Annotated in this window: 189 protein-coding genes and 13 pseudogenes (1 of these 202 running past the window's edge); 75 read left to right on the top strand and 127 right to left on the bottom strand. The window is 64.8% G+C overall.

Going from position 1 to position 230,686, the window contains the following annotated elements; all coding sequences use genetic code 11:
- Nucleotides 1-247 precede the first annotated feature (247 nt).
- The 6 genes from OKW30_RS08750 to OKW30_RS08725 all read left to right on the top strand — a co-directional run bounded on the left by OKW30_RS08750 (nt 248) and on the right by OKW30_RS08725 (nt 8,606).
- Nucleotides 248-2,746: a CoA transferase gene (locus OKW30_RS08750; protein WP_429346521.1), complete on the top strand. Its 2,499-nt coding sequence runs from the start codon at nt 248-250 to the stop codon at nt 2,744-2,746.
- 377 nt (nt 2,747-3,123) lie between these two features.
- Nucleotides 3,124-4,215, top strand: a complete 1,092-nt coding sequence (locus OKW30_RS08745) for an ABC transporter ATP-binding protein (RefSeq protein ID WP_429346520.1) — start codon at nt 3,124-3,126, stop codon at nt 4,213-4,215.
- 39 nt (nt 4,216-4,254) lie between these two features.
- Nucleotides 4,255-5,292, top strand: a complete 1,038-nt coding sequence (locus OKW30_RS08740; RefSeq protein ID WP_184073911.1) for a polyamine ABC transporter substrate-binding protein — start codon at nt 4,255-4,257, stop codon at nt 5,290-5,292.
- Between the two features lie 52 nt (nt 5,293-5,344).
- Entirely contained in the window at nt 5,345-6,607 is a 1,263-nt protein-coding gene (locus OKW30_RS08735) for an ABC transporter permease (RefSeq protein ID WP_429293056.1), read from the top strand.
- A 4-nt stretch (nt 6,608-6,611) separates the two neighbouring features.
- The gene (locus OKW30_RS08730) at nt 6,612-7,451 is read left to right on the top strand and encodes an ABC transporter permease (RefSeq protein ID WP_429346519.1); all 840 of its coding nucleotides are present in this window, start codon (nt 6,612-6,614) and stop codon (nt 7,449-7,451) included.
- Nucleotides 7,452-7,598: 147 nt separating this feature from the next.
- Nucleotides 7,599-8,606 carry an MDR family oxidoreductase gene (locus tag OKW30_RS08725; RefSeq protein ID WP_429346518.1) on the top strand — a complete coding sequence of 336 codons (1,008 nt, stop codon included), beginning with the start codon at nt 7,599-7,601 and terminating at the stop codon, nt 8,604-8,606.
- Nucleotides 8,607-8,719: 113 nt separating this feature from the next.
- Here the strand turns inward: OKW30_RS08725 and OKW30_RS08720 are convergent.
- The 7 genes and pseudogenes from OKW30_RS08720 to OKW30_RS08690 form a co-directional block, all read right to left on the bottom strand.
- Nucleotides 8,720-10,232: pseudogene (locus OKW30_RS08720) on the bottom strand (CoA-acylating methylmalonate-semialdehyde dehydrogenase).
- 154 nt (nt 10,233-10,386) lie between these two features.
- Nucleotides 10,387-11,544 carry an iron-containing alcohol dehydrogenase gene (locus OKW30_RS08715; protein WP_429346517.1) on the bottom strand — a complete coding sequence of 386 codons (1,158 nt, stop codon included), beginning with the start codon at nt 11,542-11,544 and terminating at the stop codon, nt 10,387-10,389.
- Between the two features lie 48 nt (nt 11,545-11,592).
- Nucleotides 11,593-11,796, bottom strand: coding sequence for a hypothetical protein (locus OKW30_RS08710; RefSeq protein ID WP_429346516.1), 204 nt, complete (start codon nt 11,794-11,796; stop codon nt 11,593-11,595).
- Nucleotides 11,797-12,464: 668 nt separating this feature from the next.
- Nucleotides 12,465-12,728, bottom strand: coding sequence for a hypothetical protein (locus OKW30_RS08705; RefSeq protein ID WP_429346515.1), 264 nt, complete (start codon nt 12,726-12,728; stop codon nt 12,465-12,467).
- Between the two features lie 304 nt (nt 12,729-13,032).
- On the bottom strand, nt 13,033-13,404 hold the full coding sequence (locus OKW30_RS08700; RefSeq protein WP_429333500.1) for a hypothetical protein: 372 nt from the start codon (nt 13,402-13,404) through the stop codon (nt 13,033-13,035).
- A 565-nt stretch (nt 13,405-13,969) separates the two neighbouring features.
- Nucleotides 13,970-14,935, bottom strand: a complete 966-nt coding sequence (locus tag OKW30_RS08695) for a Tim44 domain-containing protein (RefSeq protein ID WP_429346514.1) — start codon at nt 14,933-14,935, stop codon at nt 13,970-13,972.
- Nucleotides 14,936-15,017: 82 nt separating this feature from the next.
- Complete coding sequence (locus tag OKW30_RS08690; RefSeq protein WP_429346513.1) at nt 15,018-15,509, bottom strand: CBS domain-containing protein; 492 nt, start codon at nt 15,507-15,509, stop codon at nt 15,018-15,020.
- 146 nt (nt 15,510-15,655) lie between these two features.
- Between OKW30_RS08690 and nhaR the strand changes: the two genes are divergently transcribed.
- Nucleotides 15,656-16,552 (top strand): transcriptional activator NhaR, encoded by an 897-nt coding sequence (nhaR, locus tag OKW30_RS08685; RefSeq protein WP_184072707.1) that lies wholly within the window; start codon nt 15,656-15,658, stop codon nt 16,550-16,552.
- 224 nt (nt 16,553-16,776) lie between these two features.
- Nucleotides 16,777-17,089 (top strand): annotated as a pseudogene (locus tag OKW30_RS08680) (hypothetical protein).
- A 355-nt stretch (nt 17,090-17,444) separates the two neighbouring features.
- Here OKW30_RS08680 and OKW30_RS08675 read toward each other — a convergent pair.
- The 6 genes and pseudogenes from OKW30_RS08675 to OKW30_RS08650 all read right to left on the bottom strand — a co-directional run.
- Nucleotides 17,445-17,825 carry an HPF/RaiA family ribosome-associated protein gene (locus OKW30_RS08675; RefSeq protein ID WP_429346512.1) on the bottom strand — a complete coding sequence of 127 codons (381 nt, stop codon included), beginning with the start codon at nt 17,823-17,825 and terminating at the stop codon, nt 17,445-17,447.
- A gap of 122 nt (nt 17,826-17,947) precedes the next feature.
- Nucleotides 17,948-18,475 (bottom strand): annotated as a pseudogene (locus OKW30_RS08670) (LysR family transcriptional regulator); the annotation flags it as partial.
- A gap of 77 nt (nt 18,476-18,552) precedes the next feature.
- A complete protein-coding gene (locus OKW30_RS08665; protein ID WP_429346511.1) occupies nt 18,553-19,620 on the bottom strand; it encodes a diguanylate cyclase domain-containing protein in 1,068 nt (355 codons plus the stop codon).
- A 443-nt stretch (nt 19,621-20,063) separates the two neighbouring features.
- Nucleotides 20,064-22,319, bottom strand: a complete 2,256-nt coding sequence (locus OKW30_RS08660) for a phosphocholine-specific phospholipase C (protein ID WP_429346510.1) — start codon at nt 22,317-22,319, stop codon at nt 20,064-20,066.
- A gap of 420 nt (nt 22,320-22,739) precedes the next feature.
- Nucleotides 22,740-23,057, bottom strand: coding sequence for a response regulator (locus OKW30_RS08655; protein ID WP_429346509.1), 318 nt, complete (start codon nt 23,055-23,057; stop codon nt 22,740-22,742).
- Between the two features lie 104 nt (nt 23,058-23,161).
- Nucleotides 23,162-23,614, bottom strand: a pseudogene (locus OKW30_RS08650) (sulfotransferase family protein); the annotation flags it as partial.
- A gap of 383 nt (nt 23,615-23,997) precedes the next feature.
- On the opposite strand from OKW30_RS08650, the gene OKW30_RS08645 reads away from it, so the two are divergent.
- The gene (locus OKW30_RS08645; protein ID WP_184065774.1) at nt 23,998-24,690 is read left to right on the top strand and encodes an NnrU family protein; all 693 of its coding nucleotides are present in this window, start codon (nt 23,998-24,000) and stop codon (nt 24,688-24,690) included.
- Nucleotides 24,691-24,921: 231 nt separating this feature from the next.
- Nucleotides 24,922-25,383: pseudogene (locus tag OKW30_RS08640) on the top strand (RidA family protein); the annotation flags it as partial.
- A 108-nt stretch (nt 25,384-25,491) separates the two neighbouring features.
- On the opposite strand, the gene ilvB reads toward OKW30_RS08640, so the two are convergent.
- From ilvB to OKW30_RS08600, 8 genes are all read right to left on the bottom strand, one after another.
- Nucleotides 25,492-27,366 carry a biosynthetic-type acetolactate synthase large subunit gene (ilvB, locus tag OKW30_RS08635; protein WP_429346508.1) on the bottom strand — a complete coding sequence of 625 codons (1,875 nt, stop codon included), beginning with the start codon at nt 27,364-27,366 and terminating at the stop codon, nt 25,492-25,494.
- Nucleotides 27,367-27,591: 225 nt separating this feature from the next.
- On the bottom strand, nt 27,592-27,792 hold the full coding sequence (locus OKW30_RS08630) for a copper chaperone (RefSeq protein ID WP_429346507.1): 201 nt from the start codon (nt 27,790-27,792) through the stop codon (nt 27,592-27,594).
- A 48-nt stretch (nt 27,793-27,840) separates the two neighbouring features.
- A complete protein-coding gene (locus OKW30_RS08625; protein ID WP_429293080.1) occupies nt 27,841-29,070 on the bottom strand; it encodes an MFS transporter in 1,230 nt (409 codons plus the stop codon).
- Between the two features lie 91 nt (nt 29,071-29,161).
- On the bottom strand, nt 29,162-30,685 hold the full coding sequence (locus OKW30_RS08620; RefSeq protein ID WP_429346506.1) for an efflux transporter outer membrane subunit: 1,524 nt from the start codon (nt 30,683-30,685) through the stop codon (nt 29,162-29,164).
- Entirely contained in the window at nt 30,682-31,758 is a 1,077-nt protein-coding gene (locus tag OKW30_RS08615) for an HlyD family secretion protein (protein ID WP_429346505.1), read from the bottom strand. The genes OKW30_RS08620 and OKW30_RS08615 overlap by 4 nt, the downstream gene beginning before the upstream one ends.
- Nucleotides 31,759-31,770: 12 nt before the next feature.
- Nucleotides 31,771-33,378 carry an MFS transporter gene (locus tag OKW30_RS08610; RefSeq protein WP_429346504.1) on the bottom strand — a complete coding sequence of 536 codons (1,608 nt, stop codon included), beginning with the start codon at nt 33,376-33,378 and terminating at the stop codon, nt 31,771-31,773.
- Nucleotides 33,379-33,802: 424 nt separating this feature from the next.
- Nucleotides 33,803-34,384 carry a G/U mismatch-specific DNA glycosylase gene (mug, locus tag OKW30_RS08605; protein ID WP_429346503.1) on the bottom strand — a complete coding sequence of 194 codons (582 nt, stop codon included), beginning with the start codon at nt 34,382-34,384 and terminating at the stop codon, nt 33,803-33,805.
- Nucleotides 34,371-35,342 carry a GlxA family transcriptional regulator gene (locus OKW30_RS08600; RefSeq protein ID WP_187612800.1) on the bottom strand — a complete coding sequence of 324 codons (972 nt, stop codon included), beginning with the start codon at nt 35,340-35,342 and terminating at the stop codon, nt 34,371-34,373. The genes mug and OKW30_RS08600 overlap by 14 nt, the downstream gene beginning before the upstream one ends.
- Before the next feature lie 419 nt (nt 35,343-35,761).
- On the opposite strand from OKW30_RS08600, the gene OKW30_RS08595 reads away from it, so the two are divergent.
- Genes OKW30_RS08595 through OKW30_RS08580 form a run of 4 tightly spaced genes read left to right on the top strand, consistent with a single transcriptional unit; the run spans nt 35,762 to nt 40,499 of the window.
- Nucleotides 35,762-38,659, top strand: coding sequence for a 2-oxoglutarate dehydrogenase E1 component (locus tag OKW30_RS08595; protein ID WP_429346502.1), 2,898 nt, complete (start codon nt 35,762-35,764; stop codon nt 38,657-38,659).
- 6 nt (nt 38,660-38,665) lie between these two features.
- Nucleotides 38,666-39,271 (top strand): AraC family transcriptional regulator, encoded by a 606-nt coding sequence (locus tag OKW30_RS08590; protein ID WP_429293086.1) that lies wholly within the window; start codon nt 38,666-38,668, stop codon nt 39,269-39,271.
- The gene (locus tag OKW30_RS08585) at nt 39,271-39,570 is read left to right on the top strand and encodes an ArsR/SmtB family transcription factor (RefSeq protein WP_184067597.1); all 300 of its coding nucleotides are present in this window, start codon (nt 39,271-39,273) and stop codon (nt 39,568-39,570) included. Before OKW30_RS08590 ends, OKW30_RS08585 begins: the two co-directional genes overlap by 1 nt.
- Entirely contained in the window at nt 39,570-40,499 is a 930-nt protein-coding gene (locus OKW30_RS08580; protein WP_429346501.1) for a LysR family transcriptional regulator, read from the top strand. Before OKW30_RS08585 ends, OKW30_RS08580 begins: the two co-directional genes overlap by 1 nt.
- Before the next feature lie 60 nt (nt 40,500-40,559).
- Here the strand turns inward: OKW30_RS08580 and OKW30_RS08575 are convergent, their stop codons facing one another.
- The 5 genes from OKW30_RS08575 to OKW30_RS08555 all read right to left on the bottom strand — a co-directional run bounded on the left by OKW30_RS08575 (nt 40,560) and on the right by OKW30_RS08555 (nt 46,111).
- Nucleotides 40,560-41,870 (bottom strand): HlyD family efflux transporter periplasmic adaptor subunit, encoded by a 1,311-nt coding sequence (locus OKW30_RS08575; RefSeq protein ID WP_429346500.1) that lies wholly within the window; start codon nt 41,868-41,870, stop codon nt 40,560-40,562.
- A gap of 34 nt (nt 41,871-41,904) precedes the next feature.
- Nucleotides 41,905-43,425 (bottom strand): efflux transporter outer membrane subunit, encoded by a 1,521-nt coding sequence (locus tag OKW30_RS08570; RefSeq protein WP_429346499.1) that lies wholly within the window; start codon nt 43,423-43,425, stop codon nt 41,905-41,907.
- Nucleotides 43,426-43,480: 55 nt separating this feature from the next.
- Nucleotides 43,481-43,918 carry a MarR family winged helix-turn-helix transcriptional regulator gene (locus OKW30_RS08565; RefSeq protein ID WP_187631509.1) on the bottom strand — a complete coding sequence of 146 codons (438 nt, stop codon included), beginning with the start codon at nt 43,916-43,918 and terminating at the stop codon, nt 43,481-43,483.
- A 106-nt stretch (nt 43,919-44,024) separates the two neighbouring features.
- Complete coding sequence (locus OKW30_RS08560) at nt 44,025-45,587, bottom strand: DHA2 family efflux MFS transporter permease subunit (protein ID WP_429346498.1); 1,563 nt, start codon at nt 45,585-45,587, stop codon at nt 44,025-44,027.
- 86 nt (nt 45,588-45,673) lie between these two features.
- The gene (locus OKW30_RS08555) at nt 45,674-46,111 is read right to left on the bottom strand and encodes a MarR family winged helix-turn-helix transcriptional regulator (protein ID WP_429346497.1); all 438 of its coding nucleotides are present in this window, start codon (nt 46,109-46,111) and stop codon (nt 45,674-45,676) included.
- 195 nt (nt 46,112-46,306) lie between these two features.
- On the opposite strand from OKW30_RS08555, the gene OKW30_RS08550 reads away from it, so the two are divergent.
- Together OKW30_RS08550 and OKW30_RS08545 are read left to right on the top strand one after the other, a co-directional pair.
- Nucleotides 46,307-46,729 carry a VOC family protein gene (locus tag OKW30_RS08550; protein ID WP_184065787.1) on the top strand — a complete coding sequence of 141 codons (423 nt, stop codon included), beginning with the start codon at nt 46,307-46,309 and terminating at the stop codon, nt 46,727-46,729.
- A gap of 200 nt (nt 46,730-46,929) precedes the next feature.
- Nucleotides 46,930-47,640 carry an SDR family NAD(P)-dependent oxidoreductase gene (locus OKW30_RS08545; RefSeq protein WP_429346496.1) on the top strand — a complete coding sequence of 237 codons (711 nt, stop codon included), beginning with the start codon at nt 46,930-46,932 and terminating at the stop codon, nt 47,638-47,640.
- Between the two features lie 31 nt (nt 47,641-47,671).
- Here the strand turns inward: OKW30_RS08545 and OKW30_RS08540 are convergent, their stop codons facing one another.
- From OKW30_RS08540 to OKW30_RS08500, 9 genes and pseudogenes are all read right to left on the bottom strand, one after another.
- Nucleotides 47,672-48,616 (bottom strand): LysR substrate-binding domain-containing protein, encoded by a 945-nt coding sequence (locus tag OKW30_RS08540; RefSeq protein ID WP_429346495.1) that lies wholly within the window; start codon nt 48,614-48,616, stop codon nt 47,672-47,674.
- Between the two features lie 166 nt (nt 48,617-48,782).
- Nucleotides 48,783-49,883, bottom strand: a complete 1,101-nt coding sequence (locus tag OKW30_RS08535) for an NAD(P)H-dependent flavin oxidoreductase (protein WP_429346494.1) — start codon at nt 49,881-49,883, stop codon at nt 48,783-48,785.
- Between the two features lie 58 nt (nt 49,884-49,941).
- Nucleotides 49,942-51,225 carry an MFS transporter gene (locus OKW30_RS08530; RefSeq protein WP_184065801.1) on the bottom strand — a complete coding sequence of 428 codons (1,284 nt, stop codon included), beginning with the start codon at nt 51,223-51,225 and terminating at the stop codon, nt 49,942-49,944.
- The gene (locus OKW30_RS08525; protein ID WP_429346493.1) at nt 51,222-52,430 is read right to left on the bottom strand and encodes a YbfB/YjiJ family MFS transporter; all 1,209 of its coding nucleotides are present in this window, start codon (nt 52,428-52,430) and stop codon (nt 51,222-51,224) included. The genes OKW30_RS08530 and OKW30_RS08525 overlap by 4 nt, the downstream gene beginning before the upstream one ends.
- Before the next feature lie 120 nt (nt 52,431-52,550).
- On the bottom strand, nt 52,551-53,483 hold the full coding sequence (locus OKW30_RS08520; protein ID WP_429346492.1) for a LysR family transcriptional regulator: 933 nt from the start codon (nt 53,481-53,483) through the stop codon (nt 52,551-52,553).
- A gap of 115 nt (nt 53,484-53,598) precedes the next feature.
- On the bottom strand, nt 53,599-54,840 hold the full coding sequence (chrA, locus tag OKW30_RS08515; protein ID WP_429346491.1) for a chromate efflux transporter: 1,242 nt from the start codon (nt 54,838-54,840) through the stop codon (nt 53,599-53,601).
- 210 nt (nt 54,841-55,050) lie between these two features.
- Nucleotides 55,051-55,243 (bottom strand): annotated as a pseudogene (locus OKW30_RS08510) (DUF4279 domain-containing protein); the annotation flags it as partial.
- 54 nt (nt 55,244-55,297) lie between these two features.
- Nucleotides 55,298-55,561, bottom strand: coding sequence for a hypothetical protein (locus tag OKW30_RS08505; RefSeq protein WP_187631709.1), 264 nt, complete (start codon nt 55,559-55,561; stop codon nt 55,298-55,300).
- Between the two features lie 2 nt (nt 55,562-55,563).
- Nucleotides 55,564-56,316 carry a hypothetical protein gene (locus tag OKW30_RS08500; protein WP_429346490.1) on the bottom strand — a complete coding sequence of 251 codons (753 nt, stop codon included), beginning with the start codon at nt 56,314-56,316 and terminating at the stop codon, nt 55,564-55,566.
- Nucleotides 56,317-56,549: 233 nt separating this feature from the next.
- Between OKW30_RS08500 and OKW30_RS08495 the strand changes: the two genes are divergently transcribed.
- On the top strand, nt 56,550-56,774 hold the full coding sequence (locus OKW30_RS08495) for a hypothetical protein (protein WP_429346489.1): 225 nt from the start codon (nt 56,550-56,552) through the stop codon (nt 56,772-56,774).
- Here the strand turns inward: OKW30_RS08495 and OKW30_RS08490 are convergent.
- The 3 genes from OKW30_RS08490 to OKW30_RS08480 all read right to left on the bottom strand — a co-directional run bounded on the left by OKW30_RS08490 (nt 56,769) and on the right by OKW30_RS08480 (nt 59,707).
- On the bottom strand, nt 56,769-57,818 hold the full coding sequence (locus tag OKW30_RS08490) for a zinc-dependent alcohol dehydrogenase family protein (protein WP_184065820.1): 1,050 nt from the start codon (nt 57,816-57,818) through the stop codon (nt 56,769-56,771). The two genes, OKW30_RS08495 and OKW30_RS08490, sit on opposite strands and share 6 nt — an antisense overlap.
- A 418-nt stretch (nt 57,819-58,236) precedes the next feature.
- Nucleotides 58,237-59,112, bottom strand: a complete 876-nt coding sequence (locus OKW30_RS08485; RefSeq protein WP_429346488.1) for a helix-turn-helix domain-containing protein — start codon at nt 59,110-59,112, stop codon at nt 58,237-58,239.
- Nucleotides 59,113-59,149: 37 nt separating this feature from the next.
- On the bottom strand, nt 59,150-59,707 hold the full coding sequence (locus tag OKW30_RS08480) for a carboxymuconolactone decarboxylase family protein (RefSeq protein ID WP_429346487.1): 558 nt from the start codon (nt 59,705-59,707) through the stop codon (nt 59,150-59,152).
- Between the two features lie 205 nt (nt 59,708-59,912).
- Between OKW30_RS08480 and OKW30_RS08475 the strand changes: the two genes are divergently transcribed.
- The gene (locus OKW30_RS08475; RefSeq protein WP_184065824.1) at nt 59,913-60,929 is read left to right on the top strand and encodes an alcohol dehydrogenase; all 1,017 of its coding nucleotides are present in this window, start codon (nt 59,913-59,915) and stop codon (nt 60,927-60,929) included.
- Nucleotides 60,930-61,163: 234 nt separating this feature from the next.
- Here the strand turns inward: OKW30_RS08475 and katG are convergent, their stop codons facing one another.
- On the bottom strand, nt 61,164-63,422 hold the full coding sequence (katG, locus tag OKW30_RS08470) for a catalase/peroxidase HPI (RefSeq protein WP_429346486.1): 2,259 nt from the start codon (nt 63,420-63,422) through the stop codon (nt 61,164-61,166).
- Between the two features lie 546 nt (nt 63,423-63,968).
- Between katG and OKW30_RS08465 the strand changes: the two genes are divergently transcribed.
- From OKW30_RS08465 to OKW30_RS08445, 5 genes and pseudogenes are all read left to right on the top strand, one after another.
- The gene (locus OKW30_RS08465; protein ID WP_184065828.1) at nt 63,969-65,213 is read left to right on the top strand and encodes a tyrosine-type recombinase/integrase; all 1,245 of its coding nucleotides are present in this window, start codon (nt 63,969-63,971) and stop codon (nt 65,211-65,213) included.
- A gap of 226 nt (nt 65,214-65,439) precedes the next feature.
- On the top strand, nt 65,440-66,036 hold the full coding sequence (locus OKW30_RS08460) for a hypothetical protein (protein WP_429346485.1): 597 nt from the start codon (nt 65,440-65,442) through the stop codon (nt 66,034-66,036).
- Nucleotides 66,037-66,370: 334 nt separating this feature from the next.
- Nucleotides 66,371-66,983: pseudogene (locus tag OKW30_RS08455) on the top strand (DUF2760 domain-containing protein).
- Complete coding sequence (locus OKW30_RS08450; RefSeq protein ID WP_429346484.1) at nt 66,980-68,827, top strand: Hsp70 family protein; 1,848 nt, start codon at nt 66,980-66,982, stop codon at nt 68,825-68,827. The pseudogene OKW30_RS08455 and the gene OKW30_RS08450 overlap by 4 nt, the downstream one beginning before the upstream one ends.
- 5 nt (nt 68,828-68,832) lie before the next feature.
- The gene (locus tag OKW30_RS08445; RefSeq protein WP_429346483.1) at nt 68,833-71,700 is read left to right on the top strand and encodes an Hsp70 family protein; all 2,868 of its coding nucleotides are present in this window, start codon (nt 68,833-68,835) and stop codon (nt 71,698-71,700) included.
- 110 nt (nt 71,701-71,810) lie between these two features.
- Here OKW30_RS08445 and OKW30_RS08440 read toward each other — a convergent pair whose 3' ends face one another.
- The 5 genes and pseudogenes from OKW30_RS08440 to argG all read right to left on the bottom strand — a co-directional run bounded on the left by OKW30_RS08440 (nt 71,811) and on the right by argG (nt 80,243).
- The gene (locus tag OKW30_RS08440; protein ID WP_429346482.1) at nt 71,811-73,937 is read right to left on the bottom strand and encodes a D-(-)-3-hydroxybutyrate oligomer hydrolase; all 2,127 of its coding nucleotides are present in this window, start codon (nt 73,935-73,937) and stop codon (nt 71,811-71,813) included.
- A 201-nt stretch (nt 73,938-74,138) separates the two neighbouring features.
- Nucleotides 74,139-75,965: an FAD-dependent oxidoreductase gene (locus OKW30_RS08435; RefSeq protein ID WP_429346481.1), complete on the bottom strand. Its 1,827-nt coding sequence runs from the start codon at nt 75,963-75,965 to the stop codon at nt 74,139-74,141.
- A gap of 37 nt (nt 75,966-76,002) precedes the next feature.
- On the bottom strand, nt 76,003-77,538 hold the full coding sequence (locus OKW30_RS08430; RefSeq protein ID WP_429346480.1) for a transglycosylase SLT domain-containing protein: 1,536 nt from the start codon (nt 77,536-77,538) through the stop codon (nt 76,003-76,005).
- A 157-nt stretch (nt 77,539-77,695) separates the two neighbouring features.
- Nucleotides 77,696-78,727, bottom strand: coding sequence for a GGDEF domain-containing protein (locus tag OKW30_RS08425; protein ID WP_311539632.1), 1,032 nt, complete (start codon nt 78,725-78,727; stop codon nt 77,696-77,698).
- Between the two features lie 179 nt (nt 78,728-78,906).
- Nucleotides 78,907-80,243, bottom strand: a pseudogene (gene argG / locus OKW30_RS08420) (argininosuccinate synthase).
- A gap of 301 nt (nt 80,244-80,544) precedes the next feature.
- Between argG and OKW30_RS08415 the strand changes: the two are divergent.
- Nucleotides 80,545-80,872 (top strand): annotated as a pseudogene (locus tag OKW30_RS08415) (cytosine deaminase); the annotation flags it as partial.
- 44 nt (nt 80,873-80,916) lie between these two features.
- A complete protein-coding gene (locus OKW30_RS08410) occupies nt 80,917-81,846 on the top strand; it encodes a LysR family transcriptional regulator (protein WP_090805804.1) in 930 nt (309 codons plus the stop codon).
- 4 nt (nt 81,847-81,850) lie between these two features.
- On the opposite strand, the gene phnX is transcribed toward OKW30_RS08410, so the two are convergent.
- Both phnX and OKW30_RS08400 read right to left on the bottom strand, forming a co-directional pair.
- On the bottom strand, nt 81,851-82,654 hold the full coding sequence (gene phnX, locus OKW30_RS08405) for a phosphonoacetaldehyde hydrolase (protein ID WP_184065853.1): 804 nt from the start codon (nt 82,652-82,654) through the stop codon (nt 81,851-81,853).
- A 48-nt stretch (nt 82,655-82,702) separates the two neighbouring features.
- A complete protein-coding gene (locus tag OKW30_RS08400; RefSeq protein WP_429346479.1) occupies nt 82,703-83,953 on the bottom strand; it encodes a 2-aminoethylphosphonate--pyruvate transaminase in 1,251 nt (416 codons plus the stop codon).
- Nucleotides 83,954-84,071: 118 nt separating this feature from the next.
- Here OKW30_RS08400 and OKW30_RS08395 point away from each other — a divergent pair, with 118 nt between their 5' ends.
- The gene (locus OKW30_RS08395) at nt 84,072-84,971 is read left to right on the top strand and encodes a LysR substrate-binding domain-containing protein (RefSeq protein ID WP_429346478.1); all 900 of its coding nucleotides are present in this window, start codon (nt 84,072-84,074) and stop codon (nt 84,969-84,971) included.
- 117 nt (nt 84,972-85,088) lie between these two features.
- Here OKW30_RS08395 and OKW30_RS08390 read toward each other — a convergent pair whose 3' ends face one another.
- Together OKW30_RS08390 and OKW30_RS08385 are read right to left on the bottom strand one after the other, a co-directional pair.
- Nucleotides 85,089-85,835, bottom strand: coding sequence for a glucose 1-dehydrogenase (locus OKW30_RS08390; protein ID WP_184065859.1), 747 nt, complete (start codon nt 85,833-85,835; stop codon nt 85,089-85,091).
- 180 nt (nt 85,836-86,015) lie between these two features.
- A complete protein-coding gene (locus OKW30_RS08385; RefSeq protein ID WP_184065862.1) occupies nt 86,016-86,237 on the bottom strand; it encodes a hypothetical protein in 222 nt (73 codons plus the stop codon).
- 196 nt (nt 86,238-86,433) lie between these two features.
- Between OKW30_RS08385 and OKW30_RS08380 the strand changes: the two genes are divergently transcribed.
- Together OKW30_RS08380 and OKW30_RS08375 are read left to right on the top strand one after the other, a co-directional pair.
- Entirely contained in the window at nt 86,434-87,321 is an 888-nt protein-coding gene (locus OKW30_RS08380) for a LysR family transcriptional regulator (protein ID WP_429346477.1), read from the top strand.
- A gap of 124 nt (nt 87,322-87,445) precedes the next feature.
- Nucleotides 87,446-88,795, top strand: a complete 1,350-nt coding sequence (locus OKW30_RS08375; RefSeq protein WP_184022767.1) for a TAXI family TRAP transporter solute-binding subunit — start codon at nt 87,446-87,448, stop codon at nt 88,793-88,795.
- A 27-nt stretch (nt 88,796-88,822) separates the two neighbouring features.
- Here the strand turns inward: OKW30_RS08375 and OKW30_RS08370 are convergent, their stop codons facing one another.
- The 3 genes from OKW30_RS08370 to OKW30_RS08360 all read right to left on the bottom strand — a co-directional run bounded on the left by OKW30_RS08370 (nt 88,823) and on the right by OKW30_RS08360 (nt 91,839).
- The gene (locus tag OKW30_RS08370) at nt 88,823-89,725 is read right to left on the bottom strand and encodes a ProQ/FinO family protein (RefSeq protein WP_429346476.1); all 903 of its coding nucleotides are present in this window, start codon (nt 89,723-89,725) and stop codon (nt 88,823-88,825) included.
- Nucleotides 89,726-89,815: 90 nt separating this feature from the next.
- Complete coding sequence (locus OKW30_RS08365; RefSeq protein WP_184065871.1) at nt 89,816-91,180, bottom strand: ATP-binding protein; 1,365 nt, start codon at nt 91,178-91,180, stop codon at nt 89,816-89,818.
- Nucleotides 91,177-91,839 carry a response regulator gene (locus tag OKW30_RS08360; RefSeq protein WP_018417800.1) on the bottom strand — a complete coding sequence of 221 codons (663 nt, stop codon included), beginning with the start codon at nt 91,837-91,839 and terminating at the stop codon, nt 91,177-91,179. Before OKW30_RS08360 ends, OKW30_RS08365 begins: the two co-directional genes overlap by 4 nt.
- A 219-nt stretch (nt 91,840-92,058) precedes the next feature.
- Here OKW30_RS08360 and OKW30_RS08355 point away from each other — a divergent pair, with 219 nt between their 5' ends.
- The 3 genes from OKW30_RS08355 to OKW30_RS08345 are packed head-to-tail and all read left to right on the top strand — an operon-like array spanning nt 92,059 to nt 97,638.
- On the top strand, nt 92,059-93,468 hold the full coding sequence (locus OKW30_RS08355; RefSeq protein ID WP_429346475.1) for a TolC family protein: 1,410 nt from the start codon (nt 92,059-92,061) through the stop codon (nt 93,466-93,468).
- Nucleotides 93,458-94,582 carry an efflux RND transporter periplasmic adaptor subunit gene (locus tag OKW30_RS08350; protein ID WP_429346474.1) on the top strand — a complete coding sequence of 375 codons (1,125 nt, stop codon included), beginning with the start codon at nt 93,458-93,460 and terminating at the stop codon, nt 94,580-94,582. The genes OKW30_RS08355 and OKW30_RS08350 overlap by 11 nt, the downstream gene beginning before the upstream one ends.
- Complete coding sequence (locus OKW30_RS08345) at nt 94,579-97,638, top strand: efflux RND transporter permease subunit (RefSeq protein WP_429346473.1); 3,060 nt, start codon at nt 94,579-94,581, stop codon at nt 97,636-97,638. Before OKW30_RS08350 ends, OKW30_RS08345 begins: the two co-directional genes overlap by 4 nt.
- A gap of 38 nt (nt 97,639-97,676) precedes the next feature.
- On the opposite strand, the gene hpnK is transcribed toward OKW30_RS08345, so the two are convergent.
- From hpnK to OKW30_RS08330, 3 genes are read right to left on the bottom strand one after another with little or no spacing between them, the layout of a single operon-like run.
- Complete coding sequence (gene hpnK / locus OKW30_RS08340) at nt 97,677-98,507, bottom strand: hopanoid biosynthesis-associated protein HpnK (protein ID WP_429346472.1); 831 nt, start codon at nt 98,505-98,507, stop codon at nt 97,677-97,679.
- Entirely contained in the window at nt 98,507-99,772 is a 1,266-nt protein-coding gene (gene hpnI / locus OKW30_RS08335) for a bacteriohopanetetrol glucosamine biosynthesis glycosyltransferase HpnI (RefSeq protein WP_429346471.1), read from the bottom strand. Before hpnI (OKW30_RS08335) ends, hpnK begins: the two co-directional genes overlap by 1 nt.
- A gap of 19 nt (nt 99,773-99,791) precedes the next feature.
- The gene (locus tag OKW30_RS08330; protein ID WP_184043340.1) at nt 99,792-100,142 is read right to left on the bottom strand and encodes a hypothetical protein; all 351 of its coding nucleotides are present in this window, start codon (nt 100,140-100,142) and stop codon (nt 99,792-99,794) included.
- A 383-nt stretch (nt 100,143-100,525) separates the two neighbouring features.
- Between OKW30_RS08330 and OKW30_RS08325 the strand changes: the two genes are divergently transcribed.
- A complete protein-coding gene (locus OKW30_RS08325; protein ID WP_090805227.1) occupies nt 100,526-101,185 on the top strand; it encodes a response regulator in 660 nt (219 codons plus the stop codon).
- Nucleotides 101,182-102,585, top strand: a complete 1,404-nt coding sequence (locus OKW30_RS08320) for an ATP-binding protein (protein WP_429346470.1) — start codon at nt 101,182-101,184, stop codon at nt 102,583-102,585. Before OKW30_RS08325 ends, OKW30_RS08320 begins: the two co-directional genes overlap by 4 nt.
- A 15-nt stretch (nt 102,586-102,600) precedes the next feature.
- On the opposite strand, the gene OKW30_RS08315 is transcribed toward OKW30_RS08320, so the two are convergent.
- From OKW30_RS08315 to OKW30_RS08295, 5 genes are all read right to left on the bottom strand, one after another.
- Nucleotides 102,601-103,662, bottom strand: coding sequence for a lysylphosphatidylglycerol synthase domain-containing protein (locus OKW30_RS08315; protein ID WP_429346469.1), 1,062 nt, complete (start codon nt 103,660-103,662; stop codon nt 102,601-102,603).
- Nucleotides 103,663-103,807: 145 nt separating this feature from the next.
- Nucleotides 103,808-104,968, bottom strand: coding sequence for a bacteriohopanetetrol glucosamine biosynthesis glycosyltransferase HpnI (hpnI, locus tag OKW30_RS08310; RefSeq protein WP_184065896.1), 1,161 nt, complete (start codon nt 104,966-104,968; stop codon nt 103,808-103,810).
- Nucleotides 104,965-106,386: a hopanoid biosynthesis associated radical SAM protein HpnJ gene (gene hpnJ, locus OKW30_RS08305; RefSeq protein WP_184043334.1), complete on the bottom strand. Its 1,422-nt coding sequence runs from the start codon at nt 106,384-106,386 to the stop codon at nt 104,965-104,967. Before hpnJ ends, hpnI (OKW30_RS08310) begins: the two co-directional genes overlap by 4 nt.
- Nucleotides 106,387-106,767: 381 nt before the next feature.
- The gene (locus OKW30_RS08300; RefSeq protein WP_184022753.1) at nt 106,768-107,178 is read right to left on the bottom strand and encodes a hypothetical protein; all 411 of its coding nucleotides are present in this window, start codon (nt 107,176-107,178) and stop codon (nt 106,768-106,770) included.
- A 36-nt stretch (nt 107,179-107,214) separates the two neighbouring features.
- The gene (locus tag OKW30_RS08295; protein WP_007181784.1) at nt 107,215-107,418 is read right to left on the bottom strand and encodes a cold-shock protein; all 204 of its coding nucleotides are present in this window, start codon (nt 107,416-107,418) and stop codon (nt 107,215-107,217) included.
- Between the two features lie 293 nt (nt 107,419-107,711).
- Here OKW30_RS08295 and OKW30_RS08290 point away from each other — a divergent pair, with 293 nt between their 5' ends.
- Nucleotides 107,712-109,157 carry an NAD-dependent succinate-semialdehyde dehydrogenase gene (locus OKW30_RS08290; protein ID WP_429346468.1) on the top strand — a complete coding sequence of 482 codons (1,446 nt, stop codon included), beginning with the start codon at nt 107,712-107,714 and terminating at the stop codon, nt 109,155-109,157.
- Between the two features lie 121 nt (nt 109,158-109,278).
- Entirely contained in the window at nt 109,279-109,902 is a 624-nt protein-coding gene (locus OKW30_RS08285) for a GNAT family N-acetyltransferase (RefSeq protein ID WP_429346467.1), read from the top strand.
- Nucleotides 109,903-109,933: 31 nt separating this feature from the next.
- Here OKW30_RS08285 and kdgT read toward each other — a convergent pair whose 3' ends face one another.
- On the bottom strand, nt 109,934-110,956 hold the full coding sequence (gene kdgT, locus OKW30_RS08280; protein WP_429346466.1) for a 2-keto-3-deoxygluconate transporter: 1,023 nt from the start codon (nt 110,954-110,956) through the stop codon (nt 109,934-109,936).
- A gap of 289 nt (nt 110,957-111,245) precedes the next feature.
- Between kdgT and kduI the strand changes: the two genes are divergently transcribed.
- From kduI to OKW30_RS08255, 5 genes are all read left to right on the top strand, one after another.
- Nucleotides 111,246-112,082, top strand: a complete 837-nt coding sequence (gene kduI, locus OKW30_RS08275) for a 5-dehydro-4-deoxy-D-glucuronate isomerase (protein ID WP_184065907.1) — start codon at nt 111,246-111,248, stop codon at nt 112,080-112,082.
- A 6-nt stretch (nt 112,083-112,088) separates the two neighbouring features.
- Nucleotides 112,089-112,859 carry a 2-dehydro-3-deoxy-D-gluconate 5-dehydrogenase KduD gene (gene kduD, locus OKW30_RS08270; RefSeq protein WP_429346465.1) on the top strand — a complete coding sequence of 257 codons (771 nt, stop codon included), beginning with the start codon at nt 112,089-112,091 and terminating at the stop codon, nt 112,857-112,859.
- A 99-nt stretch (nt 112,860-112,958) separates the two neighbouring features.
- Nucleotides 112,959-113,921: a DNA-binding transcriptional regulator KdgR gene (gene kdgR / locus OKW30_RS08265; RefSeq protein ID WP_429346464.1), complete on the top strand. Its 963-nt coding sequence runs from the start codon at nt 112,959-112,961 to the stop codon at nt 113,919-113,921.
- A gap of 690 nt (nt 113,922-114,611) precedes the next feature.
- A complete protein-coding gene (locus OKW30_RS08260) occupies nt 114,612-115,013 on the top strand; it encodes a hypothetical protein (protein ID WP_429346463.1) in 402 nt (133 codons plus the stop codon).
- A gap of 75 nt (nt 115,014-115,088) precedes the next feature.
- On the top strand, nt 115,089-115,337 hold the full coding sequence (locus OKW30_RS08255) for a hypothetical protein (RefSeq protein ID WP_026225344.1): 249 nt from the start codon (nt 115,089-115,091) through the stop codon (nt 115,335-115,337).
- 45 nt (nt 115,338-115,382) lie between these two features.
- Here OKW30_RS08255 and OKW30_RS08250 read toward each other — a convergent pair whose 3' ends face one another.
- The 4 genes from OKW30_RS08250 to OKW30_RS08235 form a co-directional block, all read right to left on the bottom strand.
- Nucleotides 115,383-116,765 carry an MFS transporter gene (locus OKW30_RS08250; RefSeq protein WP_429346462.1) on the bottom strand — a complete coding sequence of 461 codons (1,383 nt, stop codon included), beginning with the start codon at nt 116,763-116,765 and terminating at the stop codon, nt 115,383-115,385.
- 171 nt (nt 116,766-116,936) lie between these two features.
- Nucleotides 116,937-117,275, bottom strand: coding sequence for an NIPSNAP family protein (locus OKW30_RS08245; protein WP_018417780.1), 339 nt, complete (start codon nt 117,273-117,275; stop codon nt 116,937-116,939).
- Nucleotides 117,272-119,059, bottom strand: coding sequence for an FAD-dependent oxidoreductase (locus OKW30_RS08240; RefSeq protein ID WP_429346461.1), 1,788 nt, complete (start codon nt 119,057-119,059; stop codon nt 117,272-117,274). Before OKW30_RS08240 ends, OKW30_RS08245 begins: the two co-directional genes overlap by 4 nt.
- A gap of 10 nt (nt 119,060-119,069) precedes the next feature.
- Nucleotides 119,070-119,951, bottom strand: coding sequence for an SDR family NAD(P)-dependent oxidoreductase (locus OKW30_RS08235; RefSeq protein ID WP_429346460.1), 882 nt, complete (start codon nt 119,949-119,951; stop codon nt 119,070-119,072).
- A gap of 179 nt (nt 119,952-120,130) precedes the next feature.
- Between OKW30_RS08235 and OKW30_RS08230 the strand changes: the two genes are divergently transcribed.
- On the top strand, nt 120,131-121,021 hold the full coding sequence (locus OKW30_RS08230) for a helix-turn-helix domain-containing protein (RefSeq protein WP_429346459.1): 891 nt from the start codon (nt 120,131-120,133) through the stop codon (nt 121,019-121,021).
- A 35-nt stretch (nt 121,022-121,056) separates the two neighbouring features.
- Here the strand turns inward: OKW30_RS08230 and OKW30_RS08225 are convergent, their stop codons facing one another.
- The gene (locus OKW30_RS08225; protein WP_429346458.1) at nt 121,057-122,247 is read right to left on the bottom strand and encodes a 4-hydroxybenzoate 3-monooxygenase; all 1,191 of its coding nucleotides are present in this window, start codon (nt 122,245-122,247) and stop codon (nt 121,057-121,059) included.
- Between the two features lie 238 nt (nt 122,248-122,485).
- Nucleotides 122,486-124,072: a threonine ammonia-lyase, biosynthetic gene (gene ilvA / locus OKW30_RS08220; RefSeq protein WP_429346457.1), complete on the bottom strand. Its 1,587-nt coding sequence runs from the start codon at nt 124,070-124,072 to the stop codon at nt 122,486-122,488.
- 101 nt (nt 124,073-124,173) lie between these two features.
- On the opposite strand from ilvA, the gene OKW30_RS08215 reads away from it, so the two are divergent.
- Nucleotides 124,174-124,410: a hypothetical protein gene (locus OKW30_RS08215; RefSeq protein WP_429346456.1), complete on the top strand. Its 237-nt coding sequence runs from the start codon at nt 124,174-124,176 to the stop codon at nt 124,408-124,410.
- Nucleotides 124,411-124,427: 17 nt separating this feature from the next.
- Here the strand turns inward: OKW30_RS08215 and OKW30_RS08210 are convergent, their stop codons facing one another.
- From OKW30_RS08210 to OKW30_RS08200, 3 genes are all read right to left on the bottom strand, one after another.
- The gene (locus OKW30_RS08210; RefSeq protein WP_429346455.1) at nt 124,428-125,693 is read right to left on the bottom strand and encodes a virulence factor family protein; all 1,266 of its coding nucleotides are present in this window, start codon (nt 125,691-125,693) and stop codon (nt 124,428-124,430) included.
- On the bottom strand, nt 125,690-128,281 hold the full coding sequence (mprF, locus tag OKW30_RS08205) for a bifunctional lysylphosphatidylglycerol flippase/synthetase MprF (protein WP_429346454.1): 2,592 nt from the start codon (nt 128,279-128,281) through the stop codon (nt 125,690-125,692). Before mprF ends, OKW30_RS08210 begins: the two co-directional genes overlap by 4 nt.
- Before the next feature lie 447 nt (nt 128,282-128,728).
- Nucleotides 128,729-128,872, bottom strand: a complete 144-nt coding sequence (locus OKW30_RS08200; RefSeq protein ID WP_429346453.1) for a hypothetical protein — start codon at nt 128,870-128,872, stop codon at nt 128,729-128,731.
- A gap of 230 nt (nt 128,873-129,102) precedes the next feature.
- Here OKW30_RS08200 and OKW30_RS08195 point away from each other — a divergent pair, with 230 nt between their 5' ends.
- Nucleotides 129,103-130,506, top strand: coding sequence for an MFS transporter (locus tag OKW30_RS08195; RefSeq protein ID WP_187630840.1), 1,404 nt, complete (start codon nt 129,103-129,105; stop codon nt 130,504-130,506).
- A 52-nt stretch (nt 130,507-130,558) separates the two neighbouring features.
- Here the strand turns inward: OKW30_RS08195 and OKW30_RS08190 are convergent, their stop codons facing one another.
- From OKW30_RS08190 to OKW30_RS08165, 6 genes are all read right to left on the bottom strand, one after another.
- Complete coding sequence (locus OKW30_RS08190; protein WP_184065938.1) at nt 130,559-131,053, bottom strand: DUF421 domain-containing protein; 495 nt, start codon at nt 131,051-131,053, stop codon at nt 130,559-130,561.
- A gap of 89 nt (nt 131,054-131,142) precedes the next feature.
- Entirely contained in the window at nt 131,143-131,808 is a 666-nt protein-coding gene (locus tag OKW30_RS08185; RefSeq protein ID WP_429346452.1) for a glycosyltransferase, read from the bottom strand.
- A complete protein-coding gene (locus tag OKW30_RS08180) occupies nt 131,805-132,410 on the bottom strand; it encodes an SAM-dependent methyltransferase (RefSeq protein WP_429346451.1) in 606 nt (201 codons plus the stop codon). Before OKW30_RS08180 ends, OKW30_RS08185 begins: the two co-directional genes overlap by 4 nt.
- A 31-nt stretch (nt 132,411-132,441) precedes the next feature.
- On the bottom strand, nt 132,442-133,638 hold the full coding sequence (locus tag OKW30_RS08175) for an acyl-CoA dehydrogenase (RefSeq protein ID WP_429346450.1): 1,197 nt from the start codon (nt 133,636-133,638) through the stop codon (nt 132,442-132,444).
- Between the two features lie 120 nt (nt 133,639-133,758).
- Entirely contained in the window at nt 133,759-135,735 is a 1,977-nt protein-coding gene (locus OKW30_RS08170; RefSeq protein ID WP_429346449.1) for a hybrid sensor histidine kinase/response regulator, read from the bottom strand.
- Between the two features lie 514 nt (nt 135,736-136,249).
- Nucleotides 136,250-137,308, bottom strand: a complete 1,059-nt coding sequence (locus tag OKW30_RS08165; RefSeq protein ID WP_429293149.1) for an NAD(P)/FAD-dependent oxidoreductase — start codon at nt 137,306-137,308, stop codon at nt 136,250-136,252.
- 142 nt (nt 137,309-137,450) lie between these two features.
- On the opposite strand from OKW30_RS08165, the gene OKW30_RS08160 reads away from it, so the two are divergent.
- Complete coding sequence (locus tag OKW30_RS08160) at nt 137,451-137,807, top strand: carboxymuconolactone decarboxylase family protein (protein WP_429347738.1); 357 nt, start codon at nt 137,451-137,453, stop codon at nt 137,805-137,807.
- 41 nt (nt 137,808-137,848) lie between these two features.
- Here the strand turns inward: OKW30_RS08160 and OKW30_RS08155 are convergent, their stop codons facing one another.
- Complete coding sequence (locus OKW30_RS08155) at nt 137,849-138,709, bottom strand: LysR family transcriptional regulator (RefSeq protein WP_184065957.1); 861 nt, start codon at nt 138,707-138,709, stop codon at nt 137,849-137,851.
- A gap of 151 nt (nt 138,710-138,860) precedes the next feature.
- Between OKW30_RS08155 and OKW30_RS08150 the strand changes: the two genes are divergently transcribed.
- The 4 genes from OKW30_RS08150 (at nt 138,861) to OKW30_RS08135 (ending at nt 142,930) form a co-directional block, all read left to right on the top strand.
- Entirely contained in the window at nt 138,861-140,258 is a 1,398-nt protein-coding gene (locus tag OKW30_RS08150) for a DHA2 family efflux MFS transporter permease subunit (protein WP_429347737.1), read from the top strand.
- A gap of 94 nt (nt 140,259-140,352) precedes the next feature.
- Nucleotides 140,353-141,282, top strand: a complete 930-nt coding sequence (locus tag OKW30_RS08145) for a LysR family transcriptional regulator (RefSeq protein WP_429346448.1) — start codon at nt 140,353-140,355, stop codon at nt 141,280-141,282.
- 77 nt (nt 141,283-141,359) lie between these two features.
- The gene (locus OKW30_RS08140; protein WP_429346447.1) at nt 141,360-141,587 is read left to right on the top strand and encodes a hypothetical protein; all 228 of its coding nucleotides are present in this window, start codon (nt 141,360-141,362) and stop codon (nt 141,585-141,587) included.
- Nucleotides 141,588-141,814: 227 nt separating this feature from the next.
- Nucleotides 141,815-142,930 (top strand): glycosyltransferase family 2 protein, encoded by a 1,116-nt coding sequence (locus OKW30_RS08135; protein ID WP_429346446.1) that lies wholly within the window; start codon nt 141,815-141,817, stop codon nt 142,928-142,930.
- Between the two features lie 328 nt (nt 142,931-143,258).
- Here OKW30_RS08135 and OKW30_RS08130 read toward each other — a convergent pair whose 3' ends face one another.
- From OKW30_RS08130 to OKW30_RS08070, 13 genes are all read right to left on the bottom strand, one after another.
- The gene (locus OKW30_RS08130) at nt 143,259-144,566 is read right to left on the bottom strand and encodes an MFS family transporter (protein ID WP_184065970.1); all 1,308 of its coding nucleotides are present in this window, start codon (nt 144,564-144,566) and stop codon (nt 143,259-143,261) included.
- Nucleotides 144,567-144,833: 267 nt separating this feature from the next.
- Complete coding sequence (locus OKW30_RS08125; RefSeq protein WP_429346445.1) at nt 144,834-146,357, bottom strand: SpoVR family protein; 1,524 nt, start codon at nt 146,355-146,357, stop codon at nt 144,834-144,836.
- Between the two features lie 233 nt (nt 146,358-146,590).
- Nucleotides 146,591-147,862: a YeaH/YhbH family protein gene (locus OKW30_RS08120; protein ID WP_184065976.1), complete on the bottom strand. Its 1,272-nt coding sequence runs from the start codon at nt 147,860-147,862 to the stop codon at nt 146,591-146,593.
- Nucleotides 147,863-148,024: 162 nt separating this feature from the next.
- Nucleotides 148,025-149,947, bottom strand: a complete 1,923-nt coding sequence (locus OKW30_RS08115) for a PrkA family serine protein kinase (protein WP_184022724.1) — start codon at nt 149,945-149,947, stop codon at nt 148,025-148,027.
- A 591-nt stretch (nt 149,948-150,538) separates the two neighbouring features.
- Entirely contained in the window at nt 150,539-151,300 is a 762-nt protein-coding gene (locus OKW30_RS08110) for a 2-keto-4-pentenoate hydratase (RefSeq protein ID WP_090805819.1), read from the bottom strand.
- A gap of 369 nt (nt 151,301-151,669) precedes the next feature.
- Nucleotides 151,670-153,466: a methyl-accepting chemotaxis protein gene (locus tag OKW30_RS08105; protein WP_429346444.1), complete on the bottom strand. Its 1,797-nt coding sequence runs from the start codon at nt 153,464-153,466 to the stop codon at nt 151,670-151,672.
- A gap of 357 nt (nt 153,467-153,823) precedes the next feature.
- Nucleotides 153,824-154,753: a ribokinase gene (gene rbsK / locus OKW30_RS08100; RefSeq protein ID WP_429346443.1), complete on the bottom strand. Its 930-nt coding sequence runs from the start codon at nt 154,751-154,753 to the stop codon at nt 153,824-153,826.
- Between the two features lie 86 nt (nt 154,754-154,839).
- On the bottom strand, nt 154,840-155,883 hold the full coding sequence (locus OKW30_RS08095) for a LacI family DNA-binding transcriptional regulator (RefSeq protein WP_429346442.1): 1,044 nt from the start codon (nt 155,881-155,883) through the stop codon (nt 154,840-154,842).
- Between the two features lie 145 nt (nt 155,884-156,028).
- A complete protein-coding gene (locus tag OKW30_RS08090; protein WP_429346441.1) occupies nt 156,029-157,132 on the bottom strand; it encodes an ABC transporter permease in 1,104 nt (367 codons plus the stop codon).
- Nucleotides 157,132-158,724 carry a sugar ABC transporter ATP-binding protein gene (locus tag OKW30_RS08085; RefSeq protein WP_429346440.1) on the bottom strand — a complete coding sequence of 531 codons (1,593 nt, stop codon included), beginning with the start codon at nt 158,722-158,724 and terminating at the stop codon, nt 157,132-157,134. The genes OKW30_RS08090 and OKW30_RS08085 overlap by 1 nt, the downstream gene beginning before the upstream one ends.
- A gap of 291 nt (nt 158,725-159,015) precedes the next feature.
- Entirely contained in the window at nt 159,016-159,990 is a 975-nt protein-coding gene (locus OKW30_RS08080; protein WP_184022717.1) for a sugar ABC transporter substrate-binding protein, read from the bottom strand.
- 327 nt (nt 159,991-160,317) lie between these two features.
- The gene (gene corA, locus OKW30_RS08075) at nt 160,318-161,295 is read right to left on the bottom strand and encodes a magnesium/cobalt transporter CorA (protein WP_429346439.1); all 978 of its coding nucleotides are present in this window, start codon (nt 161,293-161,295) and stop codon (nt 160,318-160,320) included.
- A 179-nt stretch (nt 161,296-161,474) separates the two neighbouring features.
- Nucleotides 161,475-161,915 carry a DUF2846 domain-containing protein gene (locus tag OKW30_RS08070; protein ID WP_244145012.1) on the bottom strand — a complete coding sequence of 147 codons (441 nt, stop codon included), beginning with the start codon at nt 161,913-161,915 and terminating at the stop codon, nt 161,475-161,477.
- A 339-nt stretch (nt 161,916-162,254) separates the two neighbouring features.
- On the opposite strand from OKW30_RS08070, the gene cydX reads away from it, so the two are divergent.
- Both cydX and OKW30_RS08060 read left to right on the top strand, forming a co-directional pair.
- The gene (gene cydX / locus OKW30_RS08065) at nt 162,255-162,401 is read left to right on the top strand and encodes a cytochrome bd-I oxidase subunit CydX (RefSeq protein WP_184056699.1); all 147 of its coding nucleotides are present in this window, start codon (nt 162,255-162,257) and stop codon (nt 162,399-162,401) included.
- Nucleotides 162,398-162,979, top strand: a complete 582-nt coding sequence (locus tag OKW30_RS08060) for an AAA family ATPase (RefSeq protein WP_184065999.1) — start codon at nt 162,398-162,400, stop codon at nt 162,977-162,979. The genes cydX and OKW30_RS08060 overlap by 4 nt, the downstream gene beginning before the upstream one ends.
- A gap of 116 nt (nt 162,980-163,095) precedes the next feature.
- On the opposite strand, the gene OKW30_RS08055 is transcribed toward OKW30_RS08060, so the two are convergent.
- Nucleotides 163,096-164,193, bottom strand: a complete 1,098-nt coding sequence (locus OKW30_RS08055) for a saccharopine dehydrogenase family protein (RefSeq protein ID WP_184022712.1) — start codon at nt 164,191-164,193, stop codon at nt 163,096-163,098.
- 257 nt (nt 164,194-164,450) lie between these two features.
- Nucleotides 164,451-164,909 (bottom strand): Lrp/AsnC family transcriptional regulator, encoded by a 459-nt coding sequence (locus tag OKW30_RS08050; protein ID WP_090805298.1) that lies wholly within the window; start codon nt 164,907-164,909, stop codon nt 164,451-164,453.
- A gap of 338 nt (nt 164,910-165,247) precedes the next feature.
- Here OKW30_RS08050 and OKW30_RS08045 point away from each other — a divergent pair, with 338 nt between their 5' ends.
- Nucleotides 165,248-165,766 carry a Spy/CpxP family protein refolding chaperone gene (locus OKW30_RS08045; protein WP_184066002.1) on the top strand — a complete coding sequence of 173 codons (519 nt, stop codon included), beginning with the start codon at nt 165,248-165,250 and terminating at the stop codon, nt 165,764-165,766.
- Nucleotides 165,767-166,014: 248 nt separating this feature from the next.
- Complete coding sequence (locus OKW30_RS08040) at nt 166,015-166,452, top strand: PGDYG domain-containing protein (protein ID WP_184022710.1); 438 nt, start codon at nt 166,015-166,017, stop codon at nt 166,450-166,452.
- A 29-nt stretch (nt 166,453-166,481) separates the two neighbouring features.
- Here the strand turns inward: OKW30_RS08040 and OKW30_RS08035 are convergent, their stop codons facing one another.
- From OKW30_RS08035 to OKW30_RS08000, 8 genes are all read right to left on the bottom strand, one after another.
- On the bottom strand, nt 166,482-166,847 hold the full coding sequence (locus OKW30_RS08035; protein WP_187630819.1) for a DUF3022 domain-containing protein: 366 nt from the start codon (nt 166,845-166,847) through the stop codon (nt 166,482-166,484).
- 96 nt (nt 166,848-166,943) lie between these two features.
- Complete coding sequence (locus tag OKW30_RS08030; RefSeq protein ID WP_429346438.1) at nt 166,944-167,843, bottom strand: YhfC family intramembrane metalloprotease; 900 nt, start codon at nt 167,841-167,843, stop codon at nt 166,944-166,946.
- An 83-nt stretch (nt 167,844-167,926) separates the two neighbouring features.
- Entirely contained in the window at nt 167,927-169,021 is a 1,095-nt protein-coding gene (locus OKW30_RS08025; RefSeq protein WP_429346437.1) for a LacI family DNA-binding transcriptional regulator, read from the bottom strand.
- A 54-nt stretch (nt 169,022-169,075) separates the two neighbouring features.
- Complete coding sequence (locus OKW30_RS08020; protein ID WP_184066014.1) at nt 169,076-170,041, bottom strand: 2-hydroxyacid dehydrogenase; 966 nt, start codon at nt 170,039-170,041, stop codon at nt 169,076-169,078.
- Complete coding sequence (locus OKW30_RS08015; RefSeq protein WP_184022705.1) at nt 170,041-171,330, bottom strand: MFS transporter; 1,290 nt, start codon at nt 171,328-171,330, stop codon at nt 170,041-170,043. The genes OKW30_RS08020 and OKW30_RS08015 overlap by 1 nt, the downstream gene beginning before the upstream one ends.
- A 123-nt stretch (nt 171,331-171,453) precedes the next feature.
- Nucleotides 171,454-172,437 carry a sugar kinase gene (locus OKW30_RS08010; protein ID WP_429346436.1) on the bottom strand — a complete coding sequence of 328 codons (984 nt, stop codon included), beginning with the start codon at nt 172,435-172,437 and terminating at the stop codon, nt 171,454-171,456.
- Nucleotides 172,438-172,590: 153 nt separating this feature from the next.
- A complete protein-coding gene (locus tag OKW30_RS08005) occupies nt 172,591-173,385 on the bottom strand; it encodes a sugar phosphate isomerase/epimerase family protein (protein WP_187630814.1) in 795 nt (264 codons plus the stop codon).
- A gap of 236 nt (nt 173,386-173,621) precedes the next feature.
- On the bottom strand, nt 173,622-174,515 hold the full coding sequence (locus OKW30_RS08000) for a LysR family transcriptional regulator (protein WP_429346435.1): 894 nt from the start codon (nt 174,513-174,515) through the stop codon (nt 173,622-173,624).
- 132 nt (nt 174,516-174,647) lie between these two features.
- Between OKW30_RS08000 and OKW30_RS07995 the strand changes: the two genes are divergently transcribed.
- From OKW30_RS07995 to OKW30_RS07970, 6 genes are all read left to right on the top strand, one after another.
- Nucleotides 174,648-175,727, top strand: a complete 1,080-nt coding sequence (locus OKW30_RS07995) for a YeiH family protein (protein WP_429346434.1) — start codon at nt 174,648-174,650, stop codon at nt 175,725-175,727.
- 201 nt (nt 175,728-175,928) lie between these two features.
- Nucleotides 175,929-176,666 carry a glutathione S-transferase gene (locus OKW30_RS07990; protein WP_184066029.1) on the top strand — a complete coding sequence of 246 codons (738 nt, stop codon included), beginning with the start codon at nt 175,929-175,931 and terminating at the stop codon, nt 176,664-176,666.
- Between the two features lie 112 nt (nt 176,667-176,778).
- The gene (locus OKW30_RS07985) at nt 176,779-178,512 is read left to right on the top strand and encodes a ClcB-like voltage-gated chloride channel protein (protein WP_429346433.1); all 1,734 of its coding nucleotides are present in this window, start codon (nt 176,779-176,781) and stop codon (nt 178,510-178,512) included.
- A 142-nt stretch (nt 178,513-178,654) separates the two neighbouring features.
- On the top strand, nt 178,655-179,992 hold the full coding sequence (locus tag OKW30_RS07980) for a C45 family autoproteolytic acyltransferase/hydolase (RefSeq protein WP_184022699.1): 1,338 nt from the start codon (nt 178,655-178,657) through the stop codon (nt 179,990-179,992).
- 216 nt (nt 179,993-180,208) lie between these two features.
- Nucleotides 180,209-180,463, top strand: a complete 255-nt coding sequence (locus OKW30_RS07975) for a hypothetical protein (RefSeq protein ID WP_184003891.1) — start codon at nt 180,209-180,211, stop codon at nt 180,461-180,463.
- A 192-nt stretch (nt 180,464-180,655) separates the two neighbouring features.
- The gene (locus OKW30_RS07970; RefSeq protein ID WP_184022698.1) at nt 180,656-180,886 is read left to right on the top strand and encodes a DUF2795 domain-containing protein; all 231 of its coding nucleotides are present in this window, start codon (nt 180,656-180,658) and stop codon (nt 180,884-180,886) included.
- 31 nt (nt 180,887-180,917) lie between these two features.
- Here the strand turns inward: OKW30_RS07970 and OKW30_RS07965 are convergent, their stop codons facing one another.
- A complete protein-coding gene (locus OKW30_RS07965; RefSeq protein ID WP_429346432.1) occupies nt 180,918-181,982 on the bottom strand; it encodes a LysR family transcriptional regulator in 1,065 nt (354 codons plus the stop codon).
- A gap of 270 nt (nt 181,983-182,252) precedes the next feature.
- Here OKW30_RS07965 and OKW30_RS07960 point away from each other — a divergent pair, with 270 nt between their 5' ends.
- Nucleotides 182,253-182,465, top strand: coding sequence for a hypothetical protein (locus OKW30_RS07960; RefSeq protein ID WP_184066032.1), 213 nt, complete (start codon nt 182,253-182,255; stop codon nt 182,463-182,465).
- An 85-nt stretch (nt 182,466-182,550) separates the two neighbouring features.
- On the opposite strand, the gene OKW30_RS07955 is transcribed toward OKW30_RS07960, so the two are convergent.
- Entirely contained in the window at nt 182,551-183,168 is a 618-nt protein-coding gene (locus OKW30_RS07955; protein ID WP_184066033.1) for a TetR/AcrR family transcriptional regulator, read from the bottom strand.
- A 218-nt stretch (nt 183,169-183,386) separates the two neighbouring features.
- Here OKW30_RS07955 and OKW30_RS07950 point away from each other — a divergent pair, with 218 nt between their 5' ends.
- Genes OKW30_RS07950 through OKW30_RS07940 form a run of 3 tightly spaced genes read left to right on the top strand, consistent with a single transcriptional unit; the run spans nt 183,387 to nt 189,240 of the window.
- Nucleotides 183,387-184,535: an efflux RND transporter periplasmic adaptor subunit gene (locus OKW30_RS07950; RefSeq protein WP_184066035.1), complete on the top strand. Its 1,149-nt coding sequence runs from the start codon at nt 183,387-183,389 to the stop codon at nt 184,533-184,535.
- Nucleotides 184,532-187,660, top strand: a complete 3,129-nt coding sequence (locus OKW30_RS07945) for an efflux RND transporter permease subunit (RefSeq protein WP_429346431.1) — start codon at nt 184,532-184,534, stop codon at nt 187,658-187,660. Before OKW30_RS07950 ends, OKW30_RS07945 begins: the two co-directional genes overlap by 4 nt.
- A gap of 2 nt (nt 187,661-187,662) precedes the next feature.
- On the top strand, nt 187,663-189,240 hold the full coding sequence (locus OKW30_RS07940) for an efflux transporter outer membrane subunit (protein WP_429346430.1): 1,578 nt from the start codon (nt 187,663-187,665) through the stop codon (nt 189,238-189,240).
- Nucleotides 189,241-189,659: 419 nt separating this feature from the next.
- Here OKW30_RS07940 and OKW30_RS07935 read toward each other — a convergent pair whose 3' ends face one another.
- Nucleotides 189,660-192,161: a penicillin-binding protein 1A gene (locus OKW30_RS07935; protein ID WP_187630406.1), complete on the bottom strand. Its 2,502-nt coding sequence runs from the start codon at nt 192,159-192,161 to the stop codon at nt 189,660-189,662.
- Nucleotides 192,162-192,721: 560 nt separating this feature from the next.
- Here OKW30_RS07935 and OKW30_RS07930 point away from each other — a divergent pair.
- The 3 genes from OKW30_RS07930 (at nt 192,722) to OKW30_RS07920 (ending at nt 195,889) form a co-directional block, all read left to right on the top strand.
- Nucleotides 192,722-193,384, top strand: coding sequence for a hypothetical protein (locus tag OKW30_RS07930; protein ID WP_429346429.1), 663 nt, complete (start codon nt 192,722-192,724; stop codon nt 193,382-193,384).
- A gap of 478 nt (nt 193,385-193,862) precedes the next feature.
- Entirely contained in the window at nt 193,863-194,543 is a 681-nt protein-coding gene (locus OKW30_RS07925; protein WP_187630403.1) for a PspA/IM30 family protein, read from the top strand.
- 161 nt (nt 194,544-194,704) lie between these two features.
- A complete protein-coding gene (locus tag OKW30_RS07920) occupies nt 194,705-195,889 on the top strand; it encodes a tetratricopeptide repeat protein (RefSeq protein WP_429346428.1) in 1,185 nt (394 codons plus the stop codon).
- Nucleotides 195,890-195,982: 93 nt separating this feature from the next.
- Here the strand turns inward: OKW30_RS07920 and OKW30_RS07915 are convergent, their stop codons facing one another.
- Nucleotides 195,983-196,651 carry a TetR family transcriptional regulator gene (locus tag OKW30_RS07915; RefSeq protein WP_429346427.1) on the bottom strand — a complete coding sequence of 223 codons (669 nt, stop codon included), beginning with the start codon at nt 196,649-196,651 and terminating at the stop codon, nt 195,983-195,985.
- Nucleotides 196,652-196,863: 212 nt separating this feature from the next.
- Between OKW30_RS07915 and OKW30_RS07910 the strand changes: the two genes are divergently transcribed.
- Entirely contained in the window at nt 196,864-198,354 is a 1,491-nt protein-coding gene (locus OKW30_RS07910) for a flavin-containing monooxygenase (RefSeq protein ID WP_429346426.1), read from the top strand.
- A 247-nt stretch (nt 198,355-198,601) separates the two neighbouring features.
- On the opposite strand, the gene OKW30_RS07905 is transcribed toward OKW30_RS07910, so the two are convergent.
- The 4 genes from OKW30_RS07905 to OKW30_RS07890 form a co-directional block, all read right to left on the bottom strand.
- A complete protein-coding gene (locus OKW30_RS07905; RefSeq protein WP_184066060.1) occupies nt 198,602-199,420 on the bottom strand; it encodes an ABC transporter permease subunit in 819 nt (272 codons plus the stop codon).
- Nucleotides 199,417-200,349 carry an ABC transporter permease subunit gene (locus tag OKW30_RS07900; RefSeq protein ID WP_184066062.1) on the bottom strand — a complete coding sequence of 311 codons (933 nt, stop codon included), beginning with the start codon at nt 200,347-200,349 and terminating at the stop codon, nt 199,417-199,419. Before OKW30_RS07900 ends, OKW30_RS07905 begins: the two co-directional genes overlap by 4 nt.
- The gene (locus OKW30_RS07895) at nt 200,346-201,512 is read right to left on the bottom strand and encodes an ABC transporter ATP-binding protein (protein ID WP_184022680.1); all 1,167 of its coding nucleotides are present in this window, start codon (nt 201,510-201,512) and stop codon (nt 200,346-200,348) included. Before OKW30_RS07895 ends, OKW30_RS07900 begins: the two co-directional genes overlap by 4 nt.
- Before the next feature lie 90 nt (nt 201,513-201,602).
- Nucleotides 201,603-202,703: a polyamine ABC transporter substrate-binding protein gene (locus OKW30_RS07890; RefSeq protein WP_184066065.1), complete on the bottom strand. Its 1,101-nt coding sequence runs from the start codon at nt 202,701-202,703 to the stop codon at nt 201,603-201,605.
- A 576-nt stretch (nt 202,704-203,279) separates the two neighbouring features.
- Between OKW30_RS07890 and OKW30_RS07885 the strand changes: the two are divergent.
- Nucleotides 203,280-204,122: pseudogene (locus tag OKW30_RS07885) on the top strand (divalent metal cation transporter); the annotation flags it as partial.
- Between the two features lie 123 nt (nt 204,123-204,245).
- Entirely contained in the window at nt 204,246-204,449 is a 204-nt protein-coding gene (locus OKW30_RS07880; RefSeq protein ID WP_090800501.1) for a DUF1289 domain-containing protein, read from the top strand.
- Between the two features lie 107 nt (nt 204,450-204,556).
- Here the strand turns inward: OKW30_RS07880 and OKW30_RS07875 are convergent, their stop codons facing one another.
- From OKW30_RS07875 to OKW30_RS07865, 3 genes and pseudogenes are all read right to left on the bottom strand, one after another.
- Complete coding sequence (locus tag OKW30_RS07875; RefSeq protein ID WP_090800503.1) at nt 204,557-206,149, bottom strand: ABC-F family ATPase; 1,593 nt, start codon at nt 206,147-206,149, stop codon at nt 204,557-204,559.
- Between the two features lie 93 nt (nt 206,150-206,242).
- Nucleotides 206,243-206,389 (bottom strand): annotated as a pseudogene (locus tag OKW30_RS07870) (NAD(P)-dependent oxidoreductase); the annotation flags it as partial.
- Between the two features lie 31 nt (nt 206,390-206,420).
- Nucleotides 206,421-206,522, bottom strand: a pseudogene (locus tag OKW30_RS07865) (NAD(P)-binding domain-containing protein); the annotation flags it as partial.
- A gap of 267 nt (nt 206,523-206,789) precedes the next feature.
- Between OKW30_RS07865 and OKW30_RS07860 the strand changes: the two are divergent.
- The gene (locus OKW30_RS07860; RefSeq protein WP_018435559.1) at nt 206,790-206,999 is read left to right on the top strand and encodes a dodecin; all 210 of its coding nucleotides are present in this window, start codon (nt 206,790-206,792) and stop codon (nt 206,997-206,999) included.
- Nucleotides 207,000-207,108: 109 nt separating this feature from the next.
- Here OKW30_RS07860 and OKW30_RS07855 read toward each other — a convergent pair whose 3' ends face one another.
- The 4 genes from OKW30_RS07855 to OKW30_RS07840 all read right to left on the bottom strand — a co-directional run bounded on the left by OKW30_RS07855 (nt 207,109) and on the right by OKW30_RS07840 (nt 212,033).
- A complete protein-coding gene (locus OKW30_RS07855; protein WP_187630398.1) occupies nt 207,109-208,203 on the bottom strand; it encodes a BMP family ABC transporter substrate-binding protein in 1,095 nt (364 codons plus the stop codon).
- Nucleotides 208,204-208,265: 62 nt separating this feature from the next.
- Nucleotides 208,266-209,195 carry an ABC transporter permease gene (locus tag OKW30_RS07850; RefSeq protein ID WP_090800507.1) on the bottom strand — a complete coding sequence of 310 codons (930 nt, stop codon included), beginning with the start codon at nt 209,193-209,195 and terminating at the stop codon, nt 208,266-208,268.
- Nucleotides 209,196-209,234: 39 nt separating this feature from the next.
- On the bottom strand, nt 209,235-210,341 hold the full coding sequence (locus tag OKW30_RS07845; protein WP_429347736.1) for an ABC transporter permease: 1,107 nt from the start codon (nt 210,339-210,341) through the stop codon (nt 209,235-209,237).
- A gap of 93 nt (nt 210,342-210,434) precedes the next feature.
- Entirely contained in the window at nt 210,435-212,033 is a 1,599-nt protein-coding gene (locus OKW30_RS07840; protein WP_429346425.1) for an ABC transporter ATP-binding protein, read from the bottom strand.
- A 253-nt stretch (nt 212,034-212,286) separates the two neighbouring features.
- On the opposite strand from OKW30_RS07840, the gene OKW30_RS07835 reads away from it, so the two are divergent.
- Nucleotides 212,287-213,219 (top strand): LysR substrate-binding domain-containing protein, encoded by a 933-nt coding sequence (locus tag OKW30_RS07835; protein ID WP_184022674.1) that lies wholly within the window; start codon nt 212,287-212,289, stop codon nt 213,217-213,219.
- Between the two features lie 100 nt (nt 213,220-213,319).
- Here the strand turns inward: OKW30_RS07835 and OKW30_RS07830 are convergent, their stop codons facing one another.
- Nucleotides 213,320-214,708, bottom strand: coding sequence for an 8-oxoguanine deaminase (locus OKW30_RS07830; RefSeq protein WP_429346424.1), 1,389 nt, complete (start codon nt 214,706-214,708; stop codon nt 213,320-213,322).
- A 462-nt stretch (nt 214,709-215,170) separates the two neighbouring features.
- Here OKW30_RS07830 and uraH point away from each other — a divergent pair, with 462 nt between their 5' ends.
- The 4 genes from uraH (at nt 215,171) to OKW30_RS07810 (ending at nt 218,767) form a co-directional block, all read left to right on the top strand.
- Entirely contained in the window at nt 215,171-215,524 is a 354-nt protein-coding gene (uraH, locus tag OKW30_RS07825; RefSeq protein WP_018417696.1) for a hydroxyisourate hydrolase, read from the top strand.
- Nucleotides 215,525-215,693: 169 nt separating this feature from the next.
- Nucleotides 215,694-216,887, top strand: a complete 1,194-nt coding sequence (locus OKW30_RS07820) for a urate hydroxylase PuuD (protein ID WP_184066073.1) — start codon at nt 215,694-215,696, stop codon at nt 216,885-216,887.
- A 270-nt stretch (nt 216,888-217,157) separates the two neighbouring features.
- Entirely contained in the window at nt 217,158-217,424 is a 267-nt protein-coding gene (locus tag OKW30_RS07815; RefSeq protein WP_187618420.1) for a helix-turn-helix domain-containing protein, read from the top strand.
- On the top strand, nt 217,421-218,767 hold the full coding sequence (locus tag OKW30_RS07810; protein ID WP_429346423.1) for a type II toxin-antitoxin system HipA family toxin: 1,347 nt from the start codon (nt 217,421-217,423) through the stop codon (nt 218,765-218,767). The genes OKW30_RS07815 and OKW30_RS07810 overlap by 4 nt, the downstream gene beginning before the upstream one ends.
- A gap of 95 nt (nt 218,768-218,862) precedes the next feature.
- On the opposite strand, the gene OKW30_RS07805 is transcribed toward OKW30_RS07810, so the two are convergent.
- From OKW30_RS07805 to OKW30_RS07750, 12 genes and pseudogenes are all read right to left on the bottom strand, one after another.
- A complete protein-coding gene (locus OKW30_RS07805) occupies nt 218,863-219,375 on the bottom strand; it encodes an ureidoglycolate lyase (protein ID WP_187630395.1) in 513 nt (170 codons plus the stop codon).
- A complete protein-coding gene (alc, locus tag OKW30_RS07800) occupies nt 219,372-220,382 on the bottom strand; it encodes an allantoicase (RefSeq protein WP_429346422.1) in 1,011 nt (336 codons plus the stop codon). The genes OKW30_RS07805 and alc overlap by 4 nt, the downstream gene beginning before the upstream one ends.
- Nucleotides 220,383-220,449: 67 nt before the next feature.
- Complete coding sequence (gene uraD, locus OKW30_RS07795) at nt 220,450-220,971, bottom strand: 2-oxo-4-hydroxy-4-carboxy-5-ureidoimidazoline decarboxylase (protein ID WP_429346421.1); 522 nt, start codon at nt 220,969-220,971, stop codon at nt 220,450-220,452.
- Nucleotides 220,968-221,918, bottom strand: coding sequence for an allantoinase PuuE (puuE, locus tag OKW30_RS07790; protein ID WP_187618416.1), 951 nt, complete (start codon nt 221,916-221,918; stop codon nt 220,968-220,970). The genes uraD and puuE overlap by 4 nt, the downstream gene beginning before the upstream one ends.
- A 194-nt stretch (nt 221,919-222,112) precedes the next feature.
- Entirely contained in the window at nt 222,113-222,895 is a 783-nt protein-coding gene (locus OKW30_RS07785) for an aspartate/glutamate racemase family protein (protein WP_187618415.1), read from the bottom strand.
- A gap of 48 nt (nt 222,896-222,943) precedes the next feature.
- Nucleotides 222,944-224,426, bottom strand: a pseudogene (locus OKW30_RS07780) (NCS1 family nucleobase:cation symporter-1).
- A gap of 337 nt (nt 224,427-224,763) precedes the next feature.
- The gene (locus OKW30_RS07775) at nt 224,764-225,507 is read right to left on the bottom strand and encodes a GntR family transcriptional regulator (RefSeq protein ID WP_429346420.1); all 744 of its coding nucleotides are present in this window, start codon (nt 225,505-225,507) and stop codon (nt 224,764-224,766) included.
- Between the two features lie 320 nt (nt 225,508-225,827).
- On the bottom strand, nt 225,828-226,754 hold the full coding sequence (ldcA, locus tag OKW30_RS07770; protein ID WP_187630390.1) for a muramoyltetrapeptide carboxypeptidase: 927 nt from the start codon (nt 226,752-226,754) through the stop codon (nt 225,828-225,830).
- 26 nt (nt 226,755-226,780) lie between these two features.
- Complete coding sequence (gene tadA, locus OKW30_RS07765) at nt 226,781-227,509, bottom strand: tRNA adenosine(34) deaminase TadA (protein WP_429346419.1); 729 nt, start codon at nt 227,507-227,509, stop codon at nt 226,781-226,783.
- Nucleotides 227,506-227,907: a DnaJ family domain-containing protein gene (locus tag OKW30_RS07760; RefSeq protein WP_018417683.1), complete on the bottom strand. Its 402-nt coding sequence runs from the start codon at nt 227,905-227,907 to the stop codon at nt 227,506-227,508. Before OKW30_RS07760 ends, tadA begins: the two co-directional genes overlap by 4 nt.
- A gap of 507 nt (nt 227,908-228,414) precedes the next feature.
- Nucleotides 228,415-229,014, bottom strand: a complete 600-nt coding sequence (locus OKW30_RS07755) for a 2'-5' RNA ligase family protein (RefSeq protein WP_184066086.1) — start codon at nt 229,012-229,014, stop codon at nt 228,415-228,417.
- A 120-nt stretch (nt 229,015-229,134) separates the two neighbouring features.
- Nucleotides 229,135-230,037, bottom strand: coding sequence for a LysR family transcriptional regulator (locus OKW30_RS07750; protein WP_429346418.1), 903 nt, complete (start codon nt 230,035-230,037; stop codon nt 229,135-229,137).
- Nucleotides 230,038-230,162: 125 nt separating this feature from the next.
- On the opposite strand from OKW30_RS07750, the gene OKW30_RS07745 reads away from it, so the two are divergent.
- Nucleotides 230,163-230,686, top strand: partial view of an MFS transporter gene (locus OKW30_RS07745; protein WP_429346417.1) — the beginning only. The gene runs 760 nt beyond the window's last position; only the first 524 of its 1,284 coding nucleotides appear in the window; its start codon is at nt 230,163-230,165; the stop codon falls past the right edge of the window.

Below are 230,686 nucleotides of genomic sequence, written 5' to 3'. Positions count from 1 at the left end.
CAGTGATCGACTGGTCATTTTCCTGCGCGTTCACTCCGTTGGCCTCAGCCATAAATAAAATAGCCCCATCCTCGTTTTTTTTATTGCTTTACCGGCTCCCCGTTGTATCCGACAGTGATCCCCAGTTCGTCGCCAAGGCCACTCGCCTCGCATTCGAAATGCGGTTGATTGGTGCTGGCGGCGACCCACCACAATGATGACCTGCGTTTCGAAAGATCTGCAGGTCCTGGAGATGAGTCGGTGAGCCATGGGAAAGCATGATCAACTGCCTTTTAGCGGCGTGAAAGTCATCGACTTTGGCCAGTACATCGCCGGCCCGGCCGTGGCGATGATCCTGGCGGATCTCGGCGCCACCGTCATTCACATCGATCCCCCTGCTGGGCCGCTTTGGGACAGCCCGGCCAATGCCGTACTGAACCGCAACAAGTATTGCTTGCAGCTTGACTTGAAGTCCGCGCAGGGGCTCGAGGCGGCCATGGCATTCATCGCGCGTGCCGATATCGTGATCGAGAACTTCCGGCCGGGCGTCATGACCCGGTTGGGCCTGGACTTCGCCGAGCTGCGTCGTCAAAGGCCCGAGCTCATTACGCTGTCCATCCCTGGTTTCGCCAGCAACGACCAGTTGCGTCGTCACTGGCGCGCCCTCGAGCCGATTATTGCGTCGGCCTCCGGGGTATTCACCGATATGGGTCAGAACCGCGTACTGATGGGGATAAACCCGAGTTTTTCGCCGCTGCCGCTAGCCTCGTCCTACGGCACCATGCTGGCTGTCTCCGCGGTGGCACTCGCTCTGCAAGCGCGGGAGCGCACGGGAGTGGGTGATCAGATCGAGGTGCCTCTGGCCGCGGCGGTGATGGAGGGGCTGTCTTACAACTCGATCAAGATCGACGGTTATCCCGAACGCTACAAGACCTTGCGCGAAAAGGAAATTGAGCGGCGGCGGTCGGAAAATCTTCCGATGAACCTCAGCTACGAAGAACTGCAAGAATATCTCGACCCCTTTTACCGCACGTACGAGTGCGCGGACGGTCGCAAGTTCTATGCGGTATGCCCGTCACACCGCTCGCACGCCAGGCGTTGCCTTCAGGCGATGGGGTTGTACGAGGAAATGCTATCTGCCGGGCTGCCGACAGTGAGCGACCCCTACCTTCCTATCTCTCAGTGGGAGGGGGATGCCTCACTCGGTGTCTACCCGTTGCCTGCCCATTGGGCCCGGCGCATTTCGGCACGCATGAGGGAGGTGTTCCTGACCAGGACAGCGACCGAGTGGGAAAAAATTTTCGGCGAAGGCCGGTTTCCCGGTGCGCCCCACCGATCGACTCAAGAATGGTTGCATGACGAGCACGCCAACGCCGCGGGTCTGGTGGTCGATGTCGACGACCACCAGTACGGCAACATGAAACAGCCCGGCGCGATCGCCTGGCTGGAAGACAGTGCCGACTTGATGCTCTCGCCCGACTCACGCCGCACGGTGAGTCTCAAAGAAGCCCTGGCCATCCTGGATAAGTGCGCGCCCACGGCACTGCCGCCCCCATCTGAACAGCATGTTGGCGGCTGGCTTGACGGTGTGCGTGTCCTCGATCTGACCAATGTCATCGCGGGTCCGCATTCGACCTCCTACCTTGGCCGGTTCGGCGCCGAGGTTATCAAGCTCGACCCCGTAACGCCCAACTATGATCCCTGGAACACAGTGGTCTTTGGCATGTCTTCGGGCCGCGGCAAGCAAAGCGTCCTGGTCGACCTGAACCACCCCGACGGACGCGAGGTGTTTAACCGATTGGTTCGTTCGGTTGATGTGATCGTGATGAATGCACCGGATCGTCAACTGGCACCTTTGGGTCTTGACGAAGCCAGTCTCCAGGCCGTCAACCCTGGCGTGATCTTCTGTCAACTGGATTGCTTTGGGGGACCGCGTCGCGGCCCGCGGACCGATTATCTCGGTTACGACGACTTGATCCAGGCCAGCACCGGCATCATGCTGCGCTTCGGCGGCGGCATGGCAACGCCAGAGGAACACGCTCACGTCGGAACCATTGACGTGAATTGCGGGTTCGCTGCAGCGCTCGGCGTTGCCGCCGCGTTATATCGCAAAGCCAGAACCGGCCAGATCAGCCGTGCCCGGACCTCCCTGGCATCGCTCGGCAACCTGGTGCAGATTCCCTTCTGCTACGACTACCCACGGCGGGCCCCGTTCGATGAGCCTTCCGGCCGTAGCGCCCAGGGCTTTGGCAACCTGTCACGCTTCTTTCGGGCCGCGGATGACTGGTTGTATGTGGACGCCAGCGAAAAGGAACTGGACAAGCTAAACGCCGTAGAGGGGCTGACGGGCATCCGCGACGCGGCAGATCCCGCAGCGTTTCTCAGCTCCGCGTTTGCCACGGTCTCCGCCGAAACCTGGCAGACGCGGTTGCAAGCGGCCAATGTGGCGGCAGCCATTCCGGACAATATCGACAACTTGCGCCAACGCTACAGCCGCCCTGCAGACAATCGTCCGGGTATCGATAACGCCAGCTATTCATTCAGTGTGTATGCCGAGCATCCGAGTGGACGACGCGTCATCCAACTCGATCCTTTTGCGATTCGCCCTCACGTCGCTCCGATCCGCGCACTGGCGCCAGCAGAAAAGTTTGGTGCCTCGACCCGAGGGGTTCTGCGCAAGATGGGCTACAGCGATACCCAGATTGCGACGTTGATTGCGCGAGGGGCGGTCGGCGAAAGCTGGTGCGAAGAGTACTTGCCCAGCTGAACACGTCACCGTTGCGGGCAAGCCGGAACAAATCGCGACCGCTCCGCTGATGGGTGGGCGTGGCCGATAGCAGCAAGCACCCTGGAAGAAAAAAGGCTGTAGCGAAGGGGTGTTCGAATATTTATAAGATTGGAGACGAAGATGCACGTACGACACCGCAAGCTCCCGGGTACCGAAAACACCCGGCGAGGCGCAGAAATCGTTATCGAGAACCTCAATCGAGCTACGCAGCACATGGCGCGAAAACGCCCATGGCGAGGCACGGGGAAGGAGGTGCCCTGTGCGCCTCCCTGTCGCCGCAGCCGATCTGCAGACACAGCACTACCGCCTGCGCTGCCAGGTGCCTTCCGCACCGAAAGACATTGAGGGTAACGATCATGCAAGACCAGGGCAACACATTTGTGAGCTTCCGCAATGTTCGGAAGACATACGACGGAGAAACACTCGTCGTCAAAGACCTGAATCTCAACATCCAGAAGGGGGAGTTTCTCACTTTGCTTGGTCCGTCTGGCTCGGGAAAGACCACCTGTCTCATGATGCTCGCCGGGTTTGAATACCCAACCGATGGAGAAATCTGGCTGGATGGTCAGTTACTTAATCGTATTCCGCCGCATAAACGCGACATTGGAATGGTATTTCAGAACTATGCACTCTTTCCACACCTGACCGTCGGACAGAACCTCGAGTATCCCCTGAAGGTTCGCAAGATGCCGCCAGACGAGCGGGCCGCGCGCGTCAAGCGGGCGCTCGAGATGGTCCACATGGAAAAGCTGGGTAAGCGAATGCCAGGTCAGCTCTCAGGCGGTCAGCAACAGCGAGTGGCGCTTGCGCGTGCGTTGGTGTTCAACCCAAAGCTTGTGCTGATGGACGAACCGCTTGGCGCGCTGGACAAACAGCTGCGCGAGCACATGCAGATAGAGCTCAAGGCATTGCACGAATCTCTTGGCCTGACCTTTGTGTACGTCACACACGATCAAGGTGAGGCGCTCACGATGTCTGATCGAGTAGCGGTTTTTGATCAGGGGGTGATCCAACAGCTCGACCGGGTCGACTCGCTCTACGAATCGCCGAAGAATCTGTTTGTAGCCAACTTCATTGGTGACAGTAACCGGGTGGAAGGCACCGTCGTAAGCCGGGATGGTAATTATTGCGAGTTGCGCATTGCAGACGGTACGACCGTACGTGCGCTGAATGTTGCCGGGCTCAATGTCGGTAGCCACGCCACAGGGGTGATCCGTCCCGAGCGGCTCTCGATTGGACGGCAATCCGAACAGCAGCGCAATGTCATCAACAGCGAAACGCTTGGGATGATCTACTTCGGCGATCACGTCCGGCTACGCTGCCGCTGCCCCGGAGAAACAGAGTGTTTCGTGAAGGTTCCGCTCGGACAGGACGGGGCGGCCCATGTCCAACCGGGAAATCGAATCGCGTTGTCGTTTCATGAAGATCATCTGAGAGTTTTCAATTGACCACGCGTAGCGAAATCACCTTGTGCCAAGGAGAACGAAATGAGGTTCTTTAGAAATACGGTCGGCGTGGCTGCCATGATGTGTTGTTCCGCTTTCGCATTGGCCGACGGCCTTACGACGGTCAATTACGGTGGCGCTGTGGGGAATGCCCAGAAGGCTGCCTGGGTTGAACCGTTCTCGAAAGCGAGCGGTATTCCGACGATTGCGATTGAGTACACAGGCGAAATGGCCAAAGTCAAAGCGATGGTCGACGCCAAAGATGTCACGTGGGACGTCGTTGAAGTCGAGTCGGCAGACATCGGACGCGGCTGTCAGGACGGACTCTTCGAGAAGCTCGACTGGTCGAAGATCGCGAAAAAGGGTGATCTGGTGCCTGGATCGGTGACTCCCTGCGCTGCCGGCACATTCGTGTGGTCGACCGTGCTGGCATACAACCCGACGCTGACGAAGGGCACGCCACAGGGCTGGAAGGATTTTTGGGACGTCAAGAAATTTCCTGGCAAGCGTGGCATGAAGAAGGAGGCGCGTTATAACCTCGAGTTCGCACTGATGGCAGATGGCGTTCCGGCGAAAGACGTGTACACCGTGCTGGGCACGGAGGCCGGCGTCAATCGGGCGTTCAAGAAGATGGACGAGCTCAAGCCACACATTCAGTGGTGGGAGGCTGGCGCACAGCCGCCGCAGTTCCTGGTCGCCGGTGACGTTTCGATGTCCACCGCGTATAACGGCCGCATCGACGCCGCAATGCGGGCAGGGAACAAGAACCTGGGTATCTCGTGGGACCAAAGCATCTATGAGCTGGACTTTTTCGTGATTCCGAAGGGCTCGAAAAATAAGGATGCAGCCGAGAAGTACATTGCCTACGTGCTCGAACCTCAGGCTCAAGCTGCGTTCGCGCGGCTCATTCCGTACGGGCCAACCAACAAGAACGCTTTAAAGTTGCTCGATGCAGCCACTCTTGAAAACCTGCCTAACTCGCCGAAGCACAGCAAAACCGCTATCCCCAACGACGTAGAGTTCTGGACCGACCACGGCGACGGGCTGGAACAGCGTTTCACCGCGTGGGCAGCGAAATAACGCGAATCGCGTACCCATCGCTCGAACGCATGGGTACGCGAAGGAGAGAGACATGAGCGCGGTAACTACTCAGCAGCAGGATTGGCATTTGCGTGAGCTCAAGCGATCGCTTAGGAACGTGAATTTACGTAAGCAAATGGCGGCGCTGGCGCTGGTCGCTCCTCTTGCTATTTTCATTTTTCTGGTATTCGTGATGCCCGTTGCATCCATGATTTCGCGGTCGATTCAGAGTCCGGAAGTCGTTGACGCGTTGCCACACACGACGGCGGCGCTGCGAAACTGGGATCGGAAATCGGCAGTTCCCGATGACGCTTTTCGCGGGCTGATGCTGGATATCGAGCGCAACGGCGGGAACAACAGTTCGGGTACCGCTGCCGGTCGACTGAACGGGCAGAAGGCGGGTTTCCGTTCGTTGTTTTACAAGACTTCGAGCGCACTTCCGTTCGGCGACGATGATTCAGCGCTGCCTGCGCACGAGGTTCGACAAAAGCTGATCGAAATCGACAGGCGTTGGGAAGATCCTAGTTACTGGCAGGTAATCGCTAAAGATTCATCCCGATACACAAGCCAGTATCTCCTCGCGACGATGGACTTCCGTCGCAATTCTGCCGGTGACATCGTTCCGGTTGATCCAGGCGCCTCGGCATATCGGGAGATATTCAAGCGAACGTTCGTGATTAGCGGCCTGGTAACGCTCGCCGCGCTGCTCCTCGGCTACCCCCTGGCATATTGGATCTCCAGTCTGCCGGCGGGTAAGGCAAATCTGCTGATGATCCTGGTGCTCCTTCCCTTCTGGACTTCGATCCTCGTGCGGATCTCCGCCTGGATCGTCATCCTTCAAGGATCGGGCCTCGTCAACAAGGCGTTGCTGTCGCTGGACCTGATATCGTCTCCATTGACACTGCTGTTCAACCGGACGGGGGTGCTGATCTCGATGACTCATATCCTCCTGCCGTTCATGATTCTGCCGCTGTACAGCGTCATGAAATCGGTGCCAGCCAGCTATACGAAGGCAGCGATCTCGCTGGGTAGTCACCCGTTCGGCGCGTTCTGGAAGGTCTACTTTCCGCAAACGCTGCCAGGAGTCGGCGCCGGCGGACTGCTGGTATTCATCACGGCTTTGGGCTACTACATTACTCCGGCATTGCTGGGCGGAGCCGGCGACCAGATGGTGAGCTACTACATCGCCTATTTCACGAATGTGGCCTTGAACTGGGGGATGGCGTGCGCACTGGGAGCGGTTCTGCTTCTCGTGACGTTGATACTCTTCGGTGTTTATCGAAAGATAGTCGGCAACGAACTGAAGGTAGGTTAGGACCATGAAAACGACCGTATCGCGTTTTGCACCTTATACATCGGCCCCCGAGATCGCGTGGCACTACTTTTTGCGATCGACCAATGTCATGATCCTGCTTTTTCTGGTCTTGCCGATACTGGTGATCATCCCGCTTTCTTTCACGGACAATACATTCCTGGTCTATCCGATACACAAGTTCTCGTTCAAGTGGTACCACAATCTGTTTACGTCGATTGACTGGCTTCGTGCCGGAAAAAACAGTTTCATCGTAACCCCGCTTGCCACGATCTTGGCCACTGTCCTCGGGACGTTGGCTGCGTTGGGCCTCAACAAGGCGACGTTCAAAGGCAAAGGCGCGCTGATCGGCATTTTGATCTCGCCGATGATCGTGCCGGTGATCGTCACTGCCGTCGGGATGTATCTGTTCTTTGCGAAGTGGGGGTTAGCCGGGTCGTACCTTGGTCTGATTTTGGGTCATACCGCTATCGCGGCTCCATTCGTGGTGGTCACTGTCAACGCCACCCTTGCCGGGTTCAACCAGAATTACGTGCGCGCGAGCCTGAGCCTCGGTGCGTCGCCCGTCACGACGTTCTTCTCCGTCACCCTGCCCATCATTGCGCCGGGCGTTATTTCTGGAGCCCTGTTTGCATTCGCCACGTCGCTCGATGATGTCGTCATCACGATGTTCATCGGGGGTCCGACACAAGGTACATTGCCGTTGCAGATGTTCATCGGCCTCCGGGAAAACATTACGCCGACGATTGCTGCCCTTGCGACAATTCTGATTGTATTTTCGAGCCTGCTTCTGGTGACGATGGAGTGGCTGAGGTCCAGAAGCGCGGCGCGACAGATAGCGACGTGACATCGCTTGCCGCGGCACCTGTCGCCCTGTTCCTGTGCAAGCCGTCAGGCATCGGGCGTAGTGGTACATCCTTGCATGGTTTATGTTGTCCGGATGTACCATTTCGCCTTGCCTGCCCGCCTGCGTTCACCGTCAGAGAGGACAAGCATGGCTTTTTCAGCCCTTTATCTGCAGCAGAATGACAACGGTTTTTCGGCCGGGGTTACCAGCCTCGATGACCGAACCCTCGATGAGCATCCCCTCGCAGCCGGCGAAGTGCTCATTCGTATCGCGCACTCGACGCTTAACTACAAGGACGCGCTAGCGGTCACGAACCGCGGTCCGGTCGTGCGCGCCTGGCCAATGGTCGCGGGTATCGATGGCGCCGGCGAGGTGGTGACATCGACAGATTCTCGCTGGAAAGCGGGCGATATTGTCCTCGTCAACGGATGGGGCCTCGGCGAAACACACTGGGGGTGCCTCGCAGAGAAGGCCCGCCTGAAGGCCGACTGGCTGATTGCGGTACCGCAGGGACTATCAACGGCCGAAAGCATGGCAATCGGGACGGCCGGTTACACGGCGATGCTATCCTGCCTTGCGCTGGAACAGGCCGGTGTCAAGCCGGCCGACGGTGAAGTGCTCGTGACCGGCGCGAGTGGCGGGGTGGGCAGCGTGGCAATCTCGCTATTGAGCAGTTGGGGATTTACGGTCGTGGCGTCGACGGGCAAGCCGGAGCAGGCGCATTTTCTGAGGCGTATCGGCGCCGCCGATGTGGTCGATCGGGACACGCTGTCGACAGCCGGCAAGCCGTTGCAGAAAGAGCGCTGGGCGGCGGTTGTGGATTCTGTCGGCTCGCATACGCTTGCCAACGCATGCGCACAGACGAAATATGGCGGCGTCGTGACGGCGTGTGGTCTCGCGCAAGGCATGGAGTTCCCGGCGAACGTTGCGCCTTTCATTCTGCGCGGTATAAAACTGCTGGGCATTGACTCGGTCATGTGTCCGATCGCTCATCGTCAGATAGCGTGGAATCGGCTCGCTGCGGATCTGGATCGAGCAAAGCTTGCCGAACTCACGCACCTGATAGCGTTGCACGACGTGCCGGAGGCAGCCGTGCAAATGATGGATGGAAAGCTGAGCGGTCGAACGGTTGTCGACATTCGCCGCGACGCATGATGTCGGGCGCTTCCGTTCGGATTTGAAGGCCTGCGACTTCAGGACCGGTGGTGTGCTCTCCCGTGCCGGGGTGTGGCAGCACGGGAGCTGTAGCGGGTTTTGCAGTGGAAAGACTACCTCGCCGTCGGCATCGCGAATTCGGCACCTTGCTCGATACTCTCCGGCCAGCGTTGCATGATTGACTTCTGACGCGTATAGAACCGGACGCCTTCCTCGCCATACGCGTGCGTGTCCCCGAACAAGCTACGCTTCCAGCCGCCAAATCCGTGCCACGCCATCGGTACCGGGATCGGTACGTTGATGCCAACCATTCCAACCTCAATTCTCCGGCCGAACTCGCGCGCGATGTGTCCGTCGCGAGTGTAACAGGCGACGCCATTGCCGAATTCGTGCGCGTTGACCAGGTCGACGGCCTCTGTAAAGTCCTTCGCACGGACGCAGGACAGCACCGGTCCGAAGATTTCCTCTTGATAGATGCGCATCTCGGGTGTGACGTGGTCGAACAACGTGGCACCGGTAAAAAAGCCTTCCTCGTGCCCCGGAACTTTGAGGCCACGTCCATCGACAACCAGCGACGCGCCTTCTTCGACGCCAATCGCGATGTAGTTTTCAATGCGCTCCAGCGCCTGACGTGTGACGATCGGCCCCATCTCGGCGTCGGCCTCCATGCCGTTCTTTACTATTACGGAGCGTGCTCGATCAGCGAGCCGCGGAATCAGCTTGTCCCCAACGTCGCCTACGAGGACTGCGACCGAGATCGCCATGCACCGTTCACCCCGCGGAGCCGTAGCCTGCGCCGACCAAAGCGTCGACGGCTTGATCAATGTCAGCGTCGGGCATCACAACCATGTGATTCTTCGCTCCGCCAAGCGCCTGGATCCGTTTTCCGTGCTTTGCCCCCGTCTCGTAGATGTAGTTGGCAATCGGCGTCGAACCGACGAAACTGATCGCTTTTACGTCAGGATGTTCGAGTAGTGCGTCCACGACTACCTTGTCCCCCTGAACGACGTTGAACACTCCGTCAGGCAACCCGGCTTCCTGCAGCAGGCGGGCCATGTAGAGCGAAGCTGACGGATCACGCTCGCTGGGCTTCAGAATGAACGCATTGCCTGCGGCGATCGCGATCGGAAACATCCAGCAAGGAACCATGCACGGAAAGTTGAAAGGCGTGATTCCCGCGACAACGCCGAGGGGTTGCCGGGTCGTCCAGTTGTCGATGTCGGTCGACACCTGTTCCGTATGGTCGCCCTTCAGCAATTGCGGGATGCCGCAGGCAAACTCGATCACATCAATGCCCCGTGCTACTTCGCCTTGCGCATCGCTGAACACTTTTCCATGCTCGGCCGTCATGATCGCTGCCAGCTCGTCCTTGTGCTGGTTCATCAGTTCGAGAAAGCGGCGCATGACGCGCGCGCGACGGATGGGTGGCGTATTGCTCCATCCCTGGAATGCCCGTGTCCCTGACGCTACTGCGGCACTTACGTCGGACGCGTCGCCGAGGTGCACCATGCGTGCATGAGAACCGGTCGCGGGGTTGAATATCGGCTGCTTTCGAGTGCCTGAGCCAGGCACGCGGCGACCGTTGATGAAGTGAACCACGTCTGCGTCGTCGTTGAAAGGCTGCATTTCATACTCCTTGCTGGGATTGGAACAGGTTCTAAGTGCCGCAAAAACGGGCGATTGGAATAGGGTTTTGCCTTCCGATGGCAAGAGTTGTTGTTGCATCTGAATGACCGTCACTTCGACAGATCAGATGCGGTTTTTTTGAGGGGGAATTCGCTTACCAGAGATCGCGGTAGAGCTCGACCATTTCCGCGACCGAGGGCACGCGTGGGTTATTGCCAGGCGAGCCAGAGGCCAGAGCCTGCTGTGCCATGGTCGGCATTAAGCTGAAGAAGCGCTCGCGGTCGATACCAAATTGTTCGGGCGTCGGCACCTGAAGGTCAGCGTTGATCGACCGCAATTCAGCGAGCAACCTGGCATTGGCGGTCTGCGTACTGTCCTGCCTGTCGGCCACGCCCATGGCACGAGCGCAATCAGCGTAGCGTTCTTCCGCCGCCGGGATCGAGAACGCGGTCACACTGGGCAGCAGCATGGCGTTGGACAGGCCATGGGGAACGTGGAAAAAAGCGCCGATCGGTCGACTCATGCCGTGTACCAGCGCCACGGATGCAGCGGAGAACGCCACACCCGCGAGCGTCGAACCGAGCATCAGGGCTTCGCGGGCGGCTGTATCCTGGCCGGATCGATAGGCTTTACGCAGATTGGGGCCAATCAAGCGCATGGCCGCCAAGGCCTGACTGTCGCTGTACAGGTTGGCTTTCCGGCTGACGTAGGCCTCGATCGCGTGGGTCAGCGCATCAATACCCGTATCGGCGGTGACGCGCGGCGGCAGGCTGAGGGTCAGGTCGTAGTCGACCAAGGCTGCCACGGGCATGAAGCCGATGCCCACACAGAGCATTTTTTCGTCGTTCTGCTCGTCAGTGATGATCGTGAAACGGGTCACTTCCGAGCCGGTTCCCGCAGTGGTGGGCACCGCGATAATGGGCAACCCAACCTCGGTAACAACCCGCGGAAATTTATAGTCGCGCATTTCTCCACCATGCCTGGCAAGAATGCCAATCGCCTTGGCGCTGTCGATCGGACTGCCGCCGCCCAGTGCAATGATACTGTCGTAGTCTCCTGCGCGAGCCTTCTCCACGCCAGCTCGAATCGAGTCAACCGTGGGCTCGGGGACCGTATCAGCGAAAATTTCGGCTGTCATGCCATTGGCGGCGAGATTTTCCTGAATGCGCCCGGCATAGCCCAGCTGCACCATCATCTTGTCGGTGATGATCAGAGGTCGACTGCAGCCGAGAGTCGCCAGAACCGTGGGAACTGTCTCGCTGGCGTTGGCGCCGACCTGGAGGATGCGCGGCAAAATCACATGGTTAGACATATCGAATCCAGTATGAATGACGGTTAAATATAAGAAGCAATCCGGGATCTAATCATTAATTGAAGTCTTCGTCTCGATGCCTTGTCTTTTTGATAATTTAGATAATAAAACATCGATATCTTTGATATTGGGAATGGTGAAACTTGCCGGAGCGGTATAGTTTTCGGTGTTCGTTAATTCCCAGTTAGGCATCACCTGTTCGAGAGGTCCCTGCAGGCGTGCATCGCGATGACGCAATAAATCCAGCGTCATTAACAGAGATAGCGGCAAAGTGATATGCCCATGGCCGGGCCGGCCGTGCGTTGCCCGAAGTGAATGGCCCTGACTTCGTAAGCCGATAGTTGATTAAGCTTCCACATGACTCATCGTCTCGTCTCCCGGACCCGCAGATTTGCTGCAATGCAGGTCATCATTGTCGTCGGTAGCCGTCAGCACTGATCAATCGCGTTTCGGCTGCAAGCTGCCGTGGCGGCGCGCTGAGGTTACTGTCGGTTAGAACGAGGAGCGGGTAAAGCAATAAAAAAGCCGATGATGGGTCCGCTTTACTTATGGCTATGGCCGTCGGGGCGAGGTGGAAGGCTATTTTTGCCCATCCCCCGCCGAACTGAGCGATCTGAAGAAGCAGTTACATTAATCTCGTCCACGTCATGTGAGCGGTCGCCGCGCGCGAGAGCGACCTTCGGCGGGGACATTTGCGCTGATCCGCCCCGCTGCCCTCGATCGATATTACAAGCAGTTCTTCCCCGCTTCGAACACGATCTCGGTCGCGACGTTCGGCTGGCGCGAGCAGGAATGCTTTACTTGCGTATAGGACTTCAACGCCTGATGCCCTCCAGTGGCGCCACACAGACTGAGCGTTCGGCGCTGCAATGGCCGTTGCCAAGCCGGATCTTGAGGCGGGTGCCGCGCCTCACAGCGATCTAGCGCCGCTGTCTCAGCAAGTCGAATTGGCGCTGTTGTCTCAGCGAATTCAGTTCGCGCTGCTGCCTCACCAAATCCAGGTCGCGCTGTTGTTTCAGTAATTGGAGTTGTTCGTTCTGGAGTTCGATCTGTTGCTTCTGCGCTTCCAATTGCGCTCTATAGGCCCCCATGCTTTGGTCAGCCAGCGCTTCCTGCGCGTAAGTCTGCGCGTCGGCGAGGGAACAGCCAGCCGTCAATGTCGCAGCAACGATAAGTGCTTTCATGATGCCCCCGGGCGGATGCTCTTTTGAGATATTTTAGGCCAGAAAGGTGGGGCATCGGCGGGACCGACGTGGCTGTCGGCGTCGTGCCTGGATCGGTGATTGCGTATGTTGAGCGAGCGGCGTGCGTGGCAACGAGAGGCCGGCATCGACCCGTGACTGCCTTTCGACTCCTACCGTTGAGCGACCGCACTTGGTCCAGCAGCGGGCGGTCGCAGCCGCGAACGCCACATCACCTCTCGGTTGAAGGCACGAGCCCGCGATCGATCGCCAGTCACGGTGCCTGGCCTGATCTGATGAAAAAGCGCTACTGCGAAACTGGCGCGTTAGATGGTGCGTCCGCTGGCATCTGCGGTAGTGGCACTGCTGCTGCGTTGTTCGTGCCGCTGCCCGTCGCTCCCGTTTGCCCGCGATGGCCTCGGTGCGAACTGCGTACCACGGTGGGCTCGCTCGCCGCCACCGGCCGCATTGGCGGATGCGCGATGTACTGAAAGTTTTCATTAACCGCGCTATTGCCCGTATCGAACGACCGGTGGATGAACACGCTGCTACTAACGGGTGAACTGGCTTGCGCGAAAGCCATCGGCCCGATCGACATCATGGCTGCGCCCACCGCCGCACTCACGGCAAGAATGTGCATGAGCAAACCGGCATTACGGGCTGTCGGACGTGCTTTCAATTTACGTCTCCTTCAATATACGTGCGGTTCGCAACCGCTTGCAGCGGGCAGCCGTTTTACCGTTGGGTACGCTGGTTCAAAAAATTGGCCCACGTTGAGGAGGCGCGGGCCGAGCGGAGAAAAACACGAAGCGCTGCCGGGGGAAAAGGCCAGACCAGTCTAGTCCGAGTCATGGAAAAGAAGGTTTCATACTGGATTACAGGTGTTACTCGATATAACTGATCGATGAATCGCGCCGGGAATTCTCCGGATCTGGTGCGAGTTGCCTGCTGCCCACTCCCGAAACAGCGCTTGAAAATGAAGCTGGCTCGTCCGGCGAATCATCGGTCGCCGTCGCTTCGCCAAGTGGCGACTGATAGCTCATCAGCAGACGTTCGCCAACCGACTGCGAAGGACCGTTCGTGGCCGACCATCGCCTCATGCGCCCAGCGTTCACCACTCCGCAAGTGGCGCTCGACTTTCTCACGCACGGTCGCTGGCGAAAGGTTGGTCTCAGGTAGTTCCGCGGCGCGCACCACCCTCACGAGTAACCGGCAGCAGGCCGCTGCCGGTTTCAACTACGCTCTCATCCGTCAATTTGCTGAATGCCGGCCAGTCGCCACGCCTGGTTGCCACGTGCGTCGCTGACCATGTTCCAGACTTCCTGGAACGGCTGGGCAGTCGGCGCATCGTCTTCCCGCATTTGACCGTAAAAGCGAACGCTAACCAGCGTTTCATCCGCATTGCGTTCTGTGCCAAGCACTTCCGCGTCAAGTTGCGTGACTTCCGTATGACTCACCTGGCGACCCCGAGCTTCGAGATCCCGCTTGATTTGCGCGAACATCTCCGGCGTCGTCAATTCGAACAGGTCACCCTGCTCGTTCCGGTCCCATGCGCCTTGAAGGCGCATGAACAAGGTCTTTGCCGATACAAGAAACGCCGCCTGATCTTGCTCGAGTGGTCGTCCCGTTGTCCTCTCCGTGTCCGCTGCTCCCGTCGAACCCATCGCCGCGTTCGGCCAGCCCCGCAAGTTCGCTTCAGGCCGCGCTTGCGGGATCTGATTCAGAAACCGTGAGCCGTTCGTTTGCTGGCGGTTCACGGGACCGTGTCCATAGGCAAGATCCGGACGACGCCGGTTGGCGATAAAGCGGAATAGCATCACGCCGGCGAAAATCACCGCCCCGATCAGCAACGCATTCGACAGCATCTGCGCCAGCCCTTCGCCCAGGCCAAACGACGACAGTAATGCTGCAATCCCAAGGCCCGCAGCGAGACCAGCCAGCGGGCCCATCCAGCGGTTACCCGCTGCCGCAGCTGGCGCCTGCGCGGCCTGTTGTGCCGGCTGTGCCTGTTGGCCTTGCTGCGCTGGTCCAGACGGCGACGCCGTCTGCGACTGCCGCCCGATGCTTTGACTCCCGCCTACGCGCTTCGCCTCGGCGTCGGTCGACGCCACGGCGCCCAGCGCCAGCAGCCCCGCCAGACCGAGCGCGGCCGTCCCGCGCGTGACTGCACCGGCAGCACGTCGTAATTTGTTGATGATTTGCGTGTACATAAAAACCTCTTTCGATGAGTCGCGAAACTGCCCGCAACGCGCTCCATTTGCGCGCACGAATACATTACGAACAGTAATATTTTTAGCTACGCAAGCTCGCCGCCGGTTGTGCCTTCGATCCATCAAAAGCGGCGTGAAAACCGTTGCCGTGGATGTAGTGCACCAGTTGCCGGATGGTGTGTTCCTGCTCGGAAATCAGGTTCTTGATCAGGTCGCCGATCGACACCATTCCTGTCACCTGCCCTGCGCTGATCACAGGCAGATGGCGAATCCGATGTTCTGTCATGATCGCCATGCACTCGTCCGTCGTCTGCTTCGGGCTGACATAACGCACCGCCGTCGACATGATGTCGCGCACAGGCGTATTCGTTGACGAGCGTTCCATCAGAACGATCTTCCGGGCGTAATCGCGCTCCGTCACGATGCCGGCTATGCGCCCGTCGTGCACGGCGATGAGCGCTCCAACCTCCCTGTGAGCCATGATCGATATCGCGTTGCAAACCGAAGCGGATGCCTCGATCGACCACACTGTCCGGGAAGCTTTCGCACGCAGCAATTCTGCAACCGATGCCATATGTCACCTCTGTCAGCTTCATGAAACGCCCGCCGACGCTTCGGGGCGAGGTCTCAATCTAACAGAACCCATGCCAACATAAAATTCGTATTTTCATTGTTGATACTTCGAGAAAAACATATCTTTCCGTAATCGGTGGAGGGTTCGTGAATTTCAAGCATCTCTATTACTTTTGGGTCGCGGCTCGCGCGGGCGGCATCGTGCGCGCGGGCGAGCAGTTGCACATCACGCCGCAAACGCTCAGTGGCCAGATCAAGCTTCTCGAAGAGGCGCTGGATAAGAAGCTGTTCAGGAAAACCGGCCGCACGCTCGAACTGACCGATGCGGGGCGCCTCGCGCTCGACTACGCCGACGAGATATTTTCGTTAGGTTCGGAACTCGAAAGCGCTGTGCGGCGCGAAAGCGAATCCGGTGCGCAAACGCGGTTTCGCGTCGGGATCGCGGATTCGGTCCCCAAGGCGATTGCGTACCGGCTGCTGGAACCCGCGCTGAGCGCGTCGGCGTCGCTGCGCATGATCTGCCACGAAGGCAAACTGCACGCGCTGCTCGCGCAACTGGCCGTGCACCGCCTCGATCTGATCATCGCGGACGCCCCCATTCCCGTCGACGTCAACATCAAGGCGTTCAATCACCGCCTCGGACGTTCGACGCTAAGCTGCTTCGCAACCCAGGCGCTGATTCAAAGCAGCAAAAAACGCTTCCCGATGTCGCTCGACAAGCTGCCTGTGCTACTGCCCGGCACGGAATCCGCCGTGCGGCGCAAGCTGGATCACTGGCTCGCCTCGCACGCCATTTCGCCGCGCATCGTCGGCGAGTTCGACGACGGAGCGATGACCATGGCATTCGGCCGCGAAGGCCGCGGCCTGCTGTTCGCGCCAACCGTGCTCGAAAGCCAGTTGCAGACAGAGCACAACCTGACGATAGTCGGGCAGATCAATTCGATCGTCGAGGAATTTTTTGCAATCTCTATCGAGCGCCACATCAGCCACCCGGCTGTCGCGATGATCATGGACGCGGCGCGTAGCGAACTGTTCAACGTTTAGCGGGGCCGTTTCCGATGTGAACGCGACGTTCGAATGTCCTCGTGAGAGCACGTGCCGGTGGGTGGCGATGGCCGCACCCGGCCGAATGGCCACGCACTCGCATAAGCACTACGAATTGAGCAGCGGCGATAAATGAATAGGCTCCAGCAAAACGGTGGGCTTGATTCGAAGGACAATGCTCAGTCCCGATCAAACTTCAACGCTTCATTGGAGGAAATTGGGCCATGAAGAACTCGCCGAAGATCTGGCCGGCGCTTCCTGCGTTGATTCTTTCGCTCGCTGGCTGCGCTGCGGGCGGCATATCGCAAAGCTTGCCGTCATTAAGCGCTGCGCAATGCCGCGACCTGGCCGCGCTCAGGAACAACGCCCCTCCCTCCCACCCCTGAGCGAAGCCGGAGCGAACTGGCGGCCCTGAGGACAGCGGGCTACGACCCATCACCATGGTTCGATCCGCACTACCCGGAGGATGCGCAGGCGGCGCAGCGTCAGGTCGATCGTTGGTATCAGGCGGAATGCCAGCAGGCGGAACCCGACTAAGGCGCCGGCGACGTCCGCGATACAGCTGCGCTGACGATGATCGCAATGCGATAGTTCCATTGGGCCGATCGCGCCTTGCGAGCCGAGAAATGGAACCGTGCAAAGGTCGTCCATCGACCCGATTGTGCGACTGCAGTCGATACCCACGAAACAGCGTACTGCCGGCTTTTCTCGCCTTTATCGCGGCGACGTCCCGGCAATTCGTCGCCGCGTTCGCCGGTTGCAACCGACTGAGGGGCCCGATATGGCAATGCCAGGAAGCGAATTACCCGGCGGCCGCCAAGCTCCGGTGATAGGTAGCGCCCAGCGGTGCGTTGCTATCCGAGCCTTCCACAACGAATCGAGCGGCATTGTTTTAGGGGCAGTCCGCTAGGCCTTGTCGCGCCTGGAGGCCGCTACCCCGGTAAACGGCATCAAAATCACGGGGACCCCGAGTCGCGATGCGCGCCTGCTGCCTGCGGATGATCGAACGCGCCGCGCGGGCCAGCGCGAGATCGAGTGCGCCGCGCCAGTCTCTTGCGATCGACGTCACGACGACAGGCGTCGCATCGGGCGTCTGCACCTGCACCTGGCAGCGTTTGTCGAGTCCGCCGCGCGGGCCGTTGATGTCCGACATGCTGACGGTCGCCTTCGAAATCAGCCAGTCCATGCGGCGAAACACGAACCGGATGCGTTGGCGCGCGAAGCTGCGCAGACGGACGGCTTCACGGTCGCGGGACTTGAACAGGACTTGCATGAGACACCTCCTTCGTGGGTACGGCTCAAGAGTACGGTGAGGAGGCGTCGAGGAAAAAGCAGAAATAACGGAAATGCAGCTTCGGAAAAACCGAACCTTCTTTTTCGTGATCACGAACGCGCTCACGCATGCGCCGCACTCAACACCTTTTGCGTCAAAGGATGATGCCGCCCGCGCCGCGACACGATTGCGTGTATTTCCTCCTTCACTTCCGGCGAGCGGCCGAGCCAGCGCAAGCCGCGATGCATGGGATCGTTGCGCTCGGCGCCGAACGCCGCGAGCGGAAACACGCCCATGCCGCGCGACGCGAGGCATTGCGGAAAATGATCGACATGCGTTTTTCGCACCACGGCGGCCGGCCCGTACCAGTCGATCGGCGAAGCGATCAGGCGCTCGCTGGATAGACGCAGATTCGAGTTGTGCGGCGCGGGCTGGCTGGACAGCACGAGATCCAGATGGTGATGCGCCAGTTCCGCCAGCAGGTCTTCCGCTTCGCCTTCGTGGCAGAGCAGCCGTAGCGAAGGCGTGTCCAGCACGCCCGCAAGAATGGCATGGACGGCCAGCTTCGAAATGCCATCCGTCAAGCCGACCGCGAAGCGCGCGACGGTCCCGCTGGCCGCTTCGCGCACTTCGTCGTGCAACGCGCGCCCGGCCGCGTCCGCGGCCGGGCGCCTGCATCAAATGCGCTCGCCAACACGAGCAGGGCACCGCCGGGAACCCTATCCGCTTACACGCCGGCACCCGTCTCATCGAAGAATGAGGTTTTGTCCGTCCCGTTCGCTTTGGCGCGATACATCGCGCTATCGGCCTGGCGCATCAGGGCGTGTACATCAAGACGTCCGTCCGCGCTATTGGTACCGAGCATGCGCACGCCAATGCTGGCCGATACGGCGACCGGATGACCGGCGATCTCTCGAAGCCCATGAAGGATGTCGTGAATACCGTCGGCAATCGCGCGCGCGCCGGCGTCGCCATGCACGTGGCGGGCGAGCACCGCGAACTCGTCGCCTCCCAGGCGGGCAACCGTATCGCCGCGGCGAATGCGTGTCTGCAGACCGTTGGCGAAGCACTGCAACAGTTCATCACCCACCGCATGCCCATAAGCGTCATTGACGTATTTGAAGCCGTCGAGATCGATGAACAGCAAGACAGACTGTCCTTTATCGGCGTCTCGCGCCGCAGTCGCTTTAGCGATCGCCTGCTCGAGGCGAGTGCGGTTGCTGAGTCCTGTCAGAGGGTCCGTCGCAGCCTGCCGTTCGAGCCGATGCACGAGGGCCATCAAGTACACGGAAGTCGCCGCGATGCTGAGCATGATGCCCAATCCCACCGCGAGGTTTTCTCTCCACCACGGCTCGACGTGCATCAAAATCACGACGCCTGCAAGCGCAACTGCACATGAAAGTAGCAACGGCCGCTTGCCGTGGCGGCAACCGGCACCCACAAGAAACCAGAACACGACCCAGAGCAAGGGCAGCGCCACGCGCCCGCCGAGCGCCAGGGCAGTCATGACAAGCGCCTGGTCTGCAATGGTGGTGACCGTCAATCGAACGCGCGGCCGACCTGTCGCGGCGGTCGCTGCTATGTATGTCACCACGCCGAATACAACGTATGCGAAAACCACGCCCAGGGTGTCATACGCGGCGGCCGTGCGTTGGAGCGCGGCGACGGCGATATAGCCGATCAACACGACCGTGCCCAGGCATATCCGGAGGAGCGCCTGCTCCTTCTCAGGTTGTCCGCGAAAGACACCTGGAAACGTTTGCTCATGCCAACGCTGCGCGCCCGGCCGCTCCATGCCGTCTACCCCGTCAATATTGTCTTTTGCAGAGCGGGCATTCTATCGCTTTTGCCGGCGACCAATGCTTCTTGCCGCTCTCTCCGTCCGCTTCCTGAAAGCCGCCGTTCGAACGTCCGTTTGAGCGAACGGGTACCCAGGTCCTTGGGGTTGAGAAGCTAAGCGTGCTTTATTTTCCGCTTCCTGAAGCGACCCCTGCTGGAGGTTCACGCGCCTGCCGCCATGGAGCTTTGTCGCCGCAGCGAACTTGATGCGATGGATTGGGAGAATCCTGCATTCGTTCGGCGATCAAGTGTGTAGAGTCGGTCTGCATGTCGTGCTCATGCATAGGTGGCCAGACTTTGGAAGTCATCGAACGAGTCTTGAAGACGCGTGGGGAACCGGCACCCTTCAGCACGAAAGCGCCGGTTTTGTTGCCCCTCCATCAAGGCCAATCGAGTGTCTCAGTGCTTACCAGGCATGGTCCCGCTCATGCCCATGGCCGGATCGCTAACCGAGTGCTTGCCGGTCTCCACCCGTCCCGCAAAGCGACGGTAGAACGCCTTATCGCTATCGCAGGTCACAGCAAAGTCGTACCACTGGCCACTGGACGCCAGAACCCAGTGAAGCGAGTCCATGCCTGTGCCTGCCAGTTGAACCTGCCATGGGCCATCGGTGCGGTAGGCCATCGGCGTAATCGTGAAGTTGCAGGCACTCTTGCCGGTATTCATCAGGTCGGCATAAACGTCGCCGTTGGCGATGTCGTAGCAGACGCGGATTTCCGGCGTGACCCCGCTGTCGGCAAGGCGGCTCAGGTCGCCTTTGAAATGCCGGTGATAACCGTTCGGGCCTAGCACCCAAAGATCATACATGCCGAGGTTGTCCTGCTGCGCGTTCCAACTGTCGGCCAGCGTCTTACCGTCCTCGACCACGTAGCGACGCGGCACGCGATTCAGCTTGTAGCGGTCATACACATGGAACACCGCGGCCTGGGTACCGGTATTGGAAAACAGTAATTCGACAGTGCCGTTGGCCGCGCAGCGCGCGCTTGTGTGCAACTCATAAGGTAGCGCGCGAGAGGGTCGCGTGCCGCTTGCCTGGATCGGTAACTGCATGTCCACCGGCAGCGGCACGGCTGGCAGGGCCTGTTGCGAGTTGCGCAACTGGTCGGCCTCGGCCCGGGTGCTGCGCCCGTTCAGCGTGGGTAACAACTCATTGTTGGGTGTTTTGAAGTTGAAGGCGCTAGTCAGGTCTCCGCACACGGCGCGGCGGTACGGGCTGATATTGGTCTCCTTCACACCAAAGCGCTCTTCCAGGAAGCGCAGCACCGACGTATGGTCGAAGACCTGCGAATTGACCCAGCCCCCGCGACTCCATGGCGAGATCACGTACAGCGGCACGCGCGGGCCGGGCCCGTAGACGCGACCGTCCTGCGCGGGCTGGTCCTTGCTGCCCTGCGGCGCCGGATAGGCGTGGTACTCGAACCGCATGTCGTCATCGGACAGTGTGGTTTTGCCTGCCAACGTCTGATCGGGATTTCGTGACGGCGCCGACGGCGAGGGCATGTGGTCGAAGTAACCGTCGTTTTCGTCGAAATTGATCAACAGCACGGTTTTGCTCCACACTTCGGGCACAGCTGTCAGCGCATCGAGTACCTCTTGAAGGAACCACGCGCCCTGAACCGGACTGGATGGCCCGGGGTGTTCGCAATAGATCGATGGCGCATTGATCCAGCTGACCTGCGGTAGCCTGCCTTCGCGGATGTCGCGCTTGAACGCATCGAGGTAGCTTTCCGGCGTGGTGCCCGGCAGCGTGTTCGCGATGCCCTTGTACAGCGGGTTGGCTGCGTTGTCCGCGGCTGCATCGTAGGCGTGATAGGGCAAGGGCTGCCCGGTATCGGCATAGGGATTGCCCGGCGCTCCGCCACTGGCCACGGGGAAGCCCGAGGCCAGATTGGCGCGGCGAAATTGCTGGAAGGCGCCCAGCATGTTGTCACCCCATTCGTCCGGCATGTTCTGGTACGAGATCCAGCTCACGCCCGCATCTTCGAGGCGCTCTGCATAAGTCTTCCAGGTGTAGCCTGTATCGACCGAAGCCGCCAGGCCGTCGATGTAGTCCCACTCATTGTTGACGAAAGCCACGCCAGCGGCGGTGGGACCGTTCGTGCCCGTGATGTGGAAGGAGCGGTTGGCATCGGTACCCGTATGCATCGAACAGTGATACGCATCGCACAGCGTGAAGGCATTGGCCAGCGCGAACTGAAACGGGATTTCCTTTTCCTTGAAGTAGCTCATCGAGACATCTGTCTTGTAGGTGGGCCAATTCGACATACGGCCGCTGTCCCACGCGTTCTGGCTGTCCACCCACGTGTGATTGGCGCCCGATGCGCGCTGTGCGTTGTTGGCGCTGCCGTCAAGGTGATACGGGGTGAGTACAGCGCCGTTGCCGCGCTGCTGCTGCCAGACCTTGCGGCCGTTGGCCAGCGGAATGGTGAAGCGGTCACCGAAGCCGCGTACGCCCTTGAGCGTGCCGAAATAATGGTCAAACGAGCGATTCTCCTGCATCAGGATAATCACATGCTCGACGTCCTTGATCGTGCCGGTGGCGTTGTTGGCGGGAATTGCCAGCGCGCGGCGGATGCTAAGCGGGAAGCTGGCCAGCGTGGCAGCGGCAAAGCCGGCGCCACTAGCGGCTTTCAGAAATTTGCGGCGTGAAATCATTGAGTGTTCTTCTGCAGGCTCGGTCGTAGCTCAAGGCGCGCAGCGCTTGACCGGGGTGGGTTGTTCGGAGTCCGACTTGGCGGGCGTGCTTGTGGACGTGTTTGTGGACGAATCGGTACCGCCGCACGAGGCGAGCATGGCGGCCGCGATCAGGGAAGCGGCAAGCGTTCTTATGAGTCTTTGGATGGACATGGCGTCAACATTGTCTAATTTAGGAAAGCTTTATGTTTTATTTTAGAAAGCACAACGTAATGCTGACGCGAGTGTAGGAAGGCAATGTGACCGCTGTGTGATCCGGTGGCCCGACTGAAGAAGCCCAGGCAGCCTTTAGAGAGACCTGGCAAGGGGCTGTCAATACCGGTCAGATGTCGTAACGCCGTCGTGCCGGGTGCGCGGCGATTACGTGGCTGATAGACCCCTTCAGCGGAAGTTGCGCGCGCGGCACCCGGAGCCCCGCGGTACACGCATTCCTTCGACAGCATCAGTCCCTGACGTTCGCCCATGCGAAATGTCGAGCCTGGCTGCGGTGTCACTTGCGGGGCGTTTGCCGGCCTCCTTGACCAGCCGCCTCACCGTCGCCTCCAGGGTGCCAAGCAGGACGGGTTTCAGCAGGACCTCGTCGATTCCGGCCTTCTTGCATCGCAAACGCTCTTCCGCACCCACTTGCGCAGTAATGGCGATGATCGGCACCGTCGCGCTTTGGTCGCGCAGACACCGCGCGAGCGCGTACCCGTCCATCCCTGGCAATCGGCCTGGGAAAATGCATGAAATAGCGTCTCCTGCTGCTGGGGCGTCATGCCGATGCCGGTGTCGCTCACGCCAATCACGATGGGCGAATCGTCGGCCGTATCGTCCATCGGCTGACGCACCTGATTAAGACTGGCGGTGCGCACGACCCGACGGTTTTCATGGAAGCGCAGACAAGCGTCATCCCAGGGCAGGTCGAGAAAATTCACCAGACGTCGCGCCTCGCCTTCGAGGTCATCAACGACCGCTTCGTAATCGACCTCGATGAAGCGCCCGGCCGGTAGCACGCTGCGCCAATGTGCCATGAGCCGCTCGTAGTCACGGTAATACTCGCCGGGTTCGGTCAGCTCGTAAGCGAACGGCTGATCGCCCGCAAGCAGTTTCGTGTAGCAGGAAAGACAGGTGTCGACCGGGTTGCGCCGCGCGTGAATGATGCGCGCGCCCGGCAGGATCAGCGGAATCAGCCCGGCATGCAGGAAATCGGCCGGCATCTTGTCGACGAGACGCGAACGGCCCTGTGCAAGCGGCTCGACCGCGCTCGAGATAGCACCAGCTGCGTTCCCGGAGCATTGATTCAGTCGCAATCGTTTGGCGTCCCTAATACTCGGGGGCGTTGACGCTATGCAGACTACGAGCCTCGACTCTCGACATTTGCCCATCCTGAACCTCTCGACGGATGCGATTGTTCTGGTTGGCAAGACGGTAGTTCACTTCGACGCGCCGGGGATGGTTGGCGGCCCATTGCCCCGCTTGCGCAGTCGATGCGATGGCGAGTGTCCCGGCCATTGCGACGACGACACTGCCAATCAAGGTTTTGCGGCGCGCGGCAATCGAAACTCGCGAAGCGATCGCTGCATTCGTTGTGGCGCGCGAAGTAGTATTCTCGCAATGCACGCGGTCGACCGATCATCTGACTTGAGGAGCCGGGCCAATGGAAAGCATCGACACACTCGTCGTGGCGGCATTCGCTTTTGTCGCCAGCCACTTTCTCCTGTCCCATCCGCTGCGGGCGGGTATGGTCCGGGCAATCGGCGAACGGGGTGCCATGGGCGTCTATTCGCTGATTGCGATACTGACGTTCGGCTGGATGGTCATGGCTTACGACCGGACGCCCGTCTCCGATCCGCTATGGCCCGCAGGCAACGCGCTGTGGGCAGTTGTGACCGTGCTCATGCTGATCGCGTCGATCCTTCTGATGGGCTCCCTGATCCGCAACCCGGCGTTGCCCACCGGCGGCCGGCCCACCGCGTTTCCCGACGCGGCGCGCGGCGTGTACGCAGTGACCCGTCACCCGATGATGTGGTCGTTCGCGCTTTGGGGACTGTGCCATATCGCCGTGTTCCCGGTCACCCGGAACATCGTGCTCGCCGGGGCGATCATCATCCTCGCGCTGGTCGGTGCCGCGCTCCAGGACCGCAAGAAACGGCGGCTGCAACCCGATCTGTGGCCCGCATGGGAATCGAAGACGAGCTATCTGCCGTTCGCGGCGATCGCCGCCGGCCGCGCGCGGCTGGGCGGGTTCGGCATGCACGCGCTGGTGGGCGGCGTCGTTTTCTGGCTCGTCGCGACCTGGGCGCATATCCCGCTCTCCGGTTGGCCCGCGGGCATCTGGCGCTGGCTCTAGCCGCACGGTTCCACGAGATTTGTTCTCGTGGCGCAAGACTCTTTGTCCACGGTGAGTGTTCGAATTCGCGGCGGATGCACCTACAGTGCCCTCCATCGGGTCCATCGATTCGAACGGCCAGCAGGCCGGATCAATCACGCCACGGCTCGTTCCATCGCACCGGCCGTCGAGGCCGACTATGTCGCCGTGGCCGGCGACATCGGCGACGCCGCCACACTCAAGGAGCCCACCATGTCCGTCCAACAGAAACTCGCAGAACTCGGTCTCGAACTGCCCTCTCCTGCGCAGCCGCTGGGCAGCTATACGGCTGTCAGCGAAGCCGGAAACCTGCTTTTCATCTCGGGACAGGTGCCGCTGTCCGACGGCAAAATGGTCTATTCGGGGCGTGTCGGCGAGAACCTGACGCTCGAAGAGGGCCGCAAGGCCGCCCAACTCGCCGCGCTCAACGTACTCGCGCAGATCTCGCGCCATCTCGGCGGTTTCGAGCGCCTGCATCACATCGTTCGCGTCGAGGGGCACGTCAGTTCCGCCGATGGATTCTACGGGCAGCCCGCCGTGGTCGACGGCGCTTCGGATCTGTTCGCTGCCGTGCTCGGCGACAAAGCGGGACATGCGCGTTCAGCGTTCTCGCATAGCCAGGGTCCCGCCGACGCCGCTGTCGTGATCGTCGTCATCGCCGAAATCCTGCCCGCCGCTGATCGACGCGCGCCACGCGTGACGCATGCCCTTCCGGCTTCGCGGCGCGGGCCTCGAAACGCCTCCAAACGCCTCGCGAGCCGGCCCAAAGCCGGCTCACTTCACCTAGAACATATCCGACGCCGCCTGACGCACTGCATGCTTGCCGCCAGCCTCCCGCTGATCGCGAGACGGGATGAAAGGCCCGGTGATCATCTCCGCATAGCTTTGTCCCGGCCCGACCATTGGAAACACATCGGCGTTCTGGTCGATCATGACTTCGAGGAACGCCGGTCCGGCGAATTCGATGAACGCCCTGAGTTTCTCTTCCAGTTCAGCGAGCGATTCGACGCGCTGCGCGAACTCGAACCCGTCGGCCTGCGCCGCCATCACAAAGTCCTTCCGATGAAGCGACTTGTCGCTCACGCATAAGCGTCCGTCGTAAAAGAGGCGTTGCCACTGCCGGATCATCCCGTCACCGACGTGGTTGAGCAGCAGCACTTTGACCGGTACGCCATACGTGGTCGCCGTCTCGAGGTCGCCGATATTCATGCGTATGCTGCCGTCACCATCGATGTCGATCACGAGGGCATCCGGGCGCCCTATCTGCGCGCCGATCGCGGCGGGTAGCCCGAAGCCCATCGTGCCCATGCTGCCCGAGCTCAGAAAGCTTCGCGGCTCGACGAAGTCGAAGAACTGTGCGGCCCACATCTGGTGCTGGCCAACGCCGGTGGTCACGATGGCCCTGCCGCCCGTGATCTCACTGAGTTTTTCGACGACGAACTGCGGCTGGATCAGCGGGCTGTTGCGGTCGTAGTTCATGCAGTAGTGCCGCTTCAGTTCGCCGACGTGGTCGAGCCACGCTGACGGAGCCTCGACCTGCGCATCGTGCTCCATCAGCGACAGCAACGCATTCTTCGCATCGCCCACATGGGTCCAGTGCGCGCGTTTCACCTTGTTGATTTCCGCCTCGTCGATATCGATGTGCGCGACGTAGCGCGCTCGCGGCGCAAAGGCGTGCGGGCGGCCACCAGCGACCCGATCGTCGAACCGTGCGCCCACCGCAATCAGAAAATCGCAATCTTCCACCGCATAGTTCGCACAGGCTGCCCCGTGCATGCCGAGCATGCCGAGCATGCCAAGACCCAGTTCGTGTTTCACCGATATCGTGCCGAGCCCCATCAACGTGTGCACCACGGGGATCCGGTAACGCTCGGCGAATTCCCGCAGTTCCTCGGTCGCCCCCGCCGTGATGATGCCGCCGCCGACATACAGCAGCGGACGCCGGCTTTGCGCGAGCAGATCGAAAAAGTCGCGGCGCTTGCGGTCGTCGAGATGCGCGCCTTTGGCCACCTTGCGAAGACGATCCGAGTATCCGCGAAACGCGAGCGTGCCCTGTCCCTGCCACGTGCCGGTCCAGTTCTGGATATCTTTCGGCACATCCACGACGACGGGGCCGGGGCGCCCGGTGCGCGCGACTTCGAATGCGGTGCGCAGCGTCTGTTCGAGCCTGTCCGGATCGGTAACGAGAAACACCTGCTTCGCGCACGCCGACATGATGTTGAACACCGGCGCCTCCTGGAACGCATCACTGCCTATCGCGGCGCGCGGCACCTGTCCGCAGATCAGCACGACCGGGACCGAATCGCCGTTGCAGTCGGCGATCGGCGTCACCGCGTTCGTCGCGCCAGGGCCTGACGTGACCATGAAAACGCCTACTTTGCCACTGGCGCGCGCATAGCCCGCGGCCATAAAGCCCGCGGCCTGCTCGTTGGCGGGTACGACGAGGTTGATCTGCCGCGCCGGATCGTCCGCATGCAGTTCGTTGAAACGGAACACTGCGTCGTAGGTCGGCAGGATCGCGCCGCCGCTATAGCCGAACACGGTATCGACGCCCTGTTCGCCAAGCACGCGCAAGATGATGTCGGCACCCGACATCGATTCACCGGCAAGCGGTGCTTTCTGTATTTCCTGCACGGCAATTTTCGGGTTTTTGCTCATACCTGACTCGCGTGGAACCGGTCCTTTGGATTCTGACGACAATCGACGCGGCTTGCGCGGACAAAAGGTTCGTTCATGGGCCAGGATGGGCCGGATCCTGGCCATTCGTCGGCGCGGCGGTCGGTTACGACGAAGCGGCTTCGGATGGCGGCGGCAATCGCGCCGCAGCGCATGCCTGGCGTTAGCGATCCGCCCTCCGCGATACGCGCGCGAGCGTCGCTCGTGTCACCACTCCTTGATGGCCACCTCGTAGTTGTCGTCGTCGAACGCGACGAGAAATTCCTCGGGCATCAGCCACGAGTCGACGCTCACGCTTTGCGTGCCAACGTCGACCGCGACTTTCGCGTCGGGATCGACCGACTTCATCGCATGCTCGAGCCTGGTAACATCACCTGCACGGATTTCAGTTTTCATCGAGAACTTCATGTTTCACCTCACCAGTCATCTATGTTCGAACCAGGCGGCGGCTCGCGATCAATCCGGGCTCGCCTGGACCTCGACCGCCGTCCCGCGAGGCGTGCCGATCCAGTGAATCGCGGCGGCGAGACTGCCGAGCGCGATACCGAACGCGACGATGCCCGTCCAGCCATAGCGTGTCATCAACCAGCCGCTGACCGTCGCGCCGACAGCACCGCCGAAAAAGGTGGCCGTCATATAAAGACTATTGATACGGCCCTGCGCTTTCGGATCGACCGCGAACGCGCGCGTCTGGTTCGATACGAGACCGGACTGCACGCCGATATCGAGCACGATCACGCCCACGATCAACAGCGTCAGCGAGCTCGCCGCGCCCGACAGCAGCAGATACGCGAGCGTGACGATGCCGATGCTAGCGCCGATCACCTTGCGAAACCCGACCCGATCGGTCGCATTGCCGCCCAGTGAAGCGGCGAACGCGCCGGCCGCGCCGATCACGCCGAAGCCGCCTGCCCATGCACTGCCGAGATGCCACGGTCCGCTCGCGAGAAGCGCGGCGAGATTGACCCAGAACCCGTTGAAGCAGGCCCACAGCAAGGCCTGGATCAGCATCGATTCGCGGATCGGCCGATTGTCCCGCGCGAGCGGCCACAGCGAAGCGAGCAGGCGCCCATAGGAGAGATTCGTCGACGGCACGCCGCGCGGCAGCAGCGCCGCGGCCGCGATCCAGACCGGCACCATGAAGGCCGCTTCGGCGACGTACACCGCGCGCCATCCATACGCCGCGCCGATCACGCCGGCGATGGTACGGCCGCTCAGGATGCCGACCATGATCCCGCTCACGACAGTGCCGACGTTGCGCCCGCGCTCGCTCGGCAACGACATCACGGCGGCGAACGGCACCAGCTGCTGCGGAACGCAGCTCACGATGCCGAGGCCGAACGACGCCGCGACGAGCGCCCAGATGCCGGGCGCGACGGCCGCCGCGACGCCGAACACGCAGGCGAGCGCGATCTGGATCAGCACCAGCTTGCGGCGATCGAACCGGTCGCCGAGCGGCAGCAGCAACGCGAGCCCGCTCGAAAAACCGAGCAGTGCCGCGGCGGCGACGAGATCGACCGTCGTCACGTCGACGCGCAGACCCGCGGCGATCAGCGGAAGGATCGGCTGCGTGCAGTAAATGTTGGTGATCACCGCGCCGGCGATGATCGCCATCATGACGATCTTGCCGCGCGATGCGAATGCGGGCGTGGCGGCACTATCGGCTGAATGGGTTGAATCGCGCATGACAAGCTCCTTGTTGTTCGTTCGCTCCGGTATTCGCAGCGACATGCCGCGATCCGGTTCCAGTATTGAACGGCGGGCGGCCCGTTGCCCGTTATCCGCCGTAGGTCGACTCCCATCCCCCTCCCAGCGCTTTACAGAGCGTGATCAGATTGGTCGCGGCGGTGGCTTTGCTCTTCTGCAGATTGCTCTGCGCTTCGAGCAATTGCCGCTGCACGTTCAGCACGTCGAGATAGTCGAGCGCGCCCGCCTTGTAGCGTTCCCGCGCAACGGCCAGCGCGCGCTCGTTCATGCTGACGGCCGTGGCGAGCCGATCGCGGCGGCGTTGTTCGGCGTCGTAGGTGACGAGCGAATCGTCGACTTCCCGCCACGCGCGCAGCACCGTCTGCCGGTAGACGATGGCGGCTTCCTGTTGTTGTGCTTCACGCAGTTGCAGCGTGCCCTTCAGACGGCCTCCCTCGAATATCGGCAACGTAATCGAAGGCCCGACGACGAACTGCCCGGACGCCCAGCTGGCGAGATTCGACAGTTGAAGACTCTGAAACCCCGCGCTGCCGTTCAGCGTGATGCGTGGATAGAAATCGGCCTTCGCGACGCCGACGGTCGCGGTTGCCGCATGCAGGTCCGCCTCCGCCTCGCGGATATCGGGCCGGCGCTGCACGAGCTCGGACGGGAAGCCGATCGGCACCTGCGCGGGCAGCACCGGCACCTCGCGCGGTTCGGCAAGCGTCTGCCGCAGCGCACCGGGTTCCTGCCCGAGCAGCAGCCCGATCGCGTTGATCGTGGTCTCGCAGTGCGACTCCAGCGTCGGAATCAGGCTTTCGATGTTTTCCACCTGTGCGGCAGCGTTCGACACGTCGAGATCGGTCGTGACGCCTTCATGCGCGCGAACCCGCGTGAGCTTCAGCACATCGTTGGCGATGTCGAGGTTCTGTCTCGCGATCTGCAGCAGATCCTGCGTGTCGCGCAGCTCGATATAGTCGCGCGCCAGTTCCGCGCGCGCTCTCAACAGCACCGCGTTGCGGTCCTCGTACGAGGCCTGGGACAGCGCGCTCGCCGCTTCGACGCTGCGTCGCACGTGCCCCCACAGATCGATCTCCCACGACGCATCGAACCCGGCCTGATACAGGTTATAGGCGGGCGAGCCCGCCGAGCCGGGCAACGGGGCCACGCCGAGCGGCGCGTTGCCGGAAGCCGATTGCGGCTGGCTTTGCGTCGGCGTGACGCCGAGCAGCGACAGGATGCCGTTCTGGCTGCCGCGTTCGCGGTTGTACGAGGCGGCGCCGTCGAGCGTCGGGTATTCGGCGGCGCCGGCAACGCGCCGCTCGGCCCGGCTTTGCAGCAAACGCGCGGAGGCCGCGGCCACGTCGAGGTTGGCGTCGACCAGCTGCTTTTCCAGCTGGTTCAGTACCGGATCGTTGAACAGCGTCCACCAATCCGGACCGAACTGGGCTTCCACCGCCCGGCTCGGCGACTGCGCGGTTTGCGTACGCTCGAAGACCTGCGGCGTGGCCGTCTGTGGACGTTCGAAATTCGGACCCACCGTGCATGCCGTCAGCGCGACACAGGTCAGAAGCGCCGCGACGATCGCGCGCGCAGAGTAGTTGCTCGTGTTCATTCTCTTTGCGCTCCCTCGGCCGTCGCTTCGCCACTGTGGCCCACCACGACGTCCGCTTCGACCGAGAGCCCCACGCTCAATGCCGCTGCACTTGCCTGGCCGCGATCGATCGTGATCTTGACGGGCACCCGCTGCACGACCTTCGTGAAGTTGCCGGTGGCGTTGTCGGGCGCGATCGGCGCAAAGCTCACGCCGGTCGCCGGCGCGAGGCTATCGACACGGCCGCGGATCACGATGCCGGGCAGGCTATCCACCGTCACGCGTACGCCTTCGCCCGGTCGCATATTGCTGATCTGGCTCTCCTGGAAGTTGGCGACCACGTACGCGTCCGACAGCGGCACGATCGCCAGGACTGGCGCGCCGGGCGTCACGAATGCGCCGACCCGCGCCGAACGGCGGCCGACCTTCCCGTCGACGGGTGCGCGGATCTCCGTGTACGACAGGTTGAGCTTCGCCTGCTCGAGCGCCGCCTCGGCGTGTTCCAGCGCGCCCGCGGCCTTGTCGCGCTGCGTGCGCAGCACGTCCAGATTCTGCTCGGTGGCCAGCAACGCCGCCTGGTCGTGCGACTGCTGCGCAAGCTGCTGCGCGAGCGTGCTCGAAGCGCGTTGTTGTTCCTGCGCCGTCCCCGCGCCGGCGTCGGACAGGTTCTGGTAGCGCGACGCGTTGGCCCGCGCAAAACCGATCGATGCGTCGTCGGCGCGCAGCGTCGCGCGCGCCTGCTCGACCAGCGACGGCTGACGCGCAATTTCCGCATCGAAGTTCGCCACCGATGCCTTCGCCGCGACCACTTCCGCCTCGGCGCTCATCAGCGCCGCGCGAAAGTCGCGGTCATCGATGCGCACGAGCAGTTGGCCCGCTTTCACGTCCTCGTTGTCGTTGACCAGTACGTCCGTGATCTGACCCGGGACGCGCGGCGCGACGAGCGTGAAGTCCGCGGTGACGTAGGCGTCGTTGGTGGACTCGGTATTCGGGCTCGCGAGCAGCCTCGTGCAGCCCCATGCCGCGAGGCCGACGACGCCGATGACCGCGGCAGCACGAAAGATCTTCAATGGGGATGGCATAGTCGATGACATGGGAATCGTTCCTCAATGCGAAGCAGGCGGCGTCGTGCTCCACGGCGGATAGATGCGCACCGGCAGCACTGGAACCAGCAGAAGAAGCGCAACGGCGACACACGCCATCACGCGGTACAGATCGGCGGAAGTCAGAACGACCGCCTGCTCGTGGATCCGGTGCGCGAGCTGACCCAGACCGTAGTCCGCGCCGACGCCCTGGTTCGCCATCAGTGGGCGGTTGCCCAGCTGGTCGACCAGCATGCTCGAATGGAAATGCTCGCGCGCGGTCCCCACACTTTCAATGAGCCCGCTCGCCACCGCCGCGGAAAACGTCTTCAGGGAATTGAACATCGCCGAAGCAAACGGACCCTCGGTGGGCGGCAGCCCCGTCGTCACGCCCATCAGGATCGACATGATCACCATCGGCTGCGCGACGATCTGCAACGATTGCAGCAGGTAGAAATTGTCGCGAATCCACTCGGTCGTGATGAAGCTTCCCATCGCGCAGGTCACGAACATCAGCGCGAGACCCGTGGCGATTACCCAGCGGTGATCGGCGCGGCGCGTGTTCAGCAAAGCGGCCGTCAGCGGCAGCGTGATCAACAGCGGCACGGCCAGAAACAACGACAGCGGCGCGGTCTGCAGCGGGCGGTACGTATGGACTATCGCGAGATACTGGGCCGGTATTGCCGCCATGCCCACCAGCAGGATCACGGTGCCGAGCAAGGTCGATAGTCCATGCGTGAAATTCCTGCGCGCAAGCAGTTGAAGCTTGAAAAACGGCACCGGCTGACACCATTCGTTGACGAGAAATGCAACGAGCAGCGGCGCCCCCGCGCCGAACATCACGCGAATGAACCCCGAATCGAACCAGTCGAGACGATCGCCCTGCAAAAGACCGGTCACCAGCATCGCGACGGCGGGAAATCCGGTCACGAAGCCGATCCAGTCGAACGAGCGAAACCGCTCGAGCTTCATCGGGTCCGCGGGAAGCCCCCGCTGAATCGCGATGCAGCACAGCACGCCGAGCGGAACGATCTGCCAGAACGCCATGCGCCAGCTGACGAACTCCGTCCACAACGCGGCGAGCGGCGTGCCCAGGGCCGGCCCGAAGGTCGCTGTCAGCGCATAGCCGGCGAGTCCATACAGCTTGAGATTGGGCGGCAGATAGCGCAGCGCCACGATGATCAGCATCGGCGGAAGACATCCGCCCGCGATTCCCTGAAGAATGCGCAGCACGTAAAGCGCCAGCAGATTGGGAGCGAACGGGCACAGCAAGCCGAAGAACATCGTCGCGAGTACGGCGCCGATCGTGAACCGCTTCAGCGTGAACGTGATGCCGAACCACGGCGCAAACACCATCGTCGCGACGTTCGCTGCTTCGAACAGCGAAGTGAGCCAGGTGCCGTCGTCATGTCCGATCAGGAACGCGCCCTGGATATCGGCCAGCGCGGCCGCGGTGACCTGCTCGTTCAGGATCGCCAGCAACGACGCGAACAGCATGCCGACGAGCCCGAGCGCAATACGCCCGGTAAGAGCCACCTGCGCAGGAGCCGTCCGGGGCGGCGCCGCTACCACGCGTACAGGACCGCTCTCCAGCGATCGCGGGATACTCGGCGCTTCCGTTTCAGTCGTCATAGGTTTCAACCCGCTCTGGTTTAGTTAGCTGTACTGCCCGACGCGGACAGTCAGCTGTCGGCTCACCGCTCTTCGTTGCTGTTCACCGATTGCTTAATTGTCAGAGATCGGGCCGATTTCTTAAAGCTTCGGCTAGGCGGGTTTTGGGCCATCCAGTACGGAAAATTGGCCAGGCCGTGCTGTGTCGACCGGCTGTGCGCCCGCTCGCGCGGCATGGGCGGAAAAGCGTGCGTCGTGACGAACCATGGTGGTTCGTCACGGGCCATGCGATTCAGGCGCTGGTTTGAGTCAAGCGGAACGCTGATGCGCGACCAGCCGTTACAGGCTGCGTGGAACCGACCCGCATGGGCTCGGGCAAAAGCGTGAGACGCGGCTTAGCGCGCCGCAAAAGGCAGCAGCGCGCGCCTATGGCGGCAATCGCCGTCTAGTCGGGAAGCGCCAGTTTCGCAGCCAACCGGAGCTCACGGTAGGCGCTCACGAGTGCATCGAGGCTGAACGATCGGTTCAGGCCGCTTGGGTTTGGCAGGACCCATGCGCGCGCACCGGCGAAATCACGGGCTTGCAAGCCCCATTCGATATCACGCTGGCCGGACATTTCGGCGAGCGCCACCTTGCCAAGAAACGCGATGAAGCGCGGCGCGTAGTGTCGAATCTTCAGTTCGAACTGCGCCGCGGCGGCTTGAATCTCCACCTTCGACAGTTGGTCCGCACGAGCCGTGGGACGTAAGACCGCCGTGGTCAGACCGTATCCACGATTCAACAGTTGCCGGTCGTTCTCGGGGCGAAACTCCTCGTCCGTGAAACCGGCGCGATGGAGAACTCTCCAGAACCGGTTGCCCCTGCCTTCGAAGTGGTGCCCTGTCGACGCCGCGCGTAATCCCGGGTTGATGCCGCAGAAGAGGATCGACAAGCCGGGCTGAATGATGTCGGGAAGCAATTGCGCCGAATCGTCGTTGGTCAACGACGACACGTCCGCCAGCGCCGCGGTGGGCTCACTGTTGTGCACTCGCCTCCCCTCTGAATCGCATCCGATATTGCTTCGGCGTGACGTTGAGCCGCCGCGAGAATGTCGTGCGCATATGCGTGGCGTTGTGAAAGCCGCATTTGAACGCGACCGTCTTCAGCGGAGCATCGGTATCCTCGAGCAGTTTTCTCGCCGTATCGACGCGCACCTGCTCGACGAATACCGAGGGCGTCACCTTCGCGTGCTTCGCGAATACCCGCGACAATGTACGGCGGCTCACCGAGGCCGCACTCGCGAGCTCCTCGATCGACAGCGTCCCGGTAATATGCTCGCTCACATATCGATAGACCTTGTGGAGGATCGGATCTTCGTCCTTGCCCGCGCCGATATAGGGGCTGTACTGCGACTGACCGCCTTCCCGCTGGATATACACGACCAGACGCTTCGCGACCCGCACCGCGAGCTCGTGCCCCCAGTCCTCGGCGACTAGCGCCAGACACAGATCGATGCCCGCGGTCACGCCGGCTGACGTGAAAAGCCGACCGTCGCGAACGAAGATCCTGTCCGGCCGCACGTTGGCTTGCGGAAATTCATTGGACAGCCGATTCGCGTCCGACCAGTGCGTCGTGACTTCCTTGCCATCGAGCAGCCCCGCATGCGCGAGCACGAATGCACCATTGCATACGGAGCCGAAGCGGCTCGCGCTGCGCGCCTGATTCTGCAACCAGGTCAGGAATTCATTCGAAGGCTGCGCATCGGGCAACTGAGGTCCGCCCGCGACCAGCAGCAGGTCCCATTGAATGTCACGGTCGGCATAGCCAAACGAAACCGCCAGTTGCATGCCATTCGAGCAGGTCACGGTGCCCGCTTCGCGTCCGACCAGCGAGACTTCGTAGCGCTGATGCTCGGGAAGAAACGTGTTCGCCTCGGCGAACACATCGAGTGGGCCTGCTACATCCAGCGCCTGCACACCATCGAATACAACAATGGCGACTTTCATGCCGTGACCTTCATGGTGGGAACTATGTTTGCGATGCCGTGGCGCAGCTTACCGCATCATCGGCCGCTGATGCCGTCAGCGCCCGGAAAAACTATTGTGTCTGGGCGTAACAAATCTCTCGCCGCAACGATGCCCGACACGAGGTAAGCCAGCACTGCGCGCGTGGCCCAAAACTTCGACTAGTTGGCAGACGGACGAATCATCCGCGCATTTCCGCCACAGCATCGATTAACTAGACTGTCTACACGACCGCGACTGGGGATATCACCCGGGCGTGCCGGGAGGTCTCCCGCCAAGGACGGCGCTTGTGACGCGCGTCGATGCCTGGCTGTTCGGTGGGTGGCTACAGGCAACGATAGTCGTCACTCCATATATTGCGGCCGGCTCACGGCCGCACAGCGAGCAAAGGCAGATTCATCATGTTGAAGGAACGTCAGAGCTCTTTCCTGTTCGGGGGCAACGCCCCCTACGTCGAAGAGCAATATGAACTTTACCTGGCTGACCCGAATGCGGTCACAGCCGAGTGGCGGACGTGGTTCGACGCGTTGCGCGACACCCCCGCCATCGATGGCAGCGATCGTGACGACCAGCCGCACGCACCGGTGATCTCCAGCTTCGTCGAGCTGGCGAAACGAACGCCGCGTGCCGTCGTCGCGGCCAGCAACGAAGCCGGTAGCGAGCCCGATAAGCAGGCCAATAAGCAACCCAATGAGCAGGCCAACAAGGAGGCCGCCGACGCGCTGGGCCTCGCGAGAAAGCAGGTGGCGGTGCAAACGCTGATCGCCGCGTTCCGGATGATCGGCACGCGCGTGGCCGATCTCGACCCGCTGGCGTGGACGCCGCCACGCTCCTACGCCGAATTGACGCCGGCCTACTACGGCCTGACGGCCGCCGACATGTCGACCACGTTCAGCACCGCCGACACGTTTCTCTTCGAGGACGACGCGACGCTGAAGGATATCGTTGCCGCGCTCGAGCAAACGTACACCGGCACACTCGGCGCCGAGTTCATGCACCTCGCCGACGCGCAGCAGCGGCGCTGGTGGCAGCTACGGCTCGAATCCTCGCGCGCCACGCCGTCGCTGCAGGCCGCTGAGAAACTGCGGCTGCTGGAGCGTTTGTGCGCAGCCGAAGGGCTCGAAAAACACCTGCACGCGCGCTATGTCGGACAAACGCGCTTCTCGCTCGAAGGCGGCGAGTCGTTGATCGTGCTGCTCGACGACCTGGTCCGGTATGGCGCGTCGAAGAAGCTGCGCGCGCTCGTGATGGGCATGGCGCACCGCGGCCGCCTGAATGTGCTCGTGAATGTCGTCGGCAAGCCGCTGCGCGCGCTGTTCGACGAATTCGACGGCAAGGACGCCGAAAAACTGACGGCCGGCGATGTCAAGTATCACAAGGGCTTTGCCAGTTCGGTCGAGACCGACGCCGGACCGGTCGAGGTGACGCTCGCGTTCAACCCGTCGCATCTGGAAGTCGTCAACCCGGTCGTGCAAGGCATGGCGCGCGCGAAGGCGGATCTCGCCGCCAGCGCCGACGGCGACGACGTGCTGCCGGTCGAAATCCACGGCGACGCGGCGATGAGCGGACAGGGCGTGGTCATGGAAACGCTGAGCCTTTCCTATACGCGCGGACACGGCACGGGCGGCACCGTGCACGTCGTCGTCAACAACCAGATCGGTTTTACGACTTCCGATCCGCGCGACACGCGTTCGTCGTTCTATACGACGGACGTCGCGAAGATGATCGAGGCGCCGATCCTGCACGTCAATGGCGACGACCCTGAAGCGGTCGCGATGGCGGCGCGGCTCGCCCTCGACTATCGCAGCACGTTCAAGCGCAGCGTCGTCATCGATCTCGTCTGCTTTCGCAGGTACGGGCATCAGGAACAGGACACGCCCGGCATCACACAACCGCTGATGTATCGCTCGATCGCGAGTCATCCGGGCGTGAGGACACGCTACGCGAACCGGCTGATCCAGCAAGGCGTGCTGAAGGCCGACGAGGCGCAACGCTACGTCAGCGCGCGTCGCGAACTTCTCGAGCGCGCGCACGAGACCGTGGGTTCCTATGCTTCGCCGCTACACGAGGAAGCCGGCGAGCGCTCGCGCTCAGCCGCGCAAACCGGCCCGACCCGCCACCTAGCCCCGTCGGCCGACGATCTGCGCGGCCTCGCGCAGCGGATCTCGACCGTCCCCGCGGACCTGACGCTGCATGCGCTCGTCAGGAAGATGATGAACGGGCGTCAGGAGATGGCATCCGGAAAACGCCTGCTCGACTGGGGCATGGGCGAACATCTGGCATTCGCATCGTTACTCGCGGCCGGGGTCGGTATCCGACTGAGCGGGCAGGACAGCGCACGCGGGACGTTCAACCACCGGCACGCCGTTCTGCACGATCAGACACGGATACATCGTCCCGATGGGGTCTATGTTCCACTCGATCATCTCGGCGCAACCCAGGGCCGGTTCACCGTGACGAACTCGATTCTCTCCGAGGCCGCCGTGCTGGCATTCGAGTACGGCTATTCGACGGTGAATCGCAATGCGCTGGTGATCTGGGAAGCGCAATTCGGTGATTTCGCCAATGGCGCGCAGGTCGTGATCGACCAGTTCATCGCGGCGGGCGCGGCCAAGTGGGGACAACACAGCGGCCTGACGCTGTTCCTGCCTCACGGGCAGGAAGGCCAGGGCCCCGAGCACGCGTCGGCGAGGCTCGAGCGCTACCTGCAATTGAGTGCGCAAAACAATATGCGGGTTGCGGAACCGACCACGCCGGCGCAACTGTTCCATTTGCTGCTGATGCAGGCCCGCGCCTTCGAACGGCGCCCGCTCGTCGTGATGACGCCGAAGTCGCTGCTGCGCCACCCGGAGGCGACCAGCACGTTCGACGAGTTGAGTCACGGCGAATTCCGCGAGGTTCTGCCGGACACCCAGATCGACGCGTCGCGCGCGACTGATGTGGAGCGGGTGATCGTGACGAGCGGCAAGGTCTACTTCGAATTGCTCGCGCATCGCCGCAGCGCCGGTATGACCGACACCCCGATCATCCGCGTCGAGCAGCTCTATCCGTTTCCGGCGCAACAACTGGCCGCCGAGCTCGCTCGCTATCCGAACCTGAAGAGCGTGGTCTGGTGCCAGGAGCAAGCGCACAATCAGGGCGCATGGAGTTTCGTCGAGCCGCTGCTGCGCGAGATTCCGCCTGCCGGCACGACGCTGCTGTACGCGGGACCTGATGCTTGCGCATCGACCGCGCCGGGATCGCATGCGGCGCATGTGGCGACACAATCCGCGCTCGTGTCGCGAGCGTTCACCGGCTGAGTGCGCATGCGTGTCGCGATGATGCTCTATGCGGGATTTCAGCTGCTCGAGGTCAGTGGTCCGATGGATGTGTTTCATCAGGCCAACCGCCTGTATGGCGGCGTCCTCTATGAGGCGCATCTGATCGGGCCGTCGCCGGGGCCGGTGTTTTCGTCGAACGGGACGGCCGTGGGTACGACCGAGTGCCTGTTCGATACGCGCCCGCCCTTCGACATCGTCGTGGTGCCTGGCTCCCCGGTGGTCGGTTCTGCCCGTGAGCATCGCAAACTCGTGGACTGGTTGAGCGATGCGGGGCCAAGGTCCCACAGGCTCGCCTGCATTTCGAACGGCGCGTTTCTGCTTGCAAGAGCCGGTCTCGCCGATCGCCGCTGGCTGACCACGCATTGGCGCGACGCAGATCGCCTCGCAGCCGAATATCCGCTGGTCCATGTGATGTCGAATCCTGGCTGCCTGAAGGATGGCAACCTGTACTCGTCGGGCGGCGCGAGTGCGGGCATCCATCTCGCCCTGTCGCTGGTGCGGGAAGACCTCGGCGAACATGCCGCGGGAACGATCGCCACGGCGTTGCTGACGCCGCCGGCACGAAGCGCCGGGCACACACGGAGTAATTGATGATCGACACGAACCTGATTCACAAGGCTCTCGCGAATCCGCTGCGGCGCGACATCCTCGCGTGGTTGAGAGCCCCCGCCGAGACCTTTCCGAACGGCTATCTCAACCATGGCCGCGGCGTACCCGTGCACGTCATCCAGGCGCGCAGCGGTCTGGCCCAGTCGACGGTATCAATGCATATCGCCGTGCTCGTCGAAGCGGGACTTCTGGTTCCGAAGCGAGTCGGCCAATGGATTTTCCTGTCGCGCAATGAAGAGGCGATACGGACATTTACGGAACAGGTTCGCGTGCATTTGTAATGGACAAGCTCAACATGATGCGGATATTCGTCCGTATCACCGAAGAAGGAAGCTTCACGGCAGCGGCCTCGCGCCTGAACATTCCGACAGCCAACGCGTCGCGGGCGGTCGCGCAACTCGAGACGCATTTGCGCACACGTCTGCTGCACCGAAGTACCCGGCGCCTCGCGCTGACCGAGGCGGGCGAGCGATATCTGGACCGCTGCCAACAAATACTCGCCTCTGTCGACGAGGCCGAAGCCGAGGCAGCCAATGCGCAAGTCAGACCCTCGGGGCGGCTGCGCGTGCATGCGTCGCCAGGCTTTGGCACGACCTATCTGGTGCCGGCAGCGGTCCGCTATCAGGAGCGCTATCCTGCCGTGTCGGTCGAGCTGACGTTATCGTCAGGCACGCCGGATCTTCTCGACGATGGCTACGACCTGATGCTTCGATTGAGTGCGACGCAGCTGCCCGACTCGGGGCTCGTTTCGCGTCGGCTCGGAGAGGTCCACAGCGTGCTCTTTGCAGCGCCCGCTTATCTGCGCGCGCGCGGTACGCCGCACACGGTACAGGACATTCGGGGTCACACGTGCCTGCAGCTCGTTATGTCGATTTTCCCGCGCGATCGCTGGCATCTGGACGGACCCAACGGCCGTGAAACGGTCGAGCTTCCGAAGGCGGCGGTCGAAATCAACCTTCCTGACGCGCTCGGTGTCGCGCTGCGCGAAGGGGTGGGTATCGGCGCGCTGCCGATGTCGAGCGCCCTGCCCTTGCTCGAAAGCGGCGCACTGGTTCGCGTGCTGCCGCAGTATCGGCTGCAGAAACTGACGGCCTACACGGTCCACGCGTCGCGCCAGTATCTGGACGCCAAAATCAGAACTTTCGTGGATTTCCTGCGTGAGGCCGTGCCGTCGGCATTGGCCGAGGACGAGGCGGCGCTCGGCCGTTGAGCCCCGCCTCGGTGACCTGCCGGTTCACGCTGTGTCGCGACAGGCTGCGCTCGACGCGCTTCAACCCGCATTTGCCTTGTGTTCGTGCGACGCCACGCGTTGCGATTGCGATTGCGGTTGGGGTTGCGCGGCCATCGCGCGAGAGACCATTTCGTTTTGCTTGATGATCTTGTCGATCTCGGCGTCGGCCTGCGCATCGTAGTGCGCGAAAACATCGGTGCGATAGCGCGTGTTCTGCGCCGCGCCCAACTGCGAACCGGATTCGTCGCGCGTGTCGGCGTCGACCGCCATCGACAGGCCGATACGCAGCGGATGCGCGGCCAGCTCGGCCGGGTCGAGCGCGATGCGAACCGGCAGCCGCTGCACGATCTTGATCCAGTTGCCGGTGGCGTTCTGCGCCGGCAGTGTCGCGAACGCGCTGCCGGTGCCGGCCGAAAAGCCCTCGATACGCCCGTGATATCGCGCGCCGCTACCGTAGACGTCCGATGTCAGCGTGACCCGCTGGCCGATCCGCATGTGCTTGAGCTGCACTTCCTTGAAGTTCGCGTCGACCCATACGCCGTCGAGCGGCACGATCGCCATCAGCGGCGTGCCGGGCGCGACGCGCTGGCCGACCTGAACCCGGCGCTGCGCGACGTAGCCGGTCACCGGCGCCGGCAACGTATCGCGCGCATAGGCGAGCCACGCGGTCCGCACTTTCGCGGCGGCGGCCTGCACGTCCGGATGCTGTTCGACCGTGGTGCGGTCGGTCAGCGCGTGGTTGGCTTCGCCCTGCTGGCGCGCGGCGTCGAGCGCTGCCCGCGCGACGCTGACCGCGTCGCGGGCGTGCGCGATGTCTTCGGCGGACACGGCGCCCGTGTCCGCGACGGCCTCGCGACGATGCAGGTCGTCGCGGGCGCGGCCCAGATCCGCTTCGCGCTGAGCGACGTTCGCCGCGTAGAAGTCGTTGTTGATATACAGGCCGCTCACGCGTCGCACGGTCTGGCCGAGCTGCGCTTCGGCATCGGCGAGCGCAAGTTTCGCATCGGCCGGATCGAGCGTGACGACGGGGTCGCCCTGCTTCACGATCTGCGTGTCGTCGGTGTTGACGGCGATCACCGTGCCGGTGACCTGCGGCGTCAGTTGCACGAGATTACCGCTGACGTACGCGTCGTCGGTCTCCTGGTGATAACGGCCCTCGGTGAAGTAGTACGCGCCGTAAGCCGCGCTCATGACCACGACCGTGGCGCCGAGCAGCGCGATCAGGCGCTTGCGGCGTGCCGGGGGCGTGGCCTTGTTGTCGCCTTGGGGCGTGGCGGACGCTTGCGCGCCGCTCTTCTGTTCGTCTTCCTGATCCGCGACTTCGCGGTCGGTCGTGATCGAATCGCTCATTGCAGTTCTCCTGATAGGGTTCGCGATGTGCCGTTCAACGTGCGGCAACCGCGGGATTGGCTTGACTGGTGGGGACGGCGGCGACGTCGGCGTGATGGTCGGTGCTCGCCGACGTATCGACATAGCCGCCGCCCAACACCGACGCGAGCTCGATCTGCTGGTCGCGGCGGTCCATCTTCAGATTGGCGATCGCCTCGTCGGCGTTCAGCGCGGTGACGTCGGCATTGAGTACGGTCAGCTGGTTGGTGAGGCCGGCCTTGTATTGCGTGGTCGCCAGTCGATCGGCATCGCTCGCGGCCTGCTGCGCGGCCTGCGCATCGCCGAGCTGCGCGTCGCTCGAGCGGATCTGCGCGATCTGCGTGGCCACGCCGCTCAGCGCGCCGATCAGCGTCTGGTTGTAGGTCGCCACCGCATAGTCGAACTCGGCGTAGCGGCCCTTCAACTGCGCGCGCAACTCACCCCCATCGAAGATCGGCAGATGGATCGCCGAGCCCACCGAGGCCGTGCGACTCGCGGCGCTCAAAAGGCGGCCGAAGCCGAACGCGTCGAAACCGATCGCGGCGCTCAGGTTGATGTCGGGATAGAACTCGGCCTTCGCTTCCTTCACCTCGTGCGTGATCGCATCGACGCGCCAGCGCGCCGCGACGATGTCGGGCCGGCGGCCCAGCAGATCGGCCGGCAGGTTGTCCGGCAGACGTACGTCGTCGCCGACGCCGAGCGTCGGCCGCGTGATCGCGAGTCCCCGGTCGGGCCCCTTGCCAAGCAGCGCCGCCAGTTGATACCGGGTGGTCAGGATGCTGCCGTCGAGCGCGCTGACGCGGGCACGGCTCGTGGACAGATTCGCTTCGGCCGTCTTGCGCTCCACTTCGGTATCGAGGCCGTTTGCGATGCGGCTCGCGGTGATGCGGTCGATCTGCTCGCGCCGCGCGACTTCCTGCTGCGCGATGTCGCGCAATGCGTAGAGCCGCGCCAGCTCGTTGTAAGTGCGGGCGATCGAGGTGTCGAGCGTGAGCCTGACGACTTCCACGTCGGCCTCGCTCGCGGACGCCTCCGAGACAGCCGCGCGCAGCGCCTCGCGGTTCTTGCCCCACAGGTCGAGATCGTAAGAAGCGCTCAGCAGCCCCTTGTTTTCCGTCTGCCATGAGCCGGCGTACGGCGGCGGAATCAACGCGGTGCTGCTGTACTGCTGGCGCGTCAGCGTGTACGACGCATCGACGCGCGGCAGCGTGTTTGCCTTCTCCGTTTCGCTATAGGCTTGCGCCTGCTCGACTCGCGCGCGCGCCTGGTCGAGCGTCGGGCTACCTTGCAGTGCCTCGGCGATCAATGCTTTCAGTTGCGCGTCGCCGAACTGGTCGACCCAGTCGGCGGATGGCCAGTGCCCCTGCTCTTGCGGAAGGCTCTGCGCCGTTTCCAGCTGTTGTGGTTGATCGATCTGCTTGTCGCTGTGGATGCCCGCATAGTTTGCACATGCTGCCAGCACTGCGAAGGAGATCACCGAAACACCGAGCTTCAGCGAACGGGCGACGGTGTTTGCCCTGGAAGTCTGCGTTTTCATTTTCTGACAAATCAGATTAATGGATGAAAAAAAGCGCGGCACACGGCCGCGCCGTTCAATCGCCTGTGAACTTGCGAAGCAGGCGGTCCAGCTCGGCAAACTCGGCCTTCGTGAATTTGCGCAAGCGGGCGTTCAACACATGCGGTGCGACTTCCGGAATCCGCGCGGCGACTTTCTGCCCCTCCGCGGTCAACGTCAGATTGACCACGCGGCGATCTTGCGGGTCGCGCGATCGTACCAGCAGCCCCTTCGATTCCAGCTTGTCCAGCATCCGCGTCATCAGGCCGGTGTCGATTCCGAGCAGCTTCGACAGCTCGAAAGGCGTGGTTGCCACACCCTGCTTCAGCGAAAGCAGGATGCCCATCTGCTGGCCGTTGATGTCGAGGTCCTTGAGCGCCGCGTCCATTTCCGCGACGACGACGTTACGGGCCTTGACGAGCCTGAAGCCGATACTGTTCGTAAGCATGAAGTTCTTCGTCGTGTAATGGTCCATGGCGGTGTCCTCCTCGTTGATTTGAACAATATCTGCATTATCAGATAATGTCAAGAAGAGGATGGTCTGTTTCATTTTCCGTCCGAACCAGGTTGCCAAATTGGATTCAATGTCCGCCGGCGGCTGCCGCGCCCGCGGCACCACCCTTGGCCGGCTTCGTCACCCAGATCAGCGGGATGATCACGACAAAGATCAGCGCCGAGATCCAGAAGATGTCGTTCAGGCCGAGCATCGTCGCCTGCGCGTTCAGCGAGGCTTCGTAAAAGGCCGTGGCCTTGGGAACGCCCGCGTCCAGCGCCGCCTGCAAGTGCGCGATCGCGCCGGTAAAGCCAGGATCGTCCACGCTCGTTTGCTCGGCAAGGCGCGCATGGTGCAGGATCGTACGGTCGTTCCACGCGGTGCTCATCAGCGACGTGCCCACCGCTCCCGCGAAAATGCGCACGAAGTTGGACAGACCCGCCGCCGCCGGAATCTCCTCCGGCTTCAGACCCGACAGGATGATCGCGGTGAGCGGCGTGAAGAACAGCGCGGTCGGAATGCCCTGCAGCAAGGTGGGCAGCACGAGCGTCCAGGCGTCGACGCCGGTCGTGTAGTTCGAGCGCATGAAGAACACGCCGGCGAATCCGACGAACGCAAGCGTGGCAAGCACGCGCATGTCCGAACGAGGCATGATCTTGCCCATCACCGGGGCGAGGACCACGGCAAAGATGCCGAGCGGCGCGGTCACGAGCCCCGCGTCCACCGCCCGGTAGCCGAGGAAGCCCTGAATCCACTGCGGCAGGATCACGAGGTTGGCGAAGAAGATCGCGTAGGCGACCGAAATCGCAATCGTGCCGCCGAGGAAGTTACGTCTGGCGAAAAGCCGCAGGTTGACGATCGGCTTTTCCTCCGTCAATTCCCAGATCAGGAAGAACAGGAAGCTGACCACGGCGACGATCGTCAGCGCCCAGATCACCGGCGAGCTGAACCAGTCGAGGTCGCGGCCCTTGTCGAGCATGATCTGCAGCGGCGCGACCCATGCGATCAGCGAGATCAGGCCGACCTTGTCGATCGGGAGCTTGCGGGCCGGCGTCTCGCGGTCGCGGTAGATCGCCCAGATCGCGCCCGCGGCGAACAGGCCGACCGGCACGTTGATGTAGAAGATCCACGACCAGCTGTAGCTGTCGGTGATCCAGCCGCCGAGCGCCGGGCCCGCAATCGGCCCGACCGTCGCCGTCATCGCCCACAGCGCCAGCGCGCTCGAGCTTTTTTCCTTCGGAAACGAGCCGAGCAGCAAAGCCTGAGAAAGCGGCACCAGCGGCCCCGCCACGGCGCCCTGCACGACGCGGGCGGCGAGCAGCACCATCAGGTTCGGAGCGAGACCGCACGCCGCCGATGACAGCACGAACAGCAGGATTGCCCAGACGAACAGCTTGACCTGGCCGACGCGCTGCGTGAGCCACCCTGTCAACGGAATCGACACCGCGTTGGCCGCGGCAAACAGCGTGATGACCCATGTGCCTTCGTCGATCGACACACCGAGGTTGCCGGACAGCGTCGGAATCGCCACGTTGGCGATCGATGAATCCAGCACGTTCATGAAGGTGGCAAGCGCCACGGCAAACGTGCCGAGTGCAAACTTTGCGCCGGTCAGCTGAGCCGGCGCGGCTGGGTTGCTCGATGGATTCATGTTGCGTCCTCGTGTCGGTTCGAAGCGCCCGTCAGTGGCGCGTTATTATCTGCAATGTCAGATAAATGGTTAAAAAAAATGCCGCCTCAGCGGTCCAGCAGCCTTGAAAGAAGCTGGCACAACGCGTCGAAATCGGACTTCGAGAAATGCGAAAGCCGCTCGCTCCATGCTCCCTGGACAACCTGTGTGTTCCTGGCGGCGACGATCTGCCCTTCCCGCGTCAACGACACATCCACGAGGCGACGATCCCTGCCGTTGCGGGCGCGCTCGATCAATCCGCTGTTTTCGAGCTTGTCCAGCACGCGGGTCATCCGGGCCGGGTGGACACCCGCCAATTTCGACAGTGCGGCCGGTGTTTTCACGCTGCCGCGCGCCAGCGTGAGCAGAACGCCGCGCTCCTGCAGATTCAACCCTGCATCCGCGAGCCCCGCGCTGAGTTCGCTTGCAATCAGCTGACGCGCCTGACCCAGCACGGACGCCAGCTTCTGCGTGCGCTCAAAGTCTTCGTTGATCGAATCACCCATCGATCGCCTCCTCGATATCTGACTTCAATATATTTGACTATGCAGATTTATGCAAGCGGATTTCCTCGCCGTATGCGCTACATGGTGTAAAAACTGAATTGAACCGCCGGCGAATATCGCCGCGATTCCTTGGGGCTAAATTCTTTCCGGCACGGATTCGGGCGCTGCCCGCTCTCACTTCAGGAGGACAGAACGATGACTGACAAACCGCTTACGCTGGGTATCGATCACGTCGGACTCACCGTCCGCGATCTGAACCTCACATGCGACTTCTTCGTGAAGTGTCTGGGCTGGCAGCAGGTGGGGGAAAGGCCTGCCTATCCGGCTGCGTTCGTGTCGGACGGACACGTCGTGGTGACGCTCTGGCAGGTCACCGATTCGAGCCGCCTCGTCGAATTCGATCGCAAGGTCCATGTCGGACTGCATCATCTTGCGCTGCGCGTGGGCAGCGAGGAAGCACTGCAGGACATCTTCGCGCGCGTGTCCGCCTGGCCGGGCGTCAAAGTCGAATTCGCGCCCGAAGATCTCGGTGGCGGGCCCAAACGCCACACGATGGTGTACGAGCCGGGCGGCATCAGACTCGAGTTCGATCACGACCCGCGAACGCAGGCATCGTGAACGCGAATGCGCGCGACAGACCGGCCGGCACCGACAGGGCCACTGCCGCTACGCGCCGTCACTCACCGCTTGTTCCTGCGGCTCACAACTGTTTGTCCGCGCCTTGTGTGCAAAAGCGGAGCACGACCGCATAAATTAGTCGCCATCGGAGCCATCAGTCCGATCACAGATTGCTGATCCAACCTACTTCGAGGTTCACTATGAGTCAGTCTCCCAAAGTCATCGTGGTCACCGGTGCATCGCAAGGCATCGGTGCCGAAACCGTCAAGGCATTTCGCAAGCTCGGCCATAACGTGGTCGCGACATCGCGCGGCATCAAGCCGTCTGACGATCCCAACCTCGTCACCGTGGCCGGTGACATCGCCGATCCGGCCACGGCTCGACGGGTGATCGAGACGGCCGTGGCGCGCTTCGGTCGTGTCGACACGCTCGTCAACAATGCGGGCATTTTCGTGGCCAAGCCGTTCACCCAATACACCGCGGAAGATTACGCGACGATCACCGGCATCAATCTCGCGGGCTTCTTCCACATCACGCAGCTCGCGATCGCCGAGATGGAGAAGCATGAGCACGGGCACGTGGTCAGCATCACGACGAGCCTCGTGGATCACGCGATTGATGGCGTACCGTCCGTGCTGACCTCGCTGACCAAGGGGGGCCTCGCCGCCGCGACCCGCTCGCTCGCGATCGAGTATGCGAAGCGCGGAATTCGCGCCAACGCGGTTTCGCCCGGCATCATCAAGTCACCGATGCACGCGCCCGAAACGCATGCGGCGCTTGGCGCATTGCATCCAGTGGGTCATATGGGCGAGATGAGCGACATCGTGAATGCGATCCTCTATCTCGACTCGGCGCCGTTCGTGACCGGCGAGATCCTGCATGTGGACGGCGGCCAGAGCGCCGGCCACTGAGCGGGCCATGCGATGAAGCGGCGCGCGCCGCTCAATGCGCGCGCGTGCTCGGGGCGAGCGTCGCGGGTTTGGCCAACTGCTCGACGAGAAATTCGACGAAAGCCCGCACGCGCGAGGTCAGGTAGCGCGCGTGCGGATAAAGCAGGATGAATGGCCGCGTGCGTCCGCCCGCTTCGCGCAACACTTCCACGAGCCGACCTTCGCGCAGGTCGTCCTCCACGACGAAGCGATACGTCTGAAACAGGCCCGCGCCGGCACGCGCGAGCGTCACGCCGGCGAGCGCGTCGCCCGAGGTTCCATAGCTGCCCTGCGTCAGCACGTCGCCATCTTCAGGCGAACCCTCGAAGGTCCAGGCGAGATGGCGTCCGCTGCTCGGCAGTTCGAACTGGATGCACTCATGCGCCCGCAGGTCCTCGACGGTTTTCGGCACGCCCGCGCGCTTCAGATAGGCGGGCGCCGCCACCACGACCATTTCCGCGTCTTCGAGCTTGCGCGCGACGAGGTTTGAATCGGCCGGCGCGCGTCCACGTATCGCGAGATCGAAACCTTGTTCCGCAAAGTCGATGTTGCGATTGCTCAGGTGCGTCTCGACCCGGACTTGCGGATAGCGCTCACGAAACGCCGGCAGTAGCGGCAACACGCGATAGTGTCCATACGGCGTCGGCATGCTGATGCGCAGCACGCCGGCCGGCGTGGTCTGCTCGCCCGTCACTTCGCGCTCGGCGTCCATCAGTTGCGACAGGGCTTGCCGGCACTGCTCGAAGTAGCGCCGCCCCGCGTCGGTCAGACGGATCTGGCGTGTAGTGCGCACGAACAGACGCACGCCGAGCCGTTCCTCGAGCCGCGCCACCGAGCGGCTCACTGCCGCCGGTGTGACACTCGCGGCGTTGGCCGCCAGCGTGAAGCTACCCAGCTCCGCCGCGAGGCAGAAGAGCTCGATGCTGCCCAGCAGGAGATCGTCGAATTTGCGTTGCATGCCTGTCCGCCTTTGTTTCGTTGGCTTGAGAACCCGACGATCGCGGCCGCGCTGGACCGAATGCATGGGTGCGGAACTGAGGCTGGAAGCTAATCGGACATCGGCCCGCGCATGCCCCACGCGTGCCGATGTGTTCCATCTGTGCGATGGTATTGAAGCTGGACTGCTAGTTCCACACCGATTGCAGCCGCTCGATACTTTCTCGCGTTTCGCGTTCCAGTTGCGCCATCAGTTCGCCGGCAGGCAGCGAACGCGCAAGCGGCGCGGCCTGGCCCGCCCAATGCGCGCCGTAGCCGAATTCACCCTTGGCCTTGGCGGCTGCATTGAGCGCCTTGCCCGCGTCATAGGTGATCGGATAGGACGGCGTGCGCGGGGCTTGCGGGTCCTCGCCGAGCGCGGTGAAGCGATTGACGATGCTGCGCGCGAGCCGCCCCGAAATGGCCGACGTGAACGTCGTCGAGCGTGCTGCATCGCTGAGCAACGCGCGGCGATAGCCGTCGTCGATCGAGGTTTCCGGGCACGCGACGAACGCCGTGCCCAATTGCGCAGCCTGCGCGCCCAGCGCGAGCGCGGCCGCGATGCCGGCGCCGTCCATGATGCCGCCCGCCGCGATCACGGGCAGGTCGAACTCGCTCGCGACCAGGCGCGTCAGCGCGAACGTGCCGATGCGTTCGTCGCGCCCGGTCGTGTCGAACACGCCGCGATGACCGCCCGCTTCGATGCCCTGCGCGACGATCGCATCGACACCCGCCTCGACGGCGGCCGCCGCTTCGTCGAGATTGGTCGCGCTCGCCAGCAAACGGATGCCCGCGTGCTTCAGTTGCGCGATCACCGCATCGGGCGGCAAGCCGAAATGGAAGCTCACGACGGCCGGCTTTTCCGCGAGCAGCATCGCCTGCATCGCGGTGTCGACGACGAAGCTCGTGTAGATCTCGCAGAGCGCTTGCGGCGGCGTAGCGCCGTATTGCCGGAACACCGGTTCGAGCCACTCGAGCCACGCACGCTCGACGGCCGCATCGGGTGTCGCCGGGCGATGGCAGAACACGTTGATGTTGAACGGCTTGGTCGTTAGCTCGCGAGTCTGTTGGATCGCGCGGCGCGCGTTCTCCGCGTTCATCGCGGCAACGCCGAGCGAGCCGAGGCCGCCCGCGTTCGACACCGCGGCGGCCAGCGCCGGCGTGGTGACGCCGGCCATGGGCGCCTGAATGATCGGCTTGTGGATGCCGAGCGTGCGCAGTAACGCGCGATTGTCCGCTTGAATGCTCATGTTCCCTTCCCACCGGATGCGTTAAAAGATTCGATGTGCCTGCCGGCTTGCCTGCCTGTCAGGCCCCAGCGCGGCGGTGCGCCCAGCGCGCGAGGCCGCCGCAAGCGATCAGCAGCGCGCCGGTCACGAAGAACACCGCGTGCAGCCCGAGATGAACGCCGATCACACCGCCGATCACGGGGCCCGCCACCTGGCCGCTGAATTGCGCCGATTGCAGATAACCGAGCATGCGGCCGGTCCGGCTTTCATCCACCGATTGCCGCGCCAGCTTGCCGATCGAGGGCAACAGGCCCGCGAGCGTCATACCCATCAGCACGCGCAAAGCCGCGAGCTGCCACCAGTGCGTGACGAAGGCTTGCGGCACCATCGCCAGCCCCGTGAGCACGAGGCAGACAACGATCACGCGCCAGCTCCCGAACCGGTCGGCCAGCGCGCCGAGGCGCGCGGCCGTCAGCATGCTCCCGAGCGCCGAGCATGCCATAACCACGCCGGCCACGCGCGCAAGATGCGCGGCATCCACGCCAAGGCCGCCGATATACACGGTGATGATCGGCTCGATCGACATGTTGGCGAGCAGCACCATCATCGCGGTCACGAGCAGCGCGGCCACCACCGCGTAATTGGCGCGTCGGGCGGGCGTGCCGGCGGTGCCGCGCGCGTGAGCTTTCGCGTCGCTGTCCGGGTGAAACTCTTCCTTCACCACGAAGATGGTGAGCAGCGCCGCCGCCGCGATCATCGCGCCGCCCGCGAAGAACGTGCCGCGAATGCCGATCCAGTCTGGCAGCACGCCGCCGATGAGCGGCCCGACCAGATTGCCCGCGAGCGCGCCCGTCGAAAGTATGCCGAGCGCCCAACCCGCGCGCTCGCGCGGCGCCTGGGTGCCCACCATCACCGTGGAAGCCGATGCATAGCCGCCCACCAGACCGGCGATCAGACGCAGCGCGACCAGTTCGTAGACATTGTGCGCCACGCCGATCAACGACATCACCAGAGCCATACCGATCGCCGCGCGAACGAGCATGGGTTTGCGGCCGAAACGGTCGGCCAGACGCCCCCACAGTGGCGCGGTAAGAGCGGTGCCGAGGAAGGTCGCGCCGAAGGCGATGCCCGACCACTGGATCACCGCGGACGGCGAACCGACACCGAGTTGCCGCACATAGAGCGGCAGGAACGGCAGCAGCATGCTCAGGCTCACGAGCGTCGTGAACGAGCCGAACACGCAGACGAAGAGATTGCGTCGCCAGTACTGGACGTTGCGCTCCGCATAGCCGCGCGGCCGCGCGTCGTGCTGCGCATACGGCCGCGCGAGCGCCGCCGGTGCAGAAGAAACCGTGGTATTCATTTCGCGCTCCGCGCGGAAAACAGCTCGACGGCGAGTGCGAGCAGAAGCGCCACCGCGCCAATCGCGTAGAGCGCGCGATAATTGCCGCCGCTCGAAGCGAACACGAACGAAAGACCGTAGGCCGCCAGCGCCTGCATCACGGCGAAGCTCGTCGTCGCGCGGCTCCATGCGTCCTTGACGGCGGACGGATGGTCCGCGAGCAGCTCGTTCACGCGACCGAGCGCCAGCGGCACGATGCCCGGCGTGAACGCGCCCACGACAAATGCGGAGACCATCAGCCCCGTCGGCCCGAATAAGCCCGCGGCCGGGATCGCGACCGCAGCGGCCTGCACCAGATACGCGACGCGCAGCGCGCGGCCGAAACCCGCGCGATCGGCGAGATGCCCTGCCGCGAGCGGCCCGACGATCGCGCCCAAGCCGTACAGCACCCAGAACTCGGCGCCCGCATCGACGCCGCGGCCCAGCCCGCGCGCCACGAAATCGACGAGGAACAGCATGTGCGGCACGAGCCCCACGGCGTTCAGGCCATATTCCACATAGAGCGCGCGCAGGCCGGCGCGGGGATACGCAGGCGCTGTTTCGAAGCGCGAATGAGCACCGGCGTGCGCGGGCGCCGCGTGCTCGGGCCAGCCGTTCCACGCCACGGCGGTCAACACGAGCGAAACGGCCGCGAGCCCGAGCCACGTCCACGTGAGCCCCTGACGCAACAGAATCGGCACGATCGTGCCCGAGGCCGCGATGCCGAGCCCGATCCCCGTGAAGATGCCACCGCTCGCGAAGCCCCGGCGCGCCGCCGGCACGTGCGCGAGGATCGTGGGTGCGGCGAGCACCATCAACGCGCCGCCCGAAAGCCCCGAGGCGAGGCGCCAGACGAAAAACCACAGGAACGACACGGGCACCGCGCAGGCCACGAAAGCGATGGTCGCGAGCAGCATCATCGCGCGCAGCACGGTGGCGGGTTTCGCCACGCGTACCATCGCGCCCGCCAGCAGTGCGCCGGCCAGATAGCCGCCGAGGTTCGCCGCGCCGAGATAGGCCGCGCTCGAGGCGGGAAACCAGTGCGCGCCGATGATAGCCGGCAAAAGCGGCGTATAGGCAAAACGCGCGAGACCGATGCCGATCAGGCTCGCGCTGGCCCCGGCGAGCGTGCCCCGCCAGACGTTATAGCCGGCCGGAGCGGCCGGATTCGAGATGGCTTGCTGCATGACGACTCCCATGGACCGGTGCTGTTAAGCGCCCGATGAATATGGGAGCCAGTCTAGAACGACTCGCATCTCGGGAGAATCACCGCGCTGCGTAAGTGATTCTTCCGCACGGCGATCGAATCAGCGTCGATCGGCGTCGGTGATTTGCTGGGCCCGCTCGAAATACTCGCGTAGCAGCGGCGTGGCGAAATCGACGAAACCGCGCACCTTCGGCACCGCAAGGCGCCCGCGCGGCGTCACCAGATTGACGGGCAACGGCGCATGCTCGCTGTCGCGCAGCACGATTTTCAGCGCACCGGCCTTGACCTGCTCGGCCACGTGATAGGAGAACAGCCGCGTGACGCCATGCCCGGCCACGGCCGAAGACAGCGCAGCGCGAATCGTATTGACGATGAAGCGCGGCGTGAACCGCACGACCTGCGGCAGCGCCGTTTGACGGGCCGCCGGAAAGCTCCACGAATCGAGCCCGAAATGCGTCATCGAGATGATCGGGTGGCTGGCGAGATCGGCGGGCACGTCGATGGCCGGATGCGTGGCGAGATAGTCGGGCGAAGCGACCACCACCCGCCTCACCTCGCCCACCGGAATGGCGACGAGCGTGGAGTCCTGCAGATGCGCGATGCGCAGCGCCACGTCGATGCCCTCGTCGACGAGGCTCACCGGCCGGTCGAGCAGGTGCAGGCGGATCGACGCCTGGGGATGGCGATCGAGAAACGAATCGACAATCGGGCGCAGCACCTCCTCGCCCACCGCCACCGCCGCCGTCACGCCTAGCAGTCCGCGCGGCGCGGAGCGCTCGTCGGCTGCGAGCAGGTCCGCCTCCTCCAGATCCGCGAGGATGCGCCGGCACGCCAGCGCATAGCGCTCGCCCGCCTCGCTGAGCCGGATCGTGCGCGTGGTGCGGTGTAGCAGCGGCGTGCCCGTATGCGTCTCCAGAAACGCGATGGCCCGGCTCACCGCCGCGGGCGAGCGGCCCAGCCGACGGCCTGCGCCCGCCAGACTGCCCGCGTCGAGCGTGGCGACGAATACCTTCATGGCGTCGATACGGTCCATTGCGTGTTTGGTCTTGAGATCGGGCCTTGGTGGCGCCGCGGTCTTTCAGGGCGGTGAATTCCGGCACGATCTTAGCGGAATCAGTGCTTGTGCAAGGCGTGCGCGATCAGCTCTGTCAGAGCGGGTGCAGCACCGTTTGCGCGACGCCGGCCGCCACACACAGCACGACGACCGCAAGCGGGGGCACCTTCCAGCGCAGCAACAGCAAAAAGCCGATGCACGCCACGGCGAAATCCGTCGCCGACAGGACCGCGCTCGTCCACACCGGCGAATAAAGCGCGGCGGCCAGCAGGCCGACCACCGCGGCATTGACGCCGGCAAGCGCCGCCGCCATCGCCGCACGCGCGCGCAGCGCCTGCCACCACGGCAATGCGGCGAGAACGAGCAGCAGACCCGGCAGAAAGATGCCCACTGTCGCCAGCAGTGCGCCGCTCCAGTGTCTGGGTGGCAGCGCCATCATCCAGCCGAGAAACGCCGCGAACGTGAACAGCGGTCCGGGTACGGCCTGGGCCGCGCCATAGCCGGCCAGGAAGTCGTTGGGCGCGACCCATCCGGTCGTGACGGTTGCCCGCTGCAACAACGGCAGCACCACGTGGCCGCCTCCGAACACGAGCGCGCCGGAGCGATAGAACGCATCGAATACGCGGATGCCTTGCGAGGTCCCGCTTGCCGCCCATAGCGGCAACGCGAACAGCAATGCGCAAAAGACCATTAGCGCGACGATGCCTGCCGTGCGCGACACCTGAAAATCGCCGGCCCGCAGAGGAATGGCGCGTGGCGCTTGCACCGCCGTGCTCCGGCACAGCGCGACACCGAGCACGGCGCCGGCGCCGATCACGATCAGTTGGGCGTAGACGGTGCCTGGGACACTGAGCAATCCGAGCGATGCGAGCGCGATCGCCGCGCGGCGGCGATCCGGACACAGACGCCGCGCCATGTCCCAGACAGCCTGCGCGACGACGGCCACCGCGACGAGCTTCAGGCCGTGAATCACGCCCATGCCGATCGCGCCGCCCAGGTCCGGCGCGATCGCGGCAAAGGCCAGCATCACGAGTACCGACGGCAGCGTGAAGCCGCACCAGGCCGCTAGCCCCCCACCCCACCCGGCCCGCAGCAGCCCGATCGAAAACCCCGCCTGGCTGCTCGCGGGTCCCGGCAGAAATTGGCACAGGCCGATCAGGTCGGTGAAGGCTTCATCGTCGAGCCAGCGGCGCCGCTCGACGAACTCGCGCCGGAAGTAGCCGATGTGAGCGATCGGACCGCCGAAACTGGTCAGCCCGAGTTTCAGAAAGACGATGAAAACCTCGATCACGCGCGCGAGCCGTGAGCGGCGCGGCGACGACAAATCAGTATCCATGGATGTGCGGGTTCGAGCGCTGCCGATTTCGAGAGCCGGCGGGCAAGGCGCCGTCGACGGGCTTCGTGTTTGACGACGCACAGTATAGAGGCCTACGGCGCGACCACGCGCCGCACCCGCGATTGATCTGAGTCAATCGTGCCCCTTGCTTGCTGCAACACACTGGGCACCATCATTTGCGCGTGTTCGAATGCATTTTCACCCGCGTCGCTAATCGCGGTATTCGTCAATCCAGATAGTCCCGCCAAGGGCTTCCATCATCGTGCGGATATCATTCGGGATATCCGGTACCCGGTCGCCGCTCTCGTTATCCCAATAGCAAAAAACCCATCTGCGCACCAGTGCGTCTGAGCAGTTCGGGTAAATCCGATCGCGGTAGCGCCAAGCGTTCGATCAGATAGCGAGCCGGTCGCGCCAAGCGACCATAAGAAAGCCCGCTGCGCTGATGCCTTGCGGCTTATGGCAGAGGGAACTGATCCGGCTTCACACGCAAACGCCGCTTCACTTCGGGGTGAAATATCGCGAGGATGCCGAGCGCTGTCGCACCGAGCCGATTTGCGACGTTTTCTGTCAATTCACCTCCGGGAATGTCTTCGAGGCGCCAAGGCGCGATGACATTTTTGTCGCGTAGTGCGGCGAGGTCCTCATCCTTGACCGAGAATACTTCGAATTGCTGCAATTCAGAGTTATACGAAACAACAAACGATTTTGGGGCGACCATTCTTAGTATCCTCGGCACTGGTTATAGAGGGTGAAGGCGTTTTGCTTGCAAGCGATGAAGGTATAGGCAACATTAGTCATTGCCTTGTAGAGATTGCATTCGGCGAGATTTCGCTCATACTCCGCGAAGCATTGCGCCTCCTGCACTTCATTCACTCCGCGCGCCGCGATGTCTTGCACATCATCACTTATTGCATTTGGCTGGTACTCGAACGGCTGTGCATTGCCGAGATTCTGCGGCACGCGCGGGCTGTTGCCATATAGCGAGCTTGCCATGTCCGTGTCGGCCGGTTGTTGCACGCGCGCGAGGCCTGACTGGGAAGCCTTTTCCCGCTGCTCCCGTATCGCCTGCACGCACTCGCGCATCTCGTCACGCTCAGGGACGAAGATCAGCCTACCGTCCTTCACTTCGTTGTACAGGGCTTTGGCAACCTCATGATCCTTCATCCCGTACATATGAACGCGGATGTCACTTCGACCGAGCATATCGCGCAGTTCGTGCGACTGGTGGGACAGCAATATGGACGGGGCGTACCGCAACCACGCGGCTAGGGCCTCCTTCATGCCTTCCTCCAGATCGCCGCGTCCCTCGCGAGGCGCGCTGGCCGGCAGTGCAAAATGAAACCACCGTATCACATCGAACATCCAGGGAGACTGGATGTGAAGGTATTGCGACTTGCGAACGCTGCGCGAGAAGAAATGTCCGTGTGACCCCTCACGGGCATTGTGGTAAGCGTCGAGAAAAAGCGAAGTCATCGTGCCTCACAGTCAATTCAAGAGGCCCGATTTTGCAACAGGACACCATCCCAAAAAACCCCTCTGTATTTACGTCACCCGGACGGATACCGCGTGCAGCGCACGCACGTCCCGGCTCAATGGCCAGCGTTCCGAAGGCCCCGACGCAACGCAGAGCGCGCCTCAAAAGAGTTGAATCGGTCCACTCTCATGCGGGCCGCTTTCTTTGTGTGTCATTGTCAACGCCCGCATCGATGCCTGCCATTACGCTATTGGCTCTCGGCAAACTGCGCGTCATGTCGAGCCGCCTCGCCGAAACGGTGCGGCTTTCGACTTCACTGATCTGGAATTCGCTGACGATAGCGGTACACCCCGCACGAAAACCGGTCCTGATCCAGCCTGGCAGGCGACACCGACGAAAGCAGGCCGACATCCGCATGGCGATGGCGATCCATGCTCCGGCTGCGGACCGCTTATGACGCCGATGACGCCTCGATCAACACCTTCAGCGCGCGTGTGCTCGACGCGCGGGAGAACGTCTCGTAAGCCGAAAGAATATCGTCGAGCCGGAAGCGATGCGTGATCAGACGCGTGGGATCGATCCGCCCCGCCTTGACCGTCTTCATCAGCATCGGTGTACTGACGGTATCGACGAGACGCGTCGTGATCGCGATGTTGCGATCCCACAGCTTTTCCAGATGCAGATCGCACTTGACGCCGTGCACGCCGATGTTCGCGATCGTTCCACCCGGCGCGACCAGCTGCTGGCAAAGCTCGAACGTCGGCGGAATGCCGACCGCCTCGATCACGCAGTCGGCGCCTACCGATTCGGTCAGCTTCAGCACTTGGGCGACCGCATCGGCACGCGCGTTGTCGATGCAAGCGGTCGCGCCGAAGCGTTGCGCGACCTCGAGCCGGTTCGCGTCGGGATCGATCATGATGATCTGCGCCGGCGAGTAGAACTGCGCGGTCAACAGCGCAGCGAGACCGATCGGCCCCGCGCCGACGATCGCCACGGTGCAGCCCGGCTGAACCTTGCCGTTGAGCACGCCGCACTCGAAGCCGGTCGGCAGAATGTCGGACAGCATCACGAGCGCCTCTTCGTCGAGGCCAGCCGGAATGCGGTACAGACTGCTCTGCGCATGCGGAATGCGCACATATTCGGCCTGCGTGCCGTCGATCCGGTTACCGAGAATCCAGCCGCCCGTCGTGCAATGCGAATACATGCCGCGCCGGCAGTAGTCGCAGCGGCCGCACGAGGTGATGCACGAGATCAGCACGTGATCGCCGGCCGCGAGCCCGTTCACCGCCTCGCCGACCTGATGCACGACACCGACGCCTTCGTGGCCGAGAATGCGGCCCGGTTCGCAGGTCGGCACGTCGCCTTTGAGAATGTGCAGATCGGTGCCGCAGATCGTCGTGCGGGCGACTTTGACGATTGCATCGGTGGGCGCCGTGAGTTCGGGTATCGGCCGTTCGTCGAGCGACTTTTTGCCGGGACCGTGATAAACGAGTGCTTTCATGACGGACTTCTCCTATGGCCGGAATGAAACACGATGCGTGGCGGCAAACGTGTTCGCGCCTGAACCTGGTCGTGTCATGCGTCGGCTAGCGCCGGCGGGAACGTAATGCGTCACGCGCTTGCATCATGAGCCCCGGCGTGGCGGGCGGCTTGATCTGGGTCAAGCACTACGAAAACAACGCCGACGCGTCGATGTCGGCCATTTTCTCGAGTTCTTGCAGATAGAGGCCGGGAAAGGGACCCGCGCCTACCTGCACATCGGCCGCGAAGAAGCTGCACGCGCGAGCACCTCGGTCACGTCGCCGAAGTCGGAGATGATGGCCGCGCGCGAACTGGGCGCACGGCGGAACCAGAGTGGCGTCGGATTGCTCAACCTGATCGACTCGGATGATCGCCCAAAAACCGAAGACATCGCTATATCACGGCATACGGTTTGCCGATATTGGAGGTTGCGGGAACGCATGCGCGGCGAACAGCTGCTGGTGCCTTGCTTCGGTGGCGTCGTCGGCGGGGAACATGCATTCGATGCGCAACTCCTGCGCGGCCACGTTTTGCGGTGTGCCCACGGTCGTGACCATCGAGAAATAGCGCAGCACCACGCCTTCGCTGATGAAGCCGAGCGGAACCATCGGCAGCGTCGCGGGTGTCGCGGAAGAGCCATGATGCGTCTTCCAGTCGCGCGGCACGTCGGGATACGCAAGCAGTTCATCGAGTAGACGCTTCGTGTTGGCGCCGATTACATGACCGACCGACTCGCGATACACGCGTTGCAACAGACTTCGCGCGACCTCCTCCCACTCGGCGACGAACGGACGCATGCCATGTGGATCGAAGATCAGATGCAGCATGTTGCGCGGGCCTTCGCGCGCGGTCATGTCGATGAAGCAGTTGAAGAAGCGCGGGGCCGCGTCGTTGGTCATCAGCACGTTCCAGTCGCGGTCCATCACGAGCGCCGGAAACGGCTCATGCTGACGCACGACCCGTTCGAGCGCGCGAACCACGCCGTGCATTTCCTGCGCATTCCACGGTGCTTCCGAATAGATCGGTGCATAACCCGCGGCAAGCAGCAGCGCATTGCGCTCGCGCAGCGGCACATCGAGGGTCTGCGCAAGCGTCAGCAGCGTGTTGCGGCCCGGCACGCTGCGCCCGCTTTCGATGAAGCTGATCTGCCGCTGCGAGATGCCGGCCTCGAGCGACAGATCGAGCTGACTCACGCCACGCACGTCACGCCAATAGCGCAACAGACCGCCGAGATCGCCCGGCTGCACTTTCGGATCGTGACTCGTGACGTTCATGGTGTTGCCCTCCTGTTGATGCCTGAACGGGACCGCTTCAGCGCGCGGGCGCGTGCCACGCGAATTCGGCGAACTGCGTTTCGAGCGGCGGCTCGGTCACGCTGCCGGTGTAGTTCGTGATCGTCGACGCGGCGACCACCGCGACCACCTCGAGAATCTGCTCCGCGCTGAAACCTGCCGCGAGAAAGCGTCGCCGGTCCTCGTCGGCGAGGCGGCCGCGTTTTTCGATCAGCGTGCGCGCGAGCGTCGACAGCGCCGCGAGCCTCGTGTCGTCGGGCACGCCGCCGTGGCGGATCGCCTCGACATCGGCGCGGCGCAGGCCCGCGTTCAAGCCGAGCGCGGTATGAAACGCAACCGCCCATTCGCTCGCGTTCGTCACGGCGTTGGTGAGCAGCAGCGTCTGGATCTCCGGTTCGGTCAGACTGCTCGCATGCACGCGCTCGAACAGGCCGATGAAGCCGTTGATCAGCACCGGTGAAGCCGCCATCTTGGCCGCGATGTTCGGAATCAGGCCGAACGCCTGCTGCAGTTTGCGGAGCACGGGTTTCGATTGCTCGGGAGCGGACTCGATCGTGTGAACTGGATAGCTGGACATGGTATCTCCTTGACGTGTGCGCCATCGGAGCGACGGCGCGGTAGTCGAAGAGTAGAGGCAGCCGCGCGGCTCGCCAATTACATCGGATGTCATCGCCATCAGCCATGCGGCGGCGGCTTCTTTCTGGCGAGCCGCCTGGACGCGGCCTATCATGTTGGAGTTTGTTCCCCTCTTGTCCCGTTCGTCACTGGAAAGGAAGAACATGATGCCCACGATGAAAGCAGTCGAAGTGAAGCAGGCCGGCGGCCCGCTCGAACTGGTCGAACGCGAAGTGCCCGAGGCGGGCGCGGGTCACGTGCGTATCAGGATTCAGGCCTGCGGCATCTGCCATAGCGATGCGATGACCAAGGAAGGCCTGTGGCCGGGCCTGGCCTATCCGCGTGTGCCCGGTCACGAGATCGCGGGCGTGATCGATTCGGTCGGTGCGGGTGTCGAGGGCTGGCAGGTCGGGCAGCGTGTCGGGGTCGGCTGGCACGGCGGGCATTGCGGCAAATGCGAACACTGCCGCCAGGGCGACTTCGTGCTGTGCAAGTTCGCCCTCATCCCCGGCATCAGCTACGACGGCGGCTACGCCGAATACATGGTGGCCCCGGTCGAAGCCCTGGCGCGCATTCCCGACGATCTGTCCGACGTCGATGCCGCGCCGCTGCTCTGCGCGGGCATCACGACGTTCAACGCGATACGCAATAGCGGCGCGCGCGCCGGTGAGGTGGTCGCGATTCTCGGGATCGGCGGCCTCGGTCATCTCGGCGTGCAGTTCGCGCGCAAGATGGGCTTTCGCACGGTGGCGATCGCGCGCGGTCAGGACAAGGCCCCGCTCGCGCAGCAACTGGGCGCGCATCACTACATCGACAGCAAAACGGAAAACGTCGCCGAGAAGCTGCAGGCACTGGGCGGCGCGAAGCTGATACTCGCCACGGTGACGAGCGGCAAGGCGATGACCGCGACGCTCGGCGGTCTCGGCCTGAACGGCAAGCTCGTGATGGTCGGCGTGTCCGAAGAGCCGGTCGAAGTGCCGATCGTGCAGTTCATCATGGGACGCAACTCGGTGCAAGGCTGGCCCTCCGGCACCTCGGCCGATTCGCAGGACACGCTCGCGTTCAGCGCGCTCACTGGTGTCAAGCCGATGATCGAAGAGTATCCGCTCGCCGAGGCAGCGCAGGCCTTCGACCGGATGATGAGCGGTCACGCGCGTTTCAGGGTGGTGTTGAAAATGGTCTGAGTGGCAGCCTCCGGTGGGGCGATGGAAATTGCATGACCATTCTGGTTACGGGCAGCACGGGTGTCATCGGCACCCGGTGCTCGAACATCTGAAAGGCGGCGGCGCAGAAGCAGCGACGAGGCGAAGAAAAAGCGCGCTTGCCGGCATCCCGGCAAGCGCGCTCGATGACTTCGCAAATCCACCTTCAAAAACTACGGCGACGTGGCAAAGAACCACTCGCCAGCACTGGCCGGATCAAGCCAGATCGAAACGATCCAGATTCATCACCTTGACCCACGCGGCAACGAAGTCGCGCACGAATTTCTCCTTGCCGTCCTCGCTCGCGTAGACCTCGCTTAAGGCGCGCAGCACCGAGTTCGAGCCGAACACCAGATCGACGCGCGTACCGGTCCACTTGACCTCGCCGCTCTTCGTGTCGGCACCTTCGAACGTTTCCGCGGCCTCCGACACCGGCGTCCATTCCGTGCCCATGTCGAGCAGATTGCGGAAGAAGTCGTTGGACAGCGTTTCCGGCTTGTTCGTCAGCACACCTTCTTTGCCAGCGCCCACCTTCAGCACGCGCAGGCCGCCGATCAGCACCGTCATCTCTGGCGCCGTCAACGTTAGAAGTTGCGCCTTGTCGATCAGCAGCTTCTCCGCCGCCACCGGGAACTTGCCGCCCAGATAGTTGCGGAAGCCGTCGTGGACCGGCTCCAGCACCGCGATCGCTTCGACGTCGGTCTGCTCCGGCAACGCATCCATGCGACCCGGCGAGAACGGCACCGTCACCTGCTGCCCGGCGTTCTTCGCGGTCTGCTCGATACCGGCGCCACCCGCCAGCACGATCAGGTCGGCAAGCGAAATCTTCTTGCCGCCGGACTGCGCACCGTTGAACTCGCTCTGGATGCCTTCGAGCACCTTCAGCACCTTCTCGAGCTCAGCGGGCTGGTTGACGGCCCAGTCCTTCTGCGGTGCGAGCCGGATGCGCGCGCCGTTGGCGCCGCCGCGCTTGTCCGAGCCGCGGAACGTCGAAGCCGAGGCCCACGCGGTCGTGACCAGCTGCGACACCGACAGCCCCGACGCGAGGATCTTCTGCTTCAGCGCCGCGACGTCCTTGTCGTCGACGAGCGGGTGATCGACGGCCGGAATCGGGTCCTGCCACAGCAGTTGCTCCGACGGCACTTCCGGGCCAAGATAGCGGGCGCGCGGACCCATGTCGCGGTGCGTCAGCTTGAACCACGCGCGCGCGAACGCGTCGGCGAACTCGTCGGGGTTGGCCATGAAGCGGCGCGAGATCTTTTCGTAGATCGGGTCGAGGCGGAGCGACAGGTCGGTCGTCAGCATCGTCGGCAGCACTTTCTTCGATGGGTCGTGCGCGTGCGGATACGTGGCCTGCGCGTCCTTCGCGACCCACTGGTTCGCACCCGCCGGACTCTTCGTCAGCTCCCACTCGTGGCCGAACAGGCTCTGGAAGTAGCTCATGTCCCACTGCGTCGGCGTCGCGGTCCACGTGACTTCGATACCGCTCGTGATCGTGTCGCCGCCCTTGCCGGTGCCGAAGCTGTTGCGCCAGCCGAGCCCCTGGGCCTCGAGACCGGCACTTTCCGGTTCCGGACCGACGTTATCGGCCGGCCCCGCGCCGTGCGTCTTGCCGAACGTGTGGCCGCCGGCGATCAGCGCGACCGTTTCCTCGTCGTTCATCGCCATGCGGCCGAACGTTTCGCGGATGTCGACTGCCGCGGCGAGCGGATCGGGATTGCCGTCCGGGCCTTCCGGATTCACGTAGATCAGGCCCATCTGCACCGCGCCGAGCGGGTTTTCGAGGTTGCGGCCGGGCGGATCGGTACGGCTCTTTTCGGTGCCGTGCAGCTCCTCGTCGGCGACCAGCACGCCTTCGTCGTCTTCCCTGCCGGCCGCTCCCTTGCCGTAGCGCACGTCGCCGCCGAGCCAGGTTTTTTCATTGCCCCAGTAGACGTCCTGGTCCGGTTCCCACGTGTCCTCGCGGCCGCCGCCGAAACCAAAAGTCTTGAAGCCCATCGTTTCGAGCGCGACGTTGCCGGTCAGGATCAGCAGGTCGCCCCACGAAATTTTCTGGCCGTATTTCTGCTTGATCGGCCATAGCAGCCGGCGAGCCTTGTCGAGGCTCACGTTGTCCGGCCAGCTATTGAGCGGCGCGAAACGCTGCTGGCCGCGCCCTGCGCCGCCGCGGCCGTCGCCGATGCGGTACGTGCCGGCGGCATGCCATGCCATACGGATAAACAGCGGGCCGTAGTGGCCGAAGTCCGCGGGCCACCAGGGCTGCGAATCGGTCATCAGCGCGGCGAGGTCTTTCTTGACCGCGGCGTAGTCGAGGCTCTTGAATGCCTCGGCATAGTTGAAGTCCTGGTCTAGCGGATTGGAGCGGTTCGAATGCTGGTTGAGCAGGTCGAGGCGCAATTGCTTCGGCCACCAGTCCCGATTGGTCGTCCCGCCGCCGGCGGTATGGATGAACGGGCACTTTGCTTCGTTTGACATGCGTTCTCTCCTTTGGAGGATGTCACCGTTGTCGATCGGAGTCGGTGCCTGGGTACTTTCTCCAATCCCATGCAAGGTACTTGTTATGCGTTTGTCATCGTGTCAGGCTTGCGTGGCAATTTGACGACCCGAAAACCCGACAGTCAGCCGAATGGCTCGGCAGTGCACTCATGAAATCCAGGGTCGAGGGCAACGCAGCCGATGTCCGTAACGGCTGACTCCGGTCGGCGCTCCACTCCTATTCGAATATAGGCGAGGACAAAGTTCAATAGAATTCGAATACGGCAATGCCACTAATAGACGGCGACTATAGCGGGCGGAAAACGAGCGGCGCCCTGCATCACTATATGCCGATCGATCGTCACCGCGTCGAAGCTTGAGCGCACCCGGCTGTTTCGCGCCAGGCGCAGCCGACTGTGTGATAGGGTTTCGCGTTTCGTCCGCAACAGAGTGGGCACTGCTTTCTTTTCAGGCAAGCGCTTCTGACAGCACCTGAGCGGAGCAGAATGACGCCAACCGGCGTGCGCCCGAGGAGTGTCCCGAACCGTGTCCAAAGCCGTGCCGAAAGCTGCCCCGAACGCTGAGCTCGCCACCGTCCAGCCCGTCGAATCGCTCGTCGTGCCGGAACTGCTCGATGGCCGCGACGGCACCAATCGCGGCGCGGCGGAAAACTCGCAGCTATCGGCGCGCAACGACCTCGACGCCGTGCGCGCCTGGCTGTCCAATTACGCGGACACCAAGACCACCTTCGACAACTACCGCAAGGAAGCGGAGCGGCTGCTGCTGTGGGCCGTCGTGCAGCTCGGCAAGCCGCTGTCGTCGCTGACGCACGAGGATCTGCTGCTGTTCAAGACGTTCATCGCCGATCCGCAGCCGGCCACGCGCTGGGTGTCGGCGAACGGCGGCAAGTACGCGCGCGGCGACGCGCGCTGGCGGCCGTTCAACGGGCCGCTGTCGCCGGCCAGCCAGCGCCAGGCGCTGATCATCCTGAACACGATGTTCACGTGGCTCGTCAATGCCGGCTATCTGCGCGGCAATCCGATGGCGCTCCTGCGACAACGCGCGAAGCGCTCGGCGCCGCGCGTGACGCGCTATCTGTCGACGTCGCTGTGGGACGAAGTGAAGCTGTTCGTCGAGCAGCTGCCGCAAGATACCGATGCGCAACGCGCGTACTACGCGCGTTGCCGCTGGCTGACCACGCTGTTCTATTTGCAGGGCATGCGCATTTCCGAGGTGGCCGGCGGGCAGATGGGCCAGTTCTTCAGAAGGCTCGGCGCCGATGGTCAGGACCAGTGGTGGCTCGAGACGCTCGGCAAGGGCGACAAGGAGCGGATCGTGCCGGTGTCGGCCGAACTGGTTCAGGAGCTGCGCAGCTACCGCACGCTCAATGGCCTCGCCGCCCTGCCGACCCGCGCCGAGGAAACGCCGCTCGTGCTGCCGTTCAAGGGCCGCAACCGCTGCCTGTCGCGCTCGGCGATTCACGACGCGATCAAGGGCATCTTCGCGGGCGCGGCCAAGTGGCTGCGTGCGCGCGGTCCCGAATTCGCCGATCGCGCCGACGAGCTCGAGCGCGCGTCGGCGCACTGGCTGCGGCATACGGCCGGTTCGCATCAGGCGGACGGCGGCGTCGATCTGCGCACGATCCGCGACAACCTCGGCCACGTTTCGCTGAACACGACCAGTCTTTACCTCCACACCGAGGACGACGCGCGGCATACCGAGACCGTTAATCGACACCGGATGAACTGGGACGACGCGAAGTCTGAAGACGGCAATGCGGGCGGCAATTAAGCGCGGATCGGGCGGGTGAAACGCGCCGGAATTTTTGCGTTATTTCTTTCTATTTCTTTCTATTTTTCCCAGTTGGATCAATTCATCAGGCGATGCGCGCCGGGCATGCGTTTGCGCCTGCGCGTTTACCCGCTCATTTCTTTGGTCGTCGATTCATATCTCAAGAATGCAGAACGCCGACCGTTAAACGGGCGTCGCTCGACAAATAACCAATACAAACCGGGGAATGAACTTGAAAACCATCACCAACGCGCTGTTGGCGTCGGCTGCGTGCGCTACCTTTCTCGCGGGCTGCGTGACCGGTGGGCAAGGCCGGCTCGTCAGCGCCCCGAACCGGGTCGACGAAGTGACCGTGACCGCGTATCAGCCGTTGCCGACCGATGTGTACGTCGCCAATGTGGTCGATCGCGATGTGGTGATCGTCGGCGGCGATACATATATCTGGGTCGTCGGCCGGGACGGCGTCCGGCATCGTCAGTTCTATTCTCATGGCGATCATCGCGCCGAGGTTTTCCATCGCCGTGAGGAACTGCATCGTGTGATGGCGAGCCATGACGGTCGTCTGCCGCAGCATCCGGGCGGCGGCGAGCATCCGGGCGGCGAGCATCCGCCGCTCGGGCACCCGGGCGGCCCCGCGCCGGCGATGGCCGCGCACGGACAGCCGCCGCGAGCCGACAGGCACGCCGCCAGACCGGTCAGGTCTGCACCCGCGACGGCCGCGCACGGACAACCGCGCCGCGCCGTCATGCACGTCGCCGGGCCGGTCAGGCCCGCGCCCGCACCATCGGCAAAGCGGGTGTCGAAGGATCCGAAGAAGTCGTAACGTCGCTGACAGGCGCGCTGCCAAAGCGCCTTCCTGCATCGCCCGCTTCCCCCAACTCCCCGCCAATCCCACCCCATTGCCCGCTAGAATTGCCGGCTTTGCCCGCGTCGGGCGCGCCGCAAGGCAAAATACGGGTTTTGCGCGCGCCGCACGCGCGGCCGATCCGGTCGCGAAGCGTCCCCAAGCCGTTTTCGGGCCCGGCGGTTGCATCGTCGCCCCGGGCCGCGCGCCGACCCGCAACATCACAGCCCCGCCCGGCCCGTCAGCTTCGCTGCCCGGCGCACGCGGCGCGGCGAAGACCGCTCGTCCCCAACAGAGCAGATCAGGAGCCTTTATGAGCGATTCGAATCCATCCTTCCTCGGCCGCATTTCGCTGGCCGTCGGCACGTTTTTCAGCATTCTCGGCAACGGCGACTTCGCCGCCGACGTCCTGCGCCTGCGCAACGGCGAAAAGATCGGCGCGGCCCCGGCAGCCGCCCCCGCCGCCACGCCAACCCCGGCCCCCGCCGCCGGTCCGGAACCGAAGCCGCAACCGAAGCCGCAACCCGCGCCGGTGCTGAAGGAGGCCTCCCCCGACGCCGCGCTGCAACTGCTCGGCCTGCTGCAGCGCGACGCGCGCTTCATCGATTTCGTCGAGGAAGACATCAAGGCCTATAGCGACGCCGACATCGGCGCGGCCGCGCGCCTCGTGCACGAAGGCTGCCGCGCGACGCTGCGCGAGCACTTCACGATCCGCCCGGTGCGCGACGAAGCCGAAGGCAGCCGCGTGACGCTGCCCGCAGGCTTCGACGCGAGTTCGGTCCGTTTGACCGGCAACGTGGTCGGCAGTGCGCCGTTCAACGGCAGCGATCAGCCATCGCGGCTGGCGCGTCGAGGATGTGCGTCTGCCGAAGCTGGCGGACGGTCATAACGCAAAAGTCATCGCACCGGCGGAGGTGGAGCTATGAGCGACGCACGCTATTCGATCGGCATCGATCTCGGCACCACGCACTGCGCGTTGTCCTACGTGGACACGCACGCGAGCGACGGCGAGAAAACCACCCAGGCCGTGCTGTCGATCGCCCAGCTCACGGGCCCCGGCGCAATCGATAATCTGCCGCTGCTGCCCTCGTTCCTGTACCTGCCGCATCCCGACGAACTGGCCTCCGGCGACCTCTACCTGCCGTGGACCGGCCAGCGCGAATTCGCGGTCGGCGAATTCGCGCGCAGCCGCGGCGCCGGCACCCCGATCCGGCTCGTGTCGAGCGCGAAAAGCTGGCTGTGCCATCCGGGCGTCGACCGGCGCGCGGGCATTCTGCCGAACGACGCGCCGCCCGAAGTCGCGCGCGTGTCGCCGCTGGAAAGCTCGGTGCGCTACCTGACGCACCTGCGCGAGGCGTGGGACCACGCGCATCCGGACGCGCCGTTCGGCGAGCAGGACGTCACCGTGACGATCCCCGCGTCGTTCGACCCCGCGGCGCGCGAGCTGACGGCGGAGGCCGCCGAGGCCGCCGGCTTCACGCGCATGACGCTGCTCGAAGAGCCGCAGGCGGCGCTCTATAGCTGGATCCAGAAGAGCGGCGGCGCGTGGCGCAAGCAGGTCAAGATCGGCGACATCATCCTCGTCGTCGACGTCGGCGGCGGCACGACCGACCTGTCGCTGATCGCGGTGATCGAGCGCGACGGCAATCTCGAACTGCATCGCGTCGCGGTCGGCGATCACATCCTGCTCGGCGGCGACAACATGGACCTCGCGCTCGCGCACGTGGTCGCGCGCAAGCTCGCCGCGCAGGGCACCCAGGCCGACGCGTGGCAACTGCGCGCGCTCACCTACGCGTGCCGCGCGGCGAAGGAAACGCTGCTCAGCGACCCCGCCACCGACACCGTGCCGCTCGTCGTGCCGAGCCGCGGCTCGAAGCTGATCGGCGGCTCGATCCGCACCGAGCTGACGCGCGCCGAACTGACACAGACGATCCTCGACGGCTTTTTCCCGCAGATCGACAGCGCCGCGCGTCCGGTGAGCCGCGCGCGGGTCGGTCTGACGCAGCTCGGCCTGCCGTATGCGCAGGACGCGGGCATCACGCGGCATCTGGCGGCGTTCCTCGGGCGTCAGGTCGGCGCGCTGGCGGAACTCGAAGGGCTGCGCGAGCATGTCGCGCCCAACGCGAGCTTCCTGCATCCGACCGCGGTGCTGTTCAACGGCGGCGTGTTCAAGTCGGCGCTGCTGGTCGAACGGATCATGGGCACGCTGAACGGCTGGCTCGCGACCGAAGGCGCGGCGCCGGCCCGTCTGCTCGAAGGCGCGGACCTCGATCTGGCGGTCGCGCGCGGCGCGGCCTACTACGGCTACGTGCGGCGCGGCCGCGGCGTGCGGATTCGCGGCGGCACCGCGCGCGCGTACTACATCGCGATCGAATCGGCGATGCCGGCCGTGCCCGGGCTCGAGCCGCCGGTGCAGGCGCTGTGCGTCGCGCCGTTCGGCATGGAAGAAGGCACCGACGCCGAGCTGCCCGCGCAGGAGTTCGGGCTGGTCGTCGGCGAGCCCGTGCATTTCCGCTTCTTCGGCTCGTCGGTGCGTCGTCAGGATCAGGTCGGCACGCTGCTCGATTACTGGGGCCCCGAGGAGTTGCAGGAACTCGAGGAAATCCAGGCGACGCTGCCGGCGGCCGGCCGCACCGCCGGCGAAGTCGTGCCGGTGAAGCTGCACGCCCGCGTGACCGAAGCGGGCACGCTCGAACTCGAAGCGATCCCGCGCGGCTCCGACGAGCGCTGGAAAGTCGAATTCGACGTGCGCGGCAACGCGAATGCGTGATTGACATGAAGCGGTACAGCGTCGGCATCGATCTCGGCACCAGCAACACGGTGCTCGCGTACGCGCAAGCCGGATCGCAGCAGATTCGTGTGTTCGAGATCGAGCAACTCGTGAGCCCCGGCGAAGTCGCCGCGCGGCCGCTGTTGCCGTCGGTGCGCTATCAGGCGGCCGACGGAGAACTGAGCGCGGCCGATCTGCAGTTGCCGTGGTCCGGTGCGCGTGCGGCGTCGGGCCACGGCAAGGACGCGACGCAGCCGGTCGTGGTCGGCCGGCTCGCGCGGCTGCTCGGCGCGCAGGTGCCGGGGCGGCTCGTCGCCAGCGCGAAAAGCTGGCTGTCGCACGCGTCGGTCGATCGCGTCGCGCCGATCCTGCCGTGGGGCGCGCCCGACGACGTCCGCAAGATTTCGCCGCTCGACGCGAGCGCAAGCTACCTCGCGCACGTGCGCGCCGCATGGAACCAGCACTTTCCGAAGGCGCCGCTCGAACAGCAGGACGTCGTGCTGACGGTGCCCGCATCGTTCGACGAAGGCGCGCGCGCGTTGACCGTCGAAGCGGCGCGGCTCGCGGGGCTGCCGTCGCTGCGGCTGCTCGAAGAGCCGCAGGCCGCGTTCTACGACTGGCTGTTCCGGCATCGCGACACGCTCGCCGGCGAGTTGGCGGACACCCGGCTCGTGCTGATCTGCGACGTCGGCGGCGGCACCACCGATCTGACGCTGATCGAAGTCGGCCTGTCCGACGACGGCGAGCCGCGCCTGACGCGCGTCGGTGTCGGCAATCATCTGATGCTCGGCGGCGACAACATGGACCTCGCGCTCGCGCATCTGGTCGAGGCGCGGCTGTTGGGTGGTGCCGGCGGCGCTGCGCAGGCGCCGCAACGGCTATCGGCGGCGAGCCTGTCGCAGCTGGTCGAGCGATGCCGCGTCGCGAAGGAGCAATTGCTCGGCGCGCAGGCGCCCGAGTCGGCGCCGGTCACCTTGCTCGGCGCGGGCTCGAAGCTGATCGGCGGCGCGCGCACGACGCAGGTCACGCGCGACGAGGTCGAGAAGATCATCGTCGATGGTTTCTTGCCGCGGGTGGCCGCCGATGAGCGTCCGGGCCGGCCGCGCGGCGCGATCGTCGAATTCGGCCTGCCGTACGCGACCGATGCGGCGATCACGCGGCATATCGCGGCATTTCTCGAACGTTTCGCCGCGCAGTCGCGCAAGGCCCTGGGCGCGGATTCCAGCACGCCGGACGCATCCGGCACAGCCGCCCTGCCCGTTCCCGACACGCTGCTGCTCAACGGCGGCGTGTTCCGCGCCGACGCGCTGTCGCGGCGTCTGGCCGACACGCTCGGCGGGTGGCGCGGCGCGCCGCTCAACGTGCTGCACAACGACAACCCCGACGTCGCGGTCGCGCGCGGCGCGGTCGCCTATACGCTCGCGCGCGCGGGCTTCGCGCCGAAAATCGGCGGCGGTTCGCCGCGCAGCTATTTTCTGGTGCTCGACGAAACGCCGGCCGGCAAAGACGACGCCGAGCCGGACGCGGCGCCGGCGCAACGCGGCATCTGCCTGCTGCCGCGCGGCACCGAGGAAGGTCACGAGATTCTGATCGCGGACCGCACGTTCGCGCTGCGGCTCGGGCATCCGGTGCGCTTTCACCTGGTGTCGTCGAGCGCGGACACCGCGTATCAGCCCGGCGAACTGGTCGACCTCGCGGGCGGCGACTTCGTGCGTCTGCCGCCGATCGCGACGATCGTCCAGCCACGCGACGGCCATCGCGCTCGCGAAACCGCCGTGCGCATCGCGACGTCGCTGACCGAGGTCGGCACGCTCGACGTCCATTGCATCGAGCTCGACGAGCCATCGCAACGCTGGCTGCTCGAATTCCAGCTGCGCCACGCCGACGCGCAAATGGATCTATCCGCCGAGGGCGCACCGCAACGCCACCCGGCGCTCGATCGCGCGATCGAACTGATCGACCGTTGCTTCGGCGCCCGCGCGCAAAACGTCGACCCGAAGGAGATCAAACGACTGCGCGCGCAGCTCGAACATCTGCTCGGCCCGCGCGACAGCTGGAACAGCGCGTTGCTGCGCGAACTGTTCGGCGCGCTGTGGGAGCGCGCGCGCCGCCGCCGCCGCTCGGCCGATCACGAACGGCTGTGGCTGAATCTGGCCGGCTATTGCGTGCGGCCCGGCTTCGGTTATCCGCTCGACGAATGGCGCGTCGAGCAACTGTGGACGCTGTTCGACGATGGCATCCAGTACGTGACCGACAGCCAGGTATGGTCGGAATGGTGGACGCTGTGGCGCCGCGCGGCCGGCGGCCTCGGCGCAGATGCGCAGCTGCGCGTGCTCGACGCGATGGACTATCTGCAGAAGGCCGCGCAATCGCGTCACAAGCTGCCGTTCGATGTCGCGAAGACCGGCTTCGCCGATATGGTGCGCCTGTGCGCATCGCTCGAACGGATTCCGGCCGAACGCAAGATCGAACTCGGCGAGGCGGTGCTCGCTCGCCTGAAAAAGCCAGCGGAAAACCATCAAAGCTGGTGGGCGGTCGGACGGATCGGCGCGCGCCAGCCGTTTTACGGCAGCGCGCATAGCGTCGTGCCGCCCGAGGTCGCCGCGCAATGGCTCGATGCGATCCTCTCGCTCGACTGGAAGAAGGTCGACCCCGCCGCCTTCGCTGCGGTCCAGATCGCCCGCATGACCGGCGACCGCTCGCGCGATCTGCCCGACGCGCTGCGCGCGAGCGTCGTGCGACGCCTCGAAGCGGCGAGCGCGCCGCGCGCCTGGGTCACGATGGTCAGCGAAGTCGTCGCGCTCGATAACGCCGACGAAGGTCGCGTGTTCGGCGAATCGCTGCCGGTCGGGTTGAAGCTGATCGGCGGCTAAAGCGTTTTGCGCGGCGCGAAGCTCAGCACCGCTCGCGCGGCATCCAGATGCACAGCAACGCGCACCCAGGCGGATACCTGTGTGCGCGCATTGCTTCAGCACGCGCCCGCTCAATTCGGCACGTTCACGGCGCCATTCGTTGCGGAAATCGCATTGACGCCCGGGGTCGCCGCGATCGCCGGCAGGTTGGCCGTGGTCAGCGCCGGTGCGGCTCCGGGCACGCCGCCGCGCGGTATCGTGTGGATCACCTGCGACGGCGGCAACGGCGTGCCGTTCTTCAGATGAGCCCACATCAGGTTGAGCGCCTGAAGATTGTAGTAATGCAACGGCACGAAACGCGTATCGAAACCGGCGACGCCGAGGAACGCGTCAAAGTGCTGACCGTTCGTGACTTCGTACAGCGCCAGCTTGCTCGCGCCGCCCTCGACCACCTGGTTCAATCCGAGATACGGCCGCGACGCGTGATTGATCGGCACCAGCGCATCCGCGCGTCCTTGCACGATGATGGTCGGCTTGCCATGCAGATTCGCATTCACGCGAATTGCATCGACGCTGGCATTCAACGAACCGCTCGTCCACCGCGCGCGCAGGCATGCGGCGCCCGCGTAGCTCGCATCGGCGGTCGCGAGCCGATGATCGAGCGCGCCGGAGGCGCCCGCGTTGTAGACGAGGTTGATGCCATTGGTCGGCGGCACGCCGTTGCCGTTGCCGAACACCGTCAGCATCGGCGACGCCGCCGGCGTCACGCCGGCTGCGCCAGCCGCGCTGGTGGTGCCGAAGCTGAAGTCGCACAGGTTGTCGGCGACACTTGCGCGCGCATACGCATTCGCATAGGTCACGGCGACGGCCGGCACCGCCTGCGAGTCCCACATCGGCGCTTGCAGCAGGTCCGAGTCGGTCTGATAGCCGTTCTGATGCAGCAGCGCGAGCGCATTGGTAGCCTGCGTCACCGTATCCGTTCCCGCGATCACGCCGGCCGCCGCGAGCGACGCGCAACGCGCGGTGCGCAGCGCGGTGGTGGTCGCGCTCGGCAGCGCGCTCAGATACGGCGCGCCGGTCGCGGCGGGCGCGAGCGCGGCGCACGGCTGCAGCAGGTTCGCGAGCGTCATGTAATCGGCGAGCGGTTTGCCGAACGCGCCGACCGGCACGCCGCCCTGCGCGACCGATACCTGCGGCGCAAGCCGTAGATTGATCTGCGGCTCGCCGACCACCACTGCCGTGATGAGACCCGACGTGTCCTCTTCGGCCGCCGCGAGCGACGCGCCGCCGCCGTTGCTGACCGACGCGGCGATCGTCGTGATGCTGCCGCTCGCATAGCGCACCGTGCGCGTCGAGCCATTCAACGCGCCGTACGAATCGTTGAGCGCCCAATACGCGAACTGGATCGCCTGCAGCGTGTTCTTGCCCCAGTCCTGCTCGGGGTTCTGTTGCGAGTGCGCATGCTTGAACGCATAGCGGTTCGGGAACTGCGCGTTGAACGCCGCCAGCGTGCTGCTGCCGAGCTTCGCTGTGAAGAGGCTCGCCGTGCCCGCGGCGGTCGCATCCTGCAACGTGCCGTCGATCAGCGTCACGCGATTCGTCGACAGCTCGTGCGCGCCGTTGCCGCTGCCCTTGTCGGTGTAGGCCACCGCGCAGCCGCGCTTCAGGCCCCACTCGCCGGCCGCCGAAATCGCGCCGTACACGCCGCGCGAACCGGACGACGTCGCGGTGACGATGCACGGTTGGTCCGGATTGAAGCTCGCGGGAATCTGCACGAGCAGGCTAACGTTCTGCGCGCCGCTGCCGTCATCGGCATAGGCGAGGTATTCCTTGCCCGCGATCTTGCCTTCGCCGAGCGTGTCGTTGCCGTTCAGGTCGACGTTGGGCCCCCAGAAGCGTCCATAGCCGCCGTTCGCCGTCATGTCGACGAGCGCCCGATAGTTCGACCAGATCGCGAGACGCCGCAATTCGGCGGCCGTAGGTTGCGCCGCATTCGCGATGGCCGGCGCCGTCGCCGATGCGAGGCCGGTCTTGCCGAGGCCCGCGGTCAGCAGATCGTCGCTGTTGCCGTCATAAGATTTCGTCGTCACCGCGCTTTTGATGAAGCCAGGCAGCACGTTGCTCGGCGGCGGCGGTTGCAGCCCGTCGTTGCCGCTACCACAGCCCGCCAGCACGATTGCTGACGCCATCACGGTCAACGCGGTACCGAGCCTCCAAGGGTTGCGCATGGCCGCCGGGATTTTTTTCGGTGTTGTCATCTGTTCTGTCTCCGTCATTTATACGACGTTGTATTGGCAGCGGTACCCAACTTGTTGCCGACCCCGCCCCATCTGGTTCGCCAGAACGAGATGCTTCGGATACCGATGCATCGCTAGCGTGCATTGACCTCTCTCTGGAGTCAATCCACGGTCATACCCTTACATAACGAGCATCAGGATTCGGGCGAAACAGCCGGCCGGCTAGTCGGAATCGGCCATGCGGGTGAACCCGTCGTCGCTCCAGTCTTCGGAGCCGACACCGTGGCGAACGAAGAAAACTCCGTGCGGGTCGTAACGTTGCTTGATCGACAGCAAACGTGCATAGTTGGCCCCCCAATACGCCGCTTGCCAGTCCTTCTGGAAATAGCTGCTCTCGGCGACGTATGCGCCACCGGCCGTTGCGACTTTCCCGAGTTCGTTGATGGCCAATCCGATGAGCTTCGCATCTCGCTGTGCCTTCGAAACATCGGGCTCGTGACCTGTCAGTCCGTCGAATGCCGGTGGCCCCTCGCTCGCGACGATTGCCAATGCGAACGACTCCGCCACGACTGGATTGACTGGGGTTTGCAGGCCGGCGGCAATGACATCGGCAGGGGCGCCGGCGAGCCCTTTCTGAAAATGAAGTTCGACAAGCCAGTAGCGCGTAGCGCCCATCAGCGCGTCGACGAGTTCGGGTTGGCGCTCGCGCGCCAGCATTGCTGCAGGCAACCAAAGCGAGTCGAAGCCGTGGATCACATGACCGGCCTCGGCGAGATTCGACGCCCAGAAGAAATTGGCATCTGGCGCGCCGGGTCGGTCATCGAAGACGACCAACCCGGGCACGAACCGCGCGAGCGCCGTGCCGTCCCAGCGCAACCGCCCCGGACCGGCGACGATCGAGGGCGCGGCCATCATGGTCAGGTCGTCCTGCAAGCCAATCCAGTCCCAGAACGGCTTCCAGAGCGTTGCGACCTCTTCCTTGCCGAGTCCCTGAAAGCTCATGTCGATGCGCAGGCGCTTGCCGGGCAGCAGCGTAGCGAGTTCACCCCAGTGGCGATTGCATAGGCTGTCAGCGTAAAAAGCGACGAAGCGGCCCAGCAACCGTTTGTAGGCGACATCCGAGCGGGCCACGACTGCGCAGGATACGAGGCCAAACACGGCCGGCAGTTCGTGCGTGCGCAAAGTCAGACGGCTGACGACGCCGAAGGTACCGCCGCCCCCACCTTTCAAGGCCCAGAAGAGATCCGGTTCTCTTCGGGCGTTGACAACCCTGACCGCACCGTCCGCCGTAACGACCTCCGCTTCGAGCAGTGAAGCAGATGCAATGCCGAACTGTTTGGAGTGCGTTCCAAAACCTCCGCCTTGAATCAGTCCGGCGACTCCCACTGTTCCACAACCGCCGCCCTGTACATATCGACCTATGCCTCCGGTAACGGCTTCATAGGTATGCATCCAGATCGCGCCTGCCCCGACGCTTACCGCGGGTCCGGGTGGAATGACCCCGTCACAGCCGCTCGGAACGAAAGCATCGTGATTCCTGATTTCGTTCATGGCGCGCGTCCATATCATCAAGGAATCCGGCGCGTTCGAGGTGCCGAGATAGGAATGGCCCCCGCCGCGCACGACGACGCGAAGATTGCGTTCACGCGCGAAGTTGACGGCCGCCGCCACATGTTCGACCCGTCTCGCCGCGACCACGTAGGCACTCGGTTCGGCTTTCCACGCGCCGACCCACGCGCAGGTTTGTGTCAGAACGGGACTGTCGCCGATGAAGTACGGATTTTTGAGTTCACGGAAGAGTGCAAGGCATTCGGCGTTGTCGGGAGATTCACGACAGAGCTCGAGTGGTGACTCCGGTCGGATCAGGTAGCCATCCACCTGCTGTTTCAGTCGCGCCCAGTCCGAAGGCGTGGGCCATCCCGATTCGCCCGGTCGTACGCGTCGCGGGGTCTGCGCAGCGCGAGCGTCATCGAGCCGAAGCAACGGCCAGATGGAGGCGAACAGCGGGACAGCCGCAAGCCACCTGATCAGATCACGGCGCGTCACCATGGCGCTTCTCCACGCTGAATTCAGATGCCCGCTTCCCTCACGCTCCGCCCTGCTTGCGCATCTGCCCGATAGCGCGAGCGCGTGCAGCCTCGGCCTCCCGGACGAGCCGGTACGCAACGTAATATTTGAAGACATTGCGCACGTACGTCGTTGGCTCGATACCGATTTTCTCGGCGACTACGATTTCGACATTGTTGAACCACTTGTTAGGATCGAGACCGCGCGCCGCCGCTTCCTTGCGCATTCTGGCGATCTTTGCGGGTCCTGCGTTGTAGCTTGCGAATGCGAACAGCGAGCGGTCCCTTTCCGAGAAGTGAGCGTCGGGAAAGTAACGGGCCATCAGCACATCGAGATATTTCGCTCCCGCATGTATGTTGGACTCCGCCACCCTGATGTCGCCAACCGCAAGTTCCTTCCCCGTGGCTGGCATCAGCTGCATGATCCCGATTGCGCCAACGTGACTGCGGGCGCTCTGGTTCAGCTGGGACTCCTGATAGCCCTGAGCCGCAAGCAAAAGCGGATCGAAGCGGTACTGCGCACCGTATTTTTCGAAAAGACCGACCGTCTGCCCGAACCGCTTCAGCTCCGCTGACTCCGCATTGTTGGAGATCTGCTTGATGCGCTTCATTTCCTGCTGCAGACGGACTTCCGCGACACTCTGCTTCTTCACGTAATTCAGGTAGAAGTCGTTGATCGCGTCCCGCAGTTTCGGGCTCTTGAAGCGCACCGCCCAGCCGATGTAGCCTGCGTCGCGCACCGAAATATCGTTATGCACGACGATTCCAGTCAGTACCGGCGCCCATACCTTTGCCTTCCAGTCGTCCACGACGAGGATCTGGAGCAGCCCGACATTGAGCATCTCCATTGCGTCCTCGTCCTCGAGCGCGTCGGGCAGCGGCACGAGTTTCACCGGAGCTTTGCCTTCCTTGCGAAAACGCGCGTTCAACGCGTTCAGGCTCTCGTAATAGCTGCTGCTGGGCCGCACATGGACCGTCTTACCGCTGAGATCGTCGAGCTTCGCGAGGGCCGGCGACTTCGGCCCGGTCACGACCACTTCGCGTACTGCTGTCCGGTCACGCGGCGCCACGAAGTCGACCTGCTTCAGGCGGACCTCCGTGACCGTCAGATTGCCCGCGGCGATGTCGCCCCGGCCCGCTATCAGCCCCGGGAGCAACTGGTCGCGAGTCGTCGGAATGATGACCAGGGTGAGCGGACGCTTGCCGAGCGTCGCCTGGTACTTCTTGTTCACATAACGCTCGAAGTCCCGCATGAGACCGGCGGTCAGCCCACGTTCGTGACCTTGCTCATTCAGATAGAGCGTTCGACTGTAAGGAACCAGCACGCGGATCAGATGCCGGTCGAGCATGGCGTCGAAATCGCCCGTGAACGGTTGATTGCCGAGATCGATACGGCGCGCTGCGGGAGCCGACGCCGCGGCGGTTGGGGATGCCGGGAGGGCCGACGAGGCGGCCGGCTGCGCGGCGACACTTTGGGCGGCGACGCACGCCGCGGGGCCGACGATCATGCCTGAGCAGAACGCCGCGATGTACAGCAACGTTTGAATGATGCGCATCGTAAAACACCCTGCTGTCGCACCCGGCGACTGCGTCGACGTTCACTACGCGCATCCATATTGCCACGCTGGCAACGGCTGAAAATGGGACGATGGTCCTATAAGCAATGCGCCATGACTGAAGATAGAGCCATACCGACGCAATCGCCAACGCCCGCTACGCCAGCGTCACGCGATTTCGTCCTTGATGCTTCGAGCGATACAACGCACGGTCAGCGCTCGCGAAACCGTCGCGATGCGCGGGTCGCGACAGGTCGCTGATACGCGTGAGCGACGCGCCAATGCTGAGCGTCACCACCCCAAGCGGCGACGCGCGATGCTCGATCGCGAGGTCCGCCACGCGCTGGCGCAGCGTTTCGAGCGTGTCTTCGAGCATCGATGGTTGCGCTTCGAGCACCAGCATTCCGAACTCCTCGCCGCCCATGCGCCCGACCACGATGCGCTCGCTGTCGGCGGCGGCCTGCATCACGGAGGCAACCAGACTCAGACAGTGATCGCCGGCCTGATGACCGTAGGTGTCGTTGTACTGCTTGAACCAGTCGACGTCGACGACCACCGAGCCCATCACGTCGCCGTCGCGCGCCTCCTTCCAGCGGCGCGCGATGGTTTCGAGCAGGAAGCGCCGGTTGTACAACTGGGTGAGCGGATCGATCGCGGTGGCCGTGCGCATCTTCAGATCGTTTTCGATCATCGCGCGCAGGTGGTAAAACACGCCGCGCCGGCCCGCGTCGAGACGGCCCGGCGCCGGGTCCATCGCGCACAGCGCGCCGACGATCTCGCCGTTCGGCGCGCGCAATGCGATCGCCGCGTAAAAGCGCACGAACGGATGACGCTTGACGAGCATGCATTCGCCGAAGCGGCTGTCGTTGTGCGCATCCTCGATCACGAACAGGTCGGCATCGCGCACCGCGTAGTCGGCGAGCGAGCGCGCACGCGTGACGAGCGGCATCGCCATGCCGACCTCGGCGCGATAGTGCTGATACTCCTCGTCGAGCAGCACGATCGCGGTAATTGCCGCGCCGGTCACGCTCTTCAGAATCTCCGCCGCATGCGTGAAACACTCGCGCATCACCTGGTCGTCGTGCAACAGCCACTCGATGACCGAAGACTCGACCTCGGGTTCGCCGGCGGCGGTCGAGTCGACTGGCATCCGGCTGGCGAGGCGGTCGTTACTGTAAGCGAGTTGCACGGAAGGGTTCCAGAATGGGCTTAGCTTATGTCAACGGCATAGGCACGCGAAACTTGAGCACAGAATGTGGGATCGCGCCCAAGCGCCGGAGCGCATCCGGGAGCCCCAAAGAAAATGGGCCGGCTCTCGCGAGCCGGCCCATCGATCGATGCGACGTTCAGGTAATCAGACGCGCCGCTTTACTCCTTGTCGCCCTTCACCTGCGGCAGCGCCGACGTCTCGTTCGACGACAGCAGGCCCACCTGCGAGTAGATGCGCAGCTTGTCGCGCGTGTCGGTGATGTCGAGGTTGCGCATCGTCAGCTGGCCGATGCGGTCGCGCGGCGAGAACGTCGATGCGACCTTTTCCATCGACAGACGCTCGGGCTGATACGTGAGGTTCGGCGACTTCGTGCTGAGGATCGAGTAGTCGTTGCCGCGACGCAGCTCGACGGTCACTTCGCCGGTGATCGCGCGCGCGACCCAGCGCTGCGCGGTTTCGCGCAGCATGATCGCCTGCGGATCGAACCAGCGGCCCTGGTACAGCAGACGGCCGAGGCGGCGGCCGTTCTCGCGGAACTGCTCGATCGTGTCTTCGTTGTGGATGCCGGTGACGAGACGCTCGTAAGCGATGTTGAGCAGCGCGAGGCCCGGGGCTTCATAGATGCCGCGGCTCTTCGCCTCGATGATGCGGTTTTCGATCTGGTCGCTCATGCCGAGACCGTGACGGCCGCCGATCCGGTTCGCTTCGAGCAGCAGCTCGACCGCGTTCGGGAACGTCTGGCCGTTCAGCGCGACCGGCTGGCCTTCCTCGAAGCGGACCGTCACTTCTTCCTTCGCGATCTGCACGTCGTCGCGCCAGAACGCGACGCCCATGATCGGGTTCACGATCTTGATGCCGGACTCGAGGCTTTCGAGGTCCTTCGCTTCGTGCGTCGCGCCGAGCAGGTTCGAGTCGGTCGAATACGCCTTTTCGGCCGACATCTTGTAGTCGAAGCCCGACTGGCGCATGAACTCGGACATTTCAGAACGGCCGCCGAGTTCGTCGATGAACAGCTGGTCGAGCCACGGCTTGTAGATCTTCAGGTCCGGGTTCACGAGCAGACCGTAGCGGTAGAAACGCTCGATGTCGTTGCCCTTGTACGTGCTGCCGTCGCCCCAGATGTTGACGCCGTCTTCTCCTTCATCGCGGCGACCAGCATCGTGCCGGTCACGGCGCGGCCGATCGGCGTCGTGTTGAAGTAGGTGACGCCCGCCGTCGAGATATGAAACGCGCCGCACTGCAGCGCCGCGATGCCTTCCGCGACCAGCTGCGCGCGGCAGTCGATCAGGCGCGCGCCTTCGGCGCCATATTGCGTGGCGCGACGCGGGATCGAATCGTAATCGTCTTCGTCGGGCTGACCGAGGTTGGCCGTGTAGGCGTACGGCACGGCGCCCTTCTTGCGCATCCAGTGCAGCGCGGCGCTAGTGTCGAGGCCGCCGGAAAACGCGATACCGACCTTCTGGCCGATCGGAAGACTTTCAAGGATTGTACTCATAAGCAGTAGCGTTAAACTCGACGTACGGGGAGATTTTGGGGGTAACAGCTGAGTATCGGGCAAGCCTGGCGATCAGGCAAGTTACGCGGGAGTATACCGTGAACCGCCGTCCGGCCTTGGATTTTGCCGGTCGGCGCGGCCTCGCGCCGCAATCTCGCCGCGCCGAATTTCCGGATTAATTCACGCTGTATTTGCCGTAACGGGGGCGGATTTATTATCGTCTAAGGGTAGCATCGCGGGTTGCGTCAACGCACCGGCCGTTCACCCCTTTCATCCCGTTCATTCCCCTTGCCCGCCGCCCATGACCACGACCACCCCGCGCCACGCGACGAACGCCTCGCTGGTCACCCACGTGCGGCTCGCCGACGGCAAGCGCGCCGAGGTGTCGATCGTCGATCGTCGATGGCCGGATCGCCGCGCTCGGCGCCGCTCTGCCGCGCGAGCCCGGTGTGCCGGTCGAGGACGGCGGCGACGCGCTGCTGCTGCCCGGTTTCGTCGAAGGGCATACGCATCTGGACAAGACCAACTGGGGCTTGCGCTGGTATCGCAACGAAGTCGGGCCGAAGCTGATCGATCGCATCGAAAACGAGCGCCGCTGGCGCGCCGAAAGCGGCACCGCCGCGCACGCATGCGCCACGCCGTCCGCTACAACAAAAACGTTTTTTGGACTCGAATGATCAATCTTTTTCAGGCCATGCAGGCCTTCGTCAAGGTGGCCGATGTCGGCAGCTTCGCGCAGGCCGCCGGGCAACTGAACGTGTCGACGTCGGTCGTCACGCGTCATGTGTCGAGCCTCGAACAGCATCTCGGCATTCGCCTGTTTCAGCGCACCACGCGCAAGGTCGTGCTGACCGAGGCCGGCGCGCAATACGCGGACGGTTGCCGCGTGCTGCTCGCCGAACTGGAGGAAGTGGAGTCGCGCGCGACCACGGCCTCGCGCGACGTGGCCGGCGACCTGCGCATCGTCGCGCTCGGCAGTTTTTCGCTGTTTCGGCTAACGCCGCTGTTCGCCGAATATCAGGCGCGTTTTCCGCAAGTCAACCTGCGCGTCACGCTGACGGAAAAACGGGTCGATCTGCTCGAAGGCGGCTTCGATGTCGGCATCGTGACCGAGCATATGATCCGCTCGGAGTCGCTGGTGGCGCGGCGTCTGATCAACTCGCACGCGGTGCCGGTGGCAGCGGGCGCGTATCTCGCGCAGGCCGGTCATCCGCAAACGCCGGCCGAACTGGACGGGCATCGGCTGATTGCCGCGCCGTTCGACACGACCGGCCCGATGTGGATCTTCCGCAAGGGTGACGGCGATGCCGAAAGCGCGAGCGAGGACGGCGACGACAGCGGCGAGAGCATCGCGATCGATGCATCGTTCACGGTCAACAGCATGATCATGCAGAAGCAGGCCGCGCTGGGCGCGATGGGCATCGCGCTGCTGCCGCTCGAAATGGTCGAGGACGAGTTGCGCGCCGGCACGCTGGTGCGCGTGCTCGACGGCTATGCGGTGCTCAATGGCGACGTGGCCGTGTCGCTGGTGTATCCGAGCCGCGAGTTCGTGCCGCGCAAGGTGCGCGAGTTCATCGATCTCGCGGTCGGTTTCTTCAAGTGACGCTTCAAGGCCGTTCGCCGCGCGCGAGCCGCGCTTCGATGTCGTACACGACCGGCATCAGATCCGCGACGCTATCGATCACGTAATGCGCGCCCGCCGCCTTCAGCCTGGCCATCGCGGCGTTGCGGCGCGCGGCGAATTCGTCGGCCGGCAACGCCTTCACCTCCGCCTCGCTCATGCCGAACGCGTTGCCGCTCACCGCGACACCGACCGCCCACGTGCCGGCGTTGATGCCTTCTTCGATACCGACCTCGGTGTCGTCGACCTTGATCGCCTCTTTCGCGCGCCACACGCCGAGCTGCGGCAGCGTCCGGTAGATCATGTACGGTGACGGCCGCCCTTCCGGCGTATCGCCGGTGCACACGATGCTGTCCGGCGCAAAGCCCTGCGCGGCCGCGCCCGGTACGATTTCGTCGATGATCTCGCGGGTATAGCCGGTCGTCGTGCCGATGCGGATATCGTTCTGACGCAAGGCGCTCGCGACTTCGGCGACGCCCGGGATCACCGCGCTGTAGCTCGCCGCGACCGCGATGTTCTTCGGCACGAACACGTCGTACACGGCGTCGATATCGGCGTCGGTCGGCGTATGGCCATGGCGCTCGGCCCAAGCCTGCGCCACGCGCGGCAGCGCCATCAGCGCCGCGATGTGCGGCCGCTTGGCCATGCCCATCGGGCCGCGCGCTTCGTCGATCGTGATCGGCACGCCGAACTGCTCGAAGGTCTCGACGAATGCCCCCATCGGCGCGCGTGAACCGTAGTCGACCACCGTGCCGGCCCAATCGAAAATCACTGCCTTCACGTATTTCATCTGCTTGACTCCCCAGGAATCCGAATGTATCGGGTTTGCTGTCGCGGCTCAGGCCGCCTGCGCGAGCGCCTTGCGTTCGTCGAGCGCGGCGGGCGGCGGCCCCGCGTGCGTGACGCCCATCGTGCGCAGCGCTTGCGCGCAGGCATCGACCACGCGTCGCATCACCTGCTCGTCGACCTGACCGATGCAGCCGATGCGGAAACTGTCGACCACCGTCAGCTTGCCCGGATAGATGATGAAGCCCTGCTCCTTCATCAGTTCATAGAAGCGCGCGAACTCGAACGACGGATGCGCCGGCGAAAAAAACGTCACGATGATCGGCGAGCGCCAGCGCCCGTTGAGCAGCGGCTCGAAGCCAAGCTCATGCATGCCGGCCACCAGCACGTCGCGATTGTTGGCGTAGCGCGCGAGCCGCGCGGGCTGCCCGCCTTCGAGCTGGTAGAGACGCAGCGCCTCGAGGAACGCGGCCACCGTATGCGTGGGCGGCGTGAAGCGCCACTGGCCCGTGCGATTCATCACGTCCCATTGATCGTAGAGATCGAGCGCGAGCGAATGGCTGCGGCCTTTCGCCTCGCGCAGGGCGCTATTGCGCGCGATCACGAAGCCGAAACCCGGCACGCCCTCGATGCACTTGTTCGCCGACGACACGAACGCCTCGCACGCGATCTGCCGCACGTCGAGCGGCACCGCGCCGAAGGCGCTCATCGAATCGATCAGCAGTTTGCGGCCATGCCTCGCGACCGCGGCTGCAATCTCATCGAGCGGATTGAGGATGCCCGAGCTCGTTTCGCAATGGATCGCGACCACGTGCGTGATCGATGGATCGGCGGCAAGCATGCGCTCGACTTCGAGGCCGCGCGGCGGCAGGTAGTCGCCCTTGTCGAGCAGTGTGCAGGCGCGGCCGAGATAGCCCAGCGTGATCGCTGCGCGCTTGCCGTACGCGCCGTTCGCGAGCACGAGCGCGTGGCCGTCGCGCGGAATCAGGCTGCCGAGCATCGCTTCGACGCAGTAGCTGCCGCTGCCCTGCAGCGGCACGCAGTCGTAGTCGCCCGCGGCGTCGCCGGCGATCGCCAGCAGGCTCGCGCGCAACTCGGCGGTCATCGCGCGGAAGTCGCCGTCCCACGAGCCCCAGTCGCGCAGCATCGCCTGTTTCGTCGATAGTGCCGTGGTCAGCGGGCCCGGCGTCAGCAGATAAGGCTCACCGCCAGCCGGCGCGGCGCAGGGTGTGGTGCAACGGGTCGATGTTGCCGCGGCTGCCACGGCCAATGTCGCCGCCGAACCGCCGATCGCGCTTTCCATGTCCGCAACTCCGATATCGCTATGTCGATAGCTCACACGATACAGAAGCGTTGTCCATCGGTAAAATCGATATAATCGATGACGGTATCGCAAAAACTTATTTGCTGGCGAGGCACACGTGCAATACGCGCAATTGCGGGCGTTCCATGCGGTCGCGGAACATGGCGGCTTTTCGAAAGCGGCGCAGGCGTTGTCGCTGACGCAGCCGGCGGTGTCGGATCACGTGCGGCGGCTCGAACAGGATTACGGCGTCAAGCTGTTCGAGCGCGGGCCGCGCGGCGTGGAGACGACTGAGCTCGGGCTGCGCCTGTTCAGCGTGACACGGCATATGCTCAGTTGCGAGCGGGAGGCGCGCCAACTGCTCGAATCAGCGGGCGGGCTGGAGTCGGGTTCGCTATCGCTCGCGGCCGATGCGCCCGATCTCGCCGTCGCGCTGATCGGCGCGTTTCGCCAGCGGCACCCGGGCATCGTCGTCACGCTGTCGATCGCCAATGCGGCAGAGTGCATGCAGCGCGTGCTGTCGAGCGCGGTCGACGCGGCGATCACGGCCGCGCCGCAGGTGCATAGCCGCTTGCAGTCGCGCGTGTTGCGGCGCGATCCGCTGGTCGCGATGGTGCCGGCGAGCTACCCGGCCGCGAAGAAGCGCCGGCTGAGTTACGCGGAGCTCGTCGAACAGCCGATGATCTTCCGCGAGCCGCAATCGGTCACCCAACAACTGCTCGAAATCGAGCTCGTGCGCGAGTCGTTGCAAGTCGAGCCGGTCATGTACGTGGATGGCCGCGAGGCGCTGGAGGAAGCGGTCGCGCAGGGAATCGGCGTCGGCGTCATTGCGCGCGCAGAGTTCAACGAGTCGCGGCGGATCCGGATGGTGCCGCTGCTCGATTGCCGCGTGCAGATGAGCGAATCGCTGACGCGGCTCGCCGAGCGGCCGGGTTCGAATCTGCTCGACGCGTTTTTTGCGGTGGAGTTGCCGGGAGCCGAAACAGAGGTCTTGGGGAGCGATGTTCAACGCGCGTAGAGCTCGCGCGCCGTCGCTGCAAGGAGCGGCGTGGCCTTCATGCTGCCGGCCCCGCCGCCCGCGAGCGCGCTCGAATTGTTCCGCGGGTTGCCGCGAGCGTTGGCAACCCCTTCAGACTTAACGCGAGCCGCCGCTCGCGATCAGGCTCTCGCCCGTCAACCAGCGCGCGTCATCCGACGCGAGGAACGCGACGACATCCGCGATATCGTCGGGTTGGCCGATACGGCCGAGCGGCGTCGTGCTGATCGCCCACGTTTCGAAGTCCGAGCCGATCACGCCGGCGGTGTGGGTGCCCTCGGTCTCGACCATGCCCGGATTCACCGAATTCACGCGGATCTTACGCGGTCCGAGTTCCTTCGCGAGCACGCCGGTGATCGCATCGACCGCGCCCTTGGTGGCCGTGTATACCGCGGTGGTCGCCGGCGTGATGCGGGTCACGACCGAGCTCACGTTGACGATGCTGCCGCCTTCGCCCAGATGCCTGGCCGCCGCCTGCGTCACGAGCAGCAGCCCGAGCACGTTGACATCGAAGTGCTTATGGAAGTGCGCTTCGGTGATCTCTTCGAGCGCCGCGAATTCATAGACACCCGAGTTGTTGACGAGAACGTCGAGCCGCCCGTACGTTTCGATCGCCGTATCGATAATGCCGTTCGCGTCCGCGGCCTTCGACACGTCACCGCCAACCGCGACCGCCTTGCCGCCCGCCGCCGTGATATCGGCGACCACCTTGTCGGCGCCCGCGCGGCTCGACGCATAGTTCACCACGACCGACGCGCCTTGCGCCGCCAATGCCTTCGCAATCGCCGCTCCGATGCCTTTCGATGCACCCGTTACAACCGCTACCTTGCCTGTGAGCTTGCTCATCATCGTGTCCTTTCAATGGTTCGCGCCGGCATGCCTCGCGAGGAGCCGCGGGGTCCACGCCAATAAAAGCCGGAAATGCAGTGGCGCTGTCACTGGTCGTTAATTTAGGCATGGCGCGAGGCCGGATAAAGCGGCTCGAGACGAATTGATACGCCGCTTGCGACGAACAATCGATTCGCATCAGACCTCGATGGCCCCGTTTACGCGTGGCTTACGACGATTGATGCTGTTTGGCTTGCGCCGCGGCGTCGGCGTCGCGCAAGCACGCGCTGACCGAGCTGCCGCAACCAGCGTGCCGAGTACGATGCCCGCCAGCATCGGCCCTAAGCGTTCGACGAGCGCGCGCACGCCCGATCCCGCAAACAGCTGCCACTCGTTGGTGACGAACGACGGCAACAGCATGCGCGAGCTGAATGCGCTGCCGCGCGCGGAAAAGGCGCTCGTGCGTCATCTGGCCGGTATTTAGCGGCGCTGTTGCTATCATTCGTTGCCCTCGCGCAGCGCCGCGGCGGCAGCACCGTACCGCAACCGGCAGCACCCAACGCGCAGCAGACCAACGCAACACCAATCGCCGACGCATCACACCTCAGAGGCATGCATGGAATTTCGCCAACTTCGCTACTTCATCGCGGTCGCCGAGGAAATGAACATCACGCGGGCGGCCAATCGTCTGCATATGACACAGCCGCCGCTGTCGCGGCAGATCCAGCAGATCGAGGAAAGTATCGGCCTGCCGCTGTTCGAGCGCGGCTCGCGGCCGTTGCGGCTCACCGAAGCCGGCCGCATTTTCTACACGCAGGCGAAACGTCTGATCGATGAAGCCGATGAGCTCGCGCCGCTCACGCGCCGGCTCGCGCAACTCGCGGAACGCATCGTGATCGGTTTCGTACCGTCGACGCTGTATGGCGCGCTGCCCGCGGTGATCCGCTCGTTTCGCGAGGCCGCGCCGCACCTCGAGCTGTCGCTGATCGAGATGTTCACGATCGAGCAGTTGGCCGCGCTCAAAGGTGGCCGCATCGACGTCGGTTTCGGCCGGCTGCGCTTCGACGATGCGCAACTCGCGCGCGAAGTGCTGGTCGAGGAACGGATGATCGCCGCGTTGCCGCAGGACCATCCACTCGCGCGGCAAAAGAAGCCGCTCACGCTTGCCGCGCTCGCCGAGGAAACGCTGATCGTCTATCCGAGCACGCCGCGGCCGAGCTATGCGGACCAGCAGATCTCGGCAATGCACGATCAGGCGCTGGAGCCGAAAGCGATCCATGAAGTGCGGGAGTTGCAGACCGCGCTAGGGCTGGTCGCCGCGCAGGTCGGCGTGTGTCTCGTGCCGGAGAGCGTCGAGGGCTTGCGCGCGCATGGCGTCGCGTACCGGCCGATTCCGTCGGCAAGCGCCGCGTCGCCGATCATCATGAGCCGGCGCCTGCAGGACGAATCGCCGGCGACGCTGCTGATGTGCTCGCTCGCGCGGCAGTTGTTCAAGCGCGTTTGAGCGCCGCGTGCGTGAGCACGGCGACGCGGCGCCGCGCGCCCGGTCAATAGAGCGAACCGTCGACGGGCAAAGCCGCCCCGCACAGGCGACAATGCCTTCACCTGGCTTCCCGCACGGAGTCTTCATGAAAGCGCAGCGTCCGCGGCCTCCGCACTTTCCCGCCGAACCTACGCGCGCCGAATGGCGCGAGCACCTGCTGCCCTACTTCATCACGGCGCTGCTGATCGCGTTCGCGATCGTGCTGATCGTCTGGATCGCCAATCCGGCGCCGCCGCGCACGATCACGATCAGCGCCGGCCCGCGCGACAGCTCGTTCGTCGTCACCGCGAACCAGTACCGCAAGATCCTCGCCCGCAACGGCATCCGCCTGAACGTGCTCGAATCCGAAGGTTCCGTGCAGAACCTGCAGCGGCTGCTGGATCCGAAGCAGCACGTCGATATCGCTCTCGTGCAGGGCGGGGTGGCCGAAGGGCTCGATACTTCGTCGCTGGTGTCGCTCGGCAGCGTGTTCTATGTGCCGATCGTCGTGTTCTATCGCGGCGCGGCGCTCACGCAACTGGCGCAGCTCGAAGGCAAGCGGATCGCGGTCGGCCGCGAAGGCAGCGGCACGCGGCTGCTCGCGCTGCAACTGCTCGCGGCGAACGGCATCGAGCCCGGCGGCGCCACGACGCTAGTGCCGAGCGACGGCCTGCAGGCCGCCACGCAGCTGGTTGCCGGCGAGGTCGACGCGGCGATTCTGAGCGGCGATTCGGCAACGCGCGGCCTGATGCTGCGGCTGTTGCGCGTACCCGGCATCTCGGTGATGAATTTCGACGAAGCGAGCGCCTATACACGCGTCTTTCCGTTTCTCGACCAGATCGACTTGCCGCCCGGCGTGCTCGATCTGAAGCGGCGCATTCCGCCCGAGACCGTCCACCTGATTAGTCCGACGGTCGAACTCGTCGCGCGCAGCACGCTGCATCCGGCGATTTCGGACCTATTGATCGAGGCGGCGCAGGAAGTGCACGGCGCCGCGGGCCTGTTGCAGCACGCCGGCCAGTTCCCGAACCCGGTCGAGCACGAATATCCGATCAGCGAAGACGCGCAGCGCTATTACCGGACCGGCAAGGGCTTTTTGTATCGGACGCTGCCTTTCTGGCTCGCGAGCATCGGCGATCGTACGCTCGTCCTGCTATTGCCGGTCGCGGTGCTGCTGTTGCCCGCCATGCGCGTGATTCCGGCGCTGTACCGGTGGCGGGTGCGCTCGCGCATCTATCGTTATTACGGTTCGCTGATCGCGATCGAGCGGCACGCGCTCGCCGGCGCAACCGACGAGGAGCGCACGCAGCTACTGGGGCAACTGGACGAGATCGAAGCGGCGCTGAGCCACCTGCGCATGCCGCTCGCGTATGCGGATGCGTTTTACGTGCTGCGCGAGCATGTGGGATTCGTGCGCAGCCGGTTGACGGCTGCGCCGCCCGTCATGGCCTCGTGATCGAGGCCATGACGGGCTGTGCCAAGGTTAGGCTTGGGAGGGGGGCGAGGCGGGAGCGGTGGCTTGCGGTTCGTGTTGCGCGCTGGTCTGCGCCTGGGTGTCCGCGCTCCCGGCGGCATCCGCCGCTACGGCTTCCGGCGACGCAGCAGCGACATCCGCTTGGCGGCCCGCTTGTTCCGCGACTGCCGCTACCGCTGCTTCGGCATGTGACGCTTCAGCGGCCGCGCCCTCGGCCGGTGTACCTGCATCGGTCGGCGCATTCGCGCTTGCCGTCGCGGTGGCGGCCTTCTGCGCGCCCTTCGCCGCGCGATGCGCGAGCAGGCGCTGAGCACCCGCCGCTTCCTGCGCCGTGACCTTGCCGGCTTCGACGCCCGCCAGGTCGACGCGCGCCGCGCCTTCGACGAGGCTCTTCCAGTAGCGCCCGCCACGGCACCACGTCTTGATCGCGTCGCGCAGTTCGGCTTCGCTCAGCGACAACTCCTTCGCATGCACGACGAGGTCTTCGAAAATGCCGATCTTCAGCGGCAGCTTCGGGGCCGGATTCTTCGGGAAAGCGACCGGGAAACGTTTTTGCAGACGACCGATCGAGCGCACCACCGGGTCCACCGGCTTGGCGTCCACCGCCGGCTTGGCGGGCGCGGTGTGGCGCGCCGGCTGCGGGCCGCCGGCTCGCGTGCCCGGCTTGCCGTCCGGGCGAGCGCCGGCCTTTGCGGCCGGCTTCGCGCCGGGCCGGCCACCGGGCTTCGTGCCCGGATTGGCGCCACGCTCGGCATGTGAACCAGGATGTGCCCCTGAACTTGAAGCGGGCTTGCCGGCGGACTTCGAAGCGGGGCGCGTGGCCGATTTGCGATCGGCCTTGCCGGCGGACTCTGCGGCGGCGCGCGCCGCGGCCAGTTGCTTCTTCAGTTCAGCGAGTTGTTCGAAACCCATAGTGCACAACCAATCTGTCGATCTGTAAAAATGAGATTGTAGCAGCGTGCGCCTACGTGCTTGTGACAACCCGAGCCGCATTGACGATCGTCAATTCGCGGCCATGACGGGCGCGTCGGCGGCGGGCGCGCGCAGCCCTGTGACCGACACCCGCAAACCGGGCGCCCCGACATTGTTGCTCAGCGACAGGCCGAGCTGATGCCGCTCGGCGATCCGCGCGACGATCGCGAGACCGAGCCCGCTGCCCTCGCCCTTCGACTCCTCGCCGCGATAGAAAGGGTCGAACACGCGTTCGAGTTCCGCCTCCGGAATTCCCGAGCCGCTGTCGACGACCTCGAAGCCCACGCGCTCGCCCGTGCGTCGCAGCACCACGTCGACACGGCCGCCCGGCGGCGTATGACGGATTGCGTTATTGATCAGGTTCCCTAACAACACGCTGATACTGTGCGGCTCCGCGAGCACCGTATAGGCGTCGTTCGGTGTGAGCGCGTGTTCGCATTCGAGGCCGAGATCGATCTCGCGCAACTCCGCGAGCACGGAACAATCGCTGACCGCCTGCTCGCCGATGCGGCGCAAGCTGACCGGCACCGTCGACGTGACCGGCTGCGCGTCTTCGCGCGCGAGCGTCAGCAGTTGCTGCACGAGGTGGATGATCCGGTTCACCCGCTGTTCGACGCGCTCGAGCGTCTGCCCCTCGCCTCTCAGCGATCCATCGCGCGACGCCGCCTGCAGTTGCAGCTTCAGCGCCGCGAGCGGCGAGCGCAGCTCGTGCGCGGCATCGGCGATGAACGTGCGCTGCGCCTGCGACGCCGTATGCAACCGTTGCAGCAGATCGTTCAGCGCTTCGACGAGCGGCCGGATTTCGACCGGCAGGTTGCCGTCGAGCCGCAGCGGTTCGAGCGAATCGATCGAACGCGTCGCGAGCGCGCGCGACAGTCCGCCGATCGGCGCGAGCCCGCGCGCGACCACCAGCAGCACCAGCGCGATCGTCACCGGCAGCAGCACGCCGAGCGGCCACAGCGTGTGCAGCGCGAGCTGCAACGCGAGTTCTTCGCGCACCGAGACCGGTTGCGCGACCTGCACGTAGCGGTCTGTCTGCGCGACGCCGAAGATGCGCCAGTGGTATTCGCCGCGCGGCACTGTGTGAAAGCCCGGGGGCAGACGCTCGAACACCGGCGCCTGCGCGGAGCGATAGACGAGCGTACCGCCGCGGTCCCAGATTTCGATGACGATGCGGTCGTCGGCGAGATCGCCGAGGTCGGGTTCCCGCCGCTCGCGGCTGCCCGCGCCGCTCAGCGCCGACGGCAGCGACAGCGCGACGGTGCGCAGTTCGTAGTCGAACAGCTCGCTCGCCTCGCGCCGCGCGGTATGGAAGATCGCGAAAGCCGCGACCATCGACGCCGCCGCCATGCCGAAGATCAGCCAGCCGAGCAGCCAGCGGCGAATCGACGTCATCCGCACCTCTTCAGGCGGTAGCCGACCCCGCGCACGGTCACCACCTGATCCGCGCCGATCTTGCGCCGCAGACTGTGCACATGCACTTCGATCGTATTGCTGCCGACTTCCTCGCCCCAGCCGTACAGCTTTTCTTCGAGCTCGGCCTTCGTGAACACGCGGGTCGGCTCCTCGATCAATGCCTGCAGCAACGCGAATTCGCGCGGCACCAGCGGCAACGGCACGCCGTCCTTGGTGACTTCATGCGCGGCGGGGTCGAGCGTCAGTTCGCCGTGACTGTAGACCGGCTGCTTCTGGCCGGTGCGTCGGCGCAGCAGCGCGCGAATGCGCGCGGCCAGTTCGTCGAGATCGAACGGCTTGATCAGGTAGTCGTCGGCGCCGGCGTCGAGACCGCGGATGCGCTCGTCGACCGCGTCGCGCGCGGTCAGGATGATCACGGGCGCCGCGCCGCCGTTGCGGCGATACGCGTTCAGCACGTCGATGCCGTCTTTTTTCGGCAGGCCGAGGTCGAGCAGCACGAGGTCGTACACGCCGTTATCGAGCGACAGTTCCGCCGCGCGGCCGTCCTCGGCCCAGTCGATCGCGTAGCCGGCGCGGCGCATCGCGCCCAGCACCGATTCCGCGATCATGTCGTCGTCTTCGACCAGTAGCAGGCGCATGGCCTCTCCTCTCCTTGGTGCGGTTTTGGCCGCCGCATTATCGGCCGTCGCAGCTTAACGAACCCTTACGGGGTGCTGATGACGCGTCGATTTCGCACGGCCCGGCTCGCGCGCTTCGACGTTAAGCCTGTCTTAAGCGCGCGCTGCGGAAAATCAGCTCTCTGCGAGGCCTCGTTCGCGAGTCGCTCGCCCCTTCCGATGATTCGCAGGAGCCGGATTTTGCCCGATTTCCATCCCGTCGCGGCGCTGCGTCGGCGCGCACTGATGCCGTTGTGCGTGCTGCTGATGAGCGGCTGCGCGACCTATCACCGCGAGCCGCTCGCGCCGCAGGACACCTCGACGTCCGCGCGATCGCTCGAACGGATCCGCATCGATCCCGCTAGCATGCCGCTGCCCGAACTGGCCGCGCATCGTTTCGATCCCGCCGACGGGCTCGACATCGATGAAGTCGCGATGCTCGCGGTCGCCAACAACCCCGATCTGAAGCTGGCCCGCGACGATCTCGGCATTGCCGGCGCGCAGGCCTATTCGGCGGGTCTACTGCCCGACCCGCAACTGAGCGTGTCGAGCGATTATCCGGGCGCGGCCGGCACCACGCGCGCGTTCAATTATGGCCTCAGCATCGACGTGATGGCGATCGTGCTGCGCAGCGCGAATAAACAGTCCGCCGACGCGACGCTCGCGAAGACCGATCTCGGCCTGCTGTGGCAGGAATGGCAGGTCGTCGCGCAAGCGCGGCAGCTGTTCGTGAAGCGCTGCTTCCAGCAGCGCACGCTGCCGCTGTTGCAACAGCAGCGCGAGCTCGCGCGCACGCGCTACGAGCGCATGGCCGCGGCGCGCGCCGCTGGCAATCTGACCGACGATACGCTCACCGCCGCGCTGCTCGCCTACGGCGACGCACGCAAGCAATACACCGATGCCGAGCGCGCGGCCGCGCAAACCCATCACGATCTGAATGCGTTGCTGGGCCTCGCGCCCGACGTGCAATTGCAATTGCAATCGGGCAGCGACGACGTCGCGCCGCTCCCCGACGCCACACTCGACTCAGCGCTCGCCGAGCTCGCCCGCCGCCGCCCCGACCTGATCGCGCTGCAGGCAGGCTACGAAGCGCAGGAGCAGAAATATCGCGCGGCGATTCTGAGCCAGTTCCCGAGTCTGTCGGTCGGCTTCGTGCGGGCGCGCGACACGTCGAACATCTACACGAGCGGCTTTCAGGTCAACCTGAGTCTGCCGATCTTCAACCGCAACCAGGGCAACGTCGCGATCGAAAAAGCGACCCGCCAGCGGCTTCGCGACGAGTACCAGACCCGCCTGAACCAGGCGTATGCGGACGTCGCCCGGCTACGCGAAGACAGCGCGATTCTCGCGCGCCAATTGCAGCAGACCGAAGCCGCGCTGCCCGGCGTCGAGCGCGCCGCGCGCGAAGCCGCGGCGGTCTACGCCGAACACAACCTCGTGCTCGGCGCATACACCGATGCGCAAAGCGCCGCGCTCGCGAAACGCATCGACGTCGCGACGCTGCGCGAAGCGCTCGCCGAACAACGCATCGGCTTGCAGGCGCTGCTCGGCAGCGCGATTCCCGATGCTTTCTCTTCCGCTCAGACTTTCATCGACACTCATGCGAAATAGCCTATTCTCGTCGCGGCATCCGTGGCCGCGCGTTGCGGCCGTCGCCGCGCCGCTCGTTTGCGCGATCCTGCTGTATGCATCGGTCCATCCGGTTCGTGCGGACGACAACGCCGCCAGCCAAGCTCAACCGTCGGTCGCGGTACAGACCGTGCGCGTGCAGCGCGCCGCAATCGCGCAGCCGGTGCGCGGCTTCGGGATCGTCGCGGCCGCCGCGTCGAACCTGACGACGATCAACCTGCCCTACCTGTCGCGTATCGTGCAGATGCGAGTGCAGGCGGGCGAGACCGTCAAACGCGGCACACCACTCTTCGTCGTGCAGGCCGATCCTGCCGCGGTGCTTGCCGCAACCCAGGCGAGAAGCGCGCTGACGCTCGCGCAAGGCGAACTCGTGCGTACCCGGTCGCTGTACGACAAGGGGCTCGCGACGCAATCGCAGCTCGCCAGCGCGAGCAAGGCCGTCGACGATGCGCGCGAAGCGCTCGCCGCGCAGAATCAGACCGGCATCGCGAGCGGCAACAAGGTCGTGACCGCGCCGTTCGACGGCGTGGTGCTGCAGCTATCGGCGGCACAAGGCGACCAGGTGCAGGCCGGCGCGGCGATTCTGCAACTCGCGAGTGGCGCGAGCCGCGACGCGCGCGCAAACGTGACGCTCGGCGTCGAGCCCACCGACGCCGCAACGATCCATCCCGGCGACATCGTCACGCTGCACGGCCTGTCCACGGCACTCGCACAGACGTCGATCGAAGGCCGCGTGGTGCTGGTCGGAGCCGCGATCGATCCGCAATCGCAACTGGTCAACATCGGCGCGACGGTACCGCTCGCGCAGACGCCGTTCATCCCCGGCACACGCGTTTCTGGCGACATCGCGACCCGCACCGGCACGCACTGGATCGTGCCGCGCGCGGCCGTGCTGCAGGATGGCCAACACGCGTACGTGTTCCAGATCACGCCGCAAAACAGGGCGCGCCGCGTCGCGGTGAGCATCGCGGTCGAAAACGGCGAGCGCTACGGCGTCGACGGGCCGCTCGACCCCATGCTCGGCGTCGTGAGCAGCGGCAACTACGAGCTGAAAGACGGCATGGCGGTACGCGCCGGCGGGGATGGCGCGCGATGAACTTCGGTCAATGGATGCAGACGCATCGCCGCTCGCTGCTGTTCGTCATCGCCTTGCTCGCGATAGCCGGCGCGCTGAGCGCATTCCGTCTGCCGATCTCGCTGTTTCCGAACGTCGCGTTTCCGCGCGCGGTCGTGTCGCTCGACGCGGGCGACCGCCCCGCCGAGCAGATGACGACGCTCGTCACGATGCCGGTCGAGGAAGCGCTGCGCCGCGTGCCGAACGTGCGCGACGTCGAATCGAGGACGAGCCGCGGCGCCGCGGAGATCTCGCTGAACTTCGACTGGGGCACCGACATGGCGCAGGCGACCTTGCAAGCACAATCGGCGATCAGCGAAATTCTCGCGACGCTGCCGCCCGGCACGACGATGCACGTGCGGCGCATGGACCCGACCGTGTTTCCGGTGCTCGCGTACAGCCTGACGTCGACGCGGCAATCGCTGTCCGCGCTGCGCGATCTCGCGCAGTTCCAGATGCGGCCGCTGCTGTCGTCGGTGGAAGGCGTCGCGCGCGTCGAGGTGACCGGCGGCGCGCAGGACGAGTTCGAAGTCGCGGTCGATCCCGCCCGCCTCGCCGCGTACAAGCTGTCGCTCGCCGATGTATCGAAGGCGATCGGCGCGAGCAACGTGCTGATGGCGAACGGCCGCATCGAGGATCACGACAAGCTGTACCTCGTCGTCACGAACTCGACGATCACGCAGCTCGACGAACTGCGCAACGTCGTCGTGGCCGCCAACGGCAATGCGAACGGCGCGCAGATCCGTCTGGGCGACGTCGCGGCGGTGAGCCGGGGCGTGGTGCCGCAATGGATACGCGTCACCGCCGATGGTCAGGATGCGGTGCTACTGAACGTGTACCAGCAGCCCGGCGCCAACAGTGTCGCGATGGCGCGCGCGATCCGCGCGAAGATCGCGGCATTCGAGCCGCAGATGCCCGCGGGCGTGCATCTGTCGAACTGGTACGACCAGAGCGAACTGGTGCTCGCGTCTGCCACCAGCGTGCGCGACGCGATCATGATCGGCATCGTGCTCGCGGCATTGACGCTGTTCTTCTTCCTGCGCAACTGGAAGATCACCGCGATCGCGGTCGCGCTGGTGCCGGTCGTGATGGCCGCGACGATCCTGCTGCTCGACGTGTTCGGCATGGGCTTCAACATCATGACGCTGGGCGGTATGGCGGCCGCGGTCGGCCTCGTCATCGACGACGCGATCGTGATGATCGAGCACATCGTGCGGCGCATGCGCGAAGCCGGCGCGCGCGCGTTCCACGGCCGCGTGATGGCCGCGGCGCTCGAATTCACGCGGCCGCTCGCGGGTTCGTCGGCGGCGACACTGATCATCTTCGTGCCGCTCGCGTTTCTGTCGGGCGTGACGGGGGCCTTTTTCAAGGCACTGTCGCTGACGATGGCGAGCGCGCTGTTCATTTCGTTCCTCGTCACATGGCTCGCGGTGCCGATCCTGTGCGACCACTGGCTGAAGCCCAAAGACGCCGAGGAGCACCAGGAAACACGTTTCGCCGCGTGGCTGAACCGACGCTATGCGGTGACGGTCGGGCGTGTGATCGCGAGGCCGCCGCTCGTGCTGCTCGGCGTCGTGCCGTTGATCGTCGTCGCGGCGTTCGCGTTCACGCGCGTCGGCAGCGGCTTCATGCCGAGCATGGACGAAGGCGGCTTCGTGCTCGACTATCACACGCAGCCGGGCACGTCGATCACCGAAACGGACCGGCTGATGAAGCAGATCGAGCAGATCGTGCGCGCGAACCCGAACGTCGCGACCTATTCTCGCCGCACCGGCGCGGGTCTCGGCGGCGATCTGAACGAGCCGAACAAGGGCGACTTCTTCGTGCGGCTGAAGTCCGGCAAACGCGAGCCGATCGACGCCGTGATGAAAGAAATCCGCTCGCAGATCGACACGCAGGTGCCGGGCGTCAGCATCGAGCTCGCGCAGCTGATGGAAGACCTGATCGGCGATCTGACCGCGGTGCCGCAGCCGGTGCAGATCAAGATCTTCTCCGACGACCCGCGCACGCTCGACACGACCGCGCGCAAGGTGGCCGCGCGCATCGGCCAGATTCAGGGCATCGTCGACGTGAACGACGGCATCAATCCCGCCGGCGACGCGATCGAACTGCACATCCTGCCCGCCGCTGCCGCGGCCGAAGGCATGGACCCGCAAGCGATCGCGCAGGCCGTCACCGACATGCTCGAAGGCAATGTCGCGACGCAGTTCCAGAGCGGCCCGAAAACGGTCGGTGTGCGCGTGCGCGTGAACGGCGCGCGCCAGATGACTGATACGCAACTGGGTCAGCTACAGATACGCGCGCCGGACGGACATCTGTTCGCGCTGAAGCGCGTCGCCGATCGCGTGAGCGTCACCGGTCAGCCCGAGATCAGCCGCTCGAATCTGAAGCGGATGGTCGCGGTCACCGCGCGTATCGACGGGCGCGATCTCGGCTCGACGATCGCCGACGTGCAGAAGGCGCTCGGCGACGCGAACCTGCTGCCGTCCGGCGTCTATTACGAGCTCGGCGGTCTGTACCAGCAACAGCAGATCGCCTTCAAGGGTCTGTTGACCGTGTTCGGCGCCGCGATCGCACTCGTCTTCGGCCTCCTGCTGTTCCTGTACGAGCGCCTGCGCGTCGCGCTCGCGGTGCTGGCGATGCCGCTGCTCGCGGCCGGCGCGGTGTTCATCGGCCTGTGGATCACCGGCATCGAGTTGAACATCTCCGCGATGATGGGCATGACGATGATCATCGGCATCGTGACCGAGGTCGCGATCTTTTATGTGTCGGAATTGCAGGCGCTGGTGCGCGACGACGAGATGCCCTTCGACGACGCGTTGCAGGCCGCCGGCCGCAACCGTCTGCGGCCGATCGCGATGACGACGATCGCCGCGATCCTCGCGCTGTTGCCGCTCGCGTTCGCGCTGGGGCAAGGCTCGGCGATGCAGCAACCGCTCGCGATCGCGATCATTTCGGGACTGATCGTGCAGTTGCCGCTCGTGCTGTTGCTGCTGCCGGCGTTGCTGAAGCTGTTGATGAAAAAGCAGCCGCTGTGAGCGTGGCCAAAGTTTTCCGCGTTTCGCGAGGCATGGCGCTACGCGAGCACATCCGCGAACCCGCCGAGCCGCCCCCCAAGCGCGCGGATCGCGGCGGCCACCCGTGGCGACAGCAGCGCCTGCAACTCGTCGGCATGCCGGTAGTCGTGCATGCCGTCGCTCAGCGCGTCGCCGGCCAGCGCCGGATGACAGTAGATTTCGCCGACACCATGCGGCAGATTCGCGAGCGCGGCGAGCCAGGTCGCCTCATCCATGCGCCCGCTCGCCGCGATGCCGACCACGTAGTCGTTGTGCGCGATCTCCGCGCGCTCCAGCCGCGTCTTCACGTGCGCGATCCACGGCCGCAGCCACAGCGGCGCGTTCGCTTCGAACGGCAGACGCATCGCCTTCATGCCGTAGTCGCGGCCGATGTCGAGGATCAGGCCGAGCACGGTCGGATGCAGATGAAAATGCTTGTGCGTGTTCACGTGGTCGAGCGTAAGGCCGGTCGCGGCGAAGGCTTCGAATTGCGCGCGAATTTCGTGCGCGAGCTGCCGGCGCACGTGCGGCAGAAAAAAGAAGCGCACGCCGTCACGCACCATGTTGCTGCCGAAGCGGCCATTCTCGTCGAGCAGCGCGGCGACCTGCTCGCGCGGCGCCAGCGCGGCGCCGTCGGCCAGCACCAGATGCAGGCCCACGCGCAGTTCCGGCAGCATACGCGCGCGCGCGACCGCGTCTTTGGCGGCCGGCGCGCCGACCATCAGACTCGCGGCGCGCAGCACACCGTTGCGATGCGCGCGCTCGACCGCGATATTGACGCGCTGATGCAGACCAAAATCGTCGGCGGTGATGATCAGTCCGCGCGACTGGGTGGGTTTTGCGCTGTCCATCACGTGAGGCTGTCCAGCCGGCCGCTGCGCTCGGCGGACGGCGTGCCGAGCTGCATGCGCTCGCCGCGCCACACGACGTGCGAACCGAACGCGCTGACGAGCCACTGGAGCGCGAGCAGCGTATCGCGCAACGGCACCAGCGGCAGATCGCGCCAGAACGTGCGCGCGCGGCGTGCCGCGCGCAGGTGCAGCAGCAGGCGCGCGCCAACGCAGACCGCGGTGGCCGACGCGCTCGCGACCACCGCCGCCAAAGGCGCGTGAGCACACGTCGCGAGCGACACGGTCAGCCCCGCGCTCGTCAACAGCCACGGCGTGGGGAAGGTGATCAGCAGCGACACGAAGCCCGGCGGATTGACCGAGCGGATCGTGCGCAGCCAGCGCGTTTCGCGCTGCCACAGCGCCGCGAAGGTCGGCTCGATCACGTCGGTCGCGACCATCACGCGCGACAGCACCGTTTGCAGACCGAGCGCGCGCACGTGCTCGGCGAGCCAGTAGTCGTCGGCGAGGCAGTTTTTCAGCGCTTCGAAGCCGCCGATGCGCTCCAGCGTCGCGCGCCGCAACGCGAGCGTCGCGCCGAAGCCGAAGCGGCGCGAGCCGATCGCATGGGCGACCCGCACCGAGGGTGCGAACCACTCGTTGATGAACAGCGCACCGACACGCGGCCAGAAGCCGCCGACGCCGCGCGCCACGTACAGGCACGTGACCACGCCGACGTTCGGGTCCGCGAGCGGCGCGGCGACGCTGTCGAGATAGTCCGAGTCGACCGCGATGTCGCTGTCGGCGATCACGATCATGTCGTGGCGCGCGCGTGCCGCCATGTTGATCAGGTTGCTGACTTTCAGATTGCTGCCGTGTATGCGTGTGTCGATTGCAAGCTCGATGTCGCGCTTCGGATAGGCGGCCTGCAAACGGCGCACCACCGCGATGGCGGGATCGTGCGGCGACGACACGCCCAACACCAGCTGAAAATGCTGATGTCGCTGTTCGCAGAAGGTTCGCAGATTTTCGTAGAGACGCGGCTCGGCGCCGCACAGCGGCTTCAGCACGCTGACACCAACTTGCGCGAACGGCCCGGTTGGACAATCGAGCGAATCCATCAGCGAACGGCTGAGCGCGCGATTGACGGCCCTGCCCCCATGATGGTTCGATTTATGTCGGGCGGTGAAAAACGGCATGGCGAGCGCGGCGGCTACCGTGTAGATCGAGGCGCTAACGCAGGCGGCTAACAGAAGCCATTGACATGCCATCAACGCGTGCGCCGCCATTGTGTGTCGTCCGTATCCGTCAGTGCTCGGCCAGCACGAAAGGTTGCCCCGTTAGCCGCAGATGAAGCACGACGAGCCACCGGCGCGGACAATTCGCTGCGATCACGGCGGGCCATGCGCCGCGAGCAGCGCGAGTCGCGCAGTCGCGCCGCACCGCGACCTCGAAGGCGACCTCGGCAAATTCGCGCGCGATCACCACGCCGCCGATGATCAGCGCGAGCGCGAACAGCCTGAACGATGCCGAAGCGAAAAAAGCGTCAGAGACCGGCAGTACCGGCAACGCCATGCACAGCAGCGCTTCGGTGCCCGCGGCCGTCAGAGACGCGACTAGCAGATGGGCTCGTAGCATGTCGATGGTGACTCGCTTCATAACGTGCCTCGTGCGCGGCCTTGCGGCCTGACCGGATGCTGGCAATGGGCGCGACTCGTCGAGATCGTCCGTTGACGCCATCGACCAGCATAAAGAATACCTCGCGCGTCGCTCCATCGAAGTCCTTACGATCAGGTTGCGATGGTCTGACGACAACCTGGTCTCGCACATGCATGACGATCTGCGACGACCATTTTATAGCGCGTCGATGGTATCGATTCAAGCTGAAGGAAACCTTAAGCACGCGCATGGCATGAAGCGGCTAACGAACGGCGTGGTTACACTTCGGAACGCGGCAGATTGTTCGTCTATGTGCATCAATGCCGCTTGCGTCAAAATGCTCGACGTTATGCAATAAAGCCCCACAATGGGATATTTGCCTCATGCGCTTACTCCTCGTAGAAGACGACGAACTCATCGGCTGCGGTGTCGAGGCGGGCCTTCGTCAGGCCGGCTTCACAGTCGACTGGGCACGCGACGGCCACAAGGCCGGCCTCGCGCTCGACACGACTCAATATGCCTTGGTGGTACTCGACCTCGGCCTGCCGCGCGTGAGCGGCACGGAGCTGCTCAAACGCGTGCGCGACGCCGGCAATGACGTGCCGGTGCTGGTGTTGACCGCAAAAGGCACGGTCGTGGATCGCGTCGGCGGACTCGAAGCGGGCGCCGACGACTATCTCGGCAAGCCGTTCGATCTCACCGAACTGGTGGCGCGGTGCCGCGCGCTGTTGCGCCGCGCACAAGGTCGCAGTATCGATCTGATTCGTTACCAGAATCTGACAGTGAATCCGGCCGCGCAAACGGTGCAGATCGACGAGGCGCGCGTGCCGCTCACGTCGCGCGAATGGGCGATCCTGCTGCAACTGCTGACCAATCTCGGCATTCCTCAGTCGCGCTCGCGGCTCGAAGAAAGCCTGTACGGCTGGCAGGAAGAGATCGAAAGCAATGCGATCGAGGTGCACGTGTCGAACCTGCGCAAGAAGCTCGGCGCAAGCCTGATCAAGACCGTGCGCAACATCGGCTATGTGATGGAGAAAGAATGATCGGTCCGTCGATTCGGCGGCGCCTCGTGCTGCTCGTGCTCGCGAGCATCGCGATCGTATGGGGCGGCGCGCTCGTGTCGAGCTACCGGCAAGCCATCCACGAAGTCGCCGCGTGGGAACGAGCGCGTATCGCCGAACTCGCGCAGATGCTCGCGCTGCTCGATTCGACGAATCTGATGACGCTCGCCAATGCGCGCATCGACGTGCGCGAAGAAGAAAGAGGCGGTGAGCCCGGCGCGAGCGATCTCGACGACGACGACACGCTGCCGCGCGACGCCCTCTTCCAGGTGCGCGCGGCCAACGGCGCCATTCTGGCGGGCAGCCCGCAACTGCATGCGCTCGCCGCGTGGGACTTGCCGTTGCCGCCCGCGAGCGGCGCGCAGGACGTCACGTTGGGCGGTCAGCTCTATCACTCGTTCACGTTGCGCGAAACGGCACTCGGTCACAGCGTGCGCGTGTTCGAACCGGCCAACACCCGCAGCGACCTGGTAAGCGGTGTCGCGAGCCGCATCGCGCGGCCCACGCTGATCGCGCTGCCAGTGCTCGCGGTGCTCGTGTGGCTCAGCATCGGCTGGAGTCTCGCGCCGCTGAAGGTGTTGTCGGCCGCGATCCGTTCGCGCGACATCAACCGCATGGAACCGGTCGGCATCGGCCGCACGCCGCTCGAGGTGCGCCCGCTCGTCGACGCGATCAACCAGATGCTGGCGCGTCTGCACCATGCGCGCGAGCACGAGCGCGCCTTCACCGCCGATGCCGCGCACGAACTGAAGACGCCGCTCGCCGCGATCAAGGTACAGGCGCAGGTCGCGCTCGCCGAGCCCGACATCGCGCTGCAGCGGCTCGCGATGGAGCGCGTCGTGCAAGGCGTCGATCGCAGCGCGCGGCTCGCCGAGCAACTGCTGCTGCTCGCGCGGCTCGACGTGCAGGAGAAGCTGCCCACCGAGCCGCTGAGGCCGGCGGCGATCGCGAAAGATACGCTGCTCGCGAACAGGCGCAACGCGCAACAGAAGCACATCAATGTGATGCTGGTCGGCGACATGCTCGCCGAGATCGACGCGGAGGCCGTGCTGATCGGCATCCTGCTCGACAATCTGCTCGATAACGCGATCAAGTACGGACGCTCGGGCGGCAATGTCGAAGTGGCGGTGCGCCATGCCGACGAGCAGGTGCAGCTGATCGTGCGCGACGACGGCCCCGGCGTCGCGCCGGACGATCTCGCGCGGCTCACGAACCGCTTTTTCCGCGCGACCGGCAATCAGGCGACCGGCAGCGGGCTCGGTTTGTCGATCGTTGCGCGGATCGCCGAGCATTTCGGCGCGAGTCTGCAGCTAGGCGCCGGGATCGGGGACCGGGGGCTTGCGGTGCGGGTGTCGTTTCCGGCCTATCGCGCGACGCGCTGAAGGCGCGCCAATCGCTCAGCGCCGCTCGCCGCCCCGGTTCGCGTCAGCGACGCCCGAACGCTGCTTGGCCAGTTCGGCGCGCACGCCGTGCGGTGCGGCATGCGGCCGCGCGCTGCCGGACGCCTCGAACAGCTGCCACGCGATCAGGCCCGGCACGAATATCAGCAGATCGCGAATTCGCCGCGCGGCCGCGAGCGCGAGACAGATGGCGGGGTCGAGCCCCAGTGCGCCGCCAATCAGTACGAAAGCGCCCTCCTGCACGCCGAGACCGCCCGGCACGAAGAACGCGGCGCTGCTGACCGCCTGGATCAGCGATTCGATTACGATCGCCTCGACGAGCGTCACGCGCGCGCCGAGGAAATACAGCGCGAGCCAGATTTCGAGCGAGGTCAGCACGCATTGCAGCGGCTGCCAGAAGAACAGATAGCGCAGCACGACCGCGCGGCGGCGCCAGATCACCTTGATGGACTGATCGATCTGAGCGGACTGGCCGACCAGCGCGGTTAGCTTGCCGCTCGTCACGCGGTTCGCCACGCGCGTGATGCGCTCGAACGGATTGGCATGCTGGACGAGCCCGAACAGCAACAGCACCGGCGTCAACGCGACCACGCCCCACGCGAGCTGCCCGGCGAGCCGCAGCGCGCCCGATTGCGCATTGGCGAACAGAAAACCAATCCCGACCATCGTGAACATCAGCTGGCTGATCACGGTCAGCTGCATGTCGACGATGGTGCTGGCCACCGCTGTCGACGGCCTGACGCCCCAGCGCTTGAACATACGGAACGACACGAGTTCGCCGCCGATCCGCGCGACCGGCAGCATGCAGTTGACCGATTCGCGCACCCACACCAGATGCAGCATCCTGCCGAAGCTGGGGCGGTTCGCGCCGCGAATCAGCGAGCGCCAGTCGCACGCGTTGGCGATCATTGGCAGCACATGCGCGAGCGCGGCCACCACGAGGCCCGCGCCAGCCGCGCGCAACGCGCTGAGCACCGCGCGCGGATCTTCGCGCCAGACGAGCCACAAAGAGATCAGCAAACCCGCGAGCGCAGCCGCGCGGCCCAGATGCTTCATCATGCGGGCACCTCGCACACGACCTCGGTATACGTGATGCGCCGCACGCCGCGTGTCGCCGGGGCGCTGCCATGCGTCTCCAGGGCGCTCCCGTTTCGCCCGCTCGAAACCTCTTCGTTCATTGCCAGCCCAATCTGCCGTTCGTTCGTCATTCGTCCTGCGCCGCCGACAGCAGCCCGTCGCCGTCGACCTTGAAGCTGAAGCCCCGCCAGATCACCCGCGACGAGCGGAAGCTCGCGACGAAAATCGCAAACGATACGATATCCCATAACGGCAGAAGCCACAGATCGCGGCAGCGCTGACGCAACGCCCGATCCGCGCGCCACTTCAACGCGAGACGCGCGACCAGCGTCACTGCCGCGAGCAGCCACGCCCACGGCGCGCCGCCCGAGCACGCGAGCGCGAGCAGCGCGAACGGCAACGGATGCACGAGCGCCGTGCCGAAGTGTCCGAGCGGATCGATGCGGCGAATCGTGCGGCTCCAGCGCAGTTCGTGCGTCACGAGTTGTGCGGCGCTCGCTTCGACACACGCATGCGCGATTGCGAACGGCGGAATCGTGACCTGCTCGCCCGCCGCGCGCACCGCCGCGCCGATCTCGTAGTCCTCGGCCAGATGCTGCACGAACGGCTTGAAGCCGCCGATCCGCTCGTAGGTGTCGCGCCGCATCGCGATGGTCTGGCCGAAGCACGGCCGCGCGAGCCCGAGCGCGAGTCCGGTGACGACGCCCGGCAGGAACTGGTAGTTGGTTGCGATCGCCGACAGCCGCGGCCAGAAACCCGGATCGGGCTGGCCGCGATATGCGCAGGTGACGAGCCCGACGCCCGGCTGCTGCAATTCGCCGATCACGTTGCGCAGATAGTCCGGGCCGACGCACACGTCGCTGTCGGCGAACACGAGCACGTCGTGGCGCGCCTGCGGCACCATGTTGAGGATATTGCTGATCTTGCGATTCGGGCCGTACAGACGCGCATCGGCGACTACGGTGATGTCCGCCTGAGGATGGAGACGCCGCAGTTCGTTGACGGTTTGCAGCGCGGGGTCGGCGCAGTCATGCACGCCGAACAGGAATTGCACGGGCCCGGGATAATTTTGCGCGCAGAAGCTCGACAGATTGTCGAGCAACGCCCACTCGTTGCCATGCAACGGTTTGATCACCGTAATGGGTGGAAAGCTGGAGGGTTCGGCTACATCCCTCGCGAAGAAGCGCCCGATCAGCGCGCTCGCGAGCACGGTGTAGCCGATGCCGACAACGGTCGCCGCCGCGCACGCGTACGCGAGCGTGACGGCGGCGAGGTGTGCGGCGCTCACGCCTCGTGCGCGCGCAGGAAGCGGAAAAATTCGACGCCTTCGCGCAGGCGCCGTTTCATCATGTCCCAGCTCGTCAGCATTTCGCGCAGGATCTCCCAGATCTTCGACGGCCGGAAATAAAAGCGTTTATAGAAGTTTTCGAGCTGATGGTACATCTCGTCTCGCGACAGATGCGGGTAGCCGATCGCCGCCAGCTGCACGCCTTCCTTGCTGACGAGATTGATCACCTTGTTCTCCGCGAGCCAGCCGTTCTCGACCGCCTGGTTATAGAGCGTAGTGCCCGGGTACGGCGCGGCGAGCGACACCTGGATCGTCAGCGGATTGATCTCTTTCGCGTACTCGATGGTCTTCTGGATCGTTTCCGGCGTCTCGCCCGGCAAGCCGAGAATGAAGGTGCCGTGCACCTTGATGCCCAGCGTGCGGCAGTCCTGGGCGAAGCGCCGCGCGATGTCGGTACGCAAGCCCTTCTTGACGTTCAGCAGGATCTGGTCGTCGCCGGATTCGTAGCCGACCAGCAGCAGGCGCAAGCCGTTTTCCCTCATGATCTTCAGCGTCGAGTAAGGCACGTTCGCCTTCGCGTTGCACGACCATGTGACGCCCAGCTTGCCCATGCCTCGCGCGATTTCTTCGGCGCGCGGTTTGAAGTCGGTGAACGTGTCGTCGTCGAACATGATCTCCTTGACTTCGGGCATGTTGTCGCGAATCCACTTGACTTCCTCGAGCACGTTCTCGACCGAACGCACCCGATAGCGATGGCCGCCGACCGTTTGCGGCCACAGGCAGAACGTGCACTTCGAGCGGCAGCCGCGGCCAGTGTAGAGCGACACGTACGGATGCTTCAGGTAGCCGTTGAAGTAATTCTTGATGGTCAGATCGCGCTTGTAGATCGGCGCGACGAACGGCAGCTCGTCCATGTTCTCGAGGATCGGGCGCGCTTCGTTGTGCTCGATCGAGCCGTCGGGGGTGCGATAGCTCAAGCCGAGGATCTGCGCGAACGGCTTGCCTTCGGCGATTTCCTTGCAGGTGAAATCGAATTCCTCGCGACACACGAAGTCGATGGCCTCGGTCGCGGTCAGCGAATTGTGCGGATCGACCGCGACCTTCGCGCCGACCATGCCGATCAGCAGCGACGGCTTGCGCTTCCTGAGGTCCTGGGCGAACAACGCGTCGGTCGGGAAGGATGGCGTGCTGGTGTGGATCACCACCAGCTCGTATTGCGAGGCGATGTCGAGGGCGGCGTCGACGGACAGGCCGTCTGCCGTGGCGTCGAGCACGCGGCTGTCGGGAACCAGTGCCGCGGGTTGGGCGAGCCACGTCGGATACCAGAACGAGCGAACTTCACGCTTGGCCTGATAGCGCGAACCCGCACCACCATCGAAGCCGTCGTACGACGGCGCCTGCAAGAACAGAGTTTTCATGGATGCTCCAGCAAGCCTTTATAGGCGCTTTCGGTTTTCAGTCGGGAATCTATTCTGTTCCATTGCCCGAATGCAGGTCGAGAAAGCCTGGGCTCGACCTGCACGTAGCGGTGGCCGCGGTCCGGAAAGGCCACGGGCAGTGGCGCAAATAGTACGGAGCAAAGCTGAAGGAAACCTGAAGAATAATACTGCGTTCAGACCGCGCGCGGCATGCTCCGATGGGGCGATTTGTGTAATCGACGCGCTCGTGCAATCGTGTCGCATCGATGTCGTATCGGTGTGGTAAATGGATAGGTTGTCGCGTGGCGTGCGGGCGAGCCCCGCCGGCGCCGCCGATTCACACCACCTTCACGGGCGCGAACGCTCGGCCCGACGCGTCGCTCATCGCGCGAGATGCCTCGCCCATTCGAGCCAGCCGAGATTGAGGGCCGCGTTTACCACTACACCGAGCGCCGACGCGAGCGCGGCGATCATGGTCCAGAAGGCCGAGCGCCGCGCCGCGCGCGCCGACGTGTGGGCGGCGGCCGCAGCGTCGCGCGACGCGCTCGCCGCCGCCTGCGCGATATGCGACGACGCCTCCATGCGCGCGAGCGACCTCAGCGCGAAACCGCGCTCGTCGTCGTGCGTGGCGGCGGCCGCCTCACGCGCCGCGTCGTCGCGCTGCGTCTGCTCGAACAGATAGCGATGACAGAACGGCGTCAGCGGTTCGTCGGGATAGCGCGCGGCGAAGGTTTTCGCATAGGCGGCGCCGCCATTGCGCTCGATCTCCGCGTAGGCGGCGTCCTTATCCATGGTTGCCTCGCATGCGGATGAGCCGCCCGGCCGGCGTCACACGGGCTTGATGTCGGCCGCCTGTTTGCCTTTCGGCCCCTGCTTGATTTCGAAGCTGACTTTCTGGTTTTCCTGCAACGACTTGAATCCTTCGGATCGAATCTCCGAAAAATGGGCGAACAGATCTTCGCCGCCGTCATCTGGAGTGATGAAGCCGAAGCCCTTTGCGTCGTTGAACCATTTCACTGTTCCGGTTGGCATGGCGATGTCCTCGTGATGCGCTGTAGTAGCGGTTGAATGGATGAAGCGCTGCGTCCTGCAAGCGTTTCGTGCAGCGCTGACGCGGCGCCCCGGCACGACCCGCAAAATCGCTCCGGTGCCACGCCTGAGCAAGCCGCATGCCGCGCCCGGGCGCCTGCGGGCCGCGCCCGGTGCGATTGCCCGCAATCAGATAAGATAAATGGTATCCGCAATTCGTCCATGGCCGCGCAGGAGTGTCGCCTCGTGCCGCACGTCCGCGCGGCCAGTTGTTTTCCCACTCACAGGAACCCAGCATGGCCATCTCGAGCTATACCGATACCCGTCTTCTGATCAACGGCGAATGGTGCGACGCCGCCAGCGGCAAGACCCTCGACGTGATCAACCCCGCGACCGGCCAGGCCATCGGCAAGGTCGCGCATGCCGGCATCGCCGATCTGGACCGCGCGCTCGAAGCCGCGCAGCGCGGCTTCGAAGCCTGGCGCAAGGTGCCGGCCAACGAGCGCGCAACCGTCATGCGCCGTGCCGCCGCCCTCGTGCGTGAGCGCGCCGCGGACATCGGCCGCCTGATGACGCAGGAACAGGGCAAGCCGTTCGCCGAGGCGCGCGGCGAAGTGCTGGCGGCCGCGGACATCATCGAATGGTTCGCGGACGAAGGCCGCCGCGTGTATGGCCGCATCGTGCCGTCGCGCAACCTTGCCGCGCAGTCGCAGGTGCTGAAGGAGCCGATCGGCCCGGTCGCGGCGTTCACGCCGTGGAACTTCCCGGTCAACCAGGTCGTGCGCAAGCTGTCGGCGGCGCTCGCCTGCGGCTGCTCGATCCTCGTCAAGGCGCCGGAAGAAACCCCGGCGTCGCCGGCGGCGCTGCTGCAAGCCTTCGTCGAGGCCGGCGTGCCGGCCGGCACGGTCGGCCTCGTGTTCGGCGATCCGGCTGAAATCTCGAGCTACCTGATCCCGCATCCGGTGATCCGCAAGGTCACGTTCACGGGCTCGACGCCGGTCGGCAAGCAGCTCGCGGCGCTGGCCGGCTCGCACATGAAGCGCGCGACGATGGAGCTCGGCGGCCACGCGCCGGTGATCGTCGCGCAAGACGCCGACGTCGCGCTCGCCGTCAAGGCAGCCGGCGCCGCGAAGTTCCGCAACGCGGGCCAGGTCTGCATCTCGCCGACGCGTTTTCTCGTGCACAACAGCCTCCGCGAAGAGTTCGCCGCGGCGCTCGTCAAGCACGCTGAAAGCCTGAAGCTGGGCGACGGTCTCGCCGAAGGCACGACGCTAGGGCCGCTCGCCAACGCGCGCCGTCTGACGGCGATGGCCAAGGTCGTCGACGACGCCCGCAAGACCGGCGCGAAGGTCGCGACGGGCGGCGAGCGCGTCGGTACCGAAGGCAACTTCTTCGCGGCCACCGTGCTGACCGACGTGCCGCTCGACGCCGACGTGTTCAACAACGAGCCGTTCGGCCCGGTCGCCGCGATCCGCGGCTTCGACAAGCTCGAAGAAGCGATCGCCGAAGCGAACCGTCTGCCGTTCGGCCTCGCCGGCTACGCGTATACGAAGTCGTTCGCCAACGTGCACCTGCTGTCGCAGCGCATGGAAGTCGGCATGCTGTGGATCAACCAGCCTGCCACGCCGACGCCGGAAATGCCGTTCGGCGGCGTCAAGGATTCCGGCTACGGCTCGGAAGGCGGCCCGGAGGCGATGGAAGCCTACCTCGTGACCAAGGCGGTCACGGTGATGTCGGTTTAATCACGCCAATCACGCGCTTCGGGAACGGCGCCGCGGTTTTGCCGCTCGCATCGTTCCCGAGCGCGGCTCAACCGATCTGCCAGGTCCACGAGTCTTCTGCTCGCGGACCTTTTTTATTGCCATGAACGATATTTCCGCCGAATCGATGCAGCCCACGCTGAGCGGCTCGTTCGTCGAGCTGCGGCCGCTGCGCGAGGAGCACGCGCAGGCCCTCGTCGACGCCGCCGCCGCCGACGGGCAACTGTGGGACATGAAGCTGACCGTCGTGCCGGGCCCGGCGACGATCGACGCCTCTATCGCCACCGCGCTCGCCGGCCGTGCGGCCGGCAAGGTGATGCCGTTCACGATCGTGCGGCGCGACAAGGACGAAAAGAATGGGGGCGCTGGCCGGATCGTCGGCAGCACGCGGTTCTGGAAGATCGATCGCGCGAACCGCAAGTTCGAAATCGGCCATACGTGGCTCGCCGCCTCGGCGCAGCGCTCGGTCGTGAACACCGAGGCGAAATATCTGCTGCTGTGCCACGCGTTCGACGTGATGCGCTGCGTGCGCGTGCAGTTCACGACCGACGAGCTCAACGACAAATCGCGCGCGGCGATCCTGCGCATCGGCGCGCAACAGGAAGGCATCGTGCGGCACAAGCGCATCATGCCCGATGGGCGCAAGCGCAACTCGGTGCGTTTTAGCATCATCGACGACGAATGGCCGGCGGTGAAAGCGATGCTCGAAGCGAAGCTGGCGCGCTGAGCGGCGCGCCGGCTTCCTGCTACCGACTCATTCAAACATGCGCATCGCGCTGCTCATTGAGCGGCGCCGCCTGCGTCGCGGTGGCGAACTCCTCGCGCAGCGCGTCGCGCGCATGATGCCGGCGCACCCACAGCGCCGTGAGGATCGGCACCAGAATCGCGGTCACGAGGCAAGCGGTGGCGACCATCGCGGTCGCGGCCGGCACCAGCGGTTTGAAGCTCGGAATCATGTCGGCGATGATCGCCGGATTCGCGACCGCGGCCCCTGCCGTCGACGACGCCGCCAGACCCGCCGCGCCATTGCCGCCGGCAATCCAGCGATCGGCGAGAATCAGCGGCACGCCAGTCACGACGATCACGCCAAGCCCCAGCACGATGCCCGGCAGGCCGCTCGTGACGATCACGTTCAGATCGATGCCGTTGCCGAGCGCAAAGCCGAAAAACGGAATCAGCGGATGCACGCAGCGGCCGAACAACTCGCGCAGCTCGCTATCGAAGTTGCCGAGCGCAAACCCGATCAGGAACGGCAGCACCGCGCCGACGAACAGGCGCGGCTCGAAGAACGCGACCCCCGTCGCACCCAGAATGATCATGCTGATCAGCGGCCCCGATTCGACCGACATCAGCACGAACGCGCCCGCCTCTTCCTTCGTGCCGTACTGTTGCATCACGGCCGCGTACAGCCCGCCGTTGGTCATGTCCATCGACGTGGTGATCGCGAGCATCGACAGTCCCGCGAACAGCCCGGTCTTGATGCCATCGATCGGAATGAAGCGCGCCGCGATCAGCGTGACGATCCACGCGACCAGCATCTTGGTAGCGAGCAGCGTGCCCGACTTGCGCAGCACGGTGCCGGTCGCGCGCAGGTCGATCGTCGCGCCCATGCAGAAGAACCATACCGCGAGGATCGGCACGGTGCCGGTAATCAGGCCGTTGGTGAACGAGCCGAAGTATTTGCCCGCGCCCGGCGCGAACGTATGCACACAGGCGCCGAGCAGCAACGGCACCAGCATCAGACCGCCAGGAATGCGGTCGATGGCCTTCTTGATCTTCATGCCTCCTCCATGGACGGTGACGTCCCGTTGACGGGCTAATGACCCGCGTTGGTGTCCCGTTCTACGCCGGGCTCTCCCTGTCCGGCGCAATATAGCATCATGAAAGGAACGCCGTTCCGTTTTATTTTTTAAACCTGACTATCGTTTACCCGGTCGTTCGCGCTATGCGTTGCCAGCCGCGATCACCCGTCGCAATATTTTCGGACCAGTGTTCCGAAACCACGATTCTGCGTTACAGTCTCGGGCACATGGCGGCGCCGCGCCCCGCATACCGACAGGAGAACGATCAATGGACGTGAGACAGGCCATCAACAGCGAATACGCGAAGACGCTCGACACCACCGGGCTGCGTCGCGAGTTTCTGGTGGAGCAGATCTTCGAGCGCGATGCGTTGAAGCTCACGTATAGCCATATCGACCGGATCATCGTCGGTGGCGTGTGGCCGGTCGAGCGCGCGGTCGAAGTGCCGGGCTCGCTCGGCAAGGCGATCGGCGTCGACTATCTGCTCGAGCGGCGTGAACTCGGCGCGATCAACATCGGCGGCGACGGCTGGGTCGACGTCGACGGCACGCGCCACACGGTGCGCCGCGAAGAGGCGATCTATATCGGCAAGGGCGCGCAAGCGGTCGGGTTCGGCAGCGCCGACGCCACCCGGCCGGCGAAGTTCTATCTGAACTGCGCGCCCGCGCACACCAGCTATCCGACCCGCACGATCTCGCTCGACCACGCCTCGCCCGAAACCCTCGGCGATCCGGCCACGAGCAACCGCCGCACCATCTACAAGTTCATCGTGCCCGACGTGCTGCCGACCTGCCAGCTGTCGATGGGCATGACGAAGCTCGAACCGGGCAGCCTGTGGAACACGATGCCCTGCCACACGCATGAGCGCCGCATGGAAGTGTATTTCTACTTCGACGTCGCCGACGACGCCGCCGTCTTCCACATGATGGGCGAGCCGCACGAAACCCGGCATATCGTCGTGCGCAACGAGCAGGCGGTGATCTCGCCGAGCTGGTCGATCCATTCGGGCGTCGGCACGCGCGCGTACACATTCATCTGGGGCATGGTCGGCGAGAACCAGGTGTTCGGTGACATGGACCATCTCGCGGTCCGCGAGCTGCGCTGAGCGAACATGAGTCCGAACACATTGAATACTTTCGATCTGACCGGCAAGGTCGCCATCGTGACCGGCAGCAACACCGGCCTCGGCGCCGGCATGGCCGTCGCGCTCGCCGCGGCCGGCTGCGACATCGTCGGCGTCAGTCGCGCGGACGCGGGCGCGACCGCCGCGCGCGTCGAGGCGCTCGGACGCCGCTTCGCCGACGTGCGCGCCGATCTCGCGTCGACCGTTTCGGTCGACGACATCGTGCGCGCCGCGCTCGAAGCGTTCGGCCGCATCGACGTGCTCGTCAATAACGCAGGCATCATCCGTCGCGAAGACGCGCTCGAGTTTGGCGAAGACGACTGGGACGCGGTCATGGAAGTGAATCTCAAGAGCCTGTTCTTCCTGTCGCAGGCCGCGGCGCGTCAGTTCGTGCGCCAGCAAAGCGGCGGCAAGATCATCAACGTCGCGTCGATGCTGTCGTTCCAGGGCGGCATCCGCGTCGCGTCGTACACCGCGTCGAAAAGCGGCGTGCTCGGTCTGACGCGACTGCTCGCGAACGAATGGGCCGCGCGACGCATCAACGTGAACGCGATCGCGCCCGGCTACATGGCGACCGCGAACACCGCGGCGTTGCGCGACGACGCGCAGCGCAACGAGGAGATACTCGGCCGCATTCCGGCCGGCCGCTGGGGCGTGCCCGACGATCTCGCGGGGCCGGTGGTTTTTCTCGCCTCGTCGGCGTCGGACTACGTGCATGGGCATACACTGGCGGTGGATGGCGGCTGGCTCGCGCGCTAGGGACGGCACAAGCTCGCCACGAGTGCGCGCGACGCGCTATGCTCTGGCGCCGGCGAGCATCGGCTCGATGCGGCAGCGGCGAGTTGGCACAGACAGGGAATGACGAACATGGCGGCAACGGGAACACACAGGAATACTGCGAGGAACACTGCGAGGAACACTGCGAGGAACACTGCGCGCGACAAGACGCTCGACAAGACGCTCGATAAGACCCGCGGCAAAGCCCGCAAGGAACCCGCCGGCGCAGCGTCGCTCGATGCGGACAGCGGTGAGCGCGGCGAATCGGCGTCGTCGATCGGGCGCGTGTTCGCGATTCTCGGCGCGATCGGCGACACCGGACAGATCGGCATCAGCGAGCTGTCGCAACGGCTCGGCATGTCGAAGACGACCGTGCATCGTGTGATTCAAACACTGAAGGCGCTCGGCTACGTGAGCCAGGAAGTCGAAACCGAACGCTATCGGCTGACCATCCGTCTGTTCGAGCTCGGCGCGAAAGCGCTCGAAAGCGTCGATCTGGTGCGCGAGGCCGACATCGAGATGCGCCGCATCGGCCAGATGACACGCGAAGCGGTACACCTGGGCGCGCTCGACGACGACGCCATCATCTACATCCACAAGATCGACGCCGACTACGGGCTGCGCATGCAGTCGCGGATCGGCCGACGCAATCCGCTGCATAGCACGGCGATCGGCAAGGTCCTGCTCGCATGGATGGACCCGGCCGACGCGCGTGACGTGCTCTCGCACATCGAATTTCGCAAGTCGACGCAAAAAACCCTGACCTGCGCCGAAGCGGTGTTGAGCATCCTGCCGCGCGTACGCGAGCAGGGCTACGGCGAGGACAACGAGGAGCAGGAAGAAGGCCTGCAATGCATCGCGGTGCCCGTGTTCGACCGCTTCGGCCGTGTGATCGCCGGTCTGTCGATTTCGTTTCCGACGATGCGCTGCGGTGCCGACACGAAGCAGCATTACGTCGCGTTGCTCAAAGAGGCCGGTCTCGCGATTTCGACGCGGCTCGGCTATCGCGAAGCGACCGCCCCGGAGCCCGCGGCCGCGCAGTAGGTTGCGCGCGCGATGCGTTTTTACCTATCCCACCGAAGCTTAAGACAAGCTGATGACGCTACAGGTGTAGCGTCTTTCCATCACGCTCGCCCGAGCTCACTACCGAACTTCTTACCCAGTCTGCAACCGAATGTATCTGCGCCGCATACACATGCCGAAAATCGATGCGCTTCTTTTTTCAGCAATCGAGGCGCGGAACCTTCGCTTCGAATCCATGCTTCGTCTGCCTTTGAAGGCGTTTTTTTTCATAGACCCTTCAAGGGTTTGCCCGCGCGCTTGACAGTCGCCCGGCATTTCGACCCGTAACCCGCGGCGCCTTCCCTCCTCGTTCATCGCACTCGCATCGACGTTTCGGCGCGAGCTCGGATCGACACGTCCTGTTACACACAAACACACCGGTAATCGCGCCGCTCAGTAGAGTTCGGTTCAAACGAAAGCGCATCAGATGAAATGCTTCGCACGACAGGCACTCGCATCACAGATTTCAGGGAGCAACATCATGAAAAAAATCCTCGCATTGGTCATTCTTGCCGCCACGCTCGGTGGCGCGTTGAGCGGCTGCATCGTCGTCCCTGACGATCATCCGCATCATGACCACTACTACGAACGTTATTGACGGGCCATCACGCGCAGTAGGTGCGCGTCCGGCTCGCCACTCCATCACAGACATCCACACAACAGAGAACAATCATGAGTCTTTCACGCAGCCGCTGGGTATCGTTGACCGTCGTCGCGGGTCTCGCGATCGGCGCATCATCGGCCGCTTTCGCGCACGTCGATGTCGGCGTGAACATCGGCGTGCCGGGCATCGCGGTCGCGCCCGCCGTGGTCGAGGCTCCGCCGCCCGTCTATGTGCAGCCCGCGCCCGTCTATGCGCCTGCGCCGCCTCCCGCGGTCATAGTCGCTCCGGGCTGGTACGGCGAACGCTACTACGATGGTCATCGCTATTGGGAGCGTCGCCAGTGGGAGCGGCGCGAGTGGCAACGTCGCCACGGCGAATGGCGCGATGCACGCGGCCCGCACGGCGACTGGCACGACAACGGCTGGCACGGTCATGGTCATGGTCATGACGATCGCGGGCATGACCATTGATAGACGGCAGGTGGCGTCCATCGCGCCACCGTGTCGCGCTTGCATTCGCGCCACCCCTTTGACAGGAGCGACGACGTGCTACGCAATGATCCGAGACGAGTAACCGCGCAGGTCGACGGTGCGCACATTTGCGCCGAATACAGCGAGCTGACCGGCCAGCTGTGCCTGCGCCAGGACGGCACGCTGGTGCGCGAATGGTTTCCACCGCATTCGTGGATGGCGATCGCGTCGGTGGCCGGCGCGCGCCACTGGGGCACGCGGCCAACCGACGACGAATTGCTCGCGCTGCTGCACAACGAAATGGCGTTGCTGCGCGCGTCCTGAGCGGTCGCGCGTTGTTCGAGCGTAGCGGCACGCCCGACGCTGCGCTCATTCGATCGCTATGGCGCCGACGTTTTCATCGACCGATGCGTGATCGAGCGGCTCGCGCCGCATCATCAATACCACCCCGCCCGCCGCGATCACGGCCGGCACCGCGAGCAGGCTGAACACGGCGCCGAAGTGCCAGCCGAGCCCCATCAACGCCGCACCGATGAGCGCGCCCGCCACGCCGCCGACGCGGCCGATTCCCAGCATCCACGCCACGCCCGTCGCGCGCGCCCGGGTCGGGTAGAAGCTCGCCGCGAGCGCCGACATCGACGTGACCGCGCTGGTCGCGACCGTGCCGGTCAGGAAGATCAGCGTCCCGAGCCAGATCTGATGGCCGACGCCCCGCCCGACCAGCAACACGAGCGCGCCGACGAGGACATAGGTGAACGCGATCACGCGATGCCCGGCGAAGCGATCCATCACCCAGCCGACGCACAGATTGCCGAGGATGCCCCCGAGCGGAAACAGCGACGTCATCAACGCGGCCTTTTCACCGGAGAAGCCGGTGTCCTTGAACAGCGTCGGCAGCCAGTTGGTCAGCAGATAGTAAATCAGTAGCCCCATGAAATAGGCGAGCCACAGCATCAGCGTGCCGAAGCGGTAGCGCGCCGACAGAATGATCGCGAGCGCCCATTGCGAACGTGCGTCGCCGGTATTGCGGCGCACGTCGACCGCGAAAAAACGGCATCCGTCGAAGCGATCGTGGGGCGCGATGCGTTGCAGGATTCGCGCGATCCGTTGATCGGCGCGCTTACGCACCGCGAGAAATTGCGCCGATTCCGGCAGAAACAGTATCAGCATCACGCTCAGCACGAGCGGACCGGCGCCGCCGGCGACCAGCACGCTCGGCCAGCCGAAATGCGGAATCAGCCATGCGGATGCGAGACCGCCGATCGCGAGACCGCCTGAAAAGCCGCAGAACATCGCATTGACGGCGACCGCGCGAATCCGCGCGGGTGCGTACTCGGCCATCAGCGTGACCGCGTTGGGCATCGCCGCGCCGAGACCGAGGCCGGTGAAAAAGCGCAGCAAGGTCAGCGATTCGATCGAGCTCGCGCGGGCCGCCGCGAGACTCCACAGCCCGAAGAAGAACACCGACAGCACTAGCACCGTCTTGCGTCCGATGCGGTCCGCGCAGGGGCCGGCCGCGAGCGCGCCGATGCCGAGTCCCACCAGCGCCGCGCTCATCACCGGGCCGAGCGCGCTGCGCGCGATGCCCCACTGCTGCACGAGCGACGGCGCGATGAAGCCGACCGCGGCGGTGTCGAAACCGTCGGCGGCGACGACCAGAAAGCACAGCACCAGAATCGTCCATTGAAACGGCGAGAAGCGCTGTCCGTCGATAAAGGCCTGCACGTCTACACTGCGTTCGGAGCGGCTCATGTGCGTGCTCCTTTCAGCTGGTTCATTGCGATGTCTCCTTGAGATGAAGAGGTGTTTTCTTATTGTTCGAATTGCTGTTCAACACGCGGACGCCGCGACGGTGGTCGCGACCGTGCTTGCGAGCGTCGCGCTGTCCGTTCGTTCATGCCTGTCTCCTCCTCGAACGGGCGGCTAGCGCAGCATCGTCAGCGTCCTGAAGTCGACTCGCCTGATGATGCGGCTTTCCTGCGCGACGATCAGATGCGCAGACGCCTGCAGATACGCGGGCCACTCCGGATCGGCATCGCGCGCGGTGCGGCGCTGATCGTAGTCGCCGATGCTCTCGTAGCCCCACAGATGCACGACCTGGTTCAGCGCGCCGATATCGCTCATGTAAAAGCCGACTGGCGCGCCCAGATACTTGAGCTGAATCGGCATCGCGAGCCGGTCGAAAACGTCGATGAACTCCGCCATGCCGCGCGGACGGATCGTGTAGATGCGATGATCGACGAAAGGTTTGCCCTGGCTCATGTGCCGGTCCTTAATACGGTTTCGGCTGCGCGGGGGGCCGCGTTGCTTGCGCTCTTCGCGCTGTTTGCGCTTGTCACACTCGCGCCCGCGAGATGACGGCCGGTGATATAGCCGAACGTCATGATCGGCCCGAGCGTGATACCCGCGCCCGGATAGTTGCCGCCCATCACGCTCGCGCGATCGTTGCCGACCGCGTACAGGCCGGCGATCGGTGCGCCTTTCACGTCGAGCACTTCGCCGGTGATGTTCGTCGAGATGCCGTCGAAGGTGCCGAGATCGCCCATCACGACCTTCAGCGCGTAGTACGGACCGTCGCCGATCGGCGCGACGCACGGGTTCGGCTGGTGCTCCGGGTCCCCCAGATAGCGATTGAACGACGTCGTACCGCGGCCGAATTCGCGATCCTCGCCACGCACCGCGTCGGCGTTGTAGCGCTTCACGGTCGCCTCGAGCGCCGTGCCGTCGAGACCCGCGTTGCGCGCGAGTTCCGCGAGCGTGCGGCCCTTGCTCAGATAGCCGTTGCGCAGCAGCGGGCCGAGCGGCACGGGCGCCGGCTTCGCATAACCGAGCCCGTATTTGCGGATCGTCGCGTGATCGCAGATCAGCCACATCGCGGTTTCGCGTTCGTTCGCGCAGGCCTCGATCATCGCGGCACCCACGTCGTGATACGAATTCGCTTCGTTGGTGAAGCGCTTGCCCGCGCGCGTCACGCCGATCACGCCAGGCTTGTAGCGATCCACCAGATGCGGAAACACGCCGACGCTGCCGTCGCTCATCGGCACGCGCGACACCGGCATCCATGCGGCGGGCTGCGGAAAACGGATCGCCACCCGCGCACCGAGACGTTCGGCCATGCCGACGCCGTCGCCCGTATTGCCGCGCGGCACCGGCGACAGGTGTTCGCCGCCGCGCCGCAGATGCGGATACGCACGGGCGATCCGCGCGACGTCATGCGAGAAGCCGCCGCACGCGAGCACCACGCCGCGTCGCGCGACGATGCGCATCTCGCCTTGCGGTCCGGCGACGAGCGCGCCGGTCACGCCGCCGTTCTCCACGGTCAGCTCGCGAGCGGCCGTGTTCGTATGGATCGGAATGCCGAGATCGAGCGCGGACTTCGCGAGCCGCGCGGCGAGCGCGTTACCGCTCGTGATCTGCACGCCGCGCCGGTACAGCGCAAGATCCTTCAGATGGCTCGCGAGGCGCTTCGCGACGTACAGCGCGGAGGTGAGCGAACGCGTCGCATTGAAGAAGTGCTTCAGGTCCGCGTTCGACGAGTTGAACATCATGCCGATGAACGTGATCGTCTTCAGCGGCGGGCGCAATCGCGAGATGTCCTCGCCCAGCGCGCGCGCATCGAACGGCGCGGCGACGACCGAGCGGCCAATGTCGACACCACCGCCCACGTTCGGGTGATAGTCGGGATACAGCGTCGGCACGAATTTGACGGTCGTTTCGCGCTCGAAGAAGTCGAGCATCTCAGGGCCCGTGTCGAGAAACGCGTCGACTGCGGCGGCATCGAAGCACGCGCCGGTTTCGCTGCGCAAATAGGTCAGCGCCGCTTCGCGCGTATCGCTGACGCCGTTGCTCTTTGCGTGACGGTTGCCCGGAATCCACAGCACACCGCCTGAAAACGCGGTCGTGCCGCCGAAGAACGGCTCCTTCTCGATCACGACGACATCGAGACCGTGTTTGCGCGCGGTGATCGCGGTCGACAGCCCTCCCGCACCCGAACCGATCACGAGCACGTCGCACGTGAGTGTCGCGCCGCATGTTGCGTTGGTCATGATGGTCTCCTTACGCGCGGACCTGGCGGTCGGCCTGGGTGGCTTGCGCGGCCTGGGTGGCTTCGAAGCCGGGACGCGGCACGAGGTCCATCAGCATGCTTTCGAAGCCGCCATCGACGACGACTTCGGCGCCGTTCACATAGGCCGCGCGTTCGCTCGCGAGAAACGCGACGACATCGGCGATATCGTTCGGCTCGCCGATCCGGCGGCTCGCCGTCATCGCGCTGCGCCGGCGTTCGATATCGCCGTGCTCGTAGAACGCCGCCGACAGCGGCGTGCGGATCATGCCCGGGCACACGGTATTGCTGCGAATACCGCGTGGTCCCCACTCCGCCGCGATCTGCTTCGACAGCATCGTGACGCCGGCCTTGCCCGCGCTGTAAGCGCCGCTATAGGTCTGCGGATGATGCGCGGCCACCGACGCGACATGCACGATCGCGCCAGCGCCGCGCTTCAGCATGCGTTGACCGAATTGCTGCGAGCACAGCATGTAGCCGGTCAGATTCACGCGCAGCATCGCATTCCATGCATCGAGGCCAATCTCTTCGATGCCCCCCGGCCGCAACAGGCCCGCGTTGTTCACGAGCACATCGGCGACGCCGAGGCGCGCTTCGAGCTCCGACACCGCGCCGCGCACGCTATCGATGTCGCCGATATCGCAGGCGAGCGCCAGCGCTTCGACACCGCTCGCGTTCAGCGCTTGCGCGACGTCACGGCACTTCTGCTCATCGCGATCGAGCAGCGCCACGCGTGCGCCAGCGTCGCCCAACACCTGAGCAATCGCGCTGCCGATGCCGCCCGCCGCGCCGCTCACGACGCAGACGCTGCCTTCGAGCCCGAGCCAGTGTCGCGCGTTGGCGGGTGTGTCGCGCCGATCTTTCCGTTGATTCATTTGCTTAGTCCTCCCGATCTCCATGTTCACGATCGCGGCGAGCTTAGGTTGGCCGGCTTCACCAAACTGCATCATTCGACCGCGTCTTCGATGGAAAAAAGTATAGCCACGCGGTTCGGGACGAAATTGGACAAAGGCAGCGCATCGCAGGACAATTCGAACATTGGAGACAAAACCGCATGAGGAATATCCCTAACTACGATCTGTACGGAGAGTCCGCGCGGCCGCCGTGGTACGACGCGTTCAATTTCGAATGGATCGTCGAGCGCAGTCGTCCGAACGACTGGCATATCGCCGCGCACCGGCACGATGCATTGCTGCAGATTCTCTATATCCGCAGCGGTTCGGGCCACGTGCTGATCGAAAGCGAAAAGCTCACGATCGAAGCGCCATGCCTGATCCTGATTCCAGCGCAAACGGTGCATGGTTTCGTGTTTTCGCCGGAGATCGACGGGCTCGTGATTACGGCCGCGCAGCGCGCGCTGGAGTCGATTTCTAAAGCGGTGTCGCCGGGCCTCGTGCCGGTGCTGCAACGGCCCGCGCTGATTCCCGTGCGGCCCTCGGTCGGCGAGCGCACGTTGATGCCCTTGTTCGGTTTGCTGGAGCAGGAATTTCGCGGCAGCGCGCGCGGCCATATCGCCGCGGGCATGTCGCTGATGATTGCACTTTTTGTGCAGGTCGCCCGGCTGACCGATGCCGCCTCGAGCGCGGGCGCGACCGTCAATGACCGGCGCGCCGCGCAGATCAAACGGCTACGCGAACTGATCGCCACGCATGTGCGCGAGCATCTGCCAATCGATTTTTATGCGGAAAAATTGGGGGTGACCGCGGCGCAACTGGGGCGCATCTGTCGTGAGGAGCTTGGCCATTCGCCGCTGTCGCTCGTCAACGATCAGTTGATACGCGAGGCGCAGCGCGATCTGGTCTACTCGGGTTCGAGCATCAAACAGATCGCGCATGCGCTCGGTTTCGAAGATGCGGCCTATTTCAGCCGCTATTTCCGCAAGCGGACCGGCGTCACGCCCAAGGAGTTTCAGGCGGCCGCGCATCGGGATCTGTCGATCAATTAGCGATCCCGATGATCGCGCGGTGCTTGCAGTAGCGCTTATAGCTGCGCCTGCATCTGCGCGCCGGCGACGCCGACGTAGTTCTCCGCCAGTACTGTCGCGGCCGTGCGCGACGTCGTCACGTACTCGAGCTCGGCGACCTGCAGTTGCTGCTCGAACGCCGAAGCGCCTTCGATACGATGCAGCATGCTGGTCATCCAGTACGAGAAGTGCTCGGCGCGCCAGATGCGCTTGAGCGCGGTTTCGCTGTAACGGTCGAGCAGATCGGCGCGGTTTTCCTTGTAGAACGCGTCGAGCGCCTTGCTGAGCACGTTCACGTCGGCGACCGCGAGGTTCATGCCCTTCGCGCCAGTCGGCGGCACGATATGCGCGGCGTCGCCAGCGAGGAAAAGGCGGCCATATTGCATCGTCGTCGACACGAAGCTGCGCATGCCGACGATGTTCTTCTGAAAGATCTTGCCGTCGATGATCTTGTGGCCTTCGTCCGAATCAGCGCGCGCATGCAGCTCGGCCCAGATGCGATCGTCGGACCAGTTGTCGACCGAGTCCTTAGGATCGCACTGGAAATACATGCGCTGCACGTTCGGCGAGCGCGTGCTGATCAGCGCGAAGCCGCGCTGGTGGCGCGCGTAGATCAGCTCGTCCGACGACGGCGGGCCTTCGCACAGAATGCCGAACCAGCCAAACGGATAGACGCGCTCGAAATCCTTGCGCAGCGTCTGCGGGATCGCCTGGCGCGACACGCCTTGCGAGCCGTCGCAGCCGATCACGAAGTCGCATTGCAGTTCGTGCTCCGCGCCTTCGTGGCGATAGCGGATCGACGGCTTATCGGTATCGATGCCGTGCACCGACGTCTCCGATACGCCGAAACGCAGTTCGGCGCCCGCGGCGACGCGCGCCGCGACTAGATCCTTGATGACTTCGTGCTGGGCATAAACCGTGATCGCATGACCGGTGAGGCCGGTCAGATCGATGCGGCGACGCTTGCCTTCGAACGCGAGTTCGAAACCGTGATGCAGCGCGCCTTCGGCTTTCATGCGTTCGCCGAGACCGGTTTGCGTCAGCAGGTCCATCGTGCCCTGCTCGAGCACGCCGGCGCGAATCGTCGATTCGATCTGATCGCGCGTGCGCGTTTCGAGCACGACCGAGTCGATACCGCGCAAATGAAGCAGATGGGAAAGAAGCAGGCCAGCGGGCCCTGCACCGATGATGCCGACTTGGGTGCGCATGTATGTCTCCTGAATGCGGTGATGAAATTTGCGCTCAGTGTGACGATCGCGACGCCTATCCCGCAATGCGATATGGCGGATAGGCCGTATCGCGTTGCGCGATAGAAGGTGTAAGGCGGGAGCCAGCGCCGCGCTGCTGTTTCGGCCGCAAACGCAAGACTGGTGGGATTTTCCGGCGATTTGGACGACACGCGGCTCGTGCTGCGGCATGGCGTGCCCTCAGGTAAACCCCAATCCGCTAAACGAGCTTCAACTCGCCAAGAAACAGTCGATAGACGGGATTTTTCGTCTCTTCCCAGCACGGATAGCCGAGCGTTTCGATGAAGCGCTCGAACGCCGCGTGGTCGCTCCCGGGCACCTGAATGCCGACCAGAATCGAGCTGTAGTCCGCGCCCTGGTTGCGGTAGTGGAACAGGCTGATGTTCCAGTTCGGCGCCATCGACGACAGGAATTTCATCAGCGCGCCCGGACGTTCCGGAAACTCGAAGCGAAACAGTCGTTCGTCGCGTGCGAGCGGCGAGCGGCCGCCGACCATGTAGCGGATGTGCTGCTTCGACAGTTCGTCGAAGGTCAGGTCGACGGTGGCAAAACCGTGCGCTTCGAAGGCGCCGGCGATCTGCGCCGATTCGCTGCGATTGCGGATCTGCACGCCGACGAAAATATGCGCCGAGTTCGCGTCGGCGATCCGGTAGTTGAACTCGGTGACGCTGCGCGTGCCGAGCAGCTCGCAGAAGCGCTTGAAGCTGCCGCGCTCTTCGGGGATCGTCACCGCGAAGACCGCTTCGCGCGCTTCGCCCACTTCCGCGCGTTCGGCGACGAAGCGCATGCGGTCGAAGTTCATGTTCGCGCCCGACGTGATCGCGATCAGCGTCTGGTTCTCGATGCCTTCCCGTTCGGCATACTGCTTGGCGCCGGCCACCGCGAGCGAGCCCGCCGGTTCGAGCACGCTGCGCGTGTCCTGGAACACGTCCTTGATCGCGGCGCACAGCGCATCGGTGTTCACGAGCAGCACTTCGTCGAGATATTCGCGGCACAGACGGAAGGTTTCTTCGCCGACGAGCTTCACCGCGGTGCCGTCGGAGAACAGGCCCACTTCGTTCAGCGTCACGCGCTCGCCCGCCTTCAACGACGCGGCCATCGCGCACGAATCGTCGGTCTGCACGCCGATCACCTTGATCTCGGGGCGCACCGATTTCACGTATGCAGCGACACCGGCCGCGAGACCGCCGCCGCCGATCGGCACGAAGATCGCGTGAATCGGCCCCTGGTGCTGGCTGAGGATTTCCATCGCGACGGTGCCCTGGCCGGCGATCACGTAGGGGTCATCAAACGGATGCACGAAGGTCAGGCCGCGCTCTTCCCGCAGCTTGACCGCGTGACCATAGGCGTCGCTATACGACTCACCGAACTGCACGATCTCGACGGTCGGCCCGCCATGCGTGCGGATCGCGTCGACCTTGAGCTGCGGCGTCGTCACCGGCACGACGATGATCGCCTTCACGCCCATGCGTGCCGCCGATAACGCCACGCCCTGCGCATGATTGCCCGCCGACGCGGTGATCACGCCGCGACTGAGCGCCTCGGCCGGAATATGCGCCATCTTGTTGTATGCGCCGCGCAGCTTGAACGAGAACACCGGCTGGTTGTCCTCGCGCTTCAGATAGACCGGGTTGCGCAGCCGCGCCGACAGGTTCGGCGCGCGTTCGAGTTCGGTCTCGCGCGCCACGTCGTAGACGCGCGCGGTCAGGGTCTTTTTCAGGTAGTCGTGAGACGGCGCGACGCGCCCGGCCGCTGCGGCGGCCTGTTCGAGTTCGTTTAACAGCACGGCAAGCTCCTGGGTGGCAACATTCGATGCAACAACGCATCAACGGCGATCGACATCGAACGATAGCAATCGCGGCATGTTCGCCAGGAGGCAGGCAGAGAATGAACCTGAAAGCGGACATAAAAAAACCCGCCTCGTTTGGCAGGTTATGTGTGACTGCAAATCGACGCGCGCTAACCCACCATTCGATGAATGATGCTGATAATCAGCGCAATACGGATGTCGAGGCAGTTCATGTCGGCGATCTTCGTCGACTCGGCAAGCTTTGTCAATCTCCGCGCAGTGCGGCAGTGCCACACAAGAAAAACGGGGCGGCACCGGCAAGCGCGCCCCGCTGAGACGACCAACACCGACATCAATCGCGCACGCCGCTCTGCTTTTTGAATGCCGCGAGAATGCGTTGCTCGAGCGCGTTGTAATCGCGGCCAAAGTGATGATCGCCGGTCGTGCGGATGACTTCGACGCCGGTCTTGTCGAGCGCCGGACACAGCGTGTCGGTCTCGCTCTCGCCATAGAAGCATTGAACGATCGACGGCGGCACATGCGTCAACTCGGGGCGCACGTTCAGCGCCTTGTCGCTCGCGGGCATGCCGAGCCAGCCGCCGACGCGGATCTGGAAATCGGCGTCGGGCGCGAAGCCGAGCAGCGAAATCAGCGACACCTTATCGCGCTGCGCCTGCGGCAGACGGTTATACGCGAACGGCATCACGTCGGCGCCGAACGAATAGCCGATCAGCGCGATATGCTGCGCGTGCCAGCGCTCGCCATAGGTTTGCATCACCCGCGCGAGATCGCGGCTCGTTTGCGCGGGCGGCTTCTCGCTCCAGAAATAACGCAGGCTGTCCCAGCCGACCACCGACACCCCATCTTTCTGCAGTGCCTGCCCGATCGTCTTGTCGAGATCGCGCCAGCCGCCATCGCCGGAAATCACGATCGCCATCAAGCCGTTCGGATGCGCGGCCGGCAATTCGATCAGCGGCAGGTCGGACACGTCGTCGGCGCTGATCGAGACCGGCTGCAGATGCGGCGTCAGCAATGCAACGAGACGCGCGCGATCGGCATTGCCCGTGCTCGCCTTTTCGACGAAGCCCGGCACCTTGTCGCGAATCACGGTCGGGTCGGGCGGACACGGTTCGAAGCGCGCGTCGAGCGTGTGATCGGCGTCGACCGACACCGCGCCCGCGATCGTATTGGACGGCGCCTGCTCGAGCACGTGCATCGCGAGCGTCGCGCCCTGCCCCGTACCCGCGACGATCGGCGCGAAGTAGCGGCTCGACTGCGACTGCCGTTCGAGCTGATGGCTGAGCGCCTCGGCATCGCCCACCAACTGATGACAGGTTTCCTTTTTCGCGGCAAGGTTGGCCGCGTAGTGCGCGGTATCGACGCCGACCGTCATCGCGCCCGCTTTCGCGAGCGCATCGGCGCTCTGCTGATCGGCTGCGCTCCAGCCGCTTGCCTGCGAATACAGCACGACGAAGCCGCGCAGCGGCCCCTCGGGCTGCGTCACGCGCACGTCGCCATAGCGGCCGCCGGGCACGGTGGTGGTGGCCGCGTGCGCGAGTGCGCCGCAACTCAGAACGCTTGCCGCGACGGCGAGCCGGAACAACGGATGCAATGTCATGAACGCCGGCCTCCTGCCAGCAGCGACAGGTCCGCGAGCGTGAAGAACACGCCCGAACCGGATGCCGCGAGATAACGCGGCTCCCAGCGCGGCTGGAACTTGCTCTTGAAAGCACGCAGTCCGCGGAAGTTGTAGAAGCGGCCGCCGAAGCGCCACACGATGCCGGCCAGCCGATGCCAGCGCGACGCGAGCGGCGTCGGCTGCACGCCGGAGAGCGGCGCAATGCCGAGACTGAGCGAGCGGAAGCCCGCCTGTTTCAGATGCAGCGCGAGCTGCGTGAACAGATATTCCATCGCATACGGCGACGCGCTTTCGACGTGACGCATCACGCCGACGGTCGCCTCGGTATTCATATCGGTCGTCATGAAGGTCACGAATGCGACCGGCTCGCCGTTCTGGCGCACCAGCATCACCGACTGCGCGGCGAGGTATTCGTCATGGAAAGCCGCGACCGAGAAGCTCTTCTCGCGCGCGTCGCGGCTGTCGAGCCAACCGTCGGAAATGCCGCGCAGCGTTTCGAGCGAGGCCCGCACATGGGCCTGATCGATCACTTCGACGCTAAAGCCGTCGCGCTCGCCGCGCTTGAGCGCATAGCGCAGATGCGCGCGATGCGAGCCCTTCAGATCGAAGTCGTCGAGCACGACGTGCGCTTCCTCGCCGAGCTTCAGCAGCGTGAGGCCAGCGTCGAGATACAGCGGCAGCGCATTCGCACGCACCTGGTAGAACGCGGCGCGACCGCCATGTGCATGCGCGAGCGCGACGAACTTGCTGATGAGACCCGCCCACTCTTCGCGCGGCCCCACCGGATCGTGCAACGCGGCCCACGTGCGGCCGTATTTCGCGTACATCAGGAACGCCTCGCGCGACTCCGAAAACAGGAAGCTCTTGTCGCCCATCAACGCGAGACCGGCATCGCTGCGTTCCTGCGCGCGCACGATGCGCGCGGCGTCGTGCAGATCTTCGGGCGCCGGCTTCACGAAGCGGCCCGGCGCCGGACGCAGCAATTGCCAGAACGAGAAGGTCGCGGCGAACACGCTCGCGGCGAGCGTCGCGCGCAGCGCGCGCGGCGCGCGCTCGTCGAACGCGAATTGCCACCACAGATCGCCCGTGTACGGCACGTCACGGAAAGCGAACAGCATGACCCACGTCGCGAGCATCAGCACCATCGCGACCGACACGAGCCAGCCGGCCGTGAAACGCTCCGCGAACAGCGACGAATGACGGTTGAAGCGCTTGCGCGTCGCGAGCAACAGCACGATCAGCATGCCGAGCACACCGGCTTCGACGAACGCGAGACCCTTGGTCAGCGACAGCGCGAGGCTCAGCAACGCGAGCGCGAGCGTCATCCACCATGCCGCATCGAGCCGCCGCAGCAGGCCGCGCGCGACGAACAGCAGCAGCACGCCGAGCACGCTGCATAGCATCTGCGAGCTTTCGAGCACCCACAGCGGCACCAGGTCGCGCAGCATATGAATGCGCTGCCAGAACGCCGGCGTCGCGCTCGAAATGACCAGCATGCCGCCGACCACGAACGTGACGAGGCTCAGAAACAGCGGCGCGAGTTCCGACACGCGCTCCGCCTGCAACATCGACAGACGATTCTTCAGCGCGCGCCCCTCGAAGCCCGCGAGCAGCGCCGCGGAGGCGATCAGCGGCACGCCGAAATAGATCGCGCGATACGCGAGCAGCGCGGCGACCATCTGATGCATCGGCACGCTGCCGCTCAGCGTGAACACCATCGCCGCTTCGAACACGCCGACGCCGCCTGGCGTATGGCCAATCAGGCCGAGCAGCATCGCGGCCGCGTAGACGGTGATGAAGCCGACGAAGCTCACGTTCGCATGCGGCAGCAATGCCCACAACGCGAGGCCCGCGGCGACCACGTCGAGCACCGCCAGCGCAACCTGCGCGAGCAGATCGCGGCGCGCGGGAATATCGAACGAGAGCCACTGCCAGCGCGTGCGGATCGGCCGGGTTTGCCGACGGCACGCGGCCGCGGCGAGCGCCAGCGCGAGCAGCAGCGCAGCGCCGCTCCAGCGCAGCGCGACTGGCGACAGATGCAGCATCGGCGCGAGCTGGCCCGCCATGCAGACCATGCCCAGCGCGGTCATCAAGACGAGGGCGAGCGCGAGCGACACGCTCGTAAACACCGTCATGCGGCCGATCTGCGCGGGCGTGATGTTCGCGACGCCGTACACGCGCGCGCGCACCGCTCCGCCTGTCAGCGCGCCGAAACCGGTCGCATTGCCGAGCGCCGAACCGGCCGTCGCGCCGACCCACAGCGCCGCGCGCGGCACGCTCGCGCCGAGATAGCGCAGGCCGACCGCGTCGCGCCCGACCAACGCGACGTAGCTGAGCGCGGTCGCGCCGAGCGCACCGATCCACTCGCGCGCCGACAACTGGCGCAGTTCGCGGATCACCGAACGGTAATTCACTGCCTCGGACAGATGCTGCAGCACGACCAGCAGCAGCCCGCAAATGACGAGCGCGAGCACGGGCGACAGAAGTCCCCGGCTGCCAAGCGCTTTCGATGCACGGCCGAGCAGCGCGGGGAGGCGCTCGAAGCTGTGTTGAAGTCGGTGGAACATGGTCAATGCGGGCCTTGCGAGGAGCGGTCGCGGCGACGGGTCGTCACGCGCGGTATCGCCTGTGGCGGCGATTACAAAGTGATAACGGCAAAACGTGCAAAAGGTTGACAGCATTAGCAATTTTGCCGTCAGTTCACTTGCGCGTCGCGCGTCAAAAGCGCGCGATTGTAATGCTTCCTCGCGTGATGCGAGGCATCGGGCCGGCGCAACCGCGGCATCAAGATCACGGTTGGGCGTGCCGTAATCAGGAGCGGAAGCACGATATCAGGAAGGGAAACGGCGATGGCAGCCCGGAATTGGCTGACGGCGGGCGTCTATCTGGTAGGACTGGGAGCCGACTCGCTGAACGTGCTCCGCTTGACGGGGCCAGAAAGCACAATGCCCGCTACTCGAGCGGGCATTGACACGACAGCTGGGGCTTGCGGGGCCCGCGCGGGAAACTCGCGCTTAGTTCGGGCGACGGTACGCTTCGGCGATCACTGCGCAGTTCTGCAGATGCAGGTTCAGCGCATGCAGCGCCAGCGCGCGCAGCTTGCCGAAGAACGTGTTGGCAGCGGGGGTGGAACGGACGACATTCGATGTGGTGTCCATGGCGGCTCCTTATCAGGGTTTATACCTACGGAATAACCCGATTATAGCGATCTCGTGCCGCAGCGCAACAAAACAATATTTTTTGGCGACGTCGCGAATGCCAATGTCGCGTACCGGATACGGAAAATTCGTAAAGGGGCCGCATCGGTGGTGCACGTATTAACAATCCGCACCGTACAGGTGCAATAATGCTTCCTTTGCCTGCGACGCTTCGCCGCAGGCTCGCCGATATGACCGTCGCCCAGACCCAAAAAGCTCTGATTGCGCCTCTTATCGTCGCGTGCGCGATGTTCATGGAAAGCGTCGACGCCAACGTGATCGTCACCGCGCTGCCGGCCATGGCGCGCGATTTCGGGCGCGATCCGGTCACGCTGAAGATCGCGGTGACAAGCTACGTGCTCGGGCTCGGCGTGTTCATCCCGGTATGCGGCTGGCTCGCCGACAAGTTCGGCGCGCGCACGGTATTTCGCACCGCGATCGGCGTCTTCGTGACGGGTTCGCTGTTGTGCGCCGCGTCGAACTCGCTTGCCACTTTCACGGTTGCGCGTTTCATCCAGGGCGTCGGCGGCGCGATGATGGTGCCCGTCGGGCGCATCATCATCTTTCGCGTGGTGGAGAAAGCCGACTTCATCCGCGCGATGAATTACCTGAGCGTGCCCGCCATGCTCGGCCCCGCCGCCGGTCCGCTGCTCGGCGGCTTCATCACCACGTATCTGCACTGGCGGCTGATCTTCTTCATCAACGTGCCGATCGGCATTCTCGGCATCTATCTGACCAATCGCTATATCGCCAATACGCGCGAGCCCGACCCCGGCCCGCTCGACTGGATCGGCTTCCTGCTGTCGGCGGCGGGCGCGGTGCTGCTGTTGCTCGGCTTGTCGCTGGTCGGCGGCGAACTGATTTCGAATACGGACGCGTTCGGCATGTGCGCGCTCGGCGCGGCGCTGCTCGTGATCTACGTCGCGTATGCGCAACGCGTCGCACTGCCGCTTCTGGATTTGCGTTTTTTCAAGGTGCCGACTTTCCAGGCGAGCGTGCTCGGCGGCTCGCTATTTCGCATCGGTCTCGGCGCGTTGCCGTTCCTGCTGCCGCTGCTGCTGCAGGAAGGCCACGGCATGAGCGCGTTCCAATCGGGGCTGATCACCTGCGCGTCCGCGTTCGGCGGCATGTTCATGCGCACGATCGCCTCCACGGTGCTGCGCCGCTTCGGCTTTCGCCAGGTGCTCGTGTTCAACGCCGCGCTATCGGGCATTTCGATCGCCGCGTGCGGGCTGTTTTTCCCGCACACGCCGACGTGGATCATCTGGGTCGTCGTGTTGCTCGGCGGCTTCTTCCCCGCGTTGCAGTTCACGAGCCTCAACTCGCTGACCTACGCGGAGATCGCGAGCCGCGACGTCGGCCGCGCGACGAGCCTCGGCAGCGTCGTGCAGCAGATGTCGCTCGGCCTCGGCGTGACGGTCGGCGGCATCGTGCTGCAGATTTCGCGCGCGCTGCATGGGCATCCGAGCATCACCTGGTCGGATTTCTGGCCCGCGTTTCTCGTGGTCGGGCTATGCTCGTTCGCGTCGATTCCGGTCACGCTGCGCCTGCCGCGCGGCGCGGGCGCGGAGATTTCGCGAGGCGGGCGCGGCTGAGCCGGCTGCCGTGTCCCCGCGCAAGCGCCCCGCTCTTCACGGGTTCGGGCGCTCACGCGCGCTTGCGAATCACGCTCACGTCGCCATTGCGTTCGAGAATCGCGGCGGCCACGTCGTCCATCGTGCGCGAGCCGGTTTTCTGCCGCACGCTTTCCTCGATGTCGGTGCGCGTGACGAGCGCCGCGTGCATTTCGTTCGCCTGGAACTTGCCGTCGCTGAACACCTCGCGCTCGGCGCCGCCCACCAGCAGCTCGAAGCGGCGCGAGCGTATGAACGACCACGCGAGCGCCCGGTGACACACGACGATCGCGAACGACGCGACCACGGTCGCGATAAACGGCGACGCACCGACGATCGCGCGGCTCAGCGTCGCGCCGAGCAGAATCACGACGACCGAATCGAACGGCGAGCGCTGCCCGAATGAACGGCGCCCCGATACACGGATCAGCGCGAGCGCGATCACGAACACGGCGATCGAGCGCATACCCATCTGCAACGGATCGAGCTCCCTGCCTTGGCCGAATAGAACGAAAAACGCGTCCATCATGTTCGTCCTCCCCGCGGCGCATTGCCGTGCGAATGTTCTGGTGTCCGGATAGTTGCGAGCGAGACGAGCCCGCGACGCGTCGCCGTCGCTCAGGCCAGCGCGCCGTCCGTCGCCCATGAGATGAGCGTATCGCCGAAACCGCCGCGCACGCGGGCCACGGTGCGCGCGCTCGTGGTCACGCGCGGCGCGGCGCTCCACGCGATGCGCGCGCCAGTCGCGATCAGGCGATCGACGAGCGCGGCGTCCTCGCTGCACTTGAGCGGCGGAAAGCCGCCCGCGCGCCGATAGGCGTCCGCGGAAACGCCGAGATTCGCGCCGTGCACATGACGATGTCCGTCGGCGTCGACATACGTCTTGCGAAAATATTCGCGCACGCTGTGCGGATGCGCGCTCCAGTCGTCGACGGCGATCGAGCCGCACACCGCATCGGCGCCGAGCGCCAGTTGCGCGGCCAGCCAACCGGGCGACACGCGGCTGTCGGCATCGGTAAACGCCAGCCAGCGCGCGCCGTGCGCGAGCAGCAGCGACGCGCCGAGCGCCCGCGCGATCCCGACGTTGCGCGCCTTCAGCGTCAGCGTCTGCACGCCGTAAGCGCGCGCGATCGCCCCGCTGAAATCGCTGCACGCGTCGAGCGCGACGACGATCCGCACCTCCTCGCCGGCGAGCGCTTCGTGTCGCGACGCTTCGAGCAAGGCCGCGAGGCACCGTGCGAGCAACGTCTCTTCGTTATGCGCCGGAACGACCACGCCGATCATAGAAGCCCCTCGCGCTGCGCGACCGAACGTGCGTCGCGCGACCACAGGTCGATCAGCAAGTCGGCTTCGTCGTGATGCGCGAGACGCGCGAGACCGCAGCGCGCATCGAATAGCGCGTGCGCATGGTCGGCGGATTCGCGCGCTTCGGCGAACGGCCGGCGCCAATGACAGGCGAGCAGCGTGCCGTCCGGCGTCAGCGACCCGGCGATGCGCGCGGCCAGCGTTTCGAGCTCGGCCGCGTCGAGGTAGTACGCGAACTCGCTGATCACGATCAGATCGAACGGCCCGTGCTCCGTCGGCCAGTCGCGCGGCACCCTGCGCTGCTCGATCCGCACGTTCGATGCGCCCGCCACGCGTTCACACGCAAGCTCGACGGCGCGCGCGTGCAGATCGGCGGCGAGCAGCGCCTCGCAGCGCGTCGCGAGCCCGGCCGTCAACTCGCCGTTCGCGCAGCCGGGCTCGAACGCGTTGCGATAGCGCGCCCGCGGCAGCAGCGCGAGCGTCAGCGAACGCTTGCGGCGTTCGTACCAGCCTTCGCGCAAACGCCACGGATCGTCGCTGCGTCGGTAGAGTTCATCGAAGTACAGCACCGTCGAGCTCATCTCAGCATCCTCCCAAGGCCGGGGGAAAAAATCATAGCGTCCACGGCGCGAGTGTTTGCGAAGACGCCTGATGCGATGCCGGCGCGGCAGTCGTGTCACCGGCCTCGACGAGCCGTTCGCCGAGCGCTGCGAGGTCGCGCTCCGCGTGGCTCTGCCGCAGAAACACCGGCAGGTCAGCAAGCGCCCGCGCGAAGCGCGCGTCGCGGCACAACGGGCCCGCGCCGAGCGCGCGTGTCGCGTGCTCGATCACGGCGCTCGCGGCCTGCTCGACGGCCAGACGCGCGCGCAACACGCGCGTCGCTGCATCGGCCGACGGGTGCGCGTCGATCCACGCGGCGGTTTCGCGCAGCAGCGCGGCGGCCGACTGCAAGGCGACATCGGTCGCACCGAGATGAGCGAGCCGATGCGCGTCCGCGTGCCGGGCGCACGCGTCGCGCAGCGTGCGCGCGATTTGCGCGGCCGCGCCGTACCAGCATGCGGCGATACCGGCGCCGCCATGCCAGAAGCCCGCGCGGCGCAGATACGCATGCGGCGCACCGACGAGCGTCGCCACGGTGTCTTTGAACGTGACATCCGCGCTCGCGGTCGCCTGCATGCCGACGGCCTGCCACTTCGATGTATCGATCGAGATCGAGCTCTGGTCCAGCGCGAGCGCCGCGAGCACGGGCTCGTCGTCGCGCCATGCGGTCACGAGCGCATGGGTGAGCGCCCGCGCGCCGGAGCACCAGGCTTTGGTGCCGGACAGGCGCACCTGCGCGCCCTCGCCGGCAACGGTCTGGATTCCTTCGTCGATGGCGCGCACCCGCGCGTGCGGCGCCTCGGCGGCCCACACGCCCCAGCGGCTTGCCGCGGGCGGCAGTGGACCATGGAGCTCGGCGAGAATCGCGAGCGCATCGGTATGGCCTTCAAACAGTTTGACGAGGCCGAGGTCGCATGCGGCGACGGCGGCCAGCGCGCGCCAGCGCACCAGCGTCTCCCCATGCCCCGGCCATGGCAAGGTCGGCGCGCGATCGTAGCCGCGCTCGATCAGCTCAGCGAGCAGTGATCCGAGGGCAGCGGGATCGTTCGCATCGAAACGCGCGTCGCGCAAAAAATCGTCGAGCGAGACAGCAGGCTTGCCGGGCTGCGGCGCGCGGGCGCTCGCGCGTAGTGCGCGGCCACCGTGCTGATTTGAGACCTGCCGTGACTGGGCCTTGAAGCTGGCCGCGTGGTCGCGCGTGTCGAACATCGTGCCTCCCTGCACCGGTTAGATCCGCGGCCCGCCGGGCGGCGGCGGACTGGAACGTATGCAGAGTGGCAGCAAACACCGTGCCCCGGCCGGCGAGGCAGCCGCGCAGCGAAACAGCGGCTACGTCCCGCCGCTTCCGCTCAGACGTCCATCCGCCTTCGCGAGCAACGCGTCGAGGACCACCATCTCGACCGGCTTCACGAGGTGCGCATGGAAACCCGCGTGGCGAGTTCGATCGAGATCGCTCGCATGGCCGAAACCCGTCATCGCCGCGTACATCGTGCGCGACATCTCGGGCAGCGCGCGCATCGCCGCGAGCGTCGCATAGCCATCCATCTTCGGCATCGCGAGGTCGATCAGCGCGAGATGCGGCGAGAAGCGTGGCGAGATCTGCAGCGCCTGTTCGCCCTCGTAGGCGATACGCACCTCGTGGCCCTTCAGTTCGAGCAGCATCGCGAGGCTGTCGGCCGAATCGCGATTGTCGTCGACGATGAGAATGCGCAGCGGCTGCACGTGGGGCGCGGCATTGATCGTGCCGCTCTCCGCGGTGTCGGACTGCGCGGAGGCGAGCGGCAGACTCAGCGTGAACGTGCTGCCGAGTCCCAGTCCTTCGCTGCTCGCGACGATGCTGCCACCGTGCATTTCGACGAGCGACTTGCACAGCGTCAGGCCGATCCCAAGGCCGCCCTCGCCGAAACTTTGCCCTTCCTTCTCCTGCGCGAACAGTTCGAAGATCTTGTCGAGCGAGCGCACCGGAATGCCGCAGCCGGGGTCGCGCACTTCGAGCACCGCCATGCGAAAGTCGACACGTCCCTGCAGCTCGATCGCGCTGCCGTTCGGCGAAAACTTCGACGCGTTGTGCAGCAGGTTTTGCAGGACCTGCACGAGCCTCGTCATGTCGCCGCGAATCATCACGGGAGCGTCGGGTACATGCGCGACCACGCGCTGCTCGCGCGAGTCGGTGAACGGCCGCGCCGCTTCGATCGCGCGCGCGACGAGCTCGGCGAGATCGACGCGCGCAATACGCAGTTCGACCTTGTCGGACATGATGCGGCCGATATCGAGCAGATCGTCGACGAGTCGCGTCAGGTGCGTGACCTGGCGATCGATCAGATCGCGCGCCCGCGCGACCACCGGGCTCAGATCGGTTTCCATCTGCATCGTGCCGATCGCGTTGCGCACCGGCGCGAGCGGATTGCGCAGTTCGTGCGCGAGCGTCGCGAGAAATTCGCGCATGCGCTCCCCGGAGCGCTCCAGTTCCTCGCGCCGGCGCCGCTCGGTCAAATCGCGCGTGACCTTTGCGAAGCCGCGCAAGCGTCGCGATTCGTCATAGACGGCCGTGATGATCACGTTGGCCCAGAACGTCGAACCGTCCTTACGCATGCGCCAGCCTTCGTCTTCGACGGTGCCGATCTGGCGCGCGATCGCGAGCTCGCGCGCGGGCTTGCCGGCCGCGGCCTCCTCGGGCACATAGAACTGCGAGAAGTGCCGGCCGACGATTTCGTCGTGCGTATAGCCCTTGATGCGCGCGGCGCCTGAATTCCAGCTGACGACGAAGCCTTGCGGATCGAGCATGAAGATCGCGTAGTCCTTCACGCTATCGACGAGCAGACGGAAGCGCTCCTCGCTCTGGCGCAGCGCTTCGAGGTATTCGCGCTGCGCGGTCAGGTCGCGCGTGATCTTCGCGAAGCCCGTGACCTCGCCCTTCTCGTTGCGTATCGCGGTGATCACGACGTTCGCCCAGAACGTCGTGCCGTCCTTGCGCACGCGCCAGCCTTCATCTTCGAAACGGCCGGTCAGCGCCGCCTGTTCCAGCTCGTAGGTCGGCCAGCCGCGCGCAACGGCTTCCTCGGTATAGAAGCGCGAGAAATGCTGGCCGACGATCTCACTCTCCGCATAGCCCTTCAGCTTCTGCGCGCCGACATTCCAGCTGACGATGTTGCCTTTCGCATCGAGCAGAAAGATCGCGTAGTCCGAAATCGCCTGCACGAGCGACAAATAATCGACGCCGACGGGCGCTGACGGCGCGGCCTCGACCTGCACTGGAGCGGGCCCGCCGTAGTCGCGGGAAGAAGAAGAAGCATCGAGCTGGGTCATGGCGGACACGTCATTGGAATTTTCGTCTTAAGCAAACCTCGCGCCTGGCCGGCGGCGAAGCCGTCGCGCAAGCGGTTGCGCGGTCCACGGAGGGGCCGGGATGCGTCGCCAAGGGCGCTCGCGCGCCGGCTGATAAGGCGCCAAGCTTATAACGACGAGCCCCGCGACAGCTAGCGGGTCATGACGGAAAACGTCGCCGCGCTGCGGTTTCGGCTTTCCGTTTTGCCCTTCGTTGGCAAAAACAGGCGTGTCAATTGAAAAAGGTATTCACGACGCGGCGGGCTGCGCGATCGGCCGCCATGAGGCCAGGAAGAAAGAAAGAAAGAAAGAAAGACAAGGCCGCGAGCGCCGCGGCCGCCGCGAGTCGACCCGCTGGAAAATACTGCCTGCCGCGAGGAACACGAGCAGATAACGGCGGCCGACCGTCGCGTGATGCCAACGGCCGGCCCGGCGCGACATCGCTGCAAATCGGCACGCGTCGCGAGTCGAAACCGCTGCTGCGCTGGCGCGCCCGTCAAGCCGCCGCGCCGATCTTTTCCGCGAGCTTCGCGTCGTAACTCGAATGGACATGCACGCGTTTCTTGTCGGGATACGCGTACGCGTACGCCTTGCGCAGCGCGAGCGACGCCTCGTGAAAGCCCGACAGGATCAGCTTCTGCTTGTTCGGATAGTTTGCGATGTCGCCGACGGCGAAGATGCCCGGCCGCGAGCTTTCGTAGTTCGAAGTATCAACGTCGACGCGCCCGCCATGAATCGTCAGTCCCCATTGCGCGATCGGTCCGAGATCGGCGACGAGTCCATACAGCGCGATCAGATGGTCGGCTTCGAGCTGTGTCTCGCCGTTGACCTGCCGCAGTGTGAGCGAACGCAGCGCGCCGTCTTCCACATCGAGCGCCGCGATCCCGCCGACGACGAAGTCCATCTCGCCAGCATCGACCGCGCGCCGCATCAGCTCGACGCTCGAATCGGCCGCGCTGAAGCCGGCGCGCCGATGCACGAGGGTCACGCGCCGCGCGACCTTGCGTAGTGCCAGCGCCCAGTCGAGCGCCGAATCGCCACCGCCCGCGACGACGACGTTTTTGTCGGCGAAATCGGCGAGGCGCGGCACGCTGTAGTGCACGTAGCGCTTTTCCAGCGGCACGGCCTCGGGGAGCGTGAGCTTTTGCGGGACGAACGCGCCGTTACCGGCGGCGAGCAGGATCGCCGCGACGTCGAACACGAGGCCGCGCTGCGTGCGCACGGTCCAGCGTCCGTCGTCGCGCTGCTCGACCGTGTCGACGCGCTGTTCCAGATGAATCGGCACATCGAACGGCTTGCACTGCGCGACCAGTCGCTCGACCAGTTCGCGCGCGGTGCACGACGCAATCGCGGGGATATCGTAGATCGGCTTGTCGGGATACAGCTCGATGCACTGGCCGCCGACCCGTCCGAGTATGTCGACGATCTGACAGGTGAGGCCGATCACGCCGGCCTCGAATGCCGCGAACAGAGCCACGGGACCGGCGCCGACGATCAGGACATCGGTGCGGATCGGCGAGGCGGGCACAGCGGACGGATCGGTGGCAACGGTCATGGGGCAGGTCTCCGGATCACGGTGAAAGGCGCAATGGAAGCGTCGATGACCCACCATACCGAATCGGCCCGCACGCGGCAACGATGCCATCGTCGACGGTAAGGGTGCTAGGCGTGCCCGCTCAACGCCCGAAAGTGGCTACCTGAAAATACCTGGAATCGGCCAAGAAATGGTGCGGTTGCGCGCGTCGCAGATCAACGGCTGCGCGTATTGCGTCGATATGCATACGGCGGACGCGCGCAAGGGCGGCGAAACCGAGCGGCGTCTCGCGACCGTCGTCGTGTGGCGCGAAACGCCGTTCTTCACGGACCGCGAACGCGCGGCGCTCGAATGGACCGAAGCGCTCACGCTGGTGTCGCACGATCATGTGCCCGACGCGGTATGGCAAGCGGTGCGGCCGCATTTCAGCGACGAGGAACTGGTCGACCTGACGCTGCTCGTCTCGGCAATCAATGCATGGAACCGCTTCGCGATCTCGTTCCGGAAGATGCCGGCCTGAGCGGCGGCATGACGGCAGCATGAGGCGACGCACTGCCCGCCTCACTCCCCGATCCACGACCCGCGCAGGTCGCTGTCATGCAGCAACTGCAGCAGCGTGCCCGCCGGGCGACTCAAGCGCTTCGCCGCCAGCGCGATGAATTCCACCGACGGCAGCGTCGGCAGTCCGGCCGCATTCAACGGCGGCGCGAGGCCGCGCGCGGCCAGATACTGCGGCCGCACGGTGATGCCGAGTCCGCCGCGCGCGGCCGCGATACAGCCTGAATGACTGCTGCTCGTGCAGACGATCTGCCAGCTCGCGCCGGCTTCGGCGAGCGCATCGAGCACGACCGCGCGCGTCACGCTCGGCTCGGCGACCAGAATCAGCGGCAGCGGCTGACTCAGATCGACGAGCGTGCCGGTCCGCGCCAGCCATTCGAGGCGCCCGGTGAAAAGCGGCACGCCGCGCCGGTCACCGAGCCGGCGCTTGCCGACCAGCAGATCGATCGCGCCCGCGTCGAGCAACTCGTAGAGCCTGCCCGTCATGCCGATCGTGATTTCCAGTTCGACGTCGGGATGCGCGTTGCGAAACGCCGCGAGCACGGTGGGGAGCGGGCCGAGCGCGATGTCGTCCGACGAGCCGAGCCGCACGCGCCCCTTCAGACGCGGCGCGCGAAACTGCGATTCCGCGCGCGACAGCGCCTGCAGGATCACGCTCGCATGCGCGAGCATCGCTTCGCCGTCGGGTGTCATCGCGAGCGAATGGGTGTCGCGCAGGAACAGGCGCCGGCCCACGCTCTGTTCGAGGCGCCGGATATGTTCGCTGACGCTCGACTGCGTCAGGTCGAGCCGCCGCCCCGCTTCGGTGAAGCTATGGCAAGCCGCGACGGTCGAGAAGGTCTTGAGCCAGATTGGATTGAGCATGCGTGATTGTGGCGCCGCTTATCGGCATTGTCGATAACAGTCAGCGGGCTTAGTGGGGTTCCCGATTGACGAGGATGTCAATAAGATGACGGAATTCCACCTGGCCCCGCTCTGGCGCCGCTTTGCCGCCGCCGCGCCCGCTGTCGAAAACATGACCAAGGATTCCTCTCAAACCGCCCTACTATGGATCGTCGCCGCCGGCTTCTTCATGCAGTCGCTCGACACGACGATCGTCAATACCGCGCTGCCGTCGATCGCGAACAGCCTGCGCGCCGCGCCGCTCGCGATGCAACCGGTCGTCGTCGCCTACACGCTGACGATGGCGATGCTGACGCCCGCCTCCGGCTGGCTTGCCGACCGCTTCGGCACCCGCCGCGTCTATTTCGCCGCCATTCTCGTGTTCGTGCTCGGCTCGATCTGCTGCTCGAGCGCGCACACGCTCGGCCAGCTCGTGATGGCGCGCGTGCTGCAAGGCCTCGGCGGCTCGATGCTGCTGCCGATCGGACGCCTCGCGGTGCTGCGCAGCGTGTCGGGCGAGCAATACGTGTCGGCGCTCGCGTTCATATCGATCGCGGGGCAGCTCGGCCCGATCGCCGGGCCAACGCTCGGCGGCTGGTTCGTGCAGGCGATCACGTGGCACTGGATCTTTCTGATCAACGTGCCGATCGGCGCGCTCGGTCTGTACGCGGTGCAGCGCTTTCTGCCGTCGCATGACAAGGCGCAGGCGCCGCCGTTCGATGTGATCGGCTACGCCCTGCTGTCGTTGTGCATGATCGCGTTTTCGCTCGCGATCGACGCGCCGGTCCCTTCGCATCGCGCGGCGTGGTCGGCGGGGCTGTTCGCGTTGGCCGTCGCCAGCGCGCTCGCCTACATTCCGTACGCCAGAAACCGCCGCGATCCGCTGTTCAAGCTGTCGCTGTTCGGCGAGCCGAACTTCAGCGTCGGCCTGATCGGCAACCTCGTATGCCGGGTCGGTTCGAGCGCGGTGCCGTTCCTCGTGCCGCTGCTGCTGCAATTGCAGCTCGGCTACTCGCCGCTGCACTCGGGTCTGATGATGCTGCCCGCGGCACTCGCCGGCACGCTCGCGAAACGCTGGATCGCGCCGCTCGTGCGCCGCTACGGCTACGACACGTTCCTGCTCGTCAACACGATCATCGTCGGCTCGGCGATCGTCGCGTTCTCGCTGATTTCGCTCGGCACGCCGCTCGTGATCGAAATCGCGATCCTCGCGGTGTTCGGCGCGGCCAACTCGATGCAGTTCGCAGCGATGAACAGTGTCACGCTGAAGGACCTGTCGCACGAAGACGCCGGCATGGGCAATAGCCTGTTCTCGATGGTGCAGATGCTTGCGATCGGGCTTGGCGTGTCGATCGGCGGCGGCCTCGTCAATCTGTTCGCGGCGCAATGGTCGGCGGCGCTCGGCTTCCGGCTCGCATTCGTGTGCGTCGGCGCGATCACGCTCGTGTCCGCGTGGATCTTCCGCCACCTCGACGACCCGTCGGGCACGCGCGTGATTCGCGGCCAGGCTGCGGCGAGCGCGGGGCGTTGAGACGCGACGCGTTTCATCGCGTGCCGGCGCATGCATTCGAAAGGTCTTCGCGTTAGCATGTCGGGCATCCATGGCTACCAGGCAGGGAGCCCCGATGCCATTCGATGAGCGCGTGCTGAACGGCATGGGCGTCCTGACTGCGATCGTCGATTGCGGCAGTTTCGCGGCCGCTGGTGAAGCGCTCGACATGTCGCAATCGGGCGTAAGCCGTTCGGTCGCCCGGCTCGAAGCACGCCTCGGCATTCGTCTGTTCGACCGCACCACGCGCTCGGTCACGCTGACCGACGAAGGCCGGCGTTTCTACGAGCAGATCGTGCCGCTCCTCGGCGGACTCGAGGAAGCGGCCGCCTCCGCCGCGCAGGGCGCGACCGCGGTGCGGGGCCGTCTGCGCGTCAACATGGACCCGTTCTTTTCGCGGCTCGTGCTCGGGCCGCGCCTCGGCGGCTTCATCGACAAACATCCGGACCTGCAGCTCGAACTCGTCACGCGCGACCAGTTGGGCGACATGGTCGGGGACGGCTTCGATGTCGCGATCCGCTTCGGCGACCCGCCGGTGTCGACGCTCGTCGCCCGCAAGCTGCTCGATACGCGCATCCTGACCGTCGCGGCGCCGTCGTATCTGAAGAAGCATGGCAAGCCGGCGAATCCGGGCGAGCTCGAAGACGGCCGGCATATCTGCATCAAGTTTCGCGATCCGCTCACCGGTTATCCGTTCAGCTGGGAATTCCATCGCGGCCGCAAGCAGCTCGCGCTGACGCCGCAGGGGCGGCTGACCGTCAACGACGTCGGCACGCTGCATAGCGTATGCATCGCGGGCCAGGGCATCGCGCAGATTCTCGCGCTCGGCGCGGAGTCGCTGCTTGCGAGCGGCAAGCTGATCGAGCTCTTTCCGGATTGGGGCGACGAGGTGTACCCGCTGTATGCGCTGTATCCGTCACGGCACCATCCGCCGGCCAAGGTGCGCGTGTTTCTCGACTTCATCATGTCGCTGACGGGCGGCAGGCCGCGCCACGCGGTTGCCTGAGCGCGGAACGTCTGTTTGCTCCCGCCCGGGTCCGCGTCTTGCTGCCGGAGGCTTGTCTTCCCTCCAGGAGAGCAGCGATGAGCAAAACGACGGAAAAATCCCAAGGCGAAGCAAAAGGCGCGGCCGACAACGAATCGAAAAGCGAGGCCAGCGCCCAGACCGAGGATTTCGCGCATCCGCACCGCGCCGTGCATAGCGACAACGCGAAGAGCAAGATGCCCGAGCGCCACGACGAAGGTCACAAGCAGTCTCCGGCGGACCGTCCGGGCAAAAAGTCCGGCGAGGGCGAACCGTCAGTCGGTTGAAAAAATAGAACCCTGTATCAGAGCGGCCCTGGCTGCGTCGTGCACCCGGGCCGCATCACTTTTTCCTTCCAGCACCTTTCTGTAAGCAAACATTTCTTCCTCATTTTTACCGAATATTTTTTTGACGCCTTGGACTATTTTGCTGCTTGCAGCAAGGTGTGCGCCCTGCGAACCGGCTGCCGCTTTCCGCCGGTTTTTGCCGCTTCCGATCGATAAAAGGCGTCATCATGTCCAACGCGTCAAGTAATCCCCTCGCCCGTGCGGCGGTCGCCCATGTGTCCATCTGCGTGCCCACCTGCAATCGTCCCGACCTGCTGATCGAATGCGTCGACTCGTGCCTCGCGCAAAGCTATCCGCATGTCGAAATCGTGATTGGCGACGATTCGACGGACGCGCGCTCGCGGCAACTGATCTTGCAGCGTTACCGCGACGAGCCGCGCGTGCGCTACGAGAAGCACGAGCCGCCGCTTGGCCAGGCGCGCAATGTGTCGAGCCTGTTCGAGCGGGCGCGCGGCGACAAGATCCTGCTGATCCACGACGACGATCTGCTGACGAGCGACGCCGTCGACAAACTCGTGTCGTTATGGCAGCGCTATCCGCGGCTCGATGCGGCATTCGGTGCGCAATACGAAGCGGATCACGACGGCGCGATCGATCTCGCCGCGAGCGCGCGCCTGAACGAGGCGTTCCGGCGCACCGAGGCCCGCGAGGGTCTCCAGCCGCTCGCGGGCCGCACCGGCCTGATCCAGATGTTTCCGAACAATGGCTGGATGGCCGACGCGCGGCTCGTCAAGCGGGTCGGCTACGACGCGCGGTATGGCGTCTGCTGCGACTACGTGTTCGGCACCGAGCTATGCCTGGCCGCGCGCGAGGTGTTTTATCTGCACGACTATGTGTCGGTGTATCGGAAGACCGCGACGTCGGTCTCGCACAGCACGCGCGGCACGAGCATGGCCGCAACGTTGAGCGCCTATGCGTTCGTGAAGTCGCTGCGTCTGCCGGCGCCGCTCGAACCGTCGCGGCGGCAGGCGCTGCGGCGGCTCGTGCCGATCGCGGTGTCGATTCACGCGAGAAACGGCGAGGCGCGCGCGGCCTGGCGCATCGCGCGCGCGCATCTGTTCGCCTACAACTACGGCTTTAGCGCGCGGCTTTACTACCATCTGCTGATGCTGGCGCGCGCGGCCTGGCGTGGCCGTCTGCCGATGCCGCGCGCGGCGGCCGATGCTGTCGCCGGCGTAGCGGCGACGCCTTCGATGGCGACGGTCGCGGCCGTCGGCGCGGCCACGGCGAATGAGGCCGCGAGGGTCGATGAGTTCGTCGACAACGGGCCGAAGCCGGTATGAGCTGTGACAGGCGCGTCGCGACCGGCGCGAGCGCGGACCAGGTCTCGCGGTCGAGTTATGGTTCGCGCAACCGATCGACGGCATCGCCGGCCGCGCGGTGCAGATTCATCTGCGCAGCGGCGCGAGGATGGAACAGGCCGATAGCCTGCGCGACCTGCTGCATGCGTGGGGGACACGGATCGTCGTCAGTTGAGCGAAGCGCGCTGATCCTCGCTTGCGGATTGACGCGCAAACGTCGATGCCATGAAAAACGGCGGCCCGGTTGCCCTGGACCGCCGCTTGAATGCTGCCATCGCGCCACGACGTTTCGCCGTGCCCGACTAGCGGTTCACGGCTCGTGCCGCAGATATCCTTCCGACGACGGATCGCGCATGCGCAGCGACACGATACCCGCGAGTGCACACAGCGCCGTCACGTACCAGAAGAACATCGTCTCGACACCGGCGGACTTCAGCCACAGCGCGACATATTCCGCCGAGCCGCCGAAGATCGCATTGGCGAGCGCATACGACAGCCCTACGCCAAGCGCACGCACTTGCGGTGGAAACATTTCCGCCTTGATCAGGCCGCTGATCGACGTATAGAAGCTGACGATCGCGAGCGCCACCACGACCAACGCGAAGGCCGCATACGGGCTCGTCACGTCTTTCAGCGCATGCAGCAGCGGCACCGTGCCGAGGGTCGCGAACAGGCCGAAACACAGCATCGAGCGGCGCCGCCCGATGCGGTCCGACAACGCGCCGAACGCCGGCTGCATCAGCATGTAGACGAACAACGCGGCGGTCATCACCGAGCTCGCGGTCTTCGCGTGCATGCCGGCCGTGTTGACCAGGTACTTTTGCATGTAGGTGGTGAACGTATAGAAGATCAGCGAGCCGCCGGCCGTGAAGCCGAGCACCGTCATGAACGCGGTCTTGTGCTCCCACAGCCCGCGCAGCGTGCCCGCTTCCTTGCGCTGGCGCATCGCCGCGGTGGTGGTTTCATCAAGGGATTTACGCAGATAGAGCGCGATCAACGCGGCGATGGCGCCAATCACGAACGGCACACGCCAACCCCACGCCTTCAGCTCTTCGGTCGTCAGCGTCTGTTGCAGGGTCACGAGCACGAGCAGCGCGCACAGTTGGCCGCCGATCAGCGTCACATACTGGAACGACGCGAAAAAGCCGCGCCGGCCCTTCAACGCGACTTCGCTCATATAGGTCGCGCTGGTGCCGTATTCGCCGCCCACCGACAGCCCCTGCAACAGCCGCGCGAGCAGCAGCAACGCCGGCGCGAGCGCGCCGATCTGCGCGTAGGTGGGCAGCATCGCGATCACCAGCGAGCCGCCGCACATCATGAATACCGACACCATCATCGCGGTGCGGCGACCACGTTTGTCGGCGAGCCGCCCGAAGAACCAGCCGCCAATCGGCCGCATCAGGAAGCCCGCGGCGAACACGCCGGCCGTGTTCAGCAACTGCGTCGTCGTGTTGCCGCTCGGGAAGAACGACGGCGCGAAGTAAAGCGCCGTGAACGAATACACATAGAAGTCGAACCACTCGACGAGATTGCCCGATGAAGCGCCGACGATTGCAAAAATGCGCCGCCGTGTGTCGTGCGCCGAGGCCACGACGTATTGTTCGGTTTGGTCGTTCATGCTGGTGTCTTTCCTTATTTAAACGAAGAGGACGGTCGTGGCGCCGCCTTGATGTCGCGCGCCCAGCCTGAGCGGCCGTCGCGGGTGCGCGAATTTTACATAAATGAAAGCAAAGGAAGGTTTTTTGTCAGCGTGGCCTGATGAAAGCCCTGGGTCGGCCGGATTTGCGCACCAACAGAACGAAGCCCCTGCCAGTTGGGGACTGGCAGGGGCTTGACGGGCGACACGGACCGCTCAGGCGGGAGTCAGGCGGGAGTCAGGCGGCGCTCATATTCTCACGGACGGCGGCACATACCGGCAGTCGTGCCGTTTTCTGACGGTACCGTTTTCGTCGACGCTCTCGAGGTACACGTCGAACTGCCACAAGCGCGCCATGTGCTTGAGCACCTCGTCGCTATCCGACGACAGGTGCCGGTTGTCGCTCATGAAATGCCGCAACGTCAGGCTGCGATCGCCGCGTGTATTGACGGCCCACACCTGAATGTTCGGCTCGCGGTGATGCATGTCGTACTGCCGCGACAACGCCTGGCGCACGTACTGGTAGCCGCTATCGTCGTGAATCGCCGACACTTCGAGCGCGTCGCGCATGTCGTCGTCGAGCACCGAGAACAGGCGCATTTCGCGGATCAGATGCGGCGACAGATACTGCGCGATGAAGCTCTCGTCCTTGAAGTTGCGCATCGCGTAGTGCATCGCGGGCAGCCACGGACTGCCGGCCAGATTCGGAAACCACTTGCGGTCTTCGTCGGTCGGCGCTTCGCAGATGCGCCGGATATCGCTCATCATCGAAAAGCCCAGCGCATACGGATTGATGCCGCTGTAATACGGCTTCGTGACCGGCGGCTGATAGACGACGTTGCTGTGTGAATGGAGAAACTCCATCATGAAGCCGTCTTCGAGCTTGCCCTGGTTGTACATCGTATTGAGCAGCGTGTAGTGCCAGAACGTCGCCCAGCCTTCGTTCATCACCTGGGTCTGCCGCTGCGGATAGAAGTACTGGCCGATCTTGCGCACGATGCGGATCACCTCGCGCTCCCACGCTTCGAGCAGCGGCGCGTTTTTCTCCGCGAAATACAGCAGGTTTTCCTGCGGCTCGGGTGGATAGCGCCCCTCGACCTCTTCGGGCAGCGGCGTATGGCGCGTGGGCAACGTGCGCCACAACTCGTTGACCTGCGACTGCAGATACGCCTCACGTTCGCGACGCGCGGCGAACTCCTTCTGGAGCGACAGCTTCTGCGGCCGCTTGTAGCGGTCCACGCCGTAATTCATCAGCGCGTGGCACGAGTCGAGCAATTCCTCGACGCGATCGAGCCCATAGCGCTCCTCGCATTCCGCGATGTAGTTTTTCGCGTAGACGAGGTAGTCGATGATCGCGTGCGCGTCCGTCCATAAGCGGAACAGATAGTTGCCCTTGAAGAACGAGTTGTGACCGTAGGCCGCATGCGCGATGACGAGCGCCTGCATCGTCATCGTGTTCTCTTCCATCAGATACGCGATGCAGGGGTTCGAATTGATGACGATTTCGTACGCGAGCCCCATCTGGCCGCGGCGATAGCTTTTTTCGGTGGAAAGGAAATGTTTGCCGAACGACCAGTGACGGTAGTTCACCGGCATGCCGACGGACGCATAGGCATCCATCATCTGTTCGGCGCTGATGAGTTCGAGCTGGATCGGATACACGTCAAGCTCGTATTGCTCCGCAACACGGGCAATATGCGAGTCGTACTCTTCGATCAATTCGAAGGTCCAGTCGGACGGGCACGGCAGAGGCCGTCTATCGGCTACGTTCATACGGACTTCCCTTTGCCCTCGTTGGGCGTTCCGGTGTGTCCCGTGCTGCAGCATCGCGGACTGCTCCGGCGCGAGCGGCTCCCGTGCTGGCCGCTCCTGCCTCGGCATGCCCCGACTGTCGCTGCGGCACGCCTTTGTTGCGCTGCGGCGCGGTCATACGGCGGGTCACCCCTTGTCGTACGAATCGCCGCGCGCTTCGTCGTTCAGGCGCTTCGTGCGCCACCAGCATCCCATCAGGAGGTCGCCGCCTGCTTCTCGAACAGCTCGCGAAACACCGGATAAATATCGGCCGCGGTTTCGACCTTCTTCATCGCCATGTGCGGTTGCGACAGCGCCAGTTGCGCGTATTCGAGCCACAGATTCTGCTCTTCGGGCGTCACCTGAATATACGCAAAATACCGCACCTTCTCCAGGATGTCATCCGACAGTATCTTGCGGCACTTCGGCGAGTCGTCGGTCCAGTTGTCGCCGTCGGACGCCTGGGCGCCGTAAATGTTCCATTCAGTCGGCGAATAGCGCTCGTCCATCACCTTGCGCATCAGTTCGAGCGCGCTCGACACCACGGTACCGCCGCTTTCGGTCGAGTGGAAAAACGTGTCTTCGTCGACTTCCTCGGCGCGCGTGTGGTGGCGGATGAACACGACTTCGATGCGCTCGTAGTTACGCTTCAGGAACAGGTACAGCAGGATGAAGAAGCGCTTGGCGAGATCCTTGCGCTGCTCGTCCATCGAACCGGACACGTCCATCAGACAGAACATCACCGCCTGGCTCGACGGCGTAGGCTGCTTCACGCGATTCACGTAGCGCAGATCGAACGGATCGATGAACGGGATCCGCCAGATGCGTCCTTTCAGATGGTGGATGTCGTCTTCAAGCAGCTTGATCTCGTCGCGGCGATCGGCGGGATCGGCCCTCAACTCTTCCAGCTGCCGCTCCATTTCGTGCAACTGGTTGACGAGCGGCGCGCCGAGCGCGATGCGCCGGCCGAGCGCGCTGCGCAACGAGCGCACCACGTCGATATTGTTTGGCGTGCCCTCCGCGGCCCAGCCCGCGCGGACGCTTTTCCACGTCGGCACGGCCATCAGATGGGTCTTGACGAGACGCGGCAGTTCGAGGTCGTCGAAGAAATACTGCATGAACTCTTCGCGACTCAGCTCGAACACGAAGTCGTCCTGACCCTCGCCCTCGTTGCTGGCCTGACCGCCTCCGCCGCCGCCGCCGCCGCCTTGCGGGCGCTGGATCTTGTCGCCGCGGATGTAGTCCGAGTTGCCGGGATGCACCATCTCGCGCCGGCCGCCCGGTCCATGACGGAACGACGGCTCCGCGATGTCCTTGCGCGGAATGGTGATGCTCTGTGTGTTCTGGATGTCCTTGATGCTGCGATCGCGCACCGCCTCCGAAACGGCACGACGAATATAGTTTTTGACGCGGCGCAAAAAGCGCTCACGGTTCGCAATACTCTTGTTCTTGCCTGCCAACCTGCGGTCGATGATTTGATGAAGCACGCCCGGTCTCCCGTCCATGCAACCGCGATTCCCTGCGGCCGCACTAATATTTCGGGTGCGCGAGACGCCCGCCGCGCAGTGCAACGCTATGCGGCTTGCGCCTCGCCGGTTGCCCGTACGGTCGAACCGTACGGGCGGCACACCATGAGTATCATGCGCGCATCATGACGACTTGCGCACGCGCAGATACCAGTCGCACAGCAAGCGCACCTGCTTCGGCGTATAGCCCTTCGCCACCATGCGATTGACGAAGTCTTCATGCTTGCGCTGCTCTTCGGCCGAGCCTTTCGCGTTGAACGAGATCACCGGCAACAGCTCTTCCGTGTTCGAGAACATCTTCTTTTCGATCACGACGCGCAGCTTCTCGTAGCTGATCCACGCGGGGTTCTTGCCCGCATTCGCAGCCCGCGCACGCAGCACGAAATTCACGATCTCGTTGCGGAAGTCCTTCGGATTGCTGATGCCCGCGGGCTTCTCGATCTTCTCCAGCTCGGCGTTCAACGCGGCACGGTCGAAGCTCTCGCCGGTGTCGTGGTCGCGGAACTCCTGATCCTGGATCCAGAAGTCCGCATACGTGACATAGCGGTCGAAGATGTTCTGACCGTACTCGGAGTACGACTCCAGGTACGCGGTCTGAATCTCCTTGCCGATGAACTCCGCATAGCGCGACGCGAGCACGTCCTTGATGAAGGACAGATACTTCTGCTCGGTTTCCGGCGGGAACTGCTCGCGTTCGATCTGCTGTTCGAGCACGTACATCAGATGCACCGGATTGGCCGCGACCTCGGTCGAGTCGAAGTTGAACACGCGCGACAGAATCTTGAACGCGAAGCGGGTCGACACGCCGGTCATGCCTTCGTCGACGCCCGCGAAGTCGCGATACTCCTGATACGACTTCGCCTTCGGGTCCGTGTCCTTCAGATTCTCGCCGTCGTAGACCTGCATCTTTGAGAACAGGCTCGAGTTCTCCGGCTCGTGCAAACGCGTGAGCACGGACAACTGCCCCATCATCTTCAGCGTGCCCGGCGCGCAGACCGCGTTGGCCAGCGACGAGTTGCGCAGCAGCTTCTCGTAGATCTTGACCTCTTCGCTATAGCGCAGGCAGTACGGCACCTTGACGACGAAGATCCGGTCGAGCAGTGCCTCGTTGTTACGGTTGTTGCGGAATGCCTTCCATTCCGATTCGTTCGAGTGAGCGAGGATGATGCCGTCGAACGGAATCGCGCCGAAGCCTTCCGTGCCCTTGAAGTTGCCTTCCTGGGTCGCCGTGAGCAGCGGGTGCAACACCTTGATCGGCGCCTTGAACATTTCGACGAACTCGAGCAGGCCCTGATTCGCGAGGCACAGGCCGCCCGAATAGCTGTACGCGTCGGCATCGTCCTGCGCGTACTGTTCGAGCTTGCGGATGTCGACCTTGCCGACCAGCGACGAAATGTCCTGATTGTTCTCGTCGCCCGGTTCGGTCTTCGAGATAGCGATCTGGCGAAGGATCGACGGATAGCGGCGCACCACGCGGAACTTGCGGATGTCGCCGTTGTACTCGTGCAGGCGCTTGACCGCCCACGGACTCAGAATGCCTCGCAGGTAGCGACGAGGAATGCCATATTGCTCTTCGAGGATCGGACCGTCTTCCTCGTAGTCGAACAGACCGAGCGGCGATTCGTTGACGGGCGAGCCCTTGATCGCATAGAACGGCACGCGTTCCATCAATTGCTTCAGACGTTCCGCGATCGACGACTTGCCGCCGCCGACCGGTCCTAACAGATACAGGATCTGCTTCTTTTCTTCGAGCCCCTGGGCCGAATGCCGGAAGTAGGCGACCACCTGCTCGATCACCTCTTCCATTCCGTAGAATTCACGGAATGCGGGGTATACCTTGATGACCTTGTTCGCGAAGATACGCGATAAACGCGGATCGTTGCGAGTGTCGATCTGTTCCGGTTCTCCGATTGCCGTCAACATGCGTTCGCCCGCAGTGGCGTACGCGGCGGGATTGTCTTTGCAGAGCGCGAGATACTCCTCGAGCGAGAGTTCGTCCTCCCGTGTTTTCTCGAAGCGGGTCGCGAAACTGCTGTAGATATCCATGCTACCTCCTCGCCGAAGTCTGGGGCGATGTCGTGCGCGGCGCGCTATTCGGAAACGACATCGCTCGAATTCATCCTAAACCCTTTTAAATTTTTTTTCACGGACTACGTTGCGAAAATCGCGCCGTAACCGCCACGCTACAATCCTCACCTGGAAACAGAGATTCGACCACTTACAATTTTTTTTACTCACACAGCAACCAATCACATCATCTGCTGCACCGCTGTATCGCTACTTTCTTCAGCACCGCATCGCTATTCAGTGCTCCTGCAGGACTTCGCCGGACCGCTGCATCGCGTCAAGTCACCGCGTTGCTATTGCACATCCCGTACCCGCACCGTCGACCCGCCACCAAAATGCGGCTGTCTGCGCACGCACACTTCGTCACAAAAAGCATCCACGTGACGGACTCGCGGCGCTCTCATAGGTGTATACGGAAGGAAGCGGCAAGGTTGCAACAAATGCATTCGAACAGGTTGACGATTCAAAGACTGCCACCGTTTCAAATTCGCCAAAATAAAAACGGCTGCACGCGGGCAGCCGTTTGGAATCAAGCGTTGTAATTTGCGGTTACAAGCGCCGCAGCATCGATCAGGTCAGTTCAATTTCCACTTCACCCAATCCGTCGATATGACCACGCACGATGCCGGGTTCGTCGATCTTGTGCGCGCCGACGTATGAACCGGTGGTCAAGGTCCAGTTGCGCTCGATCGTGATGCCCATCGCCGCGCAATGGTTGACGAACCACACGAGCAGCTCGCGCGGATCGCCTGCCGGATTGCCGGTCACTTCCGGTATCAGCGAGCGGCCGTTGAAACTCAGCTCCAGTTCCGGCGACACGAAGTCGAAGCCGCGCGCGAGGCTCGCATAGACGGCCGGATGGCCGGTGATCAGCGCGCCGTTGTTCTGCGCGTCGGCCAACTGCGCGAGCGGCGCGACATTCGGCCATTCGGCGAAGCGGCTGTCGACGATCTCGATGGCCGGCAGCACGGCGCCGACCTTCGACAGTACCTCGTCGCGCGCATACGCCTGAGCGCGCGGCTCGATCGTCACGTCGAAGCGGAACGCGATCTCGAGCTCCACCAGCACGCGAAAGAAGCCGTCATGCGCGAGCCTCGCTGGCGACGGCATCACCAGCGAGGCCGGAATCGGTGCGCCCGACGCGGCGCCGCCCGGCGACTTCGCGCCGATCTTCCACGCGCCGGTCGACTCGCCGAGGCCCACGATCACCGCCTGCTGGATCGCGTAGGCGGTCGCCGCGTCGGGCGGCAGGCTGTCGGGTGCGGGCGCGTCGATCGGCCGGCGCTGCCGGCGTGCCTCGACGAGGCGTTGCGCAAGATCGTATCGCGTCATGTCGGTTCTTTGTGGCTGGCGCATGGCAGGGTTCGCAGGACGTAGCAATATGTGGGAACCACCTGTTGGAGGTGCGGGCAGCCGCGCGCCGCGCAAACGGATCGGGGCCGTGCCCGTCAATGTACCGGATCGCGACACGCGCCGGTGAAAGGCGTCGGCGCGCAAACGTTAATTCTTGCCGGAGCTGAAAAAAAACCGCGCATGGGGTGTCCAGGCGCGGCTTTTCGCGAAGCGATCGTCGCGGGTGCGACGCGGATGCCGGACAGCTAGCGAACGGGAACGGGAACGGCTGTTGCGCCGCACGGCGCGTCTCGACTCACCTGAGGCACGACAGCGCCGCCGCCCATGTACACCTGAATCCGAGCCAGCTCAGAAGGTCTCCCAATCCCGATCGCTGCCGGCCGTCGCCGCGGACCTGGCCGGCGCGCGCGTGGGCGTGGGCGTGGAGGCGGCCGCTACCGGCGGCGCGACAGCGGCCGCGGCCGGGATCGATGACTTCGCCGGCAACGCCGCCTGCGCGGTAGCCGGCGTGAGCTTGCGTGCGCGTGTAGCGACCGGGCTCGTGGACACCGGACGCTTCGGCGCCGCAAGCGCCGACGCCGCTTCGTGACCGCCACGGCCGCTGTCGTCGACCTGGAACACCGCGACCGCGCTGCGCAGCCGCGCCGCCTGCTCCTCGAGCGACGACGCGGCGGCGGCCGCTTCCTCGACGAGCGCCGCATTCTGCTGCGTGACCTCGTCCATCTGCGTGACCGCGCGCGCGACCTGGTCGATGCCGCCGCTCTGCTCCTCCGACGCCGCCGCGATCTCGCCCATGATGTCGGTCACGCGCTGCACCGCGCCGATGATTTCGCTCATCGTGCGGCCGGCCTCGTCGACGAGCGCCGAGCCCGACTGCACGCGCTCGACCGACGTATCGATCAGCTCCTTGATCTCCTTGGCCGCCGCCGACGAACGCTGCGCGAGGCTGCGCACTTCGCCCGCGACGACCGCGAAGCCGCGCCCTTCCTCGCCGGCGCGCGCCGCCTCGACGGCTGCGTTCAACGCGAGGATGTTGGTCTGGAAGGCAATGCCTTCGATGATCGAGATGATGTCGGCGATCTTCGCCGAACTCTGGTTGATGTCGCCCATCGTGCCGACCACCTGGCCGACCACCGCGCTACCCTTGTTGGCGATCTCGGACGCGTTGGCCGCGAGCGCGCTCGCCTGGCGCGCGTTGTCGGCATTCTGCCGCACCGTGCCGGTCAACTGCTCCATGCTCGAGGCGGTTTCCTGCAACGCCGACGCCTGCTCCTCGGTTCGCGACGACAGGTCGATGTTGCCCGCCGCGATCTGGCGCGTCGCGGTCGCGATCGACTCGCTACCGCCGCGCACGCTGCGCACCGTTTCGGTGAGGCTGCGCTGCATTCTGGCGATTCCTTCGAGCAGTTGCCCCATTTCGTCGCGCGATGTCGCGATCACCGGACGACGCAGATCGCCGGCCGCGATCGCATCGAAGTGGCCGAGCGCTTCGTCGAGCGGACGCGCGATCGAGCGGCTCAGCGTCAGATACGACAGGGCCGCCGCCAGTACGCCGATCACCAGCGCGCCGATGCTGACCACGCGGAACGTCTGGAAACTGCTCTGCGCGGAGTCGAAGCCCTGCCTGGCCGAATCGAACTGGTATTTGCGCAGTGCGTCGTCGGCGCCGACGAGGTCGTTGAAGACGACCTGCAGATTCTTCGCGTGCTCGACCAGCTTGCCCTGATCGTTCGCCGTGATCACCGCCGCGAACGTTTCGAGTTGCTGATGCAGCGCGTTGCGCTTCGCGGCGACGTCCTGCGCAAGCCGGTCTTCGTCCGCGTCGCGTGGCAGATCGAGATATTTTTTCCACCACATGTCGGACGTGCCCCCGAGCATGCGCCCGCGCTCGATGGTGGTGGCCGCTTCCGGCGTGCCGACCAGGAACGCGGCGCGGTCGAGCGCGAGTCGTTCGCGAGCCGCGTAGATTTCCGCGTTGCCGATGTTCACCGCGCCCGGCATCGCGTTGGTGAACGTGTCCTCATAGGCGTCGTTCGAATGGCTCATGCCGAACAGACCGAAAACGCCGATCGCAACCAGCAACGCGGCGAGGAACGCCATCGTGAGGCCAATTCGCGCCTTGATCGTGATGCCTTTATTCAACATGCTTGGTCCTGTGTGCTGTACTCAATGAGAGGCTGCTGCCTACGCAGCGTGGGAGCGGCGTGTGTTGGGTCCGGCGCTTTTTTGAAAGAGCGTTCTAATTTCCGTTTACGGCAGCGCACTCATGGACTTGAAGCATTTAAAAGGTATGAACAAAGACGTTGTAAGACGTTGAAAGCAAGTTGACTGGAAATGAGTGTGTTCGCGGCGCGCAGGGAAACGCGGCGATATTCGTCAAAGCACGATTTTTGACGGTTTGGCGGCGGGAATGGGTGGAGATGCGAGCCGTTCGGAGTGGCCCGAAGCGGTGGCAGGACAGTTCGATCAGGCAGCGTGCGCGGTGCCAATGCCGCTGCGGCATCAGTCCGATGCGTCGACCTCGGAGCGCGTCGGAATCGATGGCTGCGCACCCGCGCGCGTCACCGATAGCGCGGCGGCGCGCTGCGCGAAGCGGATCGCCGCATCGACGCTCGCGCCCTGCGCGAGCTGCGCCGCGAAGCCGCCGATGAAGGTGTCGCCGGCCGCGGTCGTGTCGACCGCCTCGACGCGCGGCGCGTCGTACAGCGTCGCGGCCGCGCCTTCGAGCGACGCATGCACGCCGCGCGCACCGAGCGTGACCAGCACGTTGCGCGCGCCGGCCGCACGCAATGCGGCGGCGGCCCGTGCGGCGTCCTCGGGCGAGTCGACGGGGAGACCGCTCAGCGCGGCGGCTTCGAGTTCGTTCGGAATCAGGTAGTCGATCAGCGGCAGCCAGTCGGCCGGCAACGGGCCGGTGGCGGGCGCCGGATTCAGGATCACGGTCTTACCGAGCCGCCGCGCCGCCGCCAGCGCCGCGCGCACCGATTCGGGCGGGGTTTCGAGCTGACAGATCACGACGTCGGCGGCGGCGAGCGTCGCTTCGTGTCGCGCGATGGTGGCCGGCGTGACCTCGCCGTTGCTGCCCGCGACGATCACGATCGTATTCTGGCTCGCATCGTCGACGACGATCAGCGCCACACCGCTCGGCTCCCTGCCGGTTTCGAGCGCGGCGCAGTCGATGCGCTCCGCTTCGAGGCCCGCGCGCAGCTGCGCGCCATTCGCATCGGCACCGACGCAGCCGAGCATCGACACCTGCGCGCCGAGCCGCGCGGCCGCGACCGCCTGGTTGCCGCCCTTGCCGCCCGCGACCTGCGCGAAGCCGCGGCCGGCCAGGGTCTCGCCCGGTTGGGGCAGGCGTGGCGAACGCACCACGAGGTCCATGTTCAGACTACCGACCACCGTGACGCGTGCGCGGGTTGGGTTGCTTGCCACTCGAGTGTCCTCCGTTGCGCGACGGGTCGCGTCGCCATTGCGCGCGCGTCCTTCGAGCGCCCCTCATGCGTCCTTGATCCGGCGCATCAGGCCGCCAGATCCCGCCGTTCCTCGCCCGCCCATGTCGCGGTGGACTCCCGCACGATCAGCCGCGGCGACACCACGCGGCGGCGCGCAGGCGCCCGCGCGGTGCTGTTCGACGACGCCTCGGCGATCCGGTCGATCAGCGTCTGCGCGGCCGTGTCGCCAAGCGCGCGCACCGACTGTCCGACCGTCGACAGCGACGGGAACGTGAAGCGGCCCAGCTCGATATCGTCGAAACCGATGATCGAGCAATCGCGCGGCACGCTGATATTGCGCTCCGCCGCCGCGCGCAACGCGCCGATGCCCATCATGTCGTTGCCCGCGAAAATCGCCGACGGCCTGACCGTATCGAACAGCTGCGCGGCCGCGCGATGTCCGCCCGTCCCCGAAAAATCGCTTTCGACGATCGCATCGGCCGGAATCTCGATGCCACGCTCGGCCATCGCGCGAATGAAGCCGTGCACCCGCATCGCGCTGACCGCGGTCTGCACCGGCCCCGTGATGCAACCGATCCGCACATGCCCGAGCTCGAGCAGATGACGGGTGGCCAGATACGCGCCCTTCTCGTGATCGATCTGCACGAGGTCCGCGCTGACTCCCTCGATGTTGCGGTCCACCACCACGAGCGGCTCGCGCGCGTCGGCGAGCGCCTGCGCGAGCACGGCGTCGTCGCCGGCCGACGCGACGATCAACCCGTCGATGCGTTTTTCCTGCAGCACGCGCAGATAGTTGCGCTGCTTCGCGGGGTCATCGTCGGAGTTGCAGAAGAACACGCAGTAGCCATTGCGCGCGCAGCCGTCCTCGATGCCGCGCGCGAGCTCCGCGAAATACGGGTTCGTGCTGTTCGGCACCACCAGTCCGATCGTCGCGGTCGCGCGCGCCTTCAGCGAGCGCGCGACCGCCGACGGCACATAGTGCAGTTGACGGATCGCGTGCTCGACTTTCGCGCGCACATCGGCCGACACCGGCCGCGAGTTGTTCACGACGTGCGATACCGTCGTGAACGACACGCCCGCCACCGCCGCCACATCCTTGATCGTCGTCATAACCTGTTGCTCTCCTGTCGAACGGAGTTAGCGCTTCAGCGCTTACTCCGGTCCCATGCAGTTTCATCGCGGTCGAACGGAGTTAGCGCTTCAGCGCTTACTCCGGTCCCATGCACTCATTCATCGTTGCGCGGCGGCGCACACCTCAGGCGCGTTTGCGGCGACTGCGGTACGTATCGAGCACCACCGCCACCACGATCACCGCGCCGGTGATCATGCGCTTGGTCGGCTCGTTCGCGCCGATCTGCGCGAGGCCCGCCGCCAGCACCGAAATGATCAGCACGCCAAAGAACGTGCTGATAACCGAACCACGCCCGCCCATCAGACTCGTGCCGCCAATCACGACCGCCGCGATCACCTGCAGCTCCAGGCCGACACCCGCATTCGGATCGGCCGCCTCGAGCCGCGAGATCTGGAACAGCGCCGCGAGTCCGGACAGCGCGCCCATCAGCGCGAACACGATCACCTTGTACGGCCGCGGATTGACGCCCGCGAGCCGCACCGCTTCCTCGTTAGTGCCGATCCCGACCAGATAGCGCCCGAACACCGTGCGCGTCAGCACCAGCTGCGCGATCACCATCACCGCGACCGCGATCAGAAAGGCCGGCGAGATGCCAAGCGCAATCGGGTTCGACAGAAAATCGAACGCATCGCCGATATACGCGGTGCGCGAATTGGTCATCTGATACGCCATGCCGCGCGCCGCCTCGAGCACGCCGAGCGACACGATGAACGACGGAATTCGCCAGCCCACCGTCACCGCGCCGGTCACGGTGCCGGTCAGCGCCGCAACCGCGACCCCGAGCAGCGCGCCGGCAGCTGGCCCCCAGCCCCACTTCAGCGTCACCACGCTGACCACCGACGCCCCGAGCGCGAGCACCGAGCCCACCGACAGATCGATCCCCGCGATGATCAGCACGAAGGTCATGCCGACCGACATCACGACGAGATCCGGAATCTGGTTCGCGATCGTGCTGAACGTGTCGTAGCTCAGAAAGTGCGAACTCAGCAGCGAGAACAGCACGATCATCGCGAGCAGCGCGCCGGCGAGGCCCAGGTAGTTCGAAAAGCCGAGCCGCGTGCCGGCCGGCTTGCCGCTCGCGAGCGGCGCCGACGGATCGGCGGGCGGCGTCACGGCGGGCGCGTCCGGCGCACCGCCTTGCTTGCCGTCCTGCTGGCCGCCCAACTGGCCGTCCAACTGGCCGTCCTGTTTGACACCCGCCGCCTCGCGCCACGATTGATCGGTCATCACAGACTCCCTGCTTCGTTGACGCCGTGCGTGTGCAGCAGCGCGTCACGGCCGCGGTAGCCGGCGAACGCAGCCGCGAGCAGCGCATCCTGGCTCCAGCTCGCGCGCTCGAACACGCCTGTCATGCTGCCCGCCGACATCACGCCGATCCGGTCGCAGATCAGCATCAGTTCGCGCAGATCGCTCGACACCACGACGAGCGCGCGGCCGTCGCGAGCGAGCGCGCCCATCAGGCCATAAATATCGAACTTCGCGCCGACGTCGATGCCGCGCGTCGGTTCGTCGAACAACAGCACGCGGCAGTCGCGCGCGAGCCAGCGGCCGATCACGACCTTCTGCTGGTTGCCGCCCGACAGCTCGCCGACAACCTGCGCGGGCCCCGAGCTGCGAATCCGCATCGCGGCGATCTGCTTGCGCGCCAGCGCGTTCTCGCGCTTCGCGTCGACGAGGCCGTGCCGCGCGACGCTGCCGAGATTGCCGAGCGACAGGTTGGCCGCGATCGGTTGCGGCAGCAGCAGGCCTTCGCCCTTGCGGTCTTCGGTGATCAGCGCGATACCCGCGCGTACCGCGTCCGCCGGCGAGTCGATTTGCACCGGCGTAGGCGGCGCGCCCGGCGTCGCGGCGAGCGACACGCTGCCGCCGTCCTTGCGGTCGGCGCCGTAGATGAGCCGCATCAGCTCGGTGCGGCCCGCGCCGATCAGTCCGCTCACACCGAAAATCTCGCCCGCGCGCACCTCGAACGACACGTCGCGCACGAGCTTGCCGCGCGCGAGCCGCTCCACTTTCAGGAGCGGCGCGCCGATGTTGCGCTCGCCGAGATCGATATGCTCGCCGAGCTCGCGGCCGACCATCCACGTGACGATCTGCTCGCTCGTCAGGTTCGCCATCGCGTCGACATGCACGAGGCGGCCGTCGCGCAGCACCGCGACCCGTTCGGCGACCCGCGCCAGCTCTTCGAGCCGGTGCGAGATATAGACGAGCGCGACGCCGCGAGCCTTGAGCCGCCCGATCTGCTCGAACAGCAGATCGACCTCGCGCGCGGTCAGCATCGCGGTCGGCTCGTCGAGGATCAGCACCCGGCAGTCGTCGATCAGGTTGCGGGCGATCTCGACCATCTGCTGATGACCGATGCCCAGTTCGCCGACCAGCGTGTCGGGATCGATCGCGTCGAGCCCGACCTGCGTCATCGCCTCGCGCGCGTTCTCGCGCAGCTTGCCGCGATCGATCCAGCCGAAGCTGAACGCGCCCGCTCGCGGCAGCCGTTTCAGGAACAGGTTCTCGGCGACCGACAGCGTAGGCAGCAGATTCAACTCCTGCATGACCATGCGCACGCCGAGCGCCTCGGCCTCGGTGCGGCTCGCGGGCGCGTACGGCGCGTCGGCAAGCCGCATCGTGCCCGCGCTCGCTTCGACCAGCCCGCCGATGATCTTCGACAGCGTGCTCTTGCCCGCGCCGTTCTCGCCGGTCAACGCCAATACCTCGCCCGCTCGCAGCGACAGCGATACGTCGGCGAGCACCGGTTCGGCATAGGTCTTGCCGATGCCGCTGACGCTCAGTACGACAGGCAAGGCGTCGTGGTCGGTCGAATCCATCGCGCTCCTGGTTGCATGGCGCTTCTGGCGCCTTCGTGGCGCCCCATTGCGCGGAATGCACAGCTGCTCATGGCCGCGCTCCCTCTCACCACGCGAGCCGCCGTCATGACGCTTATCTCTGGGATTAACGGCGGTGCGGCGGGATTCTTGAGCGTTCGTTGAACAAAAGCGGATCGCTGGGTGGTGGTTTGCCTCTAAAACACGCTATCCATAATTCGTGGTGATTTTTGCGGCTTCCCGTACGCTTTCCCGGCTGCGCCCGGCTCGTGCTTCGCGCCGGGCGCGGCGCGCTTACTTCAGGGTGTCCTTCGTCACCAGAACGACCGGCGTTTCGACGACGCCCGACAGCTGCGACTGCTTCTTGTTTTCGCTCAATGCCTTCAACGCGGTATCGATGCCGAACACGGCCTGCTTCGCCGCGAACTGGTCGGCGGTGGCGAGCACGCGGCCGTCCTTCAGCATCGGATGGATTGCGTTGATGTTGTCGTAGCCGACCACCAGCACCTTGCCCTGCTTGCCGGCCGCGCGCACCGCCGACACCGCGCCGATCGCCATGTTGTCGTTGCCGGCGAGCAGCGCCTTCAGGTTCGGATACTCGTTGAGCATGGCCGATGCGACCGCGTTGCCCTTGTCGATTTCCCACTCGCCCGACTGCACCGACACGACCTTCGCGCCGACCGCCTGCATCGCGTCCTTGAAGCCCGCAGTGCGCTGCTGCGCGTTGGTGGTGGTCGACACGCCTTCGAGGATGCCGACCTCGTCGCCAGCCTTCAGGCGCTTCGCGAGGTAGTCACCGACGAGCCGCGCGCCCTTGCGATTGTCGGGGCCGACGAACGGCACGTTCAGGTCTTTCGACTTCAGCACGTCCGGATCGAGCCGGTTGTCGATGTTGACGACGATGATGCCCGCGTCGACCGCCTTCTTGACGACCGGCACGAGCGCCTTCGAATCGGCCGGCGCGAGCACGATCGCGTCGACCTTCGACACGATCATCTGCTCGACGATGCGGATCTGGTTGGCGGTGTCGGTTTCGTCCTTGATGCCGTTGGTGATCAGGTCGAACTTGCCGGGGTTCTGCTTCTGATAGTCTTTCGCCCCGGTCTCCATGGTCAGGAAGAACTCGTTGGCGAGCGACTTCATCACGAGCGCGACCTTCGGCTTATGAGCCGGCGCGTTCTGCGCGTGGGCGGCGGAAAAAGGCAGGACGGCGGAGGCGGTGGCGAGAACTGCGGCGGCAAGAATGCGACGACGGGTTCGATGGCTCATGCGTATCTCCAAGGTTGTCAGGCTCGCGGGCGAGCCGTATTTTTTGTGATGCGCAAACGTTTGCGGGGCCTATTCTCAGCGCAAGCTCTTCGGCATGTCAACGATTCGCGGTGTTGCAACGCACCGGCGCGCAACATCTGCGGCGCCGCAATGCGCTCGATCGATCCGGGCGGGTGTGGCAACAGCGTGTGGCAAGGTTCCCTCGCTCAGTCCGTGCAGTCGATGACGCCTGTGCGTCGCGTGCGGCGCGACCCACAGGCCGCTTATGCTGGCCTGGTATCGCGCGCGCCGCAAGGGAAACCCCGAGGAAATTGAACGGTGCGCCGGCTACAGCCAGCCGGCCTTGCGAAAACGCCGGTACAGCACGAAGTCGATCGCCAGCATCACCGCCAGCACGACCGGATAGCCGAACTTGAAATGCAGCTCGGGAATGCGCTCGAAGTTCATCCCGTAGATGCCGGCGATCATGGTCGGCACCGCGAACAGCGCGGCGAACGAGCCGAGCCGCTTGGTGACTTCGCTCTCGGCGAGCGAGATCATGCCGAGGTTCACCTGCACCGCCGTGACGACGATTTCGCGGCGCCCCTCGATGGTTCTGACGATCCGGTCGAGGTGGTCGTAGACGTCGCGGAAGTACGCCTGCATGCCGGCGCAGACGCTCGGAATGCGCCCGCCCGTCAGTTTGCCGACCGCTTCCTGCAGCGGCACGATATGGTGCTGGAGGATCACGAGCCGGCGCTTCATCGTGTACAGGTCCTGCACGATCGCGCGCGAGGCGGCCGAGTCGTTCTTCTCGAAGATGCGGTCCTCGAGCGTTTCGAGCTCGGTGCTCATCGCCTCGATGACCGGGAAATAACGGTCGACCACATCGTCGATCAGCGCGTACAGCACGAACGCCGAGCCCTCCTTCAACAGATGCGGCTCATGCTCGCAGCGCGCGCGCACGCTCTTGAAGCCGGTGCGCGTGCCGCGCCGCACCGACAGCACATAGTTGCCGCCGACGAACACGTCGACTTCGCCGATCACGAATTCGCCCTGCTCGTCCATCTCGACCGTGTGCATCACGGTGAACAGCGAATCGCCGTACTCCTCGATCTTCGGCCGTTGATGGCCGGTTTGCGCATCTTCGATGGCGAGCTCGTGCAGATTGAACTCGTCTTTCATCATCGCGAGTTCGTCGGGGCTCGGGTCTTTCAACGCGACCCAGACGAAGCACTCGGGCCGCGCGACGTAGTCGCTGATGCTGTCGATATCGATGTCGGCGAGTTTCCGGCCGTCCTGATAGGCGGCGCAATTGATCAGCATGTTCGGATTACCTTGCATACAAAAGCAGACCTCGCCACCCTCTCGCGTAAGCATTGCGTAAGACGGTCGACGGGTCTGCATGAACGGACAAGCACGCTTCCAGGCCGCTTGCATCAGCCGCCATGTTAAGGCGCGATACCTAAGCCGCGCGTATCCAATTGTTAATGCTCGAGCGCACGCTACTGCGCGACCCGCTGCAGGCCGATGCGGTGATCGTCGTTGAACGTGACCGAGGCGCGGTTCGTGTAGCGCGGGTCGGCCGTCACGACGAAGTTCAGCTCGATGACCGGATCGAACTGCGTCGATACGCCGATCCGATGCGCGCCGGGCGGCAGATAGAACACCACGTGCTCGCCGTTCATCAGGTCGGTCACGCGCTCGCCGTCGATATAGACGAGCGCATTGCGGAACCGCACGATCACGTCGCGCGAACGCTCGCGCCGCACGTCCACCGCGACGAGGCCGGGGCCCGGCGCGGTATAGCCCTGTCTGACGATGCGCTCGGCAGGCACCGGCTTGAACGGTACCGGCTCGGCCGGCGTCGACGCGCAGCCGGCCAGCGTGAGCACGCTGAGCGCGACGCATGCGGCCAACGCGGCGCAGCGTGCGGACCCGGCCATCCGTGCGGCTCGGCAGCGGCAAGACAGGCGCCTCGGCATGCTGGTTCTCCCCTGTGCTCTCGATTGCGGCCCGAGTTTCCGACTACGCGGTGTGGGTCGTCGCTCCGCGTCCGCCGGTTCGGCGGACACGGTACGCTCGTACGCATGACCGTTGCGCATCATAGCAACGCGCGGACATTCCGCCAGCCACGGCGCACGGAGCTCGGGCGCCGCGCCTCTTGCATGGCGCGGCGTTCTTCTTCATGATCGGTGCAGGCGGCCGCGCTCGCGGCTGGCCATCGTCGGTTGCCGGCATGCCTGTCGATCCGCGACGCCGGACGCACGATCAAGGAGACTGCGATGTGGTATTTCACCTGGATTCTCGGCGTGGGTGTGGCGCTCGGCTTCGGCATCATCAACGTGATGTGGCTCGAGGCCAACGGCACGTTCGCGCGCGACCCGCGCCCCGATGACGCCGCCGCGCCGCGTGAGGACAAGCCTGCGTGACTTCTCTGGTTTTCTTTTGCGGTCATGCGGGCACGGGCAAGACGACGCTGGCGAAAAAACTGCTCGGCCCGCTGATGAAAGTGAGCGGCATCCCCTTCTGCCTGCTCGACAAGGACACGCTGTACGGCGGCTATAGCGCGGCCGCGATGGCGATGCTGACCGGCAATCCGAACGATCGCGACAGCCCTCTTTTCCTGCAGCATCTGCGCGACCCCGAGTATCGCGGCCTCATCGATACGGCGCGCGACAATCTCGAACTCGGCATCAGCGCGTTGGTCGTCGGCCCGCTGTCTCGCGAGGTGCGCGAGCGGCGGCTGTTCGATCATGCGTGGCTCGGCGTCGCGCCGGACGTGAGGTTGTGTGTCGTGTGGGTGCGGACCTCGGAGGACGTGGCGCGGCAGCGGATCGTCGCGCGCGCGAATCCCAACGATGCGTACAAGCTCGCGCACTGGGACGTCTACCGGCGGCGGCGTTTCGAGCCGAGCGGCGCGAGCCGCGAGGGTCTGCTGATGTTCGACAATACCGCGCCCAGTTCGGCGGACCATGAAGCGCTCGTCGCGCAAATCGTGGCTGGATGACGGCCCTCCCTTCTGTCTGGCGAGTGCCGCGCCGGCCCGATGATGGCTGAAAAACGGAAAATCCCCGTACGTCGACGACGTACGGGGATTTTCATTCGACGCGAGCCATGCCGGCCTTAAACCGTCGCCATCGCCTCCAGCGACTGCCCTTCGTACAACTTGCCGAAGCGGTTCGCCAGAAAATCGCCGAGCGACACCTGCTCCTGGCGCACGAAGCCCTTTTGCGGCAGCTTGCGCTCGCGGAACAGATCGAGCACCGCGCACATCGCGCCGGCGGTCGTGATCTGAATCGCGCTCATCGGCACCCCACAGACGGTCTTCGCGAAGATCTTGCGCGTGAACACCTCCTGCACGAGCTGACCGTCGCGCATGCCGCTCACGGTGATGAACACCAGCACGACATCTTGCGCGGTCGACGGCACCGAGCGGCGCATGATGGTCTTCAGCGTATCGCGGTCGCTCGACAAACGCAGGTCTTCGAGCAGGAACTGCATCAGGTTGCGATGACCCGGATAGCGCACCGACTTGTAGTCGAGCGATTCGACGCGGCCCGCCAGCGTTTCGCACAGCGTGCCCAGCCCGCCCGACGTGTTGAACGCTTCATACTCGGTGCCGTCGAGCGAGAAATGCTCGAGGCCTTCGAGCGGCTGCACCCATTGCGTGCGGCCATCGCGGATGGCCTCGCACGGCTGGCAGTACTCGTTGATCAGGCCGTCGACGCTCCACGTCAGGTTGTACTTCAGCGCATTGGTCGGAAACTCGGGCAGCGCGCCGACGCGCATCTTCACGTCGCGGATTTCCGTGAAGCGATTCGCGAGCTCGTGCGCGGCAATGCCGATGAAACCCGGCGCGAGACCGCACTGCGGCATGAATGCGTGATCGGCATCTTCGGCGATCGCGCGGATCGCGTGCGTCGCGCGTACGTCCTCGGTCAGGTCGAAATAATGGACACCCGCGCCCTTCGCGGCCGATGCGACGTTGACCGCGAGGTAGTACGGCAGCGCGTTGATCAGCACGTCGAAGCCCTCGATGGCGGCGCGCAGCACGGCGGCGTCGGCGGAATCGATGCGGCGGGTGGGAATGCCCTGGGCGGCGAGCTTGTCGAGCGCGTGCTGATCGCGGTCGAACGCGACGACTTCGTAGTCGCCCGTCTCGCGCAGCATATGGGCAATGGTGTGACCGATCAGACCTGCGCCAACGATAGCTACTTTCATCTGCTTCTCCTTGTTATCCATGTGCTGTCTCTGAGCTTGGGAAGTGCGCCGCGTGTTGCGCGCGGCGCCTGCGGGCCGAACCCTTGAATGACAGTGTAGGAAGAAGCAAAAACAGTTCATACGCGCAAAATGCTGCGGTATGACCATCCGGTTCGACGTTCTGACGAACCGGTCAAACGATTTGTCGAAACAGCGTAAAAAAGGCGTCAACGATGGACTCTCGCAGCACTCGCGAAGAAGTTACGCCGCGCGCCGACTCACACCGTGCCGCGGTCGATCTTGCGCGCGAGAATGATCGACGTCGTGGTTCGCTCGACGCCCTCTAGCCCGCCGATCTGATCGAGCAGATCGTTGAGCCGCTCGGGCGAATCGGCGCGCAGCCATGCCACGTAGTCGAACTCGCCGCTGACCGCGCACAGCATCTGCACTTCGGGCATTTTGCCGAGGCGTTTCTGCACGGCCGGTCCGTGCTTCGGCGCGATGATGATGCCGACATACGCGACGATGCTCGAATCGAGCACATCCTGGCCAAGCCTCACGCTGTAGCCGGCGATCACGTTGCTGCGCTCGAGCCGCGCAATGCGCGCGATCACGGTCGTGCGCGCGACGCCGAGCTGCCGCGCAAGATTCGCGACGCTCTCGCGCGCGTTGGCTTGCAGCAGTGCAACGAGGTTGCGGTCGAGGTCGTCGAGCTGGTCGAGGCGCGGAGGTCTCATCGAAGGGGAAGGAAGTTGGTGTGGAATGTCGCGGATTATCGCGCGTCTGCACGCAGCGGCGCCATGTCACGCGGTACGGTCACAGATGCACGGCACACTGTGGGGCGGCCCGGCGCAGTATGTCGGCGCGATTGCCGATCAGGCGCGAGCCGTTTCGCGTTCGTTTCGGTTGTAAGCGTTTGTCGCACACGCACCGTATTGTAGGGTTAACGTGTTACTAATAGCGGCGCCGGGCGAATGCGGCAGCCGCTTGCGGTGCGGCGCCATTCGCCGCTGGCGCGGGGCAAGACGCTCGCCGCGCGCCGTGTCTCAATAACGAACAGACATCAGGAGTTTCGATGAAAAAAGCACTGGTTATGCTGGCTACGGCCGTTTCGATGGGCGGCGCGTTCGCCCAAACCGCCGCGCCGGCCGCAGCGCCGGACACCACGGCCTCGGCCTCCGCGGCCAAGGCCGGCCACGAACGCAACGTCGAAGACCGCATCGCTTATCTGCACTCGCAACTGAAGATCACGCCCGCGCAGGAAACGCAATGGAAGGCGTTCGCCGACGTCATGCGCAGCAACGGCGAAACGATGGGCCGGCTGTTCGAGCAGCGCAAGGCGGCCACCAACGTGAGCGCGCTCGACGACATGAAACAGTACGCAACGATCGCGCAGGCGCATGCGGACGGCATGAAGAAGCTCGTCGATGCGTTCGATCCGCTGTATAGCAGCCTGTCGCCGGAGCAGAAGAAGCTCGCCGACGCGACGTTCCACCAGGGCGGCCCCGAGGGTCATCATCGCGGCCACCATGGCAAGGGCAAGGGCGGCAAGCCCGCGGCAGAAGCCCCGAGCGACGCGACTGTCAAGCCGTAATGAAAGAGCGCCCGCGGCGGGGGTTGCCCCGTTGCGGGCGCGGTTGATTTCAGCAATTCCGCCGGCGCCCGAACAGCGGCTTTCTCACCACGTCTCACCCTTTCGCCTTCCCCCGCCCGGCTCATGCATCTGGCATTATTCGGGTCGCGCTGTCGGGGCCGGCTACCCGTCCCAGCGACTCGACGCACGATCGCCGCAACGCGGCAAGTCTCGCCGCAACGCTCACCCCCTAATCTTCCACCCGCTTCATGACCGAACTCAGGAATCTCGATTTGCGTGACGATCCGCACGCCCAACGCGTCGTCAAGGACGAAACGGTAAGCGTCGAATTCGCCGCCGCCGAAGGCCAGTTGATGAGCCTCGAAGGCCCGAACCGCTATGTGCGCGGCGATGCGCTGATCACCGGCTCGACCGGCGAGCGCTGGGTCGTGTCGCGCGAGCGCTTCGATGCGAAGTACCTGCCCGCCGATGCCGCGCTCGCGCACGGCGAAGCCGGCGCCTACCGCAATCGCCCGGCGGTCGTACTCGCCCGCCGGATGGACGAGTCCTTCTCGCTCGCGCGCTCCGCGAGCGGCGGCGACGTGCTGCACGGCGCGGCCGGCGACTGGGTCATGCAGTACGCGCCCGGCGACTATGGCGTCGTGCAGGCCGCGCGTTTCGCGAAGGTCTATCGGCTCGCGGATTGAATCCGCTTCGCCCGCGCTTCATTCGCGCTTCACGCGAACTCTTCGCCGAGATCGACCGTGACTTCGCGCGGGACCGGCTGGCCGTTCGCGTACATTTCTTCGAGCGAGCCCAGGCTCGCTTCGACGTACGCGCGCAATACCGCAAAGCTGCGGCCACGCAACCGCGCCGGCATCGCGCGATAACGCGCGAGCGCCGCCGGCGCGATCGCGACCGTCATCACGATACGGCGCGCGGTGGAACCGAAGCGCATTGCTACCCAGTGAACCGTCAGTGTGGGCGTGCCATCGTCGGCGGCACGCTCGATGAACTGCGTCTGCTCGGGAAACAGATCGCTGATGACGCGCGCGAGCTCGTCGAACTCCGGATGCGCGCAGTCGTATTGGTAAGCTTCCATGAAGGCTGCCGGGAAAAGAAGATCCTGAAACGTAGGCGCATTTTAGAGAAACACTGAAGGGATAGCGAGGCGCCTGCCGTCCAGCGGCTCATCCGCTCACGCCGCCGCCGGCCGCCGGTAAATCCGTATCAGCAGTCCCGCGACGAACACCGCCGCCACCACATAGATCGTATCGGCCGCCGCGAGCGGCAACAGCCGCGCCTGCGTCATTGCCGCAGGCACGTCGATCAGCGCGTGCACCCCGATCGCGAGCGGCAGGATGCCGCGCGAGCCGGCCCGCACGCCGCGCCACATCAGCACCGACAGGCCGATCTGGAACACCAGCGCCGCGACGCGTTCGAGCGCGAAAATGCCGGCCAGTTGCGGCGTCAGGCTCGCGAGAATCAGATGCACGCGCATCACCGCTTCGGCCGGCAGATTGCCGAGGTAATCGCCGAGCCGGCCACGGTTTTCGAGGACCGCTAACACGAGCCACTGGCACTGCACGAACACGCCGACCATCCACGCTTCTGCGCCGCCGTGGCCGAGGCCGTAGCTGAGCGCGGCGCCATCGTCGGCGCGCAATGCCGCGGTGCGCGTGTCGGCGGTCGTGCTGGCGGCGGGGCTCGCGCCCACGCTTGCATCGACGCCGGCGGGCGCGTCGACGTTCGCCTTCTTGCGCACCGCCGGCCGCGCCGCCGCGCGCTTCATGAGCAGCCGCATGCCGAAGAACCGCCCCACTTCCTCGCAAACGCCCGCGGCCAGCGCACCATAGACGACGAACGCGAGCGGCTGCGAAAGGAACGCCGCGGTCGTCTCGTTGCCGCGCAACAGATAGTCGTGCAGCGCACGCTCGATGACCATCGCGAACAGCGCGAACACCGCGACGCCGGCGATCGCGTCGTGCGGCCGAAGCGCGAGCGGACGGCGCAATTGTCGGTAAATCAGAAACGGTAAAGCGGCGATGACGAGCGTGGCGAGCGCGAGACTCGCGAGGGTAAGCGGTGGCACGACCATGAGTATCCTTGCGGGGTTCCTTGCAATCCCCGACGCGCAACCGCTGCGCGCCGCAGCCCGCATCATCGCAGATCGGCCGGAAATCAGCGTGCGGTCGACGCACGCACGATCAGCTCGCCGGGCAGCAGGCAGTCGCGCGCGCCCGTCTGCGCGCCTTCGATGCGCTCGTGCAGGAATTCGACCGCGCGATAACCGATGTCGTAGGTCGGCTGGCGGATCGTCGTGATGCCGGCGAGCTCGGCCCAATCCGGATCGTCGATGGAAAGCAGCGCGACGCGGCTCTGCCAGTGCGCGCCGTAACGCGCGTTCAGATGCAGCGCGAGACGCAACGCGACCGGTGCGTTGGCCGCGAACAGCGCGACGCGTGGGGAGGCGCCGGCGGGCTCGGCACCGGCCCCGCCCGGCGAGTCGATCGCACGATCCAGCTCCGCGAGACCGCGCTCGAGCGCAGTTGCATCGGCGAGATCGAGCACCAGCGTACGACCGCGCGCGCGGCCATCGTCGCGCATCGCCCGATCGAATGCTTCGACGCGCAACTGCCGCGAGCTGACCTGCTCGAACGGCTGCACGACGAACCAGATGTGCTCGAAGCCCCGTTCGAGCAGATGCCGCGTACCGAGCGCGGCGGCCGCGCCATTGTCGAGACCGACCATGTCGGCGACCAGCCCCTCCACGCGCCGATCGACCAGCACCGCCGGAATCCCGCCGTCGCCGACCGGCCGCAACGTCTCCTCGCGCACGCCTAGCGCGTTGACGATCACACCTTCCACGCGATACGTGGTCAGCAGTTGCAGATAACGCCGCTCCATCTCGACTTCGTTCGCCGCGTGGCAAATCAGCGGCATCAAGCCGAGCGCGTGGCACGCGGCCTCGACGCCTTGCAGCACTTCGACGGAGTACGGATTGGTCAGGTCGGCGACCAGCATGCCGATCAGCCGGTTGCGGCCGCGCTTCAGGCCGCGCGCCATCTGGTTCGGCTGATAGTCGAGCCGCGCGATCGCGGCTTCGATGCGCGCGCGCAGCTCGGGCGACAGCGCGCCGAACTCGCCGTTCAGATAGCGCGAGATGCTGGTCTTGCCGGTGCCGGCTTCACGCGCGACATCGGTGATCGTCGCGCGTCGCGTCGGCGCGCTCGGGGGACCAGGCGGCATGCTGGCCGGGGGCGGGGTCGTGCTCATTCGCTCATCGCTCGTGCCGGTCCGAGGACGGGAGCTTGCGCGCCGCCCTGCGAATCACTTCGCCAGGACGTCACGGTTGACGATGTTGGTCGTCAATGTGCCGTCGAGCGCGGCGACCAGGTTCTCCGCCGCGTTGAGCGCCATCGCATGACGGGTCTCGTGCGTCGCCGAGCCGATATGCGGCAATGCGACCACGTTCGGCATGGCGAGCAACGGCGAGTCGGCAGGCAACGGTTCGGTGTCGAACACGTCGAGGCCCGCGCCGTGAATCGTGCCGTTGCGCAGCGCCTCGATCAGCGCCGGTTCGTCGACGGTCGCGCCGCGTGAAGCGTTGATCAGGATCGCGCTCTTCTTCATCGCGCGCAGTTCGGCGGCGCCGATCAGATGCCGCGTCTCTCGCGTGAGCGGCACCTGCAGACAGACGAAATCGGACTGCGCGAGCAATTCAGCCAGCTCGACGCGCCGCGCGCCATACGCCTGCTCCGCTTGGTGGTTCGCGCTGCGGTTCGTATACAGCACCTTCATGTTGAAGCCGAGCGCCGCGCGTCGCGCGACCGCGCCGCCGATCCGCCCCAAGCCGACGATGCCGATCGTCTTGCCCTGCACGTCGAGCCCGAACTGCGCGGGCCCGATGCTCGTGCGCCACTGCCCCGCCTTGACCCAGTCGGCCAGCTCGACGACGCGCCGCGCGGACGCGAGGATCAGCGAGAACACGGTATCGGCGGTCGATTCGGTCAGCACGTCCGGCGTGTGCGCGAGCACGATGCCGCGGCGCGTGAGGTCGGCGACGTCGAACTGGTCGTAGCCGACCGAGATCGTCGACAGCGCCTTCAGCCGGCTCGCGCCTTCGAGCATCGCCGGCGTGATCTGCACGCTCGCGCCGATGCCGCCGTCGGCATCGCGCAGCGCGGCGACGAACGCATCATGCTGTGACGGATCGACCTGCACGACCTGCGCATGCTGTTGCAGATAGGCGAGCACATCCTCGGGGAGCGACTTCCAGGCGACGATCTTGTTCATCAGCTAATTTTCCTTGCGACGGTGGGACGAGCGGGGCCACGTTGTTCGGCCGCGGCCGGCTTGACGGCGAGCGTCAGGATCACCGCGGCGACGAGCGCCACGCTCATGAATGCATACGATGCCGCGGGCGACCCGGTCGCGCCGTTCAGATAGCCGACCACGTACGAGCCGACGAACGAACCGAGCGCGCCCATGCTGTTGATCAGCGCCATCGCGCCGCCCGCGACGTTCTTCGGCAGCAGCTCCGGCACGATCGCGAAGAACGGTCCATACGGCGCGTACATCGCCGCGCCCGCGATCACGAGCAGCGCATACGAAACCCAGAAATGCGCGGAGCCGAGCCCGTACGACGCCGCGAATGCAATCGCACCGATCAGCAGAAACGGCCACACGAACACCTTGCGGCGGTTGAGTTTATCCGATGCCCACGAAGCTGCAAGCATCGCGATCGTCGCGGCCAGATACGGCAGCGCCGACAGCCAGCCGGTTTCCACCATGCCGAACGACGAGCCGTTCTTCAGGATCGACGGCAACCACAGCACGAAGCCGTACACGCCGATGCTCCAGCAGAAATACTGCGCGCACAGCTTGATGACCGCGGGCGTGCGAAACGCCTCGCTGTAGTTGCGCACCGGCTTGATCGCGGCCTGCTCGGCGCGCAGCGTCTGCGCGAGCGCGTCTTTTTCCTCTTGCGTGAGCCACGACACCTGCTCGGGCTTGTCCTTGACGAGGAACCACCAGCAGATCGCCCAGATGATCGCGGGCGCGCCCTCGGCGATGAACATCTGCCGCCAGCCGAACGAATGCACGAGATAGCCCGACACGACCGACATCCACAGCACCGTGACCGGATTGCCGAGGATCAGGAACGTGTTCGCGCGCGAGCGCTCGCTCTTCGTGAACCAGTTGCTGATGAAGATCAGCATCGCCGGCATCACCGCGGCTTCGACGACGCCGAGCAGGAAGCGGATCGCCATCAGCGACGGAATGTTGCTGACCATGCCGGTCAACGCCGCGCAGCCGCCCCACAGAACGAGGCTCCAGAACACCAGTTTCTTCACGCTGCGGCGCTCGGCATAGATCGCACCCGGAATCTGGAAGAAGAAATAGCCGAGGAAGAACAGCGCGCCGATCAGCGACGCGAGCCCCTTGCTGATGCCGAGATCCTGGTTGATGCCGGCCGCTGACGCGAAGCCGAAATTCGCGCGATCCAGATACGCGAGGCTGTAAGTGATGAACACGATCGGCATGATCGTCCACCAACGGCGAATCGCAAGCGATGAGGTCATGGAAGTCTCCTTGGACGGCGTCGTCCCGAATCAATGATGAAAAAATCTGGGCGCGCTGTGGGCGCTCTTGTTGTCGTCGATGCTGGTTGTGGATGCAGCGCTATCGATGCGGTCCGATCCGCGTCAGGCCGCGCTTGCCATGCCCGGTACCTCGGCCAGCTCCAGCGCGTCGAGTTCGGCGCGGTTCGGCAAACCTTCCGAATCGCCGATCACCTGGATCGCGAGCGCGCCGATCCGGTTGCCACGCGCGACCGCCTGCGCGAGCGTGCGGCCTTCGAGCAGCGCGCTGATCACGCCGACCGCGAAACCATCGCCCGCGCCGACCGTATCGACGACGTTCGCGACCGGCCGGCCGGCGATCGTCGCGGCTTCGGTCGCGGTGCGGTAATACGCGCCCTGCGCGCCGAGCTTGACGATCACGCCGCGCGCGCCGCGCTCGAGATAGAACTTCGCGATGTCCTCCGGCTGCGTGTGGCCGGTCAGCATCTCACCCTCGCCGATGCCGGGCAGCACCCAGTCGGCGAGCGCGGCGAGCGCGTTCAAGCCTTCGATCATCGCCGCGCGCGAGGGCCACAGCGTCGGACGCAGGTTCGGGTCGAACGAGATCGTCCTGCCCGCAGCGCGCATTTCGCGGGCGAGGTGGAATGCGAGTTCGCGCGAGCTTGCCGAGATCGCCGGGGCGACGCCGGTCAGATGCAGATGACGCGCGGGCAGCACGTAATCGGCGAGGTAGTCGTCGAGCGACAGATGGCTCGCCGCCGAGCCCTTGCGGAAGTATTCGACCGCCGGGTCGCTGCCGTCGGCGCTCTTCGACTTCAGCTGGAAGCCGGTCGGATGGCGCGCGTCGGTGCTCACGCATTGCTGGTCGATGCCCTCTTTCGTCAGCGTGTCGCGCACGTACCGGCCGAACGAATCGTCGCCGACGCGGCTCATCCAGCCCACCCTGAAGCCGAGTCGGGACAAGCCGATCGCGACGTTCAGATCCGCGCCGGCGATGCGCTTCGTGAAGTGCCCGACGCCCGCGAGCGGGCCGGCTTCGGCGGCGACGAACATCGCCATCGCTTCGCCGTAGGTGATCACGTCGAGGGCGGGGTAAGGGTGCGTCATGCTGGGCTCCTGGTGGTGCTGCTGATGCGGTGATTCGTGTCGCGTGGAATGCGTTCTTTGCTGCCTGGGTTGCTGCCTGAGTTGCTGCCTGAGTTGCCGCCTCGTCTGCTATACGGCTTCGACCGAGGCGCTTCGTGATGCCGCGCCGCGCGTCTACACGCGCGCAAGCCAGCTCACATAACGCGCGGCATCCGCGTCGATCCGGCTCGGATCGAACGGAAACTCGATGCCGCGCGGCACATCGCGCGGCAGCCGGTCGAGGAGCGCGCGCAATGGCGCGTCATCCTCGGCCGGCGCGCTCGCAAAGCGCCGCGCGCCCTCGCCCGTGGTGGTCTTGCAATGGATGTACTCGACGTACGGCGCGAGCTGCGGCGCGATGGGTAGCGGCGCGACGTCGAGCCACGCCCAGTTGCCGGTATCGAAGGTCATGCCGAGCACGCCCGCGTGGCCTTCACGCGCGAGCGCATCGAACAGCCCGACGAACTGCGCGGGCGAGCCGCCCTGCGCCAGTTGCCCGTTTTCGACGACGAGCCGTGGCTGCGCACCGCCCGTGGTGCCCGAGCCGCTCGCGACGTGCGCGACGATGGCCGCGCCGTGAGCCTCGCCCGCGAAGCCGCCGAGTTGCAGCTTGACGAAGCGCGCGCCGAGCGCGGCCGCCTGATCGAGCGCGACACGCAGTGCGTCGGTATCGAGCTGGCCGTCCGCCGCGTACAACGATGCCGGCGTCGAGAACACCGACCACAGCCCGAGATCGGCCAACGCCGCGCCGAGCGCGCGCAGCCGTTGCGGGTCCGCGTCCGCGTCGCTCGCGAACAGCTCCCGGCGCACTTCGAAACCCGCCGCGCCGGCGCGCTTTGCCGCCTGCGCCCATTTCAGATGGCCGTCGGCGCGCACGGCGTTCACACCGAACGCGCTGGCGACGACCACGATCTCCACTGCATCAGCCATATCCAACTCACGCAATCCTGAAGCGAAACCGCTTTTGGAACCGGTTCCAATTAAACTTCGAAAAAAAGCGCCGAGGCGCTGCGATGTGCGAATGGTGCTCGGGACAGCCATCGCGCACCATAGAGGAAATCCCCAGGCGCGGCCGGCATACGGCGAGCGTAAAGCGAGGCGCGCCGGCCACGGCAGCGCCCCGCGCGGGTTCGGATTCGCGACCCCATACGCTGCCAGTGCGGAAGTCAGCCGCCCTCGTCCGCGACGCACATCGCCAGAAACTGCTCGACCACCCGCGACGGCGCGCTCGCATGCGGCACCAGAATCGACAGCCGCCGCGTCAGCGGCTGCGGGCTCAGCGACATGAGCCGCAGCGCACCGTTCTCATGCCGCATCGACATCGCCGACACGAAACCGACACCCATCCCCGCCCGCACCGCCTCCTTCACCCCTTCGACCCCCGCGATTTCGAGCGCCACGCGCATCGGCACGCCCGCGCGCGAGAACTCGCGCTCGACCGTCTGCCGCACGCCCGAGCCTTCCTCGCGCAGCACCAGCGGATACGCGCCGAACGCGGCCAGCTCGATGCGCCCGCCATTGTCCGCCTGCGCGAGCGGATGCGAGCGCGGCATGATCGCGACGATCTCGTCCTCGCGCCACGCATGGACGACCGTGTCCGGCGGCAGATCTGCGCCGGCGGGACCCTCGATCATCGCGATGTCGACCGAGCCGAGCGCACCGACGATCTCGGCCGTGTTGCCGTTGGCGGTATGCACGCTCACGTGCGGATAACGGCGATGGAATTCGGCGATCAGGTACGGCAGCAGGTAGCTCGCCGGCGTCGTGCTCGCGCCGATCCGCAAGGTGCCCTGTTCGAGACCGCGCAGCGCGTCGCGATAGGCATGCGCCTGCCGCCAGGTGTCGCGCAGCCGCGCCGCATAGGCGGCGAGCTGCTCGCCGGCTGGCGTCAGCCGCACCCCGCGGCCATCGCGCTGATACAGCGGCTCGCCGAACTCGTCCTGCAATTGCCTCAGCTGGCCGGACACCGCCGGCTGCGACAGATGCAGCGCCACCGCCGCCCGGCTGATGTTGCGATGCTCAGCGACGGCGGCGAACGTTATAAGTTGATCCGGGGTCATCTCGATTAAATATCCGTTGAACCGATACTTCACATTCTAAATCACGATTTTTCATATCGATATATCTAATTTAGGATTAGCCCCATTGCTGCTTATGCAGTCCCCTGCAAGTCCGTTACGAAGCCGCCGATCATGTCCACACCCACCGCCCCGCTCGCCGCCGCCTCCCCCGCGCTGTCCACCCGCGGCCAGCTCAACGGCGTACTGTTCGTCGCGCTGTTCGCCGCCGCGGTCACGCGCATCGCGGCGATTCCGGCGATTGCCGGCCTTGGCCTGAGTCCGCTGATCGTCGGCATCGTCGCGGGTGCGATCTACGGCAACGCGCTGCGCGACAGCATGCCGGCCAGTTGGGCGGCCGGCGTGAATTTCTCGGCGCGCAAGCTGCTGCGCATCGCGGTCGCGTTCTTCGGCTTGCGTGTGAGCCTGCAGGAAATCGCCCAGGTGGGCCTGCCGGGTCTCGCGGAGTCGGTGCTGATCGTCGTCAGCACGCTCGTGATCGGCACCTGGGCCGGCATGAAAATCATGAAGCTCGATCGCGACACCGCGCTCCTGACGGCGGCCGGCAGCGCGATCTGCGGCGCGGCCGCGGTGCTCGCGTTCGAATCGACGCTGCAATCGAAGCCGCACAAGAGCGCGATGGCGGTCGGCAGCGTCGTGCTGTTCGGCACGCTGTCGATGTTCCTCTACCCGGTGCTGTTCAAGGCAGGCTGGCTGCATCTCGACACGGTCGGCGCCGGCCTGTTCTTCGGCGGCACGATCCACGAGGTCGCGCAGGTGGTCGGCGCGGCGAGCAACGTGAGCCCAGAAGCGACGCACATCGCGACGATCGTCAAGATGACCCGCGTGATGCTGCTCGTGCCGGTATTGCTGGTGGTCGGCCTGTGGGTGAACCGCGCGACGCGCGGCGCGAAGGATGGCGGCACGGACGGCGCCGCCCCGCGCAAGCTGGCGATCCCCTGGTTCGCACTCGGCTTCCTCGCCTGCGTGGCGATCAACTCGCTGCATGTGCTGCCGGAAAGCGCCACCTCGACGCTGAACCTGTTCGACACCTTCGCGCTGACGATGGCGATGACCGCACTCGGCATGGAAACGCGCTTCTCGCAGATTCGCGAAGCGGGTCCGCGCGCGCTGACCACCGGCCTGATTCTGTATGTATGGCTGATCGCCGGCGGACTCGGCATCACATGGACCGTCCAGCACCTGTTCCACTAAGCCGTCGCCGGCTCTCCCGCCTTCCCCGACACCCCGCCGCGCGCGGGGTTTTGCGCTTTCTGGCGCCCCATCCGGGCCGATCACACGGCATACTCGTTGCTGCGAACTTTGCCCCCCAACCCGCCCGTGCGCGACGTCCGATGGCAGCGGTGAAACCGCCTTCCCGCGACGCGTCCGGGCGACCGGAATGAGGATCGATCGATGAGCCTGGAACTGTACTACTGGGATGGCCTGCAAGGCCGCGGCGAATTCGTGCGGCTCGCGCTGGAGGAAGCCGGCGTCGACTATGTCGAAGTCGCGCGCGGCAAGCCTTCGAAGGGTCTTGGCACCAAAGCGATGATGGCGGTGATGCAAAGCCCCGACGAGCCGTATCCGCCGTTCGCGCCACCGTTTCTGAAAGACGGCGATCTGGTGATCGCGCAGACCGCCAACATCCTGTTCTATCTCGGCCCGCGGCTCAAGCTGGCGCCGGCGGTGGACAGCCTGCGCTATGTCGCGAACGGCCTGCAGCTGACGATCGCCGACGTCGTCACCGAAGCGCACGACACCCACCATCCGCTCGCGAGCGGCCTCTACTACGAGGAGCAGAAAGACGCGGCGAAGGTGCGCGCGCACGATTTCATCGACCATCGGATTCCGAAGTTCATGTCGTACTTCGAGCGCGTGCTCGCGCAGAATCCGGCCGGCGACAGCTTCATGGTCGGCGACACGCTGACCTATGTGGACCTGTCGATGTTCCAGCTGATCGACGGTCTGCTGTACGCGTTTCCGCGCGCGCTGAAGCGCTTCGGCGAGCACTATCCGCGGCTCGCCGCGCTGCACGACGCCGTGATCGCAAGACCGAACATCGCCGCGTATCTGGACTCGGACCGGCGCATCGGCCATAACGAAAGCTGCATCTTCCGGCACTATCCTGAACTCGACAAGGCGGCGGCTTGAACCGCGCCGCCCGCCTCCGCCCGCTCGCCGCCGCGCGCCCGCCATTCGAGGCGGGCGCGCTGCTGTTGTGCCGCGGTTTTTTCAACCTTCCTTCACGCCCCGTACCGACGACGTGCTTTCATTCCTGCTGAAACTGCGCACCCGCGCCCAAAGCGTTTTCCGCCTCTCAGAAGCCCATACGGTGCTGGTCTGGGCCGTTGTGGTCGGCATTGCCGGCGCGTTGGCGACCATCGTGTTTCGCAGGGGCATCGAACTGCTGCAACTGGCGATTGCCGGCCGCTCCGGCAGCTTCGTCGACATGGCGCGCAGCCTACCGTGGACCATGCGCATCTGGCTGCCGGCCGCGGGTGGTCTCGTCGCCGGCATTTTCCTGCTGATCGCGCAGCGTCACGCCGACACGAACAGGCACACCGACTACATGGAAGCGGTCGCGATCGGCGACGGCGTCGTGCCGGTGCGCCTGAGCCTGTGGCGCAGCGTGTCGTCGCTGTTTACGATCGCGAGCGGCGGTTCGATCGGTCGTGAAGGTCCGATGGTGCAGCTCGCGGCGCTCGCCTCGTCGCTGATCGGCCGCTGGGTCCACTTCGATCCGCCGCGGCTGCGCCTGCTCGTCGCGTGCGGCGCGGCGGCCGGTATCACGTCCGCGTACAGCGCGCCGATCGCGGGCGCGTTTTTCGTCACCGAGATCGTGCTCGGCTCGATCGCGATGGAAAGCTTCGGGCCGGTGCTGGTCGCAGCGGTCGTCGCAAACATCACGATGCGCGAGTTCGCCGGCTACAAGCCGCCCTACGAGATGCCGGAGTTTCCGACCGTGACCGGTCCCGAGGTGCTGCTGTTCGTCGCGCTCGGCGCGCTGTGCGGCGCGGCCGCGCCGCAGTTTCTGCGGCTGCTCGACGCATCGAAGGCGGCCTTTCGCAAACTGCCGGTGGCGTTGCCGGTGCGGCTCGCGCTCGGCGGTCTCGTGGTCGGCATCATTTCGGTCGCGGAGCCCGAGGTGTGGGGCAACGGCTACAGCGTCGTGAACTCGATCCTGCATTCACCGTGGACATGGTCCGCGCTCCTGCTGGTGCTTGTCTGCAAGCTCGCGGCGACCGCGGCGACGGCCGGCTCCGGCGCGGTGGGCGGCGTGTTCACGCCGACGCTGTTCGTCGGCGCGGCGGTCGGCTCGCTGTTCGGCCAGGGCATGCACGCGTTGTGGCCGCATGCGACGTCGGCCGCTTACGCCTATGCGATGGTCGGCATGGGCGCATTCCTCGCGGGCGCGACCCAGGCGCCGCTGATGGCGATCCTGATGATCTTCGAGATGACGTTGAGCTATCAGGTCGTGCTGCCGCTGATGCTGTCGTGCGTGGTCGCGTATTTCATCGCGCGCGCGATCGGCAAGACCTCGATGTACGAGATCACGCTGCGCCGCAATCGCGAGGAGCAGGAGCGCTCGCGATTGCGCGCGACGCAGATGCGCGAGCTGATCCGCCCCGCGCAGACCGTCGTGCCGCCGAACGCGACCGTGCACGACATGACGCGCGTGTTCCTCGAGTATCCGGTCAAGTATCTGTACGTCGCGAACGACTCGGGCGCGTTTCTCGGCGTGGTCGCGCTGAAGGACATCACGTCCGATCTGCTCGAGCGGCGCGACACGTCGATGAAAACCGCCGCCGATTATCTGCAGCCGCATTTCGACGTGCTGACGCCGGACATGTCGCTCGCCATCGCGTTACAGCACTTCATGGCGTTTCAGGGCGAGCGGCTGCCGGTGATCGAAAGCACCGCGCATCCGAAGCTCGCCGGCGTCGTCTACAAGACCTCGCTGCTCGATGCGTACTTCCGCATGAGTCCGTCGCGCTAGAGCTTTCGAAGGCTTCGCGGGGCGCGATGCAAAGCGCCGCGGATTCTCTACAATGGACAGACCCGCCGGCCCTTCACGCGGCCGGCACGCGTGAGCCCAGCTTGGGCGCAGCGACAGCGCCCGCCGTATCGTCGGAGCGAAGATGAGCGAACCGTCCCCCGAGGCCGTACGCCGCGATCAGGCCGGCTGGATTTTCGTGCATATCGAAGGCGAGCCGTACGATCGCGGCGAGCAGCACGGCCAGTTGCTCGCCGACGAAATCAGAAACGCGATCCGCACCGCGCGCTATCTCGCCAAATGGGACACCGGGGAGGAGTTCGACACCTTCGTCAATGCCGCGACGAGCCAGTTCGCGAGCAAGCTCGACACCGAATTCGCCGATGAAATCCATGGCATCGCCGACGGCGCGAAGCTGCCGTTCGCCGAAGTGCTCGCGTGGAACGGCTACATGGATCTGCTGCAAAGCTGGTGGCCGACGCACGCCGCGCAGGCGCAGCCGCATCTGGGCGCGAAACTGTGGCGCGGCCGGCGCGGTCACCACTGCAGCGCGTTCATCGCGACCGGCAACGCGACGCGCGACGGCCGTATCGTGATGGCGCACAACTCGTGGGACCGCTACGCGGCCGGCGACGCGTTCAACGTCGTGTTCGACATCGTGCCCGACCGCGGCAACCGCATCCTGATGCAGGGCCTGCCGGGCTGCATCTCGAGCCTGACCGATTTCTGGGTCACGGCGGCCGGCCTGATGATCACCGAAACGACGATCTCGAACTTCGCGGGCTACAACGCGGCCGGCGCGCCCGAGTTCTATCGCTCGCGGCGCGCGTCGCAATATGCGAACAGCATCAAGGAATGGTGCGACATGTTCTCGCTCGCGAACAACGGCGGCTACGCGAACAGTTGGCTGCTCGGCGACACGAAGACCGGCGAGATCGCGCGTTACGAACTCGGGCTGCACTATGCGGGCTTCGAGACCACCAAAGACGGTTTCTACAGCGGCTACAACACCGCGACGGATCTGAAGATCCGCAACCAGGAATGCATCGGCGAAGGCGAGGACTATACCGACGTGCGCAAGAACGGCGCGCGGCGTCTGCGTTTCATGCAGCTCGAGGAACTGCATCGCGGCAGCATCGACGTCGAGCTCGCGAAGCAGATGATCGCCGATCATCACGACGTCTATCTCGATCGCAACGACAACCCGTGCTCGCGCACGATCTGCGGGCATCTGGAGCTCGACGACGCGCGCTTCGGCGGCACCGATCACGGGCCGTTCAATCCGTGGGGCGCGAACGACGGCAAGGTGGTCGACAGCGAAATGGCCCGCGAGATGGCCTTCACCGCGCGCTGGGGGCATCCGTGCGGCCGGCCGTTCGACGCGCAGGCGTTCATGAAGCGGCATCCGCAGTGGAACTGGCTGAACGGCTATATGCGCGACCGGCCGTCGTGGCCGTGGACGCGCTTCGAGGTGCTGCGCTAGCGCATGGCGGACGCGCGCGCCTGTTCGTGCCATGATGGAACCTACAATACGGTTTTGCCGCAAATGTGCGCGCGTTGCAGTATTTGCCATCTAAGATGGTAAGGAGCCTGGGCCGCGCAGCGCCATGCCGTCCTCGGCTTGCACCGTCCTCTCGACGCGGGACGGCACAGGGTTTGCTCGATTGTCAGCGCCGCATGAGCTTTAGGAGGTCGGGCGATGAAAACCTCGACACTGTTAATCATGGTGACGCTGTCAGCCTCGTGCTTTGCCGCGCCGGTTCATACCGCCTCGGACAGCACGGATTCCATCACGCTTGCGCAACGCGCGAACGCCGCGCCGGTCGCGCCTCCGGCCCCAGACGTGTCGAGCACCGACGCCAGCCGTCCGCAGCACTGGGAGCATATTGCGCTGCCGAAGTCCCGACATCTGGAACGCAGCCTGACCGGGCAGAACGAGCATCTGACCACGTGAGGGCCGCCGCAACGGCGGGCGGTGGCGCGGCTACGACGGCGCGCCTGCCCGGTTTGCGCCGGCTGTCATGACGATGGGGTGGCGATGCGCGCGGGATTGCAACAGACTGCGAGAAACTCATCGCGGCGAGGCGCTGGCTTTTCGTGGCAGCAATAACGACGTGACTAACTTAAGCTCACCAGGAGCATGCGCATGACGGCCTCGGACATCCCCGGCGAATCGATCGATCTGCAGATCGCCGATTTTCTCAGCGAAGTCGAATTCCCGACCAACAAGGACGCACTCGTCGACGCCGCGCGCGAAGCCGGCGCGAGCAACGAGGTGTTGGCGATGCTCGATGGTATGCCGGAGCAGGATTATGTCGACATCGAGTCGGTCACGCGCTTGATCGGCGGCAACTATGGCCCGGGCCTGGGGATCTGAAGCCGGATTCAGCCTCGCCTCACCTCACACGTCAGAACTGCGACGACGCCGCGATCCGCGCGCGCGCCACCCGCGTCACACGGCGCGTCGTGCGGCTGTTTCCGAGCGCGTCATCGGCGATCTCGCGCGCCGTCGGAGCGTCGGACCCGCTCACCCCGGCCACCACCCGCTCCGGCGCCACGCGACGGGAATCCCGTGCCTGCGCGCTGTCCGGCTGGAAATGCTCGACCAGATGGTCGATGAACGTCCGCACCTTCGCCGGCAGATGCAGCCGGCTCGGATACGCAATCGTGATTTCGATGGGCGGCAGACTGTACGCGTCGAGCAGACGCACGAGCCGCCCCGCCGTCAAATCACTGCCGATCAGGTAGCTCGGCAGGATCGCCACGCCCATGCCGAGCAGCGTGAACTGCCGCAGCATCTCGGCGTTGTTCGCCGCGATCGCGTTGGTCGGCCGCACCCGCACTTCGCCGTCCGGCCCATTGAACAGGCGCTCCTCGCCGCCCTGCTCGGCCGGCCTGCTCAGGCACGAATGCCTGAGCAGATCCTCGGGGCGCTTCGGCGTGCCGTGTTGCGCCAGATACTCGGGCGTCGCGCAAACCGTCATGTAGCCGGTCGTCAACCGCCGTGTGACGATGCTCGCGCTGCGCATGTGCCGCGCAGCCAGGATGCCGACGTCGAAGCCCTCTTCGACCAGATCGACGTGGCGGTCGGCGAGCGTGACGTCGGGCACGACGTCGGGATAGCGCGCCGCGTACGACTGCACGACCGGCGCGAGACTGTGCAATCCGAACACGACCGGCGCGACGATGCGCAGCGTGCCGACCGGCTCGTGATTGCGCGCCACCACCATCTGCTCGACGCTTTCGAGATCGGCGAGGATGTGGCGTACGCGCTCCAGATAGGTCGCACCGGATTCGGTCAGCGAAAGACGGCGGGTGGTGCGGTTCAGCAGTCGCGTGCCGAGCCGTGCTTCGAGATCCGCGACGTGCCGCGTGACGACCGCGGTGGACACATCCAGCGCGCCCGACGCGCCGACGAAACTGCCGAGGTCCGCCACCTTGACGAACACGCGCATCGACTGCAGTTGATTCATGGGACGACTCCTGCCTCGGTAAAGCCGGGCCGGCGCAACCGTTGCCGCCTGTGTCGACCCGCGCCGCATGGGCGCGCGCGGGTCCGCCCAACGCAACCGATTCTAGCGATAGGACATGTCCCAACCCTGACCCAGACATGACATTCCGGTCAGATTCGGCGCGGCGTGTCCATCGCGCCACTATTACGGCGTCTATCGTGGATTTTAGCTAGGTATAAACCCTAGTTTGCTGGTAAGATGGCGGCCAAAGAAAGTTACCGCTACATCGCCATGCCACATCGTTTTCGTCTGCTGGAAAAGATCGCGTTTTCGCTGGTTTGCTGGTCGGCCGCCGCGAGCTCGGCCTATATCGGTTACGAGCGCTGCCCCGATATCAAGGTTGCCCTGCACGCCGGGGAAAAATTCCTCGACGCCAGCGGCCAATACGCGTTCGCGTGCACGGCGCCCGCCGCCGAGGCCTGCGCGCAACTGCCGGTCGAATGATTTTTCCGCCTTGAACCGTATCTGATGCGCGATCCCTCCGGGTCGCGCATTCGCGCATCTGCGCCTCCAGGCTCAACGCCTACCGTTACGCATCGCGCCCGAACACCACGCGCGAGAAAAACCCCGCCAGCACCGTTTCGGCCATCTCCGCCGGGACATTCTGCGGATCGACCGTGTAGAAGAACTGCACGCCGTCGCACAGACCCATCAGGCCGATCGCGAGCTGCTCGGGCGCCATCGACATCGGCGTGCCCACGCGCTCCGAGAACTCGCGCACATAGGCGCTCAACTGTTCGATCTTTTCGTGCATGAACGCGTTGAAGCGCAGCCGGAAACGGCCGTCGCGCACCGCCAGCAGCTTCGCCTCGACCCACAACAGAAAACGCTTGTTCTCACGATGCAGCGAGCTGTAGTAGCGCAGCACGCGCGCCTCCATCTCCTCGCGCGACGCCGCGCTTTCGAAGATCGCATGCAGGCCCGCCTGCATCGCTTCGTGATCGCGCCGCAATAGCTCCAGAAACAGCTCGGTCTTGCTGCGGAAGTTCGAATAGAACGCGCCGCGCGTATAGCCAGCCGCCGCCGCGATGTCCTCGACACTCGCCGCGACGAAGCCCTTCTTCATGAAAATTGCCTGCGCGGCATCGAGCAGCCGCTCCCGCGTCTGGTCCTTGCTCTGCTCTCTTGTCAGTCTTTGACGTTTCATGGCCGCAAGCCTAGCACCCAAAAGAATTCAAATCCATCTATGCATTCAGATACACGAGTGTATTAGAATGCGCTTCTTCATTCAAAGCCATCCCTGTATGCCATTAGCATGACGTGGCATGCGGGTCTTCGCTGGCGGGCCGCGCGGCTTGCCGTGTTCGTTCGCTGTCTCCAGTTGGGGTAATTGTGAAGCGTCCCGGTTCTCCCGCATCGTCAGCGATGCGCCAGCAATCTCCCCCATCCTCTCACCGCGGTTTCTCCAGGCAGACCTGCGCGCTGGCGCTGGCAGGCGTGCTCGCGCTTGCGGCCTGCTCGAAGAAGGAAGCCGCGGCGCCCGCGCCGCGCCCGGTGGTCGCGCTCGCCGTGCATGCGGACGGCCACGCGCTGCAGGCGGCGTCGCTGCCCGGCGAAGTGCAGGCGCGCTATTCGACGCCGCTGTCGTTCCGCGTCGCCGGCAAGATCATCGAGCGGCGGGTACGGCTCGGCGACACGGTGAAAAGCGGCGAAGTCGTCGCGCTGCTCGACCCGGCCGATGCGCAGAAAAACGCCGCGAGCACGCAGGCGCAGCTCGACGCCGCGCAGCACAACCTCGTCTACGCGCAGCAGCAGCTCGAACGCGACAGGGCGCAGGCCAAAGAAAACCTGATCGCGCCCGCGCAGCTCGAACAGACCACCAACGCCTACGCGTCCGCGCTCGCGCAGCGCGATCAGGCGCAGCAGCAGGCGGCACTCGCGAAGAACCAGCTGCAGTACACGACGCTCGTCGCCGGTCATGCGGGCGTCATCACGGCTGAACAGGCGGACACGGGCCAGAACGTGTCGGCGGGTCAGGCCGTCTACAACCTCGCGTGGAGCGGCGACGTCGACGTGCTGTGCGACGTGCCCGAAAGCGCGCTCGCCGCATTCGCGGTCGGCCAGAACGCGAGCGTCACGCTCGCCGCGCTGCCGGGCCGCAAGCTCGGCGCACGCGTGCGCGAGCTGTCGCCGGCCGCCGATCCGCAGAGCCGCACCTGGCGCGCGCGTCTGACCCTGCTCGATGCCGGCGCCGACGTGCGCCTCGGCATGACCGCCGACGTCACGCCGGCCGTGCCGCTCGCCGCGGCGGCCGCGCAGCACGGCGTGTTCACGCTGCCGGTCACCGCGCTGTTTCACGAGGGGCGCGAACCGGCCGTGTGGGTCGTGCGCGCCGCGGACAACACGCTCGAACTGCGTCGCGTAACCGTCACGCGCTACTACGAGCGCACGTTCGTCGTCAGCGATGGCCTGAAAGATGGCGAAAGCGTCGTGCTGCAGGGCGTGCACACCGTGAGCGCCGGCCAGAAAGTCCGCGCGATCGCGCCGCTGCATCCCGAGGACTTCGCTTCATGAGCACGTCGCACGAAGAAGGACGCTTCAATCTGTCCGCGTGGGCGCTGCGTCATCAGGCGCTGGTCGTATTCCTGATCGCGCTCGCCACCGCGTTCGGCATCCTCGCCTACACGCGCCTCGCGCAGTCCGAAGACCCGCCCTTCACGTTCCGCGTGATGGTGATCCGCACGTTCTGGCCGGGCGCCACCGCGCGCCAGGTGCAGGAGCAGTTGACCGATCGCATCGGCCGCAAGCTGCAGGAAACGCCGTACATCGATTTCGTGCGCAGCTACTCGCGTCCCGGCGAATCGCTGATCTTCTTCACGATGAAGGACTCGGCGCCGGTGAGCCAGGTGCCCGAGACGTGGTACCAGGTGCGCAAGAAAGTCGGCGACATCGCGTCGACCTTGCCGCCGGACATCCAGGGCCCGTTCTTCAACGACGAATTCGGCGACGTCTACACCAACATCTACACGCTCGAAGGCGACGGCTTTTCCGCCGCGCAACTGCACGATTACGCGGACCAGCTACGCTCGGTGCTGCTGCGCGTGCCGGGCGTCGGCAAGGTCGACTATTTCGGCGATCCCGATCAGCACATCTACATCGAGATCGCGAACACGCAGTTGACGCGTCTCGGCATCTCGCCACAACAGCTTGGGCAGGCGATCAACGCGCAGAACACGATCGCTCCCGCGGGTACGCTGACCACCACGGACGACCGCGTGTTCGTGCGCCCGAGCGGCCAGTTCAACGACGTGGGCGCGCTCGCCGACACGCTGATCCGCATCAACAACCGCACGCTCCGTCTCGGCGACATCGCGACGATCAAGCGCGGCTACGACGACCCGGTCGTCACGCAGATGCGCTTCGGCGGCAAACCCGTGCTCGGTATCGGCGTGACGATGCAGCCGGGCGGCGACGTGATCCGCCTCGGCCGCGCGCTCGATCAGCAGATGACCCAACTGCGCGCCGCGCTGCCCGCCGGATTGAATCTCGTCGAAGTATCGAGCATGCCGCACGCGGTCGCGCGCTCGGTCAACGACTTCCTCGAAGCGGTCGCCGAAGCGGTCGCGATCGTGCTGATCGTGAGCCTCGTGTCGCTCGGCGTGCGCACCGGCATGGTGGTCGTGATCTCGATTCCGGTGGTGCTCGCGGTCACCGCGCTGTGCATGTACCTGTTCGATATCGGCCTGCACAAGGTATCGCTCGGCACACTCGTGCTCGCGCTCGGCCTGCTCGTCGACGATGCGATCATCGCGGTCGAAATGATGTCGGTGAAGCTCGAGCAAGGCTGGAACCGCACGCGCGCCGCGGCCTTCGCGTACACCAGCACCGCGTTTCCGATGCTGACCGGCACGCTCGTCACCGTATCCGGCTTCCTGCCGATCGCGCTCGCGAAGTCGAGCACCGGCGAGTACACGCGCTCGATCTTCGAGGTGTCGGCGATCGCGCTGATCGCGTCGTGGCTCGCGGCGGTCGTGCTGATTCCGCTGCTCGGCTATCACATGCTGCCCGAGCGCAAGCGCCATACGCACGAGCCTGACGATCACGAACATGACATCTACGACACGCGCTTTTACACGCGCTTGCGCGGCTGGATCGGCTGGTGCATCGAGCGGCGCTTCGTCGTGCTCGCGATCACCGTGCTGCTGTTCGTGCTCGCGATGGCCGGCTTCTCGCTCGTGCCGCAGCAGTTTTTCCCGAGCTCGGACCGGCCGGAGTTGCTGGTCGATGTGCGGCTGCCCGAAGGCGCGTCGTTCGATGCAACGCTGCGCCAGGCGCAGCGCCTCGAACAGGTTCTCAAAGGGCGGCCTGAAATCGATCACTCAGTCAGCTTCGTCGGCACCGGCGCGCCGCGCTTCTATCTGCCGCTCGATCAGCAATTGCAGCAGCCGAACTTCGCACAGTTCGTGATCACCGCGAAGTCGGTCAAGGATCGCGAGAAGCTCGCGCAGTGGCTCGAACCGGAGTTGCTCAACAACTTTCCGGCGATCCGCACGCGCCTGTCGCGCCTCGAGAACGGGCCGCCGGTCGGCTATCCGGTGCAGTTCCGCGTGAGCGGCGACGACATCGCGACCGTGCGCTCGATCGCCGAACGCGTCGCCGCGACGATGCGCGCCAATCGCGGCACGCGCAACGTGCAGTTCGACTGGGACGAACCCGCCGAGCGCTCGGTGCGCTTCGAGATCGACCAGAAACGCGCGCGCGAGCTCGGCGTGACGTCCGAAGACATCGCCAGCTTCCTCGCGATGACGATGTCCGGCTACACGGTCACGCAGTATCGCGAGCGCGACAAGCTGATCAGCGTCGATCTGCGCGCGCCGCGCGCCGAACGCGTCGACCCGTCGCGGCTGACCACGCTCGCGATGCCGACGCCCAACGGCCCGGTGCCGCTCGGCACGCTCGGACATCTGCGCAACGACCTCGAATTCGGCGTGATCTGGGAACGCAACCGTCAGCCGACCATCACCGTGCAGTCGGACGTGTCGGCCGGCGCGCAAGGCATCGACGTCACGCACGCGGTGGACCGCGCGCTCGCGCCGATCCGCGCGACGCTGCCGGTCGGCTACCGGATCGAGATCGGTGGCTCCGTCGAGGAAAGCGCCAAGGGTCAAACCTCGATCAACGCGCAGATTCCGATCATGGTGATCGCGGTGCTCACGCTGCTGATGATCCAACTGCAAAGCTTCGCGCGCGTGCTGATGGTCGTCCTGACCGCGCCGCTCGGCCTGATCGGCGTCGTGCTCACCTTGCTGCTGTTCGGCCAGCCGTTCGGCTTCGTCGCGATGCTCGGCGTGATCGCGATGTTCGGCATCATCATGCGCAACTCGGTGATTCTCGTCGATCAGATCGAGCAGGACATTGCGTCGGGGCACAAGCGCTTCGATGCGATCGTCGGCGCGACCGTGCGGCGGTTCCGGCCGATCACGCTGACCGCCGCGGCCGCCGTGCTCGCGCTGATCCCGCTGCTGCGCTCGAACTTCTTCGGGCCGATGGCGAGCGCGCTGATGGGCGGCATCACGAGCGCGACGATCCTCACGCTGTTCTATCTGCCCGCGTTGTACGCCGCGTCGTTCCGCGTACGCGCCGACGAGCGCGAGCCGCAGACGCCGTCCGGTGCCGGCGCCACGCACACGGGTAACTGAGCATGAGCACAAGCACGACTATTCCTGCCCTCTCCCGCCACCGCCGCGCGCGCTTCGACGCGCTGGCCCGTACCACGCTTGCCACCAGCATCGCCAGCATCACCTGCATGCTCGGCGCCTGCTCGTTCGGACCGAACGGCGACGCGCCCGCGATGCCGCAGCCCGCGCACTACGGTGCCGAGCCGCTACCGACGCAAACCGTGCCCGCGCAGGGCGTCACCCAGCAGTTCGTGACCGGCGCGCAGCCGGTGCCCGAATGGTGGAAGCTGTACCGCTCGGATGCGCTGAACGCGCTCGTCGACGAAGGCCTGCGCAATAGTCCGACGCTCGACGCGACCGACCGCAGCCTCGCCGCCGCGCGCGAGCAATTGCGCGCGCAGGTCGGCAGCTCGCTGCTGCCGACCATCGACGCCGGCGGCCAGGTCACCCGCAATCGCGCGCTCGCGATCCCCGAGATCGGACCGAACACGTTTCTGTACAACGTGTTCGTCGGTCAGTTGCAGGCGCACTACACGTTCGATCTGTTCGGCGCCGCGCGTCTCGCGAACGCGGCACTCGCCGCGCGCGTGAACGTGCAGGTCTTCCAGCTCGAGGCGGCGCGGCGCGCGCTCGCCGCGAACATCGTGACCGCGACGATCACGAGCGCCGCGCTGCATGCTCAGATCGACACGACCGAGCGGCTCGTGGTCCTCGCCGATGATCAGGCACGCGATACCGAGCGGCGCTTCGCGCTCGGTGCGGTATCGCATGCCGATCTGCTGAACGCGCAGCAGAGCGCGGCGAGCGTGTCGGCAAGTCTACCGGCGCTGAAGCAGCAGTGGCTCACGACGCGTCACGCGCTCGCGGTGCTGCTCGGCCGCACGCCCGATGCCGCGCCGGACGACATCGATCTCGCGCAGTTGCATGTGCCGGAGAAGGTCCCGGTCGTCGTGCCGTCGGAGCTGCTGCGCACGCGGCCTGACATCGAGGCCGCCGACGCCGCGCTGAAGGCCGCTGCGACCGATGTCGGCGTCGCCACCGCGCAGATGTTCCCGAGTCTGTCGCTGTCGGCATCGATGGGACAAGGCGGGTTTAGCTGGCCGGTCGCGATGTCCGGTGCGGGGGCGATCTGGAGCATCGGCGCGTCGCTGTCGCAACCGCTGTTTCATGGCGGCGCGCTGCTCGCGCAGCGCCGCGCGGCGCAGCACACGTACGAAGCGAGCGTGTCGCAGTACAAACAGACTGTGCTGGCCGCGTTTCAGAACGTCGCCGACACGCTCGCCTCACTCGAGCACGACGCGCAGTCGCTCGACGCCGCGAACGTCGCCGCGCGTTCGGCACAGGGTGTGTTCAACGAGACCTCGGCGCGCTATCGGCTCGGCGCGCTGCCCGTCGCCGCGACGCGTTCGAGCGAGCAGCAATGGCGCAACGCGCACCTCGATGAGATCCGCTATATGAGCGCGCGGCTGACGGATACGGCGGCGTTGTTTCAGGCGATGGGGAACCCGCCGGTTGATCAGGCAGGCGCATCATCGGCTGCGGCGACTTCGGCTTCTGCGCCTGCATCGGTTGGGACGACGAACACGGTGACATCCAACTAAATCTCGGATTCCGTACGGAACGCGGCGCACTTATCCCCAGTTCGTGTTGATGAACCTGTTGAAAACTGTCTGAGCAACGGGCTAACGCATTGAACCTAATACGATTTGTTTGTACGGTGCGAAACGAATCAGAAGCAAGCCGCAGTACACGTGCTCTGCAGCGCCTCAACGGTGTTTATCGATCACTGAATCGTGCTATCAGATCGATGCATCAGCCTGGCATGATCTGACCATGAAGTTATCGGAACATCTTGCCGGCGCGAAACGCTACGACGAGTGGGCACTTCAGTCCGCTTTTTCCGACGATGTGCCTCGCGTCGAGGTGTTTCGCCGCTGACATGACGGTATGCGGCGAGAGCGGGCCGGTGCCCGTATCGCTTAAGAATCCGCGGCCCCCCGCGCACCCGCCATCCGAGACATCAAGGCTTGTTCGACTCGAACAGATCCATGATCTGCTTCTTCTCGGTCGTCGACACGCTCGGCGGCGGCACCACCGGCGGCGTCATGCCCGCCGGGCCGACCCCGCCCACCGCATCGGTCGCGCCGGCCATCGGATTGCCCGAATCGAGACCGATGCTCGCGACGAAGCCTTGCCCCGGCAACTTGTCGGTAAAGAACAGCTCGCCGTTCATCACCGTCACACCGTCGGGTTGCTGCGGCTCGGCCTGTGGCACACCGCGCAGCGCGCGCTGCATGTACTCGACCCAGATCGGCAGCGCGAGCTGCGCGCCGAATTCGCGGCTGCCGAGACTCTTCGGCTGGTCGTAGCCCATCCACGCGACCGCCACCAGCGACTGCTGATAGCCGGCGAACCAGCCGTCCTTCGCGTCGTTGGTCGTACCGGTCTTGCCCTGCAGGTCCGAGCGCTTCAACACGTTGGTGCCCGCGCCCGTACCCGCGGTCGCGACCGAGTGCAACAGGCTGTTCATGATGTATGCGTTACGCGGCTCGAGCGTGCGCGGCGCGTCGTGCCCAGCGACGAGCGGCTGCGCGCGCGAGATCGCCACGCCACGCGCGTCGGTCACTTCGTTGATCAGATACGGATTGATCCGGTAGCCGCCGTTCGCGAACACCGAGTACGCGCCCGCCGACTGCAGCGGCGTGACGAGGCCCGCGCCCAGCGCCATCGGCAGATACGGCGGGGTCTTGTCGGCGTCGAAGCCGAAGCGCTGCGTGACGAAGTCCTGCGCGTACCTGGTGCCGATGAACGACAGGATGCGGATCGACACGAGGTTCTTCGACTTCTGCAGCGCGAGGCGCATCGACATCGGACCATCAGGCTGGTCGTCGTCCTTCGGCTCCCACGCGTCGCCGCCCGGCGTGCTCGGCGGGAAGTACAGCGGCGCGTCGTTGATGATCGTCGCCGGTGCGAGCCCCTTGTCGAGCGCCGCCGAATAAATGAACGGCTTGAAGCTCGAACCCGGCTGCCGCCACGCTTGCGTTACATGGTTGAACTTGTTCTTGTTGAAGTCGAAACCGCCGATCAGCGCGCGGATCGCGCCGTCCTGCGGCGTCAGCGACACGAGCGCGCCCTCGACCTGCGGCAACTGCGTGATCTGCCAGTTGCCCTTGTCGTCGGCGACGAGGCGCACGATCGAACCCGGCTTGATGCGCAGCGTCGCGTTCGCGCGCGGGCTCAGCGCCGCGGCGACGAAGCGCAGGCCGTCGCCCGACACCGTCACCTGGGTGCCGTCGACCAGTTGCGCGGCCACCTGCTTCGCGCTCGCGTCCGTCACCACGCCGGCGATGATCTCGCCGTTGTCCGGGTGATCGGTCAGCGCGTCGTCGATCGTCTGGTCGCGGTCGTCGCCCGCCTCGGGCAACTGCACGAAGCCTTCCGGTCCGCGATAGCCGTGGCGCCGCTCGTAGTCCATCACACCCTTGCGCACCGCGCGATACGCGGCGTCCTGATCGGCGGAATCGATCGTGGTGGTCACGTTCAGGCCGCGCGTATAGGTTTCGTCCTTGTACTGCGCGTACATCATCTGCCGCACCATTTCGGCGACGTACTCGGCGTGCACGCTGTACTCGTTGCCCGGATTCTTCGTGTGAATCTCTTCCTTCACGGCCTGGTCGTACTGCTGCTGCGTGATGTAGTTCAGCTCGAGCATGCGTCGCAGGATGTACTCCTGACGGATCTTCGCGCGCTTCGGATTGACGACCGGGTTATACGCGGACGGCGCCTTCGGCAGGCCCGCGAGCATCGCGGCCTGGGCCAGCGTGAGGTCCTTCAGGTCCTTGCCGAAGTACACGCGCGCGGCCGCGGCGAAGCCGTACGCGCGCTCGCCCAGATAGATCTGATTCATGTACAGCTCGAGGATCTGGTCTTTGGTCAGCGCGCGCTCGATCTTGTACGCGAGCAGCATCTCGTAGATCTTGCGCGTGTACGTCTTCTCGCTGGAGAGGAAGAAGTTGCGCGCGACCTGCATCGTGATCGTGCTCGCGCCCTGCGACGCGCCACCATGCGCAAGGTCGGCGAAACCGGCGCGCAGGATGCCGACGAAGTCGACGCCGCCGTGTTCGTAAAAGCGGTAGTCCTCGATCGCGAGCACCGCTTTTTTCATCTGGTCGGGGATGTCCTGGAAGCGCACGAGGCTGCGCCGCTCCTCGCCGAATTCGCCGATCAGCACGTGATCGGCGGTGTAGACGCGCAGCGGCACTTTTGGGCGATAGTCGGTCAGCGCGTCGAGCGACGGCAATTGCGGCCCCATCACGACGAGCGCATAGCCGACGATCAGCGCCCCGACCACGGCGACGGTCGCGATCAGGCCGAAGCACCACAGCACGAGCGACGCGCCGATCGAACGACGGCCGCGCTCGGGCTCGCGCGAGGCGGCATTGCGTCCAGGGGTGCGTTGGTGGGAGTCCCGGTCTTCACCGGCCGGAGAGTTCGAGGAATGCGGTCGTTTGATGATTGGCATGACTGGAATAATGGGCCCGCAACTGCGCGCCTGTCTGCACGCGCTCGCGGCGTGCGCATGGGTCGTGTTCGACATCCTGGCCGGGACGTACGCCGCCCTGCGGACCTTGCCCCCGGCCGGCCGCACGGCACGCCTCGGACCATGTCCGGCGCAACGTAACAGCGCATTTTAAAGAAATCGGCGGCGGTCCAAGGCAGTTTTTTTGTAAGAATTCCCTTTGCCGGCCGCCTTTTCCTTGGTAAGGGTCTGTAATTTCGCGCAGCGCGCATTGCAGCGTGCGCGCGACGCGCAGCTTATGCGGGGTTATCAACATTTTCTGTTGAAAGGGCTGTGGACAAACCGGCCGCAAACACTACAACTCATTGATGCCACGGGATTTTCGCACCGCGCTTGTTCCGTGGCGGCGCAACTCGTCATATGATGAACCCCGCGCGCGTCCCTCGATGCGCGTGACGGGGACCCCAACGGCGGGATCCAACGGCAGTTCCGATGACGGGTTCCGACACCGTATCCGAAGGCACGCGCCGAGCCGCCCATGCTAACAAGACTGCGAGTCGATCATGTCCAAGCCCAGTGAGCGCATCGTCGTATTCGTCACGACCGCGCAGAAACGTGCGATCACCGCGACTGCCGAGGATCTGGGCATCAGCGTGAGTGAACTGATGCGGCGCGCGGTGCTGAGCTTCGGCGCGACCAGCGAACAGGTCAAGGCCGCGAGCATCGTCGACCGGCTGCGCGCGCCGCGCGCGCCCGATCCGCTGAACGCGGCGCTGCAGCGCGTCGCGCGCGGTACGCGCTATGCGCGCGCCGCGCTGCCGGTAGCGCTGCAAGCGGATGAGAAAGACGCGGCGGCTCCGGCGGCTGCCGGCGCGGCCGAGGCCGTGGATTCGCCCTCGATGCAGCAAGCCGGTCGCCCCGCTCCCGTGACCGACGCTGTGGATGCCCCCGCCCCGCTGCTTCCGGCGGGCGTCGCCGCCGCGCTCGCCGCCGAGCAGGACGAACAGGCCGCGGCCACCGCCGAAGCCGTCGCGCGTCTGACGGCAGCACGAGCCGCCGAAAATGCGGAAAACGCCGAAGCGGACGCAATCGACAACGCCGCGTCGAAACGGCTGCCCGGCACGTCGGCGCGTCTGCGCAACTCACTCAAGCGCCGCCCCAACGACCAGGACTCCGACGACGAACCGCACAGCGATCCGAGCGCCGAAGGCGGCCGTTTCGCGTGACGCAAAGCGTGACGGAAAATTACTGCGCATCGAGCCGCAATCACTGCATCCGAGCGAGCAGGCGAGCGTACGCAACGAGTCCCCGTTGCATATCGTTACATCAGTGACACCTGCGTGAAACGCCGCTCGGTAACGCCCGCCCACACCCGCAAACAGCGGCTTTTCGCGCATCCTTCGAGCCTTCGGGAAGCCGCATCGATTAAGCCATCTTTAAGACAGCCGGTGGTGTAATATCCGCCGTCAAGTCCATGATCCGCCGTCAAGTCCATGCCCATCGCGGCTTTCCATCATCGAGGCAATCCTCAACCGGCATTGCGCCTCAACAAAAACGGACCGCGCTATTGCAATTGGCAAGTGCGCCCCGAACTCCGGTCCGAACGTTGCGCAGCATGGCGCACGGCGGCGTAAAGTAGCAGTAGTTCAAGGCAGTCAGGCGCGCACGCATCGTCGGCGCCGCTCACATTCTCTGGAGGTTTTCATGTCGCTTTTTGACAGCATTTCGCGCACGCTCAAAGGTCTTTTGAACGATGCGGCCGATTCGGTGCAGGATCCGTCGCGCGACTCGCGCCAGATCGTGCGCGAACTCGACGACAGCATCGGCAAGGCCGAAAACTCGCTGATCGAGATTCAGGCGCAGGTCGCCACCCAGCAAAGCAAACGCGATGTTGCCGCGGACAAGGCGAAGAAGTATGAAGACGGTGCTCGCCGTGCGCTGCAGTCCGGCGACGAAGCGCTCGCGCGTGAAGCGCTCGGTGCGCAGGCCACGGCCGAAGCCGAACGCGATGCGCTGACCAAAGAACTGACTTCGCTGGAGCCGTCGGTCGCGCAACTGAAGAGCCAGATCGAGGACATGCGCACGCGCCGCAACGACCTGAACGCGCGCTCGAACATCCTGCAAGCCAAGCAGCAGATCGCGCAGGCGAAAGATACCGCGGCCACCGCACTCGGCGGCATCGGCGGCACGAACCTGTCCGAGGATTTCCAGAAGCTCGAAGATAAAGTCGCGCTGTCGAACGCGCGTTCCGACGCACGTCTGAACTCCGCCGACGAGAAAAGCGGCAAGGCGCTCGACGACAAGCTCGCGGATCTGAACCGCGGCCCGTCCGTCGATGATCGGCTCGAAGCGCTGAAGAAGCAGCTCAATACGCCGGCGCAGTAAATGCCGGATGCGTGTACTTCCTCGCAGCAAGTACACGCAGCAATGACAGCAGTAGCAGTACATGCCGGTGCGCTCGCTTCTGAACGCACCGGCATACCGGCCGCCACAGGCGGCCACCGCAATCGACTGATGGAGACGGGCGCGCCCCGCCCGGTCCGCAAATGAAAAAACTTTTCGCAACCGCCTTCGCTTCGCTGCTGCTCGTGTCGGCCGCGGCGTTCGCGGTGCCGAGCGCCCAGCAAATCGAATCGGCGATGTCGCAGGGCAACTGGCAGCAGGCCGACGCCGGCCTCACCGAAGTGTTGCAAGCGCATCCGAACAACGCACACGCGCACTATCTGTACGCCCAGGTGCTCGATCGCGAAGGCCGTTCCGCCGAGGCGCTCGCGCAGCTCCAACAGGCAAAGACGCTCGATCCGCAGATCCGCTTCACCGACCCGAGCCGCTTCGCGCAAACCGAAGCGCGCCTGCGCCGCGACGCGGAACGCGCGGGCGGCAACGTCACCCGTCACGCCGCGAATCCGTTCGCGCAGCAGAATGCGCCTGCTGTGCAGCAACAGTCGGCGATGATGTCGCAAGCGCAACAACGGCATGGTCCGGGGGTGGGTATGTGGATCGGTATCATTGTTCTGATCGCGGTGATCGCGCTCGTGCTGCGCTGGACCTTGCGCCGCGCGCGCAGCCAGGAAGACACGCGCGCCGACGAGGACCGCCGCGCGCAATTGAAGCGCGCCACCGACATGCTCAACGCGGTGCGTTCGATCAAGCTCGACGTGAAGCTATCCACCGCGCCGGGTCACGAGTTGCTCGAGAAAGACGTCGAAGCGACCGAAGAGCAGTTGCGCGGCGCCGTCGAAACGCTGTCGAACGGCAAGAATCCGCTGCCGCCCTATGCACTCGACGAGTTCGAGCAGCGCATTGCGAGCCTGCGCGCGCGCGCCGACGGCCGGCCCGATCCGACCGCCGCGTCCGTGGGCAGCGCTCAGCAATCGACGTACGCGCAGGAGGCCGAGCGCTTCGGCAACCCGCAACCGCCTTATCCGCAACAGGGTCCCTATCAGCAGCAGCCGCAGGTCATCGTGCAGCAAGGCGGTGGCATGGGTGGCGGCATGGGCGGCCTGCTGACCGGCGTGCTGCTTGGCGAGGCGCTCAGTCATGGGCGTGACCGCGTAGTCGAGCGCGACGTGGTCGTCGACCCCGACGAACTGCGCCGGGGCGGCAACGACGGCGGAAACGGCGGCGGCCTCGACTTCGGTCAGGGTTCGAACGACTGGAACGATGACGGCAGCGGCGGCGGCATCGACATGGGCAGCAACGACGATTCCGGCGGTTGGACCGATACCTGATCGAACCCGATCGATCCGCGTCGAATGAAAAGACAGGCTCCTTCGCGGAGCCTGTTTTTTGTCTGCCGGTTTTGTGTACCGCCTTCGTTCAAGTCAGGCCCGCGCCGACTCCGCCTGGCTACCCTCGTGCTGCGCGAGCACGACCGCCCCCGCAAACAGCCGCACGATGAAACGTTCCGCGTAATCGATCAATGCGTCGCGGCGCGCGCCGTTCGCATCGATGTATTCAGCGGATAGATGAAACAGTTGCAGCACGATCTGCGTGCAGACTTCGTCGACGGTCTCGCGCGCGAGTCGCGGCATCAATTCGAGCTGCACGACGTCGTCCGCCATCTCCGCCGACACCTCGTGCAGGTTCGCGCGCACCGCTTCGCGCAAAGCCGGCGACGTGCCGTGGTATTCGGCCAGCGCGCTCAGGAACGCCTCGCGGTTCGCGAGCGCGAACGCGAAAAACGCGACGCACGCGCGCCGCGGCACGCTGTGCGGTTCGTCGTGCGCGGCGAGCCAGCGCTCGCGCCGCAGCATCGGCCGAAGCCGTCGGCTCACCGAGGCGACGGCTTCATGCGCAAGCTCGTCGAGCGCGCTGAAATGGCGGTAGAACGTGTTCGGATTGAGCCCCGCCTCGCGTGCGAGCTCGCGCAAGCCGAGGCTCGCGAAACTGCGGCCGCCGGCGGTCAACCGCAGCGCGGCTTCGATCAGTTTGCGCTTGCCGGGCGGCAACTCCGGGCCGGCGACGGACGCTGCTTCGGGGACGGTCGTCATCGTGCGTTCAATCGTCGCGCGGTATGCGCGTTTAATAGCTGCACTCTAAACGATCTTGACGCGATGTGTACAGTTGTCTACCCTGCGCGTTAAGCCGTGTGTAGACAGCTGTAGACGCGCGATTTCGCCCCTGCCCGTCGCGCCGCGCGAGTCCAGCGCGCCGTAGCCGCTATCGTTTCACCCGCCGCTTTCGCCCCGTGCCGGAGACCGCCGTGACGCCCGCCCCTTCAGCTTCATCCACCGCGCTGCGCATTGCGATCGTCGGCAGTGGCTTTGCCGGCATCGGCATGGCCATCCGTCTGCAGCAAATGGGCATCACGTCGTTTACGGTCTATGAGGCCGCGAGCGGCATCGGCGGCACGTGGCGTGACAATACCTACCCCGGCGCGGCCTGCGATGTCCCCTCGCATCTCTACTCGTTCTCGTTCGAGGCGAATCCGGCGTGGTCGCGCTCGTTCAGCAGCCAGGCCGAAATTCTCGCGTATCTGCGGCACTGCGCGCACAAGTACGGCGTCGATCGCTACGTGCGTTGCAATGCGAAAGTGAGCGCCGCGCGCTTCGACCAAGCGCGGCAGATCTGGCTCGTCGAGCTCGACACGAACGGCGCGCGCGAAATCGTCGAGGCCGACGTGCTGATCGCCGCGAACGGTCCGCTGTCGCGTCCCGCGCTGCCGCGCATCGCCGGCATCGAACGTTTCGAGGGCAAGCTGTTCCATTCGGCGCGCTGGGATCATGCCTATCCGCTCGACGGCAAACGCGTCGCGGTAATCGGCACGGGCGCGAGCGCGATCCAGTTCGTGCCGAAAATCCAGCCGCGCGTCGCGCATCTGGCTCTGTTCCAGCGCACCGCGCCGTGGGTGATGCCGAAGCGCGACAAGCCGATCGGCCTGCGCGCGCAATGGCTGTTCCGTACGCTGCCGTTCACGCAGCGCTTCGTTCGCAGCGCGATCTATTGGCAGCTCGAGTCGCGTGGGATCGCGTTCGTCGTCAATCCGAAGCTGATGAAGATGCCGATGAAGTTCGGTCTCAGCTATCTGCAGCGACGCGTCAAGGACCCGGCGCTGCGCGCGAAGCTCACGCCGAACTACCGGCTCGGCTGCAAGCGCGTGCTGCTGTCGAGCGACTATTACCCGGCCGTCTGTCAGCCGAACGTCGACGTCGTGACGAGCGGTATCCGCGAGATCGTCGCGGATGGCATCGTGACCGACGACGGCGTGCACCACCACGCGGACGCGATCATCTGCGGCACCGGCTTCCAGGTCAACGACGTGCCCGCGCCGTTCGAAGTGACCGGCCTCGACGGCACCGACCTCAGCACGCTATGGCTGCGCGATGGCCCCGAGGCCTATCTCGGCACGAGCATCGCGAACTTCCCGAACTTCTTCATGATCGTCGGCCCGAACACGGGGCTCGGCCATAACTCGATGATCTACATGATCGAGTCGCAACTGCGATATATCGGCGATTGCCTGCGCGTGCTGCGCAAACAGAATGCGCGCACGATGACCTTGCGCGCCGACGTGCAGCGCGATTTCAACACGCGTTTGCAACAGGAGATGCGGCACGCGGTGTGGACGAGCGGCTGCCACAGCTGGTATCAGACGCAGAGCGGCAAAGTCACCGCGATCTGGCCCGGCTTCACGTTCAGCTTTCGCAAGCGTACGCGCCGCGTGCGGCCGCAGGATTACCGCTTCGCGCGCTGAGTCCGCACAATGGCAATCCGGCGCCGCGGGCATGGGCCGGCGCATTCGTTACCCGCCACCGCCCAGCAACTGCAACAGCTCCCATAGAAACTTCACGATGATCACGATCAGTTCCCACAGCCGATAGAGCGGCTGCCAGTCCAGCACGCGCAGAAGGGACTCGATCATCGCTATCGTCAGAAGAAGTGAGGGCCGCGATTTCCAGTTCGATCACGCGTGGTGCGCGATGCCCGCGCGTCGCGCAAGCTCAAACCGCCATCACGGCCCGCCTGCGCTCCGCGCGCTGCATGAAGAAATTCGCCGCGACGACGCCGACCGTGACGACCGCGATGAACAGCGTCGCGAGCGCATTCATCTCCGGGTTCAGACCAAGTCGCACGCGCGAGAACACGACAAGCGGCAAGGTCGTCGAGCCGGGACCCGACAGGAACGCGGACAGCACCACGTCGTCGATCGACAGCGTGAACGACAGCAGCCAGCCCGCCACCAGCGCCTGTGAAATCAGCGGCAGCGTGACGAAGAAGAACACGCGCAGCGGTGTCGCGCCGAGGTCGAGCGCGGCTTCCTCGAGCGACGGATGCAGTTCGCGCACGCGCGATTGCACGATGATCGCGACGTACGAAATACACAGCATCACGTGACCGATCCAGATCGTGAAGATGCCGCGTTCGGCCGGCCAGCCGATCCAGCGCGCCATTTCGATGAACAGCAGCAACAGCGAGATGCCCTGAATCACTTCGGGGATCACCAGCGGCGCGTTGATCATGCCGGTGTACAGCGTGAAGCCGCGAAAGCGCCCCATGCGCGCGAGCACGAAGCCGGCCCACGTGCCGATGATCACCGACGCGAACGCCGTGAGCAGGCCGATACGCAGCGACAGCCACGCCGCCGTGATCAGCTCGCCGTCCTGCAACAGCGCCGCGTACCAGCGCGTCGAGAAGCGCGTCCACACCGTCACCAGTTGCGATTCGTTGAACGAATACACGACGAGGCTGACGATCGGGATATACAGAAACAGAAAGCCTATGCCCAGAGCGATCAGCTGCAGCATGCGATTCGGCTTCATTGGCGGCCCTCCTCCAATGCCTTCGCCTGCGCATGCTGGAACAGCGCCATCGGCACCAGCAGCAGCAACACCATCGCGCATGTGACGGCGGACGCCATCGGCCAGTCGGCGTTGTCGAAGAACTCATTCCACATCACGCGGCCGATCATCAGCGTGTTCGCGCCGCCGAGCAGCTCAGGAATCACGTACTCGCCGACTGCCGGAATGAACACCAGCAGACAGCCGGCGATGATGCCGTTCTTCGACAGCGGCAGCGTGATCTGCCAGAACGCCTTCCACGGCTTCGCGCCGAGGTCGTAGGCGGCTTCGAGCAAGGTCAGGTCCATTTTCACGAGATGCGCGTACAGCGGCATCACGAGAAACGGCAGGTACGAATAGACCATGCCGATATAGACCGCCGTGTTCGTGTGATACAGCTCGATCGGCGAATGGATCAGGCCGACCGACATCAGGAAGTTATTCAGCAGCCCGTTGTTCTTCAGAATGCCGATCCATGCGTACACGCGGATCAGGAACGAGGTCCAGAATGGCAGCATCACGGCCATCATCAGCAGATTGCGGGTGGCCGGATTGGAGCGCGCGATGTAGTACGCCATCGGATAGCCGATCAGCAGACACAGCACGGTCGAAATCGCCGCGACCACGACCGAATTCACATAGGTCGCGAAGTACAGGCTGTCGGTCAACAGAAACGCGTAGTGCGACAGATCGAGCGTGATGTGCAGCGCGCCTTCCGCGAAGGTGACGAGCTGCGTGTACGGCGGAATGCCGAGCTGCGAATCGGCGAAGCTGATCTTCACGACCAGCAGGAACGGCACGAGGAAAAACAGCAGCAGCCAGATGAACGGCCCCGCCACCACCGCGGTGCGTCCCCTGAACTTCAGACGCCGCATGGGCCACGCGAAAAACGACGAAAGCGCCTCTTTCATGACGTCAGCACCACGCCGGCCGATGCGCTCCAGCGCACGTAGACTTCGTCGCCCCAGGATGGCGGATCGATTTCGGTGAGCGCCAGGCTCGTCACGTTCGCGATCACGGTCTTGCCGCCGTCGAGCTTCACGTGATACAGCGAATAGCCGCCCATGTACGCGATATTCGTGACGACGCCCCTGCCCCAGTTGTAGGCGCCCTCCGGCGGCTTACGCGTGAGGGCGATGCGTTCGGGGCGCACCGAGATCGTCACCGGCATGCCGAGCGGACCGGTGATGCCGTGATTGACGTGCAAATGGCACGTCAGATCCGGCGTTTCGATGAACACGTGATCGGGCTCGTCCTCGACCGTGCGGCCTTCGAACAGATTGGTCGAGCCGATGAATTCCGCCGAGAAACGGCTGTTCGGGTACTCGTAGACTTCATGCGGCGTGCCGAGCTGCACGATCTGGCCTTCGCTCATCACGGCGAGGCGGTTGGCCATCGTCATCGCTTCCTCCTGATCGTGCGTGACCATCATGCAGGTGACGCCGACCTGGTCGAGAATGTTGACGAGCTCGATCTGCGTGCGTTGGCGGATCTGCTTGTCGAGCGCCGACATCGGCTCATCGAGCAGCAGCAGCTTCGGCCGCTTGACGAGCGAGCGCGCGAGCGCAACGCGCTGCTGCTGCCCGCCCGACAGCTGATGCGGCTTGCGCTTCGCGAAGCGGCCCATCTGCACGAGTTCGAGCGCGTTGTGCAGGCGATCTTTCAGCTCGGCCTTCGGCACACCTTCCTGCTTGAGGCCGAACGCCACGTTGGCCTCGACAGTCATGTGCGGAAAGAGCGCGTACGACTGGAACATCATGTTGACCGGCCGGCGATACGGCGGCAGTTGCGCGAGATCTTCGCCATCGATCAGGATCTTGCCCGATGTCACGGTTTCGAGCCCGGCCATCATGCGCAGGAGGGTCGACTTGCCGCAGCCCGAGCTGCCGAGCAGCGCGAACAGCTCGCCCTTCTTCACCGTCAGATTGACCCCTTTGACCGCGACGGTCTCGCCGAACTTCTTCACGACATCGACGATCTGGATGAACTGCTCCGCTGCGTCGCCCGTCACGGCGTTCGAGCCCGTCGACGGCACGGCCGTCCCGGCCAGCGCGCCCGGCTGGTCACTACTCATCATAATGCTGCTTCACTCCGGCGTTTGACGAACAAAGCCCCCGGTGAACACCGAGGGCTTCATAGGCTGCTTATCTGTTTGTTGGCGCGCTTAGCGGCCGGACTTGAACTCGGTCCACAGTCGCGTTTGCAGCCGCTGGATTTCCTGCGGCAGCGGTTTCAACAGGAACAGCGTCTTGATGGTTTCCGGCGACGGGTACACGGCCGGATCGTTCGCGACGTCCTTGTCCACGTACTTGCGCGCTTCCATATTGACGCTCGGGTAGTACACGGCGTTGGTGATCGCGGCGTTCACCTGCGGCGTCTCGATGTAGTTGATCCACTCGAGCGCGGCTTCCTTGTGCTTCGCATCCTTCGGAATCGCCATCACGTCGAACCACACCGGCGCGCCGCCCTTCGGCACGAAGTACTCGATCTTGTACGGCTTGTTCGCCTCGATCGCGCGATGCTTGGCGATCACGACGTCGCCCGACCAGCCGTACGCGAAGCAGATGTCGCCGCCGACGAGGTCGTTGATGTAGCCCGACGAGTTGAACTGCGTGATGTACGGGCGGATCTTTTTCAGCATCGCGAGCGCGGCGCGGTAGTCGGCCGGGTTCGTGCTCATCGGGTCTTTGCCTATGTAGTGCAGCGCGGCTGCGAACATCTGGTCCGGCGCGTCGAGCACCGACACGCCGCAGGCCTTGAGCTTCGAGATGTTTTCCGGCTTGAACAGGATGTCCCAGCTATCGAGCGGCGCGTCCTTGCCGAGGATCTGCTGGACCTTCGTCACGTTGTAGCCGAGGCCGGTCGTGCCGTACGCCCAGGGCACCACGTACTTGTTGCCCGGATCGGCGCCGGCGACGAGCGCCATCAGCGACGGGTCGAGGTACTTCAGGTTCGGCAGCTTCGATTTGTCGAGCGGCTCGAAGATGCCCGCGGCGATCTGCTTGCCCGCGTAGTTGCTGGTCGGCACGACGATGTCGTAGCCCGAGTGACCGGTGAGCAGCTTCGCCTGCAGCGTGTCGTCGCTGTCGTAGTTGTCGTACTTGACCTGGATGCCGGTCTGTTTGGTGAAGTTCGGTATCGTGTCCTTCGCGATGTAGTCGGACCAGTTATACACGTTGAGCTGCGTATCCTTCGCAGCGGCCGTCAACCACGGCGCCGCGCACAAGATCAGCGCCGCCATATGCCCCACTATCCGCTTGTTCATCCCGTTCTCCGATCTCTCGTCACTCAAGCCGCGCCGTCGCCCGCACGGTCCCCTGAAAACCCCGAAAACTACCACCAATTATTGCCCGCACAAAAAAAAACCCGGAGCTGTCGCGCAAACGGTACAGGCTCTGGCCGCACCCTTGCAAAATGGCCGAAATTTTAACGGGTTATCGGCCCGTGTCTACCGAAAAATACGCGGTCGTCGGCCGCGCTTTATCCGCGCTGGGCACAGGCTGCGAGGGTTTCATCGCGTCGCTGTTATCTGGTTGTCAGCTCGGCGTTGGCTCGCACCTGGGCGGTGCGCCGCTCTGGCGCGCGCGAGTGCCGGACGGTGCTTGCCGGTGCAGAGCCGCGTCGGCGTCCGGCGCGCCTTTCATGCGCCGCGGCGCCGCCACGAATGCTCCTATCATGATCTTTTGATGCGTATTGCGCGACGTCGTCGCGCGACGGCCGGCCAGCCGCTGCGCGCGTGCGATCGGCATTTGACTTGCAACGGGATGCGTTTCCCACAAGCTCTGGCACGATGAACACCAATCCTTTCGCGATGCGTCCCGACCGGCGCCGGCGCCTGCCGGAGCAGAAAGGCGGCCGCAGGCTGGAGGCGGTGATCGCCTCGCTGATCGGCTTCGTCGGCCTGTGCTTCGTCGTGCAGCTCGCGCTCGCGCGGCCCGACTGGCACGCGGCGCTCGCCGGCACCGCGCCGAGCCTGGAGCTGATCAGAAGCGCGGGCATGCTGTGGCTAGCGGCCGGCATCGTCGGCGCGACGGTCATGCCGCACAACCTGTATCTGCATTCGGCGCTGGTCAAGCATCACGCGCCCGACAGCAGCGACGCGCAGATCAAAGCCGCGCTGCACGTCGTCAATCTCGATACTTTCGGCTCGCTTGCGTTCGCGTTCGTGATCAACGCGGCGCTGCTGATCGTCGCGGCGGCCGTGTTCTATGCCAGCGGTCATCGCGACGTGACCGATCTGGCCGATGCGCATCGGCTGATCGCGCCGCTCGTCGGCAGCCGCTGGGCCGGCATCCTGTTCGCGACGGCGCTGCTCGCGTGCGGACTCAGCGCGACCGTCACGGGCACGCTGGCCGGTCAGACGGTGATGGAGGGCTTCCTGCGGCTGCGGTTACCGCGCTGGAAACGCGCGCTGCTCACGCGTGCGCTCGCGATCGGGCCGGCCCTGCTCGCGGTGGGCGTGTTCGGCCAGCATGGCTCGAATCAGTTGCTGGTCGCGAGCCAGGTCGTGCTGAGCCTGCAATTGCCGCTCGCGGTCGTGCCGCTGATCCGCTGCGCGTCCGATGCGGCGCTGATGCGCGGCTGGCGCGTGCACGGCGTGCCGCTCGTGCTGTCATGGCTGTCGGCGGCGTGCATCATTGCGCTCAATGGCGCGCTGATGTGGCAACTGGCGACTTCGGCGTGATCGCAGACGCAAAGGTCAGCGCAATTGACATGAAGTTCGCACGACGCTGAGCGACGCATGCAAGGCGCACGGCGCGCATCGGTTAACATAGCGGGACTTCGCCTCCCCGCCTCAAGGTTTCCGATGACTTCGAATCTCCACGATCTTCCCGACAGCCCGTGCATCGGTGTCTGCTCCACGCTCTTCGACGAGGTCTGTAAAGGCTGCGGCCGCACCGCCACCGAAGTGTCGAACTGGGTGTTTCTGAGCGACGAGGAAAAGCGCGCGATCTGGACTCGGATCGAACGGGAAGGCACGGCGATGCGGTTTCAGAACGACAAGGTGTGAGCGTGTTCGTTGCGCGCATCGCACGTTGACGCGACCATAAAAAAAGCCCGCTTCGACGAAGCGGGCTTTTTGCTGTGACGCGATTCGATCAGCGTGAACCGAAGCGCTTATTGCACGCCTTGACTCGTCAGGAAGTCCTCATAGTTGCCACCGAAGTCGTTCAGCGTGCCATTGGTCTTCACTTCGATGATCCGGTTCGCGAGGCCGCTCACGAACTCGCGGTCGTGGGAGACGAAAATCAGCGTGCCGTCGAACTTGTCGAGCGCGATCTGCAGCGACTCGATCGACTCCATATCCATGTGGTTGGTCGGCTCGTCCATCAGCAGCACGTTGTGGCGGCCCAGCATCAGCTTGCCCCAGATCATGCGGCCCTTCTCGCCGCCCGACAGCACCTTGACCGACTTGCGGATGTCGTCCGCATTGAACAGCAGCCGGCCGAGCGTGCCGCGCACCATCTGCTCGTCGTCGCCTTCCTTGCGGTACTGGTCGATCCAGTCCATCAGCGTGACGTCGCCCGGAAACTCTTCGTACGTGTCTTGCGGCATGTAGCCGACGTTGGCGTTTTCCGCCCACTTCACCGTGCCGTGGTCGAGTTGCAGATTGCCGAGCAACGAGCGCAGCAGCGTGGTCTTGCCCGCGCCGTTCTCGCCGATGATCGCGATGCGCTCGCCCGGCTGCACGCTGATGCTGAAGTTATTGAAGATCGAGCGCTCGTATTTCTTGGAGATGCTGTCGGCGACCACCGCGATGTTGTGCAGCTTCTTCTCGAACTCGAAGCGGATGAACGGGTTCTGCCGCGACGACGGCTTGAATTCCTCGATCTTGATCTTGTCGATCATCTTCAGACGGCTGGTGGCCTGGCGCGCCTTCGACTTGTTCGCCGAGAAGCGGCGCACGAAGTCCTGCAGATCGGCCACGCGCTCCTTCGCCTTCGCGTTGGCGGCCTGCTGACGCTCGCGCGCCTGCGTGCTGGCGAGCATGTAGTCGTCGTAGTTGCCCGGATAGACCTTCAGCGTGCCGTAGTCCATGTCGGCCATGTGGGTGCAGACCTGGTTCAGGAAGTGCCGGTCGTGCGAGATGATGATCATCGTCGAGTTGTACTGGTTGAGAACATCTTCCAGCCAACGGATCGAGTTGATGTCGAGGTTGTTGGTCGGCTCATCCAGCAGCAGCACGTCCGGCTTCGAGAACAGCGCCTGCGCGAGCAGCACGCGCAGCTTCCAGCCGGGCGCCACGTTGCTCATCGGGCCGTTGTGGTCTTCGATCGCAATGCCGATGCCGAGCAGCAGCTCGCCCGCGCGCGCTTCGGCCGTGTAGCCGTCGTACTCGGCGAACTTCGCTTCGAGCTCGGCCGCGTGCATGTAGTCGTCGTCGGTCGCGTCGGGGTTCGCGTAGATCGCGTCGCGCTCGGTCATCGCGGCCCACATTTCGGCGTGGCCCATCATCACGACGTCGAGCACGCGCACGTCTTCGTACGCGAACTGGTCCTGGCGCAGCTTGCCCAGACGCACATTCGGCTCGAGCATCACGTTGCCCGAGCTGGGCTCGAGATCCGAACCGAGAATCTTCATGAAGGTGGATTTACCGCAGCCGTTCGCACCGATCAGGCCATAGCGATTCCCTCCCCCAAATTTGACCGAAATGTTCTCGAAGAGGGGCTTCGGCCCGAATTGCATGGTGATATTGGCAGTAGACAGCACAGCGCGTCCCTTTGAATGTGATATCGGCGAAAAACCCAATATTTTAGCAGGTTTGGAGTTTTCAACCGGACAGTTGTTCCGGCGCGGCCCGCGTCACCCGCTCGAGCCGCCGCGCGGCGTCTGCAGAATGTCGATGAAGGCCGAGAAATCCGCGTCGGCGAGCCCCATTGCCGCACCCAGTCGCAGCAATTGCTGGACCGTCGACGCGACCGGCATCGGCGTGCCGGTCTCGTAGGCGCTCCCCCGCCGGGCCGAACACGATCTGCTCGACCGCGCGCGTGCGGTTCCACACATGCACGCTATGACCCGCGCGCAGCAGGTGCCGGATCATCGGCGCGCCCATCAGGCCGGGGCCGCAAAAACCAGTTTCCACGTTCGAACCTCGTCGGTTATCAGATTGAATGGCTTATGTTGCGTACGGATGATAGCGACCGCGCCAGGCGCTTAAGTCGCGCGATACCGGGCATGCGATGTGCGGTATCGATGGTTCGAGCGGCGACGTCTGGTCCGCCGCGCAGGCGATTGCGCTGGCGAGGACGCATATGTCCGTCGGACTGCGCGAACCGTTGCCTATACTTTTTTCCATGCACGTTTCCGAGCAGCGTTTTACTGACCAGCGGCGCACACCAAGGAGGAACTCATGTCAGAACACGTTTACAAGAAGATCGAACTGACCGGTTCGTCGAAGAAATCGATCGACGACGCGATCACCACCGCGATTGCCAAAGCGTCGGAAACGCTGCGCAATCTGCACTGGTTCGAGGTCACGGAAACGCGCGGCCAGATCGAGAACGGCAAGGTCGCGTACTGGCAGGTAACGCTGAAGGTCGGCCTGCGCATCGAGGACTGAGCGGCGACCGCACGACACGCTTGCCCGCTGATACGCGCAAGCCGCAAACAGAAAAGCTGCGTCCAGGCGGGGCTGGACGCAGCTTTTTTTCAACAACGGACCGCCCGATTTACTTCGGCAGCGACCCGTCGACACCCTCCACGTACCAGTTCAGGCGCTGCAGTTCCGCATCGGTCAGCGTCTTGCCTTCAGGCACCTTCACCGTGCCCGACTGATCCTTGATCGGGCCCGTGAACACGTCGCGCTTGCCGCTCGCGAGTTCGTCGCGCTTCGCGGCAACCTGCTTCTGCCCATCGGCCGGAATCGCCGACGTGTTCAGGTCCTCGAGGTTGACAGCCTTCTGCGGAATGCCCCACCACACCGGATCGTTCTTCCACTTGCCGTCGAGCACCTGCTGGATCACCGCGCTGTAGTACACGCCCCAGTGCGCGACGACCGAGCCGAGATGCGCATCGGGACCGAACTTCTTCATGTCCGAATCCCAGCCGAACGCGTGCACGTGCTTCTCCGACGCGGTCGCGAGCGTCGCGCTCGAATCGGTGTTCTGCAGCAGCACGTCGGCGCCCTGGCCGATCAGCGTTTCGGCGGCCTGCTTTTCCTTGCCCGGATCGAACCAGCTGTTGATCCAGATCACCTTCGTATGCACCTTCGGATTCACCGAGCGCGCGCCGAGCGTGAACGCGTTGATGTTGCGCACCACTTCCGGAATCGGCACCGACGCGACGAAGCCGAGCGTGTTGCTCTTCGTCACGTAGCCCGCGGCGACGCCGGCCAGATACGCGCCCTGATACATGCGCACGTCGTAGGTGCCGAAGTTCGGCGCCTTCTTGTAGCCGGTCGCGTGCAGGAAGATGGTGTCCGGGAAGTCCTTCGCGACCTTCAGCTCGAAGTCCTGGTAGCCAAAGCTCGTGCCGAAGATGATCTTGTTGCCCTTGTTCGCGAGATCGCGGAACACGCGCTCGGAGTCGGCCGATTCCGGCACGTTCTCGACGCGCGTGATCTTGATCCTGTTGCCGAACTTCGCTTCGGCTTCCCGCGAGCCCTGATCGTGCGCGTAGGTCCAGCCGGCATCGCCCGGATTGCCGAGATAGACGAACGCGACGCCCGGCACGTCAGCGGCCTGCGCGGTTTGCGCGAGCGGCGCCGCAAGTGCCAGCGACGCCGCACCCCAAGCGAAAGCGGTCAGCAGATTTCTTCTCTTCATGTTTTTTTCCTGTCGTAATGAGCGAATAGTTTGAGCGGAGCGATCAAGAACCTGTGTCGCCGTCAGCCCGCCGAGAAAAACGGCTTGCCGAGCGACGCGGGTGCATTCAGGCGAATCGTGTTCGGATTGCGCGAGATCAGCGCGAGCACGACGATCGTCGCAACGTACGGCAGCATCGCGAGAAACTGCGTCGGCACCGGCACACCGATCGCCTGCGCATAGAACTGCAGCCCCGTCACCGCGCCGAACAGCAGCGAGCCGATCAGCAGTCGCCCAGGGCGCCACGTCGCGAACACCACGAGCGCGAGCGCGATCCAGCCGCGGCCCGAGGTCAGGTTCTCCTGCCACAGGTGCAGATTGACGATCGAATAGTAGCCGCCCGCGAGCCCCGCCATGCCGCCGCCGAACGCGACCGCCCCATAGCGCACGCCGACCACCGGAAAGCCGACCGAATGCGCGACCTGCGGCGATTCGCCGACCGAGCGCAGCACGAGTCCCGCGCGCGTGCGATAGAGGAACCAGCCGATCGCGGCGAACATCAGGAACGCGAGGTAATCGAGCGGCGTGAGGGTAAACAGCGCCGGGCCGAGCACCGGGATGTTCGACAGGCCGGGGATCGTCCACGTATCGATCGTCGCGCGCACCGCCGCCGACGTGTACGGCTTGCCGACGTACGCGGACAGCCCGATGCCGAAGATCGTCAGCGACAGGCCGGTCGCGACCTGGTTGGCGAGCATCGTCAGCGTGAGGAACGCGAACAGCAGCGACATCGCGAGACCGGCGCCGATCGCGGCGAGCACGCCGAGCCACGGGCTGCCGGTGATCGACGTGACCGCGTAGCCGCTGACGGCGCCCATCAGCATCATCCCTTCCACGCCAAGATTGAGTACGCCCGATTTTTCGGCGACGAGTTCGCCGGCGCCCGCGAACATCAACGGGATCGACGCGGTGATCGCGCTCGACGTGAGCGCGCTGGCTTGCTGGATATCCATATCGAGTCTGAAAGCGGATTAGCGAGCTGATTGGCAAACTTAACGAGCCACTGCTGCGGCCGAGCGGCGCCGCACGCGGTAGTTCACGAACAGGTCGGCGCCGAGCAGGCAGAACAGCAGCAGCCCCTGGAACACGCCCGAGAGCGCCTGCGGCAATTGCATCGAGGTCTGCACCGCTTCGCCGCCGAGATACAGCAACGCCATCAGCAGACTGGCGAGCACGATGCCGAGCGGATGCAGCCTGCCGACGAACACGACGATGATCGCGGTGAAGCCGTAGCCCGGCGACCACGTCGCCTGCAACTGGCCGATCGGACCGGCGATTTCGCCCATACCGGCGAGGCCCGCGAGGCCGCCGCTAATCAGCAGCGACGTCCAGATCGTCTTCTTGTCGGAGAAACCGGCGTAACGCGCGGCGAGCGGCGCAAGTCCGCCGACGTTCATCCGGTAGCCCGCGAAGCTCTTGCGCATGAACAGCCAGACGAGCGGAATCGCGATCAGCGTGAGGAACACGGACGCGTTCAGGCGCGTGCCACGCAGAAATTTCCAGTGCCAGTCGCCATACAGCGTCGGAAACAGCGCGTCGCCGCTGAACATCTCCGACAGCGGGAAGTTCATGCCCTGCGGATCGCGCCACGGGCCGCTCACGAGATAGATCAGCAGTTGCGTCGCGACGTACGTGAGCATCAGGCTCACGAGAATCTCGTTGGTATTGAAGCGGCTCTTCAGAAACGCGGGAATCGCGGCCCACGCCATGCCGCCGAGGATGCCGGCCGCCATCATGGTCGGCAGGATCCACCAGCCGCTCGCCTGATCGAAATAGATCGCGACGCCGCTCGCCGCGATGCCGCCGAGCAGCATCTGCCCTTCGGCGCCGATGTTCCACACGTTCGCGCGATAGCCGATCGCGAGACCGAGGCCGATCAGGCACAACGGCGACGCCTTCAGCAGCAGCTCCGACCAGCCGTTGATGCTGGACAGCGGCTCGATGAAAAACCCGTGCATCGCCTGCACCGGGTCGCGGCCGACGAGGCCGAAGATCAGGAAGCCGATCGCGAGCGTCAGCAACGCGGCGATCAGCGGCACGGCGAGCTGCATCGTGCGCGACGGCGACGTGCGGGCTTCGAGTCGATAGGGAAGCATCATGGGTAGCGTGTATTTGTTCGGGTTCTGTTCTTCAGGGTCCGCATTCGCGTGCGTGGTTAGCGTCTCGGCGTGGCCGGCGGGCAACGCCTCGACTCATGCATGCGCCGGCTGATCCGCCGCGGGCGCCGCGCCCTCGCGGTCGCCGAACAGCCCCGCCATCCAGCGGCCGATTTCCTCGGCGTTGGTCGCACCGGTCGCGCGCACCGGTGAAAGCCGCCCGCCCGCGAGCACCGCGATGCGATCGCAGATATCGAACAGCTCTTCCAGTTCCTCCGAGATCACCAGAATCGCAACGCCGCGCGCCGACAGATCGAGCAGTTGCTGACGGATGAACGCCGACGCGCCGACATCGACGCCCCACGTCGGCTGCGCGACCACGAGCACCTTCGGCGCCTGCAAAATCTCGCGGCCCATGATGTATTTCTGCAGATTGCCGCCCGACAGACTTTGCGCGAGCGCGTCGGGGCCGCCGCAGCGCACGTCGAACGCGTCGATGCAGCGCTTGGCGAATGCGCGCATCACACCCGTTTTGATCCAGCCCGAGTTGACCATGCTCTGCCGATGCGCGGTGAGCAGCGCGTTGTCGGCGAGGCTCATCGCCGGCACCGCGCCGCGGCCGAGCCGCTCTTCGGGCACGAAGCCGAAGCCGAGCGCGCGCCGCCCGCCCGCGCCGAGGCGCGCGGCCGGTTTGCCGCAGATCGTGATCGCGTCGGCCGGCAGGCTGCGTTTTTCAGCGCGCTTCTCTCCGGACAACGCCGCGAGCAGTTCCGCCTGCCCGTTGCCCGACACACCGGCAATGCCGAAGATCTCGCCCGCATGCACGCTGAACGACACGTCGCGCAACGAGGTGCCGAACGGATCGTCGCTCGCGACCGACAACTGCCTGACATCGAGCAGCACCGCGCCCGGCTTGTGCTCGCGCCGCGTGTAGTCCGGCAGCGAGTGGCCGACCATCAACTGCGCGAGCGAGGCATGCGTCTCGTTCTTCGGCGTCACATGGCCGGTCACGCGACCGCCGCGCATCACCGTCGCGGTGTCGCACAACTCCTGGATTTCGTCGAGCTTGTGGCTGATGTAGAGGATGCTGCAGCCCTCGGCCGCGAGCCGGCGCAGCGTCGTGAAGAGCTTGCGGACCGCCTGCGGCGTCAGTACCGAGGTCGGTTCGTCCATGATCAACAGACGCGGATTCTGCAGCAGGCAGCGCACGATTTCGACACGCTGCCGCTCGCCGACGGTGAGGCTGTGGACATGCCGCTGCGGATCGATGTCGAGCCCGTAGTCGGCCGACACCTCGCGAATGCGTTTGGCCAACGTCTTCAGATCGAACGGTTCGTCGAGCGCGAGCGCGATGTTTTCGCCGACCGTCAGCGTCTCGAACAGCGAGAAGTGCTGGAACACCATGCCGACGCCGAGCTTGCGGGCGGCCGCCGGACTCGCGATGTCGACCGTCTCGCCTTCCCAACGGATCTCGCCGGCGTCGGGTCGCACGGCGCCGTAGATGATCTTCATCAGCGTGCTCTTGCCCGCGCCGTTCTCGCCGAGCACCGCGTGGATTTCGCCGGGCGCGACGACGAGCGTGACGTCGTCGTTGGCGCGCACGGCCGGGTACTGCTTCGTGATGCCCGTCAGCGCGAGCCGAGGCACCGCCTGGCCGGTGAGTTGCGCGCCGTCGCTAAGTGGAGTGTCGCTCATGAGATTCCGTAGTGCGTTCGTGACGCTGCTTGCCGCCTGCTTGCCGCCTGCATGCCGCCGGCGGGCGATCCGTCACCACAACCGGATGACAATACCTAATTCGCCCCACTCAGTCGAGTTGACAAAATTCCCGCAAACCCCCGCCGCTACAAGCTCTGCGGGTATGTCGCCCTTGACGCCGTTTTTCGTCCATATTAAAACGCATATACCCCCACGTTCGTTCGATCAGCCAGCACATATATTCGGAGAATCCATGAGCCAGCAACGCGAGGCGATCGACACGTACCTGCTGCGCGTGTTGCACACGCTGCTGATGGAGCGCAGCGTCACCCGCGCCGCCGTCAAACTGAACCAGTCCCAACCTGCCATCAGCGCGGCGCTGCGCCGTCTGCGCGACATCACCGGCGACCCGCTGCTGGTGCGCGGCAAGTCCGGCATGGTGCCGACCGAGTACGGTCTGCGCCTGCTCGAACCGGTGCAGAACGCGCTGCGCGAAATCGAGCGCATCAAGTTCCAGCAGCACAACTTCGATCCGGCCACGTCGATCCGCTGCTACCGGATCGGCTGTCCCGACTACCTGAACGTGCTGTTCGTGCCGACGGTCGTCGAACGTTTCCGCAAGGCCGCACCGAACGCGACGCTCGAATTCCATTCGCTCGGCCCCGCGTTCGACTACGAACTCGCGCTCGAGGACGGCAAGCTCGACATCGTGGTCGGCAACTGGCCGGAGCCGCCCGAGCAGTTGCATCTGTCGAACCTGTTCGTCGATCAGATCGTGTGCCTGATGAGCAACACGCATCCGTTCGCCAAACGCGGCGGGCTCACGCTCGACCAGTACCTGAACGCGCCACATCTCGCGCCGACGCCGTATTCGGTCGGCCAGCGCGGCGCGATCGACGTGCATCTCGCGCGCGAGCGGCTCAAGCGCCATGTGGTCGTCACGTTGCCCTACTTCAATCTCGCGCCGTACGTGCTGATCAAATCCGATCTGATCTTCACGACGACGCGCCTCTTTGCCGACTACTACGCGAAGTTCCTGCCGCTGACCGTGGTGGCCGCGCCACTCGACTTTCCGCCGATGCAGTACTACCAGCTGTGGCACGAGCGCGTGCATTACTCCGACGAAGTGCGCTGGCTGCGCGGCCTGGTTGGCGAGGCGACCCGGACGTTGATCGACAAGTCCTGACGCCGCATGCGGCGCCGATCGCACTGGCGCCGCCGCTCACGGATCAGCGACTCGCGGCTTGCGCGCGGCGCGGCGCGAGTGCCGCCCGTTCCGCTCGAGTTCAAGCGGCCGCCTCGTAAAGCTGCCGCGCGAGCGCGTTATGCCGCTCGATCACCGGCCCGAGTTCGAGCGTCGCCAACTGCCCATTGTTCACCACCACCTTGCCGTCGATCACGCTATGGCTGACCTGCGACGGCGCGCAGAATACCAGCGCCGCCACCGGATCGTGCAGTGCGCCGGCGAAGTGCGGCTGACGCAGATCGAACGCGACGAAATCCGCGGCCATGCCGGGCGCGAGCGCGCCGATGTCGTCGCGATTGAGCACGCGCGCACCACCCAGGGTCGCGATTTCGAGCGCCTCGCGCGCGGTCATCGCATCGGGCCCAAAACCGACACGCTGCAGCAGCAGCGCCTGGCGCACTTCGGCGACCATCTGCGCACCGTCGTTCGACGCCGAGCCGTCGACGCCGAGCCCGACCGGCACGCCCGCGAGCCGCATGCGCTTGACCGGCGCGATGCCCGACGCGAGCCGCATGTTCGAGCACGGACAGTGCGCGACGCCGGTGCCGGTGCGCGCGAACAGCGCAATGCCCGCGTCGTCGAGTTGCACGCAGTGCGCATGCCATACGTCATGCCCGACCCAGCCGAGATCGTGCGCATACTCGGCCGGCGTCATGCCGAACTTCTCGCGGCTGTACTCGACGTCGTTGAGATTCTCCGCCAGATGCGTATGCAGCGACACGCCGTACTGGCGCGCGAGCGCCGCCGATTCGCGCATCAGGTCGCGGCTCACCGAAAACGGCGAGCACGGCGCCACGACGACGCGCAGCATGGAGTAGCGCCCATCGTCGTGATACGTCTCGATCAGACGCTGCGTGTCCTTCATGATGTCCGCTTCGCGCTCGACCACCGAATCGGGCGGCAGGCCGCCGTCCTTGCGTCCCACGCTCATGCTGCCGCGCGCCGCATGAAAGCGCATGCCGATTCGGCGCGCGGCCGCGATGCTGTCGTCGAGACGGCTGCCGTTCGGATAGATATACAAATGGTCGCTCGACGTCGTGCAGCCCGACAGCAGCAGCTCGGCCATCGCGGTCAGCGTCGATACTTCGATCATGTCAGGCGTGAGGTTCGCCCACACCTTGTACAGGTTCGTGAGCCAGCCGAACAACTCGGCGTTCTGCGCGGCGGGAATCGCGCGCGTGAGGCTCTGGTACATGTGGTGATGCGTGTTGACGAGGCCCGGAATCACGAGATGGCCGTGCAGGTCGAGTACCTGGTCGGCCGTTTGCGGCAGTTGCGTGGTCGGTCCGACCGCGACGATCCGGTTGTCCTCGATATACAGCCCGGCGTCGCGCAGTTCGCGCCGCTCGTCATCCATCGTGACCAGCACGTCCGCGTGCTTCACGAGCATCGTTTTACCGGGTTGTTTCAGTGCTTCATTCATCGTCATTCGTCTGTCCGCCTGATTGCCTGCATGCAAAGCCGTTCGAACGCGATTAGCCCGGTTACCCAGCGTGAGTCGCCGTCTTCGGGGTTGTCCGTGCCAAAGGCCTGCCTTTGTACGGGTGTGTCGCGCCGCACAGCGCTTACCTTCGGTAGCCAAAATCCCGCTGACAACCCGCGCGCGTTGCGATACCCAACTTCACACCGCCAATATAGTGGTGCATTTTTGGCGCCGGTACGATCGGCCGATGAGCCGGCGCGGCTTTCGTCTGGCTGTCCATCATGCGCGAACTATTATCTTTCCTATCGCTCGCGCTCGGGACAGAGCATCCTTTCTACAATGGCTGCCACGGCGCTCGCTTCGATTCGCCGACGGGTATGTAGCCACCGACGTGGAGCCTCGATCCGCCGCAAACGTAATGGATCGGGCCGCCGCCGACACCTCGCATTCACACAAGGACAATTGCGAATGGGCAAGCTCACTACCCACGTGCTCGACACCGCGAACGGCCGTCCCGGCGCAGGCATCAAGGTCGAACTCTTCGCGCTCGCGGGCGACACGCGCCGCGCGCTCAAAACCACTGTCACCAATCACGACGGCCGCTGCGACGAGCCGCTGCTCGAAGGCGACGCGCTCGTCGCGGGCGAGTACGAACTCGTGTTCGGCGCGGGCGACTACTTCGCGTCGCTCGGCACGAAGGTGCCGGAACCACGCTTCGTCGATCGCGTCGTGCTGCGCTTCGGCGTCGCCGATGCCGACGCGCACTATCACGTGCCGCTGCTGGTGTCGCCGTTTTCGTACAGCACGTATCGGGGCAGCTAGCCCTGCTGGATACGAGCCGCGTCCGAACCGGCACGAACAGACCTGGACAGGCACAACGCCCCGCGATACCCATAACAACCCGCGCTGCGTCTTCTATCCGCAGTCGGCGCGATGACCGACGACGTCGAACGTCATCGCGCACGCAACGAATCAGAAGTGGAGGAGTTTCATGGAAGGCTTTATCACCGACTGGTTGAACCTCGCGATTCGCTGGTTCCACGTCATCGCCGCCATTGCATGGATCGGCGAATCGTTTTATTTCGTCGCGCTCGACAATAGCCTGAAGCCGCCGACCGATCCGAACCAGCGCCGTCGCGGCGTGTTCGGCGAGCTGTGGCACGTGCACGGCGGCGGCTTCTACAACATGCAGAAGTACACGGTCGCGCCGCCCGAAATGCCCGAAGACCTGCACTGGTCGAAATGGCCGTCGTACACGACGTGGCTGTCGGGCTTCGGTCTCTTTACCGTGCTGTATCTGTTCTCGCCGAGCACCTACCTGATCGACAGGAACGTGCTCGACATGGGGCCGGTGGTCGCCGTCGCCTCGGCGATCGGTTTCCTCGCGGCCGGCTGGATCGTCTACGACTCGCTGTGCCGCATTCTCGGCACACGCGACAAACTTCTCGGCATCTGCGTCGGCGTTTATGTGCTGATCGCGGCGTATCTCGCCTGCCATATCTTCGCGGGCCGCGCAGCGTATCTGATCGTGGGCGCGATGCTCGCGACGATCATGTCGGCCAACGTGTTCTTCGTGATCATTCCGGGCCAGCGCAAGATGGTCGACGCGATGCTGAAGGGCGACACGCCGAACCCGATCTACGGTAAGCGCGGCAAGCAGCGCTCGGTGCACAACACGTATTTCACGCTGCCGGTCGTGTTCGCGATGCTGTCGAACCACTACGCGATGACCTACACGCATCCGTACAACTGGGCGGTGCTCGTCGTCATCATGCTGGCCGGCGCGCTGATCCGTCAGTTCTTCGTGATGCGCCATCGCGGCCAGGTATTGTGGTATCTGCCGCTCGTCGGCGTCGCGCTGATGTGCACGGCACTCGTGTGGACCATGCCGCGTCCGGTGGTGCCGCAGGCGCAGGCCGCCAACGCGCCGACGCTGAAGGTCGCCGACATCGCGCCGGTGCTGCAGCAGCGCTGCGTGGCCTGCCACTCCGCGCATCCGACGATGATGGGCAGCGCGCCCGCCGGCGTGCTGATGGATACGCCCGACGAAATTTCGCAGAACGCGCAGCGCATTTACCAGCAGGCGGTCACGTTGAAGGCGATGCCGCTCGGCAACGTCACGCATATGACCGACGACGAGCGGATGAAGATCGCCGCGTGGTTCGAAGGCGGCGCGGCGAAGTAAGGACGTCTGTCCGGATCACGGAGCCGGTGCCGAGGCAGAGGCTGGAGTGCGAAGCGGGCTTGTCGCGAGAGCGGCAAGCCCGTTGTTGTTTGTGAGGGTGACGTGCGCGGTCAGCGAGATCGATAATCGGATTTTGTCGCCCCTGGGCTACAAAAATCGGCAAAGATAGATAAAATGTAGCCCTAGAGACACAAATGCGAATAACCTTGTTGTGTCTCTTGGGCTACAATAAACGTCAAATACGTTGAATTTGACGCCCTGAGGCTACAAATGACCAACCTCGCCGATGTCTCGGACATGCTGAAAGCCGTGCGACGGGACAGCAAACTATCGCAGGAAGAACTTGGACGCCGCGCGGGCGTGGCCCGCACGACCGTCGCGCGGATGGAAACGCTCGCCAGGAACGATATGAGCGTGTCCGTGCTCGTGCGCCTGCTCGAGGCTGCCGGTTACGACCTCAAGTTCGTCGCGCATGGACATGGCCGCACGCTGGAAGACATCCTCGCTGAACAGCGCAGCCCGGACGCGCAGCCATGAAGCTCGACGTTCAGGTGCTAGGCAAGAAGGTTGCCACGCTGTTTCGCGAGCGCGACGACTATGTCCTCAAATATCACGGCGATGCGAGCGCGGCCGACTTCGTCAGCCTGACGATGCCGGTGCGCGAAGAGCCTTGGCGCTGGCCACGCGACCTGCATCCGTTTTTCCGGCAGAACCTGCCCGAAGGCTATCTGCTGAATCTGATCCGCGAGCAATTCGGGCCCTTGCTCGACGGAACCGACCTGTCACTGCTCGCCGTCGTCGGCTCGATGGGGATCGGCCGGGTCACCGTGACGCCCGAAGGCGTGGCGCCGGGCACCGAACTCCAGGCGCTCGACGTCCAGCACATCCTGCACGGCGACAACACCGCCGAACATTTCGCGCAACTCGTACGTGAATACGCGCGAGCGGCCATTTCGGGCGTCGTGCCGAAGTTCATCGCGCCGCAGGCGCAGTCTGCCGCATCGACACCGTTGCAGCTCGGTAAGCCGACGATTCGAACGAGCCGTCACATCGTCAAAGGTTCGGACGACAACACGCCCTTTCTCGGTTTCAACGAGTTCCATTCGATGCGGGTGCTGGAGCGGCTGGGGGTGGCGCACGTTGCGCGCACGCGGATGTCGGACGATGGCAGGGCGCTCGTCGTCGAGCGCTTCGATGTCGACGCGCAGGGACTGCCGGCGTATGGCGTCGAAGACTTGTGCGGTCTGCTCGGCTTGCCACCGCACGAAAAATACAATTCGACGAGCGAGAAAATGCTCAACGCGGCAAGAGCGTATCTGCTCGATCGCGACACCATGCGGATGCAACTCCAGCAGCTCGGCTGGCATTTGCTGACGAACTACGTCGTGCGCAATGCGGACTGCCACACCAAGAACGTCGCACTGTTCTATACCTCGGTCGACGATGTCGCGTTCACGCCCGTCTACGATGTCGTGACGACCCAGGCTTATCCGCGCTTCGCAGCCAATCCGCCCGGGCTGCCTGTCGACGGCCGCAAAACCTGGGCAGCCGGTAAAACGCTGGAACGATTTTTCAACACGCGCATGGGCATCGCCCCGCGGCAATATGCGCAGATGGTTGAAGCGCTGTGCGACTCCGCTGTCGACGTCGGCCACGAGTTGATCGAAGCAGCGCGCAACGAACCGCAGTGGCGTGCGATCGCCAAGCAGATGCTGCATGCATGGGACGACGGCATGACATCGCTGCGCTCGCCGAAGAAAAGCCTGCAATTCAGGGGGCTCAAGCCGGCCATCGAAGCAGCGGGATTTTCGGCGCCGGAGCCGCCCGAGCGGTCAAGGGAAGTCATTGGGCATTCGCCGCTGCTTGGCAGGCGCAAGTGATCGCCATCCATGCAAAAAAGCCCACGACGTAACGCACGTCGCGGGCCTGTTCTTCGAACCGCAACGCTGCCGGCGACCCGGCAGCTGCATCGCCATCAAACCGCCACCGCGCTCAGCGCATCTTCCGTGAGCCACAGCGACTCCGCCAGATCCTGCTCGTTCAGATTGAGCCCCTCGCCGCCACGATCGACGACGATAAAGTCGCTCGTCTCGCCCAATGCGATCAGCGGATGGTGCCACACGCCTTTCGCGTAGTTGACGCCCTGCCAGCCAGTGGTGACGAACGCGCGGATCTTCGTCGCGTCGAGTTCGCCCGCGGGCGCGACGACGACCAGATACGGCTTGTCGTTGAGCGGCACGAACGCCTGGCTGCCGAGCGGATGACGCTCGAGCATCTTCACTTCGAACGGCAGCGTGCGCGGCTGGCCACGAAACAGATTGACGAGCGTGCGGCCGTGCTCGTCGGTCACGTCGACCTTCGCGAGGTCGTGATAGCGGATCGTCGTGCCGAGGTTGATCGGAATCTGCTTCGCGCCTTCGAGTTCGATCACGTCGCCGAAGGCGGCGAACGCCGCTTTCGTCAGCGGTTCGATGGCGAGCGTTTTCATTCGAGCGTACCCCACAGACGCAGACGCGACACGCCGCCGTCCGGATAGATGTTGAAGCGCACATGCGTAACGGGACCGAGCGCCGCGATCTCGCTCTCGAAGAAATGCTGCTTGTCCATCTGCAGTTTCTGTTCGCCGAGCAGCACCGGCCAGAACATCGCCTGCGTGACGAGCGAGCTGTCGGTCCCGCCCTTCACGTACGCGGCCTGGATCGAGCAGCGATCGGGATAATTGCCCTTGAAGTGCGCGGTGTCGACTTCGATCTTGCGGATCACGCCCGGCTGCGCGAGCGCAATGATCGCCCAGTCGTTGCCCGGCTCGCGACGACGACGCGTTTCCCAGCCGTCGCCCATATTCACGCCGCGACCCGGCATCAGCAGCGTCGAGGCCGCGCCGAAGTGCTGGTTGTTCGCGCCGACCAGATACGCGCCGTTTTCCATCGCGGCGAGATCGAACTGCTCGGTGCGGCTCGCGCCGGCCCAGTCGACCTGCGGCTGACCGTAAACACGCAGACGCGCGATGCCGCCGTCCGGATAGATGTTCACGCGCAGATGCGTGTACGCGCTCGCGTCGCCGACTTCGAGGTAGTGGTGGCTATTGCCCTGCAACGTGGTCGACGGCACGATCTCGGTCCATTGCGTCGCCTGATTCGGCTCGCCATCCGCAACGCGCGCCGCTTCCACTGACGCCGCCGGCGGGAAGTTGCCGGTGAAGTGGCTCGTGTCGAGGTCGAGTCCCTTGATCACGCCGGGCCGCGCGAGCTTGACGATGCACCAGTCGTGGCCGGTCGTGCGCTTGCGGCGCGTTTCCCAGCCGTCCATCCACTTGCCGTTGTCGTCGTACTTGCCCGGAATGAAGACGGCCGGTTCCGGATTCAGCATGCGGTCCTTCGGCGCGAAGAATTCGTCGCTGGCCTCGAGCGCCTGCGCGCCCAGACGCGGGTCCGCCAGGTTCACGTAACGGCGCGTGAATTCCGGTGCGTTGGGGTCGAGAATCGGAAGTGCCATCTTTGTCGTCCTTGAGATCGATTGGTGCGGGAAAAACGTTACGGCTCGCTGCGTGACGCAGTGCGCGTCACGCGCCGATCAGGTCGTCGAGCCGCAAACGTGCAATGCGATAGATCTGATCGAGGCTCGCGCGCAGTTCGTCGGCGCGGCTGTTGTTCACGCGCGATTCGAAGTTCGCGATGATGCCGTGGCGGTCGTAGCCGCGTACCGCGAGAACGAACGGAAAACCGAATTTCTCGCGATACGCTTGATTGAGCGCATGCAGCTTGTCGAACTCTTCCTGCGTGCATTGCGCGAGACCCGCGCCGCTTTGCTCGCGCGTCGACTCGGCGGTCAGCTCGCCGCGCACCGCGGCCTTGCCGGCCAGCTCCGGGTGCGCGTTGATCAGCGCGAGCTGCTTGCCCTCGCCAGACGTTTCGACGATCTGCGACATCCTGCGATGCAGCTCGTCGATGCTCGCGAACGGACGCTCTCGCGCCGCGACTTCGGCGACCCACGGCGAGTGCTCGAAGACGCCCGACAGCGCCGCGACGAACGCGTCGGTCGAGATCCTGTTGAGTTGGTCCAGGGTGTATTGCATCGCCTTCATGCCGCGGCCTCGCGGCTGTCTTGCTGGTAAGGATGAGTTTCGTGCCAGTGTCGCGCGATATCGACGCGCCGCGACACCCATACGCGATCGTGCTGTTCGATGTGATCGAGAAAGCGCTGCAGCGCCCGAAAACGCCCGGGCCGCCCGAGCAGCCGGCAGTGCATGCCGATCGACAGCATCTTCGGCACTTCGTCGCCCTCTTCGTACAGCACGTCGAATGCGTCGCGCAGGTAGGTGAAGAAGTGGTCCGCGGTGTTGAAGCCTTGCGGGGTGGCGAAGCGCATGTCGTTGGTGTCGAGCGTGTACGGCACGATCAGTTGCGGCACGGTCTTGCCGCCCGCCACCTCGACGTCCATCCAGAACGGCAGGTCGTCGCCGTAGTAATCGGAGTCGTACAGGAAGCCGCCGTATTCGGCGACCAGTCGATGGGTATTCGGACTGTCGCGGCCGGTGTACCAGCCGAGCGGCCGCACGCCGGTCACGCGCTCGATCGCCTCCATGCCGAGGCGCATGTGCTGCGCTTCCTGCTCCGGCGACATGTCCTGATAGTGAATCCAGCGATAGCCGTGGCACGCGATCTCATGTCCGAGTTCAACGAACGCCCGCGCAACTTCTGGATGCCGTTCGATCGCCATGCCGACGCCGAACACCGTCAGCGGCAGGTCGCGCCTTTCGAATTCGCGCAGGATGCGCCACACGCCCGCGCGCGAGCCGTATTCGTAGATCGACTCCATGCTCATGTGCCGCGCCGGATATGCCGCCGCGCCCACGATCTCGGACAGGAACTGCTCGGAACCGGGATCGCCGTGCAGCACGCAGTTTTCGCCGCCCTCTTCGTAATTGAGGACGAATTGCACCGCAACGCGTGCTCGCCCCGGCCAGTTCGGATGCACCGGGTGGCGGCCGTAGCCGATCAGATCGCGCGGGTAGTTCGGGTCGAGTGGCATGGTTTGACGGATGCGTAGTGACGGGACCAGGGATGCGCGTGAACGCGGTTCGAAACCCCTCGACAACGGTGCGGGGTTCACACGTGTAGCCACGCAACGGGCGGCTTCAGCGGCTGCGGAAACCGCAGCGCCGAGTTGACCCAGTGTAGCGAAAACACCCCGGTGCGCCCATACAGCCGGGCAGATAGTGCGTGTTACAGCGAGTGTATGTGCGAGTCCGCCGACTCGGCGTTTACCCGCAGCGGACCGGGGCTGAACGACGCGAGCGCGCCGTCGTAGCGCTTCGCGAGCGGCCGCGCGTAGTCGCCGCGCTTGGCCGTCGCGAGACGCAGCGTCACCAGCGCCTCGGTCCATTTGACGGCCGCCGTCACGCCTTCGATCACCGGCGCGCCGAGCGCATCCTCGATCTCCGCGCACAGTTCGGCCATGCCCGCGCAGCCGAGCACGATCGCGTCCGAGCCGTCCTCGGCGAGCGCGCGCCGGCATTCGTCGAGGATGATGCGGCGCGCCGCCGAGCCCGGCTTGTCGAGATCGAGCACGGCGACGTCGGTCGCACGCACGTTGCGGCAGAAGCGCTTCATGCCGTAGCGCTCGGCCAGATGCCAGGCCATGCCGCAGGTGCGCGCGAGCGTCGTCACGACCGAAAAGCCCGGCGCGAGCACGCTCGCCGCGTGCATCGCCGCCTCGGCGATGCCGATCACCGGGCCGCGCGCCAACTCGCGGGCCGCATAGAGACCGGGGTCGCCGAAGCACGCGATCACGTAGCCGTCGCAGCCGTCCAGTTCGCCTGCCGCGACTTCGGCGAGCAGACCGGGCGTGGCGAGCGCTTCGTCGTAATAGCCCTCGATCGACGGCGGCCCCATCGTCGGATTGACGGCGATCACTTCGGTGCCGGGCGCGGCGACGTCGCGCGCGCAGCGCCCCATCGCCTCGGTCATGCGGCGCGTCGTGTTCGGATTGATCAGTTTGATACGCATGGCGACTCCTGTTCGACTCGTTATTGCAGCGACGAAAGCCCGTGAAACTCAGCGTGCGAGCATCCGGTAAAACAGCGCGCCGAGTCCCGCGCCGATGAACCACGAGAAATTCGCGCAGCCGTCCAGCCCCGGCACCATCACGCAGATCACCGCGATCAGCGCGGCCGGCAGCAACGCGGCCACCGCGCGATAGTTGACGCCGTTGCGATACCAGTACGAGCCGCTCGGCGCGACCGTGTACAGATCGTCGAGCACGATCTTCTGACGCTTGACGAGGTAGAAGTCGACGATCAGGACGCCGTACAAAGGTCCGATGAAGCTGCCGAGCACGTCGAGCGTGTAGTGGATTACGGCCGGATTGTTGAACAGGTTCCACGGCGTGATGAACACCGACGCGACCGCCGCGAGCATGCCGCCCGCGCGCCAGCTGATCAGACGCGGTGCAACGTTCGAGAAGTCGAAGGCCGGCGACACGAAGTTCGCGACGATGTTGATGCCGATCGTCGCGATCGTGAAGGTCAGCGCGCCGAGAATCACGGCCATCGGATAGTCGATGCGGCCCACGGTCTCGACCGGGTCCGTAATCAGTTCGCCGAACACCGGCAGCGTGGCCGCGGTCGTGATCACCGTGACGAGCGAGAACGCGAGGAAGTTGACCGGCAGGCCCCAGAAGTTGCCGCGCTTGACGCTGCGAAAGCTCCTGCCATAGCGCGAGAAGTCACCGAAATTCAGCATCGGTCCGGAGAAGTACGACACCACCAGCGAGATCGCCGTGATCATCACCGGTACCACTTCCATGCCGTGATATTTGACGCCGCCGAGGTTGATGCCGATGTTGCGCCAACCCGCGCGATACACCATGTAGCCGGCGAGAATGAACATCACGACGTAGACGGCTGGCCCGGCGAAGTCGATGAACTTCTTGATGGTCTCCATGCCGTGCCAGAACACCAGCGCCTGCAGTACCCACAGCACCATGAAGCCCGCCCAGCCGAGCGTCGACAGACCGAGCAGGCCATGCCGATGCACATCCGCATACGGCAGCAGTTGCGGCACGAACTTCAGCACGACGATCACTAGCGCGCTCGACGCGAGATAGGTCTGGATGCCGTACCACGCGACCGCGATCAGGCCGCGGATCACTGCGGGGACATTCGCGCCGAGCACGCCGAAGGTCGCGCGGCACGCGACCGGATACGGCACGCCGTTCAGTTGGCTCGGCTTCGCGATCAGGTTGCACAGCACGTTCACGAGCGTGATGCCGATCAGCAGCGACACCAGCACCTGCCAGCTCGTCAGGCCGAGCGCGAACAGACTCCCCGCGAATACATAGCCACCCACGCTATGCACGTCCGACATCCAGAACGCGAAGATGTTGTACGCGCTCCAGTTCTGCGCGCGCAGCGGCGCGAGGTCCTCGTTGTAGAGCCGCTCGCTGTAGCCGGCCGGCATCGACGGCTCGGTTTGAGCCGTGCCGTCCGGATAGTTTGGAGATGGGGTGACTGCCTGGCGCTGCACTGAACTGAGCCATGATTCCTCCTTTGGATAGGGACCGTCGAAAGAGCATCGACGGACATTGCATCGGCCATGCCAGTTGCTCGCTTCTCGTCCCGCGTGGGTCGAAGAAGTCGGCGTCGTGGTCCCGGACCGTGCCGCGCGTGTCTCCGTACTGACGTACTTGTGGTTGTCGCATCGCCAGCCGCCGCGGCTTTCCGGCGATGCGTCGCTACCCGAGCTCCGTCGTCTCGCGACGGACGTGCGTGTTCAGGCCGGCGGCGCTCACGCGAGGCCGCCTGGCCGTGCATCTATCGGTTCAGTTCAATTCAGTGCGGCGCGCACCACGAACGGGCGCTCGCCTGCTGCTTGCCTCAGCCTGGGGTGGAGTCGGCTTCGGCTGTCCAGGTGGATGCTTCTTTCGACGCAAGCGCGCCGAATACTTCATGCAGATCCGCTGCCCCGCGCGCGGGGCGCTCCAGCATCTTCAACTCGACGCTTTGCAGATGGCGCGACATCAGCGCGGCCGCCTGCTTCGCATCGCCGGCGTCGAGCGCGGCGAGAATCGCTTCGTGGTCCTCGAACGAGCACGGGCTGCGTCCGAGCGATTCGTACAGCGCGGAAATCAGCGTCGAACGCGCGACCAGCCCGTTCAGGCAATCGCACAACACTGAGTTGCCGGTCAGGTTCGCGAGCTCCGTATGAAACTCGCCCGACAAACGGATCCATGCCGGAAAATCCCGCGTTTCGAATGCCTTGCGTTCCCGGCCGATCATGCCGCCGATGTTCTTCAGACGCCGCATGCCGTGTCCGCTACAGATCTTTTCGACGACGGCCAGCTCGATGATGCGGCGCATTTCGAACACCTCGTGCACCTCCTGCAACGACGGACTCGCGACGAACGCGCCACGATTCGGCTCGAGATCGACGAGGCGCTCACTCGCCAGCTGCGACAGCGCCTGGCGAATGGGGCCGCGCTTCACACCGAATACTTCGCATAGCTGAGCTTCGGTGAGTTTCGCGCCGGGTGCCAGCCGGTGCTCGAGGATCGCCGCGCGGATGCGCTCGGCGATTGCTTCGGGCTTCGAACTGTTCGCGACAGATTCGGTGTCGGACATGATTGGCGTCTCGGTATGTTGGTCATCATAGGACGGACACAAATATTGTCAACAATTTTTGCGTCGATTTTCGACAGTTTTCGTGCTGCGTTGCGTCAGCAGAAGCCCTGTGACCCAAGCTGTGCGGCTGTCTGGCGGGAATCTTACTCGGTTTTGACAATGCCAAGACGAGTACTGGCAGCCAGTTTTTGTCGACAGAAACTGCCAACATTGGCGATGGGTGTGGGAGGTGGTGAGTGTGGAAATACTGACAGTTAGTTGCGTTACTGACGCAATAAAAAGCGGGCGATCCGCCCGCCTCCGCCCCGCCCACGACGGCTTCAGCCAATGCTCGGATAGCCCGACGCCGTCAGCCTGAAGCCATGCGCATTGGCGACCAGATGCGCGGCCGCGCCGACCGGCAGCGTCACCATGTTATGAACGTGCCCGAACTGCAGCCCCGTCACGACAGGAATGCCGATCAGCGAGCGCACTTGCTCGATCATCGCGTGCAGGTCGTAGCCGTTGTCGTAGTCGTACGGCTTGCCGCCCGAGAAATCACCGAGCACGAGCGCCTTCTGCTGCGCGAGGATGCCGGCCAGATGCAGTTGATAGATCATCCGCTCGATGCGGAACGGCTGCTCGTTGACGTCCTCGACGAACAGGATGCCGCCCTGCACCGGCGGCATGTACGGCGTGCCGACAAGCGACGCCACCACCGCCAGATTGCCGCCCCACAGCGTGCCCGTTACGTCGACGCTCTGCGCTTGCGGCGTGTCGCTCGCGACCGTGATGGTCGGCTGCGTCAACGCCGACCAGAAATGCCGCATCGTGAATTCGCTGAGCTGCTCGGCGCCGAAATCGCTCATCAGCATCGGGCCGCCGAAGGTTTTCAAGCCGGCGCGCGCGAGCAGCGCCAGTTGGATCGCAGTGAAGTCGCTGTGACCGACCAGCGCTATCGGCTGATCGGCGAGCCGCCGCTGCAGCCCCTCGTAGTCGAGACCGTGCAGAATCCGCACCGCGCCGTAGCCGCCGCGCACGGCCAACACGACATCGGGCAGCTCACGCGATGGATCGGCGAGCCGGTTCAGATCGGCCGCGCGCTCGCCGTCGGTGCCCGCGAAGCGCTGGTAGCGGCGCTTCGCGGCCTCCTCGCCGTCGACTCGATGCCCCTGCGCACGCAGCCGATGCAGCGCGCGATGCAGCACCTCCGGATCATGCGGATAGCCGGATGGCGCAATCAGTTCGATGGTGCGAGAAGCGGTCATGGCGAGACCCGTTGGGCGTTGTTGTTTTAGAGCGGCGTGGTTGGGGGCGGTTCGCTGCTGGAGGGTGTGGCGGTGTCCACGGCCGCTTCGGCCACTTCAGCCGTTTCGCCGCGCGCCGCCGCGCGGGCTGCGCGACTCGTCCGACGCCGCTCGGCAAAAAACGACCTGAGCGCGGCACCACATTCGGCTTCGAGGACGCCGCCGCTGACCGTCGTGTGATGGTTCAGTTGAGGATTCGCGAACGCATCGACCACGCTGCCGCACGCGCCGGTTTTTGGATCGCGCGCGCCGAACACGACACGGGCGATGCGCGCGTGCATGATCGCGCCGGCGCACATCAGGCAAGGCTCGAGCGTCACATAGAGTTCGCAACCCGGCAGACGGTAGTTTTGGAGCGACTGCGCGGCTGCGCGCAGCGCGACCATTTCGGCGTGCGCGGACGGGTCATGCGCGCCGATCGGATGATTGAAGCCCGTGGCGATGACTTCGTCGCCGCGCACGAGCACCGCGCCGACCGGTACTTCGCCGGCTGCGCGCGCTTCTTCGGCGGCGGCCTGAGCGAGCGCCATGAAGCGCAGGTCGCGTTCGGAGATGATGGGAGCGTCGGAATTTCCGGGAGGGATGGCGGCAGCGGCCATCGGGTGATCAGCCGCCGGTGCGAAGACCGCGCCGATGCAGGCGCCAACGGATTTCTCAGCGGCCTCGGCTTGCGCAGAAGAGCCGATCGAGGCGGCACACGGGAGCGGCTCGTTCACTGCGAACCCGCGGCGGCTACATCGACATTGCCCACGCGCTCAGAGAGACGCTCCGCGATGCGGCGGCAATATTCGCGCGGCAGGACCATCGGGCCGCCGCGCAGCGATTCGAGCGCCATATCGAGCGCGAGCATGCGCGCCTGGAGACGGCAACGGGTCGGCTGATCGCTCACGGCATTCAGCTCCGTTTGCAGATCGCGCAACGCGCGAAGCTGCTCGACGGCGGGCGGCACGAAGCCCGCATTTTTCAGAATCCGGTTGGCGACGCGCACCTCTTCCGGCACCAACGCATCGTCGTCGAGGGCCAGCGGCGCGCCCGCACCCGGCAAGTCGTCGAACTCTCCGCGCGCGGCGGCGGCGGCAATACGCTGTTCGACAAGCGCATCAAGCAATTTCATCTGCAATCCACAACGTTGCGGCCCGAGCATTCTATCAGGGAGCGCACGGGCGCTCCGTGCTCACTTGACGGCATAAAGGCGCCGATTTGCCGGTAACCCCGCATTTGACGGTGCTTCAGCGTGGACTTAGAGTAAGTCATCAAGTCGCACAACGCGCGCGGCGCTTAACCGGCGCGGCACGCACAGGTTCCCTCTCGTCGAATTTGACGCCGCCATGCCATTCAAACCGATCGGCCGTCCCAGTGCTCTTCCCGTCGCGGAACCGCATCCGATCTGCGCCGCGCAGCCAGTGCGAGGGGGCCAGCAAGCGTCTCGGCCGATCGGCGTGCGTAGCGCGCTGGCGGCGATTACCGCGGCCGCGCTGCTTTCCGGCTGCGGCGTTTTTTGCGGTGGCGCCGCGGCGAGCGGCGGCGCCTATGCCGGGGGCTGCGGGACGAGCGTGCGGTTCTAGCCGGCGCCTCGCGAAACAGCCGCGAATTCGTTACCGAGGTGGCCTACGCCCCTCCCTCAGCTCGGCCCAACCAACGGCCAACGTGCGAGGACGATATGTCTGGTCCGTCCCAGCAGGCTGTGCATCAGCGCAAACTCGCGCACATTCCAGCACGCCGCCTCGGCCATATGGCGCTCGATCCACTGCATCCCGTACGCCAGCGTCACGTGCGGCGTAAAACGTGCGTCGGGCTCGATGCCGTCGTCGCGCAAGCCCGCTTCGAGCGCATCGTGAAGCGCCTGCAGTCCGTGCACACCGTGCTCGCCCACCAGCACCGCCGGCCCGAGCCGCGGCCTTTTCGCGAAGCTGGCGACCGCGTCGAATTCGACCGTAAATGGCGCCATGCTGACCGCCGCGGCCGCCCGTTTCGCCGCCTCGAGCACATCCGCCGGCAAGCCGCCCGCGAAATTGCCGAGATGCCTGAGCGTGACGTGCAAGCGGTTCGCCGCGAGCGGTTTGCCGCGCACGCCGCTGCGCACGCGTGCCTCCACACAAAGCTGCTGCGCGAACTTAGCGATACCGGCCGCGGTATTGGCATCGGGATAGACCGCGAAAAAGAGCCCGTCGGTGGGCGGGGGCGGCGCCTCGAGCCCGGGCAACCACAGTTGTTCAGCCATCGCGCCTCGTTCCTTCGCTGATTCTTTCCGTCGATCCGCACACCGCCGCACAAGCGGCCCATTGCAGCGATGATACTGTATATTCATACAGTATGACAGGCCGTGTGCAACTGCGACGCGCTACAGATCGGCCGGCTTGCCGATGCGTTTGTACCAAAGCTCGATAAACGACTCGGCCGCCGGCGACAGCGAATGCTCGGCGCGTCGGATCAGATTCACGTCGCGTGTGACGAGCGGCGCTTCGAGCCTGCGCGCGACCAGATCGCGATGTGGAAACGACCCGAGCAGAATGCCCGGAAAAATCGCGATGCCGAGACCGGCCTGCACCATCGAAAGCCCGGTCGTCATATAGGACACTTCGTACTCGACCGCCTTGCGCACGCCGAGCGTGAACAACGTTTCGTCGATCAACTTGCGGATGCCGCTCGTCGACTTGATGCCGAGCCACGGATACTGCAGCGCATCCTTCCAGCTCACACGCCGCTTTTTCGCGAGTGCCGAATCCTTGCGGCAGATCGCGCACAAGTTGTCGCGCGCGAGGCATTGCAGCGTGATGCCCTCGGGGCGCTCGCTGATCGTGCCGATGCCGAACTCGACGTCGCCCGTCAGCGTCGACGCGGTCAGGCGATCGGGCGCGGCGTCGTCGACCGAGACCTCGATATTCGGGTACAGCGCGCGATATTCGGCGAGCAGTTTCGGCACGATCGCCGCCGCGATCGACGGCGTCGCCGCGAAGCGCAGCCGACCGCGCTCGCGCCCGGCCAGCTCCTTCACGCTCGACTGGATCGACTCGAGATCACGCAGCATCCGCTCGACGGTCGGCAGGATTTCATGCGCGGCCGCGGTCGGCCGCAACGAGCGCGACGTGCGGTCGAACAGCCGCAGGCCGAGCGCCTCCTCCATTTGCCGGATCAATACGCTGACCGCGGGCTGGGTGATGAACATCTCGTCGGCCGCGCGCGTCAGCACGCCGAAACGGCAGACGAGCGCGAATGCGCGCAACTGTTTGATGGTTGGGGTCATGGAAGCGCAATCATAAAGTTACTTTATGGGACCATTGATTTTGTTCGATTGTTTTCATTCGGACAGTACCCTACATTGCTCTCCTACGCAGCGCGCAGCCGTTCAAAAAACGACAGGAGACAGTCGTGACAGCAATCGATTCGCGCAAACGCTTGATCGGCGCAATGGCGTCGACGCTCGGCAATGTGCTCGAGTGGTACGACTTCGTCGTGTTCGGGTTTCTGTCGATCATCATCGCGAAGCAGTTCTTCCCCAGCCACAGCGAGTACGCCGCGCTGATGCTCACCACGGCGACGTTCGGCGCGGGCTTCGTCGTGCGGCCGCTCGGCGGGATTCTGCTGGGCATGTACGCGGACCGCAAAGGCCGCAAGGCAGGCCTCACGCTCGTCATCGCGATGATGACGGTGGCCGCCGCGATGATCGCGCTCACCCCCGGCTTCCAGCAGATCGGCCTGATCGCGCCGGCGATCGTGCTGTGCGCGCGTCTGTTGCAGGGCATTTCGGCCGGCGGCGAATTCGGCACCGCGACCGCGATGTTGATCGAATATGCACCGACAGCGCGCCGCAATCTGTATGGCAGCTGGCAGATGTTCGCGCAGGCCCTGGGCGCGTTGCTCGCGGTCGCGATGGGCAGCGCGCTCACGCATCT

This window comes from Paraburkholderia sp. Clong3 (assembly GCF_050436485.1).
GTDB lineage: Bacteria > Pseudomonadota > Gammaproteobacteria > Burkholderiales > Burkholderiaceae > Paraburkholderia > Paraburkholderia tuberum.
This window is presented reverse-complemented; position numbering and strand designations above follow the sequence as displayed.

Excerpts from the sequence above, each read along its gene's own strand:
- OKW30_RS08750 (WP_429346521.1), top strand. The coding sequence starts at position 248 with ATGGGAAAGCATGATCAACTGCCTTTTAGCGGCGTGAAAGTCATCGAC.
- OKW30_RS08745 (WP_429346520.1), top strand. The coding sequence starts at position 3,124 with ATGCAAGACCAGGGCAACACATTTGTGAGCTTCCGCAATGTTCGGAAG.
- OKW30_RS08740 (WP_184073911.1), top strand. The coding sequence starts at position 4,255 with ATGAGGTTCTTTAGAAATACGGTCGGCGTGGCTGCCATGATGTGTTGT.
- OKW30_RS08735 (WP_429293056.1), top strand. The coding sequence starts at position 5,345 with ATGAGCGCGGTAACTACTCAGCAGCAGGATTGGCATTTGCGTGAGCTC.
- OKW30_RS08730 (WP_429346519.1), top strand. The coding sequence starts at position 6,612 with ATGAAAACGACCGTATCGCGTTTTGCACCTTATACATCGGCCCCCGAG.
- OKW30_RS08725 (WP_429346518.1), top strand. The coding sequence starts at position 7,599 with ATGGCTTTTTCAGCCCTTTATCTGCAGCAGAATGACAACGGTTTTTCG.
- OKW30_RS08715 (WP_429346517.1), bottom strand. The coding sequence starts at position 11,544 with ATGTCTAACCATGTGATTTTGCCGCGCATCCTCCAGGTCGGCGCCAAC.
- OKW30_RS08710 (WP_429346516.1), bottom strand. The coding sequence starts at position 11,796 with ATGACGCTGGATTTATTGCGTCATCGCGATGCACGCCTGCAGGGACCT.
- OKW30_RS08705 (WP_429346515.1), bottom strand. The coding sequence starts at position 12,728 with ATGAAAGCACTTATCGTTGCTGCGACATTGACGGCTGGCTGTTCCCTC.
- OKW30_RS08695 (WP_429346514.1), bottom strand. The coding sequence starts at position 14,935 with ATGTACACGCAAATCATCAACAAATTACGACGTGCTGCCGGTGCAGTC.
- OKW30_RS08690 (WP_429346513.1), bottom strand. The coding sequence starts at position 15,509 with ATGGCATCGGTTGCAGAATTGCTGCGTGCGAAAGCTTCCCGGACAGTG.
- OKW30_RS08675 (WP_429346512.1), bottom strand. The coding sequence starts at position 17,825 with ATGCAAGTCCTGTTCAAGTCCCGCGACCGTGAAGCCGTCCGTCTGCGC.
- OKW30_RS08665 (WP_429346511.1), bottom strand. The coding sequence starts at position 19,620 with ATGGAGCGGCCGGGCGCGCAGCGTTGGCATGAGCAAACGTTTCCAGGT.
- OKW30_RS08660 (WP_429346510.1), bottom strand. The coding sequence starts at position 22,319 with ATGATTTCACGCCGCAAATTTCTGAAAGCCGCTAGTGGCGCCGGCTTT.
- OKW30_RS08655 (WP_429346509.1), bottom strand. The coding sequence starts at position 23,057 with ATGGACGGGTACGCGCTCGCGCGGTGTCTGCGCGACCAAAGCGCGACG.
- OKW30_RS08645 (WP_184065774.1), top strand. The coding sequence starts at position 23,998 with ATGGAAAGCATCGACACACTCGTCGTGGCGGCATTCGCTTTTGTCGCC.
- ilvB (WP_429346508.1), bottom strand. The coding sequence starts at position 27,366 with ATGAGCAAAAACCCGAAAATTGCCGTGCAGGAAATACAGAAAGCACCG.
- OKW30_RS08630 (WP_429346507.1), bottom strand. The coding sequence starts at position 27,792 with ATGAAGTTCTCGATGAAAACTGAAATCCGTGCAGGTGATGTTACCAGG.
- OKW30_RS08625 (WP_429293080.1), bottom strand. The coding sequence starts at position 29,070 with ATGCGCGATTCAACCCATTCAGCCGATAGTGCCGCCACGCCCGCATTC.
- OKW30_RS08620 (WP_429346506.1), bottom strand. The coding sequence starts at position 30,685 with ATGAACACGAGCAACTACTCTGCGCGCGCGATCGTCGCGGCGCTTCTG.
- OKW30_RS08615 (WP_429346505.1), bottom strand. The coding sequence starts at position 31,758 with ATGTCATCGACTATGCCATCCCCATTGAAGATCTTTCGTGCTGCCGCG.
- OKW30_RS08610 (WP_429346504.1), bottom strand. The coding sequence starts at position 33,378 with ATGACGACTGAAACGGAAGCGCCGAGTATCCCGCGATCGCTGGAGAGC.
- OKW30_RS08600 (WP_187612800.1), bottom strand. The coding sequence starts at position 35,342 with ATGAAAGTCGCCATTGTTGTATTCGATGGTGTGCAGGCGCTGGATGTA.
- OKW30_RS08595 (WP_429346502.1), top strand. The coding sequence starts at position 35,762 with ATGTTGAAGGAACGTCAGAGCTCTTTCCTGTTCGGGGGCAACGCCCCC.
- OKW30_RS08590 (WP_429293086.1), top strand. The coding sequence starts at position 38,666 with ATGCGTGTCGCGATGATGCTCTATGCGGGATTTCAGCTGCTCGAGGTC.
- OKW30_RS08585 (WP_184067597.1), top strand. The coding sequence starts at position 39,271 with ATGATCGACACGAACCTGATTCACAAGGCTCTCGCGAATCCGCTGCGG.
- OKW30_RS08580 (WP_429346501.1), top strand. The coding sequence starts at position 39,570 with ATGGACAAGCTCAACATGATGCGGATATTCGTCCGTATCACCGAAGAA.
- OKW30_RS08575 (WP_429346500.1), bottom strand. The coding sequence starts at position 41,870 with ATGAGCGATTCGATCACGACCGACCGCGAAGTCGCGGATCAGGAAGAC.
- OKW30_RS08570 (WP_429346499.1), bottom strand. The coding sequence starts at position 43,425 with ATGAAAACGCAGACTTCCAGGGCAAACACCGTCGCCCGTTCGCTGAAG.
- OKW30_RS08565 (WP_187631509.1), bottom strand. The coding sequence starts at position 43,918 with ATGGACCATTACACGACGAAGAACTTCATGCTTACGAACAGTATCGGC.
- OKW30_RS08560 (WP_429346498.1), bottom strand. The coding sequence starts at position 45,587 with ATGAATCCATCGAGCAACCCAGCCGCGCCGGCTCAGCTGACCGGCGCA.
- OKW30_RS08555 (WP_429346497.1), bottom strand. The coding sequence starts at position 46,111 with ATGGGTGATTCGATCAACGAAGACTTTGAGCGCACGCAGAAGCTGGCG.
- OKW30_RS08550 (WP_184065787.1), top strand. The coding sequence starts at position 46,307 with ATGACTGACAAACCGCTTACGCTGGGTATCGATCACGTCGGACTCACC.
- OKW30_RS08545 (WP_429346496.1), top strand. The coding sequence starts at position 46,930 with ATGAGTCAGTCTCCCAAAGTCATCGTGGTCACCGGTGCATCGCAAGGC.
- OKW30_RS08540 (WP_429346495.1), bottom strand. The coding sequence starts at position 48,616 with ATGCAACGCAAATTCGACGATCTCCTGCTGGGCAGCATCGAGCTCTTC.
- OKW30_RS08535 (WP_429346494.1), bottom strand. The coding sequence starts at position 49,883 with ATGAGCATTCAAGCGGACAATCGCGCGTTACTGCGCACGCTCGGCATC.
- OKW30_RS08530 (WP_184065801.1), bottom strand. The coding sequence starts at position 51,225 with ATGAATACCACGGTTTCTTCTGCACCGGCGGCGCTCGCGCGGCCGTAT.
- OKW30_RS08525 (WP_429346493.1), bottom strand. The coding sequence starts at position 52,430 with ATGCAGCAAGCCATCTCGAATCCGGCCGCTCCGGCCGGCTATAACGTC.
- OKW30_RS08520 (WP_429346492.1), bottom strand. The coding sequence starts at position 53,483 with ATGGACCGTATCGACGCCATGAAGGTATTCGTCGCCACGCTCGACGCG.
- chrA (WP_429346491.1), bottom strand. The coding sequence starts at position 54,840 with ATGGATACTGATTTGTCGTCGCCGCGCCGCTCACGGCTCGCGCGCGTG.
- OKW30_RS08505 (WP_187631709.1), bottom strand. The coding sequence starts at position 55,561 with ATGGTCGCCCCAAAATCGTTTGTTGTTTCGTATAACTCTGAATTGCAG.
- OKW30_RS08500 (WP_429346490.1), bottom strand. The coding sequence starts at position 56,316 with ATGACTTCGCTTTTTCTCGACGCTTACCACAATGCCCGTGAGGGGTCA.
- OKW30_RS08495 (WP_429346489.1), top strand. The coding sequence starts at position 56,550 with ATGCCTGCCATTACGCTATTGGCTCTCGGCAAACTGCGCGTCATGTCG.
- OKW30_RS08490 (WP_184065820.1), bottom strand. The coding sequence starts at position 57,818 with ATGAAAGCACTCGTTTATCACGGTCCCGGCAAAAAGTCGCTCGACGAA.
- OKW30_RS08485 (WP_429346488.1), bottom strand. The coding sequence starts at position 59,112 with ATGAACGTCACGAGTCACGATCCGAAAGTGCAGCCGGGCGATCTCGGC.
- OKW30_RS08480 (WP_429346487.1), bottom strand. The coding sequence starts at position 59,707 with ATGTCCAGCTATCCAGTTCACACGATCGAGTCCGCTCCCGAGCAATCG.
- OKW30_RS08475 (WP_184065824.1), top strand. The coding sequence starts at position 59,913 with ATGCCCACGATGAAAGCAGTCGAAGTGAAGCAGGCCGGCGGCCCGCTC.
- katG (WP_429346486.1), bottom strand. The coding sequence starts at position 63,422 with ATGTCAAACGAAGCAAAGTGCCCGTTCATCCATACCGCCGGCGGCGGG.
- OKW30_RS08460 (WP_429346485.1), top strand. The coding sequence starts at position 65,440 with ATGAACTTGAAAACCATCACCAACGCGCTGTTGGCGTCGGCTGCGTGC.
- OKW30_RS08450 (WP_429346484.1), top strand. The coding sequence starts at position 66,980 with ATGAGCGACGCACGCTATTCGATCGGCATCGATCTCGGCACCACGCAC.
- OKW30_RS08445 (WP_429346483.1), top strand. The coding sequence starts at position 68,833 with ATGAAGCGGTACAGCGTCGGCATCGATCTCGGCACCAGCAACACGGTG.
- OKW30_RS08440 (WP_429346482.1), bottom strand. The coding sequence starts at position 73,937 with ATGACAACACCGAAAAAAATCCCGGCGGCCATGCGCAACCCTTGGAGG.
- OKW30_RS08435 (WP_429346481.1), bottom strand. The coding sequence starts at position 75,965 with ATGGTGACGCGCCGTGATCTGATCAGGTGGCTTGCGGCTGTCCCGCTG.
- OKW30_RS08430 (WP_429346480.1), bottom strand. The coding sequence starts at position 77,538 with ATGCGCATCATTCAAACGTTGCTGTACATCGCGGCGTTCTGCTCAGGC.
- OKW30_RS08410 (WP_090805804.1), top strand. The coding sequence starts at position 80,917 with ATGATCAATCTTTTTCAGGCCATGCAGGCCTTCGTCAAGGTGGCCGAT.
- phnX (WP_184065853.1), bottom strand. The coding sequence starts at position 82,654 with ATGAAATACGTGAAGGCAGTGATTTTCGATTGGGCCGGCACGGTGGTC.
- OKW30_RS08400 (WP_429346479.1), bottom strand. The coding sequence starts at position 83,953 with ATGGAAAGCGCGATCGGCGGTTCGGCGGCGACATTGGCCGTGGCAGCC.
- OKW30_RS08390 (WP_184065859.1), bottom strand. The coding sequence starts at position 85,835 with ATGAGCAAGCTCACAGGCAAGGTAGCGGTTGTAACGGGTGCATCGAAA.
- OKW30_RS08385 (WP_184065862.1), bottom strand. The coding sequence starts at position 86,237 with ATGCTGTTGCCGTCGTTCGTCACCAACGAGTGGCAGCTGTTTGCGGGA.
- OKW30_RS08380 (WP_429346477.1), top strand. The coding sequence starts at position 86,434 with ATGGAATTTCGCCAACTTCGCTACTTCATCGCGGTCGCCGAGGAAATG.
- OKW30_RS08375 (WP_184022767.1), top strand. The coding sequence starts at position 87,446 with ATGAAAGCGCAGCGTCCGCGGCCTCCGCACTTTCCCGCCGAACCTACG.
- OKW30_RS08370 (WP_429346476.1), bottom strand. The coding sequence starts at position 89,725 with ATGGGTTTCGAACAACTCGCTGAACTGAAGAAGCAACTGGCCGCGGCG.
- OKW30_RS08365 (WP_184065871.1), bottom strand. The coding sequence starts at position 91,180 with ATGACGTCGATTCGCCGCTGGCTGCTCGGCTGGCTGATCTTCGGCATG.
- OKW30_RS08360 (WP_018417800.1), bottom strand. The coding sequence starts at position 91,839 with ATGCGCCTGCTACTGGTCGAAGACGACGACATGATCGCGGAATCGGTG.
- OKW30_RS08350 (WP_429346474.1), top strand. The coding sequence starts at position 93,458 with ATGCGAAATAGCCTATTCTCGTCGCGGCATCCGTGGCCGCGCGTTGCG.
- OKW30_RS08345 (WP_429346473.1), top strand. The coding sequence starts at position 94,579 with ATGAACTTCGGTCAATGGATGCAGACGCATCGCCGCTCGCTGCTGTTC.
- hpnK (WP_429346472.1), bottom strand. The coding sequence starts at position 98,507 with ATGGACAGCGCAAAACCCACCCAGTCGCGCGGACTGATCATCACCGCC.
- hpnI (WP_429346471.1), bottom strand. The coding sequence starts at position 99,772 with ATGGCGGCGCACGCGTTGATGGCATGTCAATGGCTTCTGTTAGCCGCC.
- OKW30_RS08330 (WP_184043340.1), bottom strand. The coding sequence starts at position 100,142 with ATGAAGCGAGTCACCATCGACATGCTACGAGCCCATCTGCTAGTCGCG.
- OKW30_RS08325 (WP_090805227.1), top strand. The coding sequence starts at position 100,526 with ATGCGCTTACTCCTCGTAGAAGACGACGAACTCATCGGCTGCGGTGTC.
- OKW30_RS08320 (WP_429346470.1), top strand. The coding sequence starts at position 101,182 with ATGATCGGTCCGTCGATTCGGCGGCGCCTCGTGCTGCTCGTGCTCGCG.
- OKW30_RS08315 (WP_429346469.1), bottom strand. The coding sequence starts at position 103,662 with ATGATGAAGCATCTGGGCCGCGCGGCTGCGCTCGCGGGTTTGCTGATC.
- hpnJ (WP_184043334.1), bottom strand. The coding sequence starts at position 106,386 with ATGAAAACTCTGTTCTTGCAGGCGCCGTCGTACGACGGCTTCGATGGT.
- OKW30_RS08300 (WP_184022753.1), bottom strand. The coding sequence starts at position 107,178 with ATGGATAAGGACGCCGCCTACGCGGAGATCGAGCGCAATGGCGGCGCC.
- OKW30_RS08295 (WP_007181784.1), bottom strand. The coding sequence starts at position 107,418 with ATGCCAACCGGAACAGTGAAATGGTTCAACGACGCAAAGGGCTTCGGC.
- OKW30_RS08290 (WP_429346468.1), top strand. The coding sequence starts at position 107,712 with ATGGCCATCTCGAGCTATACCGATACCCGTCTTCTGATCAACGGCGAA.
- OKW30_RS08285 (WP_429346467.1), top strand. The coding sequence starts at position 109,279 with ATGAACGATATTTCCGCCGAATCGATGCAGCCCACGCTGAGCGGCTCG.
- kdgT (WP_429346466.1), bottom strand. The coding sequence starts at position 110,956 with ATGAAGATCAAGAAGGCCATCGACCGCATTCCTGGCGGTCTGATGCTG.
- kduI (WP_184065907.1), top strand. The coding sequence starts at position 111,246 with ATGGACGTGAGACAGGCCATCAACAGCGAATACGCGAAGACGCTCGAC.
- kduD (WP_429346465.1), top strand. The coding sequence starts at position 112,089 with ATGAGTCCGAACACATTGAATACTTTCGATCTGACCGGCAAGGTCGCC.
- kdgR (WP_429346464.1), top strand. The coding sequence starts at position 112,959 with ATGACGAACATGGCGGCAACGGGAACACACAGGAATACTGCGAGGAAC.
- OKW30_RS08260 (WP_429346463.1), top strand. The coding sequence starts at position 114,612 with ATGAGTCTTTCACGCAGCCGCTGGGTATCGTTGACCGTCGTCGCGGGT.
- OKW30_RS08250 (WP_429346462.1), bottom strand. The coding sequence starts at position 116,765 with ATGAGCCGCTCCGAACGCAGTGTAGACGTGCAGGCCTTTATCGACGGA.
- OKW30_RS08245 (WP_018417780.1), bottom strand. The coding sequence starts at position 117,275 with ATGAGCCAGGGCAAACCTTTCGTCGATCATCGCATCTACACGATCCGT.
- OKW30_RS08240 (WP_429346461.1), bottom strand. The coding sequence starts at position 119,059 with ATGACCAACGCAACATGCGGCGCGACACTCACGTGCGACGTGCTCGTG.
- OKW30_RS08235 (WP_429346460.1), bottom strand. The coding sequence starts at position 119,951 with ATGAATCAACGGAAAGATCGGCGCGACACACCCGCCAACGCGCGACAC.
- OKW30_RS08230 (WP_429346459.1), top strand. The coding sequence starts at position 120,131 with ATGAGGAATATCCCTAACTACGATCTGTACGGAGAGTCCGCGCGGCCG.
- OKW30_RS08225 (WP_429346458.1), bottom strand. The coding sequence starts at position 122,247 with ATGCGCACCCAAGTCGGCATCATCGGTGCAGGGCCCGCTGGCCTGCTT.
- OKW30_RS08215 (WP_429346456.1), top strand. The coding sequence starts at position 124,174 with ATGAACCTGAAAGCGGACATAAAAAAACCCGCCTCGTTTGGCAGGTTA.
- OKW30_RS08210 (WP_429346455.1), bottom strand. The coding sequence starts at position 125,693 with ATGACATTGCATCCGTTGTTCCGGCTCGCCGTCGCGGCAAGCGTTCTG.
- mprF (WP_429346454.1), bottom strand. The coding sequence starts at position 128,281 with ATGTTCCACCGACTTCAACACAGCTTCGAGCGCCTCCCCGCGCTGCTC.
- OKW30_RS08200 (WP_429346453.1), bottom strand. The coding sequence starts at position 128,872 with ATGGACACCACATCGAATGTCGTCCGTTCCACCCCCGCTGCCAACACG.
- OKW30_RS08195 (WP_187630840.1), top strand. The coding sequence starts at position 129,103 with ATGACCGTCGCCCAGACCCAAAAAGCTCTGATTGCGCCTCTTATCGTC.
- OKW30_RS08190 (WP_184065938.1), bottom strand. The coding sequence starts at position 131,053 with ATGATGGACGCGTTTTTCGTTCTATTCGGCCAAGGCAGGGAGCTCGAT.
- OKW30_RS08185 (WP_429346452.1), bottom strand. The coding sequence starts at position 131,808 with ATGATCGGCGTGGTCGTTCCGGCGCATAACGAAGAGACGTTGCTCGCA.
- OKW30_RS08180 (WP_429346451.1), bottom strand. The coding sequence starts at position 132,410 with ATGAGCTCGACGGTGCTGTACTTCGATGAACTCTACCGACGCAGCGAC.
- OKW30_RS08175 (WP_429346450.1), bottom strand. The coding sequence starts at position 133,638 with ATGTTCGACACGCGCGACCACGCGGCCAGCTTCAAGGCCCAGTCACGG.
- OKW30_RS08170 (WP_429346449.1), bottom strand. The coding sequence starts at position 135,735 with ATGACCCAGCTCGATGCTTCTTCTTCTTCCCGCGACTACGGCGGGCCC.
- OKW30_RS08165 (WP_429293149.1), bottom strand. The coding sequence starts at position 137,308 with ATGACCGTTGCCACCGATCCGTCCGCTGTGCCCGCCTCGCCGATCCGC.
- OKW30_RS08155 (WP_184065957.1), bottom strand. The coding sequence starts at position 138,709 with ATGCTCAATCCAATCTGGCTCAAGACCTTCTCGACCGTCGCGGCTTGC.
- OKW30_RS08150 (WP_429347737.1), top strand. The coding sequence starts at position 138,861 with ATGACCAAGGATTCCTCTCAAACCGCCCTACTATGGATCGTCGCCGCC.
- OKW30_RS08145 (WP_429346448.1), top strand. The coding sequence starts at position 140,353 with ATGCCATTCGATGAGCGCGTGCTGAACGGCATGGGCGTCCTGACTGCG.
- OKW30_RS08140 (WP_429346447.1), top strand. The coding sequence starts at position 141,360 with ATGAGCAAAACGACGGAAAAATCCCAAGGCGAAGCAAAAGGCGCGGCC.
- OKW30_RS08135 (WP_429346446.1), top strand. The coding sequence starts at position 141,815 with ATGTCCAACGCGTCAAGTAATCCCCTCGCCCGTGCGGCGGTCGCCCAT.
- OKW30_RS08130 (WP_184065970.1), bottom strand. The coding sequence starts at position 144,566 with ATGAACGACCAAACCGAACAATACGTCGTGGCCTCGGCGCACGACACA.
- OKW30_RS08125 (WP_429346445.1), bottom strand. The coding sequence starts at position 146,357 with ATGAACGTAGCCGATAGACGGCCTCTGCCGTGCCCGTCCGACTGGACC.
- OKW30_RS08115 (WP_184022724.1), bottom strand. The coding sequence starts at position 149,947 with ATGGATATCTACAGCAGTTTCGCGACCCGCTTCGAGAAAACACGGGAG.
- OKW30_RS08110 (WP_090805819.1), bottom strand. The coding sequence starts at position 151,300 with ATGACGCGATACGATCTTGCGCAACGCCTCGTCGAGGCACGCCGGCAG.
- OKW30_RS08105 (WP_429346444.1), bottom strand. The coding sequence starts at position 153,466 with ATGTTGAATAAAGGCATCACGATCAAGGCGCGAATTGGCCTCACGATG.
- OKW30_RS08095 (WP_429346442.1), bottom strand. The coding sequence starts at position 155,883 with ATGACGACGATCAAGGATGTGGCGGCGGTGGCGGGCGTGTCGTTCACG.
- OKW30_RS08090 (WP_429346441.1), bottom strand. The coding sequence starts at position 157,132 with ATGACCGATCAATCGTGGCGCGAGGCGGCGGGTGTCAAACAGGACGGC.
- OKW30_RS08085 (WP_429346440.1), bottom strand. The coding sequence starts at position 158,724 with ATGGATTCGACCGACCACGACGCCTTGCCTGTCGTACTGAGCGTCAGC.
- OKW30_RS08080 (WP_184022717.1), bottom strand. The coding sequence starts at position 159,990 with ATGAGCCATCGAACCCGTCGTCGCATTCTTGCCGCCGCAGTTCTCGCC.
- corA (WP_429346439.1), bottom strand. The coding sequence starts at position 161,295 with ATGCTGATCAATTGCGCCGCCTATCAGGACGGCCGGAAACTCGCCGAC.
- OKW30_RS08070 (WP_244145012.1), bottom strand. The coding sequence starts at position 161,915 with ATGGCCGGGTCCGCACGCTGCGCCGCGTTGGCCGCATGCGTCGCGCTC.
- cydX (WP_184056699.1), top strand. The coding sequence starts at position 162,255 with ATGTGGTATTTCACCTGGATTCTCGGCGTGGGTGTGGCGCTCGGCTTC.
- OKW30_RS08055 (WP_184022712.1), bottom strand. The coding sequence starts at position 164,193 with ATGAAAGTAGCTATCGTTGGCGCAGGTCTGATCGGTCACACCATTGCC.
- OKW30_RS08050 (WP_090805298.1), bottom strand. The coding sequence starts at position 164,909 with ATGAGACCTCCGCGCCTCGACCAGCTCGACGACCTCGACCGCAACCTC.
- OKW30_RS08045 (WP_184066002.1), top strand. The coding sequence starts at position 165,248 with ATGAAAAAAGCACTGGTTATGCTGGCTACGGCCGTTTCGATGGGCGGC.
- OKW30_RS08040 (WP_184022710.1), top strand. The coding sequence starts at position 166,015 with ATGACCGAACTCAGGAATCTCGATTTGCGTGACGATCCGCACGCCCAA.
- OKW30_RS08035 (WP_187630819.1), bottom strand. The coding sequence starts at position 166,847 with ATGGAAGCTTACCAATACGACTGCGCGCATCCGGAGTTCGACGAGCTC.
- OKW30_RS08030 (WP_429346438.1), bottom strand. The coding sequence starts at position 167,843 with ATGGTCGTGCCACCGCTTACCCTCGCGAGTCTCGCGCTCGCCACGCTC.
- OKW30_RS08025 (WP_429346437.1), bottom strand. The coding sequence starts at position 169,021 with ATGAGCACGACCCCGCCCCCGGCCAGCATGCCGCCTGGTCCCCCGAGC.
- OKW30_RS08020 (WP_184066014.1), bottom strand. The coding sequence starts at position 170,041 with ATGAACAAGATCGTCGCCTGGAAGTCGCTCCCCGAGGATGTGCTCGCC.
- OKW30_RS08015 (WP_184022705.1), bottom strand. The coding sequence starts at position 171,330 with ATGACCTCATCGCTTGCGATTCGCCGTTGGTGGACGATCATGCCGATC.
- OKW30_RS08010 (WP_429346436.1), bottom strand. The coding sequence starts at position 172,437 with ATGACGCACCCTTACCCCGCCCTCGACGTGATCACCTACGGCGAAGCG.
- OKW30_RS08005 (WP_187630814.1), bottom strand. The coding sequence starts at position 173,385 with ATGGCTGATGCAGTGGAGATCGTGGTCGTCGCCAGCGCGTTCGGTGTG.
- OKW30_RS08000 (WP_429346435.1), bottom strand. The coding sequence starts at position 174,515 with ATGACCCCGGATCAACTTATAACGTTCGCCGCCGTCGCTGAGCATCGC.
- OKW30_RS07995 (WP_429346434.1), top strand. The coding sequence starts at position 174,648 with ATGTCCACACCCACCGCCCCGCTCGCCGCCGCCTCCCCCGCGCTGTCC.
- OKW30_RS07990 (WP_184066029.1), top strand. The coding sequence starts at position 175,929 with ATGAGCCTGGAACTGTACTACTGGGATGGCCTGCAAGGCCGCGGCGAA.
- OKW30_RS07980 (WP_184022699.1), top strand. The coding sequence starts at position 178,655 with ATGAGCGAACCGTCCCCCGAGGCCGTACGCCGCGATCAGGCCGGCTGG.
- OKW30_RS07975 (WP_184003891.1), top strand. The coding sequence starts at position 180,209 with ATGAAAACCTCGACACTGTTAATCATGGTGACGCTGTCAGCCTCGTGC.
- OKW30_RS07970 (WP_184022698.1), top strand. The coding sequence starts at position 180,656 with ATGACGGCCTCGGACATCCCCGGCGAATCGATCGATCTGCAGATCGCC.
- OKW30_RS07965 (WP_429346432.1), bottom strand. The coding sequence starts at position 181,982 with ATGAATCAACTGCAGTCGATGCGCGTGTTCGTCAAGGTGGCGGACCTC.
- OKW30_RS07960 (WP_184066032.1), top strand. The coding sequence starts at position 182,253 with ATGCCACATCGTTTTCGTCTGCTGGAAAAGATCGCGTTTTCGCTGGTT.
- OKW30_RS07955 (WP_184066033.1), bottom strand. The coding sequence starts at position 183,168 with ATGAAACGTCAAAGACTGACAAGAGAGCAGAGCAAGGACCAGACGCGG.
- OKW30_RS07950 (WP_184066035.1), top strand. The coding sequence starts at position 183,387 with ATGCGCCAGCAATCTCCCCCATCCTCTCACCGCGGTTTCTCCAGGCAG.
- OKW30_RS07945 (WP_429346431.1), top strand. The coding sequence starts at position 184,532 with ATGAGCACGTCGCACGAAGAAGGACGCTTCAATCTGTCCGCGTGGGCG.
- OKW30_RS07940 (WP_429346430.1), top strand. The coding sequence starts at position 187,663 with ATGAGCACAAGCACGACTATTCCTGCCCTCTCCCGCCACCGCCGCGCG.
- OKW30_RS07935 (WP_187630406.1), bottom strand. The coding sequence starts at position 192,161 with ATGCCAATCATCAAACGACCGCATTCCTCGAACTCTCCGGCCGGTGAA.
- OKW30_RS07930 (WP_429346429.1), top strand. The coding sequence starts at position 192,722 with ATGTCCAAGCCCAGTGAGCGCATCGTCGTATTCGTCACGACCGCGCAG.
- OKW30_RS07925 (WP_187630403.1), top strand. The coding sequence starts at position 193,863 with ATGTCGCTTTTTGACAGCATTTCGCGCACGCTCAAAGGTCTTTTGAAC.
- OKW30_RS07920 (WP_429346428.1), top strand. The coding sequence starts at position 194,705 with ATGAAAAAACTTTTCGCAACCGCCTTCGCTTCGCTGCTGCTCGTGTCG.
- OKW30_RS07915 (WP_429346427.1), bottom strand. The coding sequence starts at position 196,651 with ATGACGACCGTCCCCGAAGCAGCGTCCGTCGCCGGCCCGGAGTTGCCG.
- OKW30_RS07905 (WP_184066060.1), bottom strand. The coding sequence starts at position 199,420 with ATGAAGCCGAATCGCATGCTGCAGCTGATCGCTCTGGGCATAGGCTTT.
- OKW30_RS07900 (WP_184066062.1), bottom strand. The coding sequence starts at position 200,349 with ATGAAAGAGGCGCTTTCGTCGTTTTTCGCGTGGCCCATGCGGCGTCTG.
- OKW30_RS07895 (WP_184022680.1), bottom strand. The coding sequence starts at position 201,512 with ATGAGTAGTGACCAGCCGGGCGCGCTGGCCGGGACGGCCGTGCCGTCG.
- OKW30_RS07890 (WP_184066065.1), bottom strand. The coding sequence starts at position 202,703 with ATGAACAAGCGGATAGTGGGGCATATGGCGGCGCTGATCTTGTGCGCG.
- OKW30_RS07880 (WP_090800501.1), top strand. The coding sequence starts at position 204,246 with ATGACTTCGAATCTCCACGATCTTCCCGACAGCCCGTGCATCGGTGTC.
- OKW30_RS07860 (WP_018435559.1), top strand. The coding sequence starts at position 206,790 with ATGTCAGAACACGTTTACAAGAAGATCGAACTGACCGGTTCGTCGAAG.
- OKW30_RS07855 (WP_187630398.1), bottom strand. The coding sequence starts at position 208,203 with ATGAAGAGAAGAAATCTGCTGACCGCTTTCGCTTGGGGTGCGGCGTCG.
- OKW30_RS07850 (WP_090800507.1), bottom strand. The coding sequence starts at position 209,195 with ATGGATATCCAGCAAGCCAGCGCGCTCACGTCGAGCGCGATCACCGCG.
- OKW30_RS07845 (WP_429347736.1), bottom strand. The coding sequence starts at position 210,341 with ATGATGCTTCCCTATCGACTCGAAGCCCGCACGTCGCCGTCGCGCACG.
- OKW30_RS07840 (WP_429346425.1), bottom strand. The coding sequence starts at position 212,033 with ATGAGCGACACTCCACTTAGCGACGGCGCGCAACTCACCGGCCAGGCG.
- OKW30_RS07835 (WP_184022674.1), top strand. The coding sequence starts at position 212,287 with ATGAGCCAGCAACGCGAGGCGATCGACACGTACCTGCTGCGCGTGTTG.
- OKW30_RS07830 (WP_429346424.1), bottom strand. The coding sequence starts at position 214,708 with ATGACGATGAATGAAGCACTGAAACAACCCGGTAAAACGATGCTCGTG.
- uraH (WP_018417696.1), top strand. The coding sequence starts at position 215,171 with ATGGGCAAGCTCACTACCCACGTGCTCGACACCGCGAACGGCCGTCCC.
- OKW30_RS07820 (WP_184066073.1), top strand. The coding sequence starts at position 215,694 with ATGGAAGGCTTTATCACCGACTGGTTGAACCTCGCGATTCGCTGGTTC.
- OKW30_RS07815 (WP_187618420.1), top strand. The coding sequence starts at position 217,158 with ATGACCAACCTCGCCGATGTCTCGGACATGCTGAAAGCCGTGCGACGG.
- OKW30_RS07810 (WP_429346423.1), top strand. The coding sequence starts at position 217,421 with ATGAAGCTCGACGTTCAGGTGCTAGGCAAGAAGGTTGCCACGCTGTTT.
- OKW30_RS07805 (WP_187630395.1), bottom strand. The coding sequence starts at position 219,375 with ATGAAAACGCTCGCCATCGAACCGCTGACGAAAGCGGCGTTCGCCGCC.
- alc (WP_429346422.1), bottom strand. The coding sequence starts at position 220,382 with ATGGCACTTCCGATTCTCGACCCCAACGCACCGGAATTCACGCGCCGT.
- uraD (WP_429346421.1), bottom strand. The coding sequence starts at position 220,971 with ATGAAGGCGATGCAATACACCCTGGACCAACTCAACAGGATCTCGACC.
- puuE (WP_187618416.1), bottom strand. The coding sequence starts at position 221,918 with ATGCCACTCGACCCGAACTACCCGCGCGATCTGATCGGCTACGGCCGC.
- OKW30_RS07785 (WP_187618415.1), bottom strand. The coding sequence starts at position 222,895 with ATGCGTATCAAACTGATCAATCCGAACACGACGCGCCGCATGACCGAG.
- OKW30_RS07775 (WP_429346420.1), bottom strand. The coding sequence starts at position 225,507 with ATGTCCGACACCGAATCTGTCGCGAACAGTTCGAAGCCCGAAGCAATC.
- ldcA (WP_187630390.1), bottom strand. The coding sequence starts at position 226,754 with ATGACCGCTTCTCGCACCATCGAACTGATTGCGCCATCCGGCTATCCG.
- OKW30_RS07760 (WP_018417683.1), bottom strand. The coding sequence starts at position 227,907 with ATGAAATTGCTTGATGCGCTTGTCGAACAGCGTATTGCCGCCGCCGCC.
- OKW30_RS07755 (WP_184066086.1), bottom strand. The coding sequence starts at position 229,014 with ATGGCTGAACAACTGTGGTTGCCCGGGCTCGAGGCGCCGCCCCCGCCC.
- OKW30_RS07750 (WP_429346418.1), bottom strand. The coding sequence starts at position 230,037 with ATGACCCCAACCATCAAACAGTTGCGCGCATTCGCGCTCGTCTGCCGT.